The 230,686-nt window shown below is 42.8% G+C and carries 226 protein-coding genes, 6 pseudogenes and 4 riboswitches (2 of these 236 cut by a window edge); of the genes and pseudogenes, 158 read left to right on the top strand and 74 right to left on the bottom strand.

Annotated elements, in window-relative coordinates; genetic code table 11:
- Positions 1-722: the final stretch of a metal ABC transporter solute-binding protein, Zn/Mn family gene (locus ACTWPX_RS02550; RefSeq protein WP_443118381.1), read on the top strand. It extends 970 nt beyond the left edge of the window; only the last 722 of its 1,692 coding nucleotides appear in the window; its start codon lies beyond the left edge, outside the window; its stop codon occupies positions 720-722.
- A 159-nt stretch (positions 723-881) separates the two neighbouring features.
- On the top strand, positions 882-1,178 hold the full coding sequence (locus tag ACTWPX_RS02545) for an AbrB/MazE/SpoVT family DNA-binding domain-containing protein (RefSeq protein WP_443118380.1): 297 nt from the start codon (positions 882-884) through the stop codon (positions 1,176-1,178).
- Positions 1,179-1,322: 144 nt separating this feature from the next.
- Here the strand turns inward: ACTWPX_RS02545 and ACTWPX_RS02540 are convergent, their stop codons facing one another.
- Entirely contained in the window at positions 1,323-1,853 is a 531-nt protein-coding gene (locus ACTWPX_RS02540) for a hypothetical protein (protein WP_443118379.1), read from the bottom strand.
- A 267-nt stretch (positions 1,854-2,120) separates the two neighbouring features.
- Between ACTWPX_RS02540 and ACTWPX_RS02535 the strand changes: the two genes are divergently transcribed.
- A complete protein-coding gene (locus tag ACTWPX_RS02535) occupies positions 2,121-2,573 on the top strand; it encodes a helix-turn-helix domain-containing protein (RefSeq protein WP_128525220.1) in 453 nt (150 codons plus the stop codon).
- 140 nt (positions 2,574-2,713) lie between these two features.
- Here the strand turns inward: ACTWPX_RS02535 and ACTWPX_RS02530 are convergent, their stop codons facing one another.
- From ACTWPX_RS02530 to ACTWPX_RS02495, 8 genes are all read right to left on the bottom strand, one after another.
- Complete coding sequence (locus ACTWPX_RS02530) at positions 2,714-3,526, bottom strand: ZIP family metal transporter (protein ID WP_128525221.1); 813 nt, start codon at positions 3,524-3,526, stop codon at positions 2,714-2,716.
- A gap of 110 nt (positions 3,527-3,636) precedes the next feature.
- Complete coding sequence (locus ACTWPX_RS02525; RefSeq protein ID WP_443118378.1) at positions 3,637-3,837, bottom strand: hypothetical protein; 201 nt, start codon at positions 3,835-3,837, stop codon at positions 3,637-3,639.
- Between the two features lie 388 nt (positions 3,838-4,225).
- Positions 4,226-4,390 carry a hypothetical protein gene (locus tag ACTWPX_RS02520; protein ID WP_443118377.1) on the bottom strand — a complete coding sequence of 55 codons (165 nt, stop codon included), beginning with the start codon at positions 4,388-4,390 and terminating at the stop codon, positions 4,226-4,228.
- A 78-nt stretch (positions 4,391-4,468) separates the two neighbouring features.
- A complete protein-coding gene (locus ACTWPX_RS02515; RefSeq protein ID WP_443118376.1) occupies positions 4,469-4,837 on the bottom strand; it encodes a hypothetical protein in 369 nt (122 codons plus the stop codon).
- A gap of 147 nt (positions 4,838-4,984) precedes the next feature.
- On the bottom strand, positions 4,985-5,191 hold the full coding sequence (locus tag ACTWPX_RS02510; protein ID WP_443118375.1) for a hypothetical protein: 207 nt from the start codon (positions 5,189-5,191) through the stop codon (positions 4,985-4,987).
- A 132-nt stretch (positions 5,192-5,323) separates the two neighbouring features.
- The gene (locus ACTWPX_RS02505; protein ID WP_443118374.1) at positions 5,324-5,635 is read right to left on the bottom strand and encodes a hypothetical protein; all 312 of its coding nucleotides are present in this window, start codon (positions 5,633-5,635) and stop codon (positions 5,324-5,326) included.
- Between the two features lie 301 nt (positions 5,636-5,936).
- Entirely contained in the window at positions 5,937-6,125 is a 189-nt protein-coding gene (locus tag ACTWPX_RS02500; protein WP_443118373.1) for a hypothetical protein, read from the bottom strand.
- 170 nt (positions 6,126-6,295) lie between these two features.
- Positions 6,296-6,733 carry a pyridoxamine 5'-phosphate oxidase family protein gene (locus ACTWPX_RS02495; RefSeq protein ID WP_443118372.1) on the bottom strand — a complete coding sequence of 146 codons (438 nt, stop codon included), beginning with the start codon at positions 6,731-6,733 and terminating at the stop codon, positions 6,296-6,298.
- 584 nt (positions 6,734-7,317) lie between these two features.
- Between ACTWPX_RS02495 and ACTWPX_RS02490 the strand changes: the two genes are divergently transcribed.
- Positions 7,318-8,838, top strand: coding sequence for a malate:quinone oxidoreductase (locus ACTWPX_RS02490; RefSeq protein WP_443118371.1), 1,521 nt, complete (start codon positions 7,318-7,320; stop codon positions 8,836-8,838).
- Positions 8,839-8,925: 87 nt separating this feature from the next.
- Positions 8,926-9,261: a hypothetical protein gene (locus ACTWPX_RS02485; RefSeq protein WP_443118370.1), complete on the top strand. Its 336-nt coding sequence runs from the start codon at positions 8,926-8,928 to the stop codon at positions 9,259-9,261.
- A gap of 4 nt (positions 9,262-9,265) precedes the next feature.
- Here the strand turns inward: ACTWPX_RS02485 and ACTWPX_RS02480 are convergent, their stop codons facing one another.
- Positions 9,266-9,475 carry a hypothetical protein gene (locus ACTWPX_RS02480; RefSeq protein ID WP_443118369.1) on the bottom strand — a complete coding sequence of 70 codons (210 nt, stop codon included), beginning with the start codon at positions 9,473-9,475 and terminating at the stop codon, positions 9,266-9,268.
- Between the two features lie 351 nt (positions 9,476-9,826).
- Between ACTWPX_RS02480 and ACTWPX_RS02475 the strand changes: the two genes are divergently transcribed.
- Entirely contained in the window at positions 9,827-10,450 is a 624-nt protein-coding gene (locus ACTWPX_RS02475) for a hypothetical protein (RefSeq protein WP_443118368.1), read from the top strand.
- Positions 10,451-10,501: 51 nt separating this feature from the next.
- The gene (locus ACTWPX_RS02470; protein WP_443118367.1) at positions 10,502-10,957 is read left to right on the top strand and encodes an NUDIX hydrolase; all 456 of its coding nucleotides are present in this window, start codon (positions 10,502-10,504) and stop codon (positions 10,955-10,957) included.
- A 120-nt stretch (positions 10,958-11,077) separates the two neighbouring features.
- On the opposite strand, the gene ACTWPX_RS02465 is transcribed toward ACTWPX_RS02470, so the two are convergent.
- A complete protein-coding gene (locus ACTWPX_RS02465) occupies positions 11,078-11,275 on the bottom strand; it encodes a hypothetical protein (RefSeq protein WP_443118366.1) in 198 nt (65 codons plus the stop codon).
- A gap of 352 nt (positions 11,276-11,627) precedes the next feature.
- Here ACTWPX_RS02465 and ACTWPX_RS02460 point away from each other — a divergent pair, with 352 nt between their 5' ends.
- The gene (locus ACTWPX_RS02460; protein ID WP_443118365.1) at positions 11,628-12,311 is read left to right on the top strand and encodes a VOC family protein; all 684 of its coding nucleotides are present in this window, start codon (positions 11,628-11,630) and stop codon (positions 12,309-12,311) included.
- 81 nt (positions 12,312-12,392) lie between these two features.
- Here ACTWPX_RS02460 and ACTWPX_RS02455 read toward each other — a convergent pair whose 3' ends face one another.
- Positions 12,393-12,647 carry a hypothetical protein gene (locus tag ACTWPX_RS02455; RefSeq protein WP_443118364.1) on the bottom strand — a complete coding sequence of 85 codons (255 nt, stop codon included), beginning with the start codon at positions 12,645-12,647 and terminating at the stop codon, positions 12,393-12,395.
- A 173-nt stretch (positions 12,648-12,820) separates the two neighbouring features.
- Here ACTWPX_RS02455 and ACTWPX_RS02450 point away from each other — a divergent pair, with 173 nt between their 5' ends.
- Together ACTWPX_RS02450 and ACTWPX_RS02445 are read left to right on the top strand one after the other, a co-directional pair.
- On the top strand, positions 12,821-12,967 hold the full coding sequence (locus ACTWPX_RS02450) for a hypothetical protein (protein ID WP_443118363.1): 147 nt from the start codon (positions 12,821-12,823) through the stop codon (positions 12,965-12,967).
- A 134-nt stretch (positions 12,968-13,101) separates the two neighbouring features.
- Positions 13,102-14,358 (top strand): aminopeptidase, encoded by a 1,257-nt coding sequence (locus tag ACTWPX_RS02445; protein ID WP_443118362.1) that lies wholly within the window; start codon positions 13,102-13,104, stop codon positions 14,356-14,358.
- Positions 14,359-14,500: 142 nt separating this feature from the next.
- Here the strand turns inward: ACTWPX_RS02445 and ACTWPX_RS02440 are convergent, their stop codons facing one another.
- From ACTWPX_RS02440 to ACTWPX_RS02430, 3 genes are read right to left on the bottom strand one after another with little or no spacing between them, the layout of a single operon-like run.
- The gene (locus ACTWPX_RS02440) at positions 14,501-15,211 is read right to left on the bottom strand and encodes an FAD-dependent oxidoreductase (RefSeq protein WP_443118361.1); all 711 of its coding nucleotides are present in this window, start codon (positions 15,209-15,211) and stop codon (positions 14,501-14,503) included.
- A 40-nt stretch (positions 15,212-15,251) separates the two neighbouring features.
- The gene (locus ACTWPX_RS02435) at positions 15,252-15,641 is read right to left on the bottom strand and encodes an SRPBCC family protein (protein WP_443118360.1); all 390 of its coding nucleotides are present in this window, start codon (positions 15,639-15,641) and stop codon (positions 15,252-15,254) included.
- A 3-nt stretch (positions 15,642-15,644) separates the two neighbouring features.
- Positions 15,645-15,968 (bottom strand): ArsR/SmtB family transcription factor, encoded by a 324-nt coding sequence (locus tag ACTWPX_RS02430; protein ID WP_443118359.1) that lies wholly within the window; start codon positions 15,966-15,968, stop codon positions 15,645-15,647.
- 260 nt (positions 15,969-16,228) lie between these two features.
- On the opposite strand from ACTWPX_RS02430, the gene ACTWPX_RS02425 reads away from it, so the two are divergent.
- The 8 genes and pseudogenes from ACTWPX_RS02425 (at position 16,229) to ACTWPX_RS02390 (ending at position 21,934) form a co-directional block, all read left to right on the top strand.
- On the top strand, positions 16,229-16,648 hold the full coding sequence (locus tag ACTWPX_RS02425) for an NUDIX hydrolase (RefSeq protein ID WP_443118358.1): 420 nt from the start codon (positions 16,229-16,231) through the stop codon (positions 16,646-16,648).
- A gap of 143 nt (positions 16,649-16,791) precedes the next feature.
- A pseudogene (locus ACTWPX_RS02420) lies at positions 16,792-17,004 on the top strand (hypothetical protein).
- Positions 17,005-17,278: 274 nt separating this feature from the next.
- Positions 17,279-17,464, top strand: a complete 186-nt coding sequence (locus tag ACTWPX_RS02415) for a hypothetical protein (protein ID WP_443118357.1) — start codon at positions 17,279-17,281, stop codon at positions 17,462-17,464.
- Positions 17,465-17,559: 95 nt separating this feature from the next.
- The gene (locus ACTWPX_RS02410) at positions 17,560-18,099 is read left to right on the top strand and encodes a hypothetical protein (protein ID WP_443118356.1); all 540 of its coding nucleotides are present in this window, start codon (positions 17,560-17,562) and stop codon (positions 18,097-18,099) included.
- A gap of 87 nt (positions 18,100-18,186) precedes the next feature.
- Positions 18,187-18,741 (top strand): TetR/AcrR family transcriptional regulator, encoded by a 555-nt coding sequence (locus ACTWPX_RS02405; RefSeq protein ID WP_443118355.1) that lies wholly within the window; start codon positions 18,187-18,189, stop codon positions 18,739-18,741.
- A gap of 60 nt (positions 18,742-18,801) precedes the next feature.
- On the top strand, positions 18,802-19,944 hold the full coding sequence (locus ACTWPX_RS02400) for an MFS transporter (protein WP_443118354.1): 1,143 nt from the start codon (positions 18,802-18,804) through the stop codon (positions 19,942-19,944).
- A 153-nt stretch (positions 19,945-20,097) separates the two neighbouring features.
- Positions 20,098-21,360 carry an MFS transporter gene (locus ACTWPX_RS02395; protein ID WP_443118353.1) on the top strand — a complete coding sequence of 421 codons (1,263 nt, stop codon included), beginning with the start codon at positions 20,098-20,100 and terminating at the stop codon, positions 21,358-21,360.
- Positions 21,314-21,934, top strand: a complete 621-nt coding sequence (locus tag ACTWPX_RS02390; RefSeq protein WP_443118352.1) for a TetR/AcrR family transcriptional regulator — start codon at positions 21,314-21,316, stop codon at positions 21,932-21,934. Before ACTWPX_RS02395 ends, ACTWPX_RS02390 begins: the two co-directional genes overlap by 47 nt.
- Before the next feature lie 70 nt (positions 21,935-22,004).
- On the opposite strand, the pseudogene ACTWPX_RS02385 reads toward ACTWPX_RS02390, so the two are convergent.
- A pseudogene (locus ACTWPX_RS02385) lies at positions 22,005-22,211 on the bottom strand (hypothetical protein); the annotation flags it as partial.
- 432 nt (positions 22,212-22,643) lie between these two features.
- On the opposite strand from ACTWPX_RS02385, the gene ACTWPX_RS02380 reads away from it, so the two are divergent.
- From ACTWPX_RS02380 to ACTWPX_RS02330, 11 genes are all read left to right on the top strand, one after another.
- On the top strand, positions 22,644-22,883 hold the full coding sequence (locus ACTWPX_RS02380; protein WP_443118351.1) for a PfkB family carbohydrate kinase: 240 nt from the start codon (positions 22,644-22,646) through the stop codon (positions 22,881-22,883).
- Between the two features lie 326 nt (positions 22,884-23,209).
- Positions 23,210-23,563, top strand: a complete 354-nt coding sequence (locus tag ACTWPX_RS02375) for a carbohydrate kinase family protein (RefSeq protein ID WP_443118350.1) — start codon at positions 23,210-23,212, stop codon at positions 23,561-23,563.
- A 57-nt stretch (positions 23,564-23,620) separates the two neighbouring features.
- The gene (allD, locus tag ACTWPX_RS02370) at positions 23,621-24,631 is read left to right on the top strand and encodes an ureidoglycolate dehydrogenase (protein WP_443118496.1); all 1,011 of its coding nucleotides are present in this window, start codon (positions 23,621-23,623) and stop codon (positions 24,629-24,631) included.
- A 51-nt stretch (positions 24,632-24,682) separates the two neighbouring features.
- The gene (locus tag ACTWPX_RS02365; RefSeq protein WP_443118349.1) at positions 24,683-25,678 is read left to right on the top strand and encodes a TRAP transporter substrate-binding protein; all 996 of its coding nucleotides are present in this window, start codon (positions 24,683-24,685) and stop codon (positions 25,676-25,678) included.
- 72 nt (positions 25,679-25,750) lie between these two features.
- Positions 25,751-26,209 carry a TRAP transporter small permease gene (locus tag ACTWPX_RS02360; RefSeq protein WP_443118348.1) on the top strand — a complete coding sequence of 153 codons (459 nt, stop codon included), beginning with the start codon at positions 25,751-25,753 and terminating at the stop codon, positions 26,207-26,209.
- 17 nt (positions 26,210-26,226) lie between these two features.
- A complete protein-coding gene (locus ACTWPX_RS02355; protein ID WP_443118347.1) occupies positions 26,227-27,501 on the top strand; it encodes a TRAP transporter large permease in 1,275 nt (424 codons plus the stop codon).
- A gap of 18 nt (positions 27,502-27,519) precedes the next feature.
- Positions 27,520-28,536: a zinc-binding alcohol dehydrogenase family protein gene (locus ACTWPX_RS02350; protein ID WP_443118346.1), complete on the top strand. Its 1,017-nt coding sequence runs from the start codon at positions 27,520-27,522 to the stop codon at positions 28,534-28,536.
- 45 nt (positions 28,537-28,581) lie between these two features.
- Entirely contained in the window at positions 28,582-29,658 is a 1,077-nt protein-coding gene (gene uxuA / locus ACTWPX_RS02345; RefSeq protein ID WP_443118345.1) for a mannonate dehydratase, read from the top strand.
- Entirely contained in the window at positions 29,658-30,503 is an 846-nt protein-coding gene (locus tag ACTWPX_RS02340; RefSeq protein WP_281974329.1) for an SDR family oxidoreductase, read from the top strand. Before uxuA ends, ACTWPX_RS02340 begins: the two co-directional genes overlap by 1 nt.
- Before the next feature lie 30 nt (positions 30,504-30,533).
- Positions 30,534-31,175: a bifunctional 4-hydroxy-2-oxoglutarate aldolase/2-dehydro-3-deoxy-phosphogluconate aldolase gene (locus ACTWPX_RS02335; RefSeq protein ID WP_443118344.1), complete on the top strand. Its 642-nt coding sequence runs from the start codon at positions 30,534-30,536 to the stop codon at positions 31,173-31,175.
- A gap of 190 nt (positions 31,176-31,365) precedes the next feature.
- Positions 31,366-32,370: a LacI family DNA-binding transcriptional regulator gene (locus ACTWPX_RS02330; RefSeq protein ID WP_128525252.1), complete on the top strand. Its 1,005-nt coding sequence runs from the start codon at positions 31,366-31,368 to the stop codon at positions 32,368-32,370.
- A gap of 97 nt (positions 32,371-32,467) precedes the next feature.
- Here the strand turns inward: ACTWPX_RS02330 and ACTWPX_RS02325 are convergent, their stop codons facing one another.
- Positions 32,468-32,602, bottom strand: a complete 135-nt coding sequence (locus tag ACTWPX_RS02325) for a hypothetical protein (RefSeq protein WP_443118343.1) — start codon at positions 32,600-32,602, stop codon at positions 32,468-32,470.
- A 21-nt stretch (positions 32,603-32,623) separates the two neighbouring features.
- Here ACTWPX_RS02325 and ACTWPX_RS02320 point away from each other — a divergent pair.
- The 13 genes and pseudogenes from ACTWPX_RS02320 to ACTWPX_RS02260 form a co-directional block, all read left to right on the top strand.
- Positions 32,624-32,812, top strand: a pseudogene (locus tag ACTWPX_RS02320) (SIS domain-containing protein); the annotation flags it as partial.
- Positions 32,813-33,006: 194 nt separating this feature from the next.
- Positions 33,007-33,108: riboswitch (SAM riboswitch) on the top strand.
- 103 nt (positions 33,109-33,211) lie between these two features.
- Positions 33,212-34,333, top strand: coding sequence for a 5-methyltetrahydropteroyltriglutamate--homocysteine S-methyltransferase (locus tag ACTWPX_RS02315; protein ID WP_443118342.1), 1,122 nt, complete (start codon positions 33,212-33,214; stop codon positions 34,331-34,333).
- 119 nt (positions 34,334-34,452) lie between these two features.
- The gene (locus tag ACTWPX_RS02310) at positions 34,453-35,439 is read left to right on the top strand and encodes an aldo/keto reductase (protein WP_443118341.1); all 987 of its coding nucleotides are present in this window, start codon (positions 34,453-34,455) and stop codon (positions 35,437-35,439) included.
- 123 nt (positions 35,440-35,562) lie between these two features.
- Positions 35,563-35,946 (top strand): ArsR/SmtB family transcription factor, encoded by a 384-nt coding sequence (locus tag ACTWPX_RS02305; RefSeq protein WP_443118340.1) that lies wholly within the window; start codon positions 35,563-35,565, stop codon positions 35,944-35,946.
- Between the two features lie 58 nt (positions 35,947-36,004).
- Entirely contained in the window at positions 36,005-36,646 is a 642-nt protein-coding gene (locus tag ACTWPX_RS02300; protein WP_443118339.1) for a LysE family translocator, read from the top strand.
- Positions 36,647-36,987: 341 nt separating this feature from the next.
- Positions 36,988-37,989, top strand: coding sequence for a substrate-binding domain-containing protein (locus ACTWPX_RS02295; protein WP_443118338.1), 1,002 nt, complete (start codon positions 36,988-36,990; stop codon positions 37,987-37,989).
- A gap of 62 nt (positions 37,990-38,051) precedes the next feature.
- On the top strand, positions 38,052-39,005 hold the full coding sequence (locus ACTWPX_RS02290) for a sugar kinase (protein ID WP_443118337.1): 954 nt from the start codon (positions 38,052-38,054) through the stop codon (positions 39,003-39,005).
- An 8-nt stretch (positions 39,006-39,013) separates the two neighbouring features.
- Positions 39,014-39,667 (top strand): 3-hexulose-6-phosphate synthase, encoded by a 654-nt coding sequence (hxlA, locus tag ACTWPX_RS02285; RefSeq protein WP_128525260.1) that lies wholly within the window; start codon positions 39,014-39,016, stop codon positions 39,665-39,667.
- The gene (gene hxlB / locus ACTWPX_RS02280; protein ID WP_443118336.1) at positions 39,639-40,193 is read left to right on the top strand and encodes a 6-phospho-3-hexuloisomerase; all 555 of its coding nucleotides are present in this window, start codon (positions 39,639-39,641) and stop codon (positions 40,191-40,193) included. The genes hxlA and hxlB overlap by 29 nt, the downstream gene beginning before the upstream one ends.
- 148 nt (positions 40,194-40,341) lie before the next feature.
- Complete coding sequence (locus ACTWPX_RS02275; protein WP_443118335.1) at positions 40,342-41,367, top strand: TRAP transporter substrate-binding protein; 1,026 nt, start codon at positions 40,342-40,344, stop codon at positions 41,365-41,367.
- Positions 41,368-41,438: 71 nt separating this feature from the next.
- Positions 41,439-41,915 carry a TRAP transporter small permease gene (locus tag ACTWPX_RS02270; RefSeq protein ID WP_443118334.1) on the top strand — a complete coding sequence of 159 codons (477 nt, stop codon included), beginning with the start codon at positions 41,439-41,441 and terminating at the stop codon, positions 41,913-41,915.
- The gene (locus ACTWPX_RS02265) at positions 41,912-43,201 is read left to right on the top strand and encodes a TRAP transporter large permease (RefSeq protein ID WP_443118333.1); all 1,290 of its coding nucleotides are present in this window, start codon (positions 41,912-41,914) and stop codon (positions 43,199-43,201) included. Before ACTWPX_RS02270 ends, ACTWPX_RS02265 begins: the two co-directional genes overlap by 4 nt.
- 207 nt (positions 43,202-43,408) lie before the next feature.
- Positions 43,409-43,921, top strand: a complete 513-nt coding sequence (locus ACTWPX_RS02260; RefSeq protein ID WP_443118332.1) for a hypothetical protein — start codon at positions 43,409-43,411, stop codon at positions 43,919-43,921.
- A 420-nt stretch (positions 43,922-44,341) separates the two neighbouring features.
- On the opposite strand, the gene ACTWPX_RS02255 is transcribed toward ACTWPX_RS02260, so the two are convergent.
- Positions 44,342-44,821 carry a GyrI-like domain-containing protein gene (locus ACTWPX_RS02255; RefSeq protein ID WP_443118331.1) on the bottom strand — a complete coding sequence of 160 codons (480 nt, stop codon included), beginning with the start codon at positions 44,819-44,821 and terminating at the stop codon, positions 44,342-44,344.
- Between the two features lie 265 nt (positions 44,822-45,086).
- On the opposite strand from ACTWPX_RS02255, the gene ACTWPX_RS02250 reads away from it, so the two are divergent.
- Complete coding sequence (locus ACTWPX_RS02250) at positions 45,087-45,458, top strand: iron chaperone (RefSeq protein ID WP_443118330.1); 372 nt, start codon at positions 45,087-45,089, stop codon at positions 45,456-45,458.
- Positions 45,459-45,526: 68 nt separating this feature from the next.
- The gene (locus ACTWPX_RS02245) at positions 45,527-46,279 is read left to right on the top strand and encodes an AAA family ATPase (RefSeq protein WP_443118329.1); all 753 of its coding nucleotides are present in this window, start codon (positions 45,527-45,529) and stop codon (positions 46,277-46,279) included.
- A 293-nt stretch (positions 46,280-46,572) separates the two neighbouring features.
- On the opposite strand, the gene ACTWPX_RS02240 is transcribed toward ACTWPX_RS02245, so the two are convergent.
- On the bottom strand, positions 46,573-47,553 hold the full coding sequence (locus tag ACTWPX_RS02240) for a sortase domain-containing protein (protein WP_443118328.1): 981 nt from the start codon (positions 47,551-47,553) through the stop codon (positions 46,573-46,575).
- Between the two features lie 64 nt (positions 47,554-47,617).
- Positions 47,618-48,946: a copper amine oxidase gene (locus tag ACTWPX_RS02235; protein ID WP_443118327.1), complete on the bottom strand. Its 1,329-nt coding sequence runs from the start codon at positions 48,944-48,946 to the stop codon at positions 47,618-47,620.
- A 279-nt stretch (positions 48,947-49,225) separates the two neighbouring features.
- Between ACTWPX_RS02235 and ACTWPX_RS02230 the strand changes: the two genes are divergently transcribed.
- Positions 49,226-50,095 carry an SDR family oxidoreductase gene (locus ACTWPX_RS02230; RefSeq protein ID WP_443118326.1) on the top strand — a complete coding sequence of 290 codons (870 nt, stop codon included), beginning with the start codon at positions 49,226-49,228 and terminating at the stop codon, positions 50,093-50,095.
- A gap of 24 nt (positions 50,096-50,119) precedes the next feature.
- Positions 50,120-50,641, top strand: coding sequence for a D-lyxose/D-mannose family sugar isomerase (locus tag ACTWPX_RS02225; RefSeq protein ID WP_443118495.1), 522 nt, complete (start codon positions 50,120-50,122; stop codon positions 50,639-50,641).
- 107 nt (positions 50,642-50,748) lie between these two features.
- Here ACTWPX_RS02225 and ahpF read toward each other — a convergent pair whose 3' ends face one another.
- Both ahpF and ahpC read right to left on the bottom strand, forming a co-directional pair.
- Positions 50,749-52,281 (bottom strand): alkyl hydroperoxide reductase subunit F, encoded by a 1,533-nt coding sequence (ahpF, locus tag ACTWPX_RS02220; RefSeq protein WP_443118325.1) that lies wholly within the window; start codon positions 52,279-52,281, stop codon positions 50,749-50,751.
- A 14-nt stretch (positions 52,282-52,295) separates the two neighbouring features.
- Complete coding sequence (gene ahpC, locus ACTWPX_RS02215) at positions 52,296-52,862, bottom strand: alkyl hydroperoxide reductase subunit C (protein ID WP_128525274.1); 567 nt, start codon at positions 52,860-52,862, stop codon at positions 52,296-52,298.
- 417 nt (positions 52,863-53,279) lie between these two features.
- Here ahpC and ACTWPX_RS02210 point away from each other — a divergent pair, with 417 nt between their 5' ends.
- Complete coding sequence (locus ACTWPX_RS02210) at positions 53,280-53,648, top strand: hypothetical protein (protein ID WP_128525275.1); 369 nt, start codon at positions 53,280-53,282, stop codon at positions 53,646-53,648.
- Between the two features lie 86 nt (positions 53,649-53,734).
- Here ACTWPX_RS02210 and ACTWPX_RS02205 read toward each other — a convergent pair whose 3' ends face one another.
- The gene (locus ACTWPX_RS02205; RefSeq protein WP_443118324.1) at positions 53,735-54,088 is read right to left on the bottom strand and encodes a hypothetical protein; all 354 of its coding nucleotides are present in this window, start codon (positions 54,086-54,088) and stop codon (positions 53,735-53,737) included.
- A 128-nt stretch (positions 54,089-54,216) separates the two neighbouring features.
- On the opposite strand from ACTWPX_RS02205, the gene ACTWPX_RS02200 reads away from it, so the two are divergent.
- Together ACTWPX_RS02200 and ACTWPX_RS02195 are read left to right on the top strand one after the other, a co-directional pair.
- Positions 54,217-54,909: an LppM family (lipo)protein gene (locus ACTWPX_RS02200; protein ID WP_443118323.1), complete on the top strand. Its 693-nt coding sequence runs from the start codon at positions 54,217-54,219 to the stop codon at positions 54,907-54,909.
- A 243-nt stretch (positions 54,910-55,152) separates the two neighbouring features.
- Positions 55,153-56,061, top strand: coding sequence for a hypothetical protein (locus ACTWPX_RS02195; protein WP_443118322.1), 909 nt, complete (start codon positions 55,153-55,155; stop codon positions 56,059-56,061).
- A 72-nt stretch (positions 56,062-56,133) separates the two neighbouring features.
- On the opposite strand, the gene ACTWPX_RS02190 is transcribed toward ACTWPX_RS02195, so the two are convergent.
- Together ACTWPX_RS02190 and ACTWPX_RS02185 are read right to left on the bottom strand one after the other, a co-directional pair.
- Positions 56,134-56,601 (bottom strand): SRPBCC family protein, encoded by a 468-nt coding sequence (locus tag ACTWPX_RS02190; RefSeq protein WP_443118321.1) that lies wholly within the window; start codon positions 56,599-56,601, stop codon positions 56,134-56,136.
- Between the two features lie 93 nt (positions 56,602-56,694).
- Complete coding sequence (locus ACTWPX_RS02185) at positions 56,695-57,657, bottom strand: helix-turn-helix transcriptional regulator (protein WP_443118320.1); 963 nt, start codon at positions 57,655-57,657, stop codon at positions 56,695-56,697.
- A gap of 88 nt (positions 57,658-57,745) precedes the next feature.
- On the opposite strand from ACTWPX_RS02185, the gene ACTWPX_RS02180 reads away from it, so the two are divergent.
- A complete protein-coding gene (locus tag ACTWPX_RS02180) occupies positions 57,746-58,627 on the top strand; it encodes an SDR family oxidoreductase (protein WP_443118319.1) in 882 nt (293 codons plus the stop codon).
- Positions 58,628-58,806: 179 nt separating this feature from the next.
- Here the strand turns inward: ACTWPX_RS02180 and ACTWPX_RS02175 are convergent, their stop codons facing one another.
- The 6 genes from ACTWPX_RS02175 to ACTWPX_RS02150 all read right to left on the bottom strand — a co-directional run bounded on the left by ACTWPX_RS02175 (position 58,807) and on the right by ACTWPX_RS02150 (position 64,973).
- The gene (locus tag ACTWPX_RS02175) at positions 58,807-59,427 is read right to left on the bottom strand and encodes an NUDIX hydrolase (protein WP_128525281.1); all 621 of its coding nucleotides are present in this window, start codon (positions 59,425-59,427) and stop codon (positions 58,807-58,809) included.
- 84 nt (positions 59,428-59,511) lie between these two features.
- Positions 59,512-60,354: a lysostaphin resistance A-like protein gene (locus tag ACTWPX_RS02170; RefSeq protein WP_443118318.1), complete on the bottom strand. Its 843-nt coding sequence runs from the start codon at positions 60,352-60,354 to the stop codon at positions 59,512-59,514.
- Positions 60,355-60,488: 134 nt separating this feature from the next.
- Complete coding sequence (locus tag ACTWPX_RS02165) at positions 60,489-62,432, bottom strand: ABC transporter permease (protein ID WP_443118317.1); 1,944 nt, start codon at positions 62,430-62,432, stop codon at positions 60,489-60,491.
- Positions 62,422-63,183 carry an ABC transporter ATP-binding protein gene (locus ACTWPX_RS02160; protein WP_443118316.1) on the bottom strand — a complete coding sequence of 254 codons (762 nt, stop codon included), beginning with the start codon at positions 63,181-63,183 and terminating at the stop codon, positions 62,422-62,424. Before ACTWPX_RS02160 ends, ACTWPX_RS02165 begins: the two co-directional genes overlap by 11 nt.
- 99 nt (positions 63,184-63,282) lie before the next feature.
- On the bottom strand, positions 63,283-64,287 hold the full coding sequence (locus tag ACTWPX_RS02155) for a sensor histidine kinase (RefSeq protein ID WP_443118315.1): 1,005 nt from the start codon (positions 64,285-64,287) through the stop codon (positions 63,283-63,285).
- Positions 64,284-64,973, bottom strand: coding sequence for a response regulator transcription factor (locus ACTWPX_RS02150; protein ID WP_443118494.1), 690 nt, complete (start codon positions 64,971-64,973; stop codon positions 64,284-64,286). Before ACTWPX_RS02150 ends, ACTWPX_RS02155 begins: the two co-directional genes overlap by 4 nt.
- Before the next feature lie 213 nt (positions 64,974-65,186).
- Between ACTWPX_RS02150 and ACTWPX_RS02145 the strand changes: the two genes are divergently transcribed.
- The 3 genes from ACTWPX_RS02145 to clpP all read left to right on the top strand — a co-directional run bounded on the left by ACTWPX_RS02145 (position 65,187) and on the right by clpP (position 67,700).
- The gene (locus ACTWPX_RS02145; RefSeq protein WP_443118314.1) at positions 65,187-66,248 is read left to right on the top strand and encodes a branched-chain amino acid aminotransferase; all 1,062 of its coding nucleotides are present in this window, start codon (positions 65,187-65,189) and stop codon (positions 66,246-66,248) included.
- 183 nt (positions 66,249-66,431) lie between these two features.
- Entirely contained in the window at positions 66,432-67,094 is a 663-nt protein-coding gene (locus tag ACTWPX_RS02140) for a sigma factor-like helix-turn-helix DNA-binding protein (protein WP_443118313.1), read from the top strand.
- A gap of 15 nt (positions 67,095-67,109) precedes the next feature.
- A complete protein-coding gene (clpP, locus tag ACTWPX_RS02135) occupies positions 67,110-67,700 on the top strand; it encodes an ATP-dependent Clp endopeptidase proteolytic subunit ClpP (protein ID WP_443118312.1) in 591 nt (196 codons plus the stop codon).
- Between the two features lie 181 nt (positions 67,701-67,881).
- Here clpP and dapA read toward each other — a convergent pair whose 3' ends face one another.
- Positions 67,882-68,778, bottom strand: coding sequence for a 4-hydroxy-tetrahydrodipicolinate synthase (gene dapA, locus ACTWPX_RS02130; RefSeq protein ID WP_443118311.1), 897 nt, complete (start codon positions 68,776-68,778; stop codon positions 67,882-67,884).
- Positions 68,779-68,897: 119 nt separating this feature from the next.
- Positions 68,898-69,075: riboswitch (Lysine riboswitch) on the bottom strand.
- A gap of 277 nt (positions 69,076-69,352) precedes the next feature.
- Here dapA and ACTWPX_RS02125 point away from each other — a divergent pair.
- Positions 69,353-70,612, top strand: coding sequence for an MFS transporter (locus ACTWPX_RS02125; protein ID WP_443118310.1), 1,260 nt, complete (start codon positions 69,353-69,355; stop codon positions 70,610-70,612).
- Positions 70,613-70,724: 112 nt separating this feature from the next.
- On the opposite strand, the gene ACTWPX_RS02120 is transcribed toward ACTWPX_RS02125, so the two are convergent.
- The 3 genes from ACTWPX_RS02120 to ACTWPX_RS02110 form a co-directional block, all read right to left on the bottom strand.
- The gene (locus ACTWPX_RS02120) at positions 70,725-71,333 is read right to left on the bottom strand and encodes a response regulator (protein ID WP_443118309.1); all 609 of its coding nucleotides are present in this window, start codon (positions 71,331-71,333) and stop codon (positions 70,725-70,727) included.
- The gene (locus ACTWPX_RS02115; protein WP_443118308.1) at positions 71,330-72,466 is read right to left on the bottom strand and encodes a sensor histidine kinase; all 1,137 of its coding nucleotides are present in this window, start codon (positions 72,464-72,466) and stop codon (positions 71,330-71,332) included. The genes ACTWPX_RS02120 and ACTWPX_RS02115 overlap by 4 nt, the downstream gene beginning before the upstream one ends.
- 140 nt (positions 72,467-72,606) lie before the next feature.
- A complete protein-coding gene (locus tag ACTWPX_RS02110) occupies positions 72,607-73,656 on the bottom strand; it encodes a fatty acid desaturase (RefSeq protein WP_281974350.1) in 1,050 nt (349 codons plus the stop codon).
- Positions 73,657-73,922: 266 nt separating this feature from the next.
- Here ACTWPX_RS02110 and ACTWPX_RS02105 point away from each other — a divergent pair, with 266 nt between their 5' ends.
- The 5 genes from ACTWPX_RS02105 to ACTWPX_RS02085 all read left to right on the top strand — a co-directional run bounded on the left by ACTWPX_RS02105 (position 73,923) and on the right by ACTWPX_RS02085 (position 79,358).
- Entirely contained in the window at positions 73,923-74,357 is a 435-nt protein-coding gene (locus ACTWPX_RS02105) for a universal stress protein (RefSeq protein WP_443118307.1), read from the top strand.
- Between the two features lie 341 nt (positions 74,358-74,698).
- Positions 74,699-75,613: a proline dehydrogenase family protein gene (locus ACTWPX_RS02100; RefSeq protein ID WP_443118493.1), complete on the top strand. Its 915-nt coding sequence runs from the start codon at positions 74,699-74,701 to the stop codon at positions 75,611-75,613.
- A gap of 34 nt (positions 75,614-75,647) precedes the next feature.
- Positions 75,648-77,195, top strand: coding sequence for an L-glutamate gamma-semialdehyde dehydrogenase (gene pruA, locus ACTWPX_RS02095; protein ID WP_443118306.1), 1,548 nt, complete (start codon positions 75,648-75,650; stop codon positions 77,193-77,195).
- 389 nt (positions 77,196-77,584) lie between these two features.
- Positions 77,585-78,889 (top strand): PucR family transcriptional regulator, encoded by a 1,305-nt coding sequence (locus ACTWPX_RS02090; protein WP_443118305.1) that lies wholly within the window; start codon positions 77,585-77,587, stop codon positions 78,887-78,889.
- Positions 78,890-79,010: 121 nt separating this feature from the next.
- Entirely contained in the window at positions 79,011-79,358 is a 348-nt protein-coding gene (locus tag ACTWPX_RS02085; RefSeq protein WP_443118304.1) for a YidH family protein, read from the top strand.
- A gap of 58 nt (positions 79,359-79,416) precedes the next feature.
- On the opposite strand, the gene ACTWPX_RS02080 is transcribed toward ACTWPX_RS02085, so the two are convergent.
- The 3 genes from ACTWPX_RS02080 to ACTWPX_RS02070 form a co-directional block, all read right to left on the bottom strand.
- Positions 79,417-80,814, bottom strand: a complete 1,398-nt coding sequence (locus ACTWPX_RS02080; RefSeq protein WP_443118303.1) for an MDR family MFS transporter — start codon at positions 80,812-80,814, stop codon at positions 79,417-79,419.
- A 179-nt stretch (positions 80,815-80,993) separates the two neighbouring features.
- Positions 80,994-82,211 carry a dicarboxylate/amino acid:cation symporter gene (locus tag ACTWPX_RS02075; protein ID WP_443118302.1) on the bottom strand — a complete coding sequence of 406 codons (1,218 nt, stop codon included), beginning with the start codon at positions 82,209-82,211 and terminating at the stop codon, positions 80,994-80,996.
- A 278-nt stretch (positions 82,212-82,489) separates the two neighbouring features.
- Positions 82,490-83,890 (bottom strand): sodium/glutamate symporter, encoded by a 1,401-nt coding sequence (locus ACTWPX_RS02070; RefSeq protein ID WP_443118301.1) that lies wholly within the window; start codon positions 83,888-83,890, stop codon positions 82,490-82,492.
- Between the two features lie 296 nt (positions 83,891-84,186).
- Between ACTWPX_RS02070 and ACTWPX_RS02065 the strand changes: the two genes are divergently transcribed.
- The 3 genes and pseudogenes from ACTWPX_RS02065 to ACTWPX_RS02055 all read left to right on the top strand — a co-directional run bounded on the left by ACTWPX_RS02065 (position 84,187) and on the right by ACTWPX_RS02055 (position 87,158).
- Entirely contained in the window at positions 84,187-84,336 is a 150-nt protein-coding gene (locus tag ACTWPX_RS02065) for a hypothetical protein (RefSeq protein WP_164908549.1), read from the top strand.
- A gap of 144 nt (positions 84,337-84,480) precedes the next feature.
- The gene (locus tag ACTWPX_RS02060) at positions 84,481-85,767 is read left to right on the top strand and encodes a globin-coupled sensor protein (protein WP_443118300.1); all 1,287 of its coding nucleotides are present in this window, start codon (positions 84,481-84,483) and stop codon (positions 85,765-85,767) included.
- A 321-nt stretch (positions 85,768-86,088) separates the two neighbouring features.
- Positions 86,089-87,158, top strand: a pseudogene (locus ACTWPX_RS02055) (helix-turn-helix domain-containing protein).
- Positions 87,159-87,291: 133 nt separating this feature from the next.
- Here ACTWPX_RS02055 and ACTWPX_RS02050 read toward each other — a convergent pair.
- The 6 genes from ACTWPX_RS02050 to ACTWPX_RS02025 form a co-directional block, all read right to left on the bottom strand.
- A complete protein-coding gene (locus ACTWPX_RS02050; protein ID WP_443118299.1) occupies positions 87,292-87,444 on the bottom strand; it encodes a hypothetical protein in 153 nt (50 codons plus the stop codon).
- 371 nt (positions 87,445-87,815) lie between these two features.
- Complete coding sequence (locus ACTWPX_RS02045) at positions 87,816-88,172, bottom strand: DUF488 domain-containing protein (protein ID WP_443118298.1); 357 nt, start codon at positions 88,170-88,172, stop codon at positions 87,816-87,818.
- A 67-nt stretch (positions 88,173-88,239) separates the two neighbouring features.
- Positions 88,240-88,749, bottom strand: coding sequence for a hypothetical protein (locus ACTWPX_RS02040; protein ID WP_443118297.1), 510 nt, complete (start codon positions 88,747-88,749; stop codon positions 88,240-88,242).
- 15 nt (positions 88,750-88,764) lie between these two features.
- Positions 88,765-88,971: a hypothetical protein gene (locus tag ACTWPX_RS02035; RefSeq protein WP_443118296.1), complete on the bottom strand. Its 207-nt coding sequence runs from the start codon at positions 88,969-88,971 to the stop codon at positions 88,765-88,767.
- Positions 88,968-89,417 (bottom strand): DUF948 domain-containing protein, encoded by a 450-nt coding sequence (locus ACTWPX_RS02030; protein ID WP_443118295.1) that lies wholly within the window; start codon positions 89,415-89,417, stop codon positions 88,968-88,970. Before ACTWPX_RS02030 ends, ACTWPX_RS02035 begins: the two co-directional genes overlap by 4 nt.
- A 23-nt stretch (positions 89,418-89,440) precedes the next feature.
- Positions 89,441-89,848, bottom strand: a complete 408-nt coding sequence (locus ACTWPX_RS02025) for a DUF948 domain-containing protein (protein ID WP_443118294.1) — start codon at positions 89,846-89,848, stop codon at positions 89,441-89,443.
- A gap of 525 nt (positions 89,849-90,373) precedes the next feature.
- Between ACTWPX_RS02025 and glgB the strand changes: the two genes are divergently transcribed.
- From glgB to ACTWPX_RS01980, 9 genes are all read left to right on the top strand, one after another.
- The gene (gene glgB, locus ACTWPX_RS02020) at positions 90,374-92,293 is read left to right on the top strand and encodes a 1,4-alpha-glucan branching protein GlgB (protein ID WP_443118293.1); all 1,920 of its coding nucleotides are present in this window, start codon (positions 90,374-90,376) and stop codon (positions 92,291-92,293) included.
- Positions 92,283-93,440, top strand: coding sequence for a glucose-1-phosphate adenylyltransferase (locus tag ACTWPX_RS02015; protein WP_443118292.1), 1,158 nt, complete (start codon positions 92,283-92,285; stop codon positions 93,438-93,440). Before glgB ends, ACTWPX_RS02015 begins: the two co-directional genes overlap by 11 nt.
- A 15-nt stretch (positions 93,441-93,455) precedes the next feature.
- Positions 93,456-94,562: a glucose-1-phosphate adenylyltransferase subunit GlgD gene (gene glgD, locus ACTWPX_RS02010; RefSeq protein ID WP_128525306.1), complete on the top strand. Its 1,107-nt coding sequence runs from the start codon at positions 93,456-93,458 to the stop codon at positions 94,560-94,562.
- 105 nt (positions 94,563-94,667) lie between these two features.
- Entirely contained in the window at positions 94,668-96,098 is a 1,431-nt protein-coding gene (gene glgA, locus ACTWPX_RS02005; RefSeq protein ID WP_443118291.1) for a glycogen synthase GlgA, read from the top strand.
- Between the two features lie 29 nt (positions 96,099-96,127).
- Positions 96,128-98,566 carry a glycogen/starch/alpha-glucan phosphorylase gene (locus ACTWPX_RS02000; RefSeq protein WP_443118492.1) on the top strand — a complete coding sequence of 813 codons (2,439 nt, stop codon included), beginning with the start codon at positions 96,128-96,130 and terminating at the stop codon, positions 98,564-98,566.
- Positions 98,567-98,598: 32 nt separating this feature from the next.
- A complete protein-coding gene (locus ACTWPX_RS01995; RefSeq protein WP_443118491.1) occupies positions 98,599-100,509 on the top strand; it encodes a glycoside hydrolase family 13 protein in 1,911 nt (636 codons plus the stop codon).
- 12 nt (positions 100,510-100,521) lie between these two features.
- On the top strand, positions 100,522-100,896 hold the full coding sequence (locus tag ACTWPX_RS01990; RefSeq protein WP_128525309.1) for a PH domain-containing protein: 375 nt from the start codon (positions 100,522-100,524) through the stop codon (positions 100,894-100,896).
- Positions 100,897-101,395: 499 nt separating this feature from the next.
- The gene (gene rpoN / locus ACTWPX_RS01985; protein WP_443118290.1) at positions 101,396-102,700 is read left to right on the top strand and encodes an RNA polymerase factor sigma-54; all 1,305 of its coding nucleotides are present in this window, start codon (positions 101,396-101,398) and stop codon (positions 102,698-102,700) included.
- Between the two features lie 91 nt (positions 102,701-102,791).
- Positions 102,792-103,616, top strand: a complete 825-nt coding sequence (locus ACTWPX_RS01980) for a YihY/virulence factor BrkB family protein (protein WP_443118490.1) — start codon at positions 102,792-102,794, stop codon at positions 103,614-103,616.
- 360 nt (positions 103,617-103,976) lie between these two features.
- Here ACTWPX_RS01980 and ACTWPX_RS01975 read toward each other — a convergent pair whose 3' ends face one another.
- A complete protein-coding gene (locus tag ACTWPX_RS01975; RefSeq protein ID WP_443118289.1) occupies positions 103,977-105,035 on the bottom strand; it encodes a DmpA family aminopeptidase in 1,059 nt (352 codons plus the stop codon).
- A 380-nt stretch (positions 105,036-105,415) separates the two neighbouring features.
- Here ACTWPX_RS01975 and gltB point away from each other — a divergent pair, with 380 nt between their 5' ends.
- The 4 genes from gltB (at position 105,416) to ACTWPX_RS01955 (ending at position 115,842) form a co-directional block, all read left to right on the top strand.
- Entirely contained in the window at positions 105,416-109,996 is a 4,581-nt protein-coding gene (gltB, locus tag ACTWPX_RS01970) for a glutamate synthase large subunit (protein ID WP_443118288.1), read from the top strand.
- Positions 109,997-110,015: 19 nt separating this feature from the next.
- The gene (locus tag ACTWPX_RS01965) at positions 110,016-111,503 is read left to right on the top strand and encodes a glutamate synthase subunit beta (RefSeq protein ID WP_443118287.1); all 1,488 of its coding nucleotides are present in this window, start codon (positions 110,016-110,018) and stop codon (positions 111,501-111,503) included.
- Between the two features lie 325 nt (positions 111,504-111,828).
- Entirely contained in the window at positions 111,829-113,865 is a 2,037-nt protein-coding gene (locus ACTWPX_RS01960; RefSeq protein ID WP_443118286.1) for a catalase, read from the top strand.
- A gap of 627 nt (positions 113,866-114,492) precedes the next feature.
- Entirely contained in the window at positions 114,493-115,842 is a 1,350-nt protein-coding gene (locus tag ACTWPX_RS01955; RefSeq protein ID WP_443118285.1) for a dipeptidase, read from the top strand.
- A gap of 30 nt (positions 115,843-115,872) precedes the next feature.
- Here the strand turns inward: ACTWPX_RS01955 and ACTWPX_RS01950 are convergent, their stop codons facing one another.
- Positions 115,873-116,391, bottom strand: coding sequence for a GrpB family protein (locus ACTWPX_RS01950; protein ID WP_443118284.1), 519 nt, complete (start codon positions 116,389-116,391; stop codon positions 115,873-115,875).
- A gap of 265 nt (positions 116,392-116,656) precedes the next feature.
- Here ACTWPX_RS01950 and ACTWPX_RS01945 point away from each other — a divergent pair, with 265 nt between their 5' ends.
- The 5 genes from ACTWPX_RS01945 to ACTWPX_RS01925 all read left to right on the top strand — a co-directional run bounded on the left by ACTWPX_RS01945 (position 116,657) and on the right by ACTWPX_RS01925 (position 120,572).
- Positions 116,657-117,586 (top strand): hypothetical protein, encoded by a 930-nt coding sequence (locus ACTWPX_RS01945; protein ID WP_443118283.1) that lies wholly within the window; start codon positions 116,657-116,659, stop codon positions 117,584-117,586.
- Positions 117,587-117,623: 37 nt separating this feature from the next.
- Positions 117,624-117,797, top strand: coding sequence for a hypothetical protein (locus ACTWPX_RS01940; RefSeq protein ID WP_443118282.1), 174 nt, complete (start codon positions 117,624-117,626; stop codon positions 117,795-117,797).
- Positions 117,794-118,513, top strand: a complete 720-nt coding sequence (locus ACTWPX_RS01935; RefSeq protein ID WP_443118281.1) for an alpha/beta hydrolase — start codon at positions 117,794-117,796, stop codon at positions 118,511-118,513. The genes ACTWPX_RS01940 and ACTWPX_RS01935 overlap by 4 nt, the downstream gene beginning before the upstream one ends.
- 243 nt (positions 118,514-118,756) lie before the next feature.
- Positions 118,757-120,082, top strand: coding sequence for a DUF2252 domain-containing protein (locus ACTWPX_RS01930; RefSeq protein WP_443118280.1), 1,326 nt, complete (start codon positions 118,757-118,759; stop codon positions 120,080-120,082).
- A gap of 139 nt (positions 120,083-120,221) precedes the next feature.
- Complete coding sequence (locus ACTWPX_RS01925) at positions 120,222-120,572, top strand: DUF2200 domain-containing protein (protein ID WP_443118279.1); 351 nt, start codon at positions 120,222-120,224, stop codon at positions 120,570-120,572.
- Between the two features lie 165 nt (positions 120,573-120,737).
- Here the strand turns inward: ACTWPX_RS01925 and ACTWPX_RS01920 are convergent, their stop codons facing one another.
- Together ACTWPX_RS01920 and ACTWPX_RS01915 are read right to left on the bottom strand one after the other, a co-directional pair.
- A complete protein-coding gene (locus ACTWPX_RS01920) occupies positions 120,738-121,853 on the bottom strand; it encodes a glycerol dehydrogenase (protein WP_443118278.1) in 1,116 nt (371 codons plus the stop codon).
- Positions 121,854-121,968: 115 nt separating this feature from the next.
- Positions 121,969-122,490: a DUF2179 domain-containing protein gene (locus ACTWPX_RS01915; protein WP_443118277.1), complete on the bottom strand. Its 522-nt coding sequence runs from the start codon at positions 122,488-122,490 to the stop codon at positions 121,969-121,971.
- 261 nt (positions 122,491-122,751) lie between these two features.
- Here ACTWPX_RS01915 and ACTWPX_RS01910 point away from each other — a divergent pair, with 261 nt between their 5' ends.
- From ACTWPX_RS01910 to ACTWPX_RS01885, 6 genes are all read left to right on the top strand, one after another.
- The gene (locus ACTWPX_RS01910) at positions 122,752-123,255 is read left to right on the top strand and encodes a phosphoribosylanthranilate isomerase (protein ID WP_443118276.1); all 504 of its coding nucleotides are present in this window, start codon (positions 122,752-122,754) and stop codon (positions 123,253-123,255) included.
- 283 nt (positions 123,256-123,538) lie between these two features.
- Entirely contained in the window at positions 123,539-125,881 is a 2,343-nt protein-coding gene (gene helD / locus ACTWPX_RS01905; protein WP_443118489.1) for an RNA polymerase recycling motor HelD, read from the top strand.
- Positions 125,882-126,169: 288 nt separating this feature from the next.
- Positions 126,170-126,574 (top strand): hypothetical protein, encoded by a 405-nt coding sequence (locus ACTWPX_RS01900; RefSeq protein ID WP_443118275.1) that lies wholly within the window; start codon positions 126,170-126,172, stop codon positions 126,572-126,574.
- 52 nt (positions 126,575-126,626) lie between these two features.
- Positions 126,627-127,703 (top strand): sensor histidine kinase, encoded by a 1,077-nt coding sequence (locus tag ACTWPX_RS01895; RefSeq protein ID WP_443118274.1) that lies wholly within the window; start codon positions 126,627-126,629, stop codon positions 127,701-127,703.
- A gap of 13 nt (positions 127,704-127,716) precedes the next feature.
- Positions 127,717-128,316: a response regulator transcription factor gene (locus ACTWPX_RS01890; RefSeq protein WP_443118273.1), complete on the top strand. Its 600-nt coding sequence runs from the start codon at positions 127,717-127,719 to the stop codon at positions 128,314-128,316.
- Positions 128,317-128,349: 33 nt separating this feature from the next.
- Entirely contained in the window at positions 128,350-128,910 is a 561-nt protein-coding gene (locus ACTWPX_RS01885) for a DJ-1/PfpI family protein (protein WP_443118272.1), read from the top strand.
- Between the two features lie 123 nt (positions 128,911-129,033).
- On the opposite strand, the gene ACTWPX_RS01880 is transcribed toward ACTWPX_RS01885, so the two are convergent.
- From ACTWPX_RS01880 to ACTWPX_RS01865, 4 genes are all read right to left on the bottom strand, one after another.
- Positions 129,034-129,186, bottom strand: coding sequence for a hypothetical protein (locus ACTWPX_RS01880; protein WP_164908481.1), 153 nt, complete (start codon positions 129,184-129,186; stop codon positions 129,034-129,036).
- A gap of 300 nt (positions 129,187-129,486) precedes the next feature.
- On the bottom strand, positions 129,487-129,726 hold the full coding sequence (locus ACTWPX_RS01875; RefSeq protein ID WP_443118271.1) for a hypothetical protein: 240 nt from the start codon (positions 129,724-129,726) through the stop codon (positions 129,487-129,489).
- Positions 129,727-129,919: 193 nt separating this feature from the next.
- Positions 129,920-130,474 (bottom strand): DJ-1/PfpI family protein, encoded by a 555-nt coding sequence (locus tag ACTWPX_RS01870; protein WP_443118270.1) that lies wholly within the window; start codon positions 130,472-130,474, stop codon positions 129,920-129,922.
- A gap of 216 nt (positions 130,475-130,690) precedes the next feature.
- Positions 130,691-131,437, bottom strand: coding sequence for a LysE family translocator (locus ACTWPX_RS01865; protein ID WP_443118269.1), 747 nt, complete (start codon positions 131,435-131,437; stop codon positions 130,691-130,693).
- Between the two features lie 280 nt (positions 131,438-131,717).
- Here ACTWPX_RS01865 and ACTWPX_RS01860 point away from each other — a divergent pair, with 280 nt between their 5' ends.
- The 12 genes from ACTWPX_RS01860 (at position 131,718) to ACTWPX_RS01805 (ending at position 144,786) form a co-directional block, all read left to right on the top strand.
- Positions 131,718-131,882 carry a hypothetical protein gene (locus ACTWPX_RS01860; RefSeq protein WP_164908554.1) on the top strand — a complete coding sequence of 55 codons (165 nt, stop codon included), beginning with the start codon at positions 131,718-131,720 and terminating at the stop codon, positions 131,880-131,882.
- A gap of 419 nt (positions 131,883-132,301) precedes the next feature.
- Positions 132,302-133,489: a carboxylate--amine ligase gene (locus ACTWPX_RS01855; RefSeq protein WP_443118268.1), complete on the top strand. Its 1,188-nt coding sequence runs from the start codon at positions 132,302-132,304 to the stop codon at positions 133,487-133,489.
- A 131-nt stretch (positions 133,490-133,620) separates the two neighbouring features.
- Complete coding sequence (locus ACTWPX_RS01850) at positions 133,621-135,168, top strand: Mur ligase family protein (protein WP_443118267.1); 1,548 nt, start codon at positions 133,621-133,623, stop codon at positions 135,166-135,168.
- Positions 135,169-135,213: 45 nt separating this feature from the next.
- Positions 135,214-135,924 (top strand): aspartate/glutamate racemase family protein, encoded by a 711-nt coding sequence (locus ACTWPX_RS01845; protein ID WP_443118266.1) that lies wholly within the window; start codon positions 135,214-135,216, stop codon positions 135,922-135,924.
- Positions 135,925-135,985: 61 nt separating this feature from the next.
- Positions 135,986-136,267: a hypothetical protein gene (locus ACTWPX_RS01840; protein WP_443118265.1), complete on the top strand. Its 282-nt coding sequence runs from the start codon at positions 135,986-135,988 to the stop codon at positions 136,265-136,267.
- A gap of 410 nt (positions 136,268-136,677) precedes the next feature.
- A complete protein-coding gene (gene ftsX, locus ACTWPX_RS01835) occupies positions 136,678-137,571 on the top strand; it encodes a permease-like cell division protein FtsX (protein WP_443118264.1) in 894 nt (297 codons plus the stop codon).
- A gap of 53 nt (positions 137,572-137,624) precedes the next feature.
- On the top strand, positions 137,625-138,971 hold the full coding sequence (locus ACTWPX_RS01830; RefSeq protein WP_443118263.1) for a murein hydrolase activator EnvC family protein: 1,347 nt from the start codon (positions 137,625-137,627) through the stop codon (positions 138,969-138,971).
- A gap of 236 nt (positions 138,972-139,207) precedes the next feature.
- The gene (locus tag ACTWPX_RS01825) at positions 139,208-140,173 is read left to right on the top strand and encodes a S8 family peptidase (RefSeq protein WP_443118262.1); all 966 of its coding nucleotides are present in this window, start codon (positions 139,208-139,210) and stop codon (positions 140,171-140,173) included.
- A 624-nt stretch (positions 140,174-140,797) separates the two neighbouring features.
- Positions 140,798-141,985: a ParM/StbA family protein gene (locus ACTWPX_RS01820; protein WP_281974391.1), complete on the top strand. Its 1,188-nt coding sequence runs from the start codon at positions 140,798-140,800 to the stop codon at positions 141,983-141,985.
- 9 nt (positions 141,986-141,994) lie between these two features.
- Complete coding sequence (locus ACTWPX_RS01815; RefSeq protein ID WP_443118261.1) at positions 141,995-142,582, top strand: hypothetical protein; 588 nt, start codon at positions 141,995-141,997, stop codon at positions 142,580-142,582.
- Between the two features lie 129 nt (positions 142,583-142,711).
- Positions 142,712-143,401 (top strand): ABC transporter ATP-binding protein, encoded by a 690-nt coding sequence (locus ACTWPX_RS01810; RefSeq protein ID WP_443118488.1) that lies wholly within the window; start codon positions 142,712-142,714, stop codon positions 143,399-143,401.
- Positions 143,398-144,786, top strand: coding sequence for a hypothetical protein (locus ACTWPX_RS01805; RefSeq protein ID WP_443118260.1), 1,389 nt, complete (start codon positions 143,398-143,400; stop codon positions 144,784-144,786). The genes ACTWPX_RS01810 and ACTWPX_RS01805 overlap by 4 nt, the downstream gene beginning before the upstream one ends.
- Positions 144,787-144,891: 105 nt before the next feature.
- On the opposite strand, the gene ACTWPX_RS01800 is transcribed toward ACTWPX_RS01805, so the two are convergent.
- Positions 144,892-145,140, bottom strand: a complete 249-nt coding sequence (locus tag ACTWPX_RS01800; protein ID WP_443118259.1) for a DNA alkylation repair protein — start codon at positions 145,138-145,140, stop codon at positions 144,892-144,894.
- Between the two features lie 109 nt (positions 145,141-145,249).
- On the opposite strand from ACTWPX_RS01800, the pseudogene ACTWPX_RS01795 reads away from it, so the two are divergent.
- A pseudogene (locus ACTWPX_RS01795) lies at positions 145,250-145,828 on the top strand (cbb3-type cytochrome c oxidase subunit I); the annotation flags it as partial.
- A gap of 515 nt (positions 145,829-146,343) precedes the next feature.
- Entirely contained in the window at positions 146,344-148,269 is a 1,926-nt protein-coding gene (locus tag ACTWPX_RS01790; RefSeq protein ID WP_443118258.1) for an LTA synthase family protein, read from the top strand.
- 246 nt (positions 148,270-148,515) lie between these two features.
- Here ACTWPX_RS01790 and ACTWPX_RS01785 read toward each other — a convergent pair whose 3' ends face one another.
- From ACTWPX_RS01785 to ACTWPX_RS01755, 7 genes are all read right to left on the bottom strand, one after another.
- Entirely contained in the window at positions 148,516-149,292 is a 777-nt protein-coding gene (locus tag ACTWPX_RS01785) for a sulfite exporter TauE/SafE family protein (protein WP_443118257.1), read from the bottom strand.
- Between the two features lie 84 nt (positions 149,293-149,376).
- Positions 149,377-149,607, bottom strand: a complete 231-nt coding sequence (locus ACTWPX_RS01780; protein ID WP_281974395.1) for a sulfurtransferase TusA family protein — start codon at positions 149,605-149,607, stop codon at positions 149,377-149,379.
- Between the two features lie 66 nt (positions 149,608-149,673).
- The gene (locus ACTWPX_RS01775) at positions 149,674-150,801 is read right to left on the bottom strand and encodes an MBL fold metallo-hydrolase (protein ID WP_443118256.1); all 1,128 of its coding nucleotides are present in this window, start codon (positions 150,799-150,801) and stop codon (positions 149,674-149,676) included.
- A 38-nt stretch (positions 150,802-150,839) separates the two neighbouring features.
- On the bottom strand, positions 150,840-151,409 hold the full coding sequence (locus ACTWPX_RS01770) for a sulfurtransferase TusA family protein (RefSeq protein WP_443118255.1): 570 nt from the start codon (positions 151,407-151,409) through the stop codon (positions 150,840-150,842).
- 46 nt (positions 151,410-151,455) lie between these two features.
- Positions 151,456-151,752 (bottom strand): rhodanese-like domain-containing protein, encoded by a 297-nt coding sequence (locus tag ACTWPX_RS01765; protein ID WP_443118254.1) that lies wholly within the window; start codon positions 151,750-151,752, stop codon positions 151,456-151,458.
- A gap of 15 nt (positions 151,753-151,767) precedes the next feature.
- Positions 151,768-152,247 (bottom strand): DsrE/DsrF/DrsH-like family protein, encoded by a 480-nt coding sequence (locus tag ACTWPX_RS01760; RefSeq protein ID WP_443118253.1) that lies wholly within the window; start codon positions 152,245-152,247, stop codon positions 151,768-151,770.
- A 57-nt stretch (positions 152,248-152,304) separates the two neighbouring features.
- Positions 152,305-152,562: a metal-sensitive transcriptional regulator gene (locus ACTWPX_RS01755; RefSeq protein WP_128525356.1), complete on the bottom strand. Its 258-nt coding sequence runs from the start codon at positions 152,560-152,562 to the stop codon at positions 152,305-152,307.
- 155 nt (positions 152,563-152,717) lie between these two features.
- Between ACTWPX_RS01755 and ACTWPX_RS01750 the strand changes: the two genes are divergently transcribed.
- The gene (locus ACTWPX_RS01750) at positions 152,718-153,431 is read left to right on the top strand and encodes a DUF421 domain-containing protein (RefSeq protein ID WP_443118252.1); all 714 of its coding nucleotides are present in this window, start codon (positions 152,718-152,720) and stop codon (positions 153,429-153,431) included.
- Positions 153,432-153,737: 306 nt separating this feature from the next.
- Positions 153,738-153,890, top strand: coding sequence for a hypothetical protein (locus tag ACTWPX_RS01745; protein WP_443118251.1), 153 nt, complete (start codon positions 153,738-153,740; stop codon positions 153,888-153,890).
- A gap of 46 nt (positions 153,891-153,936) precedes the next feature.
- Here the strand turns inward: ACTWPX_RS01745 and ACTWPX_RS01740 are convergent, their stop codons facing one another.
- Entirely contained in the window at positions 153,937-154,320 is a 384-nt protein-coding gene (locus tag ACTWPX_RS01740; protein ID WP_281974401.1) for a DUF302 domain-containing protein, read from the bottom strand.
- A gap of 383 nt (positions 154,321-154,703) precedes the next feature.
- Here ACTWPX_RS01740 and ACTWPX_RS01735 point away from each other — a divergent pair, with 383 nt between their 5' ends.
- The 5 genes from ACTWPX_RS01735 to ACTWPX_RS01715 all read left to right on the top strand — a co-directional run bounded on the left by ACTWPX_RS01735 (position 154,704) and on the right by ACTWPX_RS01715 (position 160,431).
- A complete protein-coding gene (locus tag ACTWPX_RS01735) occupies positions 154,704-155,444 on the top strand; it encodes a Cof-type HAD-IIB family hydrolase (protein ID WP_443118250.1) in 741 nt (246 codons plus the stop codon).
- A 236-nt stretch (positions 155,445-155,680) separates the two neighbouring features.
- Positions 155,681-156,829 carry an acyl-CoA dehydrogenase family protein gene (locus ACTWPX_RS01730; RefSeq protein ID WP_443118249.1) on the top strand — a complete coding sequence of 383 codons (1,149 nt, stop codon included), beginning with the start codon at positions 155,681-155,683 and terminating at the stop codon, positions 156,827-156,829.
- Between the two features lie 12 nt (positions 156,830-156,841).
- Complete coding sequence (locus ACTWPX_RS01725) at positions 156,842-157,987, top strand: thiolase family protein (protein ID WP_443118248.1); 1,146 nt, start codon at positions 156,842-156,844, stop codon at positions 157,985-157,987.
- Between the two features lie 2 nt (positions 157,988-157,989).
- Positions 157,990-158,757 carry a 3-hydroxyacyl-CoA dehydrogenase gene (locus ACTWPX_RS01720; protein WP_443118247.1) on the top strand — a complete coding sequence of 256 codons (768 nt, stop codon included), beginning with the start codon at positions 157,990-157,992 and terminating at the stop codon, positions 158,755-158,757.
- A gap of 117 nt (positions 158,758-158,874) precedes the next feature.
- Complete coding sequence (locus tag ACTWPX_RS01715) at positions 158,875-160,431, top strand: fatty acid--CoA ligase (protein WP_443118246.1); 1,557 nt, start codon at positions 158,875-158,877, stop codon at positions 160,429-160,431.
- Positions 160,432-160,528: 97 nt separating this feature from the next.
- On the opposite strand, the gene ligD is transcribed toward ACTWPX_RS01715, so the two are convergent.
- Complete coding sequence (ligD, locus tag ACTWPX_RS01710) at positions 160,529-162,286, bottom strand: DNA ligase D (protein WP_443118245.1); 1,758 nt, start codon at positions 162,284-162,286, stop codon at positions 160,529-160,531.
- A gap of 102 nt (positions 162,287-162,388) precedes the next feature.
- Here ligD and ku point away from each other — a divergent pair, with 102 nt between their 5' ends.
- The 6 genes from ku (at position 162,389) to ACTWPX_RS01680 (ending at position 168,614) form a co-directional block, all read left to right on the top strand.
- Entirely contained in the window at positions 162,389-163,225 is an 837-nt protein-coding gene (gene ku / locus ACTWPX_RS01705) for a non-homologous end joining protein Ku (protein ID WP_443118244.1), read from the top strand.
- Positions 163,226-163,323: 98 nt separating this feature from the next.
- Positions 163,324-163,503, top strand: a complete 180-nt coding sequence (locus tag ACTWPX_RS01700; protein ID WP_443118243.1) for a hypothetical protein — start codon at positions 163,324-163,326, stop codon at positions 163,501-163,503.
- Positions 163,496-164,104, top strand: a complete 609-nt coding sequence (locus tag ACTWPX_RS01695) for a Fic/DOC family protein (protein WP_443118242.1) — start codon at positions 163,496-163,498, stop codon at positions 164,102-164,104. Before ACTWPX_RS01700 ends, ACTWPX_RS01695 begins: the two co-directional genes overlap by 8 nt.
- Positions 164,105-164,299: 195 nt before the next feature.
- Positions 164,300-165,805 (top strand): asparagine synthase B, encoded by a 1,506-nt coding sequence (gene asnB / locus ACTWPX_RS01690; RefSeq protein ID WP_443118241.1) that lies wholly within the window; start codon positions 164,300-164,302, stop codon positions 165,803-165,805.
- A gap of 148 nt (positions 165,806-165,953) precedes the next feature.
- Positions 165,954-166,925: a hydroxyectoine utilization dehydratase EutB gene (eutB, locus tag ACTWPX_RS01685; RefSeq protein ID WP_443118240.1), complete on the top strand. Its 972-nt coding sequence runs from the start codon at positions 165,954-165,956 to the stop codon at positions 166,923-166,925.
- 18 nt (positions 166,926-166,943) lie between these two features.
- The gene (locus ACTWPX_RS01680; protein WP_443118239.1) at positions 166,944-168,614 is read left to right on the top strand and encodes a PucR family transcriptional regulator; all 1,671 of its coding nucleotides are present in this window, start codon (positions 166,944-166,946) and stop codon (positions 168,612-168,614) included.
- Between the two features lie 24 nt (positions 168,615-168,638).
- Here ACTWPX_RS01680 and ACTWPX_RS01675 read toward each other — a convergent pair whose 3' ends face one another.
- Positions 168,639-169,172 carry a DUF3221 domain-containing protein gene (locus ACTWPX_RS01675; protein ID WP_443118238.1) on the bottom strand — a complete coding sequence of 178 codons (534 nt, stop codon included), beginning with the start codon at positions 169,170-169,172 and terminating at the stop codon, positions 168,639-168,641.
- Positions 169,173-169,285: 113 nt separating this feature from the next.
- Positions 169,286-169,395, top strand: a riboswitch (TPP riboswitch).
- 81 nt (positions 169,396-169,476) lie between these two features.
- Between ACTWPX_RS01675 and thiW the strand changes: the two genes are divergently transcribed.
- The 5 genes from thiW to thiE all read left to right on the top strand — a co-directional run bounded on the left by thiW (position 169,477) and on the right by thiE (position 172,992).
- A complete protein-coding gene (gene thiW, locus ACTWPX_RS01670; RefSeq protein WP_281974408.1) occupies positions 169,477-169,965 on the top strand; it encodes an energy coupling factor transporter S component ThiW in 489 nt (162 codons plus the stop codon).
- Between the two features lie 5 nt (positions 169,966-169,970).
- Positions 169,971-170,076: riboswitch (TPP riboswitch) on the top strand.
- Positions 170,077-170,124: 48 nt separating this feature from the next.
- Positions 170,125-170,811, top strand: a complete 687-nt coding sequence (tenA, locus tag ACTWPX_RS01665) for a thiaminase II (RefSeq protein ID WP_443118237.1) — start codon at positions 170,125-170,127, stop codon at positions 170,809-170,811.
- Entirely contained in the window at positions 170,808-171,620 is an 813-nt protein-coding gene (gene thiD, locus ACTWPX_RS01660; protein ID WP_443118236.1) for a bifunctional hydroxymethylpyrimidine kinase/phosphomethylpyrimidine kinase, read from the top strand. Before tenA ends, thiD begins: the two co-directional genes overlap by 4 nt.
- Positions 171,611-172,375: a hydroxyethylthiazole kinase gene (thiM, locus tag ACTWPX_RS01655; RefSeq protein WP_443118235.1), complete on the top strand. Its 765-nt coding sequence runs from the start codon at positions 171,611-171,613 to the stop codon at positions 172,373-172,375. Before thiD ends, thiM begins: the two co-directional genes overlap by 10 nt.
- Positions 172,375-172,992, top strand: coding sequence for a thiamine phosphate synthase (gene thiE / locus ACTWPX_RS01650; protein WP_443118234.1), 618 nt, complete (start codon positions 172,375-172,377; stop codon positions 172,990-172,992). Before thiM ends, thiE begins: the two co-directional genes overlap by 1 nt.
- A 164-nt stretch (positions 172,993-173,156) precedes the next feature.
- Here the strand turns inward: thiE and ACTWPX_RS01645 are convergent, their stop codons facing one another.
- Positions 173,157-174,377 carry a threonine synthase gene (locus ACTWPX_RS01645; protein WP_443118233.1) on the bottom strand — a complete coding sequence of 407 codons (1,221 nt, stop codon included), beginning with the start codon at positions 174,375-174,377 and terminating at the stop codon, positions 173,157-173,159.
- Between the two features lie 206 nt (positions 174,378-174,583).
- On the opposite strand from ACTWPX_RS01645, the gene ACTWPX_RS01640 reads away from it, so the two are divergent.
- From ACTWPX_RS01640 to ACTWPX_RS01600, 9 genes are all read left to right on the top strand, one after another.
- Positions 174,584-175,786: a M24 family metallopeptidase gene (locus ACTWPX_RS01640; RefSeq protein WP_443118232.1), complete on the top strand. Its 1,203-nt coding sequence runs from the start codon at positions 174,584-174,586 to the stop codon at positions 175,784-175,786.
- Positions 175,783-176,775, top strand: coding sequence for a cyclodeaminase (locus ACTWPX_RS01635; protein WP_443118487.1), 993 nt, complete (start codon positions 175,783-175,785; stop codon positions 176,773-176,775). Before ACTWPX_RS01640 ends, ACTWPX_RS01635 begins: the two co-directional genes overlap by 4 nt.
- Positions 176,762-177,955 carry a cystathionine gamma-synthase family protein gene (locus tag ACTWPX_RS01630; protein ID WP_443118231.1) on the top strand — a complete coding sequence of 398 codons (1,194 nt, stop codon included), beginning with the start codon at positions 176,762-176,764 and terminating at the stop codon, positions 177,953-177,955. Before ACTWPX_RS01635 ends, ACTWPX_RS01630 begins: the two co-directional genes overlap by 14 nt.
- Positions 177,955-179,160, top strand: coding sequence for a M20 metallopeptidase family protein (locus ACTWPX_RS01625; protein WP_443118230.1), 1,206 nt, complete (start codon positions 177,955-177,957; stop codon positions 179,158-179,160). Before ACTWPX_RS01630 ends, ACTWPX_RS01625 begins: the two co-directional genes overlap by 1 nt.
- Positions 179,157-180,209 (top strand): homoserine dehydrogenase, encoded by a 1,053-nt coding sequence (locus tag ACTWPX_RS01620; RefSeq protein ID WP_443118229.1) that lies wholly within the window; start codon positions 179,157-179,159, stop codon positions 180,207-180,209. Before ACTWPX_RS01625 ends, ACTWPX_RS01620 begins: the two co-directional genes overlap by 4 nt.
- A gap of 14 nt (positions 180,210-180,223) precedes the next feature.
- On the top strand, positions 180,224-181,660 hold the full coding sequence (locus tag ACTWPX_RS01615; RefSeq protein ID WP_443118228.1) for an aldehyde dehydrogenase family protein: 1,437 nt from the start codon (positions 180,224-180,226) through the stop codon (positions 181,658-181,660).
- Positions 181,661-181,845: 185 nt separating this feature from the next.
- Positions 181,846-182,610 (top strand): CAP domain-containing protein, encoded by a 765-nt coding sequence (locus ACTWPX_RS01610; RefSeq protein ID WP_443118227.1) that lies wholly within the window; start codon positions 181,846-181,848, stop codon positions 182,608-182,610.
- A gap of 71 nt (positions 182,611-182,681) precedes the next feature.
- Entirely contained in the window at positions 182,682-183,377 is a 696-nt protein-coding gene (locus tag ACTWPX_RS01605) for an SGNH/GDSL hydrolase family protein (protein ID WP_443118226.1), read from the top strand.
- Between the two features lie 76 nt (positions 183,378-183,453).
- The gene (locus tag ACTWPX_RS01600) at positions 183,454-184,446 is read left to right on the top strand and encodes a Gfo/Idh/MocA family protein (protein WP_443118225.1); all 993 of its coding nucleotides are present in this window, start codon (positions 183,454-183,456) and stop codon (positions 184,444-184,446) included.
- A 102-nt stretch (positions 184,447-184,548) separates the two neighbouring features.
- On the opposite strand, the gene ACTWPX_RS01595 is transcribed toward ACTWPX_RS01600, so the two are convergent.
- The gene (locus tag ACTWPX_RS01595) at positions 184,549-184,908 is read right to left on the bottom strand and encodes a winged helix-turn-helix transcriptional regulator (RefSeq protein ID WP_443118224.1); all 360 of its coding nucleotides are present in this window, start codon (positions 184,906-184,908) and stop codon (positions 184,549-184,551) included.
- Between the two features lie 5 nt (positions 184,909-184,913).
- On the bottom strand, positions 184,914-185,114 hold the full coding sequence (locus tag ACTWPX_RS01590; protein WP_443118223.1) for a hypothetical protein: 201 nt from the start codon (positions 185,112-185,114) through the stop codon (positions 184,914-184,916).
- A 257-nt stretch (positions 185,115-185,371) separates the two neighbouring features.
- On the opposite strand from ACTWPX_RS01590, the gene ACTWPX_RS01585 reads away from it, so the two are divergent.
- The 6 genes from ACTWPX_RS01585 to ACTWPX_RS01560 all read left to right on the top strand — a co-directional run bounded on the left by ACTWPX_RS01585 (position 185,372) and on the right by ACTWPX_RS01560 (position 192,951).
- Positions 185,372-187,081, top strand: coding sequence for an ABC transporter ATP-binding protein (locus tag ACTWPX_RS01585; RefSeq protein WP_443118222.1), 1,710 nt, complete (start codon positions 185,372-185,374; stop codon positions 187,079-187,081).
- On the top strand, positions 187,078-188,895 hold the full coding sequence (locus ACTWPX_RS01580; protein ID WP_443118221.1) for an ABC transporter ATP-binding protein: 1,818 nt from the start codon (positions 187,078-187,080) through the stop codon (positions 188,893-188,895). The genes ACTWPX_RS01585 and ACTWPX_RS01580 overlap by 4 nt, the downstream gene beginning before the upstream one ends.
- Positions 188,896-188,958: 63 nt before the next feature.
- Positions 188,959-189,852 carry a vanadium-dependent haloperoxidase gene (locus ACTWPX_RS01575; RefSeq protein WP_443118220.1) on the top strand — a complete coding sequence of 298 codons (894 nt, stop codon included), beginning with the start codon at positions 188,959-188,961 and terminating at the stop codon, positions 189,850-189,852.
- A 452-nt stretch (positions 189,853-190,304) separates the two neighbouring features.
- Positions 190,305-190,766: a hypothetical protein gene (locus ACTWPX_RS01570; protein WP_443118219.1), complete on the top strand. Its 462-nt coding sequence runs from the start codon at positions 190,305-190,307 to the stop codon at positions 190,764-190,766.
- A gap of 179 nt (positions 190,767-190,945) precedes the next feature.
- Positions 190,946-191,656 (top strand): GntR family transcriptional regulator, encoded by a 711-nt coding sequence (locus ACTWPX_RS01565; protein ID WP_443118218.1) that lies wholly within the window; start codon positions 190,946-190,948, stop codon positions 191,654-191,656.
- Between the two features lie 80 nt (positions 191,657-191,736).
- Positions 191,737-192,951, top strand: coding sequence for a M24 family metallopeptidase (locus ACTWPX_RS01560; RefSeq protein WP_443118217.1), 1,215 nt, complete (start codon positions 191,737-191,739; stop codon positions 192,949-192,951).
- 12 nt (positions 192,952-192,963) lie between these two features.
- On the opposite strand, the pseudogene ACTWPX_RS01555 reads toward ACTWPX_RS01560, so the two are convergent.
- Positions 192,964-193,077: pseudogene (locus tag ACTWPX_RS01555) on the bottom strand (IS3 family transposase); the annotation flags it as partial.
- Between the two features lie 238 nt (positions 193,078-193,315).
- On the opposite strand from ACTWPX_RS01555, the gene ACTWPX_RS01550 reads away from it, so the two are divergent.
- Entirely contained in the window at positions 193,316-193,765 is a 450-nt protein-coding gene (locus tag ACTWPX_RS01550) for a hypothetical protein (RefSeq protein ID WP_443118216.1), read from the top strand.
- 15 nt (positions 193,766-193,780) lie between these two features.
- Here ACTWPX_RS01550 and ACTWPX_RS01545 read toward each other — a convergent pair whose 3' ends face one another.
- The 5 genes from ACTWPX_RS01545 to ACTWPX_RS01525 all read right to left on the bottom strand — a co-directional run bounded on the left by ACTWPX_RS01545 (position 193,781) and on the right by ACTWPX_RS01525 (position 198,570).
- Positions 193,781-194,911: a GerAB/ArcD/ProY family transporter gene (locus ACTWPX_RS01545; RefSeq protein WP_443118215.1), complete on the bottom strand. Its 1,131-nt coding sequence runs from the start codon at positions 194,909-194,911 to the stop codon at positions 193,781-193,783.
- A gap of 33 nt (positions 194,912-194,944) precedes the next feature.
- Entirely contained in the window at positions 194,945-195,151 is a 207-nt protein-coding gene (locus ACTWPX_RS01540; RefSeq protein ID WP_443118214.1) for a hypothetical protein, read from the bottom strand.
- Between the two features lie 10 nt (positions 195,152-195,161).
- Positions 195,162-196,364, bottom strand: a complete 1,203-nt coding sequence (locus ACTWPX_RS01535) for a Ger(x)C family spore germination protein (protein ID WP_443118213.1) — start codon at positions 196,362-196,364, stop codon at positions 195,162-195,164.
- Between the two features lie 2 nt (positions 196,365-196,366).
- A complete protein-coding gene (locus ACTWPX_RS01530; protein WP_443118212.1) occupies positions 196,367-197,923 on the bottom strand; it encodes a spore germination protein in 1,557 nt (518 codons plus the stop codon).
- Between the two features lie 185 nt (positions 197,924-198,108).
- Entirely contained in the window at positions 198,109-198,570 is a 462-nt protein-coding gene (locus ACTWPX_RS01525) for a GNAT family N-acetyltransferase (RefSeq protein ID WP_443118211.1), read from the bottom strand.
- A 117-nt stretch (positions 198,571-198,687) separates the two neighbouring features.
- Between ACTWPX_RS01525 and ACTWPX_RS01520 the strand changes: the two genes are divergently transcribed.
- From ACTWPX_RS01520 to ACTWPX_RS01480, 9 genes are all read left to right on the top strand, one after another.
- Positions 198,688-199,995 (top strand): lysine N(6)-hydroxylase/L-ornithine N(5)-oxygenase family protein, encoded by a 1,308-nt coding sequence (locus ACTWPX_RS01520; protein WP_443118210.1) that lies wholly within the window; start codon positions 198,688-198,690, stop codon positions 199,993-199,995.
- 377 nt (positions 199,996-200,372) lie between these two features.
- Complete coding sequence (gene argC, locus ACTWPX_RS01515; protein WP_443118209.1) at positions 200,373-201,410, top strand: N-acetyl-gamma-glutamyl-phosphate reductase; 1,038 nt, start codon at positions 200,373-200,375, stop codon at positions 201,408-201,410.
- 20 nt (positions 201,411-201,430) lie between these two features.
- Positions 201,431-202,657 carry a bifunctional ornithine acetyltransferase/N-acetylglutamate synthase gene (argJ, locus tag ACTWPX_RS01510; protein WP_443118208.1) on the top strand — a complete coding sequence of 409 codons (1,227 nt, stop codon included), beginning with the start codon at positions 201,431-201,433 and terminating at the stop codon, positions 202,655-202,657.
- A complete protein-coding gene (gene argB, locus ACTWPX_RS01505) occupies positions 202,620-203,429 on the top strand; it encodes an acetylglutamate kinase (RefSeq protein WP_128525401.1) in 810 nt (269 codons plus the stop codon). The genes argJ and argB overlap by 38 nt, the downstream gene beginning before the upstream one ends.
- Positions 203,426-204,586: an acetylornithine transaminase gene (locus ACTWPX_RS01500; RefSeq protein WP_443118207.1), complete on the top strand. Its 1,161-nt coding sequence runs from the start codon at positions 203,426-203,428 to the stop codon at positions 204,584-204,586. The genes argB and ACTWPX_RS01500 overlap by 4 nt, the downstream gene beginning before the upstream one ends.
- A gap of 112 nt (positions 204,587-204,698) precedes the next feature.
- Positions 204,699-205,760 carry a carbamoyl phosphate synthase small subunit gene (locus ACTWPX_RS01495; protein WP_443118206.1) on the top strand — a complete coding sequence of 354 codons (1,062 nt, stop codon included), beginning with the start codon at positions 204,699-204,701 and terminating at the stop codon, positions 205,758-205,760.
- Positions 205,753-208,779, top strand: coding sequence for a carbamoyl phosphate synthase large subunit (locus ACTWPX_RS01490; RefSeq protein ID WP_443118205.1), 3,027 nt, complete (start codon positions 205,753-205,755; stop codon positions 208,777-208,779). Before ACTWPX_RS01495 ends, ACTWPX_RS01490 begins: the two co-directional genes overlap by 8 nt.
- Positions 208,779-209,732 carry an ornithine carbamoyltransferase gene (argF, locus tag ACTWPX_RS01485; RefSeq protein WP_443118204.1) on the top strand — a complete coding sequence of 318 codons (954 nt, stop codon included), beginning with the start codon at positions 208,779-208,781 and terminating at the stop codon, positions 209,730-209,732. The genes ACTWPX_RS01490 and argF overlap by 1 nt, the downstream gene beginning before the upstream one ends.
- A 192-nt stretch (positions 209,733-209,924) precedes the next feature.
- Positions 209,925-210,410, top strand: a complete 486-nt coding sequence (locus ACTWPX_RS01480) for a GyrI-like domain-containing protein (protein WP_443118203.1) — start codon at positions 209,925-209,927, stop codon at positions 210,408-210,410.
- Between the two features lie 219 nt (positions 210,411-210,629).
- On the opposite strand, the gene ACTWPX_RS01475 is transcribed toward ACTWPX_RS01480, so the two are convergent.
- Positions 210,630-212,039: a Na+/H+ antiporter NhaC family protein gene (locus ACTWPX_RS01475; RefSeq protein WP_443118202.1), complete on the bottom strand. Its 1,410-nt coding sequence runs from the start codon at positions 212,037-212,039 to the stop codon at positions 210,630-210,632.
- Positions 212,040-212,387: 348 nt separating this feature from the next.
- Between ACTWPX_RS01475 and ACTWPX_RS01470 the strand changes: the two genes are divergently transcribed.
- Positions 212,388-212,516, top strand: a complete 129-nt coding sequence (locus tag ACTWPX_RS01470) for a DAK2 domain-containing protein (protein ID WP_443118201.1) — start codon at positions 212,388-212,390, stop codon at positions 212,514-212,516.
- A gap of 18 nt (positions 212,517-212,534) precedes the next feature.
- The gene (locus ACTWPX_RS01465) at positions 212,535-212,828 is read left to right on the top strand and encodes a dihydroxyacetone kinase phosphoryl donor subunit DhaM (protein WP_443118486.1); all 294 of its coding nucleotides are present in this window, start codon (positions 212,535-212,537) and stop codon (positions 212,826-212,828) included.
- Between the two features lie 125 nt (positions 212,829-212,953).
- On the opposite strand, the gene ACTWPX_RS01460 is transcribed toward ACTWPX_RS01465, so the two are convergent.
- Entirely contained in the window at positions 212,954-214,423 is a 1,470-nt protein-coding gene (locus tag ACTWPX_RS01460) for a NarK family nitrate/nitrite MFS transporter (protein ID WP_443118200.1), read from the bottom strand.
- A 332-nt stretch (positions 214,424-214,755) separates the two neighbouring features.
- On the opposite strand from ACTWPX_RS01460, the gene nirB (ACTWPX_RS01455) reads away from it, so the two are divergent.
- The 13 genes from nirB (ACTWPX_RS01455) to ACTWPX_RS01395 form a co-directional block, all read left to right on the top strand.
- Positions 214,756-217,110 (top strand): nitrite reductase large subunit NirB, encoded by a 2,355-nt coding sequence (gene nirB, locus ACTWPX_RS01455; RefSeq protein ID WP_443118199.1) that lies wholly within the window; start codon positions 214,756-214,758, stop codon positions 217,108-217,110.
- Between the two features lie 49 nt (positions 217,111-217,159).
- Entirely contained in the window at positions 217,160-219,298 is a 2,139-nt protein-coding gene (nasC, locus tag ACTWPX_RS01450) for an assimilatory nitrate reductase catalytic subunit NasC (RefSeq protein ID WP_443118198.1), read from the top strand.
- A 718-nt stretch (positions 219,299-220,016) separates the two neighbouring features.
- The gene (nirB, locus tag ACTWPX_RS01445) at positions 220,017-222,407 is read left to right on the top strand and encodes a nitrite reductase large subunit NirB (protein ID WP_443118197.1); all 2,391 of its coding nucleotides are present in this window, start codon (positions 220,017-220,019) and stop codon (positions 222,405-222,407) included.
- Between the two features lie 29 nt (positions 222,408-222,436).
- Positions 222,437-222,760 (top strand): nitrite reductase small subunit NirD, encoded by a 324-nt coding sequence (nirD, locus tag ACTWPX_RS01440; RefSeq protein ID WP_443118196.1) that lies wholly within the window; start codon positions 222,437-222,439, stop codon positions 222,758-222,760.
- A 46-nt stretch (positions 222,761-222,806) separates the two neighbouring features.
- A complete protein-coding gene (gene cobA, locus ACTWPX_RS01435) occupies positions 222,807-223,586 on the top strand; it encodes a uroporphyrinogen-III C-methyltransferase (protein WP_443118195.1) in 780 nt (259 codons plus the stop codon).
- Between the two features lie 77 nt (positions 223,587-223,663).
- Positions 223,664-223,843 carry a hypothetical protein gene (locus ACTWPX_RS01430; RefSeq protein ID WP_443118194.1) on the top strand — a complete coding sequence of 60 codons (180 nt, stop codon included), beginning with the start codon at positions 223,664-223,666 and terminating at the stop codon, positions 223,841-223,843.
- Between the two features lie 129 nt (positions 223,844-223,972).
- The gene (locus ACTWPX_RS01425) at positions 223,973-225,118 is read left to right on the top strand and encodes a DEAD/DEAH box helicase (protein ID WP_443118193.1); all 1,146 of its coding nucleotides are present in this window, start codon (positions 223,973-223,975) and stop codon (positions 225,116-225,118) included.
- A gap of 84 nt (positions 225,119-225,202) precedes the next feature.
- A complete protein-coding gene (locus ACTWPX_RS01420) occupies positions 225,203-225,937 on the top strand; it encodes a CAP domain-containing protein (protein ID WP_443118192.1) in 735 nt (244 codons plus the stop codon).
- 386 nt (positions 225,938-226,323) lie between these two features.
- Positions 226,324-226,950 (top strand): PAS domain-containing protein, encoded by a 627-nt coding sequence (locus ACTWPX_RS01415; RefSeq protein ID WP_443118191.1) that lies wholly within the window; start codon positions 226,324-226,326, stop codon positions 226,948-226,950.
- A gap of 8 nt (positions 226,951-226,958) precedes the next feature.
- Positions 226,959-227,594 (top strand): diguanylate cyclase domain-containing protein, encoded by a 636-nt coding sequence (locus ACTWPX_RS01410; RefSeq protein WP_443118190.1) that lies wholly within the window; start codon positions 226,959-226,961, stop codon positions 227,592-227,594.
- A gap of 25 nt (positions 227,595-227,619) precedes the next feature.
- The gene (locus ACTWPX_RS01405) at positions 227,620-229,020 is read left to right on the top strand and encodes an amidase (protein ID WP_443118189.1); all 1,401 of its coding nucleotides are present in this window, start codon (positions 227,620-227,622) and stop codon (positions 229,018-229,020) included.
- A 399-nt stretch (positions 229,021-229,419) separates the two neighbouring features.
- Positions 229,420-230,463: an ATP synthase beta subunit C-terminal domain-containing protein gene (locus ACTWPX_RS01400; RefSeq protein ID WP_443118188.1), complete on the top strand. Its 1,044-nt coding sequence runs from the start codon at positions 229,420-229,422 to the stop codon at positions 230,461-230,463.
- A 168-nt stretch (positions 230,464-230,631) separates the two neighbouring features.
- Positions 230,632-230,686, top strand: partial view of an MFS transporter gene (locus tag ACTWPX_RS01395; RefSeq protein ID WP_443118187.1) — the beginning only. 1,118 nt of this gene lie beyond the right edge of the window; 55 of the gene's 1,173 nt are visible here — the first part of the coding sequence; it begins with the start codon at positions 230,632-230,634; its stop codon lies off the right edge, out of view.

Genomic DNA, 230,686 nt, shown 5'->3' with positions numbered 1-230,686 from the left:
ACTTGTCTGTGTTGACAGAGGAAGATATTAAAAATGAAGAGGACTACTTCACGCTTATGGAGCAAAATTTAGATCGATTAGCAACTGCCTTAGCTGGGGCTTCCTCCGATTCAGAGGAAGCCTCTGAATCGGAAGAGCAAAGTGAACACAATCATGACCATGGTCATGCAGATGATGAAGAAGCGCAACAAATTTATGATGGATATTTCGAAGATGATCAAGTGGAGAATCGTCAACTTTCCGACTGGGAAGGAGATTGGCAATCTGTATATCCATACCTTCAGGATGGGACGCTTGATGAAGTGTTCTCTCATAAAGCAGAGGAAGACAGTGAAATGACAGCTGAAGAGTATAAAGAGTATTATAAGATAGGTTATCAAACAGATGTGGAACGTATTGTAATCGAAGGAAATAACGTAACCTTCTTCAAAAATGGTGAAAAATCTACGGGAAAATACAACTACGATGGTTATGAAATTCTTACCTATGAGGCGGGAAATAGAGGGGTACGGTACATTTATAAACTAAATGAAGAGGCTGAGGGTCTTCCTCAATATATTCAATTTAGTGATCATAGCATCAATCCGATTGATGCGGGGCACTATCACCTCTACTGGGGAGGTGACCGTGCAGCTCTATTGGATGAAGTCATCAACTGGCCAACATACTATCCTTCAGAAATGGAAGGCCATGATATAGCTCATGAAATGATGGCGCATTAAAACAGTTAGATTGTTATAAAAATTCACAGGGATAGATATTGAAGCTGAGGACCAATTGGGCCTCAGCTCCTCAATTATCCTGCCATGGAATTCAATCAGCCCTGACTAAAATCATTTGAAACATATGGACATTATTTCAGAGGATTGAGAGGGAAAAACATGATACCAACTCAAAAAAACATCGATCTTAGTAATAAAAGTGATTTCACCATCCCAGTTAAATGGAAAAGAAAACTACATATAGAAGAAGGGGTCACAGTAACGCTAAGGGTGAAAAATAATAATATTGTTATTAAGCCATCTGATAATAAAACCCATGATGTGATGAGTACAGTAGGTAGAAAAGGACGTATTTATGTCCCGAAGGAAACCCGTGACTATTTTAAGCACAAAAGGCTAAGAAACTTTCATATCCATATCGAAGAAGGAGAGAAAGCAATTATATTAAAACCTTAATATAATTGTTTGAAGAACCTCTCCGCATGAAAAAGTGTCTGACTCTCTTGCGGGAGTACAGACACTTTTTTACCGTCTAGGCAATAATAAAACGTTAAATTGTGAGTGACTTATCATCGTACGTGGGCTTTTGCGCACTTGGTTTCACTTCTTCGGCCAGATGAAGTGGCTGATGGCGATTAAAAAATCAATTCCCAGGACGAGCGTCCAAAGTTTGAGCACGCTTGATAACGCTTCTGTCCGTATAGGGTCATCAATAAGAAAAATCATGCTGGCAAGAAAGGCGGCCCCGATCACATAGGCAGCAACATGACGCACCCAGCCTTTAAAGTAGTGCTTGGCATGGGAAATGCCAGAAAGTTTTTCAGGACGCGGGCCCTGTTTTGTTATGTAATACTGAAACCTTACATCTGCCCACTCAATCATGCTCTTTCCGAATGCTACGGAGACTCCGATATATATAGCTGCAATTGCGTGGGCCATGGTGGCTGTCGACCCGTTCCACAAATCTACACTCGTCGTCACTAATAAAATCAGATCAATCACGGGAGTCAATGCTAACAGGAATAGCCCCAGCTTTTTCCGTTTGAAAATATAACGTGTGACGAGCCCTGCAGCAATCACTACCCAAAACCCGATCTCACTTGCGACAATCATCCAGGCAACAAAATCCATCTTTCCACCCCATTCTAAATCAACTATATTCAAGTTTAGATATATGCTTGATTACTTTCAAGATGAATACGTATCAGCTTAGTTAACAGTTTCAAAGGTAATAAGAATCAGACTAAGTTTCCTTATAATTTTTTCCTCATGCCGCGCCAAATGAAGGAACTCAGCATGTAAACCTCTAAGTGCGAGGACTTGCAACCAGCGCGTTCTTTACTATTTCACTAAAATCCAGCCATAATGGAGTATAAACCGAGAAAGGTGATCGTTGATATGAATTTTGCAGACAAATTAAAACAGAACAGAAAAAACAAAGGCTGGTCTCAGGAAGAATTAGCGGAAAAATTATTCGTGAGCCGGCAGTCTGTTTCCAAATGGGAAAACGGGCAAAATTATCCGAGTATTGAAATCATCATTCATTTAAGTGATCTGCTCGGTGTAACCATTGATGAATTATTGAGGAGTGATGAAGAATTGAAGGAGAAGGTGATTAACGACAGCAAGCAGTTGGCCCACCCAAGGCTTAAGGCGTTCTTTGATGTCACTTTTTTAATCGGGGTAGCACTTTTGATTGCAAAAATATCGGTTCTCATTGTGAATAGGACCACCTCGTTAGATATCCCTTTGTTCGGCGGGTCTTTTGTTTGGAACTTTGGACCTTTGGTTCTTATGGTGGCTGCAGGTCTCGGCGCAGAGTTTGTTAAAGATAAGTATATAGAAGACTGACTTCATCCTATACAAATTTGAAGGCAGTACTCGGGGCCAGCCACAATTAAAGAGTCTTGCCGATATTGCATATTGAGTGAAGCTTTTAGGTTCCCGAACTTCTTATGAATCATGGCCTTCCTTTCACGGGAAGGCTCTTCCTATCCTAATGCGACATCCAGTGTCATCATCAAAGCAAATCCGACCATTAAGCTTATTGAGGCTATCTGCACATGGCCTTTTTCCTGGGAGCCAGGGATGATTTCTTTGGCTACAACAAAAATCATAGCTCCTGCTGCAAAGCTTAAAGCGTAAGGAAGGAGGGGCTGGATGAAAATCACAGCCAGTGCTCCTGCGACAGCCGCGATGGGCTCTACCGCTCCAGAGGCCTGTCCGTAGAAGAAGCTCTTCTTCTTAGACATTCCATCTCTGCGTAATGGCAGCGAAACTGCGGTACCTTCAGGGAAGTTTTGGATCCCGATCCCGAGGGCCAAAGCGATGGCACCAGAAAGGGATCCTGTGGAAAAATCGACAGCTAAGGCACCGAAAGCGACACCAACTGCAAGACCTTCAGGTACATTGTGGAGGGTGATGGAAAAAATCAGTAGAGATGTTCTCCGTTTGGCTTTTTTATCTTTTATTTCATGTAAGAAGTTGTCATTCTTCTCTAGTACAGGCAATATTTGATCGACCATCATCAGAAACAAGCCACCTAAAAGAAACCCTATTAAAGCAGGGAGCCATGACGGCGTCCCGTTTGATTCAGCCATTTCAATTGCAGGGGCAAGCAGGGACCAGAAGCTGGCAGCAATCATAACCCCTCCGGAAAAAGCCAGCATCCCATCCATCGCTTTCTGGTTTTGTTTCTTTCCTATAAAGACGAGAGCTGCTCCGAGAGCTGTCATTCCCCAGGTGAAAAGGGTAGCTGCTAAGGCTTGCAGGACAGGGTTTAAATCAGTGAAAAAATCCATCATAGTGAAGGAACTCCTTTTGCATAAGCGAAATGTTTTTCCTTGGTGCAAAATTATATGCCTATATCAAATGGATTGTCAATTGTTCTGTTTAAGCAGAATAGGGGGAATATCTATTCCAAGTCTCTGTTCTTGTTGAATGAATAAAGGATGAACAAAAGGATGAGATAGGCACCTAAGGCAATGGCCAGTGCTCCAATGATGTTGAATTCATTGCTCAAGTATGGGCTCACTACAATCACAGCTAATAGGTACAGGAAGCGAGCGATATCTTTACTTTTAGCCCTGCGTGAAATTCTTTTATCATTACTCATCTGATTGCAGCCTCTCCTTTTATTCTATACTTCACTATAGTAGTACCTCTGGTCATGAAGGGGGGCTCAATTATGTATATCAAATAACTGAAGATTACTTATAATCTATTAATCCTGCCAATCTCTCCGATGTTATAGGCTGACCACGCACCGATAAATGGGAGGGCATCCATAGGAAAATCCAATCTTACAGAGTCATATTCCATGACCACCAGCACCACTGTCAAACCAATGGTTACAACACTAATAAGGATAGCCTCCAAGATTTTCTTTCGCTTCCAGCGCTTTTTCCCATGTGGTCTATGTCAAAGGCATGGACACGTTGCATGGATCTGGTTCCAATGGCTTTTTTTGTTATAAGGGTATACCACGTATTAGCGGTGATGATTCAGCAAATCACGCAGCACAAATTTAAAGTGAGGGGCGCAGTTCCGCCGTTCTCTGCATATAAACCAAACGAAACAACTAACAGCAGCATCACTAAATTGTACAGAATTAAGTGCTTCTTTTTCAGACGCTTCATTTCCTGTAGACCCCATTCTGTTTCATCCATTTTACCCCCCCTTATCTTTTGCTATAAAATCCCGCATGGTTATAATTTTCAGAACTTGGTAAGGGAGAGTCCCTTACCTTAATTAGTTAGACTTAGATAGTGATTTTTTACATCTTGCAGGACGATATATAAGTCAAAGGATGCATCAACGGCAAAATATAAGGCAATAATACTCGCTGATACCCCTACTACTGTGCCCCCACCTTTAAGTGAATCTCTGTTCTTCTTGTATATGAAAAACGAAATTCCTGCCACAATTAATATGTATGATAACGATATAATTAGTTTTGAAAGGATCACTTTACTATCACTTACAGCCCTCATGAAATTTTGTAATTGTTCTTCATTGTGGATACTTTCTTCGATAATGGTTAGGTCTTCTTTGTAACCAACCTTCCATAAAAATGTATTTTTCTCTTTTGTTATGGTGTACTCATAGCCCATCACTTTACCATCACCAATAATGCCTGAATATTCTTCGGTATCTTCTTCCCCCTTCGTACAAGCTGATAATAGTAAAATGAAACATAACCATACAACCGGGATATATTTTTTTATAATTTCACCTCCTTTTAATAAGGACTACATACTGATTTACGGATAAAAACCAATGACATTTAAAATAGCAGTTCCGACACACGTTACAATGATACCGGTTATAGTCGTCACAACCACGGTTTTGAGGTCTCTTGCCTCCACCCACACCGTAATCCCGATAATTATCGTAAAAAGTATACCGAAAAATAATGAAGCGACTGGATTAGTCGGGGTTATCCAATCAAACCAACTGATCGAATTCATTATTAACGCCTCCATTCAAGTTTGAATTGCTGTCACCTTGAAACAATGTTATGGCGCTTTTCATGATGCTTGATGGGATTATGATCTATCAGCTTTTTTAATGGAAATTCGATAAGGATCGCTCCTGCCATATCACTTTCCTTTTCCTCTTTCTATCGATAGGATCCGTTCACTCTTTTGGAGTAACTCTTCATTTAATTCCTGGATGCTGTCCCAAACTCTGGATTTGTATGGGTCGACCTCAGGAAGAGAAACGGGGTGCCAGCTTCTGTACGGCTCCAAATAGACTTTGTGATGGGTCGGATGTTGGTTTTCATCACCTTCATATGTTGTTACTTTGTATGCCTTCCCTCCATAAAGCTGTATGATATTTCCTATGCGTATTTCGCTGACAGGTTCTTCGTGGAGTTTTGCATTCAATAGTCTTTGTAATAATTTTTTCACTACAATAAAAACCCCTTTCTCATAACGGAAACAAATGGAAGTTCAGAGCAGTTTATTGTTTTCCCTTTCTCTACCGAAGAAATGGTAAAAACTTATTTCAAACAGAATAAAAGCTGCTACCAACGCTCCTATATAGGAAAAGGGGAATCAATTGCTAAGAAGATAGTTAAACACAAAGCAAATGTTAATAACCCGGTGAGTATTGAGTATTTCATATGTTTCTTACTCATCCGAAAACCCCCTTTGTATTCATTACGTATTGATGTTTATGAAGTTTCAAAAGGATTCGGGGTTTACCGTATCAACTGTTCTCCTTTTTACGGTTAAGGAAGGGAAGGAGCCTTACGATTGAATATCCGACGACCCCACCTGTGATTATGGACACCCATTGATCCCAATCGAATCCATCGTTGCTTATCACCTCAGCGATTGTAAGACCGACTATGATTCCAAGTAATAACATGAGAGACGACCTTAGATTTGCGTTCATGACATCCACCTTCTTACAGTTTACTGTATCGTTTGATCTCCTAGGATTTTCACGCTTTTAAACCTTTCTTGAATTACTTTTAGATACTCATCCCCGATGCTCATTTTTTGTCCCTCCTCCGTAAAAATACAGCGATCAAAATCAACTTCAGTTCTGGTTAAGAATCATCCTCAAAAGACATCATACGACTGGTCCCGAACGACAACTGTTTCAGGAACGAAGCGGATGAATACATTCTGAGGATCCTGGTTGCTGAATCTGGCATCCCATGTTGTTTCATTGGCGCCTAAATACTTGGTGAATAACCGTCTGGCTAAATCAAAATGAAATGGCTCCACGGTTGCCTTTCCTCTGAAACCCGCATGCCATACCTTTCCTGTGGCAGGGTTGAAATCAACAATCCCGATCGCACACTTCGGTTCTTTCTTAATTCTTAATGGGAACGAATCCCCGGGGGTCCCTATCATCCATAAACACTGATCTTCCCAGAGAAACCATACCGGCGATTCCCTTGGACCTTCAGGAGAAGCTGTTGATAGATGAGCAAACAATGGTTCTTTTAAGAATTCATCAAGGTCAAAGCTTCGTTCACCTCTGATGATCTGCATGATTTCCACCTCTTTCTATAAAACTGGATGTTCAGTTAGCAGCTTATTAAAATTTTCATGAGAATCTTATGGAATCGTAACCTTCCTCTTGGGCATTAGAATAGGCAAGCTGTTCAGTAACTTGTATGTATCTAAACACCCTTCACAGCACACCCTGGAAATTCCCTTGATATGTTCGGCTGATGCTCTTGTAATAGCGATCATCTTTTCATCCCTCTCGTCAATGTCTATTCCAATTATTTCAAACTAACAATGGTCCGGCAATTCTTTTGTTGAGTAAGATTCCGAATGACGTTCTGAGTTTATTGTATTTGCTACCCCTATGATAATAGGGCAGACGTAATAAACTTTCCGATAATTGGAGGGTATTCAAAATCATCCGGAAATTATAACTTTTCCATGAAGTCGGGAGAGAAAGAGGGGCCCCTGCCGGTAGCTTCAGCGGACATTTTAATTTTTGGATAATAGTGATAAAATGGGTGTTGGATTAAAACGAATTGGAAAGATGTGTAACCAGGTCGAATCCTGTTTTGTGAGTGTACCTCTGCGGGAGCGACTCCATCTTTCCTGCAAAAATAGGGAGTATGAAAAGGGAAATGAGTAAACAACATACGAAAACAGACGTCATTTTAATTGGTGCAGGAATTATGAGTGCAACCTTGGGGTCACTCCTTAAAGAATTAGTGCCGGATTGGAAGATTCGAACTTTTGAAAAGCTTGAATGTGCCGGCGAAGAGAGTTCGAACGTATGGAATAATGCTGGAACAGGGCATGCGGCTCTATGCGAGTTGAACTATACGAACGAACAAGCGGATGGCTCCATCGATATCAGTAAAGCGATCAAAGTGAATGAACAATTTCAGGTTTCCCAGCAATTCTGGTCTTATCTTGTGAACAGCCATATGATTCGTAATCCACAGGAATTCATCAGGCCATTGCCCCACATGAGTTTGGTGCATGGCAAACAAAACGTCGAGTTTCTAAGAAAGCGTTTCAATACGATGGCCGAGAATCCACTGTTTCAGGATATGGAATTTTCCGAAGACCCGGAACAGCTGAAGGAATGGATCCCGCTGATTATGAACAACCGTACATTAAATGAGCCGATAGCAGCCACAAAAATCGATTCTGGTACGGATGTCAATTTCGGTGCCTTAACTCGTAAAGTGTTTGACTATCTGGAAGACAATGAGCTTGAGGTCAACTACAAGCACAGCGTCGAGGATATTAAACGGACCAGCGACGGGGCTTGGGAAGTGAAGGTGTACGATAACGAACACGGAAGAATCGAATATCATACAACAGATTTCGTCTTTATTGGCGGTGGAGGCGGAAGTTTGCATTTGCTGCAAAAAACCGGTATCCCTGAATCGAAGAATTACGGCGGCTTCCCGGTAAGCGGACAATTCATGGTATGTAAAAATCCGGACGTCGTAGCCAAGCATTATGCGAAAGTTTACGGCAAAGCCAAAGTTGGTGCACCGCCGATGTCCGTGCCGCATTTGGACACACGGTTTATCGATGGTAAAAGATCACTATTGTTCGGACCATTTGCCGGGTTCTCACCGAAGTTCTTGAAAACCGGTTCTATGCTCGATTTGGTAACATCTGTGAAACCGGATAACCTCGTTACGATGCTCGGGGCAGGCGTTAAAAATGTTTCCCTGACCAAATACCTGATTGAGCAGGTGATCGCTTCTAAAGATAAGCGCATGGAGGATATCCGTGAGTTCATCCCTGATGCCAAGAGCGAAGATTGGGATCTGGTCGTAGCGGGGCAGCGGGTGCAAGTCATCAAAGATACAGAGGATGGCGGCAAAGGGACCCTGCAATTCGGTACTGAAGTTGTCACCGCGGCTGATGGCTCGGTCGCTGCCTTGTTAGGGGCTTCACCAGGCGCGTCCACCGCTGTGCACGTCATGCTTGAAGTCATTGAGAAGTGTTTCCCGCAGCATGTGAAGGATTGGGAACCGAAAATAAAGGAAATCATTCCTTCTTACGGTCTGTCTCTCTCTGAAAACCCGGAGCTGCTTCGGGAAATCAAGAAATCAACAGCTCAAACACTGGGTCTTGTTGACCAAGAAAATGAACTGCACTCCCCATAATTGAACAAGGGAGTATGTTCGGCTGTTGAAGCCGTTTCATACTCCCTTTATTTTTATTATTTCCGTAGCCATTCAAAGGAGCAAGCTATGTTATCAAGGAAACTATTAACCGCTCTAGTCACATTTATCATCTCAGTTGTGTTTTATAGTGTTTATTTAAAAGGACCCGCACCTATTTTATTTGTTGCAATTTTTTGCGGGACACTTTTATCGATTTTCATTGGATACATAGAAAAAAAGATGAAATTTCATAGTTTTTGGGCAGGGTTTATTTTTCATATTATTATAGCCTTTCTATTAGCGGCTATCTTCCTTCAGGATCATTATTTCCAAGTAACCTTTTATTTTGCTTTGCCCGTTGCTGTCGGATATTTTTTAATTGATGAAGTGTTAAGGGCTAAACTTTCAAGTAAAGCACTTTAGTAGTTCATTCTTTTTTGTCCACTTCTTCATAAGGGGCTTTTCTATGTGATTCTACAGGTGCAGGATTGCTATATTCCCTATTCTTTCCACTATATATATCACTTGTGGGAGTGTACTCCTGGCCTTTGGCACCCGAAGTTTTCCCTTTAATTGCGAATTTAATCACACTGATTGAAATAGCACCAATGATGACTCCGAAGATTATCAAGTCCATTAAATACAGCCTTTCTATGCTTATAGTTAATTATTTTCATATTTTAACATACACATCGTGAAACGTATTTAAGAGGAAAAGTTAACAAGGGATTGTTGTCCTGGGTGTATCAAACGGTTATTCCGTTTTTATCATTAAGTAGTATTAACTGAATTATCATTATCGAAGTCAGCATTTTATGTTGGCTTTTTATTATGCTGCAAGGAGTTAAGAATGAAGTGAGTAATTATGGATCAGGGATATGATGCACATGAGAAGTTACGAATGAGTCTGTTTATGATACTCTTTATTTGTTAGTATTTTCCTTCACAGGGTGAGTTAGAAAACGCTGTAAAACTAAGGAGGCATCAAATGCATAAAATATATTTATCGATAATCGTGTTTCTTACTTTAGTTTTATTTATCGTATTAACCACCTCCAGTGACAATTTAAATAATGAAGAACCAGTAGACAACGCAGAGGAAATAAAGGGAGAAAGGTCAGAACAAACTGGAGTTCCCGTTGAATCAATCAAAGAATATTTCTTAGAAGTTGAACCTAAAAAAGATATTTACAAAGAATGGGATAGTGCGGCAATACCACTGGATAAAGTTCCAGAGGATGAAAGGAAAGAGTATGCCGCAGGATTACTTTTAGAAGCAAAAAAATCAGTAAATGTAGCTGGACATATTGCGGTACCTACTCTGGAAAACTTGAATAACTTCTTTGCTCCTAGTGATCAACAGCTGAAAAAATTAATTAAAGAAAATGATGGTGTACTGCCTATTAGAATTAATAAAACCCATATTCAGTTGAAGCAAGCTGGTGAACTGATAGAAGACGATAGAATAAGTGATCAATTAAACCAAATAAATGAGGAGCTAGTAGATATAGAAATTTATAATAAAGACACTCTTTATGATTTCTGCGTAGCTTTTGATAGATATAAACATTGCATCAAGGAAGTTTTGCAAATAACCAGCTCTATTCAATAATACGGGAAAGCTGAAAGTTGACAGAAAAACAAAATGGGGGGGATAGTGGATATGACACCAAAACATATCATTGCAGTTTCTGCTAATATTACTAACCAGAACGGAGAAACTCTTTTAGTCAAGACACACTGGCGATCAGATACTTGGGAAACCCCAGGCGGACAGGCGGAAGAAGGGGAGCCTCTTGATAAAGCTATATCCAGAGAAGTATTGGAGGAAACGGGAATAGTCATCTCACTTGTTGGAATAACAGGAGTGTATTACAATGCTTCAAAGCATCTATTATCTGTCGTGTTTAAGGCAAAATATATAAGAGGAGACATAAAAATTCAACCAGAAGAAATTAAAGAGGCTGAATTCATTAAAATTACTGAGGAAAATATAGATTATTACATAACTCGTCCGCATATGAAGTCGCGCACCATTGATTGTATGAAAGCCACAAACACCATCCCTTATGAAACGTGGGAGATGAATCCATATAATCTGGTAGGTAGATTATATTAATTAAGCAATCGGGACATCTTCAAAATAAAACACTTGCACCACCTCCAATGAGTTTTAGTACAGCGGACGTAACACATTGATATTAGAAGCAATTGTTCATCCCGAAGAGTTACTGATATATTATTTACTAAATTCTTTATATTCATCAATGTAAAAAGCTACGTAACCACAATTTGAACAAACAGCTGCTTTTGGTTTTGCAGATACTTTGTTGAAAAGTCCCTTCCTTTTTTTACTTATTGTAATTCCGGGCGTATCAAATTCAACATTAACATTACAATCTTTTACCATTTCATTTTGACATTGATTGCATTTCATTTTTATACCACCTTTGTTTTGTTCTTTCTGGTTCTTAATACGAACAAACAAAATATAAAGTTCCTTAAAAATATGCAATTATACTTATTCAAGTAACCACACCTCTAAATTTGAAGAAAAGATAATTAACACCACTATTGTAAAAACAAACTTCTTTAGTTTAATAATGTATAATTTTATATTAGCACAATCATGAAAAATCCATCCTGTTAGCGACTATTATTGACATTCATCATATAAGGATACTGTTTACCTTATTTAAATATTCTAATGAACAAATGGCATGATTATATTTTAGTTAATCAGCAATATGAACAGATGTTATTTAGGTTTTGATTAAGGAGGGAAGTTTGTGGAAATAAGAAAAGTCATTTTAAAAACCAAAGATATTAAAAGCATGAAACACTTTTATACTGATACCCTTGAAATGCCATTAACAAAGGACACTGAAGAAAGTTTTCAGGTTGCAGCTGGCTCCAGTCTATTGGAATTCACCTCAAGTAATGTAGAAGGCGACCCATTTTATCACTTTGCTTTTGATATTCCATCAAATAAGTTCAGGGAAGCAAAAGCCTGGGTGGAAGCTAAAGTGGAGTTAAATGATGAAGATGGAGAGGATGAGGCGGATTTCCCTCATATTCCTGCTCATTCTCTATATTTTTACGATCCTGCTGGAAATATTGTGGAATTTATCTCTCGCCATTCCAGCGCAGATAAGAGTGAGGAAGCTTTTTCACATAGGAGTATTCTACGTATTAGTGAAATGAGTTTAACAGTAGAGGATGCCATAAATACTGGCCAAAAGCTTATTAATCTGGGGCTCAAAGAGCGTGATAATGCCCCGATCAGTGATTCATCCCTCAATTTCATGGGCAAAAGTGCAACCAGTTCTTTCCTATTATTAATACAGCCTGGGAGAAGGTGGATTTTCTCTGATAAAATATCAGCCATTTTCCCTGTTGAGATCACGTTAGATACTAACGACCGAATCGTAGTAAAAGATAATAATGAAACCGTCGCTAACCCCACTTGCTGATTTTATTAATACTTCATCCTTTATCCAGTATGTTTAAGCATCTAAAAGACACGAAATAAAAGAAATCCTTTGAAGGTTACATTAGGTATCGCACACTAATATATCTATAATGAAGATTAAAAAAAATAGACTCACGCTAAATATAATTTTACTACCTATTTTCTTGCCGTTCCATTGCGCTTCGATCCCTCTGATTAAGGACATTAAGAAAAATGTGGTGAGGAGAAAAAACGAAGAAAGCGTTACCTCAGTGAATGCTGCTAATGATAGGTGAATAGCTCCTGCTACAATAATTAATACATCAATATTCCGTGTCATTTTCAACCTTTTTTCCATAATAACCCTCCATTTGCAACCTGATTCTGAATAATTTTAAAAGCAAAATCAGTAGAATGCAAACTTCTCAATAATTCTTGAGAAGGCGGATTTGAAACAAATAGTAGCTATCATACGTATTTATAAACAGGGCGTACCTTGGTTAGAAATAGTGCGAAGGTGAGGGCGGTTGTATGTTGAGATTTGTTGATGATTTAGCTGGTGCGATCTATGATGCATTTAAATTTATTATAAAGTCCATTAGTTATTTACTTGCAGGAGCGATGATTGTAGGAGTTCCAATGTATCTGATCACATGGTTGTTTGAAATGTTTGCATAACATTGTTCAAGTATTTAATTAACTGTACTTAAAACCACATATTAAGATTACCTAAATGAAATTGGATATACTTTGAAGACTTCATCCCAAAAATATGAAATAATGAAAGCGGATACAAGAAGGAGAGAATGAATATGAAATTTCCTAGTCAAGAAAAGCTTGAGAAATATGCAGACTTAGCCTTGAAAACAGGAGTCAATTTGCAAAAAGGTCAGAAGTTGATGATCAACTCTCCTATCGAAGGTGCTGAATTCACACGGGTGATTGCTCAAAAGGCCTATGAAATGGAGGCGGAAGATGTACATATTAACTGGACAGATGATGCATTGACCCGGATGAAATATGAATATGGTGGGCAGGAAACTCTTTCTGAAGTTCCTGGGTGGCAGCAACAGCAGTACACGTATTTTGCTAAAGAAGGTGCTGCGATTCTTTCTGTCATGGCCAACGATCCTGATCTTCTTAAAGGGGTGGATGCCGGAAAAGTAGCAGCGGCTAATAAAGCAAGAGCAGAAGCGATGTCGGAGTTCCGTCAACATATAATGAGCGACCGTATTCAATGGTCGATCGTCAGTATTCCGCTCCCTGCGTGGGCTCAGAAAATTTTTCCGAACGAGAACAGGGAAGAGGCAGTGGACAAGCTTTGGGAACAAATTTTCAAGATTGTTCGAGTTGATCAGGAAGATCCTGTTGCTGCCTGGGAAGAGCACAACAAAACGTTGCTTAAGGCAAGAGGGTATTTGAATAAGAAACAGTACAGCAAGCTGGTTTATAAAGCACCAGGGACAGATTTGGAAGTGGAGCTTCCAAAAGGGCACATTTGGAAAGGCGGACGCAGGCCCCTTGCTACGGGAGACGAGGATATTCAGTTCAACCCTAATATTCCAACCGAAGAGGTCTTTACCGCTCCTCATAAATACGGAGTAAACGGAAAAGTTTCCAGCACCAAACCGTTAAATTACGGTGGGAATCTTATTGAAAACTTCTCCCTTACATTTGAAGGAGGGAAAGTTGTTGACTTCAATGCTGAAGAAGGGGCAGAGACGATGAAACACTTGCTGGAAACCGATGAAGGTTCGCAACGCCTTGGTGAGCTTGCCCTTGTGCCGCACGAATCACCAATTTCTCAATCGGGATTGATTTTTTACAATACACTTTTTGATGAGAACGCTTCTTGTCACTTAGCTTTAGGGAAGGCGTATCCGAATAACGTAAGTGGCGGTTCTGATATGAATGGGGACGAACTTGATCAAAATGGAATCAACGACAGCTTATCCCACGTAGATTTTATGATGGGTTCAGCCGAACTTGATATTGATGGTATTTTGGAAGATGGAACAGAGGAGCCGGTAATGAGAAATGGGAGCTGGGCCATTTCCTTTGAGGAATAAATGAAAAAATGCTGCTAATCAATGAATTAGCAGCATTTTTTATGATTTCAAACATGAATATGTTTGCTTTTCTTTGTAAGGAAGATGGAGCGCAACTTTCAATTTTAGAAGTTGAGGCGGGTTATAGCTGCGATTTTCTTCTTTACTCGATCCCTCTAAAAGTATCCTTTATAATATTTCGTTTTGAAATATGCTTATCCTTTAAATAATTGGTCATGGATGCCACCATGGATTTGGGACCAGAAACAAAGTATTGAGCATTATTGTTATGTGAGGCAATAAATTCATTGGTATAGGAGTACATATCATTTCTAGTACTGAGATAGTGTACATCTATTGAAGTATTACGAGCCAATTCATCAAGTTCATCTTTGTAGAGGTGTGCTTCCTGACTATCTACATAGAGAAGTTCACTTGGTTTTCCTCCCCTGTTCCCGTCAGCCTCTAATTGCTTTAGGATAGCCCGGAATGGGGTGATGCCAATACCGCCTGCCATGAAGAGTCTCGGGGTCTCGTCCTTCAAATAAAACGATCCAACAGGACCAATCATTTTGATTTTCATACCCTCTTCAAGTTCTAAGAGGGCTTTTTTAAATTCGCTCGGCTCTTCATCTATCCTTGTTGTAATTCTAACGACACCTTCCGAAGGGGATGATGCCACACTGAAAGGGCGAATAGAGTCTTTCATTTTCTTATGCGTGATGGTGAATAACCCATGCTGCCCTTCATTCCAAGATAAATCCTTATCCTTTTCAAATAGAAAGGTGTAAACACGATCAGACTCTTGATACCTCTTTATAAAGGGGAGTTCTGTTTTAGTGAAGATGGATAATTTATCTTTTAAAAAGCTCATTCCCATATCCCTCCTTTTATGTTGTGAATCCATAAAGTGCTTATGATTCTTCTAATACGGTTTTCAGCTGATCCACCATACTTGCCCAGCCATATTTCGCACCCATGAAGGCTTGATTTTCTTCCTCGAATCCTGTGTGATCAAGATGTAAATAAGTTGTTTCGCCTTCTTGCGTTAATGTCCATGTGACAATAGTGTCGATTGGACCGCCTACCCATGTGTAAGATAGTTTGTGAGGCTTGTCCACCACCAATACTTCACTATCTACAACTAGGTCGATTTCCTCATTTCGGAATTGACATTTATAACCCTCGATCGGTTTGAAGTTATTTTCCATAACCCACTGGGACAGCGTCTCCGATTGTGTTAAAGCATCCCATACTTTATCAATGGAACTCTTAAACTGAAAATCTAATGATAAATCTGCCATGTTTTATTCCTCCAATATATTTTTGAGTATGCTTGCTCTTTCATTCCAGAACTTCTCATAAAAAGCCAACCAGTCTTTTACTTCCTGTAAGGGTGCTGGGTTCAACTTAAATCTTGTTTCTCTACCTTTTTTACGGTTAACTACTAAATTGGCTTCTTTAAGGACAGTTAAATGCTTAGAAACAGCAGTCCGACCCATCTCAAAATGAGGCGTCAGTTCGTAAAGAGGCAGATCCTCATCTGAATCGGCTAACAGACGTATCAACTTTCGTCTTGTTGGATCTGCAATAGCTACAAAAACGTCGCGTTCCTGGTGTGTGCGGTTCAAAACCCTACCTCCTCATCGTTTTATATGACACCAATCAGTGACTTAATTATATGACACTATAAAGTGTCAAGTCAAGTTTATAGGAAGCCGATACTAATCGTTAAAACAAACCATCCCATATATCGATTAAATTAAATCCTGGTGCATGGTCTATCGCTATCCTGATTGAGTATGGCTGGGGTCAGGCAATTGATAATAATAGTTCCTTTTGCAATAATATGGTAATGAGATGCTCGGTTTTGATGAAGGGTGGAAAGTCTGTGAATTCTGTTAAGAAAGCGTATGGATATGTAGTACGGTATAGGAATGGAAAACCGGAAGTGTTAGTCTTCCAACATCCGTTCAAGGAAGCGGGAATTCAAATTCCTAAAGGTACAGTAAAGGGAGGAGAAGATACATATGATGCGGTTATTCGAGAAATTAAAGAGGAGACTGGTTTAGAAGACTTCATGGTTGAAGAAATGATAGCGGAAGATTTATGGAGAAATGATGACGGGAAGATACATCATCGGTTTTTCTATAAGATAAAAGCGAAAGAAGAGAGACATGAGTGGTATTACAAGCCGACTGGCGGTGGAGAAGAAGAAGGTCTCGAGTTCCGGTTCTTTTGGATATCTTCTGAAGATGAAATTACTCTGATAAAGGGTCATGGGGATTATTTGGGCTCAATATTCAGTTAGGGGTGACGCAGTTAATCAGATATTCATAGTATGCAAAACTGAATTTCAGCTTCTTATCATGATTTGAAAGCAGCCAGCAGGTATGAGCTTTTAAAGATTTTTCATTACTGTTCATCCAATAACCTGGTTATGGATTATGCAAAATGAGGGGGTATTATTTGATCAGTATTCTGGAAAACTTGTACGAAGCTTCGATTGCAGTACTACTGTTATGTTCTCTTTTTTAGGTGGGACACCTTAAGAAAACGAAGCGAGAGAGAAAACTGACGTCGTTTGAAGTGACCATGAAATTTATTACTCAAACTGCAATTATTTTTTGGATAGGAACTTTTCTGCTCCTTAGATATGGGATATAAAATTTTCATGGATGATGGAGAGGTGGTTATATGAACACAGTGTCAGCGATTTACATATCCGTTTCAATTTCACTATTTACATTAATAGGCATAGCGCAAAGTTTACCTGCTGTTCATTTCAGTTATTCCAATAGTGTCGTTCCATGGTTACCGTGGCTTACACTTGGTTTGGGTATCTATTCAATTGTTGATAATAAAAAAAGATAAGGTTGCTACATAAGGGGTGAAATACTTGTGTAGATCTCGATTAGAGTTGTTTGAGGGAGGATTCCGGATGTTTTTATTAGCAGCTACAGGTGGTTTGAATGTTGGAGATATGATAGCCCAGCTATTTTTCTTCGTTATTTTGATTTCTATAGTAGTAGGAATTGTTACATTTGTTGTGATGGTTAAACAGAGAAAGAAACAATTAAATAGGATTGAGGAAAAGTTGGATCAACTCATGCGAAGAGAAAAATAGTTTTTTTGAAAAGGCTGTACATAATGGATTGTTCGTTTGTAAAACACCTTTCTAAGAATACAGCAAACATGGCCGGAGAAAGGGAGGGGAAAACTATGAAGAAGTTTGGGTTATTTGTCCTGATCCTTATTGTTACCTCATGTCAATCGGGAGAAAACTCTCAAGATACGCTTTCACCTGAGGATGCTCGTTCAAAGGAAGCAGCACCGCTTGAAGAAAAGTACCTAAATGCAGGGTTAAAAGAAGCGACGTTTACATTTCAAGGGGAGTCTTATCCGGCAAACTATCATGTGACCTGTTTAAACGAAACGGCATGTGAAGCACCTCCCACCAATAATATTGAGTCATATACAGAGTGGAAAGAAGAAGTGGATCCGGTCAAGATTCCTGCGAATATAGGAGATGAAGTAACCATCGACTTTCCTGAAGATGTCCCTGACCCTGAGCGTCTTAACATTCAAAAACAGCAAGGTGCAACAGGAAGAGATGAATCAATGGAAAATAAAACGATTGAAATCATGGGGAAGGAAGGGACAGATATCATTTACATTGTACGCGCTGAATGGTTTGAAGGGGAAGAGAAGACAGCTGGAGTACAGTTTGCCTTCATTGTTCCGGCTCCGGAAATTTCCTGATTAACCTTAGGAGTTGCTACAGAATAAGTAAATTGTTAAGATGAACTATAAAGGTTGTTCTATCTAAAAAAAGGAGACATAGCTGATATGGGTCGATCAAAAAAGAAAGACGCAATACTTCAAGTGGCTGAACGATTATTTTATGAGCATGGGTTCCGCGGGGTAGGATTAAAGCAGATTATCAAGGAAGCCAATGTAGCCACCATGACGATCTACAATCATTTTTCATCAAAGGATAATTTGGTGGAAGAAGTACTGAAACAGAGAGAAGAACGTTATTGGTCTTACTTGGATACACATGTGGAAATGGATTCTGATTCTCCGTTTATCCTTGCAGTGGAAGCCCATGGTCGCTGGCTGAAAGAGCAATCTTACAGAGGGTGTATGTTCTTAAGGGCCATTGAAGACTATGCAGGGACTGATAATGAGATAGAAAACATAGCAAGAGGTCATAAATCCAAATTGCTTCAATATTTTCAACTGCTAGCTCAAAGGAAAGGAAAAGACAACGAACGAGATTTAGCACACCAGTTTACATTGCTGTTGGAAGGTACGACATCAATGACTACCTTGGTAGGAGCAGAGAAGGCAACAAATCATTCAATTGCGATGGCGAGGACACTTGTCCAACATACATCGTAATTTTTTTACCTGTATATTAGAAAGGTCGTTCTATATAAAAAGTAAGGAGAGGTGGAGATTATGAAGTTTTCTAAGTTAGTGTTACCTGGAGTTACCATGATTGCGGTCACCTATGGTTTGGCAAGGTTCAGTTTTGGACTGCTTCTCCCTGAGATCAATCGAACACTTGAAATGTCTGAGCTGGTATCAGGGCTGATCTCTTCGCTGTTTTATTTAGCGTATTGTTTCACCATCATCCTATCCACGGTGGTCACTACAAAAGAAGGGCCAAGGAGGATGATCCTTTCAGCTGGACTTTCTGCTTTTATCGGACTGCTGTTCATGTGCATAGCTACAAATGTATGGGTACTTGGGTTAGGAGTGTTATTAGCTGGAGGAAGCACGGGTCTGGTATCTCCCCCCTATGGCGCGGCGATAGCGCTTTGGATTAAAGAGGGTGAGCAAGGCAGAGCAAATACCTGGGTCAATTCAGGCACTAGTTTTGGTATAGCCCTATCTGGATTAGGAGCGATTTTATTAACGCCACATTGGAGACTGACGTATTTGATTTATGCTATCGTAGCATGCTTGATGTTGGTGTGGAATTTTCAAGTGATTCCTAAAGAGGAAACGGGTTCCTCGAAGTTGATGTTGAAGAAAGGGGACCTCGCTATACGTGGGGTGAAAGGGTCTGTCCCTTTAAGTTTAGCTTCTCTTTTGCTGGGAGCTTCCACAGCAGCCTTCTGGACATTTTCCAGATCATTCATTGAAGTGGCTGGGGATTATAGTGATTTACAGCTTTCTGGATTTTGGGTCACTATAGGGCTGTTTGGTGTATTAGGTGGGTTTTCCGGTTCTTTAATTGAAAGAAAAGGTTTGCCATTTTCTTATAAGTTAGGAAGTTTGGCAATCGGATCAGCATCGATTATCCTAGCTGTTACGTCCGAGAATTGGTTATTGTCATACTTATCGGCGGGAATTTTTGGTTGCTCCTATATATTTTTAACCGGTGTTCTAATTGTCTGGGGAATCCGTGTGTTTATAAAGAATGCCTCCTTAGGGATCGGTGTGCCGTTTCTGCTTTTAGCGGTGGGACAAGTCCTCGGTTCTATACTTGCTGGCTGGTTTATCGGGACATGGGGATATGTCACTTCTTTTACGCTTTACGGAATGGTCGGCATTGCAGCTGCCCTTATGGGTCCAAATGAAGAGTCAGAAAGATAGATTTTTTACAGAAGAGGGGATGTCCGGAAGATTAGCGAAAAAATATAGATTATGCCTTTTTTTCAAAAAAGCATTGCAAAACGACATTGATGTCGATATAATGAAATCAATAAAAAAGACATTGGTGTCGTTTTTATGAGAGGGGTCCATCAAATGCAACGTTTAATGAAAAACAAAGGGTATATGACGCTGATGTCCGCCCAAGCGATTTCAAGCATCGGCGATTGGCTCAGCATTGTCGCGATCATCACACTGGTCGGCTTGAAATGGGATGCATCTCCACTGGAGGTTTCCTTCGTCTTTCTCTGTCTGGCTGTGCCGATGGCCTTGTTCGGGCCGGTGGCTGGTATCATCGCCGATCGTTTCAGCCGGAAGACATTAATGATTGTTTCCGATGTTGTAAGAGCAGTGTTGATTCTGATTTTGACCATCGCTACATCGCTTTGGATGGTGTACGCAACATTGCTTACAATCGGTATTTATTCTGCTTTATTTATCCCTGCAAAAAATGGCAAGCTGAAGGAAGTAGTTCCTGAGAAAGACATGAAAGGAGCGATGTCGATCACCTCGATGATCGATTCTTCTACAAAAATCCTCGGCCCGCTCATCAGTGGATTGCTTGTCACTATAGTCGGTGCGCAGCAGGTGTTCATTATCGATTCGGCCACCTTCCTTATCTCAGCTGTCATCTTGTTGTTCGTGCCGAATGCGGTTAACCTTGAAACGGAAGAAATCGAAACTGAACAGGGCGCATTTAAAAAAGAGTTCGCCCTCGGCTTTTTTTTCCTCAAGTCCAACCGTTTTATGATGACGGGTCTGATCCTGGTAGGGCTCAGCCTCTTGATACTTCAGTCAGCTGATTCGCAGTTGATCGTATTGATTAGAGAATTGACGTATGCCTCTCCTGATTTGTTCGGTTATCTTGTGACAGGATCCGGCCTGGGCATGTTCGCTGCTGGTTTTCTACTGGCGAAAAAGACGGACTACAAACCCTATCCCCTCATGCTTCTCGGAGTCTGTGGGATTGGATTAAGCTTTGGGGTTATGGGAGCACTGACCCATTACGATCTCAGCTATTCGAGCATATGGGGACCAGCTTTAGGTTTTACGGCTGGATTCTCTGCCAGCTTGATTTTCGTACCCTTCCAGGCAACAGTGCAAGTCAACACTCCTGTCCATATGACAGGCCGCGTTTTCGGCGTCATCAACAGTGTCATGACGACAGCCACCATCATTGGACCGCTGCTAGGGGGCTGGATCGCAACAATCATCGGGGTCATCCCGACCTTCACGATTACGGCGAGCCTCCTTGTAGTCGTTTCACTGATAGGATTTTTTACAAAACGAAAAGTAGAGCGAGGGATTACAGATGTCTCCACGAGTAAGCAAGGAACACCTGAAGCAACGACGAGCTGACATTATGGAAGCCGCTACCAGAGTTTTTATTGAACACGGCTATGAGCATACGACGATGAAGCACGTCATGGAAGCAGCAAATGTAAGCCGTGGCGGTCTCTATCAATATTTTTCAAACAAAGAGGACCTGTTTGAAGCACTCCTTGAAGAGGGGCTCACCGACGAAGCCGAAGAAACGGAACTTTCTCTTGAAAAGGCGGATTCCTACTGGACATTGCTGATGGAGTTTCTGTTTGGAGAAGATGGGAAACCGAATGCCGGTATGGACCCGCTCGCTCCAAGCAAGCTCGAATTCTTCATCACCGGCCGCAACGATGAACGCCGTCGTGCTTATGGTGAAAAAAGGTATGAACTCGGACTCGGCATTTACAAAGAAATCATCCAGGCGGGGCAGAAGTCCGGGGAATTCAGTGATAAATTTGACAGTGAGCTTATCGCCAGGTCGATTATCACCTTTGTCGACGGGCTCGCTCTTGATCATGCGATTTTGCCGGAGGAGAAGATGAAGCTTGAAGAGCAGTCTATATTGTTCGTAGATTATTTGAAAATGGCGTTAGAAGTATCCTCCTCTTGATGAGGGGGATTTTTTGAAGGAATACTTATGAATTCGAGGTTGTTTTTATTAGTACCTGACTCCCGCTATGCTAACGACTTAGCCCAAGGGGGGTCAGGCATGAACAAGGGTAGAAATTAAAAAATTTGTCAGGGTCTGGTCCACTTCGAAGGTTTTCATTCAGACCGTTCTCTTCCGAGAATGAGAAATCATACAGGCTGATATCCTCACTGATTTTTGAAGGGGTCATAGACTTAGGTATAGTAATGACACCATGTTGAAGATCCCAGCGAAGGATGTTGGTGCTGTCTTCTTAACAGTCTGGTTGCGCGGTCTTGAACGAAAAGCGGTATAAGTGGGACAAACTATAAAGTAAATAATTTCAAAACAAATGTCCCCCACAGGAGAGCAATGACCTTTCTCTCCAGGGGGATATTTGTTTACATATATTCACAAATAAAATTGTGAGAAAAATTAAAACTTTCTATTTTAAAAACGCTTTCACTATGATAAACTTTCACTAAATCGATTTAGTGGAACGGTTTAGTAAACCGATTTAGTTTAAATTTGAAAATAGGTAGAGGGATCGTTTGGTATCCGATATTTTTTTAATTATTTATGTAAGCGGTTCCTGCGATGGTTGATTTACTTATAAAGAACAGACAAAAAGAAATTTCTATTAAGGAAAGCAGGGGTAGTCATAAATGATGTAATAACCATAGGTGATGCAATGATCACTTTTGACCCTTCCACTACTGGTCCGATGAGAAATGCCAGTTCCTTTACAAGGAAAGTTGGAGGCGCTGAATTGAATGTCGCCATTGGCTGTGCACGATTAGGGCTCAAAACTGGATGGATCAGTCTACTTGGGAAGGATGAATTCGGGCGTTACATCTATAACTTCGCCAGGGGGGAAGGAATAGATGTTTCTGAAGTAGAGTTGATGGAAGGGTTTCCCTACCTCGCTTAACTTCAAAGAAATAGGTGCAGATGGTTCTGATAAGACATTTTATTACCGTCACAAGTCGCCTACCTCAACACTGACTGCTGCATCATTGAATGAGGATTATTTTCGAAATGCCCGCTTATTACACATTACGGGCGTATTCCGGCGGTTAGTGACAAAAACATCGAAGTCACGATGCAGCTATTTCGTTAGCTGAAAAACATGGTGTCAAAATTGCTTTAGACCCGAACATCCGTTTGAAATTATGGAGTAAGGACAAGGCGCGGACAACATTATTGAATTGGATGCCGTACGTGGATTACTTACTAACAGGGTTGGATGAAGCTTAGTTGTTATTTGGGACAAGAGAAATTGGAGAAATTACTGAACATGCCAAAAAGTATGGCCTTTCCCATCTATTCTTGAAGCTGGGTGCAGAAGGTTCTATGGTATGGACCCAGGGAGAACTGATTGAAAAGCCTGCTGAAGAAGTTGAAATGATAGCGGATACAGTAGGGGCGGGAGATGGATTCGATGCAGGAGCCATTTATGGTCTCTTGAATGATTGGAATTCAGAACGGATTCTCACTTTCGCAAATAAGATCGGTTCAATGGTAGTCGGAGTGTACGGAGATAACGAAGGCTTACCTTATATGGATGAAGTATTGGAGAAGCTAGGTGAGAAAACATTGATAGAAAGGTAGATGACTGGCTTCTCACTAGGAGGGGCGATGATTCAACTTAGAAAGGAAGTAGTGGTTATGGCGGATGTAGTCCTCCAGCAAGAAAATCTTAAGTCTTTAGTTGTTGAGAAGTTGATGAGTGCAAAAGTGAGTGAAGCACATGCGGAAGTCGTTGCAGATGTCCTTATCCACGCTGATTTGAGGGGAGTAAGCTCTCATGGAGTCTTGAGAACAGAACATTATGTAAAAAGAATGGCAGAAGGGGGAATGAATCCAGACCCTCAGTTCAATGTGAAACGTAAAGGTTCAGCAGGAGCCATTTTCGATGGCGACAATGGCATGGGCCATGTAATTGCTAAAGAGGCGATGGACGAAGCTGTCGAACTATCGAATGAAAGCGGGATTGGTATTGTCGGAGTAGTCAACAGCAGTCATTGCGGGGCATTATCCTACTATGCAGAGCAGGCAGCTAAAGAAAACACGATCAGCATGATTATGACTCATACGGATAGCGCGGTCGTACCTTTTGGAGGGGCAGAGCCTTACTTTGGTACAAACCCAATTGCATATGGCTTCCCCGCTAACAAACATAAACCGATCATCCTTGATATGGCAACAAGCAATGTTGCACTTGGCAAGGTATTGCACGCGAGAGAAACAGGCAAGGAGATCCCCGATGATTGGGGGGTTGATGGTAAAGGTGCACCAGTCACCGAGCCGAATCTAGTCAAACACTTATTGCCGGCAAGTGGGCCTAAGGGGTATGGCTTAGGACTCGCGGTTGACGTCATGACAGGAGTTTTGACTGGCTCAGCTTTCGGTCCGAACATTTCAGCCATGTATGGTGATTACAATAAATACCGCCATTTGAGTCATGTCATCGTAACGATTGATGCAGGGTTGTTTATTGATAAAGAGGTGTTTCTCGAAAATATTGACAAGATGATTGATGAATTACATGCGGTTAAACCTGCGGAAGGCTTTCCTTCAGTGATGGTACCTGGGGAGCCTGAGCAATTGAAAGAAGAGGCTCGCAGGCAAGAGGGGATTCCGATTCCACAAAGCATCTATAACTATTTGAAGTCTTAGTGGTGGAAGGTTCACCTTTAAGTATAGATAAAACCCAAGGAGGTATTTTAAATGAAAAAAATGTTGAGCATTATGGCAGTTAGTATGTTGGCAATGGTATTAGCAGCTTGCGGCGGAGATGAAAGCGCTTCAGGTTCAGGGGATACGGTCACTTGGAAACTGGGACACTTGTCAAATGAAGATCATCAATGGAATAAAACAGCTGAAAAGTTTGCTGAGCTAGTGGACGAGAAGACAGATGGCAAGCTCCAAATAGAAATCTACCCGAATGAACAGCTGGGGTCTGAAACAGAAGTGTTGAATGGTATTGAAGCTGGGACAGTCGACATGACAATCTCTGGTGAAACGATGCAGAACTGGGCTCCAGAAGCCGCATTAATGGCAGCACCTTACGCGTTTAAAGGAGAAGACCACCTGAAAAGTGTTGTCGAGGGTGATATTGGGGCAGATATTGAAAGTAGTATTAAAGAAAATGTTGGTGTTACACCACTTTATTACCACATGCGAGCACCACGTAACTTGACATCAAACGAGCCAATTGAAACACCGGCTGACTTGGAAGGTTTCAAAATGCGTGTACCAAACGTACCACTATTCATGGATACATGGGAAGCTGCAGGTGCAAGACCTCAAGTCATGGACTTCAGTGAAGTGTTTACTGGTTTGCAGCAAGGAGTTATCGACGGTCAGGAGAACCCGGTTGACTTGATCCAAAGTGCAGGGTTTTCTGAAGTACAAGACTATGTCAATAAGACCGAACATGTATATTCTTGGATTTATGTAGTTGTAGGTAACGAGCAATTTAACTCACTGGATGAAGAGACACAAAAGGCAGTTCAAGAAGCAGCAGCTGAAGCACAATCCTTCGGTATGGATCTATATAAATCTGAAACTGAAAAGATTACTCAAGAGCTGAAAGATGCAGGCATGGAGTTCGTGGAAGTTGATCAAGATGCATTTAGTGAAGCTATGAAACCAGCCGTAGAGAAAAGTTTGTCAGAAGAACAGCTTAAGTTGTATGAAAGAATCGTTGAAGCTGGGAAGTAATCATGACCTGGTAGCCATTCTTCCATTTAATGGAGGGATGGCTGCCCATTCTAATTAAGAAGGGTGAACAACATGAAAGCTGTTAACGTCCTTAGTCGTTTATTGAAATTATTAACCATTGTAACTTTCATCGCCCTGGTGATTGTGGTGCTTATTCAAATTACAGGGCGTTATTCTCCATTTTCATTTGTTTGGACGGAAGAACTTTCGCGTTTTCTATTTATTTATGCAATAGCTTTTTCGGCCCCGGTCGCGATGGAGAAGCGGGAATACGTCAGAGTGGATCTACTCTTGAATTTCCTTCCGACACAACTCAAAAAATATTATGACGCTGCCATCTATTTAGTAATAGGTGCATTTTCTGCATTTTTAATTACTCATTCGTATGACTTCGCTTTACTAGGACGAAACCAATCATCTGCTACCTTAATGATTGAGATGTATTATGTCAATCTGAGTATGATGATTACATTTATCCTGTTAGCGTTATATAGCTTCTTGAACATTTATGTAGTATTAAAGGCTGATTAGAAAGAAGGTGTACAGGAATGATGGCGCTCATCTTATTTATCTCATTCTTAATTCTTATCTCTTTAAGTGTCCCGATTGCCTTCAGCCTTGGTATTTCCTCGTTGATTTATATTTTGATTGCAGAAATACCATTGAATATCATCCCTCAAAAAATGTTCGGGGGGATCAACTCATTCACGTTGCTTTGTATTCCTGGATTCATTCTAGCTGGTAACTTAATGAATGCAGGTGGAATCACCGAACGTATCATCCAATTTACGAACAATCTTGTAGGCCATATAAGAGGTGGTTTGGGTTTGGCGAACGTCGGATCCTCTATGGGGTTTGCCGGGATATCCGGGACCGCACTTGCTGACACAGCAAGTATCGGGTCTGTCATGATCCCTGCGATGAAGAAAGAAGGCTATGATTCTTCGTTTTCTGTTGCTGTCACATCATCTTCCTCAACGATCGGACCAATTATCCCGCCATCGCTTCCTATGATCATTTTAGGGACCTTGGCAACTGTGTCTATCGGTGATTTGTTCTTAGCGGGAACAATCCCTGGAATACTACTTGGCATCAGCCTTATGATATTGACTTACATCATATCCAAGAGGAAAAATTATCCTAAAGGAGAGCGTCAACCTTTCTCTGTCATAGCCAAGTCTTTTTCAGGAGCTTTCTGGGCACTGATGATGACCTTCGTTATTTTGTTCGGTATTCTCAGTGGTTACTTCACACCTACAGAAGCTTCGATTGTTGCTGTGGTATATGCATTAATTGTCGGTCTGTTCGTATATCGTGATCTGAAAATAAAAATGATCCCAAAAATTTTCTTGGATTCTATGGTTACTACAGCCGGCATTATGATATTGGTTGGTTTTGCCAATCTCTTCGGGTGGATCCTTGTAAGTGAACAAATTCCTCAGTTAGTGGCAGATGCGATTCTAGCTATATCTGAAAATCCTATTGTCGTGATTCTCTTGCTGAATCTATTACTGCTATTTGTCGGTACTTTCATGGAAACAATCGCAGCCTTAGTTATCTTGTTCCCCGTGCTCCTGCCAGTAGCAACCCAGATTGGTATGGACCCTGTTCATTTCGGGGTGTTGATGGTGTTGAATCTTATGATCGGTTTATCTACTCCGCCTGTAGGTGTTTGTCTATTTGTCGCTTCAAGTATTGGCAAAGTATCAATCGGCAAGGCATCCAAAGCGTTATTGCCATTCCTGGGAGTCAGTTTATTAGTGTTATTACTTGTTAGTTTTGTTCCGCAATTGACACTGTTTTTGCCTGGATTGTTTGATTAATGAAAAGGAGGGGCTGAATTGAAAGCTATTCAAGTGAAAGAACCTGGTACTTTGAAAATAGTAGAAATGGAAGAACCTCAAATAACTAATCCTTCCGAAGTGAAAATTCGTATGAAGGCTATGGGGATCTGCGGTTCAGATATGCATATTCTTCATGGGGAAAATCCGTTTGCCAGCTATCCAAGGGTGATTGGACATGAAGTAGCTGGAGAGATTGCAGAAGTCGGTGAAGCGGTCACTGAATTGAATGTTGGTGACAAGGTAGTGATAGAGCCGATGACATCATGTGGTGAATGTTACGCTTGCCAGCAAGGACGGCCTAATGTGTGTGAAAAGGTTGAAGTTTACGGTGTCCACCGTGAAGGCGGAGGACGCGAAGTGATGATCATGCCTGAACATTTAGTCCATAAAGTGGATGATTCTCTGGATTGGCCGGAAATCGCCTTGATTGAGCCATTTACCATTGGGGCTCAATCGATCTACCGTGGCCATGTCCAGGAGGGAGACCACGTCTTCATCATAGGCGCAGGGCCGATCGGCTTATGCTGTTTGAAAATGGCCAAGCAGGTGGGTGCAAAAGTAGCTATTTCTGATTTCAATGAAAAACGCCTTGCCTTCGCAGAAAAATGGGGGGCAGACTTCCTCATCAATCCCCATAAGGAAAGCGTAGAAAATCAAATTTCCAAGTGGACTGACGAAATGGGCGCCAATGTAGTGATCGATGCGGTCGGTTTTCCGCAAACAGTAGAGCAAGCCATCGCTGTCACCTCTGTTGCGGCAAGGGTGGTTGTACTTGGATTTGATCAAAAAATTTCAGAAATTGCCCAGGTGGAGATTACGAAAAAAGAATTGACTATATGCGGGTCACGCTTACAAACTCATCGTTTTGCTCCAGTCGTGGACTTGTTCAATTCCCAAGAATTTAATGTGGGAGACCTGGTCAGTCACCAATATGATTTGAATGAAGCGGAAGAAGCTTTCCAGCTGATGGAACAAGCTCATCCAGAAGTGCGAAAAGTCGTTATCAAGCTATAATCACTCAAAAGTAGCTATGAATGATGGAGAAGGAGTGAAGAATGTATGAAAATGACTATGCGTTGGTTCGGGGAAGGAAACGACCGTGTTTCATTAGAAGATATTAAGCAAATCCCAGGTGTCGAGGGTGTCGTCTGGTCCTTGCATGATGTCCCTGCCGGCGAAGAATGGCCGATGGATAAAATCAAAGAAGTTGAAGCGCAGGCGGATAAACATGGTTTTAATATCGACGTTGTAGAAAGTGTCAACGTTCATGAAGATATTAAGCTCGGTCTTCCTACAAGAGACCAATATATAGATAACTATATTAAGACAATAGAAAAGCTTGCAAAGGTTGGTGTGAAGGTTATCTGTTATAACTTCATGCCTGTGTTCGATTGGACGCGGACGAATTTGTTCGAAGAAATGGATGATGGATCGACCGCACTTTTCTTTGAGAAGGAAAAGATTGAAAACATCGATCCTATTGAGCTTGTAAATAGTATATCGGAAAATTCCGCCTATACGATGCCAGGCTGGGAACCTGAACGACTCGAGCATCTGGCTGACTTGTTTGAACAGTATAAGGATGTGACAGAAGAAGATTTATGGGCGAATTTACAATACTTCTTAGAAAGAATCATACCTGTCGCGAAAGAAAACGACATTAAAATGGGGATTCATCCGGATGATCCACCTTTCTCTGTTTTTGGATTGCCAAGAATCATTACGAACAAAGAAAATTTGCAGCGATTCTTGAACCTTGTAGATGATCCATACAATGGCTTGACTCTATGCAGCGGTTCCCTCGGAGCCAATCCGAATAACAATGTACCTGACATGGTGCGTGAATTCGCGGATAGAGTTCACTTTGCCCATATAAGAAATGTGAAAATCTATGAAAACGGGGACTTTATCGAAACCTCCCACAGGACAAAAGATGGATCAGTCGATATTTACGATGTAGTGAGGGCCTATCATGAAAAAGGGTTCAATGGTTATGCACGACCTGATCATGGCCGTCATATTTGGGGAGAGGAGTGTCGTCCAGGGTATGGACTCTATGACAGAGGTTTAGGAGTTATGTATTTGTGGGGCATATGGGACTCCTTGGAAAGATATGAAGGAAAGGACAATGTCTAATGATACTCAATGAGAATTTGAAAGGTAAAGTAGCTGTCGTAACGGGCGGTAGCGGTGTCCTTTGTGGAGAAATGGCAAGAGAACTGGGCAGACAAGGAGTAAAGGTGGCTGTCTTGAATCGCAGTATCGAATCAGGAAAACAAGTAGAGCAGGACATTAGGTCAGAAGGCGGCACAGCATTGGCATTGTCTTGTGATGTCCTTGATATCAAAAGTGTCCGGCAGGCAGAAGAGAGAATTACGGAGGAGCTTGGAGTTTGCGATATTCTCATTAACGGTGCTGGTGGCAACCATCCTGATGGTACGACAGCGAACGAAACCTTGAAGGAAGAGGATCTCGATAAAGCGGATTTATCCACTTTTTTTGATATGACGACAGAAGGGTTTCAGTTTGTCTTCAACCTCAACCTAGTCGGAACGTTTATACCAACGCAAGTATTTTCGAAAAGAATGATCAACCGCGAAGGGGCGACGATTATCAATATGTCCTCAATGAGTGCTCCCTCTCCAATGACAAAGGTCCCTGCTTACAGTGCAGCGAAAGCAGGTATTGATAATTTCACCCAGTGGCTGGCCGTACATATGGCGGACGTTGGCATCAGAGTGAACGCAATTGCTCCCGGTTTCTTTCTTACTGATCAAAACCGGGCGTTACTAACCAATGAAGATGGTTCATTGACAGAGCGTGCTCATAAAATCATCAGCCAAACCCCTAAGCAACGCTTTGGAAAACCTGAAGACTTGCTTGGAACTTTAATCTGGCTGGCTGATGACGAGATGTCTGGTTTTGTCACAGGTATCACGGTCCCTGTGGATGGTGGATTCCTCGCGTATTCCGGTGTGTAAAAAATAGATTAAAGGAAGGAGGAAGATATCATGAATAGAAATCTTTTCGACCACATGTTATCTTCAGGTATTGTTGCTGTCATCAGAAAAGTGGATCCAGCTAAGGTGAAGCCTCTTGTTCAGGCATTTATCGACGGGGGAGTGACAGGAATAGAGATTACGATGGATTCGGAGGATGCCCTGCGGGTCATTACGGAAGTGAAAGAGGAGTTTGAAGAGAAAGCAGTCATCGGTGCTGGGACGGTAATGAATAAGGAACAGGCAGAAAAGGCGATTTCAGCAGGTGCTGACTTTATATTTGCTCCGATTTTATGTAAAGAGACAGTCGAATACACAAAAGAACAGGGGGTTATTATGATCCCTGGCGTATTTACTCCCACTGAAATGCACCTTGCAGATCAATGGGGAGCGGATATGGTGAAGGTTTTCCCTGCCAATGTGCTTGGGCCGAAGTTCCTGAAGGATGTCAGCGGACCTTTAAGCCACATCCAAATGATGCCAACTGGAGGCGTCAATCTTAATAATCTTCAATCCTTCATGGAGGCTGGTGCGGTAGCTGCGGGAATAGGAGGTTCTCTCGTTAATAAATCGTTGATCGAACGTGAGAATTGGACAGAACTTCAAGAACTGGCAGAGCAATATGTGGAGAAAGCGGGCTTAGTCAAGGTGTAAGGGAAAATGCCTTATCATCTCTCCAAGTTATAGGGGGCTCATGGCAAGACAGCCGCATCCTCGTTTCTAACCTTGATAACTGAATAGGGGGAATAAGTGGATGGAGTCGCCCTTCACTTGTATACTCTAATAATAGGTGGGCTAACCGAATTTATTATACGGAATATATTTAAAGATATGGAGAGTTCAAATGAAAACGGTGACTATTTCCGATGTTGCTACACACGCAAAGGTATCAAAGAGCACAGTTTCTCAATATTTAAATAAACGATATGACTATATGGGTGAAAAGACGAAACAGAGAATTGAACTAGCAATTGAAGAATTGGGTTATCAACCTAATATTGTTGCACGAAGCCTTAAGCAGAAATCTACAAAGACGATCGGAGTGATTGTAGCAAATATTCTACACAACTTCACAACAGAAGTAACAAGGGCGATTGAGGATGTATGTATCAGTTCTGACTATCACACCATCATATGTAACGCAGATGATGACCCTGAAAAAGAAAAGCATTATATCGAAATGCTACGAGCGAAACAAGTAGATGGGCTGATCATCTTTCCTACAGGTGATAACAGAGGATTATATGAAAAAATGCTCAAGGATCGCTACCCTGTCATCTTTTTAGACCGTAAAGTGGAAGATATTCCTATTTCATCAATCTTATTAGATAATGAGATGGCTTCAGGCCTGGCTGTAGAACACTTCGTTCAAAAAGGTTACAGTCGTATCGGCATGATAACCACTTCTATCATCAATCACATCACGCCGAGGTTAGAACGTATTCAGGGTTATGAAAAAGCCATTCATAAAGAAGGGCTTCCTTTTGTTGAAGAGTATGTGAAAAGTGCGGAGCCTACGAATATCCAGCGGGTGCTTGAAGAGTTATTGGACTTAGAAGAACCTCCTGAAGCAATCCTCGCCGGAAATGACCTTGTATTGATCGAAATATTGAAATACGCAAAACAAAACGGTATGAAAATTCCTGAAGACCTGGCTGTCATTGGTATTGATGATGTTTCTTTTGCCAGCTTCTACACACCAGCGATTACAACGGTGGCCCAACCAACATTTGAAATAGGAAAGATGGGGGCCGAAGCTTTACTGGATAAGATCAGGAATAACAAAGTAGAAGATGAACTTCTAAATTACAGATTCGATCCCCATTTAATGGTCAGGGACTCAGTTTAGAGAAAACATATGAGGTGTTAGGTTGAATTTGCAATAACAGAGATAACGAATTATTTTTGTTTGAAGAAAAATTCCGAGATGACAGTAGCTGGAGGAATTAATCCACATTACCGCAGGTTTCAGCGTAACCCCCGACAACGTCATGGTAGGAATGGTGATCATAAAGCACGGAATCCTGTCTGTCATTGCTTCCAAATGAAAGGAGAGATAGAGGACCTATGAAGCACATCATCCAAACCGTCTCCTGTCCACGGCCACTCGTATTTTCGTTTCAGGCGAAGGACGATCTGGTTTGATGGGGAAAGCTTTCGCTATGCGGTTGATGCATAGTGGGTATGAAATTTACGTAACAGGAGAAACGATTACACCAAGTATTGAAAAAGATGATTTATTAATTATTATTTCGGGATCAGGAGCCACCTCATCACTTCTTCAATATGCTGGATCTGACCGATTTCCATGTCAATAAACCGACGACGCATCTGAGGGCTCCCTTTGACAAGATTGAGAAAATAATAGAGCGCTAAGTGAATATACTCTTGTGTGAATTTTTCCGGGGATAAAGATCATAGTTCAGAATAATTTGTCAATTTCTGGTTCTTCCTGTATAGTAGACTTTAAAATCAAATACATTGTTTCTTATCCAGAAAGGTGGAGGGACTGGCCCGGTGAAACCTTAGCAGCAGACTTTCGATAGTACTGTGCTAATTCCAGAAGCGATTTGCTTGGAGATAAGAAGAGAAAATGATTCGTATTCCATTCAGCCCCTCTTCTTATATAGAAGAGGGGTTATTTTGTTTCATGTGAAATCACAAATCATAAGGAAGGCGGGGATAAGCCCATGTCAGTATCAACAGAAAGAAATGTGAAGAGACAACCATTCAAAGGAGATCATGTCGGCAGCTTTTTACGTCCTGAACGTCTGAAACAAGCACGCGCAAAGCAGGAGAGAGGAGAGATTACAGAACAGGAATTAAGAAAGATTGAAGATGAAGAGATTATTAAATTAGTAGAAAAGCAAAAGGAAGCGGGCTTGAAAGCTGTAACGGACGGAGATTTCCGGCGCAGCTGGTGGCACTTCGACTTTCTTGAAGGACTGGATGGGGTCGAAGGGTTTGAGGCTGAGCGCGGATTGAAATTTGATGGGGTGGAAACGAAAGCGCGCGGAATCAAAGTGACAGGGAAAGTGGGTTTCACCGATCATGATATGATAGAACACTTTCGTTTTCTGAAAAAGAACGCAGGGGACGCGGTCGCCAAATTAACGATCCCAAGCCCTAATATGCTTTTATTCCGAGCGGAAAGGGAAGAGGGTATTTATGAAAGTGATGAAGCCCTTGTCGATGACCTGATAGCTGCCTACCAAGGGTTCATACAGAAAATTTATGAGGAAGGATGCCGCTATCTTCAGCTTGATGATACATCATGGACGACTTTCTTTTCTGAAGAAGGACGCACATCCATCGAAGAGAAGGGAAAAAATCCAGAGGAAGTGGCAGAACTGTGTGCACGTGCCATCAATGAGGCGATAGCAAACAGACCAGCGGACATGCTCATCACAATGCATATCTGCCGGGGGAATTTCCGTTCCACCTTTATGACAAGCGGCAGTTATGAGGCGCTTTCTGAAACGATTTTCGGAGGATTGGATGTCGATGGACTGTTCCTTGAATTTGACGATGAGCGCTCCGGAGGTTTCGAACCCCTTCGTCATGTCCGGCGTCCAGACCTTTCGATCGTTCTCGGCTTGATCACCTCCAAATTCGGTGATTTGGAAGATCCGGAACGAGTGAAAGCGCGTATTTTGGAAGCGTCCGATTATGTAGCAATGGACCAATTGTGTTTGAGCCCTCAATGTGGATTCGCATCAACGGAAGAAGGAAATGAAATTACTGAACAACAGCAATGGGGTAAAGTACGTCATGTGGTGAACATTGCCGACGAAGTGTGGAATGAAGGGTAAATAATGTTTTAATAACCTTCCAGCCGGCTACACATAGAATGTACCGTTAATTGGTAGATGATTTATTTTTCTATAGTTGGTTATGCAACTATAGGTTTTCTCAAAGGAGGAATAGATTCATGAAATCACTAGAGAATGCACTGAAACATAAAGTAGGACTAGGTACCGCACCTTTAGGTAATATGTTCCGGGACGTGCCGGAAGAAGAAGCGCAGAAAACAATCCAAACCGCTTGGGACCAGGGAGTGCGCTATTTTGATACCGCCCCTTTTTATGGCGCTGGTTTAGCAGAGATCCGGGTAGGTGAAGTGTTATCAAAATATAATCGTGATGACTATGTGATAAGCACAAAAGTAGGTCGTTATATGACTGAAGAAACAGAAGAGAATGAAGGTCTGTTCGAACATGGCCGTAACAATCAAGTCATCACAGATTACACGGAAGTAGCAACGAAAAGGTCGATCGAACAGAGTCTGGAACGTCTACAAACCGACCGTTTGGACATGGTCTTCGTTCATGATGTTTCTCCAGATTTCCATGGTGATGCATGGACCGAAAAGTTTGAACAAGCTAGAAAAGGAGCTTTCCGCGTGCTGTCCCGTCTTCGGGAAGAAGGTGTCATCCGTGCCTGGGGACTAGGTGTCAATACGACAGAACCGATTGAACGTGCGATGGATCTGGAGGACACAAAACCGGATATCTGTTTATCTGCTACGCAATATACCCTTTTACAACACGAACAAGCATTACAGGGTATGATGGCAAAGGCTGAAGAAAACGATGTGGACATTGTGGTCGGAAGCCCTTATAACTCCGGGGTACTGCTTGGCGGTGATCATTATAACTATGAAAAAGCGGGCGATGACATTATTAATCATGTCAATCAACTGAAGGAAATCGGTGAAAAATACAATGTTCCGTTGAAAGCAGCTGCTCTTCAATTCTCAACAGCTCACCCGGCGGTCAAGTCAGTGATTCCTGGTTCCACACGTCCGGACAGAATTAAAGAAGACCTAGAAATGATCCAAATGGACATTCCGAAAGATTTCTGGAATGAACTTGTGGACAAGGGCTTTGTTTCAGCTGAGGCTCCTCTGCCGCAATAAGAATTGAATAGTAAAAGCAATCGAGTATGAAATCGCTGGGATTTCATACTCGATTTTTTGTGTGGAGAAGATGGATTTTATTGCTTTCCCTCATAATATTACGGCTCCCTTTCAGCTGTATGTATGGGAATTGTTAAAGATTTGACAGTCGTAATGTATTTCTTTATAATTCGAAATATGTCGAATTATAATAATGAAAACTTAAACAAATTCAGCGAGATTTTCAAAGCCCTATCCAATGTTCACCGGCTGAATGTTTTTCTATATTTAGCTGAACACTGTACTCCAGGGAAATCCAGTACCGATAAAGAGATGAGGATGACGGTGGGTGAATTAGGAGAGGGATTAAATATCGCCCCGTCCACTGTTTCCCATCACCTTCGGGAACTAAGGCGTGCTGGATTGATACGGATGGAACGTAACGGGAAAAATATTGAGTGCTGGGCAGAACAAAAAACAGTAGATCAGATGGTTATGTTTTTTCAAAACTCTAAAGGGAGGGAATAATTTTTTAAACAACAATTCGATATTTTTCGAATAATAGAATTGAGGAGGTTTTAGTTAGATGTTTCAATTATTGTTAAGCGGCCTTATCATTGGTGTCGTTTCATCGCCCACGTGCCCAAGTAATGGGGAAGAAATAAAATATGGGACCAAATATGGTTTTTATTCTGCCTTGATAGTAGGAGCTGGGGCCGTCGTAGGAGATGCTGTCATCCTTGCGGCGATTCTTCTGTGGCTCATGCCCTTTGTTGACTCGACCTCTATGATTATTACTTTTCTTTGGCTCTTTGGCAGTGCTGTACTTTTCTATATAGCCTGGGGAATCTTTAAAGAAATCAAAACCGTAGAAGGGGTAGGGGAAAGGGCAAAAAGCTTAGGGGTTAAATACCCTTTCAAGCATTATTTGAAGGCCTTTTGGACAGGTGCAGCCATTACCACATTTAATCCATTTACTGTGTTGTGGTGGATGGGCTTGCTTACTCCTATCATGAATGATGGGAATAGCACTTCTACTATTTACCCTCTTGCAGTTCTGCTGGGTGCGTTATTTTGGTTTGTTTTATTAGCGGTTCTTTTATATCTTGGTGAGAAATGGTTGAACAGAAGAAGGAGACAGGCGATTTTGCTGATAAGTGGATTAGCTGTACTCGGCTACAGCATTTATTTCTTATATCAATTCATTATCCAGGTCTTTCATGTGTAATGAAAAGGGAAATTATATATTTTACGTTAGTAATCCTCCTGCTAATTAGGGGGATTTCTTGTTGGGTGAGTAGGAAAATTCCATAGCCGAGCCTATCGAAGCCTTAAGATATCCATTTCGCGCCACATTTATCGAGCTTATCAAGGTGCTTGCACTTTTTCTGAATTTAAAAAACTTATCAAAAAATTTGACACTTGAACCCTTGCTATTAAGGCTTTCTTTTAAACCAAATAAAAATAGAGATTCCTTACCCTCTTGTAAAACGCTTTCATGTAGTCTACAATACTAATAAATCGATTTACTAAACCGATTTAGTACCAATAGGAATGTGGAGATTAGTTATGAAAACCGTAACGATTGGTGATGTAGCGGCACAGGCAGAAGTGTCGAAAAGTACCGTATCCCAATACTTAAATGAACGATATGACTATATGGGGGAGAAGACGAAACAGCGCATTCAGGATGCGGTTGAAAAGTTGGGATACCAGCCGAATATCGTGGCGCGAAGTCTTAAACAGAAGTCCACAAAGACGATTGGTGTCATAGTGGCCAACATTTTGCACAATTTCACCACAGAGGTGACACGGGCTATCGAGGATGTATGTCACGAATCTGATTTTCACACGATTATCTGTAATGCTGATGACGATCCCTTCAAAGAGAAGCATTATATTAAAATGCTTCGTGCAAAACAGGTGGACGGACTGATTATTTTCCCGACAGGTGATAACCGCGACCTCTACCAAAAAATGTTGGACAGCTCCTACCCAGTTGTTTTTATGGATAGGGAGTTGGAAGGGGTGGAAATTCCTTCTGTTCTGCTTCATAACAGTAAAGCGGTTGCCCTTGCTGTAGAGCATTTTGTTGAACAGGGCTACCGACGAATCGGTATGATGACAACCTCCCTAAAGCATCACACCACCCCAAGGATAGAGAGGGTGGAAGGATATAAGAATACTTTGAAAAAGAATGAAATCCCCATCCATGACGAGTACATCATCAGCGTAGATTCTCAAAGTCTCCAAACAGAATTAGAAGAACTGCTTCATTTGGAAAAACCACCAGAAGCGATTCTTGCCGGGAATGATTTAGTACTTATTGAAACGCTTAAATATGTGAAACATAAAGGTTTGCGAATACCGGACGACCTTGCTGTCATTGGGATTGACGATGTATCCTTTGCCAGTTTCTACACCCCATCAATTACAACGGTCGCACAGCCGACTTTCAAGATGGGGAAGGCAGGGGCGGAACTGCTTCTGAATAAAATCCAAATGAAAAAAGAGATAAGGAATTCATCACTAAGGTTTGAACCAACGTTAATGGTCAGGGATTCTGTATAAAGGAAATCGCCGGTCTCACTAGAAGACTGTGCCGGGCAGATAAAAGTAAAGGGGGAAGAAGAATGAAGGATATCATAACTATTGGTGATGCGATGATCACCTTTGATCCAACAACAAATGGTCCACTAAGGAATGTTCACTCATTTGAAAGAAAAGCAGGAGGGGCCGAGTTTAATTTTGCCATAGGCTGTGCCCGCCTTGGTCTAGATACTGGTTGGATCAGTCGATTAGGCAAGGATGAATTCGGCAAATTCATTCGGAATTTTGCCAGAGGAGAAGGAATCGATGTTTCCGCTGTCAAGCTAGTGGACGGTTATCCAACCTCTCTTAACTTCAAGGAAATACGCGAAGATGGAAGCGGAAGCACCTTTTATTACCGAGCTGACTCACCAACGAAAACTTTAACTGAACAAACATTGGATGTCGACGCGATAAGGCAAACGAAAATCCTCCACATTACTGGTGTCTTCGCAGCCATAGATCCAGAGAAGAACCTAAGGCTGCTGAAACGGGCCGTAACGATTGCCAAAGACCATGGCGCACTCGTATCGTTTGATCCCAATATTCGTTTAAAGCTTTGGGGTAGGGAAAAAGCGAGGCAGTCGTTGTCACAGCTCCTCCCATATGTAGACATTATCTTGACCGGAGTAGAGGAAGCAGAACTTCTTTTCGGTGTCAGTCAACCAGATCAGATTGTAACCGCCTGTGAACGTTATGGTATTTCGACCGTTGCGATCAAGCAGGGAGAGAAGGGAGCCTTTGGCTATATGGGGGGAATATCCATGACGATGCCCCCGCGCCTGCCGAAAAAGGTAGTCGATACAGTTGGTGCGGGAGATGGTTTTGATGCCGGATTTATTTATGGGGTGCTTCAGGGCTGGTCATTAGATAGAACGCTGAACTTTGCAAATACGATTGGATCGATGGTCGTTAGTGTGTATGGAGATAATGAAGGACTTCCTGAACTGGATGAGGTACATATTCAGCTTGGAGAAAAAGAGTACGTCGAAAGGTAGGGAAGAAGATGAATTTACAGCTTGCTTTAGATCGAATGTCTGAAAAGGATTGCTTCCAAGCTATCGAGGACACGAAGGAATTCATCGACTGGATTGAAGTGGGGACAGGAGTTATTAAGGAGTATGGCATGCAGATTATCAGGGATATAAAGAAAGCGTTCCCACATATGACCCTGGTTGCCGATATGAAAACATGCGATGCAGGAAAACATGAAGCTGCACAAGCATTCGAAGCGGGAGCGGATATCACAACCGTGATGGCATTCTCCGCGGATCAGACGATTAAAGATACGTTAAAAGTAGCTGAAAATTATCAAGGGAGAATCATGGTCGACTTGCTCGGAGTTAAAGAGGAGACTAGGATTCAGGAACTATCCGGCTTAGGAGTTGGTCTTGTCAGCCTTCACTTTGGAAAAGACATGCAGGCATCGGGAGAGATGGCCGAGGAGGATTTGTTTTCACTTGTAAAGAATCATCCCCACTTCGATATTGCCGTTGCCGGAGGGATTAATTTAGACTCTCTTCCTTCCATACTGGATAACCGACCGGACACTTTAATAGTGGGCAGTGGCATTACGAAGAATACAGACCGCCATGGGGCCGCCTCAGAAATGAAAGGAATGATGATGAACCATGAAGCAAACCATTCAAACCGTCAGTGAAGAAATTCAGCACGTGCTTTCCAATGTAAAAGAACACGAAGCAGCAGAACTTGCTAATCAGCTCCTTTCTGCTCAAAGAATATTCGTTTCAGGAGAAGGACGTTCGGGGTTTATGGGGAAGGCATTCGCCATGAGACTCATGCATGCCGGGTTTACAGTTTATGTGACAGGCGAAACCATCACCCCAAGTATTGAAAGAGGAGATTTGCTGGTTGTGGTTTCTGGCTCAGGTTCTACCAAGTCCTTGCACCAATTCGCTTTAAAAGCCAAAGAAGCTGGTGCGGTGGTAGCAGCTGTTACTACCAACCCGCGATCAGCAATCGCTGAAGTCAGTGACTGTATACTGGTTATTCCCGCAGCAACAAAAAAGCGGCTGGCAGAGGAACCTCAAACAATTCAGCCGCTTGGCAATCAATTTGATCAATCCGTACACCTGGTACTGGATGCAGTGATTATCCACGTGGTTCATCAACAAGAAGGGGAGTCTCATGAACAAATGACGAATCGTCATGCAAATTTGGAATAGGGGAACAGGGCACGAACCGGCTGGAGAGGCAAATTTAAATGATTTGCCACATTTGGCTAAGGCGTACATGGAGAATTCAGAAGCTATTAAAGGGAAGGTTTTCAATTAATTGTAAGCGGATTCAATCACTTTAAAGGAGGAATACATGATGAAAAATTCTTTATCACTTTTGTTAGTTATGATGTTTGCGGGTGTATTCGCATTGGCAGGATGCAGTGGAGATGAAGAAGCAAGTGGAGCGTCTGGAGATGGTAAACTGAAAATCATCGCCGCCCACAACCAGACGTCCCCCGACAACCCTTATCAAATTGGCATGGAAGCATTCAAAGAATCTGCAGAGAAATCTGATGCCAATATTGAAGTTGAAGTGCACGCAGGCACTTTAGGAACAAGTGAGTCTGAACTTGTCGAGAAGTTGAAACTCGGTGCGGCTGACGTTGTGTTGGTATCGCCTGGGTTCATGACCAAAACAGGGATAGATGAAATCGACCTTTTTGCACTTCCTTATGTATTCGATAGCTATGAGCACTGGGAAAGCGTTGTAGATGGAGAAGTGGGAGAAGAGATGGAAAGCATCATTAACGAAAAATCAAATAATGACTTCAAGCTCCTTGGATACTGGTCGGCAGGCGTTCGTCACTATTATGGCAAGAAACCTTTGAATTCTATGGAAGATCTTGAAGGTTTGAAATTCCGTACCCAAACTTCCGGGGCAATCGCTAACTATTGGGAACAGACGGGAGCCGTACCGACTTCTGTTGCCTGGGGAGAATTATACCAGGGACTTCAGCAGGGTGTTGTTGATGCCTCGGAAAACTCTTACCCGTACTTCGTTCAGGAAAACCACCATAAGACAGATAACGGAAAGTATGTGACAGAAACAGCACACGACTACACCACTCGTTTCTTACTGATCAACGGTAAGAAATTCGAAAACTATTCAGATGAACAGAAGGATGCGATTATGAAAGCGGCAGAAGCCTCTGTTCAAAAAGAACGCGAAGCAGTGAATAAGCAGGAGGAAAAATACAAGCAACAGGCTATCGATGATGGGGCAGTAGTGAACGAAATCGACCGCCAGCCATTTATTGACCTTGCCAAACCACTCTTAGAGGAACGTGCAAAAGAAATCGGAGCTCAAGATCTATTGAATAAAATTAATGAAATGAAGTAAGAGAAGCGAAGGCTTGGGGCATCTCCATGGTGCCCTTCCCTTTTCACTTCTTGAATAAGGAGGTTTCATCAGTGATTAAATGGCTTGAACGAATTCAGTTAACAATAGGGGTCCTGTTTCTCGTCACTTTTTTCGTCACGATTATTATACAGGTCATGACACGTTTCACAGGTGTTTCAGCTATTTGGACAGAGGAAGTAGCAACTTATTCGTTTATATGGTCTGTTTTCATGGGGGCAGCTGTCATGCTGAACAGAAGGGAGCACTTCCAGTTTGACTTCCTATTGAAGAAGTTAAAAGGAAAGGGCAAGAACAGTCTATATCTTATCAATGATGTGATATTACTAGCCTTCAGTTTCGCCATCTTTTATTACGGAATTCAGGCTGTCCAAAACTTTTGGGCATACGAGTGGGTCTCACTGGAGTATATGAAGATGGGATATGTATGGATTTCCGTACCGATTATGGGAGCGACCATGTTCATTTACACACTTGCACATATTCTGCGAAACGTTAAAAACTTCAACACAAGGGAGGTTGCAGAATGATCGGTCCACTATTAGTTTTTCTATTCATCTTATTGATGATCATCGGTATTCCAATTGCTTTTGTCATTGGGATTGTTGCAATGATCGGTATTCTCAATGTTCCATATATCCCAGAAGTTACAGTGCCGGTCAAAATGCTGAACGGCCTTGATTCATTTGTTCTGTTAGCTGTGCCTTTATTCATTCTGGCAGCGAATTTGATGAACAGGGGACAAATCTCCCAGAAATTGATCGACTTTTCGTTATCACTCGTCGGTCATATTCGCGGCGGCCTTGCGCATGCTAATATTCTTGTATCGATGCTGTTTGCCGGAGTTTCCGGGGCTTCCCAGGCTGATACAGCAGGTGTCGGGAAAATTTTGATTCCCAATATGAAGAAGCAGGGATATGATACCGGTACAGCTGTCGGAGTTACGGCTGCCTCCTCCACCATCGGGGTAATCATTCCGCCGAGTATCCCGATGATCATCTATGCTGGGCTGACAAATGTTTCCGTAGGAGCACTTTTCCTTGTTGGAATCATTCCAGGCATTCTTATCGGTTTAAGTATGATGGTAATTGTTTATTTCTTAGCGTTGAAACGCGACTATCCAACCTATCAAAGGGCTTCTATGTCCAACTTCCTGAAACAGTTTTTGGATACGATACCGGCGTTAATGACTCCTGTGATTCTGATTGGCGGGATTATTACAGGAATCTTTACAGCTACAGAAGCGGCTGCGTTTGCTTCTATTTATACAGTCATTGTCGGTATGTTTTACTATAAAACGTTGAAGCTGAAGGATTTCCCCAAGGTTTTTGTAGATACATTGACACTAAGTTCTCTATCCTTGTTCGCCTTGGCTGCGGCTAATGCCCTTGGTGAATTGATGAGTTACTACCAATTGTCCCTTTGGGCGGAACAATTCTTCGCTAATAACATTAGCAGCAAATGGGTCTTCTTGTTGATTATCATCGCCTTTTTCCTTTTTGTAGGGACATTCATGGATGCCATCCCTGCTATGATTCTGTTCATTCCGGTCGTCCTGCCTGTTGCGATAACGTTTGACATCAGTCCGATCTTACTTGGAATCATTACCATTATGACTTTGGCAGTGGGACTGGTAACCCCGCCGTATGGACTCTGTTTATTGCTGGCTGCGAAAATTGGGAAGCTTCCCATTGAGAAGTCTTTCAAATCCGTGATGCCGTATATCACGGTGGTTGTAGTCGTCCTTCTTATCGTTGCTTTCATCCCTAGTATCGCGTTCTATATACCAGAATTGATTAATCCTAGTCTGTTTTAGGAGAGAGCTCTTCCTTTAGAGGGAGAGCTCTTTTTTGGATATCTATGGAGTTTTGAACATTAAGAATGGAATGGTCGTAAGAGCAGATTAGGAGGGATTCAGTTGAACTGTGCAGAATGGATATAAAAGCCCAGTGATACTTTGAAATAGGTTTGTGTTGTGAGAGGGTTCAATATACAAGTGTTTAGTATATGAAAGGGTGAAGTTATGTGTATTAGATTCTTTTTAATAATGATTCTTGCCATTCTGGTGACAGGATGTGAAAACAAGGAAGATAAACATTATTCACTAATGACTTTCATTGAAAAACAGAAGCCTATAGGAATGATAGATATCAGAGATGATTCTCAGGTTTTCAATGCAAATGAAGAAGCAAAAACCAGTCGTGAAACGAAAGTAAAAGAGTTTATATCAATCGTTGAAAATATTAAATTAAAGAAGATTAAAAAAGATCGGATAAGTAAATGGAAGAAGGAAATGAATAGATATTCCAGTGAAGGAGAATTGCTTGATATTGTTATTCAAAATAAAAACAATAAGTATTCTACTTTATTTCTGCAATTAACTAGTGATGGTAAGGGAATGGCAGTGAATTTTGAAGATGGGGGGTCTACAGATGTAGCATTCAAAGTTGAAAATGGTAAACCAGAGACATATGAAGAAGTTTATGATTTTTATAAATCCATTTACGAAAAAAAGACGATAGAAGCAGGAAGCTGATGTTGACTAAATCTAAGGTATAGCAGTATCCCTCCCTGTATAAAAAGCTCCCCGCATTATTCAATCATTCTTGGGTTTAAGTACTGTGCGTTGAGACGGAACGCGAGCGGTCGTGACAACTTGAGGATGTATTTATCAAAAGCAGAACCATCTAGTCTGCCAGGTCAATTTTATTTTTATCGACTTTTTTCTGAGCTCGCCATGTATTCATTATACTTGGAACACCAGCTGCCATACTCACCATAAAACTCCTTATCACATAGAGACATTCTCCAGTATAGAGCGACACACCTATAAAAAAGACCAATTGTCCAACAAGTGCAAACCACGAGGGCTGCCCAAGCATATGTTAAGTTTTCTTTCATTACACACCACTCCTCGTTCTAATAGCTCTCAATAATCACATTTTATGGAAATTTACTATATAATCGGATCGCATAGGTCCACTTTATCTTCACTTTCTGTCCATTTTGAATAAATTTCTAATGACCACTTCTCTGGAACTCTCTTATATCCATTCTCACCAATCCATTTGTGTAAATGAGTATATACTTTAAAAATTTCTGAAGCGTGACCATTAAAGTTTAGAACTGCATATTTCTGTGATGGGACGACTAATTTAACCATCCCATCAGGAATATCCTCAAATTCATGAACTTCGAAGCAAACCCAGTATCCATCGTCTTCTTCTGTAGTCTCTGCAGCTTTGAATGCCCCTATAAGATTAACTGGCTTTACAAGCTGTTTAATTTCACTTTTACGTCGTACTAATGACAAAGAAGCTTCAGGAATCTCTTGACCATAGTCCGTCATATCGTCGCAAACTACGCGAAATCCAACTAAACTCTTTTTGGCAATTTCTCTTATACCATCTAATTTTATAGAATTGAATTTTTCCATTTCTTTAGCCTCCTTTGATTCTTATACCTTGCTTCTAAATATTCATTTCTGCAAAAGGTTATTTTTTCCTCTTTGTTTTGTGACGTGAATAATAAAAGTAGAACGGAATTCCCTTTGCAAATAGAAACCTTATCTGACCTGTAACTCAAATATATTGAGCCAGAAGGAGTTGGGGACTTTTTCTTGAATCTATTTTTTAGTGGGATAATGATATAATTAAACAGGATAGTTTTAATAGAAGGAATAAATTTGAGGAGGAGAATACATGGAAGTTTTTTCGGAATATTTAGCAGGAATCGATAACCCTGACCATCGCGAGCGTACAGAGGAAATCTTTGCGTGGATTATGGATGAATTCCCGAATTTAGAAACACAAATCAAGTGGAATACGCCAATGTTTACCGATCACGGCACGTTCATTATCGGGATTGACCATGCCAAGCATCATATGAGCTTTGCACCTGAACCGGCAGCTATGACACATTTTGCTGAGGACATTAAGCAAGCTGGCTACAGTTCTACCAAAGGGTTGTTTCGGATTAAGTGGAACGAGCCGGTGAATTACGAGTTGCTTGAGAAAATCATCGCCTTTAATATTCAGGATAAAGCAGAGCATACGAGTTTTTGGCGGAAGTAGCAATAAACCTTATGCACTTTCATATAGAGTTCTTAAAGATAGGAATGGAAGGGGGAGGTTGAAAATACATGTTGAATAAAGACAATCAATACATTAAAAGCCTTGATTTAAAATCAGAAAATATAAATTCATATAGGTCTTTCCCTTTCCACTTGCCTGTAATTCGAAATTTCACGGAATTGTTCTTTCATCCTAATGTCACCTATATTGTTGGAGAGAACGGTATGGGAAAATCCACTCTCATGGAGGGGATTGCTATAAAATACGGATTCAATCCTGAGGGAGGCACACTCAATTTCAATTTTTCCAATTATGATTCCCATTCGATCTTAGATCAATATTTACGGTTGGCTAAGGGCGTGTATAAACCTGAAGATCACTTTTTCTTCAGGGCTGAGACGTATTATAATCTAGCGACGAACATTGAGGAATTAGATGAAGATGGTTCATCAGGGCCGAAGATCATCGATTCATACGGTGGCCAATCATTACATAAGCAGTCTCATGGCGAATCTTTTTTCGCTGCATTTACGAACCGTTTTCAAGGGAATGGTTTATATATTCTGGATGAGCCGGAAGCAGCCTTATCCCCTTTAAGGCAGATGTCTATGCTTTCCCGGATTCATGAACTGGTAGAGGAAGGTTCCCAGTTCATAATCTCCACTCACTCTCCGATTATCATGGCCTATCCAAGCTCGAAAATCATCCAACTGAGTGAAGAGGGAATGAAGGAGACGAACTTAGAAAATACGGACCATTACAGGACAATGAAGCAGTTCTATGAGGATAAGGATCGATTGCTCCATCATCTATTCCAATAGGTTATACAACTCAACAACTCTCCTTGTCTATAAAAAAAGAAAAGGCTGGGACAAAAGAATTTTTTCTTTATGAATCAATTAATGCATACGCCGCTCCGGCAACATACTACGGTTTCCGCGGGCACGGCCTCAACCTCCTCAGAAAGCAAAGACCGCTTTCTTCCGGGGTCTTCGCCTCGTGCTGTTCCCGCAGGAGTCTGCGTATGTTGCCTACGCTCCATTTGATTCATTCTACGCTATTGTTCGTCTTTTCCAGTGGCAGTTATCATTTTGTCCCAGTCTATTTTGCCGAGCTATTCTTCAGCAATAGGAGAGGGCTCCGATTCTTGGCCGCTTTCCCCTACGGTCGTTACATAATATTGAAATTCAGAAGCTTCTGGGTCGGCATAGGATTTTCGTTCATGGCGTGAAATACTTGCTACTTTTTCAAATGATTCTCCGTCCTTGCTGCGGTAAACACGATAACCAGCCACATAATCTTCGCGTACGGCGTGCCAGGTTATAAACGTGCCTTGGACGTTTACGTTTGCGGGCGCATCTATTTCTTCTTTTGCTGGGACGGGTTCTTTCAGCGTGGAGTACACCACAAGACGGTCCTGATGGCCGCCGCGGTCACGTACGAACTCTCCGGTACAGGTAATCAAATTCAAGCGTTTTTCATCGGTTTTCCCAAAAATCCGTGTGATTGGAGATTCCTCCATCGGATAACTTTCCAACTTTTCTACGACGTAAGTTTTCGTTTCCCCTTCATCGTTCTTCACCGTTATCTCATCGCCCTTTTTCAGCTTCTTCAAATCATAAAAAACAGCAGGTCCTGTACGGCTGTCCACATGGCCGGCGATGACTGCGTTGCCTACATTCCCAGGCTGGGTGCCAGGTTCGAACCACCCTGCTTTTTGAGGGGATTCTGGCACTCCCATCTCACCGTTATCTAAAACGCCGACTGCTCCAAGAGGTGCATCCACTTCAATCGATGGGATTTTGATATGGGTAGGGACGATCCCTGTATCTGCTTGTTCCTCATTTTTGATGACATCTTCAGATTTTAAAGACTGGCTGTTGTTCAGCACAGTGAATTCGCCATCTAATATCTCTTTTTTATCATCTGAAGAAGCTGATAGTTCAGACGCATTTTGTTCTGCATTTTCCACCCGAACAATGTCAGGGTTGGATTCAGAGTCGGACCACAGAGCGAAAGCATTCATTTCATAAGCCACCATGAGTAAGGCAGCTATGCCCAGCACTGTAAAGTATAACTTCCAATCCAGCTTCATCGCTCATCACCTCTTTTGATAGAAAAGAAGAAGAGAGAGTATTCTCTCCTCTTCCGTCTTTAATTTACTGGTTCACTTTTTTACGATAAACCAAACCTGCTGAGGCAGCAGCAAGGATACCAAAGGCGATCCACATCCAAGCTGTCACACCTTGATCACTTGTACCACCCATACCTGTATCAGGCATAGCTTCCGGCATCATTTCTCCACCGAATTGATCCGGCTTTTGTTTGACGATCGCATCGCCTAATGTTTCTCCAATGCCGAACATGAATCCATATCCTTCACGGAAAGAATCATAAGTTGCTGCATAATCTCCCTCTACATAATGATTGAATGTCTGCAGAACATCTTCTTCATGAGCCCAAATGGCTGCGGTCGCGTCTTCCTCGGAAAGGTTGCCTTCCGTTTCAGTTCCTAGGAAAGCACCGAAATCTTCAGCAAACATTTGCAGGCTTTGTTCAGCCATTTTTCTCGCTTCTTCATCTTCTTCAAGGGTTGCTGTTACAAGATTCGATTGTGCATTAATGTGATCCTGCTGCCAGACTTTCTCAAACTGTTCAGCACCTTTGTCGCCATAAATGGAAGCGATAGCCGCTTTGAAATCACCTGTATGCTGGTTTTCTGCCCATGTCACAAAGTCATAGTCATCTGCCTGGTTGAAGCCTTTCTGCATCTCCAGTGTAGCAAGGGCAAAGTGCTCAGAGGCTAGTGCATTCAGATTGGAGCGCAGATCCGCTGCTTTTGAATCGGCTTTGGTTTGGGCGAATTCTTCTGGCATTTGTGTCACAATCGCAGTGGATAGAGCTTTACTAATACCGAACATGCGGTTGAATCCTTCACGGAATGCCGTATAAGCTTTTTCGTATTCTTCATTTACATAGTGATCAAAAACGCTTAAGACATCCTGTTCATGGGCAGCTAGAACTTCTTTAGCTGCTTCTTCAGAAAGGTTGCCTTCTGTTGCCGTAGCCAAAAAGCTTCCGAACTCATTTACAAATTCGTCTACTTCCGCTTCAGCCTTCTTACGGGCTTCCGGATCATCACTTTTCGCTGCTTCCACAAAGCCGTCAGCGTAGTCGTTATGACCACGGAAAATATCCTCGAATTGCGCAGCCGCTTCTTCGCCGTATACAGAAGCGATGGCCGGGGTCATATCGGCAGCATTCTGATCAAGCTTATCCCAGACTTCATCTGCATCTGGTGCGTCTTCATACGATTTCATCATATAGGTAGTCGCCAGTACAAAGTGTTCCGATAAGAGCTGATCCAACGATGATCTCAAGTCTGCTGCCGGCGTCTTCACGGTTGCGCTGTCGTTTGCCATGGCTAATGATGGGACGAGAAGTACGAGGGCCATGAAGGTTACTAGAATTCTTTTCATTTGTTTCATGTGACACTCTCCTTTGAAAAAATTTTGTTTGTTTACTTTTCCTGTACAGCTATCGAAAAAAAGTGATCATTGGATCACTTTTTTTAGGGAATTTATTAAAGTTTCTGTAAAACCTTCAATTGAATCTTTATGTGTTGGTGTTAAACGTAGATGGTTTATTTCAAAACGGTACTTTTCACCGAAATTTCCCATGCATCCGTTTACAAGTGTTTATAAATAGTAAAGGAAAGGTATTTTCCTTACATGGACTAAAAGATCAAAAATAAAGGAGAATGTGCGATGGATATTCATAAAAGACAGGTCGGCGGTCAGCCGAAACAGACGCAAGCACGCCAGCCGGGGATAGAATCTGAAATGGATCCTCTTCCCGTACAACCGCTCGATTACAAAGGGAGCGAGAAGCTGCTTGATCAAGTTGCTTTGATTACAGGAGGAGACAGCGGAATTGGCCGAGCCGTTGCCATCGCTTATGCGAAGGAAGGCGCGCATGTGGCGATCAACTATGTAGAGGGAGAAGAAAATGATGCAGAACAGACCAGGGAGTGGGTCGAGCAGGAAGGCGTGAAATGTTACTTGATCCCAGGAGATATAACAGAGGAAGAGACATGTAAGGAGCTGATTGAAAAGACTGTGGATCACTTCGGTCAACTCGATATTTTGGTGAACAATTCAGCGGTTCAATATCCGACCGAGGATCTTCAGGATATTTCCTTTGAACAGTGGGATAAGACGTTTAAAACGAATATCTACTCGATTTTTCATTTAACTAAATTCGCGCTTCCGCATTTAAAGGAAGGGAATTCAATCATCAATACCACTTCCGTCAACCCTTATAAAGGAAATCCCGCACTCATTGACTATACGGCAACAAAAGGGGCGATTGTCGGCTTTACCCGGAGCATGGCAGCCAATCTCGTGGAAAAAGGAATACGTGTTAATATGGTGGCTCCAGGTCCAATTTGGACACCACTTATCCCTTCTACTTTTGATGAAGAGAAGGTGGGCGAATTTGGAACCGACACGCCTATGAACCGTCCGGGACAACCATCAGAGTTAGTAGGTCCCTATGTACTGTTAGCCTCCAAGGAAGGTTCTTATATGACTGGCCAGTGTATTCATGTCAATGGCGGTCAGATTATGACATCGTAGACAGAGAGGAGGATTAGCGTGAATATTAATGGATTGAGCGACCGGAATGTCCAGCGTAAAGTCAATGAATACTTTCAAAAGGCAGATGTCATCCTGAGTGATGATGAAATCCAGTCGATCGAGGTGAATGATTTTGGGCTCAACCGGTTGGATGAGCTGGGGCTTCAGCTGTTTGTCTATATCAATACAGATCGCTACTGTGCGAAAGAATGGGTGTTATTCCCGCGTCAGACTTGTCCGGAGCATTATCATCCTCCGGTGACCGACGGAGATCCCGGCAAGGAAGAAACATTTCGAGTGAAATTCGGGACGGTCTACCTGTATGTAGAAGGAGAGACAACGAAACATCCTAAAACGCAGCCGCCGGACCAAGATCGCGATTATTTTACCGCTGCCCATGAAGTTGTCCTTAAAGCAGGTGACCAGTACACAATCCCGCCGAATACACGGCACTGGTTCCAGGCCGGAGAAGCGGGGGCTGTCACGGCGGAATATTCGTCCCCAAGCACCGATGATCATGACATTTTTACACATGCGGATATATAAGAAAAAGCGGGGCCGTAGAGGTCCTGCTTACTAATTGCCGATGGTAGGCAAAAAAATCCCGGAATTGGTTCAACCAACTCCGGGATTTATCTTAATCTTTCAACCTATCAGTTGCGAATCAAGTAATCAAACGCACCAAGTGAAGCATTCGCACCATCACCCATAGAAATAATGATCTGATTGTGCGGGCTGTCTGTCACATCTCCGGCAGCAAACAAGCCAGGGACATTCGTTGAGCCTTTCTTATCGGTTACAATTTCACCGATTTTGTTGGTTTCAACGTCTTCGTCTAACCATTCGGTATTCGGTACAAGCCCGATTTGGACGAAGACACCTTCAAGTCCGATATGCTGCTCCTGCCCTGATGCACGATCGATGTACGTGATGCCATTGACGTTGTCTTCACCAGTGATTTCAGTCGTCTGGGCATTCGTTTTGACTGTCACGTTCGGAAGACTGTTCAGGCGTTCTTGCAGCACATCGTCTGCTTTCAATGTGTCAGCAAATTCGAGCACAGTGACATTTTGCACGATTCCAGCAAGGTCGATGGCTGCTTCGACGCCGGAGTTCCCGCCACCGATGACAGCGACATCTTTACCTTCGAACAATGGACCGTCACAGTGTGGGCAGTAGGCGACACCTTTGTTCTTGAACTCTTCCTCGCCTGGGACGCCGATTTGGCGCCATCGTGCGCCTGTCGAGATGATTGCACTCTTACTTTTCAGGACGCCGCCATTGTCGAGTTCTATTTCGAACATGCCATCATTCTTTTCTAATCCTTTGACACGCTGGAGGTTCATGATATCGATCTCATAGTCCTTCACGTGCTCTTCAAGGCTTGTTGCGAATTTCGGACCTTCGGTGTTTTTGACACTGATGAAGTTCTCAATCGTCATCGTATCAAGAACCTGGCCGCCGAAACGTTCCGCTACGATTCCGGTACGGATTCCTTTACGTGCGGCATAAATCGCGGCACTCGCACCAGCAGGTCCCCCGCCGACAACGAGGATGTCATAAGGGTCACGGTTTGTGAATTCCTCTGGGTCCGGACCGTCACTGATTTTCGCGACGATTTCTTCAAGGGTTGTGCGACCGCCATTGAAAAATTCCCCGTTAAGGTAGACAGATGGAACCGCCATGACATTGTTGTTTTCCGCTTCCTCTTTAAAAGCAGCACCGTCAATCATCGTGTGACTGATGCCAGGGTTCAACACACTCATGATATTCAGAGCCTGGACGACATCCGGGCAGTTATGGCAGCTTAGACTGACATAGGTCTCGAAATGATACTCCCCACTGATGTTTTGGATCTGCTCGATCATCGTTTGATCGACTTTCGGAGCGCGTCCGCTTACCTGCAATAAGGCAAGGACTAGGGAAGTGAATTCATGACCAAGCGGAACACCAGCAAAGGTAATGCCTGTGGTCTCTTGAGGACGGTTCACGCTGAAGCTTGGTGTGCGGTTCAGTTCTTTATTTTGTACAGTGATTTTCGGTGACATGGAGGCAAGCTCATCGGTGAGAGCCAGCATGTCGCGGGAGACGTCATCGTCTCCCGCGCTGACTTTCAACTCGATGTCACCTTCTAAAAGCTTAAGATATTCTTCTAGTTGCGCTTTTATTTGTGCATCGAGAACCATATTTGTTTCACTCCTTAAATTTTACCTACTAGATCAAGGCTTGGCGTAAGTGTTTCTTCGCCTTCTTCCCATTTCGCAGGGCAAACTTCGCCTGGATTGTTGCGTACATATTGTGCGGCTTTGATTTTACCGACAAGGTTATCTGCATCGCGGCCAATTCCGCCTGCGTTGATTTCTACTGTTTGGATGACGCCATCTGGATCGATGACGAAAGTACCACGGTCAGCAAGGCCGTCTTCTTCGTTCAATACGTCGAATTGACGGGATAGCTGCTGAGATGGGTCACCAATCATCGGATATTTGATTTTGTTGATTTTTTCAGAGCTGTCGTGCCAGCCTTTGTGGACGAAGTGCGTATCTGTAGAAACAGAGTAAACTTCAGCACCGAGGTCTTTTAAAGTTTCATAGTTATTTTGAAGGTCTTCAAGCTCAGTCGGGCATACGAAAGAAAAGTCTGCCGGGTAGAAGCAAACAATGCTCCACTGGCCTTTGAAATTTTCTTCTGTTACATCGATGAAATCTTCACCATCTTTGAATGCTTTTGCCTGGAATGGTTGTACTTCTTTTCCGATTAGAGACATAATAAAATTCCTCCTGTAGTGTTTGTTGATCAGCTACGCTCTTTTGCGCAACTGTTTATAATAATTCTAATCCAGTAGCTATTATTATATAAAATCTGGTGTTTGTCAACATATACGCAACTTTGTCGAAAATTCACCTGTTGGTCCCTTTTGCTAGTTTTTAAAATTCATGTGTGAGAATTTTATAAAGCTGGGTCATTATCATTACGCTCGTGGGAGTGAGAGAAGCTTTTCTTTATTTGAGTCCTAAATCCCTCCCAAGTCTCGTTCACGAATAGAAAGGCAGCTAAACCCTTTTTCCGTGTGAAAGAGCTTTATGAGAGGGTGAAGTGATATTTAAACGCTTATGAAATTTTTCTTCCTATTCCGACCTTCCCCTCATAAGATATAACCATGAGCAGGAGAGGAGGAACTTCCATGTCTCGTACAATATCCCGTGGTAATAACCTGATCTTCCACACAGACCCTGGCGGACAAACCATTCGCGCTGGAAAGTGGGTGGATGTGACAAAATCATACCCGGACGGCATAAATGTGAGTCCTTTTTATACAATCAGGGTATTTGGGGGAAATCGCGTGGTGTCAGAAGGCCCCGTCACCTTCAAACTGATTATGAAAATCGATCAGGTCAGTTTTTTAATGTTGGACACCATCACCGTTTCTCCTGGTGAACAGTTTACCAAAACATATGACGTTCCCGGAACAGGTCTTGCGATTAAAGCTGAAGCTGATGTTGGAGGCGGCATTGATGCAGTAGATGTAGCGGTATTTGGATATAAGTTTTAACATTTTTGAGACAGGGAGGAGATGGCCCTGTTTTTTGTTGTTATTAAAGTGGTCATCTACAAAAAGTTTTGTAAATGACCTGTTTTTTAGTCCATCAATTCGATCGTATAGGAACCGCGATCTGTGAGCAGGGAAAATTTTTCATTTTGATATTGGTACTGTGTCGAGTCTTCGAGAGGTATTTCATAATAAGGTGAAGGGAGTGGCTGTGCGTTCTGCGGTTCGGTCGCAAGTCGTCCTCTTCCATGCAGGTACAAAGAATGCATCGGTTCATACTTATCGATTCTTCTTGTGTCAGTGGAGTATGATATTTCTTCTATATTCATGATGATGGTGTCCTCGTCACGAAGTTCATTTTTCGTTACTTTGACGGTTTTACCACTCCATAACTGCAGCAATTGGTTGAATTCTTCGATTGTCAAGATTTGTTGTTCACTCATCTGAATCCCTCCTGTATTTATAATTTCCCGGCCATCATGAATCATACTGTTCCGTGATATAATTTATCCAATGGTAATATATTGGAAAAGACACCATTCCATTTTTTACTCAATAAGGAGAGTTACATATGAAAATCAGCAGGCTCTTGTTCTGTATTGCTTTCATTTTTATACTGACTGGCTGTGTGCAAGGCGATTACGCGTTGAAAATCAACAAGGACGGCAGTGGGGAGAGTACAATTACTGTCGGAATAGAAGAAGATGCTTATGAACAAATCGGAGGCCGCGGCGAAGGAATGATCGACTCTGTCAATAATGAACTCGAGTCCCGGGGGTATACCATCGAACCATATGAAGAGGATGGTCATGTCGGTTTTGTCGCGGAAAAAACTTTTGACGACGTACGAGACATGGAGGTGCTCCCTGTCACAGCCGGCCTTAGTGAAATGGGGGCAGCAGCCTCAAGCGGAGGATCGCCTATAGAGATGGAGACTTCCAGTGGTCTTTTTTTTACAACTTATAAAGTAAAGGGAGAAATCGACCTTGAACGGACGGGGTTATTAGGAGGTATGCAGCAGCTGGTGGCCAATCAGATGGACCTCACATTCACGCTCGATTTGCCGATCTCACCAAAGGATCATAATGCCGATCGGACAGATGGCAATAGGCTGCAGTGGGATATCGATACAGCTGGTGAAACTGAGGCGATGGTGGAAGTAGCCGTCCCGAAGGTCCGAAATATCATTGTGGCTGTAGTTTCCGGTCTCCTGGTTTTGACGCTGCTCGGTTTCTTAATTGTCCGAAAGCGTAAGGCTGTTTAATCGCTCGATAACCTTTTGGTGGTTGTTATATTTGAAAAGGGAATAGCTTGTGTGGGCCGTGGGCGGGAAAGTCCTTATGGGCTTAAGAGGATAAGAAGGGAATTGTCGGATGGTTCATCTTTCCATTATTCGACAGAATCATTTATATTATAGAAAGAAGAAACAGCGTTGAACGTGGTTCCATTAACTATCAGTGCTTGCGTTCAGAGTCCTGCATCGACCAATCAATATGGAGGGTGAATCATGGAATCACTTATGAAAAAGTTGAAAAAACCGCTTGTCCTAGTTACTGCCTTTTCCATTGTCGGCGCAGGTTCTTCTTTTACGGTTGCACCTGAACAAGCAGAGGCGAAGAGTTGGAAGCATGAACTTGGTCAAACGGAAAACCTGAAGTATCCAGATGAGATAGTGGCGGGTGTGTTCAAGAATTTACGAAAAGAGACGCGCGGTCCGCTCCCTTTCTCAGAAGCTTTGCGTATGATTAACGAAATGAATAAGGTGGAAGTGATGGACAATTACTTGAATCGTACCGGTAAAAAAGTGAAACCTGAGGAGATCCGTGACATTGTAAGTCAAGTGTACGGTATTGATTTGAATACCATTTCGGAACTTGGAGCAGGTAAACAAACGAGCACCTTTTCAGATCATGTTTTTGAAAAAGTGGAAAAGGGTTTAAAAGCAGATGTGACAGAGGCCACTCTTATGAGCTTGAGCAAAAAAGAAGTCATGGATTTGTATTGGGCTGGTTTCGAAGGGCGAATGGATGGGGCGGATATGCGCCGGATGATCAATGAAGTCTTCGGTATCAACTTGGAGGGCATCGCCAACCTTGAAGGTTCCGGTGTATCGCTTTTTTCTAAAGAACAGTGGATTTCCCAATATGAACGTGATTTGTTTGTCGTCCATACAGGGTTCACCGATGTGGATGTATGGGTGTATCCGACAGAATATTTCAAGGAACAGACAGGGCTTACCGAGCTTCCGCAACAATTGAAAAACAAACTGAGGGACCTCGGATTTACCTACAATGATGAGGTAGGTGCTTATTATTACAGAAATCTGACGGGTGAGTCTGTGCTGGATGATTTCAAAGGGAAAACGCTTGGGGCCATCATCAGAGTTGCGAACGAGGAGTATAGTGAATTGAAATGAAGAAAAAATGCTAGTAATGGCAAACGAGACGCCTGGATTTTAAAACCAGGCGTCTCTTCTCTATCTATGGGATTAAAAGGCTTCTTTATAATATTCTCTTAACTCAACGGCGTTGTCTTTCCATTCAACCGGTTGCCCGTTGACAAGCAAGTCAAGGGCATCCAGACATCTGTGCCATCCTGCAGCCACATACATTGCCAATTCATTCTCGTCAAAAATATGGGTGAAGATCATTTGGCATCCTTCACCTTCTTCTAGTAGGGAAATTTGTAGCAAATCGTCCATTTCACGGAATTCGAAGGTATGGGGTTTCTTTAATTCCGTTATGACCGCTTCATATGTCGATCCTTCCCCGTCATCCATGGCAATTTTCCCACCTGGTCTGAGGTCCATCTCTCCTGTCGCGAAAGGGTACCATTGAGAGAAGACACTGGGAGTCGTGATGACACGGAAAACTTCTTCTCGTTGATAAGGAAAATAACGTTCAAACCTTAAAGCATAGCGGCCGTTTGACTCATGCAGTGTTCCATATTCATTCATGTTTCACCCTCCATGTCTTATATGTTAATTAATATAAAAGATGACCCTTTTTATTGTCTCATACCCTTGTGATTTATTACACCTCGATCCTGCTCACCTATATAGGTCAATGATTTCCTTTGCTCGGTTTGTTACTTTTTCAATTAAATCCAATGGAGAAAGAATTTTTACTTGGTTTCCAAACCCGACTATGTAGTTAACAGCTTCTTCTTCGGTGTTGAAGGTCAAACCCAGTTCTGTCCATCCATTTACTGTAGTCTTCCCCTCATATTCTGTCTGCACGAAGCGTCCAGTAAACTTAATTCTTTGATGGGCAAAAGGAGAAACGTTCACCTTTACTTGAAACTCTGGCAGACTTTGCATGAATAGTTTTTTGGATTCCTCCCAATGGTCTGATAGTTTGAAATCAGATGGCCTGTTAAAATCTTCATCCATTATTTCACCCTCTATGATTCGGGTGATTTTATAGCTCCGAAATTCATCTTGCTGGTTCAACGCTATCACATACCAATTACTTGATTTGGCCACTAATCCAAGTGGTTTGACTATGGAATCTCTTATTTCTCCATTGGCTTTTTTGTAAGAAATGGTTACTTTTTTATTGTTCATAACCGCTTCTTTCATTACTTTCATAGCAGGATTCATTTCATTAGTGCTGTTCTTCCACGTACCCATATCGACATATATTCTTTCCCAAAGGTTCACTGCACTTTGCTTGGATCCTTCTGGCAAGGACAACATGAGCTTATCCCTGATATCCTTTGAGGAAATATCCATGTTTAAGTCATTCATGATTTTTTCAGCATGAGGCAAGAATAGCGAAAGCATTTCTTTTTCCTTCAACCAGCTCAGTCTTTGCTTCCAGTTATCGACAAGCTTCCATCCTCCTGCTTTTCCTCTTTCCGCATAAACGGGGATTCCGGCTGCACTTAATGATTCCATGTCTCTATGGACCGTTCTTTCGGAAACCACAAGTTCCTCAGCCATCTCCCGGGTGGATACAATTTCTCCATGTTGCAAAAGAAGCAGAATCTTAATTAATCTTTCAGCTTTCATCTGTTATTCTCCTTATTTTTTAATCATGACAGTATATGTCATATATATAACTTATTATAAGGTTACATAAATAGAAAGGGTGATGAAGATGAAGCTTGAAATGAATCTGGAAAATAAAATAGCAATTGTAGCTGGAGCAACAAGGGGAGCGGGCCGCGCTATGGCAATCAAACTTGGGGAAGCCGGAGCAACTGTCTATGTGACTGGACGTACAACAAGAGGAGGAACCTCCCCCATGCAACGGAAAGAAACCATTGAAGAGACAGCTGAACTGGTCAATGATGCGGGGGGAGATGGCATTCCTGTAAAAGTGGACCATACAGACGAAGCACAAGTAGAAAAGTTCATTAACAAAGTGAATAGGGAACAAAATGGACGTTTGGATATTCTTGTGAATGATGTGTGGGGAGGAGACCCTCTCACAGAATGGGGAAAAGATGTCGGGGATCATAATCTTCAAAAGGGATTGCAAATGCAAAAACAAGCTGTACAAGCTCATTTCATTACTTCTCATTTCGCATTACCTTTAATGAAAAAGAAGAACGCGGGATTGATTGTAGAAATTACTGACGGGGTAGATTCTGAATATAGAGGGAATTTTTATTATAGTTTAGCGAAGATCTCCAACATTCATATGGCAAAAGCGATAGCAGAAGACTTAAAGGATTACAATATTACTTCAATAGCATTAACTCCAGGATTCCTCCGTTCAGAAGCAATGTTGGAGCTTTTCGGAGTAACAGAAGAAAATTGGAAGGATGGAGTGAAAGTGGAAAAGCATTTTATTGCATCTGAAACCCCTTTTTATATCGGGGAAGCTCTAAAATATCTGGCTTTGGATCCGGACGTACGTAGATTTAACGGAAGAACATTAAGTACTTGGGAGCTTTCAGATATTTATGGATTTAAAGATGTGGATGGAACACAACCGCATTGGGGCAACTATTATAAAGAACATGTTGAGAAATAAATTAATACATCTCTAAGGATGTAGAATACCATACAATAATTCCTGCATGATATCTCACTGTTGAAATCCAATCATCCGCGGTGTATAAGAATGAACAAGAGACCAAGTCGCCTATGATTTGGTCTCTTGTTTTGTTCTCCACCTTCACGTTATGACTTACACCTTAACCACAAGAGCTTTTATCTTTTCATGACCTCAACGAAATGGGCTAAAATTCTCGCCGTCATCCCCCAGATCACTTTATCTTCGTAAATATAGAAGTATTCCTCTAATTGACGTGTCCGCCAATTGTAGTTTTCTCCCCCGGGAATAAGTTCAAAAGGAAAATCTTCTTCCGGGTGTGCTTCAAAGTGTACATAATGAATGCGTGGTTTATTTTCCATGAAAAAGGAGAGGGGAACGGTGAAGACCTCCCTTACTTCATCCGGATTTTTGATGATTTCTTCTTCAGAAACCTCAAGGTAACCAACGAAAGAGTAAACGATCATACCGAAAGGCGAGATGAGATAATCGAGCGGGTGTACTTCACAAAGGTCGTTTCGCTCGATTCCAAGCTCCTCTTCTGTCTCTCGAATAGCTGCTTGCTGGGCAGTGGGGTCGAGAGGATCGATTTTTCCACCTGGGAAGCAAACCTCTCCCGGCTGCCTTCGCATCTGGTGGGAGCGGACTTCGAAAAGGACATGAGGTTCTCCGTCTTTCTGGATCAAGGGTAGCAGGACGGCGAATTTTCTGAACTGCTCATGTCCGAGAACAGATGGTTCATGCTTCTTTACTTTATTGAAAATGGTTTTAGCGTCCATAATTTCACCTCGTTCTTTTACTATATCAGAACGGACCAAAGAATAGAAAAGAGGACTTATTAAGATAGATTAACTTATCCCCATTCAATAAAACCTATAAGGTAAATGACTTCTCCTTGGGTACATTTTATAAAAAATGACGAGTAAGAAGAGGAGAATCACAAGCAGTGCTACCCCAGAATACATTCCTAAGGATTTCATGAGTTGTAGGCTTTTTGTGTGATCATCCACACTTGCGGTTCCGTTTTGAAAGGGAACATATTGGATGAGGAAACTTAAAAGGTTACTAAAAGAGTGGGCAGCCATCGGGATCCATATACTCTTTGTCTTTAAATAAAGAATAGAAAAGAAAATCGAGGCCAATAGCGCACTGAGAAAACCGGAGGGTCCATGAAAAATGGCGAAGGTCAAAGATACTAGTATTACACCAGCGAACGTCCCCAATCGCTTGCACCAGTTATTTAATAAGACACCTCTAAATAGAAGCTCTTCAATAGAAGGGGCGATCATAACAACTAGAACAAAATAAATGAAAATACTTCCTAAACTCTCCTGGTTATTAGAAGTTTGCATAATTTCTCCTGTTATACCACTCAGAAAAGAAGGACTTATCAAGCCTATGATATTCCATAATACTAAGACAGAAGCAAAAGAAGCGGCTTTGATGATAGTGACTACTCCAAAGGTTTTAACGAGTGCAGGAATGCTGACGGCATCTTTGGAGGTGAGGTGGGAGAAGGAGATGTTGTATTTCTTGAATTGAGTGTATAACCATAATCCTGCTCCTGCGTACACATATATATGAAACAGGTAACTAAGGGGAGCCTGCATTAATGTGAAAATAACCCCACCGCCAATAATCCACAGTAACAACCAGAGCAGTAACTTCCATATTTTAATCTTATGTAAACCGCTGTTCGTATTCAAATTCTATGTCCCCCTACATATCCATGACCGCACCCCACGATGTGAATGTTTTAACATAAAATTCCAAAAAACCGACACCTTCCAGATAAAAGAAAGCCACCATCATAAAATTATGATCGCGGCTTTCCATTTTCTTAAAGGGCCTCTCTAATGATTTTCTTATAATAGAGAACAGACAACAGGCCGAAAATCGAATAAAGGGCGGTGTAGAGACCCATGACGATGAACATCGGCGTCCATAACTCTGTTCCAAAGAAGAACCAGCCGGAATTAACGGCAAAGTAGCTGTGCAGCAATCCGACCATTAACGGAATTCCAAAGTTGAATAGCTGCTTCCCTTGAATTCCTCGCAAAAGGTCGCCACGGGTGAAGCCGAGTTTTCTTAAAATCGTATAGCTTCCTTTTTCGTCTTCTCCTTCGTCCATTTGTTTAAAGTAAAGCACACATCCGGACGTAATTAGGAAGGTGAGGCCGAGAAAGCCGACGATGAACATGACAATTCCCATGCTAAGTTTTTGCTGCTTAGCCACATCCCATTGCGAGCCATGAGCACGCGTTTCATTCAATCCCATTTCATCAAAAATTTCAAAGGCTTCTGCTTGTTCTCCTTGTTGTTCAAGGTTGATGCCGGTGTAAAGGTTCGGTTTTTCCTGGAGCTCAGGGTTGAAATTATTTTTTACTTTAGCAAACATCTTCTCATCGACGACAGCGATTGGAAGCCCGCCAGCTACGTAATAGGAGGAAAGGACATAGTCTTTCTCAAGTCCAAGATAGTCAAGCTCAATCCAGTTTTCATTAAGGTGGATACCGACAGTGCCTGCGCCTTCTAAAGAGATGAATGATTGCATCAGGTCTGTATAACCAGTGAGCTTCATTTCGCCTTCATCTAAATGGATATCCTCCACTGCGGCTTCACTGATGACGGGGAGGGGCGTCTGTTCTGTATCGAAGTTCAAGTCATCAATCTTGGCATCGAGGATGTCTCTGACGTTGAACTCAACCTCGAACACTTCGATGGTCTTTTCGGAATACCCGATGCCCGCGTCTTCCAAGCGATTCATAAACGTTTGGGCGCTCTCTTCATCTGTAATCGAGAAATCATCCGGGACACTATTTTGGGCTGACTTTTCAGTTGAATAGTAAGAAATGTAGCTGAGCGACAGCAAACTAATCGCCAGAGCGGATACCGTCGTAATTACCGTCAAAAGAAAAGCGTTCGATTTCATTCGGAACATGATCGAGGATAAGGACAGCACTTCATTGATGTTCATATAGCCGTTTTTATTTTTACGGATCAAGTTCGTAACGAATCGTACGGATCCCTTATAGAAAAAGTAGGTACCGATGATGACAACAGCCAGGATGAATCCCATCGCCAAAAACAACCCATTGATGGTGACAATGTCTCCTTCGAACAGCTGGGAGGAGACGAAATAGCCAGTGGCGATCATTAAAATTCCGAAAATCCCCATGATGTGTTCCCATATGGAAAGCTTCTTCACCTTCCCCTGGGAGCTTGATGTCACACGGAAAAGGGCGAGAATCGACTGCCGTTTGATGAACAAGTAATTCGTCAGCATGATCAGGACGTAAATAGCAGCGAAGACAAGCAGGGTTTGCCCTAAAGCTTCAGTGGAGAAGTGAAGGTTTGCCATTTCATCGACTCCGATGATTTGGAAAAAGCTCATCAAAATCAATTTAGAGATGGCGAAACCGACAAAAATCCCAATAACGAGCGATCCGAAATAGATGATGAGATTTTCTGTGCTCAATATATTGAAAATGCGGTTCTTCGTCATGCCGATCAACTGGAATAAGCCGATCTCCTGGCTCCGTCGTTTAATGAACAATGTGTTGGCATATAACAGAAAGATCGCGACGATAGCGATGAGTAGGACGGATGCCACTCTGACAGCGGCTTCACCTTTAATAGAACCCTCCTGGCTCATCGATGGGTCATACTGGAGGGTAACAAATGAAAAATATAAAGCCACACTGAAAATGAGTGCGAATACATATAAATAGTAGTTTTTCAGGTTCTTTTTCAAGTTGCGGAAAATGAGCTGATTAATGTTCATACTGGACACCGCCCAAGACTCCCTGTGTCTTCATGATATCTTTCAGAAAAGCTTGTCTTGTTTGATCGCCTTTGTTCAACTGTGTATAGATTTGGCCGTCCTTAATGAAGATGACTCGGCTGCTGTAGCTTGCAGCGACTGGATCGTGGGACACCATACCGATCGTCGCTTCCCGCTTCTGGTTCATATCACTCAGTTTGTCGAGTAAATCGGAAGCAGATTTTGAATCGAGCGCTCCCGTCGGTTCGTCAGCAAAAATGATACTGGGCTCATGGATGAATGCTCTCGCCGCTGAGGTACGCTGTTTCTGACCGCCGGATATTTCATTAGGATATTTATCCTTCACATCCTCGATGCCCAGTTCCTCAGCGACCGCATCAAAGCGTTGGATGGCTTCTTTTTTCGATACTTTGGAAATGGATAAAGGCAGCAGAATATTCTCTTTCACAGTCAAGGTATCGAGCAGATTGTACTCCTGAAAAATGAAGCCGAGGTGATGCTTGCGAAATTCTGCTAACTGTTTATCCTTTTTTCCGGTAATCTCCTGACCTTCGATTTTAATGGTGCCGTGACTGACCCGATCAATGGAGGAAAGCACATTCAGCAGTGTCGTTTTCCCTGAACCTGATGCCCCCATGATCGTAACGAACTCACCCTTCTGGATTGACAAATCAATACCTATCAATACGTGTTGTTTCGTAAATTTATTGCCATAGCTTTTATGAATTTTATTCGCTTCTAATAAACTCATGTAATGACCTCCTTTGTTCTATAACTTAATTGTAGTAGCATCCATCAAGCTTTTCCTTCCATTCACCTAACAAAATGACGGAAGCATGTGACATTTTCGTCACATGCTTCTGATTTTCGTGAATTCGTTCTGTTCTGGAAAAATGAGTGTAAAAGTCGTTCCTGCTCCAAGTTCAGAATCGACTTTAATGTGTATCTTCAAGGCTTTGCGAATACGATCGGTCAAATAGAGTCCCATCCCGGTGGCAGCACTATTCTGATGCTGCGTTGTAGAAGTGAACCCTTTTTCAAAAATACGGGATATGTCACGCGGTTCGATCCCTCGGCCCTGGTCCCTCACTTGCAGGCAGCTTCGTCCGTCCTTTGTAAAACTTGTGATAGCAATATCTGTAGCATCACTATATTTAACCGCATTCGTCAGCAGTTGGCGCACGATGAAGGCAAGCCACTTGCTATCACTGAGGACGCTTTCGACTTCCAAATCTATATCAAAGCCGATTCCCTTTTGCATGCACCATGACTTCAGGGATTTTATTTCATTGAAAAGCAGCGACTCGAGTTCAACTTTCTCTATATAGAGGTCGTTTTCAATGAAGGGAATCCTTTTCTGGTGGAGCTGTTGATCGAGAAGCAGGTGGATCCGCAGCCACTCATAGGTCAGTTGGGACTTCAGCTTGTAATCATCGAGCCGGTCGATGATCAGCCGCATCGCTGTCAAAGGCGTCTTCACTTCGTGGATCCAGGAGAGAAGCTCATCTTTTTCCTGCTCCAAATAACCTTGATTGTGAGCAAGTTCCTGCTTCAAAAGCTCCATTTGATCACTGACATTCGTCTCGATGATTCTCTCAAATGGACTGTCCGCTTCCGGTATTGTCGTCAAATCAAGGTCGTGTTCACGCTGCTCGATCGCCACGTAAAACCGTGTTTCTTTCCGGTAGCGGACGAATAAGAAAATGGCGAAAATGATGATTGATAAAAAGACATAATATAGCATTGAGGTGACAGGGATGGTCGTATCGACGAGGGCAACTAACAAGGCGAGCCCCTGCAGCCCTGAGAAAAGTAATATCCAGCTGCTTCTTTCTAATAGATAGGGGCGGATCATCTCTTCATCTGCTCCTTCGCCACATACCCCTGGCCGACCTTCGTTTCAATTGCCTGTTCCAACCCGATGTCTGTAAGTTTTTTGCGGAGACGATTGACATTGACTGTAAGCGTATTATCACTGACAAAGCGTTCATCCTCCCACAGACGGTTGATCAACTCTTCTCGGCTGACAATCTTGCTTTTCTTTTCGATCAGCTGTTTTAAAATCAAGACTTCATTTTTTGTTAAATCGATAGCTCCTTGGTCATTCGTCACCCGGTTCCGATCATAATCTATGGTCGCACCGAGCCATGTCTTCAGTTCGTTCGTTTCTGTGTTGTAATTATAAACACGTCGGAGGATGGCTTGGATTTTGGCTACGAGCACATCGAAATGGAACGGTTTCTGGACAAAATCATCAGCCCCTAAATTCATAGACATCACCATATCTGTCGGGTGGTCACGTGAGGAGAGGAAAATGATCGGCACATTGGAGTGCTCGCGAATCATCCGACACCAGTGGAAACCATCGAACTTCGGGAGCTGGATATCGATAATGACGAGAGCTGGATCGGTTTTCGTGAAGGTTTCCATCACCCGGTTGAAATCCTCAACTCCATACACCTCATAGGACCATTGGGATAACCGTTCTTCGATTTCCTGGAATAATGTCCGGTCGTCTTCAATTAGTAAGAGCTTGAACAACTTTGACACCACGCTTTCCGTTTTTTACCTGTCCTCAGTATATCAAATCTTTATCTGGTAAGTGTTTTATCCAATTGGTGCGTTATTGCGGAAAAAACTTTTTTGATAATTCGATTAAATCCTCTTTAAAATTGGCGCTGACGGGCGTACAATGAATACTAATATCCAAAACGGCCAAGCCGATCATCTTATAGAAAAAAAGGAGTCCTGAATATGCCATTGAATATTGTTGAAAGTACACACAAGAAAGCCAAGCCGGAAAGCGAACAGATTCCTTTTGGACGAACATTCACAGACCATATGTTTGTCATGGACTATGAAGCAGACAAAGGCTGGCATGAACCGAGAATTGTCCCGTATGAACCATTGACGCTCGATCCAGCTTCTATGATTTTTCATTACGGCCAAACGGTGTTTGAAGGATTGAAAGCTTATCGCGCCGATGACGGACGCGTCCTTTTATTCCGCCCGGAGAAGAACTTTGAACGTTTGAACCTCTCCAGCGACAGGTTGAGCATACCGCCGATCGATGAACAGGAAGTGATGGGATACCTGGAAGAGCTCGTCCGCTTAGAAAAAGACTGGGTCCCGGCATTTGAAGGTACGTCGTTATACATACGTCCGTTCATTATCGGCACAGAACCGAGCCTCGCCGTAGCTCCATCCAAATCCTATAAATTCATGATCATCCTGTCGCCTGTAGGTCCCTATTTTTCTGGGGGGATCAAACCGGTGACGATCAACGTCGAGGACCAGTTCACACGTGCAGTCAAGGGCGGTACAGGAATGGCGAAAACAGCAGGGAACTATTCCTCTGGTTACCAGGCTCAAGCAAAGGCTGCTCAAGAAGGGAATGCAGATGTGCTTTGGCTTGATGGTGTAGAGAAACGGTACATCGAAGAAGTGGGAAGCATGAACATCTTTTTCAAAATTGATGGAGAAGTCGTAACACCAGCCCTTAGCGGAAGCATTCTGAAGGGCATTACACGTACGTCAATCCTCGAGTTGTTGAAGAAGTGGGAAGTACCCGTGACCGAGCGGAGAATCTCCATTGCTGAACTCTATGAGGCATATGAAGAAGGAAAGGTGGAAGAAGCTTTCGGTACTGGGACAGCAGCTGTCATTTCACCTGTCGGGGAGCTGAATTGGCTTGGGAATAAGATGGTCATCAACGACCATGAGATCGGCGAACTATCCCAAAAGCTCTACGATACGATTACGGGGATTCAACGGGGCAGAAAAGAAGATATCCATGATTGGACGGTAGAAGTATAAAGAAGAATTGAGCCTCAGGTTTTCATGCCTGGGGCTTTTTTGTGGGTGGTTCAACAGGGAATTCCCTCCCGTATTTAAAATAAGCAGGGATACACAAAGGAAAACAGAATAAATTAAAAGAACCCATATCTATTTTTCCATGTTATCCGTTATAGCTGTGAGAGGTTGAAAGGAGTGAGGAAGGTGGATGTAACATCGAGCACGGTCAATCATACGCTTTCTGTTGAAGAGAAGGTGAGGGAGGATTATCTTAAACTTTTGCGCTACTGTCTTTTTCTTACCAAAGATGCTTGGGAAGGGAAAGATCTAGCCCAGGAGTCTTTTTCTAAAGCCTTAGAGAAGTATGAATGGAGTGAAATCCAACCAGCTCTTCTTAAAAAAATTTCTTACCACTGCTGGGTCGATCAAAAGCGGAAGCAGGAGAAAGAAACACTTGTTTCAAGTCCACATCTTAGTGGACATACAAAAAATAGGGTGCACGACAACTCTGAGATTATCGAGAGGATAGTTGGAAGGTTGTCAGACAAACAACTTGTCTCATTTGTTTTGAAAGAAGCCTTTCAGTATAAGATTTCAGAAATTGCAGAACTCCTGGAGATGACGGATACGGGTGTTAAAGCTTTGTTGAAGCGGGCCCGCACAAATGTAAAAGACATTACCGAAATAGAGAGACTCCAAGTGTTGCGGACACGGCCAGAGGAAGATTTGTTATACGAAACTGTGATTCAAACCCTGACCGTGCAGGACCCGGCTCTTTTAATTGAAAAGCTACCGATCCTGCTTCAACCTTTTCGGAGCACACATCGGCCTTCCTCCCCTTCGAACATCCTCTCTTTAGCAGCTTAAAGGAGGCAGGTTGAAATGAATACCATCCCTTATGTAATTGAACAGACAAGTCGAGGGGAACAGTCGTACGATATCTATTCACGTCTTTTGAAAGACCGCATAGTCATGGTGAGCGAAGAAATAAATGATCATATGGCGAACAGCATTGTAGCTCAGCTGCTGTTTTTGGCCGCTGATGATCCGGACAAAGATATTTCACTGTATATTAATAGCCCGGGAGGATCTACTTCCGCTGGGTTCTCCATTCTAGATACGATGCAGTATATCCAGCCTGACGTAAGGACGATTTGTACAGGAATGGCTGCATCATTTGGTGCGATGCTTTTATTGTCCGGGACGAAGGGGAAGCGGTTCGCCTTGCCGAACAGTGAGATTATGATCCACCAGCCTCTTGGAGGTGCACGGGGGCAGGCGGCAGATATAGAGATATCAGCGAAGAGAATCATCAAGCTCCGGCAGCAGATCAATGAAATGATAGCAGAACGGACCGGCCAGCCGTTGAAAAAAGTGGCGGAAGATACCGATCGTGATTATTTTATGAGTGCATCAGAAGCGAAGGAATATGGGATTGTCGATGAGATCATTCAAAAGAAGAAAGAAGCTTAATTTTCCAACAAGAAAAGAGGTTGGGACAAAAGAAATTTTCCGCTAGAAAACCCGAACGAAATCGTTCGGGTTTTCTTTATGAAGCAATAAATGCCTACGCCGCTCTGGCACCATTTGTTCCATTCCACCCTATTGTTCGTCTTTTCCTGTGGCAGTTAGTGTTTTGTCCCAGCCCCTTGTGTTATAGAGCGCTTGCGACTTCTTGCGGTTGCACTTTTCCGATCTCATTCAATACACAAGCTTCTTCTTCCTCTGTCAAAGGTAATAGAGGAAGACGGACACCTCCAACTTTCACACCTTTTGCGTTCAGCGCCGCTTTGACAGGCGAAGGACTTGGGGCAGAGAAGATGGCATGCATGACTGGTACGAGCTTCTGGTGCATTCGTGAAGCAAACGCGAAGTCACCTTCACGGAAGCTTTGGATCATCTGCTGCATTTCATTTCCGATGACGTGGGCCGAAACAGATACGATTCCTGTTCCTCCAATCGATACGAAGGGCAATGTGTTGGAATCTTCTCCACTATAGACAGAAAAGTCATCAGGAGTGTCTCGGATGATTTCTGTTGCGTCATCAAGATCGCCACTCGCTTCTTTGACGGAAACGATGTTATTGATACCAGAAAGGCGAACGATCGTAGCAGGTTCCATGTTTACGACACTTCTGCCGGGGATGTTATAAAGCATGACGGGGAGGGATGTCGCTTTTGCGATTGTTGAGAAGTGTTGGTAAAGCCCCTCTTGGGTTGGTTTATTATAATAAGGAGTGACGAGCATGATCGCATCGACGCCGGCTTCTTCAGCTTTCTGAGTCAGACTGATCGAAGCCCGTGTGTTGTTGGAGCCTGTGCCGGCAATGACCGGGACTCTTCCATCGACGACTTCGACAACAAATTTGAAGAGGCTCACTTTTTCTTCTGTAGTCAATGTCGGTGACTCACCTGTAGTTCCTGCTATGACTAAGGCGTCCGAACCATTTCCGATCAAGTGGTTGACTAACGATCTGGTCGCCTCAAAGTCAATATTCTCCTGGCTGTCGAACGGGGTTACCATTGCTGTTAATACTTGGCCGAAATTCATAACCTCACACCCTTTTGTGAATTTTAATATTTTCGAGGCAGTGAGGGCCATACAGCAGTAAAAAAACAAAAAAGCAGCAACGAGGGATCGCTGCTGCCGTAGAAACTTAGTCCGTTCCTGCGTAAGATAGCCCTCCATATAGTCTCCTATATGACAGTCCTGCACTTATTAAGCATCAGAACCAGCTTCAGGATGATGAGTTTCGAGAAGCTTCGGCAATTTCCCCTTTCCCTATGTGTCACAGGAGCTCATTCTCCTCAACATACGTACTCATGTCATTGCACCTCTATCCTTACTTCAAAATCAATTGAAATAAGAAAATATTTAGTTATAGAGAATAGTATCAAACAATTGTTTTTTACACAAGTGGTTTGACAGGACTCGTGGAATTTTGACAATAGTATATATTACCAAATTTTGAGCTAGCAAGAAGTGGCGAATTCACTCAAACTTCTTAAGGTTTATGCGGGAAAATCCGTCTGGAGACGGAAGTTGAATCATTCTCAGGGATATCGTCATTGCTTTGGAATTTTTATACACTTTTATTAATCATTTAAAAAAAGGTGTGAGAATTATGGCTGTCAATGATATCGCTATGGAAGAGGCAACAGTTGAACCAAAAGAAATCCCCTCTATATTCAAGAATAGAAATTTTCTATTGTTGTGGGGAGCTGCCCTTTTGTCGAGTTTCGGAATCTCCTTTTTCCTCTTTTCCCAAAGCTGGTATGTCGTCAATGTATTAGGTTTAGAAGCTTCCCTTGGAATCCTTTATATCGCTGTAAGTATCCCGCGTGTCTTATTCATGATCATCAGCGGAACCGTCGCGGATCGGTATAGTAAAACGAAAATCATGTTTCTATCAGACTTCATTCGCGGATTACTTTTAATCGGGCTTGTCGCATGGTTTTTGTTCGGTGGAATCACATTATGGACCTTCGTTACTTTCGCTTTTTTCTTCGGTATTTTAGATGCGTTTTTCTGGGCGGCGGAGAGTGCGGTCATACCGTCTATTGTTCATAAGGAAAACTTGACGCGTGGAAATTCGGTCATTCAAATGACGAACCAGACATCGTTCATACTAGCTCCTATGCTTGCAGGAATAATCATCGCTTTCGGTAATTATGAAGTTGTATTTGCAACAACAGCTGTTATGTTGATCATTGCAAGTTCCCTCATTTTCCTTATGCGTGTTCCTGAAGGAAAGGATGAAGATGGGGAGGAGAAGGAATTTTGGGAAACGTTCAAGGAAGGCCTGCTTTACGTCAAACAATCGCGGGTGCTGCTCATCATTGTTCTGACCACTGTTTTCTTGAATTTATTTTTGGTCGGCCCGATGACGATGGGGCTTCCTTTGTTCGTAAAAAATATTTTGGATGGAACGTCGGTTGACTTCAGTTTGTTAGAAGCGGGATTAGCTGGTGGAATGCTGGTAGGGTCCGTCGTTATCGGAGTATTGAACTTGAAGAAAAATCGCTGCAAAGTGGCTCTCCTTTCTTTAATATTTACAGGTATCGCTTTTGCCGGCTTAAGCTTCACCACTGAGATATGGATGAGCATACTGGCACTTGGAATTTTCGGTATTTCTTTATCTGTAACCAATATCCCTTTCATTGCCTTTGTTCAAAGTTTAATAGAAGAAAAAATGCTCGGGCGTGTGATGGGACTTATTTCGTTAGCATCGATGGGGCTGATTCCAGTCAGTTATTTATTGACTTCGGGGGTTTTGGCCCTCGGTATTTCGATCGATCATATTATGGCCGTCGTTGGTACTCTTGTCTCACTCTACGCTGCCTTTATCTATTTGAAATTCAAAGAACTCAGGGAAATCGATTGATCTATTTGATATGACCATAAAAAAAGCCCCCGGGCACGATAGAGAGTTTCAGGCATACCACTAATTACCGGAGGGGACTTCCATTATTGATTTTATATCATGGTTGGGATAATCATTTTGACTTCTTGTACCAACCCTTTTCCTTGAATCGGGAGATGGCTTCGATGCGGTTCGTTACTTCTAATTTTTCCAAAATAACAGATATATAATTTCGTACCGTGCCAGGAGTGATGTATAAGGTCTGGGAAATGTCTTTGGTATTCTTGCCATCCGCCATCAGTTGGATAACTTCCTGTTCGCGTTCTGTGAGCGGGTTTTGCTCTGTAAAAGCGAGGTCGACAAGTTCTGGGTCAAAAATCCTTTGGCCATCAATGATCTTTTTAATGGCTGTCGCCAGATCTTCACTCGGGCTGTCTTTCAGCAAATAGCCGCTTACACCAGCTTTCCGGGCACGATCGAAATAGCCGGAACGGGCAAAAGTGGTTAAAATGATGACTTTACAAGGTTGGTCATACAACTCTTCAGCAGCGTCCAGTCCATCTTTGACGGGCATTTCGATATCCATGATGCAGATGTCAGGTTCCAGCTTCCTTACGAGGTCGCAAGCTTCCTGGCCGTTGTTCGCTTTGCCTACAACTTCCATGCCTTCCTCTAAATCGAGCAGGGCTCCAAGTGCTCCTAATAACATCCGCTGGTCTTCAGCAATGACAATCCGAATCATGCCGGACCCTCCTTTTCTTTATTTTTAATTACATTCGGAACATGCAGTCGCAATATTGTTCCATTTTTTGATTCAATTTCAAGAGTGCCGTTGACAAACTCCAGGCGTTCACGCATTCCTTGCAGCCCATGACCTTGAAACGGCTCGACCGAGGCTGGGATTCCTTTTCCATCATCTTCAACAATAATAAGGATTTCAGTAGGAAGCGGGTTGATGACGACCCTGCACTTTGTAGCTCCACTGTGTTTGACGATATTCGTAGCGGCTTCTTTCAGACACATGCTCAGGACATTCTCAACGAGCAGCGGTGTGTTTTTCAAATGAGGATCCCCTTCGTATTCAAACGTCATTTCTGCTGCCTCAATGATCTGCTGTACACGGACAAGCTCGTCTTCTAGCTTCGTCCCCCTCATATTCGATACCATCTCCCGGACTTCCTTCAAAGCCGTGCGGGCTGTTGTACGAATATCATCGACCTCTTGCATGGCTTTCTCCGGTTTAACCGTAATCAGCTTGTTTGCTAAATCACTTTTCAATCCAATCATCGAAAGTTTCTGCCCGAGGGTGTCATGCAGATCACGGGCGATTCGTTCGCGTTCTTCGATGACCATCAGTTGAGAGATTCGTTCATTGGCATCCTCTAATTCGCCTTCAAGCTTATGCTGCTGATTACGATAACGGATGGTGAACGGCAGCAGAATTACTCCGATGACCGCAATGATAATAAAAGGTAAGTTCGGAAAAAGGGATTCGATTTGATAGATGAACGTTGTCGTGATTGCGATCAAAGTCGTTGCTAGGTGTACAATGTATAACGATAAAAATCCGCCCAGATGTTTGATATTTCCGATGAAAAACGCCAGGAACAAGGCGAAATAAATATATCCGAATAAAACGGTCATGACGAGGCTGATCGCCATTTCAATACTTACCCATAAGTATGTGAGACGGCTGTTCGACATGAAGGATAAACGGTAAGCAAGGAAAAAGATAAGTGTCATTAGAACTCCGAACAACATTTCATACATCGAAGAAGATCGGAAAATGAAGAAAAATGGCAACACACAAAAAATAATCCACACATAAGTGCTGAGACCTGTATTCTTCGGGATGATATGGTACCAGTTCTGCATCGGGAACCTCCTTGTCACATTAATTCAAGCATATACGAAAAATGCCAGTGTTGTCATCTTCTCTTTGAGCAGAGGGAAAAACAGCTCTGGAAGGCCTGAATGAAAGAAAGAAGTCCATTCATCTGAATGGACTTCTCACATTACTGATCGTCTTGTAAGCTTGGCTGTTTATTCAGCATGGAAGAGCGTTGTTTTTTCAACAATGGCTTCACTTCTTTAAAGGATATGAACGTTTTATTTGCCTTGTCATAAAGGCGGAATCGGATCGACTGAAGGCTCGTGCCAAGAGTGATCGTTGTTGCATGTTGAAGCGGCGGTGTTTCTTCGTGTGCTTTCTCTAACATATAATTCGGGACGCGCGGACTCAAGTGATGGACGTGGTGGAAACCGATATTACCGGAAACCCACTGTAACACTTTAGGTAGTTTATAATACGAGCTACCATCTACAGCTGCTTTGACAAAGTCCCATTCGGATTCATCTTCAAAATAAGAATCCTCAAATTGGTGCTGGACGTAGAATAACCAGATGCCGAGCATGCCAGAGACATAGAGAACAGGGAGCTGGATGATCAAGAAAGCCTGCCAGCCAATCGCCCATATAAGCAAACCGTAGATGACGGCGATGGATGTGTTCGTCAAATATGTGTTCATACGTTCTTTGCGTTTCGCGCCTTTACGGTTGAAACGGTTGGATACTAGGAACAAGTAGATAGGTCCAAGGCCGAACATGACAATCGGATTTCTGTAAAAACGATAGGCGAAGCGTTCTTTAAGAGAAGCATTCAAATACTCGTCCACAGTCATGACCCATATATCTCCTGTGCCGCGTTTATCCAGGTTCCCACTTGTTGCGTGGTGGATATTGTGGCTTCTCTTCCATTTGTCAAAAGGGAAGAGGGTCAGAATTCCGGCGATTGTTCCTATAATCCTGTTTGCTTTACTGCTTTTCAAAAAGGATTGGTGTGTACAATCGTGGAATATGATGAAAACCCGAATGACGAATCCACCTGCGATTATAGCAATCGGAAGCGCCAGCCAGACAGATATGGATAAGCTTGCGTAAGCTAAGGTCCATAATAGAACAAAGGGTACGAGTGTATTGATAAGCTGGCGAACGCCTGCGGATGTATCTGGTTTCGCAAAGCTGGATACGCTTTTTTTCAGCTCTTTTTGTTTCTCTTTATTCATAAAAACGACTCCTTCACGTTTGGTCATAACCTTATGATAGGTTAAAAACAATGTTTTTATAAGACACAAACGTCAGTATCTTCATATGACACTTGTCATGGGTGTCTGTCTATTCTTGGGAGGTGAACAGGGAAAGGAAGCTTTAAAATTAAAAGGACGGAGTGGCCACCCTTTTAATGCAGAGATAAGACCACTGTTAAGAAATCGCTTACATTATGCTATAATAGAAGTAAGAAATCAATTCTCTATTAATGGAGGGTTTCCCTATGACCAAACGAATTCTCGTTGCGTACGATGGGAGTGACTTGAGTAAAGAAGCGGTATGGGAAGCTAGGAATCAGGCGTGTGAAACTCCAAAAAGGGAGATACACATCGTATCCGTTGTCAAACCGACTGGCCCCATGACAAATGCTGTAGTTTCACGAAGTATCGGGGATGAAATGGCAGAGAAGTTCCGTTCAGAAATGGATGCTTTGAAAGAACAGATGGTTTCACCTGAGGTGGATGTCGTCAGTGAAGTACTCGTTAGTAAAGTAGAAGGAAATCCTGGTGTCAGTATCTGTGAATATGCGGATGAGCAAGCAGTGGACTTGATCATCGTCGGGAGCCGCGGCCTTGGTAATGTGAAGAAACTGTTCTTAGGGAGTGTGAGCAATAACGTCGTCCAGAATGCCACCTGCCCTGTTTTAGTCATGAAATAAAGAAAAACGAAAGCCTGAAGGCAAATCCCTTCAGGCTTTCGTTTTTTTATTGGGCGGAGACTTTATTGGTTCTTCTTTTGGTTCTTCCTCAGGTCATCCAAATTCTGGATGACCTGAGGAAGAACCATGTTTTCCCATTAATTCCTTACGCTAAACGGGGGCTTTAGTCTTTTGTGTTTAAACCCTAAAACTAGGGGGTTATCTTTGTGTTTGGCGCACGTTGTCGAATGGAAGCGCTATCCGTTATAATTTTCTTAACAGTTAAAAAACAAATTTTCCATTCCACCTAAAGCAGACCCACATGGTTATCGATAGGAGAATGATGAAAGGGTGTGGTGATCTTGGAAGCCATCAGTAAGAACTTTTTCTTATACCTTTCTAACAACAAGATGTTAGATCGCTTTGCTAAGCGTTTCGGCAGTAGATTTGGGGCTGACAAGATAGTAGGGGGAGAGACGTTCTCCCAGGCAATTCCGTTAATACAGCAATTGAACCATGAGGGACTTGAAGTAACTGTTGACCATTTAGGTGAATTTGTAGACTCTGAAGCAGAGGCCAGGGATCGTGCGGGAGAATGTATCCGCAGCATCCAGCAGATAGCGAGCAATCAGTTGAAGTCAGAAGTATCACTGAAATTGACTTCTCTTGGATTGGATATCAGTCATGAGCTCGTAATGGAAAATATGGCGCTCATCTTAAGAGAAGCCCAGAAGCACAACATTACAATCACCATTGATATGGAAGACTCCTCAAGGTGCGGGGCCACTCTAGACATTTATAAAGCATTGAAGAAAGATCATCCGAATCTGGGGACGGTCATTCAATCATACCTTTACCGTTCAGATGAAGACCTGGATGAACTGGATCCTTATGATCCATATTTACGCCTCGTCAAAGGGGCCTATAAGGAATCTGGAAAAGTTGCTTTTCCGGAGAAAAACCTTGTCGACGATAACTTGAAACATCTGATTAAGAAAAACTTGTTGAATGGAAATTATACAGCCATCGCAAGTCACGATGATGCCATCGTCGATTATACGAAGCAATTGGTAAAAGAACATGATATTCCGACTGACCGCTTTGAGTTCCAAATGCTCTACGGCATGAGGACTCAAATGCAGCAGGATCTCCTCAATGAAGGATATACCGTTCGCGTTTACTTGCCATATGGCGAAGACTGGTACGGCTATTTCATGAGACGTCTAGCCGAAAGACCAGCGAATATCGCATTTGCAGTCAGAGGAATTTTCAACTAATCATTATTTCCAAAATCAGAAAGGGGAATTTATTATGGTACAGCCTTATAAACATGAACCATTCACAGATTTCACAGTAGAAGAAAATAAGAAAGCTTTCGAAGAAGCATTGAAGCAAGTGAAAGAAGAATTGGGTCAACATCATGACCTTCTGATTAATGGAGAACGCATCCGTACAGATAATCAAATTACGTCCACGAACCCTGCCAATACAAAACAAGTGGTAGGTACGGTTTCCAAAGCGAATCAAGAATTAGCTGAAAAAGCAGTCCAATCCGCTTCTGAAGCGTTCAAAGACTGGAGAAAATGGGATCCACGCGCTCGAGCTGAATTGCTTTTCCGTGCGGCTCATATCATCCGTCGCCGTAAACACGAGTTCTCTGCTTACCTTGTATATGAAGTAGGGAAGCCTTGGAAAGAGGCGGATGCGGATACAGCAGAAGCGATCGATTTCCTTGAATATTATGGTCGTCAAATGATTGAGTTGAAAGATGGCAAACCAGTGGAAAGCCGTCCAGGCGAACAAAACCGTTACATCTATACGTCTACAGGGGTCGCTGTTGTCATCCCGCCTTGGAACTTGGCATTTGCAATCATGGCTGGAACAGCGATTGCTCCATTGGTTACAGGAAGCACTGTAGTTATGAAGCCAGCTAGTAACAGTCCTGTCATCGCTGCTAAATTCGTAGAAGTATTAGAAGAAGCAGGCCTTCCGAAAGGTGTCTTGAACTTTGTACCAGGAAGCGGGGGAGAAGTTGGAGACTATCTCGTCGACCATCCGAAAACAGCGCTTATTTCCTTTACAGGATCCCGCGATGTAGGTACACGCATCATCAAACGTGCTGCAGAAATTCAAGAAGGTCAAAACCACTTGAAGCAAGTCATTGCTGAAATGGGTGGTAAAGATACCGTAGTCGTCGATAAAGAAGCGAACATCGAAACAGCGGTAGATGCCATCATCGTATCTGCTTTCGGATTCTCAGGACAGAAGTGTTCTTCCGGATCCCGTGCAGTTGTCCACGAGGATGTTTACGATGAAGTGTTGGAAAAAGTGAAAGAGCGTACTGAAAAGCTTACCGTTGGAAACGCTTCTGAAGAGAATGTCTATATGGGACCTGTCGTCGATCAAGGCGCTTATGATAAAATCATGAGCTATATGGAAGTTGGTAAAGAAGAAGGTCGTCTTGTCACAGGCGGAAAAGGTGACGATTCCAAAGGTTATTTCATTGAGCCTACAGTATTTGCGGATCTTGATCCAAATTCCCGTATGCAGCAAGAGGAAATCTTCGGACCAGTTGTCTGCTTCACAAAAGCGAAGAACTTCGATGAAGCTCTCGAAATTGCCAACAACACAGAATATGGTCTAACAGGTGCGGTCATCTCTGATAATCGCGATCATCTGGAACAGGCGAAATATGACTTCCATGTCGGTAACTTGTACTTCAACCGTAACTGTACAGGTGCTATCGTAGGCTACCAGCCGTTCGGCGGATTCAAGATGTCTGGTACTGACTCCAAAGCGGGTGGCCCAGATTACTTGGCCTTGCACATGCAAGCGAAAACAATCTCCGAAATGTTTTAAATCAATGCCTGAGGCTCCCCCAAACTCTTGGGGGAGCTTTTTTAATAGAATCAAAAAATGGAATCCATATAGGGGGGTAAAGTGTGTGCTACCCCTTTTAAATAGGTAGCCCTTCGCGATATAAGCAGTCCATTTACGTGGGGGAAGCCCGCCCAACTGCAATGTTCTGCTTATGCGTGTCAGGTCTGTCAACCTCTCGACACACTTTCAATATATCCAGCTCCAGTGGACAGACACTCGAGGTCTTAAGTCCAATGTCTGCGTGAAGAAAACCGCTTCACTCCGAAATTGTTCTTAAGCTTGTCGTATCTCCCCGTCCACTTACGCATTTAAATTATATATTTCTTTTTCTTTCTATGACAAACCGATATAATGGAGGGTAACGAATTATGACATTCAGCCTACTCGGAAAGGTTAGGGTTCCTATGGAAGTAAAAGAATTGATCCTTCAGGCGGAGGACATCCATAAAGCGACAGAGCTGATCAGTTCTAAGTTGAAGAAGCCTGTCATCATAGAGAATAAAAACTTTGAATTGGTATCCTATAGTTCTTCTTTTGATGATTTCGACCAAACCCAGCAAAAGACAATCCTTTCGAAGAAGTGTCCGATTTTCATCATCGATCGGTTGAAGAAAGAAGGGATTGTGCAACGTTTGGAACAGCATCCTGAGCCGATTCGTGTCCATCCCATCGAGGACCTCGGGTTCCACCAGCGCGTGGTGATTGCAGCGAAGCATCTCGGTCATACAATGGGTTACGTCTGGGTGCAGGAAGCTGATCATTTGTTGGATGCAGAGGAAATGGAGTTCTTAGAAGAGATTACGCCGCATCTCGGAAAGTTGATTTATGATCAATTCATGAAGGTGAATGCCAAGGAAGGTCGTAAAGAGGAACTGCTCTGGCAATTGCTTCATCACGAGTATGGCAGTGAGAGTCAATTCCGTCACGATGCGTCACTGGCTAAACTCCAAATTCCTAAGCGTTTTTCAGTCATGGTCTTTTCAGTGACGGCACCCCAGTATAAATACATGCTCGACTACTTGGAAAACACGGTGAATCGTTTTCGGACCGATAAAAAACTCTACTACTTGAAAACAGAATTCCAGCTCATCATGGTCATTGAAGGCAGGGAAAATGAGAGCTTCTCTTCAAGAAATATTGCTAGAGATCTGATTGATGAAGTGAAGTGCGAAACGGGAGAAGAAGCGTTTTATCACTTTTTAATTGGTTTAGGGAAAGAGTATAAAAAGCTGTACAACATGAGAAAAAGTTTCCTCGAAGCTTTGGAAGTGATCGAAACCGCCAACTTCATCAGCCCTCGCCCAGAGTCAATGCCCAGGGAATTCGCCAATCTCGGAATATACAGATACTTGGCTGCCCTGTATGAAAAGAACAGTTCTGAAGACTACTATAGTGAAGATCTTCTGACACTGATCAAGAATGACTCTGATAAACAGACAGAACTTTTGCTTACACTGGAAGCCTATTTGGCAAATAATGGGAAGGGGAAGCAGACAGCGAACGAGTTGTTTATCCACCCCAACACGTTGAATTACCGGATTAAACAAATCCAGGAGCTGACGAACATCAATTTCTCTGACTTTAATATGAAAGCTTATTTGTACACAGAGTTGTTGCTGTTGAATAATGTAGAGAACTACTATCAACGATATAAATCAGCCTTACAAAAATAATCTGAAGGAGAGGTGTCTTTTTTAAAGGCGACTCTCCTCTTTTTTAACTGAGGAATTTGACATTCTCCTCTGAAAAGCTTTATTTATTGGGAAAGGAAGTTTATAAAAGGAGGGAAGACCAATGGATGAACAAAAGTTGATTCAACAGCACCTGGCTAATGAAAGGACGTACCTGGCATGGATCCGGACTAGCATCGCTCTTGTAGGGGTAGGTTTCCTTGCAACCACTGTCCACATGACAGCATTACCGGATGCAGGGGATATGGGCAATAAACTGGCCATTCTCGTCAGTATTGTGTCTTTATTCCTCGGCATCATGACGATTGTCGGGGCAACGATTAATTATTACCAAACACGAAAAAATATCAACGAAAGCCGTTTTGCTTCATCCCATCGCATCATTGCTTATATGACTACAGTCGCTTTATTGTTAGTCGTTTTAGTCTCTGCTTATCTCCTGTTTGTTTAATCCTGCTTATACATAATAAAGACCCTCGTTGAAACGAAACAACGAGGGTCTTACTTTCCTAGGCAGCAGATTCTTCATCAGGACGTGATTGACCGATGAAGAAGGCCATGATGAAACCTGCGACGGCAATGAATCCTGCAACAAGGAAGGAAATATTGACGCCGTGAATGAGCCCGGGCACCCCTTCAGAAGGAATGGTCTGACTCGTCATGACTGAGACAAGCAATGCAGTGCCTACTGCTCCTGATACTTGGCGCATCGTATTGTTCATCGCTGTTCCATGGGGCATAAGGTGTGCTGGCAGCTGATTCAGTCCAGCTGTCGTTACGGGCATCATCACCATGGAAATTCCGAACATCCGGACACAGTTTACCAAGGCAAGGTAAGTGAAAGTAGTCGAAGGATTCAAATTCGTAAACATGAATGTAGAAATGACAAGTAATGAAAGGCCGGTGATAGCGAGCCATTTTGCTCCGAATTTATCAAAGAGTCGACCGGTGATCGGGTTCATGATCCCCATTAAAAGGGCTCCGGGGAGGAGCATGAGTCCCGATTCAAATGCAGTGAAACCGAGCATGTCCTGCATGAGAATAGGCAGGATGACGGCCCCGCCGATCATGGCGATGAATACAATCATGCCAAGGGCAGTAGTTAAAGTGAATGTCTTATATTTGAAGATCCTGAATTCGAGTATCGGTTTTTCCAATTTCATTTGTCTTGTTATGAACAGGGTCAATGTAACCGCTCCGACAAGGAGTGAAATAAGCACTTCAGGACTCGTAAAGCTTCCATTCCCCGCCACACTGAATCCGTAAAGAATTCCACCAAATCCGAAGGTGGATAAAATGATTGAAATCGGATCCACTTTAGGAAAAGTCTGTTTGGTTACATTTTTTAAAATGAAATAAGCAACGATGATATCTATTATGGCAATTGGTAAAATGACGAAAAATAAACTTCTCCAAGGAAATTGCTCGACAAGCCAGCCGGAAAGTGTCGGCCCGATCGCTGGTGCGAAGGCAATGACCAACCCGAACATCCCCATAGCAGCCCCTCTTTTCTCTATTGGAAAGACGAGGAAAAGGATCGTTTGCATTAAAGGCAGGATAATGCCGGCGCCGGAAGCTTGTAAAACTCTTCCCGCAAGCAGTACCGAAAAGTTCGGAGCTAACCCGCAGACGAGTGTTCCTGCTGCGAATAAGCCGAGAGCTGTCATGAATAATTTTCTGGTGGTAAACCTTTCAATTAAAAATGCTGTAATCGGAATCATGATGCCGTTGACTAACATGAAAATGGACTGCAGCCACTGGGCTGTGTTGGCATCTAGATTCAAATCGGCCATTATATGTGGCAGCGCTGTTGCTAATAGTGTTTGGTTCAAAATCGCAACAAAGGCCCCTGAGATCAGTACGATCATCAAAGGGACCCGATTTATGGATGGTTCTTGCTCTGACATGAATACCCCTTCTTTCTAATACTTAGGTCGCTAATCATTAATATTAACATAAGACTTGAGATCGCATCACCCGTTTTGCTTTCTATATTTTATAAACACTCCACAAAGATTAGTTGGCTAATGAAAAGAGACTAAGGAAGCTTCATTCCGTAGTCTCTCTAATTAAATATTTTTTTACATTAAGCTTTTCTTTTTTCTGTTTTGTTGATGACGGATGTACCGACAAGGTCACCGGTGACGTTAAGTGCTGTCGCTCCCATTCCGACGAATACATCTACTGCGGCCAGTAATGCAACAGCTTCCATCGGCAAACCTACTTGGGAGAATACAGTGGCAATCATAATGATCCCTGCTCCTGGAACGCCTGCTGTACCGACTGAGGCAAGTGTGCCGACAATGACTACCTGCAGAATGGCAGCAAAACTCAGCGGATCACCAACGACGTTTGCAGCAAATACAGCAGAAACCGCAATACGGATCGCTGCACCATCCATGTTAATGGTCGCCCCGAGTGGCAAACTGAAACCGTAGAGATTTTTTTTCAAACCGAGGGCTTGTGCTGCGTTTAAAGTTACCGGCAGAGTACCTGAACTGCTCTGTGTAACAAAAGCAGTAATCATAGGTGTGCGGGCTTCTTTGAAAAAGGACAAAGGACGCTGTTTGGTAACTAACAGGACAAGAATGTAAAGAGCGAGCTGTATGAGCAGACCGACATAAAGGACTAAAATGAATGTTCCTAAAGATCCGAGGGTTTCCGCCCCTTGTGTGCCGACAATCTCAGCTACGATGGCTAAGATTCCGATGGGGACATATTGCAAAATCCCTTTCATGACGGTTAGGGTCGCTTCGTTCAACCCTTCAATCCCTTTGTAAAGACTATTACCTATTTCATTGTAAGCCGATGAAGAACGTAAATGGGAAATGGCTATCCCGAATACGAGTGCTGTGAAAATAATGCCTAGCAAGTTCATTTCAGTAAAAGCTGTTAGAATATTATCAGGTACAATATTCAACAGGACACTTGTGACTCCAGGGTTTTCAGGTACTTCGACACTTTCATTACCATCTAATGTCATTCCAGTCCCTGGGTTCAATAGTGAAGCGACTGTTACGCCTACAATAATGGCAAGAGCCGAGGTACCCAGATAATAAAGGAACACTTTCCCTCCCATACGACCTAAACCACCAACACTCGTCTGGTTGACGCCTACAATTAACGTGAGAAGGATTAACGGAACAATGATGAATTTCAATAGCCGCATCAATAAATCGCCGAACGGTGCAAGTACGGTAGCTCCCTCCCCAAAAATCAAACCGATGAGGACACCTATGATTAAGGCGACGGTAATTTTTTTGATTAAAGAAGTTTCGAGATACCCCTTCCAAATCTTATTCATATACAGCCTCCTTACTTTTTGTTTCTTGCAATTATAACTAACCCATTAATCCTGATCTATTTACTTATGATTACTGATATAAGATAAAGGAAGGAGACGTTTGATGTCAATGTGAATGCTTGGGATGTGATCTTCTCCTCTTCCATAGACTTTACTTATCCTTCTCCATTACCCGCTGAATTGAGAAAGTATGATCGGCCATAATAGTGAAAGTTTTTTTAAAAAGACGATTCATACATGAAAAACGCCTGCCTTTTAATAAAGACAGACGTTTGGTGTCAGCTTGAGGAGCCTTTTCCTTTTCCAAAGTAAAAGAGTCCTGAGAGGATTCCTACAGCTGTCATAGCTGCTGCAAGAATCAAGCTCGGCCATGGACCGAATTGGGCGATAAATGGAACGGACAATGCTGTCACAAAACCTCCGCCCAGGAATGGTTCATAGAACAATTGCTTGTATCCGAATGCTTCAAAAGCAGGGGATTCATTATCAGGATCCACTACCCGCATCAATAGAAGACCAGTGGCTGTGACACCCATGGATTGGCCGAAGTCTCCAATGCCTCGTTCAAACCAGTAGTTCGGGATGAAGCGTGGGGCCAGGACGAGGAAGCCGAATAGGTTCCATGCGATGCCGACTGCAGCCAGGAGTAAGAATGGAACGAGATATTCACCGATCACGTCCAGGGAGACCGTAGCAATAGCGGTTAGAATCAACACATCAAGTGCCAATCCTTGAATCCGATTGATCATGCGTCGGTCAACCAGATTGTATTTGTCCTTTTTGTCAAAAACGATTTGAAGCAGAATACCGCCAAGCATTGCAACAGGGAATAGCGGAATGTATTCCATGAAATCAGAATTGATGGTGATCGCTTCAAGAGCAATCAACCCTTGGAGAATCCCCCAGCCTATTAAAATAGCCAACATGACAATCGCGAGGTGGAAGGATAAAGGTTCGATCGATTCTGGGCGCAGCGTCATTTTTCCAGCCGGTTCACGGTTTTGATATTCCATGACCCCGCGTTTTCTTAAATTAGAAAAGTCATCCACATCTTCAATGACCTTCGTCTTTTTATTTCGTACTCCCCAGTTAATCAGGATGATACCGAAGATCACCCCGGAAAGCACACCTACCGTCGCTAGCCCGATCGCTAAATCGAAGGCTTCTGAGAAACCGAGTTCTTCGAAAGTGCTGGCCATTCCAGCAGCTGTTCCGTGTCCACCTTCGAATGCAACTTCAATCAAGGCACCGGCCATGGGAGGTAAATCGAAAAAAGGTGTCAGGATTAATAAGACAAGTAAAAGACCGACAACATACTGTCCCCAGCCGATAGCCCAGCCAAAGGCGAGCTGTGGACCTGCATAATTCCATATGTCCTTCAACTTAGGAATGGTCGCTCCCAGGAACAAGCAGGCAAACACAATGTTGATCATTAATCCGGGCAAGGAAGACCAGACTTCCGTAATGTTTTCCGTCATTACTCCGTTGGCTAAGGAGTTATCGTCAGAGAAAAACTTCCCTAACACCTGTGGTCCTAACAATAATGCGATAAAGCCTCCGATGATGGAGGATGGTAAAAATAAATTTTGCAGCAGTGTCGATTTGACACGGATGATTTTCCCGACCAATAAGAATACACCAATATATAATAAGGCAAAGCCGATTTGGTTTGGAGTCATCTTTCCACCTCTTTCATTTATATAAATAGTAAAATTGCAGTATTTAATATCTAAGAACATTTCCTCTAATTGCTGGATTTAAAACCACTTTTTAAATGGAAATTATGGTGGGTAATCAAAGAATGGATAAGGGATAGTAAGGCTGAGATGAGTGGTTATTTGGAGGGGTTTGTGAAACGATGACCTTTTTCCCGACTGGTTGCTAAAGAGAATCGGCCATATATTTTCATGTATAATGTTCTGTTGTTTTTTGCAAACTAACCATGTAAGACATTGTCCTACACGAGGTGAAAATGATGAGTAAAAAAGACAAAAAGCCAAATCGTCAATTCAAAGAAACAAAGAACAAAGGCGAGCATAGAAACGGCCGTCTGGCTCAATTTAAAAATCATAGTACAGAATTCGGCGCAGAACCGAATGAGTATATTGATCGCGAGCGTTTATAAAAATCGCTCCGCCTCATAACAAAGTGTCTGTCCTTTATGAAGGGCAGGCACTTTTATTCATTCCTTACCCTTAAGAGTATTTCCCAAAAGTCGATATAAAGGCTAGAGCTAATTATAACTGGAAGATACTTAGGGGGATGAAATATGGGTTTATTTGCGACAAAGAAAAGAGAAAAAGAAGAAGCGGCACTGGGGGAAGGTTTAGTTGGTAAAATCCAAGTAGAGTCAGGATCAGATCTTGAAAAACAGTTTGAAATGATTCATTTGACGGCAGATGATTTGGCCATCTTAAAGTCCTTACAGCCCCTCGTCAGTAGTCATATCGATGAAGTAGTGCGTCAGTTTTATGCAAACTTGGAAAGTGAACCATCTTTGGAGCACATCATCAACCACCATAGTTCAGTAGAACGTTTGCAGAAGACGCTGTCCGTACATATTCAGGAAATGTTCAATGGGGTGATTGATGCGTCTTTCATCGAAAAACGAAAGCGGATTGCAAAAGTACACTTGAACATCGGCTTGAAACCGAAGTGGTACATGTGTGCATTCCAGGATCTATTGCTTTCTTTCATGAATATTTATCAACAGGAGCTGAGTGAAGCCCACTTCAGTCAAGCGATTCGCGCAACAACGAAGATCCTCAGCATTGAACAACAACTGGTGTTGGATATGTTCGAGGAAGAAGCGGAACAATTAAGGGAAGAGGAAATTGAAAAACGACGGGAAGCCTACCGCAGGGTCGATCAAATGTCTGAAGAAGTAGCTGCAGTATCTCAACAGGCCAGTGCTTCCACTGAACAATTGACCGAGCAGACAGAGAAGATTGTAGAGGATTCTAAAAATGGGTCCCAGGTGGCTCAACAAGTTGAACAACAATCATTAGAAGGAAAAGAAAGATTGGAAATTCAGCAAAAACAGATGAATGAAATTCAAAAAAATATTAAAGAGATCTCGGATGATATGGAAAAATTGAAACACGTCGCCGAGGAAATCAGTAAAATTGTTACAATCGTTTCGTCCATTGCCGAACAGACAAATCTGCTTTCCTTGAATGCTTCCATCGAGGCAGCAAGAGCCGGGGAACACGGAGCAGGGTTCACAGTGGTGGCAAATGAAGTCCGAAAACTGTCCGAGCAGACGCAGAATTCTGTAGCAGAAGTATCTGATTTAATCACTTCGACAAGTGGGCAAATCCATAGTGTTTCCAGCAATGTCGGAAGCATTAATGAAATGATTTCAGAAGGAACCGAGAGTATGAATCAAATCAATCACTTCTTTACAGAAATCGTAACCGCTATGGGCCAGAACAAGTCATATAACGCCGGGATTGAAGGAGAACTTGAACAATTCGCCCATGTAATCCAGGAAATCAACGGAGCTGTATCCAAAGTGGCTTCTTCTTCTCAACGTTTGACAGAACTGACGGAGTGACCCATAGAAATAGGTCGTTCACCTAAGTAAATTCCCACGCAGTTGCTGAAAAATGTAAAGAACAAGCAAATAACATACTAAAATACAGGATTTTCAGGACTATAAAGAACAAACAAAACGCTTGGAATAATAGATCCAAGCGTTTTGTTGTTTATTCCTTTGTTATACTAAAGACGCCGTTTGTATTAAGTAATCTTCTTCACAAACGCCCCCTTTTATCCTTTATTTATGTACAGTAATGTTACACATATATAGAAATCACAATAAATATCAAAAGTATGAAACACAATTCACTCATAATGCATGTTGGGGGGGAGATTAATGAATATTGCATCTATGATAGATTGGATAGAGACAGGCTGAAAAGTAAATTCTCGTTAGATGAACTTGCCAATGATATGGGATATTCCCCTTATTATTGTTCATTTAAATTTCACCAATTAACAGGTTTGAATATTAGGCGGTATATTCGTCTTAGAAGGTTGTACTTGTCTACAGAAGATTTAGGAAGCGGGAGGAGGATCATTGATATTGCTTTTGATTATCATTATTCTTCACAAGAAGCATTCAGCAGGGCGTTTAAGAACGTTTTCGGCATAAGGCCTGGAGAATATCAACTCACTAAAACGCCTGTTCAATCATTTAACAAACTCTCTATACATAATAAAGGGGAATGGTGCGGAATGGGTTTTTCACGAGAAATGAGGGTTAATCAAATACAAAGCGAAACCAGTGATTTTTCTGATGAACATGTACTGAATATTGTGAATGGTCAGGTTTTGTATGATGAGTTTAAAAATAACAAAATCATGGGGGATTCAGATTACGCTCCTTTTAATGAAGCTATGTGTGTAAATGCCACTACCAGGAAGATATTCAATGAGGAATTCATCAAAACAAGAGCTGCGGGGCACCATGTACTAGTTGAAGATTATATCAATAAGGTGATCGCCCCTTTAAATGAACTCTTTAATAACACATATAAATATATCATTTTGTGGTTCGGCGAAGATATGTTTTGTCAAATGAACCTTCTTACTCTTCTTGGTTACCTTGAACAATCCGAATACAGGGGGAAAGTTTTCTTGAATAGCTTTAGAGAAGATGAATTTAAGGTAACACAAACAGAACTTGAGTTAGGTAATTATTTTACAGTATATGATGACGTCCTATTAAACCAGCAAAAAACGTCCGTAAAAGTAATTCCCGTTATGTACCAGGCCATAGATCTATACTTAATGATGCTTGAAGATGATAATCCAGTAATGAGGTATATCAAGAAAAATAACAACTTAGTGACATCTGAATTAATTAAAAGGTTAATTGATGTTTTTCCAACATTAGGATATGGAGATGTGCAATATAAAAAACTTATTAGTAAAGTTGAATAAGCCCCCTCTTTCCTCATATGGGATCGGTTTTGTTGCTTTGCTTGGAGAAATGGGGTCTTGGAAATAGCTCGCTTTCCGCCGAGAAGACGGCAAGCCTCCTCGAGCTAAAAGCGAGGCTATTGAAAAACCCTTTTTAATCTTGAGAAGCTGTTGAAGTTTGTTGTTGCTTCTCACGAATCGCTTGTCGGTGGATGCTTGCCGCGGGCACGGCCTCAGCTAACTTGGTCAAGAAGATCACTTGACCAAGTGGATCTTCGGCTCGCGCTGTTCCCGCAGGCGTCACCACCGAACGCTCATCGTGGAATCAACAGAGGCCAATCTAAAAAGAGTGATTTCCTTTGATTATAAAAGAAGATCACTTTCCGTGTACAAGGGGCGGTGGCGATATTCACCGTTAATATCAATACGAATACTAAAGCTCATGGAGAAGGAAGATTCCTATAAAGAAGCCGAGTTAAATGATAAAATTGTCCAACTCGACTACTTTATTTGATGCATAACTCAAAAAGTTGAAGTTCTTCAGAGGCCACCTAAAAGCTCTCCTGGATCTCGCCAGTTCCCCGCAGGAAAACAAATTGTTTCAAAGCCACCCCTATCTCTTATTCGATAACGAACCTCCACTATCCCGGAATCAAGTCTTCTATAATACTTCGGTTTTCATTCTTTCTCGAGCCAATCTTTCAATACCACCGCATGGTTGTGCTGCTCATCTTTTGCACCGTACAGAAGAATGACCCTCTGGTTTTCCGCTTTTTCCTTTAGTGCATTTAACAATTCTTGGGCTTCAGGGGACTGGTTTATTTCCTCCAGATATTTCTCCTTAAAACCTTCAAATTTGTCAGCATCGTGGTCGAACCATTTTCTTAAATCTGAACTCGGGGCGATGATTTTCGTCCATTTATCCAGCTGGGCTTTCTCTTTTGAAATACCTCTAGGCCATACGCGGTCGACAAGGACACGATAACCACCTAATATTTTTTCTTCATCATAAATACGTCTTAATAAGACTGACATTTGTATTATCCTCCTGCACGAAGAAGCGCTGCATATTTTTATATGCAGCGCTTCTTTAACAGACTATTTAGCGCTGGTGGTTTATTTCAGCGACTTTCTCACGAGTTTGATCGGTATTTTCTTCATTTGAAGGTTCAGCTAGCTCATCCTTCGCTTCTTTCGCTTTATCTCCCGCTTCCTGCAAGTCTTCTCCCGCATCTTTGGCTGTCGATACGATTTCTTCGGACTCTTCTTTGATATCTTTTGCTTTTTCGGTAATTTCTTTGCCCTGGTTATTGAAGACTTCCTGAACGGTAGCGACAGCTTCGTTTGCCACAGATACGAAATTGCGGACACGTGTAACCAGGTCATCTTTTTTCGCTGATGGATCTTCCTTCACCTCTGAAGCATATCCAGATACAGCGTCCTTGGTAGAACGGGTACCTTCTTTGAGACGCTTTCTTTCACTGGGATCTTTGATGAGAATGAATGCGCCACCGATCAGTGCTCCTGTTAAAATGGCGATCGGTAACTTTTTGTTTCCTCGTTTTTGGTTTTGTGGTGTCGTTTGATTTACATTCTGATTTTGATTTTCCATGGTTAAAATCCCCTTTCAGCTTTTGTTTTTCACAGCTTCCGTTTCGAGTTTGTGTTTGGTGGATTGGATATCCTGGTACTGGGTCATCCCGCATTCATAAAATTCTGCTTTCTTACGGTTGAATTTCATTTTAGTCACAGATGGTTCATAAATCAATGTTCTTGCTATCAGGCCACCTACAATGCCAGCAGACATTCCGATGATCCATTCTGTGTTTTTCATGTTGTCGACCTTTCCAGTTGAACTGATTTCAATGCCTTACGTCTTTGAGAAAGGTAATAAGTCAGGGCGAGAGCACCATAGATACCACGCCAACCTTCTTCGTTGATTTTTTGTTCACCTTCGTGCGTGCTTTGCTTAATGGATGCGGTCATGTCGACAAGCGAGGAGGTCAGTTTCCTGGAGGACTCTCCGATATCACCGACGATGTAAAACAACGGGCTGAGTGCGCGAATCTTCTCGTTGACATCAGCCAGTGTATCATTACTATTGTGCAGTACGCCTGTTGTCTCTTTCATCACAGAGTCCAGCTGATCCGGCAGTTGATCCACTGTTTTACGGACACCGCCAAGAACTTTCGCTAGATTATTCAAGGCTTTGATTAAGAAAATAGACACGATAGCAAAAGCGATTCCGATGATAAGCACACCGATTCCTAGATAATCCATGAGTAAAACCCCACTTTCCTAATTTACTTCTTTCTTTTCCATTTCAAATATAATTCAATCGCAGCATCGCCCCAGCGCATGGCTTTCGCGACATTTTCATCCTTCTCGTGGGAAGCGTGGGCGACACTTTCAGACACACCCTGTAACGAATGGTTGACGTTACCGACGGTGGAGCCGACATTATTCAGTGTTTCAATCAATCCATCGAGTGTTTGCGTTTTGGTTTCGATATCTGCTGCTATGTTGTTTGATTTCTTGAGTAAACTTTCTGATTCTGTGGTGATGCCCTGCATCTGGCCTTCTACTTTTTCTAATGTGTTCGATACGCTCGTCATCGTACTTGAGGCAGCTTTCAAGGTTTTGACGACATAGATGCTGATGAAGGCAAAGGCAATTGCGATAATAAGTAAACTTATTCCTGCTAATGACATGAGTGTTCACCTCTTTATTAAGTCGTTCCTAGGCTATACCACTAAATATTTTTCTCGAAACTATTTTCAAGGATTTTAACAGATGAATAGTTTTCCAATTGTAGGAGGAACTGAAGTGAAGAAGGATGTCTTCTATTAAAGAAGGATCAACACTCTTTAAGAATGAAGGGGTCTGGGATCAGAAAAAAGAAAAGGATCGTGTGAAATTTTTCATCTTTTCAGTGAAAATCCTCGCTTTTTCAGATAGGAATTAGAAATGAGTGGTTTTTCTATATAAATAACGGGGAACACATATTTATGCAAGCGCTTACTTATAAACATTTATATAACAATAAGTCTAAATAATCAATATGTATAAAAATTCGATAAAATACGACAAAACTTTCAGAAAATTTCTAACAATTTTAATTGTAAAAGCTCTGCTGTGATTTTATGATGAATATAGGCGAAAGAAAACGTTCTTACACTTTATATGCGCGTGAGTCTTTCAAATTGAACAAATTTAAAGGGAAGAGGAGTGTTGGTGTGGTTCAAAATACAACATTAGAGCATGATATCTACTTGTTTCATGAAGGGAACCTCCGATATAGTTATCGACTTCTTGGTGCTCATTCTGAAACAAGGGATGGCGTACAAGGCATCCGGTTCGCCGTATGGGCTCCAAACGCTGAGCAGGTAAGCGTAGTGGGCATGTTCAATGAATGGGACGGCAGAGAGAACCCGATGGAGAGAATTAATGAGAACGGGATTTGGATGGCTTTCATTCCAGGGTTGGAGAAAGGGACGATGTACAAGTATGAAATTTTAACTTCCCACGGCCACCTTCGTCTGAAGTCAGATCCTTACGCTTTTTCAAGTGAGCTTCGGCCGGACACCGCATCTGTGGTCTATCCATTAGATGACTATGAGTGGAAAGATGAAGAGTGGATGAAGGATAGAAAAGCCAGAAATCCTTATGAATCACCGATGTCCATCTATGAACTTCATTTAGGCTCTTGGAAATACATAGAGCCCGAAGTTTATTATAACTATCGCGAATATGCAGAGATGGTCATTCCTTATGTCAAAGACCTGGGCTATACCCATATTGAACTTCTGCCTTTGACGGAGCACCCGTTCGACCGTTCGTGGGGGTATCAGGCCACAGGTTACTATTCCGTTACCTCCCGTTATGGCACTCCTGACGATTTTAAATACTTTGTCGACCAGTGTCACAAACATGGGATCGGTGTCATATTGGATTGGGTGCCCGGCCATTTTTGTAAAGATGAGCACGGTTTGAGACGTTTTGACGGAGAAGCCCTCTATGAATATGAGAATCCCAGTAAAGCGGAAAAGACACAATGGGGCACCCTCACATTCGATTTTGCAAGGGAGGAAGTCCAAAGTTTTCTTATCTCCAACGCCATCTATTGGTTAAATGAATACCATCTGGATGGATTGCGGGTGGACGCAGTCGCCAGCATGCTGTATTTGGACTTCGGCAAAAACGATGGGGAATGGGAACTGAATGAATACGGCGGACGGGAGAATCTTGAAGCTGTTTCATTTATTAAGAAAATGAATGAAGCGGTTTTCGACGAATCCCCAGATGTCCTGATGATGGCAGAAGAGTCGACTTCCTGGCCGCTTGTCAGTTCGCCGACATACATCGGTGGTCTCGGATTCAATTATAAATGGAATATGGGATGGATGAATGACATGCTGAAATACATGGAAATGGATCCCATCCACCGCAAACACCATCACAATTTAATTACCTTTTCACTTTTTTATGCTTTTTCAGAGAACTTTGTATTACCGATTTCCCATGATGAAGTCGTTCATGGTAAGAAATCGTTATTGAATAAAATGCCGGGAGATTATTGGCAGAAGTTTGCTAACTTACGAGCATTTCTGGCATATATGTATGCCCATCCCGGGAAGAAACTCATGTTCATGGGAGGTGAATTCGGCCAATTCGATGAGTGGAAAGATTTAGAGGATTTGGATTGGGAGCTGATGGATTATGATTCCCACGCCTCCATATTGGATTACACGAAACAATTGCATCAATTGTATAGAGATATGCCGGCTTTATGGGAGCTCGATCATAAGGAAGAAGGATTCATGTGGATCGACCCTCATAACTACGATCAAAGCATTATTTCCTTTGCTCGCAACAGCCGCACTTCAAATGATCAGCTTATAGTCGTTTGTAACTTCACGCCGGAAGTTTACCACGATTACAAAGTTGGAGTCCCGAAACACGGCTCATACAAGGAAATTTTCTCGAGTGATGCGGAACATTTCGGAGGTTCAGGGCAGATGAACGGTTTGCCTTTGGAAGCAGCAGCCTCTCCATGGCAAGGACAAGATCACCACATAACCATGACGATTCCCCCGCTCGGTGTGAGCTTCTTGAAAAGAACTTCAGTATCCAAGGAGGAAAATCATGAAAAATAAAGAATGCGTAGCGATGCTTCTGGCTGGTGGTCAAGGAACCAGACTGAAGTCACTGACCAAACAAATTGCAAAACCAGCTGTTTATTTTGGCGGGAAATACCGGATCATCGATTTTCCGTTAAGTAATTGTACGAATTCAGGCATCGACACGGTCGGTGTACTGACTCAATATGAGCCTCTCATTCTGAATGATTATATCGGAATCGGGGATACATGGGACCTGGATCGCAAGCACGGAGGAGTTTCAGTGTTGCCGCCATTCATGCAGGCAGAAGGGGGAGGCTGGTACACAGGTACAGCCAATGCCATCCACCGGAATTTGAAATTCCTGAATCAATATGAGCCAGAACACGTGCTTATCTTATCAGGGGACCATATTTACAAAATGGATTACAATGCCATGCTCAATCACCATAAGGAAACAGGGGCAGATGCCACAATCTCTGTCATTGAAGTTCCGTGGGAAGATGCGAACCGGTTTGGCATCATGAACACAGATGAAGAAGGTAGAATTACAGAGTTTGACGAGAAACCTGAATATCCGAAGAGTAATCTCGCGTCAATGGGTGTTTACATTTTCCGTTGGGACGTCCTCAAGCAATATTTGATCGAGGATGCGGAAAAAGAAAATTCTTCTCATGATTTCGGGAAAGATATCATCCCTGCTCTTCTTTACGATTATAAAAAGATGATGGCCTATACATTCGAAGGATATTGGAAAGATGTTGGCACGGTCGAGAGTTTGTGGGGAGCGAATATGGATTTGTTGAAGAAAAATCCAGAGCTGAACTTGAATGATCAAAGGTGGCGCATTTATTCGAAAAACCCTAACCAGCCTCCGCAATATATTGCACCTGCGGCGACGGTGAAGAACGCACTGATCAATGAAGGCTGCCGCATATATGGCACGGTGGACACCTCAATCATCTTTTACGACGTTCACGTTGGTGAATCGTCAGTGGTGAAGGATTCTGTCATTATGCCTGGCGTGAAAATCGGCAAGAACGTGAAGATTCACCGGGCGATCGTCGCTAAAGGAAGTGTGATCGAGGATGGAGCAGTCATTGGTGACCCATCTCCAGACAGTGAAATCACACTTGTAGCGGACGAAGGAAGTGTGCTTGCTACTAGTTTTGCTACCAACTGATAAAGGGAGGATTTTATGGATCGTATAGCTGGAATCATTAATTTGGATCACGAACAAGATATGATGGATGAATTGACCTACTTCCGTTGCGGGGCTGCTGTTCCTTTTGCAGGCCGGTATCGGATGATCGATTTCACCATTTCGAATATGACTAATTCACGAATTGAATCCGTTGCCGTTTTTGCCCGGAGGAAATATCGTTCACTTATGGATCATCTTGAACAGGGCAAGGCATGGGATCTTGATCGCAAACGCGGCGGGTTGTTCATTTTACCACCCGATTGGAATGATCCTACAGACATCTCTAAAGGGGATTTACAACATTTCCACAACAACATAGACTTTATCAACCGCACCCTCGCGGATTACCTGGTGGTGTCGGGGTCTCAAAATATTTGCAATATCAATTTCCAGGATGTACTTCAGGAACATAAAAAAGCTGATGCAGATGTGACGGTCATATATAGTAAAGTGGATGAACTGTATCCAGAGCACCAGCGGGCACATAAGCTGGACATCGACGAAAATAACCGCGTGACTGCCATCCATAATGACCACAGCAGCACGAATGTCTATATGGATATGTATATCATTGAAAAAGATTATATGTACGAGTTGATCGAAAAGTGCATTGCACATGGATGCTCCCACTTCTTTTTGGATGGAATCAAAGCAAAATTGCCGGAGATCAATATTCATGCTTATGAATATACCGGTACACACGCATTGATTAATTCGATTGAGAGCTATTACCGGAACAGCTCCAAATTATTGGATGCGACTGAGCATGACAATCTGTTCAAAGATGAAGCACCAGTATTCACCAAAATTAAGAATGAAGCGCCTTCAAACTATACCGAAACATCGAGTGTGAGGAACACGATGGTAGCGAATGGCTGCGTAATAGAAGGACATGTAGAAGATAGTATCCTCTTCAGGGGCGTCAAAGTAGCTGAAGGAGCAGTCATCAAGAATTCAATCATCATGCAGCGCTGTGAAATAGAAGGGGACGCAGTCCTGGAAAATGTGATCTTGGATAAAGATTGTAACATTTCAAATGGTAAAACGTTGATCGGTGCTCCTGAGAAGCCTTATGTCGTAGCAAAAAGAAGAACAATGTAACACACCAATAAAAGGGACTGTCTAGATTTCAACCCTCTGGCAGTCCCTTTCATGTAATCATCCGTCACAGGATGATGATGGACAATAACTAAGGAGTGGATGGACATGAATGTATTGATGATTGGTTCTGAATGTGCACCTTTTATAAAAACCGGCGGGCTTGCTGATGTATTAGGTTCTCTGCCCCAAGCATTGAAGAAACAGGGAAATGATGTACGTGTCATCCTTCCGAAATATGAAAATATGAGTGATGTCTGGAAAGAACAGCTGACCCATGTAGATGAGCTCAACATCACGCTTGGATGGCGTAACCAATATGCGGGTATTGAATATATAGAATACGAAGGTATCCCTGTGTATTTCATAGATAATGAGTATTACTTCAAACGTTCCAACTTATATGGGTATGACGATGAAGCAGAACGTTTCGTTTTTTTCAACCGGGCCGTGATGGAATGGATCACTTCGATGGAATGGACACCAGACATTCTTCATTGTCACGACTGGCAAACAGGCTTGATTCCGGTGTTTCTACATACCCATTATAAAGAGGTTGAAAAACTTCAAGGTATGAAAACCGTTTTCACCATCCATAATTTGAAGTATCAAGGTGTATTTGCTCAGTCTGTTTTACACGATTTGATGGATTATGATGAAAGCATGATGAGAGACGATGCCTTTGAATTTTTTGGTGACATTAACTTCATGAAAGCCGCCTTGAATTATGCGGATTTTGTCACAACGGTTAGTGAAACCTACGCAAAAGAGATTCAAACTCCTTATTATGGGGAAAACCTAGACGGAGTATTAAGAAAAAGAACAGATGAATTAATCGGAATTGTAAACGGCATTGATGATCAAAACTACAACCCTATGAAAGACGATGCTCTCGCATTCCCATTTCGCAGTTCTTTGATCAAAAAAGCCCAAAATAAAATGTGGCTGCAGGCAGAGGTAGGTTTGCCGGTTAGGAAAGATGTGCCGGTGATTGGCATCGTTTCCAGACTGGTGGAGCAAAAAGGGTTCGATTTGATTGGACGAATAATTGATGAGCTGCTGTACCATGAAGATGTCCAAATCGTCTTGCTTGGTACAGGGGAATATCAATATGAACAGATGCTTCAATGGGCCCAGGACAGACATCCAGAGAAAATGTCTACGAATATCCGCTTCTCAGAACCTTTTTCCCGACAGATTTATGCGGCTAGCGATTTCTTTCTCATGCCCTCCCGTTTTGAACCATGTGGTATCGGTCAGTTGATTGCATTGCGGTATTTGGCTGCACCGATCGTCAGGGAAACAGGGGGACTTGTGGATACGATACAGCCATATAATACAGAGACGGAAGAAGGGAACGGATTTTCGTTCACCCATTACAACGCCCATGACATGCTGTACACCATTCGTCGAGCTATTGAAACCTATCAGGGACCTGCTACATGGCAAAAACTGGTGAAAAATATTTGCAAGAGTAAGTTCACATGGGAGAACTCGGCTGATCAGTACATGGATTTATATCAATCTATGTTCCGTTAGCAGAGGTGACAGGAGGAACCTTAATGGTGATGTTCAGTGACAAAGAGGAATTCAAGTCAGAGTTTAAATCGCAGTTAGAAGAAAAGTTGGGGAAAACCGTAACGACAGCGTCTGATTTCGATACGTATCGAGCTTTAGGCGGGTTAATACGGGAGAAAATCAACAAAAATTGGTTGAAAACCGATCAAGGATACCGGGAGAACAAAAATAAGCAAGTGTACTATTTCTCGATGGAATTTTTGATGGGTCGCCTGCTCGGCAATAATTTATTGAACATGAATGTTTTGTCTCTTGTTGAAGATGGCCTCGATGATCTTGGCTTGTCCCTTTCAGAATTAGAAGAGAAAGAGAGCGACCCTGGACTTGGTAATGGTGGGTTAGGCCGATTAGCTGCATGTTTTCTCGATTCATTGGCTTCCTTGAATTTAGCTGGACATGGGTATGGACTCCGGTATAAATATGGGATGTTCGATCAACATTTCATTGATGGAAAACAGGTGGAGCTTCCTGACTACTGGCTCTCTAAAGAGTTTATCTGGGAAGTCCGCCGTCCGGAAGAGGCGATTGAAGTCCGCTTTGGCGGTCACGTCTCATCTACGAAAGATGAAAATGGAAAACTCCACTTCAAATACGAGGATTATGAGCCCATCAACGCTATTCCTTATGATGTCCCTGTGGTAGGTTACCATAATGAGACAGTCAATACGCTTCGGTTATGGTCAGCTGAACCGACGATTGAAAACACGGTAGCTAAAGCGGAAAAGGAAGGGGAATTTGGACACTTCCTTCAACACAAACGTTCTTTAGAAGCGATCTCAGAGTTTTTATATCCTGATGATTCCACAGCCGAAGGGAAGGAGCTCCGCTTGAAGCAGGAGTATTTCTTAGTATCAGCTGGTGTGCAATCGATTGTGCAATCCTTTGAGACGCTGGGTCTGCCCTGGTCATCATTCCCTGAGAAAGCAGCACTTCATATCAATGATACACATCCGGCCCTTGTCATACCTGAATTGATGAGAATTTTAATGGATGAGAAAGGGGTAGGATGGGAAGAAGCGTGGGAAATCACGCAGAATTCAGTCTCCTACACGAATCATACGACATTGAGTGAAGCATTGGAGTCCTGGCCTGTAGGGCTTGTGCGCTCATTGCTGCCAAGAATTTTCATGATTATCGATGAGATCAATGAACGCTTTTGTCAGGCATTATGGCGCACATATCCAGGAGACTTCGACCGTATCGCAGATCTTGCCATCGTAGCAGATGGGCAGGTGAAGATGGCCCACCTCTCAATTGTAGGCAGCCATAGCATCAACGGTGTAGCAAAGCTTCATACTGAAATACTTAAGAAAAGAGAAATGAAACGTTTTTATGATACATTTCCTGACCGGTTCAACAATAAGACGAATGGCATCACTCATCGCCGCTGGTTGATGCATGCGAACCGCCCGTTGACTTCTGCTATTACAGAAGCGATTGGTGAAGATTGGATCAGGCAGCCGGGTCAGTTAACGAAATTGCTTAACCGAAAAGATGACCTGCCTTTTCTTGATCGACTCCATGATATTAAACAAAAGAATAAAGTAGATTTATCTAATTGGGTGCAAGAGACCCAGGGAATTGCAGTCGATCCTGAATCTATTTTTGACGTCCATATCAAGCGACTCCATGGGTATAAACGCCAGTTGCTTAATGCTCTTCATATTATGCATTTATACAATGAATTGAAATCGGATCCAACACTGGATATCGTGCCGCGGACATTTTTCTTTGGAGCGAAAGCGGCTCCGAGTTATCATTTCGCGAAAAAAGTGATTCAACTGATCAACCGAATCGCAGATGTGATCAATCATGACCCTGATGTGAATGAATATATAAAAGTAGTGTTCTTACCTAATTACTCTGTATCGATAGCGGAACGCATCATTCCTGCGAGTAATGTAAGTGAACAAATATCAATGGCCACGAAAGAAGCGTCAGGCACCGGAAACATGAAGTTCATGATGAATGGAGCTTTAACTCTCGGCACGATGGATGGAGCCAATGTAGAAATTCACGAGCTGGTAGGGGATGACAACCTCTACATTTTCGGTTTAAGGTCCGACGAGGTGTGGGATTATTACCGAAATGGCTCTTATTCATCTAAAGCAGTCTATGAAAATGATCAACGTGTACGTCATACTCTTGATCAGCTGATTCATTATAGTCCATTCTCCAAAGGGGAGACGGAGTTCCAAGAAATCTATGATGCTTTATTGACGTATAATGATGAGTATTTCGTGTTGAAGGACTTTGCAAGCTACCTGCTTGCTCAACAAAAAGTAAGCCAGGACTATCAGAGGAAGCGTCAATGGAATCTGAAAAGTTTAGTGAACATTGCCCAATCCGGGGTCTTCTCAAGTGATCGTACCATCCAGGAATATGCCCGCGATATTTGGGACATTCAACGGGTTACTACGTTGAAGTGAGTTTTTTTAGGAGGGACGGTTCAGTGAGACAAATGGAAATGTATCACAATAGTTTTGAATCTTCATATCGAGAGCCTTTCGGTGCTGCGCCGAGAGGTTCTGCTGTTACGCTTACAATTGATGTACACAATCGTTATCATGTATCACATGTCATCCTTCACTATATATTGGATCGTACGGATGATGAAAAGACGAAAGAGATGGACGTTTGCAGTGAAGAGCATCAACGCACATCTTATGAAACGACGGTCGTAATGCCGGAGACCCCGCAGTTGATTTGGTATTTTTTCGAGGTCATTCTCGAAGACCGCACACTGTTTTACGGACGGGAAAAGAGCTTTGAAAGCGGAGAAGGAAAGGTTTATGATCACATCCCTCCTTCATGGCAGATCACGGTATATGATCCCGCCTACCAAACACCTGATTGGTGGAAAAATGCAACCATGTATCAAATTTTCCCTGATCGATTTTATGCGGCAGGCGATATTGAACCGGAGAAAGCCCCAGAGACCAGCCTCATCCATGCCCATTGGGAAAACGAACCTGTGTATATAAGGAATGAGCGTGGAGAAGTCATACGATGGGACTTTTTCGGAGGCAACTTGAAAGGGATCGAAGAAAAACTGGACCACATTGAGTCATTAGGTGTCACCGTCATCTATTTGAATCCGATCTTTGAGGCGGAGAGTAATCACAGATATGATACTGGTGATTATCACAAAATCGATCCCCTTCTCGGAACGAAAGCGGACTTGGAGAGCCTGATTGAGGCGGCACGTAAAAGAGGGATGGAAATCATGCTTGATGGAGTGTTCAGTCACACTGGAAGCAACAGCATTTATTTCAATAGAGAAGGAAAATACGATTCGCTCGGTGCCTATCAATCTAAGAATTCTTCCTATTACAGTTGGTACACATTCCACCAATATCCCGATGATTATGACGCATGGTGGGGCGTTGGTACATTACCGACATTGAAAAAGGAAAACGAAGACTATCGAAACTTTCTGGTCCATGCAGAAGACAGTGTCATCAAAACCTGGCAAAACTCCGGCATGAAACACTGGAGGTTAGATGTAGCCGATGAATTGACAGATGACTTGATCAGCCAGCTATACCGCCAGCTGAAGAGTAAGGACGAGTCCAGCGTCCTGTTAGGCGAAGTTTGGGAGGATGCCTCTAATAAAACAGCCTACGGCAAGCGGCGGGATTACTTTTTAGGCGGTGTGTTGGACTCTGTCATGAACTACCCGATGCGTAGGATTTTGCTGGAGTTCATAAAAGGGGAAATGGATGCTCCAACCGTCCATCGTCGTCTGATGACCCTAGGTGAACATTACCCGAAGCAGTACTTTTATGCAGTGATGAACATGCTATCCAGCCATGATGTGGAAAGGATCAAAACCATGCTGGATGATTTCCTTCCAGATGATTTGGCAGAAGATGAAAAAGAAGATCTTATAATCAGACAAATCAAAGCCTTGAGTTTGTGGATTTATACCTTCCCGGGAATCCCCTCCCTCTACTATGGCGATGAAGCAGGATTATCAGGAGGGGCAGACCCTGATAACCGCAAGCCATACCCGTGGGACAAGGAAGATCAAGAACTTTTGAAGTGGTATCGCCAAATCGGCCAATGGCGTAAAGAACACCAGGCCCTTCGAACAGGGAATTGGAAGTCTTTCGCCTACGATGACGACGTGTTCGGATTTGAACGTTGGATAAGAGATGAAGTCGATCATTTCGGGAGTGAAGCCTCTGATGAACAGTTAATCTATTTATTCAATAGAAATCTCCGTAAAAAGAAAGAAGTCAACCTGCCGATCCAAAAAGGGAAATGGCAGCATTTAGAGAATAAGAGAAGAATATTCAATGCCAAGAACAATGTACTGGCAATAGAATTGGCCCCTTGCGAAGGTATGCTATTACGTTTAATGCAATAGGAGGAATCGAGCATGGGATTTTTAGATGGATTAATGGGAAACGCAAGTGAAGTAGATATTGAAAAGCTAGAAAGAGAATTGGAAGAAGTGTTGATTGAAAATGAACAGATTCAAAGCGGGTATAAAGTATTGAGAGACTCTTTCGTTTTCACAGACAAGCGATTAGTGCTGGTGGATAAACAAGGGATGACAGGTAAAAAGGTCGAATATCATTCCATCCCTTATAAAAGCATCACTCATTTCAGTGTAGAAACAGCAGGCAGTTTTGATATGGATTCAGAATTGAAAATCTGGTTATCAGGATCCAATGAACCAATTGGTAAACTATTCAAAAAAGATAGTCCAATTGAAGAAGTTCAACAGACTCTTGCCACATATGTATTATAAATGTTTCACGTGGAACAAAAAGGTGCCAGCAATATATTGCTGGCACCTTTTTTGAGTTAGGAAACTAGTAAATAATCGGTCAAAAGGACACCATAGCTTCAGATATCTAAAAAAAACTTATTCAAGATTCAACACCATGTGGTCTACATCAATATATTTTTTCTTCAGTTTTAATGCTTTCTCCACTAAGAAATGATATCCCATCTCCGTGACCTCTATAATGTTTTTAAGTCGCCCACCATCCTGGTCCCTGCTTGTGTGAGTATTGTCATAAACGTGAGGATGGCTTAAGGAAACGGCTAGACTCTCTGGGGCGTTGGAGCTGGACGAGTTGTTTCCTTAGAACCCTATTATGCTTTCCAATCTTAATAGCCCAACTCCATTCTTTCCAATGAATTCCTCCGATCGATATTTGAATTTATTCGTTGAATACGGCATCATAGGAATTAGTAAATTCATTTAAATTTATATGAAAGCGTTACCAAATAGAGGTGTGAACATGAAGCTGGAACTGGCAAATAAACAAACAACAGGGTTGGTCATGACGACAGAAATGCGTCAAGCGATTACAATGCTTCAATTTAACGCCACTGAATTGTGGGAGCATGTGCGAAAGGAAATAGAGGAGAATCCAATTTTGAGAATCGAGGCTCCTCCCTCTTATGGCTCTACCTTTCATCAAAAAGAGTTTGCCTATCATGATCCTATTGATCAAATCGCCCAACAGAGATGCGATTGGAGAGAAGACCTGATTGAGCAAGCGGGTTGGCTTCAAGAAAATGAATCTATGAAACACATTGTTATTTACTTGATTGGAAACTTAGGCGAGAACGGTTTTTTAACCATGTCTGCAGAGGAGATCACGGAGGAACTGGGAATAGGAGTTGAAATCGTTGAAGAAGCACGTCATCTTCTTATCAACTTTGATCCTTACGGCGTCGGTTGTTACAACTTTCAAGAGTATCTTCTGCTGCAAATAGAAAAAAAGTACCCAGACTCAGCCTTCTTGTATGCGTTGGTCAAGGATCATCTGAACCTTTTAGGAGAGCAGGAGTTGCGTCCCATAGCTGAAAAAACAGGAGTAAGTGAAAGGCAAGTAGGAGAAGCCCTCCAATTGATCAAGACTCTTCAGCCCCGGCCGGTTATTGAACGGGCGACGTCCGCATCTACACCTTCTCTTCCAGACTTAATACTTGAAAAAGGAGCAAGTGGATTCCTACTGAGAGATCCATACTCCATCACAAAGCAGATCCGGTGGGACGAGCAGTTGATGGGCATGTACCAAAAATCACAGGATGCTTATGATTATCTCGATGATTGTTATAAACGGGCCCGTTGGCTGATGCAGAGCATTGACCAAAGAAGAGAGACCATCATGCGGGTCGCTGAAGTGATCATAAAGCATCAAAAAGCTTTTTTGAAAGGAGGGTCCTTAAAACCCCTCACTTTAAAGAAGGTTGCTGACACATTGGGCCTGCATGAATCGACAGTCAGCCGAGCGGTATCGTGCAAAGTGATCCGGACTCCGGATGGAAACCACGAACTGAAAAGCTTCTTTCTTACAGGCTACCAATCAAAGCATGGAGAAGAAGTTTCTTCGCAGCAAGTAAAACAACTCCTTCAACAACTGATCAACAGGGAAAATCCATCCCTCCCCCTCTCTGATCAAAAGCTTGCAAATGAATTAAGCCTCCAGCATGCCCTCAGAGTCTCAAGAAGAACTGTGGCAAAATACAGAGAAGCATTGCAGATACCATCTTCCTCAAAGAGAAAAGTGAGCGTCGGTGAACCTCTTCTTTCCTAGTGTCTATGTGCTGATTCCTTATATCCATAGATTAAAACTCATAAAAAAAGGGGATAGACATGTAGACGAAGGTTGAGGAGGTAATCCAGTGATGAAGAAAATTGTGAGTAGTATCAAAGAGCTGGTCGCAGAATTCCAAAAAGACAATGTACCATTACTTGGCGCTGCGCAGGCTTATTATTATTTGCTTTCAATCGTGCCGATGTTGATTTTGCTATTATCCATTCTCCCATATTTGAACATTGATGCTGAGACAGCTATTCAAGCGATGGGCAATGTGATCCCTAGTGATACCGCAGAAGTATTCCGAGAGAATATCGTCGGTGTAGTTGAACAACCGAATGGCGGATTATTGACCCTGGGTATTTTGGGGACATTATGGTCTGCTTCCAATGGGATCAACGCCTTCATTCAGTCAGCTAATGAAGCTTACAATGTGGAAGAAACACGATCATTCATCAAAGTGCGTCTGCTTTCCATCGTGTTAACCCTTGGGATGATCATCGCCATCGTTGTAGCACTCGTCTTGCCAGTGTTTGGTCAAGTGCTGATCGATATGATCAATTTACCGGAACAGACAGCGATTTTATTTCAAATCCTGCGGTGGGGTATCAGTGTGGCAGTGATCGGGCTCGTCTTAATGGCTCTATATCACTTTGCTCCTAATAAAAATATCCCCTTCAAGCATATCCTGCCCGGAGCAATCATTACAGCTGTGCTTTGGCAGTTGATTTCTTTAGCCTTTTCTTTCTATGTAAGTAACTTCGGTAGTTACTCCGCTACTTACGGAAGTCTTGGTGGTGTCATCATCCTGATGCTATGGTTCTTTTTAACTGGCATTATTCTTATGGTAGGTGCTGAAATCAATGTCATCTATCACCGCCGTCACGCCAACGAAAAAACAAAGGCAGCCTAACCCCTTCTCTCGCGGGGCTCGCTCTATCCTGACGACCTTTGTGATATGTGATTCTCTTGTAATCACTTGAGGGAGAACCTGCCCTTTATGAGGTGGATAAACCATACTTTAGCGCTCGGGTAATAGCATTCTCCGCATAAAACCCATATGAACAAAGGTAGTTTTGAGCATCACCGCTTACCAAAGCCTCGAAACTGAGTGTTATGGAAAAGGGAGCGGCAAATGCATGAATGGATTCATAAGGAAAACCCGAACGAATTTCGTTCGGGTTTTCTAGCGAAAAAATTGTATTTGTCCCACCCTCTTTTAAATTCTAATAGTAAAGTAAGGTTTATTAATACTTCGAGAATCCGATCAGGCTTATAAGGAAAGATTATGAGTTTCCAGTAAATCTGTCAGTGTCGGACGTTCATGACCATCTCTTCCTATAATAGGCGTGGCTTTGACCAGGGACTCCAGAACGGCCTCTTCAGCAGCTTCTCCGACAGCCCGAAACGCTTCATCCATGTCTTCTTCGTGGATCATTCTTAGTGTTAATGGTGTATCAGACTTTTCATGAGGAATTTCATTGGCGGTCGAAAAGCCGATGACAACTTCCCCACTTCCGTTTCCTATGATGGACCCGGTTCGGGAAAGTCCAGTGACCGAGCGCTTGAGGATACGGTTCAGCTGACGTTCTGAAACGGGGAGGTCAGTGGCTATGATCACCATTACAGATCCACGGTCCTTTTCATCTTCTTTTGATAAGATCTTTTCTTTCAATTGTTGACCAATCGGATTGCCATCAATCAACAAGTCACTTAACTTCCCGAAGTTCGTAAGGGTAAGGACACCGATCGTAAAATCTCCGGCAGCTAATTCGACGATACGTGAAGCAGATCCAATTCCGCCTTTCATAGAATAGCAGAGCATACCTGTCCCCGCTCCTACACAGCCCTCCTCAAAATCTACAGCAGCATTGTCCAGAGCTTCGGTAATATGCTCTTTTTGTACGGAGCGTTCCCTAATATCATTGAGCCACATATCATTGCATTCACCGATGACAGGGTTGACTGTTCCTGTTTCCCTGCCAATTTCAGGGTTATTTTTCAAAGTATAATCAATAATGGCATCAAAGGCTGCTCCTACTCCGAAAGTATTTGTCAAAACAATCGGCGTTTCTAATGTGCCAAGCTCATTCAGTTGAATGGTTCCTGTCGTTTTTCCGAACCCATTGATGATATGGGAGGAGGCGATTAATTTTTCTCTGAAATGATTCCCCCCATGAGGAAGGATGGCGGTCACACCTGTTTGTTGGCTTCCTTCACTTAATGTGTGATGTCCGACTTTCACTCCTTGTACGTCTGTTAGGTTATTGTTTTTTCCTGTGGGCATGAATCCGATAGTCACCCCATGGTCTCTGATCGATTTGTTCATCATATGTTTTTCCTCCTCCTGGTGGATGTATTCTCAACTTGATTGTCAAAATCCTCCTTCCATTAAGAAATGCATGTTCATACAACCGGGTCATTTTATATGCAGAAATTTCAAATTAATGGAACAAAGGTGGGGGGGGGTAATGAAAGAATTGAAAAAAATTTGCTGAATTTTAGAATTTTCATGGTTGCGCTTACATCGTTTGGATGAATGGATTTGTGAGTTCTGCTAATTGTTTCACTTCTGTGAAAATTCAATTGTCAGCTGGTATGAAGGCGTGAATCCTGCCATTTTTCATGCTATACTAGTAAGAAACTAAAAAGACAGAATTTTTTAATTTTTGCCTGTAACCTACAAGAATAAGTCCGCTAGGGGGAATGAATATGCAAAAACACGGATATCCTGTTCCACAAGGTTTATATCATCCGGAGAATGAGCATGAGGCTTGTGGAATCGGAGTGATTGCCAATATTGATGGAACAAAGAGCCATAGTATTGTTGAAAATGCCATCACCATACTCTGTAATTTAGAGCATCGGGGTGGACAATCTGCTGACGTAAATACAGGGGATGGGGCTGGAATATTAACTCAGATCCCTCATAACTTTTTTGAAAACCAATGTGAAAAAGAAGATATATACCTTCCTGAGGCTGGTGGTTATGGTATCGGGATGATTTTCTTACCGGAAGATCATGACACCAGGATGGAATGTAAGAGAATCTTCGAACGTCTTGTTGAAGAGGAAGGGCAGAAATTCCTTGGATGGCGGACGGTACCTGTCAATGATTCGTTCGTCGGTAAAGATGCGAAAAAGACGAAACCATTTATCCGCCAGGCGTTCGTAGCACCTTCTGAAAATATAAAGAACCAAATGGATTTGGAACGTCGTTTATATATCATACGTAAACGTGCAGAAATCGAGATTGCCGCAATGGATGGATATGATGACTTCTATATCAGTAGTCTTTCAACGAACACGATTGTTTACAAAGGAATGTTGATTCCGGAACAATTGGATTCGTTCTACATTGACCTGAACCATCCGGATTTCAAAACGGCCCTCGCTTTAGTGCATTCCCGTTTTAGTACAAACACCTTCCCGAGCTGGAAACGTTCACACCCGAATCGAATGACAATCCATAATGGGGAATTCAATACGTTGAGAGGTAATGTCAACTGGATGAGAGCCAGACAACAGCTCTGTAACTCCGAGTACTTCAGTGAAGAAGATTTGGAGAAGATTTTGCCGGTCATTGATTCTCAAGGCAGTGACTCCTCCATGTTTGACAACGCGTTTGAGTTCTTGTATTTGTCAGGTCGTTCATTAGCACATACAGCGATGATGATGGTCCCTGAACCATGGTCGAACGATGATACGATTCAGGAAGACAAGAAGAGTTTTTACGAATATCACAGCTGCTTAATGGAACCTTGGGATGGTCCGGCTGCGCTTGCTTATACAAATGGAAAACAGATTGGTGCCTGCCTTGACCGTAATGGTCTGCGTCCAGCTCGCTATTATGTGACAAAAGGCGGGATGATTGTCCTCGGTTCAGAAGTGGGAGCCCTGGATATATTCGCTGATGATATTTTGTACAAGGATCGTTTGCACCCAGGCAAAATGCTGCTGGTGGATCTTGAAGAAGGTAAAATCATTCCTGATGAAGAGATCAAACTGCAGACGGCTCGCGAACACCCATATAAGGAATGGATTGAAAATAATAAATTCGACTTGGAAGACCTTCCGGAGCCGATTTCTGAGCATCCTCCGGTAGAAGGACTCATCCAGCAGCAATTGGCTTTCGGCTATACCACAGAAGAATTGAACAAAATTCTTATGCCTATGGTGACTGATAAAAAGGACCCTGTAGGCTCCATGGGTTACGACTCCCCGTTAGCGGTCTTGTCGAAGAAGCCACAATTGCTTTACAGCTACTTCAAGCAATTGTTCGCCCAAGTGACCAATCCGCCGATCGATGCCATTCGGGAGAAGTTGATTACGATGGTGGAAACGACGATCGGTGCAGAAGGGAATCTAGTCGATCCGCAGCCGGAGAGCTGTCGTCAAATCCGTATAAAATCTCCTGTACTGACGAATCGTCAGCTTGAACAATTGCGCCAGCAGAATGTGGAAGGTTTCAAAGCGCAGACCTTGTCCATATTGTTTGAAGCGAAAGCAAACAAGCTGAAACCTGCTATCGATCGTTTGTTCGAACAAGCCGATCAAGCGATTGAGGATGGGACGACCTTGCTCGTGCTCTCTGACCGTGGAGTCGGTAGAGATTATACGGCTATCCCTTCATTACTTGCCGTATCAGGGCTCCACCATCATTTGATTCGAAAAGGAACACGCACGAAAGTCAGTATTCTTATTGAATCAGGAGAGGCGCGTGAAGTTCATCATTTTGCAACCCTTCTGGGCTATGGAGCAGAGGGAATCAACCCTTATCTCGCTTATGAGTCGTTAAAAGACTTGGATGAGCGTGGACTGATAGAAGTCGATTCTCATGAACAAGCCGTAGAGACTTATGTGAAATCTGCTACAGATGGAATAATCAAAGTGCTGTCAAAAATGGGAATCTCGACGATTCAGAGTTACCGGGGAGCTCAGATTTTCGAAGCCGTCGGTATCCATAAAGATGTCATCGACCTTTATTTCACTCGAACAGCTTCACGTCTCGGTGGTATCGGTTTAGATATTATAGAAAAAGAGGCATTGATGCGTCATGAAACAGCATTCGATGAGCAGCGCGGTTCACAAAATACACTCGAAGCAGGGGACGATTTCCAATATCGTGAAAATGGGGAGGATCATCAATACAACCCGCAGACGATTGCAACATTGCAACACGCCTGCCGTGCGAATGACTATGATTTATTCAAGCAGTATTCACAGATGCTGACAGATGAAAATAACAACCTGCAATCCCTTCGAGGCCTTTTATCATTCAAGAAGCGACCTTCGATTCCAGTGGAAGAAGTGGAATCGGTGGAAGATATTTGTAAGAGGTTCAAAACAGGGGCCATGTCTTATGGATCTATCAGTGAAGAAGCCCATGAGGCCCTAGCCGTCGCCATGAACAGACTTGGTGGTCGAAGCAACTCCGGGGAAGGCGGGGAGAACCCGAGCCGCTTTACTCCTGAGGAAAACGGTGATATGAAGCGCAGTGCAATTAAACAGGTCGCGTCAGGGCGTTTCGGCGTAAATAGTCATTATTTAGTGAATGCAGACGAAATTCAAATTAAAGTCGCTCAAGGTGCGAAGCCTGGAGAAGGCGGACACTTGCCCGGCAAGAAAGTATATCCGTGGATTGCTGAAGTGCGTGGTTCTACTCCTGGTGTTGAATTGATTTCGCCGCCACCACATCACGATATTTATTCAATCGAAGACTTGGCAGAACTGATTTATAACTTGAAAAATGCTAATCCAAAAGCCCGGGTCAGTGTGAAACTCGTTTCAGCTGTCGGTGTTGGAACAATTGCAGCCGGCGTTGCGAAAGGACGTGCAGATCTCGTCCTTATCAGTGGATATGATGGAGGAACTGGAGCTGCACCAAGAACGAGTATCAAACATACCGGTCTGCCATGGGAAATCGGATTAGCAGAAACCCACCAGACGCTCGTCCTCGACCGTTTGCGTGACCGTATCGTTGTAGAAACAGACGGAAAAATGATGACAGGACGCGATGTTGTAGTTGCATCGTTGCTAGGAGCCGAAGAGTATGGCTTTTCCACGGCACCGCTTGTCGTCCTTGGGTGTGTCATGATGCGTGTCTGTCACTTGAACACATGCCCGGTCGGAGTGGCGACCCAGGATCCCGAATTGCGTAAGAAGTTCACTGGTGAAGCAGATCACCTGGAAAATTTCATGCGTTTTATCGCTCAAGAAGCACGTGAATTGATGGCAGAGCTTGGCTTCCGCTCTATCAATGAAATGATTGGACGGACGGATGTATTAGAAACAAACCAAGCCGTCGATCACTGGAAAGCCAAAGGCGTCGACCTATCCGCACTTCTTTACCAGCCGGATGTACCGGATAACTACGGGCGTTTTGCCACAATTAAGCAGGACCATGGTCTGGATAAGACGTTGGATGTCGAAGAATTGATCCCATTGTGCAAGAAAGCTATTGAAAATGGAGAACCGATTGAAAGCACAGGTTCAATCCGTAACATCCACCGGGTGACCGGAACGATTCTAGGCAGTGAAATCACTCGCCGATACGGGGCTGAAGGGCTTCCAGAAGATACAGTGAAACTGACATTTAAAGGTTCAGCTGGTCAAAGTTTCGGTGCTTTCATACCCAAAGGGGTGTCCTTGAGACTTGTAGGAGATGCAAATGATTACGTCGGTAAAGGATTATCAGGTGGTAAAGTCATCGTCCATCCTTCACCTAAGTCAACCTTTGCGCCCGAAGAGAATACCATTATCGGTAACGTTGCTTTCTACGGAGCATCTGACGGAGAAGCTTATATCAATGGCTTGGCTGGTGAACGTTTCTGTGTAAGGAATAGTGGAGCAGAAGTGGTCGTCGAAGGTGTCGGTGATCATGGATGTGAATATATGACAGGTGGTAGAGTAGTCGTTCTTGGTGGAACTGGCCGTAACTTTGCAGCGGGAATGTCCGGAGGCATCGCTTATGTCCTTGACGAGACGGAAAGGCCATTTGAAACGAAATGTAACAAAGAGCTTGTTCATCTCCATCAATTAGAAGATCATCAGGAAATCGAAAAGCTATATAACATGATCAAAAAGCATGTCGCTTATACGAATAGCGTGCTGGGCGAGCGGATTTTAGCGGACTGGGAGACCTATGTTTCTAAGTTTGTCAAAGTGATCCCTAGAGATTACTTGGCGATGGAGAAACGCATCCAAAGGTTGAAAGATGATGGTTTAGAGAAGTTCGATGCGGAAATGACCGCATTTGATGAACGTAACAAACCGGTAGCAACAGTTAAATAATGAAGAAGGGGGAGATCTGATGGGAAAGTCTACTGGATTCATGGAGTATGAGCGTCAATCTATACCTGAACGCGATCCTTCAACACGAACAAAAGATTGGGAAGATTACACGCTTCCCCTCTCAGAAGAAGAGGTCCAAAAGCAAGGAGCCCGCTGCATGGACTGCGGCGTTCCTACTTGCCATTCAGGAATGGAGGTCAATGGGATGACAACGGGGTGCCCCGTTTATCACCTTATTCCTGAATGGAACGATCTCGTTTACAGAGGTCAATGGAAGGAAGCTTTAGAAAAAGAACATGAAATGAATAACTTTCCGGAATTCACAGGTTTCGCCTGCCCTGCCCCATGTGAAGGTGCATGTGTATTAGGCATCAATGAACCTCCTGTAGCGATCAGAAGCGTGGAGCGTTCGATTATTGAGAAAGGGTTCGACGAAGGCTGGGTCAAACCGGAACCACCTGCCTACCGGACAGGAAGAAGCGTGGCTGTCGTAGGTTCAGGACCAGCTGGTCTGGCTGCAGCCGCCCAATTGAACAAAGCCGGACACTGGGTTACCGTGTATGAGCGCAACGACCGTGTTGGGGGTCTGTTGACTTATGGCATACCGGAAATGAAACTTCCTTACAATATCGTGGAGCGACGGGTGAACATTTTGAAAGAAGAAGGCATCCGTTTCCTTACAAATACAGAAGTGGGGAGAGACTACCCTGTTTCTCGATTGAATGAAGAATATGATACGGTAATCCTTTGTGGCGGAGCAACCACGCCTCGTAATCTGGAAGTCCAGGGCCGCAATTTGAAGGGCATCCACTATGCAATGGATTTCCTCCATGCGAATACAAAGAGTCTTCTTGATTCAGGTCATGAAGATGACAACTATATCAGTGCTAAAGATAAGAACGTGATCGTTATCGGTGGTGGAGACACAGGTACAGACTGTATGTCCACATCCATGCGTCACGAATGTAAGAGCCTTGTTCAATTTGATATTTACGATAAAAAAGGGTCAACACGCGACAATGAAACAAATCCATGGCCGCAATACCCGATTATCCATCGGATGGAGTACGGCCAGAAAGAAGCGGAAGCAAGGTTCGGTAAAGACCCTCGTGCCTACGCAGTCATGACGAAAAAGTTCGTCGGTGACGAAAAAAACCGTATCAAAGAAGTACACACGATTGATGTCGCGCTTTCTTATGATGAAAAAGGCAACAAAGTCCGTACAGAAATCCCGGGTACGGAAAAGGTCTGGGAAGCAGATCTTGTTCTACTTGCAATTGGTTTCAGTGGGCCTGAGCAAGACTTAATTGAAAAATTGGGTGTTGAAACGACTGTCCGTTCGAATATAGCTGCACAATATGGAAAGTACACGACTAATGTCGAGGGCGTATTTGCAGCAGGAGATATGCGCCGCGGCCAAAGCTTGATCGTGTGGGCGATCAACGAAGGCCGTGAAGTTGCACGAGAATGTGATCGTTATATGATGGGCAGTACTCAGCTCCCGTAAACTCAAATTGCTAAAATAGGGTGGAGTTTCAGCGCCAGCCTGATTAATCGAGTGGAAAATCTTTGCGATTTTCCACTCGGTTTTTTGTTTGGAATAATAGAATATATAATTTTGCTTCTGAAGTTCCTCTGCGTCTCTTGTGGAAAGAAATGTTCTGCCATTTTCCACTAAATATCGGGGGACATGGCACTTCCCCCTTTTGTCCTTAAATTTTCTTCCAAGTCCATCCTCTGAAGAGTTTATTTTGTCGAATGCCTGGGTACATAAATTGTAATGTTTATTTTTTACTTAATATTCTAAAGTTCAGATTCAGAGGAGGAGCTCAATGAGTAAGGACAAGTCAAAGAAAGATGAGCAACTGGAGCAGTACCGAGTGGATGACACTGACAAACATACGACAACGAACCAGGGATTGAAAGTGTCCGAAGATGAATTTTCCCTGAAAGCAGGGGAAAGAGGTCCGACGTTGATGGAGGACTTTCATTTTCGTGAAAAAATGACCCACTTTGACCATGAACGTATTCCTGAACGAATCGTCCATGCGCGAGGATTCGCAGCCCACGGTGAATTTGAATTGTACAAATCCTTAGAGAAATATACGAAAGCTGACTTTTTAACAGATACATCAAAGAAGACTTCTACTTTTGTAAGGTTTTCGACCGTGGCGGGTTCCAAAGGTTCATCAGAAACGGTGCGTGATGTCCGCGGTTTCTCTACGAAGTTTTATACAGAAGAAGGGAACTATGATCTTGTTGGAAATAACATCCCGGTCTTTTTCATCCAGGATGCCATCAAATTCCCTGATTTAGTGCATGCGCTGAAACCTGAGCCACATAACGGCATGCCGCAAGCAGCTTCTGCCCACGATACTTTCTGGGATTTCATCGCCAATAACCAGGAATCTGCTCATATGGTGATGTGGGCGATGTCCGATCGTGCGATACCTAGAAGCTTCCGTATGATGGAAGGGTTCGGTGTGCATACGTTCCGTCTCGTTAACGCAGAAGGCAAGTCCCATTTCGTAAAATTCCATTGGAAACCTGTGCTTGGCACCCATTCTCTTGTTTGGGATGAAGCTCAGAAGGTCTCTGGTAAAGATGCGGATTTCCACCGTGGAGATTTGTATAACTCGATAGAAGATGGCGACTATCCAGAATATGAACTGGGAATCCAAGTCATTCCGGAAGAAGAAGAGTTCAAATTTGATTTTGACGTGCTCGATCCAACTAAAGTGTGGCCGGAAGAGGACGTCCCGGTAGAAATCGTCGGTAAAATGACCCTGAATAGAAATGTTGATAATGTATTTGCCGAAACAGAACAAGTGGCCTTCCATCCTGGTCATGTAGTTCCTGGTATCGACTTTACAAATGATCCATTATTGCAGGGGCGTTTATTCTCTTATACTGATACACAGCTGATTCGTCTTGGTGGACCGAACTTCCATGAGCTTCCTATTAACCGCCCTGTCTGCCCATTTTTCAATAACCAGCGAGACGGTTATGGCCGTCAGACCATCAACCCTAGTCAAGTGAGTTATCATAAAAACTCACTGGCAGGCAACACACCACAACCTGCCAGAGAAGAAGAAGGCGGATATAAACACTATCAAGAGAAAGTAGAAGGGCACAAAGTCCGTGCCCGCAGTGAAAGCTTCAAAGATCACTTTTCTCAGGCGGCATTGTTCTGGAACAGTATGAGTGATCACGAGAAGGATCACTTGATTCAAGCGTTCAGTTTTGAATTAGGTAAAGTTGAAAGTGTAGCCGTTCGTGAGCAAATCGTCGAGATGTTCTCTAATGTAAGCTTGGAGCTCACTCAAGCCTTTGCCGAAAACATCGGTGTGACACCGCCTAAAAATGGTGGTTCAGATGTAACGAAGTCTTCTCCTGCTCTAAGTCAGGCGAATACCAAACATTCACCGAATACAAGGAAAGTCGGTCTGATTCTGGCTGATGGTTACAATGGAAAAGATGTCCAGGAAAACCTTGATCACTTCGCTTCTCAAGGAATCGCGGTAGAAGTAATCAGTGATAAACAAGGCACAGTGCAAGGGGATGACAACTCCGAAATGACCGTGGATCATACATTCTTGACGACAGACTCTGTATTGTATGATGCTCTATATGCTGTCGGAGGAAAAGAACAGGACAAAGCTTTCAAGAAGAAGGCTTCTTACTTCCTTAATGAAGCTTTCACCCACTTTAAGCCGATTGGTGCTACGCACGAAGGTGTACATTGGCTTAAGGAAAATGAATTGAATGGCAATAGTGGTGTCGTTTCTGGTGAAAATGCAGATGACTTTGCTGGAGAGTTTGTGGAAGCAGTTGCTGCACACCGCCACTGGGATCGTAAAGTCATGTAAATAACTTCAATAAAAACCGGCCTTGCTCTTGCAAGGCCGGTTTTTTGAAGACTTAATTCCAATCTGAAGTGTGAGGAAGGGCTCCGGGAAACAATTCGCTTTCCGTGGGCGTGCGCTGAGGCCGTGCCCGCGGCAAGCATCCACCCACAAGCGATTCGTGAGAAGCAACAACAAACTTTAACAGCTCCTCTCCATTAAAGAGGGTTTTTCATCTGCCTCTGCTTTAGCTCGATGAGGCTTGCTGTCCTCTCCGCGGATAGTGATCCATTTAAGACCCCATTTCTCAACGCATAAGTAACTTTAAACCTATCTTAAAAAATGGAGCAAAGTATAAGGAATAAGAACGATTTATCGAATAGATTGTTTAAATACACGAAACATAAGGGAAAGGAAGAATAAATCAACTAAACAGAGAGGTGATCCCATGATACGTACAATCTTAATGATCATTGGTTTAATCGTCGTGATCGGATTCATTATTTCATTACTATAACTTAAAACGATTTAAACAGCTCACCTCGTCCAAGGGTGAGTTTTTTATTATTGCACTATATGAAACCTCTTCTTTCAAGACGGTTCTGCTTTTATTTTGTATAATGAATGTAAATCAAGTCGAGGAGGCATAACATGAAAGATGCGATTGCATTACATAAAGATGAGTTCCTTGAAGAGCTGAAACAATATTTAAGCATCCCCAGTATCTCCTCTCTATCCAAGTATAAAGAGGATGTACAGCATGCCGCTGAGTGGACGGCAAAGGCATTAACAAGCGCCGGGATGGAGAATGTGGATGTTATCCCAACAGAAGGACATCCAATCGTTTACGGTGATTGGCTGCACGCTGAAGGCAAGCCTACCGTCCTTATTTATGGTCATTATGACGTCCAGCCTGAAGATCCCCTTGATTTATGGGAAACACCACCGTTTGAACCTGTAATTCGTGATGGGAAAATTTTCGCCAGAGGGGCGACAGATGATAAAGGGCAATTATATATACACATCAAGGCTGTCGATTTATTAATGAAGCAAGAGGGAGAATTACCTGTCAACGTGAAGTTTGTCATTGAAGGGGAAGAGGAAATTGCCAGCCCTAACCTCGGCCCTTTTATTAAAGAGAATGAAGAGAAACTTGCTTGTGACGCTGTCGTTATCAGTGATACCTCTTTCATTGAAAAGGGACAACCTGCTATTTGCACGTCGCTGCGTGGTGCACTTGCTATGGAACTTACGGTAAAAACAGCGAATACAGATCTGCACTCAGGAACATATGGAGGAGGCGTGCCGAACTCGATCCACGGACTTGTCCAACTGCTTGATTCGCTGCACATGGAAAACGGTCGTATTGCAGTAGAAGGATTTTACGAGGGTGTACCGGAGCCGACTGAAGAATTGAGGTCAGAAATGGCAGAAATCCCTTTCAATCAAACGAGAACAAAAAAAGATTTGGAACTGGAAGATTTATTCGGTGAGGAAGGTTTTTCATTCCAGGAACGTGTCGGCATCCGGCCAACTCTTGAAATCAATGGCATCACAGGCGGTTTTCAAGGGGAAGGATTGAAAACCATTGTTCCGAAAGAAGCGAGTGCGAAAATCAGCTGCCGTTTAGTCGGCAGCCAGAAACCAGAGGCAGTTTTTGAAGCAATCGAACGTCATATCGAGGCATACAAACCTGTCGGATGCAGGGTCAGCCTGCATCAGTTTATCAAAGCAGATCCGGTAGCAATCGACTCTAAGCACCCACTTATTCAAGCTGCTGCATCCGCTTATGAAGAAGTGTATGATGTGCGGCCATTATTCCCGAAAGAAGGCGGCTCGATTCCAATCGTTGAAGTGTTCGGGCGTGTGCTGAAAGCCCCTGTCGTTCTGATGGGTTTTGGATTACCTACAGAGAACTTACATGCCCCAAATGAACATTTCCACATTGAAAACTTCACGCAAGGCATTGAAACGGTGTGTCAGTATTTCAAGAAAATATAAGAAAAAGCTGAGATCTTCTTAAAGTGGGTCTCAGCTTTTTTGTGAATACATATCTTCAATCACAGACCTTATGAATGGAGCTTTCTTTTCTGTGTACAGAGAGCGGTCTTCTTGATGGGAATGGGCCAGCTGGCGTTTAAGGGCTTCATACTCTTTTGCTTTCTCTGGTTGTGTGCGTAAATAATCACGAAAAGCCAGTTTCTCTGTCCATTCTGTTCCATGGATTTCACAAATATGGAGGTGAAAAGTGCCGTATCCTTTAGGGCCTTTACGAAAAAATTTACGCTCTTTCCATTCTGGCTTGGGTACATATTCATAACCGATGCTGGATAAAGGCTCCAAGTATTCAGAGAATTTATATAGTTCCGGGATGCCCACAAGGATATCAATGATAGGTTTAGCAGTGAGGTTTGGGATGGAAGTGCTGCCGATATGTTCAATCCTTTTCTTATCATCCATCAAAACCTGCCGGATTCTTTTATACTCTTCTTTATAAACCAACGGCCATGCGGGGTCGTAATGATGTAATTGGACACGAGATTTACTCATCATCAACCTCCTCCTTCCAATTCTTTAGGTGCTCCTCACAAGAGAAGCAGATCAGTGTGCGGTCCTCATTTATGACACCTTCCAAAAAACCGTTCTTGCAATAAATATCATCTGCGCAATTCACACATACACCTACCCATTCTTTCATATACGCATCTTCCTTTCACTGAAAAGAGTGTCCTTTGATTTTGTCTTTTTTTGTCAAAAATTGAGAAGGAAGTGTTAGAATAATAGGAAGTGAAACAATTTTCTAGGAGGTCAATAAATGGAACGATTACAATCAAGACCAAAATCATTCGGAGAAGTATTGGATACTACGTTCAGTATATCAAAAAAACACTTTGCACCATTATTTCTCATTTTATTAATACTTCTGGGACCGCTCTACATCTTGAATTATTTATTTATGGCATTAAGTGGCGTAAGTATTTTCGGAAGGCAGACAGATGGCGGTTTCGGTGAAGGGATCATGGATAATTTGGATACAGCAGCAGCGACACAGGAGATTGTCGGTTCAAACATGGGTCCAGGCGGAGAAATCCTTTATATGCTGCTATCTTCGGTCCTTGCTCTCGTTGTCTACCCGATGGCTCAGGCTTCAATCATTGTAGCGACAAGTAAGGTGCTGAAAGGCGAGGAGTGGGGAAAAAAACAAGCTGTAAAAGGGGCCTTCTCAAGGTTCTGGCCGCTTGTCGGCAGCTCTGCACTTCTTGGACTGATTTTAGGCGGTAGCTTCTTCATTGGTTTTTTGATTCTCGGCATTAGTGGCGGCATGAGTTTCGCTACTGCAGGGGCAGGTCATGGACTCTTTATGTCCATCATTCTTGCGGTCCTGCTTTTAGCTGCTCTGGCTTTCCTGGCGACAAAGTGGAGTATGTTCTTCGCATCTGTCGTCTTTCAAAAAGTAGCCCCAGGGCTCTCAAAAAGCTGGCAGCTGACAAAAGGGCGTTTCTGGTCGACACTTGGTCTGTTCGTCGTGTTCTTTATCATCATCATGCTTCTTACATCGATTATTGAAGGTCTATCCGTGTTTTTACTCGGAGGAAGCATTCTTGGAAGAATTGTGACCGATGTGTCTACAGTAATTACGACACTTTTCCTCATGGTAGGATATACGGTCATGTACTTTGACTTGAAAACAAGAAATGAAGCGGATGACTTGGAAGAGATGGTTGCTTCTTATAAAGAGTCGTAATCGACCGAAGACTTAGTCCAGATGGTAGGTGAATTCAGTGTATTCTTCCAATGAGGATAAAGAGCAGTTGAGAGAAATTCTTGAACAACAAGAATACCAGGCTTATGAACAAGACTCATCCCGTTTCACTGATCGTTTGCTTGATGTCATCGCTGACTGGCTGATGGAAGCATTCAATACCTTTTTTCCGAATTGGGAAGTAACAGAGTGATTGATTTGCCTGGTTTAGGAAATAGCAAAGGTATTGATGGGAAAATCACTTCAGTGCATCTAGCAAACTGGGTAAAAGAGTATATGGAACAAAATCATATAGAAAAGGCTGATTTAATAGGTCATTCCTTAGGTGAGGCCATATTATTATCCTTTGCGGTTCATTACCCTGACAAAGTGAATAAACTGGTTTTGCTAGACCAGGGACACAAACCATTTCCTAGAATCCCGAAGTCAGAATTCGGGCCATTCGCTTATATATTTCCGCTAATAAATGTATGTGTAAAGATATTCAGAAAACCTTTTTTGATTAAATTGGCGCCTTTATTTATTCAGGGTAATGAACAGGAGGTAGACTTTGAAGATGATGTGAAGCGCTTTTGTGAACGTATGGGTATTGAAGAAAATGAATATGTCAGGATGGCAATAAAACAACAAGCTGAATTCTCTGTGGAAGGTTTAAATCTAATGTTTGGGTACTATAATCTTAATCTTCCCAAACTGTTAAAGTCGATAAAGGTTCCAACTTATTTAATCTATGGAACATTTGAAAATATCAATGAAAAAGAGCACAGACATACTGAGCACTACATACAAAAATTAAAGAGACATAGTCTTCCAATCACATATCATCAAGTAAATGGCGGTCATTATGTCCATTGGAATAAAGAATTTTCATTGTACGATTTGTTAGAGTTCTTAACAAATACTTCTTAAGATAACAGGTATTGAAAATGTCTCGATTTTGAGCCAAGTCTTGGAAGTCTTCAATGGAAATGATATTAAATGCAATGAGCCCTTCCTTAACAGTTACTGGTTGTTACTTTCAACCGGCTTTGACTATTACATATCGTTCCTTACCCAAGATCTTCAGTCATAGACTGAACCTTAGTTGAATCGTTTACTTGGGCAGCTAAAAGGGAAAACTTTTATAGTTATTATAGACCAAGGAGGCCAATCATGGAGACAATGGAAGAACTGAAAAAACGATTACGGAAAATGACTATAAAAGAGATCTTCGACCATTACGAAGGAGAAATACTCGGACTTGACCATCACAAACGTTCCCTTAAATACAATAAAATGTTGAAGAACCCATTCCAATTTTTCAGGGGAAGCGCCTATCTGTTCTATTACGATGTTTCCAGGATGCCGATTACCTATCATACACCTGAAGATAAACCGACGTGGATTCAGGGGGACTTGCATTTCGATAATTTCGGAGGTTTACAAAACGAACAAGGCGAGATGGTGTTCGACTCGAACGACTTTGATGAAGGCTATCTAGGTTCTTACCTGTACGATGTGTGCCGTATGACAACGTCGATCGGGCTGTACGCGGAGCAGCTCGAATACGGAGAAGAGGATCAGGAGGCTTTTATTGACACTTATTTACGTGCCTATCATCATCAGCTTGGGGAATTCGTAGAGCGCGGCGGGGATCCCTCCACCCTTTTGTTTAAGAAAGACAATACGGGCGGACCGGTGGCAAACACACTGGGAAACCTCGAAAACCGGGAAGTGACAGAAAAGTTGAATCAGATGACTAAGGTAGAGGATGGAGAGCGGCACTTTAAAATAGAAGGGCAGCTCGAGCGGTTATCCGAGGAGGAAAGGCAAGGACTTGAAGAAGCCTGGCCGAAGTATATCCAGTCATTAAACGAAAATAAAGACTCATCAGGAGATTACTTTGCTATTAAGGATGCTGTGAAGCTGGAGGGCGCCGGGACTGGATCCATTGGACTGATGCGTTTCTTCATTCTGGTGGAAGGATCTGGCGAGGGGCATACGGATGATGTGATCCTTGAGGCAAAGGAAGCCCGTTATCCAGCGACAGGGCATTACTTTTCTTATGATGACCTGTTTCAATCCGAAGAGGGTCTGCACCATGGCCGCCGGGTGATTCAGACTCAGAAGGCTATGCACTATCTGCAGGATCCTTATCTTGGCTTCTTTTCGATTGGCGATCATCACTTTTATGTGAGGGAGTCGACTGCTTTTGAAGAAGAGGTGGACCCGGAACAGCTGCTTGATAGAGACAGCATGCTTGCGACCGTGGAAACGATGGGGAAAGTAACAGCGAAAATTCACGCGCGGGCAGATTCCGATGTGGATGCTTCTCTTCCACATGAAAGTGAAGTCGAAATTCTGAAAGCGATCGGCAATCTGGACCGATTCGTGGACGATCTTACCCGGCTGGGAATGTTCTATAAGCACCGGGTAGAGGAGGATTTTCAGTTGTTCACTGAGTGGCTGGAAGAAGAGTTCCAAAAAAGGGAAGAGTAACAGAAGGAGGACGGTCCACTTCGGGCGGTCCTTTTTTATAAGGTCATCGTACGTCAGACTGGAGACAGAAATCAAAATTACTGTTGATGATATAATAGAAAAACAATTAATTAAAACACCTAACAAAGGAGGGTGTAACATGACCAAACATAGGATCTATACAATGAGTGTCGCAAGTGTCTATCCCCATTATGTTACGAAGGCGGAAAAAAAGGGGCGGACGAAAACAGAAGTCGATGAAATCATCCGTTGGTTGACAGGATATACCCAGGAAGAGATGGAAACTCAATTGGAAAAACAGACAGACTTTGAGACCTTCTTTGCGGAATCTCCCCGAATGAATCCTTCGCGGAACATGATTAAAGGGGTGATCTGCGGTGTACGGGTGGAAGATATTGAAGAACCAACAATGCAGGAAATTCGCTATTTGGATAAGATGATCGATGAGTTAGCAAAAGGAAAAGCGATGGAGAAGATTTTACGTAAATAATATAATTTGGACCTGACCCTCACTAATCTGATGCTTATAGTGCAACAGGGGTCAGGCCTGATAAAGAATTCATTAAGCTTCATTGTATGATTAAGGTAAACTAAAAAGGTTTAATTAATCTATCTTACCTTAAAGGTAGACGGGAATCCTTTCATTCTCTTGGGATTATTCACCCAACCGCAGCATTCCTTTGAAAGTTTTGGCATATTGATCGGTAGCAATAATCGCATCAGCCACTTCTTCAGCAGTTACTGAAAAAGCCTGGTGGATAGTTTCTCCGTCGGCTGTTGCTGTGTCGGCTACTTTGAGAATATCTTCTTTGGAGACATCTTTCAGTTTTATATCTTCCAGGGTGATTGGTAGATCAAGGCTTGTATATAATGCCATATATTGTTCCATTACTTCTTGAGAATGTTCTTCCATTGTTAATTGAACAAGGGTGCCGAAAGCTACTTTCTCTCCATGTGTGAGGTGGTGGATGTCACCTTCCAGCGCGGTGAAGCCATTATGAATAGCGTGGGCAGCACCTAGTCCGCCACTTTCAAAGCCAAGACCGCTGAGAAGAGTGTTTGCTTCAATCACATTTTCAAGAGCAGGTGTTACTACTCCTCGTTCGTTCGATTGATAAGCAAGTAATGCATAATCAAATAGTACTTCTTCACATTTTTCTGCTATCGCCTGGGCAGCGAGTGTTGTTTGTCCTCCTGCCATCGTATTACCGCTATTGTTCACAACACTTTTCACCTCTACGAATGTAGCGAGTGCATCGGCAATACCGGAAGCTAAGAACCGCGGAGGAGCTTCTGCAATGATTTTGGAATCCAGCAATACAAAATCTGGATTCTTGTCATAGAAACGATAGGATTCAAACACGCCTTCATCTGAATAAACAACGGAAAGCGCGCTGGTAGGTGCGTCTGTAGAAGCCGTTGTTGGAATGATTACCGTGTAACCTTGAACTTCATCAGAAACTGCTTTTGCAGTATCCAGCGTTTTTCCTCCCCCAACACCAATGACAATGGAAGCTTCTGTCTCTTTTGCTATATCAGCAATTCGAGCCATTTCTGATGGAGAAGCTTCGCCATTGAATACCACATTCTTCGTATTGATGTTTGCTTCGTTCAGATAAGATACGACATCATCGCCTGCAATTTTCCATACGGTTTCGTCTGCAATGACAACAGCAGTCTCACCAATACCTTCTAAATGTTGTCCAATCTTATGGACAGCGTTTCTTCCTTGGACATATTTTGCCGGGCTTATATATACACGTTCTTTCATTTTTAATTCATTCCTTTCATGTTCTATTATGGTTGTACTTTTCCCTCGTGTTTAGGAATGTTAAACAAATAGGAACAAAAAAGAGAGATTCCCTGTTTTAAAGCTCTTTCAGATTTTATGATTTTCTTTTTTTCATCGCTTTTAATAGATAGCCGCCTTTAAACTTGCGTGGCTCATAAGAAATGATAAAGGCATTAGGGTCGTATTCTTCAATTATTCTAGTCACCTTCTCTTCCAAGATTCTTTTTGTCAGAATCTGAAGTTGATAACGGGCACCATCTTTCCCCATTCCTTCGAATACAGTTACGCCGTACCCATTGTTACGAAGAGTCCAGACAAGTTCAGTATTATTATTCATTAAGTTGACAGTAAGAGTTGTATATCCAATAGCCAATTTATTTTCAATATAATTCCCTAGAAATATCCCTGCTGCAAACCCTAAGGCATAGACAAGCATCTCTGGAATACTTTGTTCGCCGCTTAGGACGATGGATAAACCGAACACATAAATCAATGCTTCTATAAATCCGAAAATAGCAGCAAATACACTCATGTTTTTAACGACAAAAATGATACGAAGCGATAAGGTCGGCACTAAAATGATTTGTAATAAGAAAATTAATAGGATATTCGCCATTTGAAAACCTTCTTTCTGAAGTGAGTAGTTCTTTCTATGAATCCCTTATATATTTAAAAAAATATTAAACTAATCTACGGCTTTTTTCTTATAAAGCAGTAAGGTTCCAATCCGGCTGTAAATCTGTTTAGAGGTAAAATATTCCCGTACTTTTCCAACAATAAACTGGATGATGGATAGGCTCTCAGGATTAACTTCTTAACATACGCAATAGCTCAGTGAACATAGTTTGTGATAAATCAAGGGAAGGGAGGTGCGCAAATGAATAGCTGTAAGTTTGATGAATTTATTAAGATTGCACAAAAACTAAATGATATTGATGTCATTCCGTTGTTAATGGGATCGGTTGGGCTGGAAGTCATTACAGGTGAAAGTTGGAATGCAGAAGACATAGACATCCATGTACCTGGGGATAAGAGAGGCTGGGAAGTACCGCCTGAATTGTCTATACATAACTGGATGGATATAGTGAAACTCATGAACTTAATGGGATATAAGTTAATTGATTTACATGAACATGAGTTTTCAAAAGGAGGGTTATCTGTTGAGTTTGGTATTATTGACACATTACCGACTTTTGCGGGAGTGCAATTGAAAGATTTAGAAATGCAGCAACAGGGCAGCGTCAAGTATTATTTACTGAACCATGAACAATATTTATGTGTATATGAAGGTTCTTCAAAAGATAGTTATCGAGCAGATCAAAACAATCATAAAGATTTAAGAAAAATAGATTTTTTGAAAAAAACAGGAAGTAAGGACTGAATTGCTCCTGTTTTATTTGTGCTAACAAATACTTGCTTCCGAATTCAATGGGAGTTAAAAAGGAAAAACCAGCTGAGCTAAGTGCTCAGCTGGTTTCTTGGTTTAATTTATGTAGTTGTATTCAAAGAATCATAGATGTATTGCTTTAATCAATAAACTGTGTTAAATTTAGTTATTGACTTCTTTTTATTTAAAATAAAATATAAATCATCTCTTTTATAATTATAATACAAATTTACCCTGGAGTCAAACCCAAATTCTTGTCTTTTAAGGAGTGGTTGATCTGAACAAAGAAATGCGGAAAGAGCAAGCATATTTGGATAATGTGATGGAAACCATTGCAAAGCAAATAAACGAGGTTGAAGCAGATACTGAAAAGCGCAAAGAAGATGTTATCAATATCCGCAGGCATTTTTGGGATGATTTGAAAATTAATATGGATACGTTCGATGATTACCTTGAGACGATTATCGGGATGAGACAACAGGCACAGGATTTGTCAGTAAGCCAGGGCACGCATAGGCATGCTTTTAATAGGCTTTCAAGGCTTAAACGGATTGAGAAGGTCCCATATTTCGGACGGATAGATTTCGCTGAAGAGGGGACCGATGATACGGAGCAGATCCATATCGGCGTTTCTATGCTTACTGATGAAACAAACGAAAACATTCTTATCTATGATTGGAGAGCTCCCATTTCAAGTGTTTATTATGACTATCCTCCTGGCCCGGCGGAATATTCTACACCTGGTGGGATCATCCGGGGAGACCTTGAAAAGAAATTGCAGTATAACATCAGCAATGGTGTGATTGAATCAATGTTCGATACTAGTCTTACTATCGGAGACGAGATTCTGCAGGGAGTGCTTGGCAAAGGGTCTAATAAATATATGCATAGTATCGTAGCAACTATTCAAAGGGAACAAAATAAAATAATCCGCAACGTTCGTGGAAGTCTTTTAATTGTCCAGGGGGCTGCGGGGAGTGGCAAAACCTCAGCTGCTCTCCAGAGAATTGCTTATATTCTTTATAAGTACCGGGAAACTTTGAAGGCAAATCAAATCATTTTATTTTCACCTAACAACATGTTCAGCAGCTATGTATCACATGTATTACCAGAACTTGGCGAAGAGAATATGCAGCAGGAAACCTTTCAAGATTATCTGGAATACAGGCTGGGCAAGTCATTCAATGTGGAGGACCCTTATGACCAGCTGGAATATTTACTTAATGCTGCTGATGATCCTTTTTATAAAACTAGAAAAGCCAGTATTCAACTTAAAGCTTCATCCAGCTTCTTTGAAGCGATCAACAGGTATAGAGAATCATTAGAGACTTCTGGCATGATATTTAAAGGTATAAAGTTCCGTGGGCATACGCTCATCTCATCGAAACAAATCACCGAAATTTTTTATAGTAAAGATACATCACTTCGATTTCTTAATAGAATTGAGAAGTTGAAAGAGTGGTTAATCAGGGAGATTGATAAGATTGAAAAAACGGAGCTGAGTAAGCCCTGGGTCCAAGGAGAAATCGAGTTACTCAGTAAAGAAGAGCTTCAGAAGGTTTATACTCAATTAGAGAAAACAGAAGAATTTAATGAAGATTCCTTTAATTTCTATGAAAAACAGCACAAGGTTCTTGCCCGGATGATCGTACGCAGGAAGTTGAAGCCTTTACGCAAAAGGGTAGAAGCTCTTCAGTTTATTAATATTAAAAGATTATACAAGCAGCTATTTGAAAATTCTATGAGCACCAAGTTATGGAATGAGGGAGAGGTTCCTGACGGATGGGGAGAGGTATGCGTTCTGACAAGGAAAATGCTTGAGGAAGGCAGTCTTTTTCAAGAGGATGCTACCCCGTATTTGCTGCTGAAGGAACTTATTCAAGGTTTCCAGTCAAATACTGCTATTAAACATGTACTTGTAGATGAAGCACAGGACTATTCTGTCTTTCAATTCGAGTTTTTAAAAAGGTTATTTCCTGCTGCCAGGATGACCGTCCTGGGTGACTTTAACCAGGCGATATTCGCTCACGCGGATAATTTTGAGGATTTCCATGCTCTTACCAGCTTATATGGGCAAAGTGAAACGGAAAGTATCGTATTAGACCGCAGTTACAGATCTACCAGGCAAATTATTGATTTTACACGTCAACTTATTCCTGAAGGGGAGCAAATCAAAGCTTTTGACCGGGAGGGAGAGAAACCGGCACTCACCAAGCTGGCGGACCATGCTGAATTACACGAAGAAATCATAGCTGAAATCGAGTACTTGCAAAACAGTGGAGACCATACGATCGCTGTGATTTGTAAAACAGCTGCAGAAAGTTCATCTGCCTATCAAGCTCTTCGTGCCGTAAGAGATCTTAAGCTTGTTAAGAAGAACACGGGGGAGTACCAACAAGGGGTTATAGTCATTCCTGCTTATCTGGCAAAAGGGATCGAATTTGATGCTGTCATCATTTATGATGCCTCAAATCAGGTTTATGGAGAGGAAAATTTGCGCCGATTGTTTTATACGGCGTGTACCAGAGCGATGCATCACTTGCAAATATATAGTGTAGGCGAGCCGAGTTACTTTTTAGATAACGTTGGAGCTGAAGAATTATTGGAAACTGAGGGTTAAGAATGTCGTGCAGGGACGGCTATTTCTACAGGGCGCTTATTCAGAAGAGGCGACAAAGAGAGTGGCACGCAAAACTTAATGAGTAACATCCATTGGAAATCGTGGAACGCGAGAATTAAAACTCGTCCTTAGGCTTTGGTCTGTGGGCGGGTTTTTTTAATGTTTTGTGATTTTCCCTGGGAGAACAAATTATGATATTCATCATGTGAAATACCTGATGTTCATGACTAAAATACTTGCTCCGACCTCAGTAAACTTAAGGTATAAATTTAAATGAGGTGACTTTAAATGAAAAAAAGTTTAATTGTCGGGATGACTATCGGAATTTTGTGCGGTGCAGCAGCCCTGATCACAGAGTATATGATCGGTTGGGTAACTGGCCTCTGGTTCGAGGAATTAAATTTTGTCTCAATTATGCTATCCAGCCTTCTTGTGAATTTAGCCGGTGCCTTTATTTTTAAAAGGCTGGACCGGAAAACATCGAGAGCCTTTTTGTATTATGGATTGGTTGTTGCCGGCGTCACTGGCCTTCTCACAATAAATGTTATCGTAAACCCACCACAGGAGCAATTCGGCGTCGCAGATCATCCAGTCCATATCGTTGTAGCTCTCCTTTCATTCTGGCTGATTCCGAAATGGATGAGAAAAGAAAAGCCGGTCTTGCAGGAAAATCCACAGGCAAAGGTAAATTAATGGTTAAGGAGTATTTGCAGAATTTTGGGAGGATAAAAGGAGGATATCAAAAATGAAACGCTCAACAACTATGCTGATGGCAGCTCTTATCCTTCCAGGAATCTATTCATTATTCGGTCCCTATAATTGGGCGTGGGCTGGAAGTTTAGGGTTGTTTATCCTATTGGCCGCCTGTTATTGGCTAAGCATCAAGTATCACTCGTCAAGAAAGCTTTTCATTTCCATTCAAGTGGGAATCGCAGCTGTCATCGGTGCCTTATATTCACCCTGGAATCTTGTGCTTGGATTTTACCCTGCGATGGTGGCTGGGATTTTTCTGTCGCAGAAATCTATCCGGGTTTTCACAGGACTGGCAAGTGTCAGCTTTGCTGCTTCGGTATTTTTTTATTATGAAATGCAGCAACAGGAATGGCAGTTTTATTGGGTACCACTTGTCATCACCGTTCTGTTTCTCCCTTTTGTAGTGAAAATATATCACAGATCAATGATCATGAACCAAGAACTGAAGGTCGCCAACGAAGAGATTACCTACTTGATAAAAAATGAAGAGCGCCAAAGGATTTCAAGGGATCTGCATGATTCTGTCGGTCATACGCTCTCATTGATAACGTTGAAAAGTGAACTTATGGAAAGGCTCATACGGGAACATCCCGAAGAAGCGATCGAAGAAGCAAATGCAATTCAGGAGATTTCACGCTCCGTCTTACTTCAAGTCCGGCAGCTCATCAGCGATATGCAGTCAGTAGATATCGAGGAAGAGCTAGAGCATGCAGTAGATGTTTTTAGTTGGGCGGACATCGCTTTTCATCGGAAGATCGATTGTGCGTTTGAAAAGATCCCCCCCATCACGAGAAATATCCTCGGCATGTGCCTACGGGAATGTATCACAAACGTTTTAAAACACAGTGGAGCAAAAACGTGTACAGTAACTCTTCATGGCAACGGCCGGGAGTATATTCTGATAATAGAAGATGATGGAAAAGGGATGTCGCTTCACAACGAACATCAAAAGAATTTCGGAAGTGGAATTGTGGGTATGAAAGAGCGTCTCCTGTTAATTGGCGGGACGTTGCACATTGATTCCGCAGAAGGGACAGATGTAACGATTACTGTGCCGAAAATGGGATAAGGAGGGGTGTTGGATGAGAATCGTCATTGCAGAAGACCAGGGGATGCTGCGTGGAGCGATCAGTCGATTGCTGGGTATGGAGAAGGATATTCAAGTGGTCGGTGAAGCTGCTAACGGCGAAGAGGCTGTCGAAATCATTCAGAGATTACAACCTGATATTGCTATACTGGATATTGAAATGCCTCATTTAAGCGGCCTGGAGGTAGCGGAGCACCTTCAAAAAAGCAACTCTACCTGCCTGGTCGCGATAGTCACTACATTTGCAAGGAGCGGCTATCTTCAAAAAGCAGTCAAAGCAGGGGCTCGAGGCTATTTATTAAAAGACACCCCTGTATCACATCTGGCTGAATCATTAAGAAAAATATATAGCGGTCAAAGGGTGTTCAGTCCTCAACTGACTTTTTCATTTATAGAGGAAACGAATCCGCTGACCAAGCGTGAAATAGAAATATTACAATGCCTCAAAAGAGGAGACTCGGTCAAAGACATGAACCAGTCCCTCTACTTATCTGAAGGAACGATACGTAATTATATATCAGAGATTATTCAAAAGCTTGAGGCAAAAAACCGGATTGAGGCTGTCACAATCGCCGAGGAAAAAGGTTGGTTGTGAACAAACTCTAAATACTTGGTAGGAGATGAGTAGATGAAAGCATTATTCTTTTTGTACGAAGGGTATGTGGATTGGGAAATCAGCCCTTTATCGTATATGTTAAATATCTCAGGTGTTGAAGTTGAAACGGTGGCATTATGTGAGGAAGTCACTCACAAGGGAAATTTCAGAGTGAAGGCAGATATGGGAATTGAAGCATGTGACCCTGCTGACTACGAAATTTTGATTATACCAGGTGGTGAACCGGCACCCTTTGATAAAGAGGAACGATTATTGAATCTTATAAAAAGTTTTGATGAACAAGGTAAAATAATCGCAGCCATTTGCGGAGGGCCAACCTTCCTGGCAGCGGCAGATGTTCTTCGTGAAAGAAAATATTCAACATCCATTGACGACGATCCTGAGTATTTCAGCTATTTCAATGAAGATAACATGAGTGAAAGTGATGTAACGGTAAGCGAAAATATAATTACCGCTGAAGGAAATGCTTATATTGAATTTGCTATTGCTGTTGGAAAAGTGTTGAACATATTTGAAGACAGGGAAGACGAATTAGAAACGGTCCTGTTCTTTAAGAATCAGTTAAGAGGATAATGGCAGGGAGCAGGGAAAAAGAATTCTCCACTAGAAAACTCGAACTCGTTCGGGTTTTCTTAATGAAGCCATAAATGCATACGCCGCTCCGGCAACATACTTGAGGCCACTGAAAAACACTTTTCAATCTAGAGGAACTGTTAAAGTTTGTTGTTGCTTCTCACGAATCGCTTGTCGGTGGATGCTTGCCGCGGGCACGGCCTCAGCTAACTTGGTCAAGAAGATCACTTGACCAAGTGGATCTTCGACTCGTGCTTTTCCCGCAGGCGTCACCACCGAACGCTCATCGTGGAATCAACGAGGCCTATCTAAAAAGAGTGATTTTCTTTGGTTTATATATGTCTCATCGAAGTAAAGAAGCCGAGTTGAACGATAAAATCGTCCTGCCCGGCCTTTTTTGATGTATAACTCAGAAAGTTGCAGTTCTTCAGTAGCCTCAATATACTTCACTTTCAGCGGAGATGGCCATCTTCCGGGGGCTTTCGCTCGTGCTGTTCCCCTCAGGAGGAGTCTACGTATGTTGCCTACGCTCCAATTGATCCATTCTACTTTATTGTTCGTCTTTTCCAGTCCCAGTTATCGTTTTGTCCCAATCTCCTGATTTAATTCCTTTTTTTTATAATAATGAAAGCCACACAGAACCATTACCAATTGGCTCTGTTTTTTTAATTCGAGCTCATATACATCATCAAGATCCATTAACTCACCACCATCAAAAATAGATGGAGTTGATTTCCCACCGATAGCTATTAGAGCTAAGACAAGACTGTTTTCATCAATCAGCTGTTGTCTTAATAAAGGCGCCGTTGATACCACCTCCGCCGCTCAGACCCAATCTTTTGAATCCCATCTATAGACGAAAATACATTTAAGACTACTTCTGATCGATTCATTTTCACCCCTTCTCATTTCGGTTATTTATAATTATGGAGGATGCGGAAAATTTTCGTCAGTTTTTTTCTGAAAAAGGTCCTTAAACATAAAATGTTGGGAACGTCGATCATGGCTATTAGTCGTTAAGGTAGTACCAACTTTTTTCATATTTGAGATTTAATGAATCGGCAAATGTAAATGAAAATTCTATAAATGCTGAACCTCTTGCTGTTATCACGTATTCATCAACAACGATCGGGGAATTCATATAACTTTCTTCCTTAAATGTACCTAAGAATGTTCTTTGTTCTGCTGTTAATCCTGTGGTGTATTTCTTACCATCCAGTACGCCACTGATGGACAATAAATAAGGAGCGCTGGAAATTGCAGCAATGATTTTGTTTTGATCATTCATTTTATTTATGAAGGAAGCAAGGGCATCGTGGTTGATCAGGTGTGCAAAATCATCGACCCCAGGAAGGACAATACTATCTAATCTATTTATATCTATCTCACTAATATTTGCTTCAGGTATGCAAGGTAAACCTGAATCGCCCCTAACCACTTGATCGTCTAAACCAATATAAATAGCTTGTTCTCTTCCTTGCTTTAATACGGATAATAGAACCGATAATTCATACTCACTAAATCTAGGGTAAAGTAATATTCCTGTATAAGTGATTTTATCCATTCCTTTCCACCTTCATTTCTAATTGCTTTTTTCACGGTCTAGGTAATTATAAAATTCCAGCCTGTAAGTTTCATGTGTTTCGTGAGTCCCATCCGGCTCCTCGCTTACTCCGCGTAACCTTGGCCCCACACGAGACGGGGCGTCCGGTGTTGCAAGTAGCCGAACTTCACCTTGCCCTTTGCTGTGGCAAAGAGCTTCACGACTGGGTTTGGGCGATCAAGGCGCTTCCGATTTTGATGTAGATAACCACAATGCCAGGGCTATCATTATTCCCCCGGTAATACGATCTAAATTTTGTTTTACTCTCCCGCTTAACCCGATGGTTTTAAGTTTGCCTCCTATTGTTGCATATATAGTCGCACAAATGAATTCAATCAATATATAAACTGCACCTACCACGAGGATTTGTCCCCCGGCAGCCACTGTGTCTGAGGATATGAATTGGGGAAGGAAGACAGTGAACAATATCAAAGCCTTAGGGTTTGCGGCAGCCACCATGAACTCTTGCTTCGCATAATGCCAAGCACTTCTTGAGCCCCCCTGTTTCTCACTGCCACTCATTTGTTCATCTTCGTACTCTTTTTTACTGGATAAGGTCGTTTTTATACCGAGCCAGCCCAAATAGAGGACACCTGCCCATTTAATAATAGTAAAGATCAGGGTGGAAGTCTGAAGAATTGCATGAAGTCCTAAAGAGACGGCAATCACCATTAATGCAAAAGCGGTAAATCTCCCTGTGACCGCTATGATAGCTGTTGTTGCTCCTTTTCTTAAACCATTCCTAAGAGAAAGGATCTGATTTGCTCCAGGTACGGAAGCCATGAGAAATGCTGCAGGTATAAGAGAAGCCCACTGAATACCGGAGAGTAGATGGTTAAATTCAAAGGCTGTATTGTTCATACTAACCACAAATAATGTGAACAAAAGTATGAAAACCGGTATATAAATGTATTTTCTTTTCATAAAATCCCTCCTGCTTTTTCTTTAAAGATAACACAGAGGACAGGTTATTGATGGTGCTCCTCCCTTATTGAAAATCTTTCACTCTCCTTTGCCGTTGAAATCCACCTTGTATTCATCCCATATCCATTTTTTTGAAGAGGAGGAATCAGGGGTATTTGTAAGGAATTATCGATATTTAAGAGAATTTGCAAAAATATATTTACAACAGTCGAAAATTTGGTATTATATATAAGGATTTACTGATTTATAAAGAATATAAATGGGAAAGGAGATCAAGCTTATGCTTACATCTCTGTATTTGATGTCTCTGACTGTTTTGCTTACGTTTCTAGTATTATATGCGATTGACAACATCGTCAGCCGTTTCAAAAAGATCAATAACCATACCATTCAGCCAGAGCAAGTCCCTGCCGAAGTTGAATTCAGCCACCATACTTTTAAATAAACCGTAATTGCATCAGAGTGGTCCTGGTCTTCCAGGGCTGCTTTTTTTATTTGCCCCATCCTATGCTGCAAGAGAGAATGGGCCATCACCACTTGCTTTGTCGGAGGATGGTCTGGGAGTTTTGCACGTTTATTCGTTATAGAGGAATACAAAATTCCAGTGCTGTGACTAAGCCAGTATCTTGGATGCCGGTTGCTTCAAACATCCTGAAAACTGCATACCAGAATCATGCTTAAGTTGGTCGGCATGATTCTGGTATGCAGTTTTGTTAAGATTCGATAAGAGTGTTGAGCGTTTTGTTAGGGTAGGGAATGTGGTAAAATAGATATGTTTACATACAAGAAGATTATCGCAGTAAAGCGATCCAAATAAAATTTTCAGTGAAAGTATTACATTTTTGAGGGAAAAGGGGATTTTTCATGGAAAACAAAGCGGTTGTTCTAGGGGCGAACTATTATATAGGACTCAGTACGATCAGGTGTTTAGGGATTCATGACGTCCATGTGGCAGCTGTCGATTATGCGTGGGAAGACTCTTATGGGTTAGAGTCCAAGTATTGTTCGGAAGCCTTGATCGGGTCTCATTATAAAGAAGATCCAGAAGGTTTAGTCACCTTTCTGATCGATTATGCAAAGAAACAAGACAGCCCACCCGTGCTTATTCCGACGGCAGACCCATATGTGGAATTCGTTGATGATCATTTGCCTGAATTACGGGAACATTTCCTTATTCCTCAACAAGAGCAAGGACTATATACTAAAATAATGGACAAAGGTACTCTGCATACGCTCGCTTCAGAGCATGGAGTGGCTGTGCCGGAAACCGTAAATGTGGATGATGAAAATTTCATTCAAAAGGTTGAAAGTGAAATTCAATACCCTTGTTTAGTCAAACCGGTCGATTCCCCGGCATTTGTGGCTAAATTCAGAAGCAAGCTCTTCAAAGTTCATACTCAAGAAGAGTTATTGGAAAAAGTGAATCAAGCGAAAGAAGCGGATATAGAGGTCATCGTCCAAAGGATCATTCCTGGTTTTGATGATCATATGTACACCTTTGATGCTTATTTAGATCAAGATTCAAAGGTTACACACTGGGTCACATGCCAGAAACTCCGCCAATTCCCAGTCAATTATGGAGCTTCTGTGTACACTCAACAAAAATATGTGCCAGAGTTATTTGAACTTGGCGCTAAGTTCCTTGAAGGTATTCAATATAAAGGCTTTGCTGAAATCGAATTTAAAAAAGACGCCGAAACAGGACGCTACTATTTAATCGAAATCAATGTAAGAATTACAAACTTGAATCACTTGCTGCAAAAAACAGGGATCAACATTCCTTATATCACTTACCGTGAACTTACAGGGAATCCGTTAGATCCTAAAGCAGTGAAAGAGGATATGAATCTTGTTTTTTGGTATGCATACGAAGATTTGTTAGCTGTTAGAGAGTATATCAAAACGGGACAACTCTCACCTCAAAAGGTCATCAAATCTTATTTCCGCCCGAAAGCCCATGCGATTTGGGATCCGAAAGACCCGAAACCAGCTGTTGCATTCGGCAAGAAATTGGCAGGCTTAGTAGTAGGGAAAGTCACTGGACGAAGCTGACAGTTTGCAGAGATGAGGACTGGAATATCTCCGTTAGACCGCAGAAAATGCTAACCAATAGACGAAATAGTATGATTGAAGAAGCTAAGGACGGAATAGGGTTAAATCAATTGCAGGGAAGGTAGATGAGAATGGTCAAATTAACAGAATTACTAGCATCCATACATGTATTAGAAGCATGGAACGATAAGGATCTAGATATCCACGGGCTTGCTTACAACTCAAGAAATGTAAGGCAAGGGGATGTGTTCGTCTGCATAAAAGGGTTTAAAACAGACGGACATGCTTATATTGCTGAAGCAGTGGAAAATGGAGCTGCAGCGATTGTAGTGGAGGACTACCAGGAAGGTTGGGATAATCTTCCACAGTACCGCGTTTCAGACAGCCGTCAATCATTGGCAGCTATGAGTGATGCTTACTATAACCATCCTTCCCAATCCCTGAAAACAATTGGGATTACGGCTACTAATGGTAAAACAACTACATCTTTCATGACAGATGCCATTCTAGAAGAACATAACCTGAAAACAGGCTTGATCGGGACGGTTTTGGTCAAGTATGGCAATTATTCAGAGCCTACAAAGTTGACGACACCTGAATCGCTGGACCTGCATCATTATTTCGCCCGGATGAGGGATCAGGACGTCTCTCATGTCACAATGGAAGTTTCCTCTTCAGCTTTAGACTTAAGTCGTGTCGGCAGTGTGGACTTTGATATTGTGACCTTGAACAATATCAGTCGCGAACACATCGACCTTCACGGTTCATTTGAAGAATATTTCAATAGCAAAGCAAGCCTGATCAGAAATGCCGGGGCTGATAAATGGGCGATTTTGAATTTGGATGATGCCTACTCCGCTTCATTGATTGAAGAAACGAAAGCCAAGTTACTCACCTTTAGTGTGGAGACTGGAGACGGTGATCTCATTTGTAAAGACTTGGATCTTTCTACAGGACGGGCGAAATTCAAAGTGGAAATTCGCAAACCATTTGAGGCGGGGAACACCGCATATGAGCCTCAGGAATTTACCATTGAACTCTCAACGCCTGGCTACCATTCCGTTTATAATTCAATGGTCGCCATTGCTGCGGGCCTTTTGAATGAGGTGCCGATCCAGACTATTCAAAAAGGGTTGAAGGGTTTCGGGGGAGTCGAACGCCGGTTCGAAATGGTCTTTGAAGATGACTTCAAAATCCTTGATGACCACTTTGCCAACTATGGAAATATCAATGTGACATTGAGTACCCTTGAACAAATGGATTATGCTAACCTGAAGCTGGTTTATGCTATCCGCGGCAGTCGTGGAGTCACAGTGAACAGGGAGAACGCCAAGGCAATTGTCGAGTGGGCACCGAAGCTTGGTCTTACAGAAGTGATTGCAACTGTCAGTCATTCCCATGTATCTGAAAAAGATGCCGTAAAAGAAGAAGAACTGCGGGTTTTCCAGGAAATGATGGGAGAGGCTGGCATTCGTGTCGATCTGTATAAGGAATTAGATGATGCGATCCATCATGCCTTATCTGAAGTTGAAAAAGAGGACGTCGTCTTGTTAGCCGGATGCCAGGGGATGGACCCCGGTGCCCAAATCGCGCTTGAACAGTTGAACAAAACGAGACCGGAAATGGATGAAGAAAAGCTTTTCAAGCCATTGAAAAACAGAGTGGCGGGAATACTATAATACATCTATAGAATAGGGTTCGGGTCTTTTGTAAGGAGGCAGAACATGAATGACAAAATAATCGGCATACTTGGAGGTATGGGACCTGAAGCTACAGCCGAGTGTTACTTGAAAATTATCCGGGCGACAAAAGCGAATAAAGACCAGGAGCATTACCGCGTCATTATTGACAGTAATGCTAAAATCCCTGACCGCACAGAAGCTATTTCAGGTAGAGGGGAAAATCCAGTGCCCCAAATGGTGGATGCAGCTAAAAATCTCGAGAAATTGGACGTGGATGTAGCGTGCATCCCATGTATGACAGCTCATTTCTTTATAGAGGAAGTCCAAAAAGCAATTTCTTTCCCGCTGTTGAATGCTTTTCTGGAACTGAAAAAATTCATATCGGATTATTATCCAGGCGCCACTAAAATTGGAGTTCTAGCGACGACAGGAACGCTTGAAACCGGTTTGTTCCAAAAGTATTTTGACCACTTAGAAGTCATCCATCCCACACCAATCACTCAAAATGAAAAAGTGATGAGAGCGATTTACGGGGAAGATGGGATTAAAAGTGGGAACACGGAAGGTGCACCACTCGAATTGTTGAAAGGAGCCTCTCAGGAGCTGCTAGACAATGGGGCTGAAGTGATTATTTCAGGGTGTACAGAAATCGGCTTAGTATTGAAGCCATCCCACCTTCCTGTACCGTTGATCGATCCTATGGAAGTTGTGGCAAACGTCGTTGTGAAAGAATCTGTTTATCAGCAGTCATGAAAAGTGATGGAGCATCCTATATTTTAGAGAAGGATATTCTCTTTGAAGGGGTGCTCACCGAATGGCAGAAAATGAATTTGAGCAATTTTTGTCAGAATCATTCCGAGAAGGCGTATATTTCAGGGAGCTCAGGTTATCTGAAAAAGAAGTGCTTAGTTTGAAGGAGCATTACCCGCAGGCTTCTATACAAAAAACAAGTGAAGTAAATGATGCATTCAGTAAGTCCTGGTATGAAATCAATCTGATGCCGATCGAGAAAAAATCTGAAACGCTTGAATCCATCCGTCATGAAAATACACGTTTAAAACGCGAACTGGAATCATTAAGAAAATTAAAGAAGTGAAATAGTACAGGAAAAACACGAGACAATTCTATGAGAGTTGTCTTATTTTTTATGTTAAATATAGGTCATAAATCATGGGTTCAAAGTCATCGTTGCATTAGTGGCTATTATGCATTGTCGAATGGTGTTGTGGCAATGTCACTGATGTGTAAAGGTTTGAAACACAAATGTAATAATAATTTGTCTTTATTTAGCGAATATCTTTGATATAATGAATAGGGTAAATGAAGCATACGACTTAGACTACATATAGTGACAACATAGATTAACAAAATGAGTGTTTAGTAGGAAGTGATATAAATTGTTTGATAGGCATCACCGCAACTTATCATCTTTTGGTATTATGGCTGCCGTCCGAAGAAATATGAAGAAAAAAGATTTGGTACGAGATGTATGGGGTGACCAGTCATATGAAGCTTAAAACATTTGGTCGCCACGGAAAAGAAGGCCTTAAAAACATGACCAGAAACCGTTGGATGACATTTGCGTCTATATCCGCTGTAACGGTTACGTTGTTACTGGTCGGTGTTTTTGCAACTTTGCTTCTGAATTTAAATGACATCGGTACTCAAATAGAAGAAGATGTCGAAGTGCGTGTCTTCATTGATATCACAGCAGAAGATACATCACGGGAACAATTGAAAGAAGAAATAGAGAATCTATCAGAAGTCGGTAGTGTAGAGTTTCAATCAAAAGAAGAAGGATTGGATCAGCTCATCAACAGCTTAGGCGAAGAGGGCAAAGCATTTGAATCCTTAAAAGATGAAAACCCACTGAATGATGTTTTCATTGTTAAAACAGAACAGCCGGAAGATACCATCCCTGTCGCTAAGAAGATTGAAGACTTTGAAAGTGTAGAAAAAGTCGAATATGCAGAACAAACGGTTGAACGTTTATTCAATGTCATGGATGTAGCCAGAAATGTCGGATTAGCCATTATTGCCGGCCTTTTATTCACAGCTATGTTCCTTATAGCCAACACAATCAGAATTACAATCGTAGCTCGTAAGAAAGAAATTGAAGTGATGAAGATGGTAGGGGCGACCAACTGGTTTATCCGTTGGCCATTCCTCGTGGAAGGAGTTTTAATTGGAATTTTGGGTTCACTTGTTCCGATTGCTTTGGTCATCTTTGGATATGACTACGTCCACACGGAAATTACAACACGGTACCCAACATTATTCATTGATATTTTGCCAGTTTATCCATTCGTATTCAAAGTTTCGGCACTCTTGATTCTGATGGGGATTACAATCGGACTTTGGGGAAGCTTCACATCAATTCGCAAGTATTTGAAAGTATAAATCTATGAAACTATTACTATTACACAGGTAAGGATTCGGGGGAGGAAAAGAGTTTGAACTTGAAAGTATTAATTGCCGTTCTGACCATTAGCCTAGTTTTAACTGGGTTGCCAACCAGTTTCAATCCGGTATCAGCTGAATCAAATGAAGAGAAATTACAGGAAAATAAACAGAAACAATCTGAAATAGAGCAGGAAAAGCAGAAAAAACAAAAAGAAATTGAAGAACTTAGAGATAGTCAAGAGAAGGTAAATGCTGAAATCGAACGCTTGGACAAGCAAGTAATGGAAGCGATGAACAAAATTGAAACAAAAGAAAATGAAATCGCTAAAACAAAAGAAAATATAGAGGAGCTGAAAAGTGAAATCGCAGAGCTTGAAAAAAGGATTGCTGAGCGGGATGAGCTTTTAAAGGATCGTGTGAAATCGATGTACCAAAATGGAGGAGCCGTTGATTATCTCGACGTCCTTATGGGCGCGGAGAGTTTTGGTAACTTCTTAGAAAGGGTCATGAGCCTCAATACAATTGCTGAGAAAGATAAAGAGATCCTTGAACAGCATAAAGCTGATAAAGAGGCTGTTGAAAGCAAGAAAGCAGAAGTTGAGGAAGAACTCGCTTCTCTGGAGGAAAAATTGAACGAACTAGAGTCATTGAAGCAGAAATTAGACAGTAAAAAACAAGAGAAAAGTAATTTGATGAGCAGTCTGGCAAAGAAAGAGGAGAATGCTCATAATCATGTGATGGAAATTGAAGAGGAGCAGGAAACTTTAGCTGCTCAAGAAGCTGCAATCCAGAAAGAAATTGAACGTCAGCGTAAAGCTGAAGAAGAAGCAAGGAAGAAAGCTGCAGCTGAAAAAGCAGCTAGAGAAAAGGCTGCTGCAGAGAAAGCTGCTGCCAGCAAGTCCTCCAGCTCTTCCAGTTCTAATTCAAGCAGCAGCGCTAGTGCAAGTACTTCTTCTAGTCAGTCATCATCAAACAGTGGCGCATTGTTCAGCTGGCCTGCTAACGCTTCGACGTCCTCTGAGTATAATCCTAACCGGATTCACCCGATCACTGGGAAACGCAGTTTACATTCCGGTATCGACTTATCAGGAGGCGGAACAATTCCAATTCGGGCCGCAGCAGATGGCACAGTCATCCGTGCTAACTATTCTTCCAGTTATGGTAACGTAGTTTTCATTACTCACCAGATTAATGGACAGACATTCACGACGGTGTATGCTCACATGAGAAGTACCCCAGCGGTTTCCGCAGGACAATCCGTTTCTGAAGGAGACTTCCTTGGAAACATGGGTAGTACCGGCGCTTCAACTGGTCAGCACTTACATTTTGAAATTCATGAAGGTTCTTGGAATGGCAGTCGTTCAAACTCTGTGAACCCACGTAAATATTTGCCTTGATTTTAAAAGGATTGCACATTTTGAATGTGCAATCCTTTTTTACTTTTAGGATGATACCTTATATGAATAGTCACCGCCTCAATTCAGACCTGGTAAAATAAGGACTTTATCCCTCTTTTTTTATTTGATTTATAATTTTAAAAAGACAGATGTTATAATAAGGTAATACATTCCTTTTTAATACAGACTCCAAGAAACAGTTTTCTTAGAACGAATTCTTATTGAGGAGGCAGAAAATGAGTGAAATGAAGCTAATTCCGTACCGGACAGACGCAATAATTGATTCAACAGCAGAAATCCCTAAAGGCGTACAGATGGTAGAAGCTCAAGAGTTATGGCAGGAAACGAATCAAGGGGAGGGGAGTGTCGTTGCAATTATCGATACAGGGTGCCAGTTAGACCACCCCGATTTGGAAGACCGTATCATTGACGGAAAAAATTTCACTAATGATTATCAGGGAGATCGTGAGAATTATAATGATAATAACGGCCATGGAACCCATGTAGCAGGTACGATAGCTGCTATTGAAAATGGGGAAGGCGTTGTGGGCGTTGCTCCTAAATCCAAAATTTTAGTACTGAAAGTCTTATCTGAAAACGGTTCTGGAGAGTATCGATGGATTATCGACGCTGTTGATTTCGCTTTACAATGGCGTGGTCCGAACGGGGAAAAGGTAAGGGTCATTTCGATGTCTCTCGGAGGACCTGATGAATCACAGGAGCTCCATACTTCCATCAAAGCGGCGATTGACCAGAGAGTATCCGTAGTATGTGCGGCCGGAAATGAAGGGGATGGGCGGGAAAATACTTCGGAATACGCCTATCCAGGAGCTTATAATGAGGTTATCCAGGTTGGTGCAGTGGACGATAAGCGAAGTCTTGCTGATTTTACAAATACAAATGATCAAATTGATTTAGTTGCCCCGGGGGTAAGTGTCCTTTCTACTTATCTGGAAGGAAAGTATGCGAGGTTAACAGGAACTTCAATGGCTACCCCTCACGTATCTGGAGGTTTAGCCCTCCTTATCCCTCTTGTGGAAAAACAGTTTCAGAGGTCCATGTCAGAGGCGGAAATATACTCGCAGTTAATCAAACGCACAACCCCATTGGGGTATTCAAAGGCAGCTGAAGGCAATGGTTTGATGACTTTAGCGCTAATGAATAAATTAGAGGAGTTATTCAGCACCTATACCAGCCATTAGTGTTGGTATGTTTAACCCTGGATGTTCATACATTCAGGGTTTTTTGCTGTTTGTAATTTCTAAAGGGCTTCATATACATGAATAGCACGGTTTCCCTTCATACATATGGCGCATGAATGCATTCTTCACAGTTTTTTTGTTTCTCTTAGTTCCTCTATCATCTCCTATCCCGTCAAAACCTCACCTGCCCAAGTTACTTTGTTATCCTCTTCGAAGGTTTTATTCAGTTTAATCCGTACTTACAGGGAACTTGTTCTTTTTCTTAATAGTCATCAATCACCTAACAAATTTAACTCAGTCCGCAACTTTGAATCCTGACACAATACTCAGTCCGTGTTTTTGTGTCGAATATAAGGGATTCATATTCCTACATAGCATGTATACAATAATGAAAACATGTAAACAAAATGTAACTTAAATGTTTTCATTATTGTATGCATGTACACAAAATTGAGTGCATGTTGCTAAATAGGTATGTGTGCAGATTTGAAAGCATGTATTCAAAATTGTAAACTTGCAAGCGTTTTTGAACACGTAAAAAGGCGCATTGACTATTTACTGAATGTTTAATAGATTTAAGTTAAGGTGAGGTCAAATCTAGTAACTAAAAAGGAGAGCTGTTCAATGACGAAATCTAGAATTGCAGCTGTTGATGTTGGTAATGACGCGGTGAAAGCGAACTTTGGAAAATTAGAGTCATCTTTATACATCCCAAACGTTGTGGCGAGAGATTTAGAAGATCGCCCAGTAATTGGAATAGAAGATTTAGACGATAAAGATCCACTCGATAATCTACATATTCGAGTGCACTCCCCTGCTTTAAGAGAAAACAATGCCATCTATCGTGTGGGTAATTTAGCAACGAAAACAACAAACTCCACAGAGTTGGATCCCGGAAGCTATAAATCCGAAGAGGATCAAACATTGATCATGTTGTTTGCTGCACTGGCTATGGATGCGGTAGAAGGCAGAGATGCACAATCATTCAAAAACAATGTAGTAGAATCGAATTATACATTAGGTACAGGTTTACCTTTACGTGAAGTGAAGGAAGGCAAAGACGTTGGCTATCGCTCTCAATTATTAGGGTCAGTACACCAGGTGGAATTTTTGGTGACACCTAAGTATCAGGGAATGAAAGTTAATCTGAAATTTGATGAAGTGAAGGTCTATCCAGAAGGGTTTGCTGCGTATGTGAACTTGGTTATGGATAATGATTTGAATATCATCAATAAAGAATTGGTCGATAAACAAATACTGATTCAAGACATTGGCGGCCTCTCTACGGATATCGCTGTCATTCGTAATCGCAATGTAGATGACGATAAAGCGCAAGGCTTCAACCTAGGTGTAGCTGAATCCCTTGAGATGATTCGTGAGGAAATTTTGACGAAGCATGGTGTAGAGTTGGACAGCCGTCGCGATGTGGTGGATATCATCACCCGTAAAAATGATCGTCACCATATTATGGTTAAAGGTAGTCGTACAAACGTCCATGACATTACTGACCGGATTTTGCTGGAACTTGCTAAAAAACAATACCGTTATTTGAGAAATGTATGGCAGAAGAACTCTCAGTCTGAAATTTGCTACTTTGTCGGTGGCGGGTCCGCAGTACTGAAAGAGTATATTAAAACACTGAACAACAAATTGGATGGTTTTAATATTGAATTCTTTGAAGATGAAGAAGAAAGCATTTGGATGATGGCGAATGCCTATTACAAACTTATTTCTGACTTTATCCGTAAAAACTCCAAAGAACCTGCCAAGGACAATAAAAAAGAAGAACAAAAAGCCGGATCCTCTAAATAAGGTGAGATAATGAGTCAATCCAGGAAAAGTGTGGAGAGGGGACAATCGATTACGTTCCGGGTCCCCTCGGACACACCTGATCATTTATTAAGACAATTATCCGATCTCAAAGAAGCGGAACGAAGGAATTTTTCTAGCAAGATCGCTCAATTTGTCCTTGAGGGTGTGAATGAATCTTTTTCAAAAGATAAGGAAACAGTGACGATCCCTTTACCTAAGCCTTTGACAAAAGAACAAAGAAATTGGATTAAGCATGAACATTCAGAAGCCTTGATAGGGAGTATTCTTTATCAACTTATGATGGATCCGATGCGTGCCACAACGCTTCTCGCTTCATTGAACAGCAATGCCTATGACATTGAGGATGCTCTTTATTTGCAAGAAGAGTCAGCAGCAAGTGAAGAGGAAGAAAAAAGGGAATCGGTGGAACAAAAACAGTTGTTACCAGAAACTCCTGTCGAAATCCAGGACGATGACCTTGCTGACATGGATTTGGACAGTCTCCAGGAAGATCTTAAAGAGAATAAGAATGCTAATGTTGAAGAAGAAGATGACGAAGATTTACTTGGTGATTTTCTATCCAGCATGAATAAGTGAAGATAAGCCCCTCAAGTATACGGAGAGGGCTTATTTTTTGTATGACTTGCAAATGCACTTACAGTTTTTTGAAACTTGTCAGGGAGTGGAACGTATAGTTTTAGGAAAAGGGGGTTGGACGGATTGGGTGTGGTGTTAGAGGCAATAGATTGCAGTGTTGATATTAGTGGCGAGCGTATATTGGCGGATCTTTCATTTAAAGTGCATAAGGGTGAAATGCTGGCCCTTGTCGGCCACAATGGAGCAGGGAAATCGACATTAATCAAGGCTATGATTGGCACTCGCGAAAAATCTTCGGGAAAATTCACCATTTGTTCGATCGACCAGGATGCCCAGTTCAAGGAATATAAAGAAAAATTTGCTTACATACCTGAAGAACCTCTTTTATTAAGTGAACTGACCGTTGCTCACCATTTTAAACTTTATCAGAAAAGCTATCATATCCCTGATGAGCTATTTGAGAAGAGAGTAAAAGTATATACCGAAGCTTTTGAACTTGAGGACAAAATGAATGATTACCCGGAGGCTTTATCGAAAGGGATGAGGCAGAAGGTTCAAACGATCTGTGCCCTTTTGCCTGAGGTTCCTCTATTATTCATCGACGAGCCCTTCATGGGGCTGGACATATATGCTGGGAACTTCCTTGAAAAAGAATTGAGGCAAAGGGGTGAAGAGGGGGTAAGTATTGTTCTGACCACCCATCAATTGGACAAAGTCAGAAGCCTGGCAGACAGTTTCATCATGCTTGCAAATGGCAGAATATCTGCATCAGGCTCCGTGGAATCCTTCGACACCTTAGAGCGCAGGGATACACAATGAATGATTCGAAGACAATTTCCATTTACTATTGGATAAGAAAAAAACGTTGGAAAAAGAAAAAACAACTCTACCAAGCATCGTTCCACTTAGTTTTTGACTATGTAGTGTTTTTTTATATGGCTGTATTCTCGATTATCTTTTTAATTATGATCTATGATTGGATTCAACGCTTCCTTCCAACATTAATAGGATGGGAAGCGCCGATCCTCGAATGGGGAATGCTAATTCCTTTTCTTTTACTTGTGAAGGCCTGTATGAACTCTTTTGCAGATCCAGGACTGCGCTTCACCTCTTCCGAATTGCAATTAAGTATCCTTCCACACTCAAGGAAATCTTTACTTAAATATTTGGTTTTAGAAAAACAACTTGTCCATAGTTTCGTGCTTTTATTAACAGCGCTTACTTTAGGGTTATTGACGCCGCTGTCTTTGGCGGTCGTACTCTTTATCGCATTCCATTATATTCTATTGCTGCCGCTAGCTATGACTGTGCAATGGAAGTTGTTCTCCCAAAGCATATGGTTCAACTTTTCTGCCCTTTTATTATCAGGCGGGTTGCTTGCTTTTTTAAGATTGAGCGGCCAGGATTACCTTTGGCTGGGAGCTATCTTCATCCTCCTCTTAATCATGTTCTTATTTAAATCAAGGAAGAAAATCATGGATGTCTCATGGATGAAGATAGTTGAAATCAATGATGCCAGAGTTTGGAATATGATGCTGATCAGTAAAATGACGAATGTTACAATTAAGCCTCCCAAACGGTATGGTTTCTTCCAAAATTATGTAAGAAACAGGAGGAAATCAGAGCCATCCATAAAAACGGTCAGGATATATGAACGAATCTGGATAGGGCAGTTGCAGAGCTCATTCAGCTATATATGGAAAACGGTAGTAGTTGGAATGGCTCTTTTACTTGTCCTTCCATGGCAAGTAGAGTGGGTGATTTTAGTGACATTACCCATCTCTGTTTTTGTTTATGTGGAAATGGCTGCAAGTATTTTTGAGGATTTTTTCCATGGGGAGAACATATTCCGAACCATTCCGACCGAGGAGGATCTGTGTGTTAAAGGCTATTTAAAATGGGCGCGTATCGGGCTGATTCCATATTCGATTGCTTTTATCGTATCCGGAGTGCTATTGACCATGACCTGGTGGGTTCTTGTCATTCAACTCATTTGTATCACGATATGGGTGTTGTTTGATTTGCGCACTAAGGTGAATGAAAGAATGAAGTCAGTAAATAAAGAGCCCTTTTTCTTTAGTGAATGGAGGCGGATGACTGGATATATACTGGTTTCTTTAGGGTTGTATCATCCAATTTTCATGCTTGGGATAATTGTGCTTATAAGGTGGGAATGGCTTTATGGATTTTCCAAAAGAAATTAAAGCTTTGAGTACAGCATGGGGGAGGAACTGTTCATTTTCTGATAGGTGTGTATAGCCGGCACCACCAATAAATCGTACAAAAAAGCCCTCTGCGCTATCAGAGGGTTAATTCATACGGTTATGTTCGGCAAAGGCTACGAAGGATCTTTCATCCTCAATCAACCCGCACGCTCCACATTGAACTTTCTTTTCAGGCCCTTTGTAAGCCATATGGAAAGGGTCCATGTTTTCCATCGAATAGCCAGCATCAACTTCTCCGGTCGTCGGATTCATCTTTACTGCTTTAGGTTGCTGTTCAATTACATTGAAACGCGATCGATTCGTTTTACAATTCGGACAAAGATATGGTTGCACATCATTCACCTCCGGTTTTACGTTTCCCGACTTTCCCAAATTTATGAATGGGATATGATCTTAAGACACATATCCGGTGAAAATCAGGAAATGCCCTAATATCCGTAGGGGGACGGGTGGGATCATTAATGCTAGCTTTCAAATGAATGAGGTTATTCATAACACTTTATGGGTGGGCGGACATTTCCATATTACTGTAGGCACACGAGTGGCCATGACCTTTTTCGGACTCACCTTTTGGCTGGTCCCATATTTGACTGGCCGTAAGTTTACAAAGTCACTTCGGAAATTAGCCTTTATTCAAATCATTACCTGGTCAATTGGGATGCTGCTCATGAGTACAGCCCAACATGTTCTCGGTTTATTAGGAGCCCCGAGGAGGACTGCCTATACAGGGTACGCCCATGATCATGCACTTGCCTGGTTTGATGGGGTGTTATCCAATCATGTGACGATGGCTGTCGGCGGTTCCATCCTTTTCTTGTCTGCATCTTTGTTGGTTTTCATCGTCATTCAATTATGGTGGCTTGCCCCTGAAGCGGACGAACAGACAAAGGAGAGTTTCCCGGTCGCTTATAGTGATGCATCAGCGACTCCGAGGTTCCTCGAAAACTGGAAGTTGTGGATCGGTGTCGCTTTTGTACTCATTGCCATTGCGTACACCATTCCGCTGGCCGACATGATTTAACATGCACCCCCAGGATCTGGCCGTTTTCAAACATGGTAAAGGTGGAGATCATCTATGACTTTTTCATTTGCTTTTACGCTATCATTCATCCTAGTATTCATTGTACTTACTACGATTCTTGTAGAACTCCAAACAGAAGAAGAATAAGAAAACGGCCGGATAAAATATTCCGGCCGTTTTCTTATTCTATTTCCGGGGAAATAAAAGAAGGAGAATCCTTCATTTTTGGTGCTTACTTTGATTTTTGTCGAAAAAGTGAGAATCGAGTAATTTTATCTATGATTACAAAAAATGTAATGCCGGCAGTCTATAAATCTCATTCCATTGCGTCTGAATGGCGACGCCACTATGGGAGACATGGCTTTCAAATAGGTCTGTAGTTTCATTTTTTTATTGCAACTCATTGATACAAGCGTTAAAAATGTGTCAGAGTTTTTAAAGTATTACTTGAGTGGTACAAAAAGATGTTCAAATAGGGTAGAATAGGGTAATGTAAATTTAACGGAGGTTTTACAATGTTTACAAAGAATAAATATTTTAATAAAAAAACTGGATTAAAACTATTAGTCTATGCCGTTGTCATAGGTATGTTCTGGCTGAAAATGTCTTATATACAAAGTAACATCTTTTCTTTGAATGTAGAAAATGCTAATGAAGCTAGCATTCTGGCATTCAACCCATTGAGCAGTATCTTCCTGATCTTTGGTCTCGGGATTTTGCTCGGTGGGCGCAGAGGAATGTTCGTATCCTATATACTGGGCTCTCTTCTTCTGTATGTAAACATTCTTTTTTACCGCGAGTATAGCGATTTCATTACAATACCTATGTTGAATCAAGTTGCGAACTTAGCAGACTTGGGTGGAAGTATCGGCACAATTCTTAATTATTCCGATATTCTTCTATTCGTCGATGTCCTTATTGCTGCTTTCCTACTGTTTTATTTGAAACCTTCGCGCTTTCAATCATTCAAACCTAAGCGAAGAGAAGGTATCATTTTAGCGATTGTGGCGATTCCTCTATTCATCGTCAACTTACAGTGGGCGGAAACAGAACGGACGGATTTATTGGAGCGTACTTTTGATCGTAACATGCTTGTTAAATACATTGGTGTAATCAACTATCATGTATATGATGCAGTACTCCAAGGTAAAACTGAAATGAAAAAGACTCTTGCTGATAGTAACGAACTTGTTCCTGCCATTAACTATTTGAATGAAAATAAAAAGAAAGACAGTAACCATCTAGAAGGGGTGGCAGAAGGGAAGAACGTAATTGCCATTTCTCTGGAGAGTACCCAGACCTTCGTGGTAGATAATACCCTTCATGGCGAAGAATTGACTCCTTATTTCAATGATTTGAAAGAAGAAGGTGCCTATTTCGATAATTTCTATCACCAAGTCAAACAAGGACGTACCTCTGACTCTGAATTTCTACTAGCGAATTCCTTGTATCCATTGAACAGAGGTGCTGTTTTCTTTACACACTCTGGTAATGAATACGAAGCACTGCCAAGTTTGTTAAGTGAAAATGGGTACTTCACAAATGTGATGCATGCCAATGACAAAACATTTTGGAACAGGAATGTTATGTATGATTCCCTTGGATATGATGATTTCATCTCGAAGGAAGATTACGAAGTGACTCAGGAAAAATCTCATGGCTGGGGTTATTTGGATGAGTACTTCTTTGAAGATTCCCTGAACAAGATGAAAGATATGGATAAACCATTTTTCTCAAAAATGATTACATTGACGAATCATTATCCATTTACACTTCCTGAAGAAAAGAAATATATTGAAGAGGGCGAAACCAGCAGTGGTACATTAAACCGCTATTTCCAAACGATTCGCTATCAGGATGAAGCTTTAAAACAATTCGTAGAAAACTTCAAGGACTCTAAACTCTATGATAATACTATTCTTGTGATTTATGGTGACCACTTCGGTATTTCAGAGAATCACAAAGAAGCTATGGGTGAATATTTAGGTAAAGATATTAATGACTTTGAGCAATTCCAATTACAGCGTGTACCTTTACTGATTTATGGTAAAGGAATTGAACCACAAGAGAATCACACAGTGGGTGGCCAAATCGACCTCCGCCCGACATTGACGAATTTGTTGGGAATAGAAGATGAAAATCCTATCCAATTCGGTAATGACTTGATGGACAAAGACCGACGAGAGTTAATGATCACCCGTGATGGTGACTTTGCAAATGAGGAATACGTCGGGATTCAGGGTGCATGTTACGATAGAGAAACAGGGAATCCTGTTGAAGATGGTGCTTGTGAGGAAGGTTTCGATGCCGCACAAGAGGAGTTGGAAATCTCAGACTCCATCATCTATGGTGACTTACTACGTTATTTAGATGAAACAGAAATGGTGAATTCAGAAGAACAACAAGCGTCTTCCGAAGAAAAAGGCAGCGTTCAGCCTTAATATAAGCGAAAGAAGCACTTCAATTAGCAAATGAATTGGAGTGCTTCTTTTTTAATTAAAATAAGGGTGGAGCACAAGGGGCATGTAAAGGAAACCTTGTATTTCATTCATGATGTACTCACTCTTTTGATATTAGTGTGTCAAGGGAGCCTTGGGATAGCACGCCTATTCCCACCCGTACAATCTTCCAGAACGGGTAATAATGAAAAAGCAGGAAACCGATAATAGATTCCTTGCTCGTATGGTTTAAAATATATCTGACCACACTTTGATGGTGGTTCCTAAAATGAGAAGAGCCAAAATCATTTGAAGCACTTTCGTATTCACCTTTTTACCAGCGATCGCTCCAAGAGGGGCAGCAATCAGGCTGGCCACAACCATAATGGCTGCTGGGAAGTATTCCACTTGCCCTGTTGTTACCTTTCCTACTGTTGCACCAATCGAAGAAATCAATGTGATTGCTAATGATGATGCAATTGTCATTCTTGTCGGGATTTTTAAAACAACAAGCATGATAGGGACAAGCAGGAACGCGCCGGCAGCGCCTACGATTCCGGCCCCAATCCCAACGATTAATGCTAAGGAAGCCGCTAACCAGCGATTGAATTCCACCTTGTCCAATGCTTGATCGTCAATTCCTTTTTTCGGGATGAACATCATAACCGTAGCAATCAAGGCAAGAATACCATAAACAATATTAATGCCATCTTCACTCATGAGTCCAGAACCAAAGCCCCCAACAAAGCTGCCGATTAAAATACTAACTCCCATGTAGAGGATAAGGGATTTATTTAAATATCCACCTTTGCGGTATGCCCACACCCCTCCGATGGTAGCGAAGAAAACCTGCACGGCACTTATTCCGGATACCTCATGGGCCGTGAAAGCTGTGAAACCTACCATTGATGGGATATAAAGAAGCAAAGGGTACTTAACTATCGAACCCCCGATTCCGAGCATTCCTGAAATGTAAGAACCGATAAAACCAATAAGAAAAATGGTGATAATTAATCCGATTTCCATAACAATGTCGACCTCCTTAAAAAAGGGAACCTCGAGCGGTTCCCTTTTTTTATAATAATGTTAACTACCTGCCTGCACCTGAAATTATTCGCCTTTTTGAATCCAGAACTTGAATACGCCGTTATCTTCTTCGTGTTGCAAAAGTTCGTGGCCGCCTGATTTCGCCCATGCCGTCAAGTCACTCTTAGCTCCTTGGTCTGTCGCTTGAATCTCAAGAACCTCGCCGGTTTCGATCTCTTTCATTGCTTTCTTAGTTTTTACAATGGGCATTGGGCAAGCTAACCCTTTTGCATCTAATACTTTAGTTACGTTCATAATTAAATACCTCCAAAGAAAGTTTGTTTAGAAGCACCCGTATGAACGGGTGCATTCCGTATTGATTCATTTAACTGCGCAACGGTTCGGGCCGACTTCCATTTCACGTTGTTCCTCGCTATCTGGCGTGAGTTTACCCATGTTCGTTTCGCGGATTTCTTTGTATGCATTTGGTTGTGGTGGCAAGTTTTCTGTCACCATTTTTCTGAATTCATCCTGATCTTCAATGTTCAAGCCATGGTTTTTTGCATACACAGAAGCTAACTTCGCTGCAACCGTACCATCTTCATTCAACTCATCCATGATCATGAAGTGAGCTGGAAGGACAATCAAATCATCTGAGAGTTTTTTATAGCGTGTATAAAGAGTTTCTCTCAAATCCATCACCCAGTCGTCCGCTTTTCCAGCCAGGTCTGGGCGGCCGATAGAATCGATGAACAGGATATCCCCTGTCATCAAGTATTGATTATCCACGACGAATGAAGTGGAGCCTTTCGTGTGTCCTGGGGAATACAATGCTTGAATATCAATGTTGGTATTGCCTACAGTTACTTGATCACCATCACGCAATGGTTGATAGTCAAAAATGACTTCACCTGCATCTTCAGGTGGCAGCCAGTAAGTAGCACCTGTCTGCTCGGCAATTTTGATCCCACCTGAAATATGGTCGGCGTGCAAGTGTGTGTCAAAGACATTGGTAATCTCTACATCCAATTCTTTTGCAAAATCCATATAGATGTCTGTCATCCGGGTGGAATCGATGATAGCAGCTTCCCCGTTTGATACGACCATATAGGATAGACAGCCCTTACCGATACGGACGAATTGATAGAGTGCTCCGCCATCATTCAAGTCGTTGATTTTGATTGGCTCAAGATGTTCACTCCAGGCTTTCATACCGCCTTCTAGTGAGTAGACTGTCAGTCCTTCTTCAATCAACATTTCAGCAACCATTTGAGATGAGCCACCTTTGGCACACACGACGACAACATCTTTGTCTTTTGGCAGTTGGTCCAATATTTCTTCTACACCGTCAAGAAGATCGAAGTAAGGAACGTTCAAGTAAGAAAAGCTCTCGCTTTCAATCTTCCAGTCTTGATAAGCATCTTCTGTTCGCACATCTAAAACAAACAACTCTTCCTTGTTCAAAACTTTATCCGTTATTTCTTTAACCGTCATGTTTTTCACAGTCATGCATTTTACCCCCTAAGGTATTATTTTTCTTAAAAAAATTATTGATTAAGAGATTTTGTTTCTCCAGACCATCCACTCATGCCTGGAACTACATTATAAACATTTTCAAACCCTTTATCCGTGAGTTTCTGGGCAGCAAGGTCACTACGGCTGCCTGTACGGCATACAACGTAGACGTTCTTTGTTCGATCGAGTTCTTCTATTCGTTCATCCAACTCACCAAGAGGGATGGAATGGGCTTCAGGAATGTGTTCAAACGCATATTCGGCAGTTTCACGCACATCTAACAAAAGCGAGTCTTCTCCTAAGCGTACTGTCTCCAAATCTTCATTGCTGACCACGTTCGGATGCTCCTTATCTTGTTCTTCTTCGTCACTTGCTTTACGCACATAGTGTTTAAGAACATCGTCTTCCTCTATCGTGCCCAAGTACTGGTGCCCAGAGCTTTTTGCCCATGCCTGCAGGTCTGCTTTCGATCCTTTATCTGTCGCCTGGATTTCCAGTACTTGACCAGCTTCAAGGTCTTTGATCGTTTTCTTCGTTTTCACGATTGGCATGGGGCAAGCTAACCCTTTTGCATCTAAGGTAAAATCTGTTTTCAGTTCCATTATTAGATTCCTCCTATAACCCATCAGGGTATGATTTTATTTAAAATTATTCGGTTGGACCTTCCCAACTCATCATGCCGCCTTCCATATTTGTCACATCGAATCCTTTTTCTTCAAGGATTTGGGTGGCACGTCCGCTGCGGCCACCGGATCGGCATATCATGATATAAGGGGTGGCTTGATCTAGTTCACCAGAACGTTCTTCAACAGACCCTAATGGAATATGTTTGGCCCCTGGAATTTTCCCTTCTGCTACTTCATCACCTTCCCGTACATCGATCATATTCAAAGTTATTCCTTGTGATAGTTGATTTTCTACGTCTTTAGCTGTTAATGTTTTCATCATTTTTCTCTCCTTTTAAATAAACAGGTTCACATTGCCGTCTTCAGCATCTGCTAAATAAGCGGCCACACCTGCATATTCGATTTCATCAAGCAGCTCTTCTTTTTGTAAACCTAACAGGTCCATCGTCATTGTACACGCTACAAGGTTTATTTCTTGTTCCTGCGCCATATCAATGAGGTCTGGAAGAGGCACTGCATTGTGTTTTTTCATGACATCCTTAATCATTGTAGGACCGAAGCCAGCGAAATTCATTTTTGAGATGCCCATTTTATTTGCACCTCGTGGCATCATTTTCCCGAACATTTTTTCCACAAAATTTTTCTTCACCGTAATGTTTTCATCCTTGCGTAGAGCATTCAGGCCCCAAAAGGTGTGAAAAATAGTTACCTCATGGTCGTAGGCGGCGGCTCCGTTAGCGATGATGTAAGCGGCCATCGCTTTGTCATAATCACCGCTGAATAAAATGATATTTGTCTTTTTTGTTTCTGACATGTTCATCCTCCTTGCTAAATAGTTATACAGGTATGGGTATATTAAATGGTCAAAAAATTATCTGCTCTTGACTAGTAATTGAACAGCTTCGTTTATTGAATTCTCCTTATTTTCTTGATCGGCGGATTCGTGGATACACTCCACAAGGTTGGAGCTCACTACATGCCCGATTGTGCGATCAATTGCTGTTCTGGAAGCAGAAAGCTGTGTGATGACATCTTTGCAGTCTTTATTTTCTTCCATCATTTTTAATACGCCCCGCAACTGACCTTCCAGGCGCTTTACTCTGTTTTTCGTGGCGTCATTATATTCCATTGGAAATGAGCCTCCCATGTGAAATTTTTCTGTCGCTTGTGAACAGTACACCACACATATTATACCCCTATAGGTATATTGTCAACACCCGTGCACGTATTTTTTCGGATAATGAACGAATCGGCGTGAAAAGCTAAGAGTGAGGTGATTGTACTGTGGATGTGTGGATGGATACATTAAAAGTCATTGGGAGGATTGTAACAATCTTGCCATTACTGTTAGGCGTGGGAATTTTTATGGGGAAACGTTCAATAGGAGAATTACCGGTCTTCGATTTTCTTGTAGTCCTTGTTCTGGGCTCTGTAGTAGGTGCGGACATTGCCGACCCTAAAATCAACCATATTCATACCGTTACCGCTATTATCATGATTGCGCTATTGCAGAAGTTCATCATCAGGATCAAATTGAAAAATCCTCATATCGGTAATATGCTGACTTTTGAGCCCACTGTTGTGGTTTATGAAGGTGAGATGATTGATAAGAATTTAAAACGCATCCACTATTCTATTGATAATATCACCCAAATGTTAAGGGAGAATGAGGTCTTTCATATATCAGATGTTGAACTTGCCATCGTAGAACCTAATGGCCAATTATCCGTTAAGTTAAATCGGGAGAACGAGGGAGTCACCCGTGGGGACATGGGTATTTTAATTGGGGGCGGGGGTTATGATATACCGATCATTTTAGATGGAATACTTCAAGAGGACCTGCTTAAACGTCTGGACCGGAATGAAGAATGGGTGAGCGCTGAGCTTGGCGACCATCAAGTTTCAGATGTTTTTTATGGGGCTGTCACTAATGAAGGTGAATTGTATTTTTCATTGAAAGGAAAAGATGCAGATTCACTGCCGCCTATCGAGCATTAAATAGAACGCAAACTGTTTGATGACCCACCATATGCTTAAGAACATGAGTATAAAAATTGATTTTCTTCATGGAATGGATGAACTTTTGGGGGATGGCCCAATCCCGCACTAACAGCCGAACCCATATAAAAGCCGCGAAATCGGAGTCCACTGAAGAACTGCAACTTTCTGAGTTATGCATCAAAGAAAGGCCGGCCAGTACGATTTTATGGTTCAACTCGGCTTCTTTATTTCGATAAGACATATATAAATCAAAGAAAATCACTTTTTTCAGATAGGCCTCGTTGCTTCCACGAGGAGCGTTCGGTGGTGACGCCTGCGGGAACAGCGCGAGCCGAAGATCCACTTGGTCAAGTGATCTTCTTGACCAAGTTAGCTGAGGCCGTGCCCGCGGCAAGCATCCACCGACAAGCGATGCGTGAGAAGCAACGACAAACATTAACAGCTCCTCTGGAGTGAGAAGGCTTTTTCAGTGGCCACCGAAATCACGGCTTTTATAAATGGTTCATACACTTTGATCCATGCATTGAATCAGTCGTTGCTCAATATCATCCGCCATAGCCTGAATATTGTCATCTTCCACCATTTGCGTCAAAGCTGTAGGTTTCGGCATCCCGATTTTTGTTTTCCCCTCATCTTCGTATACAACCATCTTACAAGGAAGGAAATACCCGGCCAGTACATTTTCGTTCAATACTCGCTGTGCTTCTTTCGGATTACATACTTCAAGTACTTTGAATTCTTTTTCAAACTCCAAACCTTTTTCATTCAGTTTATCTTTGATGTCGAATGTCCATAAAACACCGAATTGTTTATCTTTCAAACGATTCTCGAGACTTTCTACAGCCTCCTCAAGACTTTTGTTTGTTTCAACTGTGTAATGGAACATGGAATACCTCCTTGAAGTTTGTTTCACAATTATACATACCCTCGCAGGTATAAAATTAATCATCTGAATTAGAATTGTTTACGAATTTGGAAAAAACTTTTTTTACTGAATGGGAAGAGTAGGACCCTTGAATCTGATCGCAAAGAATCATTAAAAGAGGTTGAGTTTTCCAAGGACATCAAGAACAAACGTTGAAGTACTGTAATTGTTGATTATTCGAACGTGAAATAAAGATGTGATTATCAACTTGAACCAGCTGCATCGTATCTTTTTATCTTCGTCGGAAATAATAGCAGTCTTTTGCAGATAGATATATCGGTTTCGTTGTGTAGGGGCTTCCCTTGTATTAGAATGTATAGAGTAGAAGAGAGGGCGTGAAATCAATGACAGAAAATATTAAATTAATTGCTTTGGATCTTGATGGCACTTTAGTTAATCCAGAAGGAAGTGTTTCCGAAGCCAATAAAGCAGCAGTAAAGAAAGCGAAAGATCTGGGAATTCATGTAGTATTGAGTACAGGACGCTCCTTATCCCGTTGTCAGAATATCGCAGAGTCACTAGGCAAATCTTCTTATATTGTGACCATCAACGGTGGGGAAATCTATGATCATGAATTTAACCTTGTAGAACAAAACAAATTAGAGCAACAACATATAGAGCGTCTTTGGGAATTAAAACAGGAACATGCCCTTTACTTCTGGACATCAACCGTGCAAGGCATCTATAACAGCCAGGAGCCTTTCGATCAAGAGTTAGCAGAATATGACTGGTTGAAATTCGGTTTTGACATCGAAGACGATGAAATACGTCAGGTTATCCTTGATGAATTGAATGCAAATGATGCTCTTGAAATCACTAATTCCAGCCCGACAAATATTGAAGTGAATCCTGTCGGGGTAAACAAGGCAGCCGCTCTTTTGAAAGTATGTGGTTGGTTAGAATTAAATATGGATGAAGTGATGGCTGTCGGTGATAGTATGAACGATATGGCGATGATCAAGGAAGCAGGTTTAGGTGTCGCCATGGGCAATGCCCAGGATGCTTTGAAAAAGGAAGCTGCTTTTGTGACAGCTTCGAACGCTGAAGACGGTGTCGCATTTGCCATTGAAAAAGTAATTGGATGATTCCATGCCAGTCCTGACACAGGGCTGGTTTTTTATTTTATGATCATTCAGGGGATATATGGATATTGTGAATGTTCCATGCCAGCGAAAACCTCATCCCCTTTGCCGTTGGATATGTTTGTCGAAACACATCAAAAAACAATCTTTTGTAAGCGTTTTCCTAGATGGGGAGGAAATACCCATCTGTAAAGAGAAATATGATGAAGTAGCCGATTAGTCTATTGGGGAGGGCGAACATGAAAGCTGCCTACATAACAAATGAACATGAAATGCTGAGGAAATCATTAAAGAAATTTTTAGATAAGGAAGCTTATCCCTTTTATGAAGATTGGGAAAAACAAGGTGAGATTCCACGTGCTTTTTGGAAAAAGCTTGGTGATCAGGGTTTTTTGTGTCCCTGGTTAGAGGAATCCTACGGAGGGTTTGAAGCGGACTTCGGTTATTCCGTTATCATCAATGAAGAACTTGAGAAGGTAGGGACAGGTCTGATTGGAATCGGATTGCACAACGACATTGTAGTCCCTTACCTGCATGCTTATGGAACAGAAAGTCAGAAGGAGAAATGGCTTCCTCAATGCGCATCAGGGGAGATCGTCACGGCAATTGCTATGACTGAACCTGGGGCAGGATCAGATTTGGCGGGGATAAGGACAACCGCTCACAAAAAAGATGGTCGATATATATTGAATGGGGAGAAGACCTTCATTACTAATGGCATTCATGCAGATTTGATCGTGGTCGTTTGCAAAACGAACCAGAATGCTTCACCTCCTCACAAAGGAATCAGTTTAATCATCGTAGAGGGAGGGAGCCCTGGTTTTTCAAGAGGGAGGAAACTAGATAAAATAGGCCTCCACAGCCAGGATACATCTGAATTAATCTTTGAGGACGCGGAAGTTCCTGCTGAGAATTTGTTAGGTGATGAAGGAGATGGATTCTACTATTTGATGAATCAATTACAACAGGAACGTTTGATTGTCGGCATTGGAGCCATTACAGCATGTGAACGTATGCTTGAGCTTACCATCGCTTATGTCAAACAAAGGACAGCTTTTGGAAAAACGGTTGCTTCTTTTCAAAATACCCAATTCAAATTAGCAGAACTTCATACAGAAGTGGAAATTGGAAGGACATTTTTAAATCGAACCATTGAAGCCCATATGAAGGGGGAAGATGTGGTGAAAGAAGTGTCGATGTCCAAATGGTGGACGACTGATTTAGTTAAGAAAGTAGCCATGGAATGTTTGCACCTTCATGGAGGCTATGGCTATATAGAAGAATATGAAATCGCCAGGCGTTTCCGTGACGCCCCGGTGACGGCGATATATGCTGGTTCCAACGAAATCATGAAAACGATCATAGCCAAAAAGATGGACTTAGTGTAGGAGGAATATCAAATGTATGAAGTGGTCATAGTAGAAGCTGTTCGTACGCCGGTCGGTAAGAGGAATGGAGCATTGAGTCATATCCGACCTGATGTTTTATTTGCGGATGTTCTTAAAGAGTTAGTAGAACGCACCTCTCTTGACCCAAGTGAAGTGGAGGATGTAATTGCTGGATGTGTGAGCCAGGTCGGTGAACAAGCAGGTGATATTGCCCGGCTTGCTGCATTGACAGGAGGATTCCCGATAGAAGTTCCTGGTGTCACCCTCGACCGCCAATGTGGATCAAGTCAGCAAGCGATTCATTTTGGATCACAAGCGATTGCTTGTGGGGATATGGATGTTGTTATCGCAGGCGGTGTTGAAAGTATGTCCCGGGTGCCTATGTTCTCCAATATGAAAGGGACATCTTTTAACGAGAAGCTGACAGACAGATTTGAAATGATTAATCAAGGTCATTCCGCTGAGAGAATTGCGGATAAGTGGGGACTGACTAGGGAAGCAATGGACAATTATGCCGCTGAGAGCCACGGACGTGCTTTAAAAGCAGTAAAAGAGGGTCGGTTTGAAAAGGAAATGATGGCGGTCGATGCTGGTGGAGAGATAGGTATTGTGCATAAAGATGAAGGGCCGAGGCCGGGTACCTCATCCGAAACGCTTGCTTCACTCAATCCTGTTTTCCAGGAGGATGGAAAAGTAACGGCAGGGAACGCAAGCCAAATCAGTGATGGGGCTGCGGCTGTTTTGTTAATGTCCCGTCAGAAGACAGAGGCTTTAGGCTTGAAGCCAAGGTTCAGAATCGTCGCCCGTGCTGTCATAGGGTCTGATCCTACTTTAATGCTGACCGGGCCTGTACCTGCTACATATAAGGTCCTTCAAAAAGCCGGTATAAGTATAGAAGATGTCGATTTATTCGAGGTGAACGAGGCATTCGCTTCTGTTCCGTTGTTTTGGATGAAGGAAACAGGTGTCGATCCTTCTAAATTAAATGTTAATGGAGGGGCCATTGCTTTAGGTCACCCTCTCGGAGCGACAGGCGCTAAACTGATGACCACATTAGTTCACGAATTGGAAAGGACTGGTAAACGCTTCGGATTACAGGCCATTTGTGAAGGACACGGAATGGCAAATGCTACAATCATTGAACGACTGGAGGGGTGAAGATGGATATAAAACATGTTGTAGCTGTGGTAACCGGGGGAGCATCAGGACTCGGGGAAGCAACTGTACGTCAAATAGTCGGCAGGGGAGGCCGCGCCGTCATTGTCGATCGTGATGACACGAAAGGTGTGCAGCTTTCTGCAGAGTTAGGCGCAGGGGTACTTTTCGTGCAGGCGGATGTAACATCCGCAAATGATATTAATCGCATGCTCGATCAAGCGATAGAGTCCTTTGGGCATATCAATGCTGTAGTTAATTGTGCTGGGATTGTGATAGGAGAGAAAGTCGCTGGGAGAGATGGTCCGCATGAGCTGGATACTTTTTCAAAAGTGTTGGAGGTCAATGTGATGGGTACTTTCAACGTTATCCGCCTTGCTGCTGAGAGGATGAAGGCTAACGAACCGATGGATACTGGAGAGCAAGGAGTAATCATCAATACAGCTTCAATCGCTGCGTTCGACGGTCAAATCGGCCAGGCCGCTTACAGCGCGTCGAAAGGAGGAGTGGTTGCCATGACTTTACCTATTTCACGCGAACTTGCCCGTCATGGGATACGGGTGATGACTATCGCCCCGGGGGTATTCGAAACACCGATGTTCCAACAGTTGCCGGAAGAAGCAAGAGAGGCGTTAGGTAGTCAGACCCCTTTTCCCAAGCGGTTAGGGCAGCCGCAGGAATATGCGAAGTTAGCTTTAAGCATTTTAGATAATCCTATGCTTAATGGGGAGGTGATCCGCCTGGACGGAGCCATACGAATGCAAGCGAAGTAAGGGCGTCAGGGAGGAGTCAGCTGTTTTCGTTTTGCAACAAGGGGAAGTTTGAAGCTTATCGGGTGTCGATGTGGTCGCGGTTTTCAAAATCAAACATTAAAAAGGAGTCGATGAAAGATGGGACCAACATTACGGGGTATGTTTGAACAGACGGTAGCCAAACATTCGAATAAAGAAGGTTTAGTCGATTTGCGATTAGGGACGAGGTGGACATTCAGCGAGTGGGATGATGAAGTCAATCGCGTGGCTAATGCACTAAGAGCTTCCGGCGTAGAAAAAGGAGATAAAGTTTCCACAATATTGTTCAACACCTCTGAGTTTGCTACCACTCTTTTTGCCTGCATGAAAATCGGTGCCATTTTCAACCCGATCAACTTCCGGCTTATGGAAAAAGAAATTCAATTCATACTCCAGGACGCCGATCCAAAAGTTGTCCTGTTCGAGAAAGCGACTTCGCTCCAGGTGGTTTCAGTAGCGAAAGAGATGACAGGGGTGGAATTCTGGTCCATCGATGAGGAGGACCTTCCATATGCGTTGAATTATAATGAACGTATCAGTGGGGTGACAAGTGAGCGGCCGGTGTGTGAGCTGGATGAAAATGATCCTTATGCAATCATGTACACTTCGGGCACAACCGGTTTGCCGAAGGGGGTCATTCATACTCATAGAGATATGATCGATCAAGCCTTGATCATGACGGCATGCTTGAGGCTGGAAGAGAATGATCGTGGGCTTACCGTCGCACCGATTTTCCACTGTGCTGAATTGCATTGTGCCTTTTTTCCTCGTGTCATGATCGGGGCTGCAAATGTATTGCTGCACCACTTCGATGCGCCTAAAGTGATAGAAACAGTAAAACAGGAACAGATCACCTCTTTCTTTGCTGCTCCGACCATGTGGAATATGATGCTACAGGAAGATTTTTCGAAAGAAGATTTCCAAACGTTAAGACAAGGGCTTTACGGAGGAGCTCCAATGGCCCCAGCGTTAACGATGCAGCTGCATGATGCCTTGGGGGTACAGCTGCTGCAAGCATATGGAATGACCGAAATGGGTCCTGCAATTACAGCATTGACCGAAGAGGAGCAAATCACGAAAGCTGGATCAGCTGGAAGAGCTCTATTGAACCATGAGGTCCGTGTTGTCAGGACAAATGAACATGGACCAGCGGAGCCTGAAGAGATATGTAAGCCTGATGAACTTGGGGAAATCATAGTCAGAGGACCTAGTATGATGAAATCCTATTACAACAGGCCGGAAGCGACAGAAGAAGCCCTTTATAAAGGGTGGTACCACACTGGTGATATAGGCTCCTTCGATAAAGATGGTTACCTCTGGGTAAGTGATCGCGTAAAAGATATGATTATATCAGGTGGAGAGAACATATATTCAAGAGAAGTGGAAGATGTACTGTTTGACCATCCAAAAGTTATAGATGCTGCTGTCGTGGGAGAACCAGATGAAATGTGGGGAGAGCGGGTAGTCGCCTTTATCGTCAAAAAAGCAGCCGATTTAACAGAGCAGGAATTAGACGAGTTTTGTACTTCGGGGAGTCGATTAGCCCGATACAAGCGACCAAGGCGTTATGAATTTGTAGATGAACTGCCTAGAAACGCGAGTGGGAAATTACAGAAATTCAAATTGAGAGAGCGGAGTACGACGCTCTCTGAATAATAGCAAAAGGGTGCCTTCACTCAGAAGGCACCCTTTTTTTATCGGGAATATTCATTCTCAAGTATGGTATTTATTTCCCGGGCAATTTTCGACATGGTTATTGAATTAATTTTTTAAGTTTTGATACGGGTTGTTTGTCCCTCGCGTTTTCATACTCACGGAAGGGGCACCCTTTTTGATGAACTCTTTCAATAATCGAATGGATGTTGAACGTTTCAGGTGTCAAACACTCTTTTACTTCTGACCAGTACAACGGGGCTGCCACAGAAGCACGATCCGTTGCACGTGTAGAGTAGGGAGCAATAATCGTTTTCCCTTCGGCATGTTGGACGTAATCAATATAAAGACGCCCCCCTCTATTCTTCTTCAGTCTCTCGGTAGTAAAAAGTTCTGGTTCCTGGTTAACAAGTAAAGCGGCGAGTGCCTCTGTGATTTGCCGTGTTTCTTCGTAACTGAAATCTCCTTCCTTTATCGGTATATGAATCTGCATTCCTTTATTACCAGAGGTTTTGATAAAGCTGACCACTTCAAGTTCATCAAGGACGTGTTTGAGTAACCGGGAAGCTGTGACAGCTAGATGGAAGTGGTCCCGATCGGGCGGGTCCAGATCCAGAACGATTTCATCCGGAGAGGCCGCTCCTGCTTTTTCAAATGGGATATGAAACTCAAGGGCTCCTTGATTCGCCAGCCATACGAGCGAGGAAAGGTTATTACACATCATGAATTTCTCCGCGTTTTCTGTCCATTCCTTCAAAAAACCCGGCGCATGATCGGGGTAGTGTTTTTGAAAAAAAGATTCTTGATCAATCCCATCAGGATAGCGGATAAGCGTAAGTTTCTTATTGCTGATGAATGGGAGGATGTAAGGAGCAACCTTTCTTATATATAGTAAATAATCTTCTTTTGTCACCTCAGGCCAAAGTTTTTTAGATGTGTGGGTAGGTTCAAAATCGTCTGGAAAAATGGCCAGGTCCCATTCCAGCTTTTCAGATGTGCATTCTGCGGGGGAAAGATCAAAACGGAACTGGTGGAAGTAAGGCTCACGTAAGTCCCCACCTTGAGCATTCAAACAGTGAATGTCTACACAGATGCTTGGTTCCAAATGCCATTTCCCCTTTTTCTTATACCCCTTGTCTTTGAAAAAGTTGCGCAGGGTTTTTGATTCCTCTCCAGATAATCCGTGCTTGAAACGTCCCAGTAATTCCTTTGTCTGATTATTTTCGGTGGCTGCATCATAATAACCGTTCTCAGGATCGTAGCTGATCAAGAAGCCGGAAACGGACCGCCATTGCTTCCACTTCAACCAATGTTGGACTCTTTCACCGGGTCGATAAGAGCTGGAGATTGATTTAGCTGCAATTCCTTCTGCGAGGTGAAGAAGTGCTTTCTCCTGGATTTCCTCGTGGTTTGTGAAAGTTTCAATTTCCCTGATGTGTGGATGGCTGATTTCCTCAAGTACCGTCCTGAGTCGCTGTTTTCTGTTTGAAAGGGGGGACTTCAAATCTTCAAGGATGTCGAAAGCAAGCAGCGTAGCTGGGCGTTCTGCCGCGTGTCTTTGAATTTTCTCTTTGTTCCTTATCCGGCCTCTTATCTGTAAGAGGGGGAAGTTCGCCTGATAGAGTGTATTCAGTATGACGATTTCCCCATCAATTTTAAGCGGGAGACATGACTCGGGGAATTTCCAATTGGTGATTTCGGGAAAATGAGCACTTAAATCCTTCCCGTTACGACTCCAGAGCTTAATGTCAGATGGAGTAACTTCCAGTATTGCCCGGAATCCATCGTATTTCATTTCATAGATCCATTCTTTTCCCTTGGGAAGTTCGGCAGTAGAGGAGAGTAACATGGGTTTCATAACGTTTTTCCTCCTTAGAACGCGTTTTTTTTAGTTTGTCCAAGTGAAATGGAACATATTTTATGAGATCCGTGAAAAACTAGAGAAAAAGGAGTGTCCGCTATGCACACCATGTGGAAGGGTACGATCAGTTTTGGCCTTGTCAACATACCAGTGAAGCTACACGCTGCTACCGAAAATAAAGACATTAAGCTCCGTCAGCTTCATCAAGAATGCAACTCCCCTGTGGAGTATAAAAAGCGCTGTCCGGTATGTGATCGGGAAATCGAAAGTGAAGAAATCGTCAAAGCTTATGAATATGCAAAAAATAAGTTTGTTGTGTTAGACGACGAAGACCTGGAAGAATTGAAGAAAGAACAGGCAGATAAAGCAGTGGAGATCCTCGACTTTGTTAAATTAGAAGAAATCGATCCCATTTACTTTGAACGCAGTTACTATATTTCACCGAGTGAAGGCGGATCCAAAGCGTATGGGCTGTTACGTCAAGCGTTAGGAGATACAGGGAAAATCGGGGTCGCCAAAATCATCATACGATCAAAGGAACAATTGGCGATTGTCCGTGTCTATGAAAACACTCTTCTTATGGAGACTATCCATTTTCCTGATGAAGTACGCCACGTTCAGGATGTACCTAACGTCCCGGAAGAAGCAGAATTGAGTAAAAAAGAATTGAGCACAGCTGTCACTTTGATCGATCAATTGACAGCAGAGTTCGACCCTGAGAAATATAAAGATGAATACAGAACAGCTTTACTGGATTTGATTGAAGCTAAGAAAAATAATGAGGAAGTTACGACAGCGAAAGATAAGCCAAAGCCAGACAACGTGACAGATCTCATGGATGCGCTTGAGAAATCGTTAGAAAAAACTAAAGGAAACAAAAAGAAGAAAACAACCAAACGGAAAACGACAACTTCCGGCAAAAAGAAATCCTCATAAACCCTTCAATGGTGCGGTTTGTCGAATGAATCAACTGTATTTTCTTTAGTGAATGTAGTATAATAGAAGGTAGAAGCAGATGGTTCGGAGGTATGTGGATGAGTGACCGTACAGAAGAACAAGCCGAACATTTGATGCGTTCAGCAAAAGCATCAATGGCGATTGAAGGGTTTAGTTTAAACCGAAAACAAGAGTCATTAGTGAAGAAATGTCTCACAGGAGCTATTTCACATAAAGAATTCATCAAGCGGGCTCTGGAATTGTCTCGCCATGCCTGAGTCCAGGTATGGGAGTGAATCCTCCCGCTATTGTTATGCCGGAACGAACGTATTGATTAACCACTATGATATTTTGGATGACAAACAACTGGCGTCGATGGAGGCTCTCGTTACGACTCGACGTCTCTCAGAACTTCAAGAAAGGCCGATTGAAGGAGACTTCGATTTACGTCATCTCCAGAGAATCCACGCCTATCTTTTTAAGGATTTATATCCATTTGCTGGAGAGATAAGATCTGAAAACATAGTCAAGGATGGTTTTTCGTTTGCTCAAGCCCGATTTATTCCCTTAGCGTCTAAACCACTTTTCCAGCAGCTGATGATAGAAGACTGGGAACATATGGATCAAAAGATGCTGGCAGGTAAATTGACCTATTATATGGCAGAAATCAATGTCCTGCATCCTTTTCGTGAAGGGAATGGGAGGAGTTTGCGTGAATTCATCCGATGCATAGCTATAGAAGCTGGGTACATTTTAGACTGGGCGGTTGTACCGAAAGAAAGGGTCTTCGAAGTGAGTATAGAATCAGTTAGGCACTCAGGCGAATTATACAAAGTCATCTACCAATCTTTATCACCGAAAAAGGATTCCTCCAGCTAAATTGAAGCTGGAGTTTTTATTTTGCTCCATAGGAGGTGCATTCAAAGAACGGAGGATGTATTTTATGTATGTATCGGATAGTCAGGGTTTTTACTTTGATTTGCTTTCACATCCTAGGTGATAATTAACAGGAAGAAGAGTAGTCTGTGCCTTATGCAATAAATTGCAGTCAATCAAGGGGGATCTATAAATACGATGTGTGGAATCTTCGTTTCAGAAGGAGAAATAAGTTCAGAACAAATGGATGAGGTATTACAATTGCTTCACCACCGTGGGCCTGACGAGGGGAAAGCTGTCGTATCAGGGCGGGTACATCTCGGACACCGCCGGCTTTCAATTATTGGGTTGGATGATGGTATCCAGCCCATTCATAATCAAAGGAAGGACCGCTGGATCGTCTGTAACGGCGAAATTTACAACTATGCTGCTATTAAAGAAAAACTGGCAGAAGATGTCTCATTCTTAACGAAATCAGATAGTGAAGTCGCATTGAAATTGGTAGAGCACCAGGGGCCGGAAGCCATCGGTCAATTAGATGGGATGTTCGCCTTTTTCATCGCGGATGAGCAAAATGACAGTTTCGTTGTGGCACGTGACACATTAGGCATCAAGCCACTATACTATGGAACTGATAAAGAAGGAAACTATGTTTTCTCATCGGAGTTGAAAGCGATCGAAGCGTTTGTAGAAGAAGCGTCCGAATTTCCTCACGGGCACTATTTCACGCCAGAGGAAGGGTTTGTCTGCTACCGGAAAATAGAAGCTCCTGCTAATGAATTTTCGCAAACGCATCTGGAAGAAGTATTTGATTCTATTCAAAGTACGATGATTCATGCTGTCGAAAAGAGGTTGCTCGCAGACGTGGAAGTGGGCGTTTTGCTCAGTGGAGGACTGGACAGTAGTTTGATTGCTGCCATTGCTGCACAGAAACAGCAAGGAGACAAGCCGTTAAAATCTTTCTGTGTCGGTGCAGAAGGCAGTGCGGACGTTATGAACGCCAGAATAGTGGCGGAAGCGATCGGGACGGACCATTATGAATACATTTATACCGAAGAAGAATTGATCGAAGCGGTCTCTGATGTCATTTATCATTTGGAATCCTATGAGCCTTCACTTGTGAGAAGTGCAATTCCGAATTATTTTGTCTCTAAATTGGCAGCAGAACATGTGAAGGTCATTTTATCTGGAGAAGGAGCAGATGAATTGTTCGCTGGTTATGCTTACATGGAAAAATTCCAAGAGACAGCAGCCTTGAACAAAGAAATCATTCGTATTCTGAATACCCTTCACAATGTCAATTTGCAACGTGCAGATCGAATGAGTATGGCCCACTCGATAGAGCTCCGTGTACCATTCCTGGATTTGGAAGTCGTGGAAAACGCATTGCAGATTCCGGCTGCTTTGAAGGTTCATCAAAAAGATCGTATGGAAAAATGGTTACTGAGAAAAGCCTTTGATGGCACGTTGCCAGAAGAAGTACTTTGGCGTAAGAAAGCAGAATTCTCCGAAGGTAGCGGAGCGTTGGATTTACTCGACATGCACGCTGAAAACACGATTTCAGATCAAAAGTTCAATCAAGTGAAAGAAGAAGCCCCGGTAGAGATTCGCTCTAAACAAGAGATGTTTTATTACCAGATCTTCCGTAAGCATTTCCCTAAAGAAAAGATGCTGAACAATGTGGGGAAATGGGCAACAGCATAAAGGTAGCAAAACCGATGTCTTCAGACATCGGTTTTTCTTTTTTCTTTAATTAAAGGTACTTTTTCAACTATAATGGAATGTAACATTATTGAATTCTGAAGAATCTGAATTATATCTTATGACTTAGGAATAAAGGGGGAATGGTAAAGTGGAGGACCGACTCGTTCCTTTCAGAGATGTATGGAAAGCGAAAAAACGGATAAAGTCGATCATTGAAACAACGCCACTCGTCTATTCTGAACATCTATCTGCATGTACGGGAGTGGAGGTGTTTCTTAAACTTGAGCAGAACCACCCGACAGGAGCCTTCAAATTACGGGGGGCTGCAAACAAAATTTTATCCTTGCCTGAAGAAGAGAAAAATACAGGAGTGACGACATTCTCAACGGGTAACCACGGCATAGCAGTGGCTTATGTTGCCAAAGAACTTGGAATCCCTTGTACGGTTTGTATTTCCAATCGAGTGCCTAGTGCTAAGGTGGACCGTCTGAAGAGATTAGGAGCGACTGTAGAAATCGTCGGAAAGAGTCAAGACGATGCAGAGACCCGATGCATCCAGTTAGAGAAAGAGGAGGGAATGACAGTTATCAAACCGTTTGATGACAAAGACATTATTGCAGGTCAGGGGACCATCGGGCTTGAGATCATGGAACAATGCCCGGAAGTAGAAGAGGTCATCATCCCTTTATCAGGAGGTGGTTTGTTGTCCGGTGTCGGTTTATCAATGAAATCGGTGGATCCCTCCATTCGAATTACTGGGGTAACGATGGAAAAGGGGGCTGTCATGCAAGAAAGTTTAAGAAAAGGTCATCCAGTCATCCTCGAAGAAGAAGATACACTGGCTGATAGTCTGCTGGGAGGAATCGGCACAGGGAATCTATTCACTTTTCCTATGACTAGAAAATATATGAATAAAGGCGTACTTGTCTCGGAAGCACAAATAAGAGAAGGATTATTATTTTTACTAGAACATCATAAAATGGTTGTAGAAGGAGCAGCGGCTACAGGGGTTGGTCTTTTACTCAGTGAAGACTATCAACCTGAGAGTCATGTAGTACTTGTTGTCAGTGGTAATAACATCGATCATGAAACAATGACTGGACTTATTACAAGGGTTTAAACAGGGGGAGGGGCTTCTATGGAAGTGACGGTCGATGATGTTTTAGGTCTTCCCGTCTTTAAACAGGCGAAGGTGCAGACGCCATGTCTTAACAGGCAGGTCGAATGGATTTCTGTGATCGAAACACCTGTAGAAAATTTTGTGCGGAACAATGAATTTGTTTTGAGTACGGGTGTAGGGTGTGCGGGCGATATTCTGGCATTAGAAGAGTATGTCATGGATGTTATAAAGGCTGATGCTTCGGCATTGGCTTTTGCTACAGGGCGATATATTTATAAGATTCCAGACAGGATTATCCAACTGGCTGAAGAGCATTCCCTTGCCCTGATCGAGATCCCCTGGGAAGTCAGGTTCGGAGATATAGTGCAGGAAGTCCTCCACCTCATCAGCAGGGAGAGACAGACAGAACAACAAAAGGCGGAAGAAATACGGCAGGAATTGATTAACTGCGTTTTGAATGGCAAGGGACTTCAGGAGATCACCACCATTTTGTACACGAACACGAATATTCCTACAGCGATAAGTGATCATAATAAGCAAATAAGGGCGAACCAGCACTTTGATCGCTATTTCATCGATGTATTGAACGGCCGCGAAGAAGAGCAAAGTGTATTGGTGACAACGGACGTCGCCAGTGACCACCCCCTTGTCCATTATATTGAGACCTATCGGATCGGTGAACACGATTGTCACCAGTTGACGATTTTATCGAATTATAAGAAACAAGGCTACCTTTTATTCAAACCTGAGGAGGGCCAAAAATTATCGTGGGTCGTTCTGAATATTCTTGAACACGCTTTGACCGCATGTGCTCTTTACTTCGTGAAAGAAAATGCGATTGAAATGACTGAAATCCGCCTGAAAGATAATTTTCTTCTTGAACTGGCCAAGAAAGATGTCCAGATGGATAAAGCACTCTTATCAAAGGCTCAATTGTTAGGATATGATTTAGAAAAACCTTATATATGCCTGGTCGGTCACATCCGTTTCGTGCAGCCTGTAGACGACCATATCGGCTCTCCCACTCACTCGGTTCAATCCTCTTCGATGCATAGCCGGAATTACTATATCCAAAAAGAAGTGACCCACGCGGGTGATGTTTTAGAAAGGCTGACGATGACAACATTTGAGGAAGGCGAGGTCATTGTTTATTTAGAAGCGGACCAGCCAAATTTTGAAGAAACCACCAATCAGTTTCTCGACCTTATTGAACGAAGGCTTCACGAGTTGTTAGCAGGAATTACCATCAATTGGGGGATTAGTTGTCACAAAGGGGGATACCGCACGTTTCATCAGAGCTATGAAGAAGCGGTGACGGCTTTGAAGATTGGAAGACAGCAGCATGAAGAAGGGGAGCGGACATTTTTCAGTGACACCAGGATGAATAGACTTCTCATGGCTCTCTCCCATGAAAAGGAAATCGGGAATATTGTGCATGACACATTAAAACAACTGATTGATTATGATCAAAAAAGGCAAACCGAATTGATCCACACCTTTATGATCTACAATAAATACAACAGCAATGTGAGCCAGACGGCGAGGGCGCTGAATTTGCATAGACAGTCGCTGCTTCATCGTCTCCGTAACATTGAGCATTTGACGGGTTTATCCCTGTTGGATGCAGATGACCTCTTTTTGCTGGAATTAAGTGTAAGGTTATGGCTATTGAAAAAGGTGGAGACATAGAGCGCTTCTAAAAAAGGAGGCGCTCTATTTTTTGTCCTCGACGATTTCCTTCAGTTTATCATCATTTTCCCCGCGTCTATGGAGTTTGACCGTCCATTTATCAGAATCTACATCGAATGCCAGCATTTCAACTACAAGGATATCCTCGGTGGATCGGATTTCAGACAAGGCTGTTGATAGGGCTTCTGATGCTTTGAGATCGGCTCCTTCCACCTCACTCATTTCGAGCTCTTGAACTTTCTCGGCTTTCGCCTGTTCAGGAAAAGACTCTAAAATTTCTCCGTCTATCCAAACTTCCACTTGTTTTCCTACCCATGGGTCACTGGAAACTCCAGAGACCCACATCGCCCGTCCTTCCTGAGTGGTCTCTTCATTCATTGAGGTGACAACTAAAATTCTGTCCTCCTCTTGTTCCATGACAAATCCACTCATGTCCGGGGCAGGTGCTTCTTTTTCATCTGCTGGGTCATATTCTTGAGAACTGGATTCTTGAGTTCCACAGCTGGCAACGAGAAAGGAGAAACTGACCAGCAAACCAATCATCCACCAATTTTTCATGAAGATCGCTCCTTTACTTTGTTATTACATGGACGTTTCTTTCATAAAAAAGTTTCACATGACAGATAAATCCGAATTTGTTATGATGAATACCAACCAAGCGAATAATTCTATTAAACTACTAGGGGAGCCTGAATTGGCTGAGAGGAAAGCGAAAAAGCTTTCTGACTCTTACGAACCTGATCTGGTTAATACCAGCGGAGGGAAGTAGTCAGACGATTTATATATCGACTGTCTTCATTCCAAGTCAGGTCCTTCTAGGGATCTGGCTTTTTTGTTTCTCCTCATAAGAAAGGAGGTATACATGCAGCATACACGCCTACTTACTACAATGGCCGTGTTCATAGCCATAGGCACGCTTGGTGCTCAATTCCTATGGTTTCCTGCCGGTGTGGCTAAAGCATATCCTGTCCAGCACGCTGTTAACGTGATGGCTGCGGTGACACTGGGACCTCTCCCTGCTGTCGGCATCGCTTTTTGCATTGGTATTTTAAGGTTTTTGTTAGGTTTAGGTACGATACTGGCTTTTCCGGGCGGTATGGTAGGGGCCCTTTTTGCGGGTCTATTTTACAAAATGTACAGGAAAAAAGCTTCCGCTATTGTCGGAGAAGTGATAGGAACCGGTGTGATCGGTGCTTTTGTAGCTGTACCAATTGCTCAATTGGTGATGGGCAGCTCGGCGGGTGCCTTTGCTTTTTTACCGTCGTTTCTTGTCAGCAGTATCTCTGGGGCAATGATCGGTTGGTTTGTATTGTCTCGGATAGAAGTTGAAAAATATCTCTTACAACCATAATACACGGAAACTACTAGGGGCGCGAGTACTCGCTGAGAAAAGGATAGATTCCTTTGTCCCTCAACACCTGATCTGGGTCATGCCAGCGGAGGGAAGTAGTCCTCAGGATCCTCAAAACCTCCCTCCTGGTAGCTTCCGAATATATCAAGGAGGCTCACTATGTCATTTACTCAACAATTAAAAAATGAAAATCAAGATGTCCTGGAACAAATTTTTGCTCATTCTTTCGTGCAGGGAATAGGGAAAGGCGATGTTCCTCATGAGTCTATAGCTCATTATATCAAAGCAGACTATGAATATTTGAATGCTTTCATGCATGTATATGGCCTTGCGGTAGCCAAGTCTGCACAGAGAGAAGATATAGAACTTTTCAACGAGCAAATCGGTTTCATTCTTCATAGCGAAGTTCACCCCCATCACAATTTCTGTAATGTGATCGGCGTCGATTATGAGGCATTGCAGGGGTATGAACTTCCACCTACCGCAGATCATTACATCAAGCACATGCTCTATCATGCCCACACAGGGAGCCTTGGAGAAATATTAGCTGCTTTGCTTCCTTGTCCCTGGACGTACCTGGAAATTGGGAACGAATTGATCAGGCAGTATCAGCCAAATGATTCTCACCCCTTTTATACATGGATTAACTTCTATGCAGAAGAGGAAGTAGCAGGATTGACAGGTCAGTTATGTGCACGACTGGATAAGTATGCTGAGCAAGCTTCTGAAATGGAGAAACAGCAGATGAAAACAGCCTTCCGGAAAAGCTGTCAATTGGAATTGGCTTTTTGGGAGATGTCTTACACATGTGAACAATGGCCACTAGAGGAGGCGGTGTCACGATGAAACAGATCCCTTGTGCTTTAACCATTGCTGGAACAGACCCGAGCGGAGGTGCAGGTGTCCAAGCTGATTTGAAAACTTTTCAGGAGCTGAAGGTGTATGGGATGAGTGCGATCACCTCCATTGTTGCCCAAAATACCACGGGGGTGAGGGATGTGCACCATATTCCTGTAGAAATGCTTCGGCAGCAATTGCAATCCGTTTCCGAAGATATGCCGATTCATGCTCTGAAAACAGGAATGATTGCCCAAAAAAATATGATGGAAGCCTTCAAAGAGTGGCTAGAGAAGGTGGATGCATTCTATGTGATGGATCCTGTCATGGTCGCCCAAAGCGGGGATCCTTTAATTGAGTCGGAATCACGTGAGTATCTGAAAAAACAGCTCCTTCCTCTGACAACATTAGTGACCCCGAATATCCCGGAAGCAGAACATTTAACTGGAGAAACGATTGAAACGGAAGAAGATATGAAAATGGCTGCAAAACATATCGTGACGGATTTAGGCGCCGGGGCAGCACTTGTGAAAGGTGGTCATTTGAACGGAAAGGCGATTGATTATTTATTCGATGGGAGCCGCATCCAGTCATTTGAGACAGAACGGATCGATTCTGCAAATACACATGGGACGGGTTGTACGTACTCGGCTGCAATTACGGCTAATTTAAGTCGGGGTCATTCACTAGGGAGAGCAGTGGAAGAAGCTAAATATTATGTAACAGAAGCAATCCGCTATTCCTTCGATTTAGGGAAGGGAAATGGGCCGACCAATCATTTTGCTGTACGCGAGGAGGTATTCAACAAATGGTTGTAAACGTGATCGATCAGGTAAGAGAAGCGCGACCACTGATTCACAATATGACGAACACGGTCGTTATGAATTTCACAGCTAATGGTTTGTTAGCGTTCGGAGGAACACCGATCATGTCACATGCAATGGAAGATGCTCCAGATGTTGCTCGGCAATCCAGTGGATTATTACTCAATATCGGTACATTGACAGAAGATCAGGTCCAGGCGATGATCTCAGCTGGGAAAATAGCCAATGACCAGGGGATACCCGTCGTATTTGATCCAGTAGGTGCAGGTGCGACCCCTTACAGGTCAGAGGTGTGTAAACGCATTTTAAAGCACGTGCGTCCGACAGTCATTAAAGGAAATAGCGGAGAACTTGCTCACCTCGTAGGAATCGATGTAGAAACAAAAGGAGTCGATTCTGTCGGGGAAGCAGATGAAGAAACAATTGTCCGAAAGCTGGAAGAAAAATATCGAACCACAATCCTTTGCACTGGAGCAGTAGATGTTCTTTGTATAGAAGGTGAAATTTATAAAAATCATACGGGCCACCCTATATTGACCCAGGTGACAGGAGCTGGGTGTCTGTTAGGCTCTCTTCTGACGGCTGCTCTTACTGTCGAAGCTTCCAGTATGGAAAAGGGGCTGGCTGTTTTAGAGCATTACGGAAGAGCGGCAGAAAGAGCCGCTAATCAGCCTGGTGTCCACGGCCCAGGCACATTCATCCCTCACTTTATTGATGCTCTCTCCTTCGACCCGGAGGAATTAAGATAATGAAGTACCCAGAACGTTTGAGAAAATATTTAGTGATGGGCAGTCAAGATTGCCTGCGAGACCCTTCCTTTATATTGGAAGAAGCGATCCGGGGCGGGGTTACAGCTTTCCAATTTCGAGAAAAAGGAAAGGGCTCTTTAACAGGGACCGATAAATATCATCTTGGCAGAAAGCTGAGAGATATCTGCTGGAAGCATGAAGTTTTGTTTTTTGTAAATGATGATTTCGATTTGTTCAGGGATTTAGACGCAGATGGAATCCATTTGGGTCAAGAGGACATGCACGTGGAGGAAGTACGCCGTGCCTTTCCTTCTACACTGATCGGTTTGTCCATATCTGACGAACGAGAATTAGAAAAAGGCCCTGTAACACTTGTCGATTATTTAGGAGTGGGTCCTGTTTTCTCAACCTCTACGAAAGAAGATGCCAACCCAGTTGTGGGAACTGATTTGATAGAACATGTGAAAGCTGTTCATCCTCATCTCCCGCTTGTCGGAATCGGCGGGATTAATGAAGAGAATGCACATGAAGTGCTCAGTGCTGGAGCGGATGGTGTAGCTGTCGTGTCCGCAATCACCCAAGCGGAAAACATCAGGAATGCAGTGAAAAGTTTATAACAGATAAAAATCCCCCTAGGCGGCTGCCCCGCTTAGGGGGATTTTCTGTATCAGTCCTGCTGGCAAGTAGCAGATGGGGCGGTCAACCAGGTCTTTATTTTAGGTGGAAACCATGGAGAGGTGCCCCGTTGTAAAAAAACTTCCCTTTGGAAAAAATGATTTTATCATCCCTTCGACTGCAATTCCTCTCCAGGATTTAATATCGGAATTTCGATATTCACAGTATCAGGGTATTTGATCCCTGCCCCGGTATTTAACACGACAACATGGTCGTCAGCATTGATCCAATTTGTTTCGCGTAATTTCCTGGCTGCCAGAAAGGCTGCTGCTCCTTCAGGACACACAAAAGCTCCTTCTTTTTGAGCGATTCGTTTTTGTTCGTCGAGGAGGGAGGCATCGTCAACTGCAATCGCACAACCTTCTGTTTCATAAAGGGCGTCGAGCACAAGAAAATCTCCAAGAGCTTTTGGAACATTGATACCGAAAGCGATTGTTTCTGAATTTTCCCAGAAGGAAGAGCTTCTGAGACCCTGGTTCCATGCTTCAACAATCGGTGCGCATCCTTCCGATTGGACAGCGACAAGTCTAGGCATCTTGTCCGACTTGATCCATCCAAGGCGCTGCAGCTCTTTCAAGGCTTTATAAATGCCGATAAGCCCTACACCGCCACCAGTCGGATATAAAATCACGTCGGGTACTTCCCAACCTAATTGTTCAGCGATTTCTAATCCCATCGTTTTCTTGCCCTCAATCCGGTAAGGTTCTTTAAGTGTAGAGACATCATAAAGACCGTGTTCTTCAACAGCCTTCCCGACAATCCTCCCCGCATCACTGATCAGCCCGTCTACAAGATAAAGGTTTGCTCCTGAAAGGGCACATTCATTTCGTGTGATTTTGGGAGCATCGACCGGCATAACAATCGTTGATTCCAAAGATGCTCGTGCCGCATAGAGTGACCAGGCAGCCCCGGCATTTCCATTTGTCGGCATCGCAAGTTCTTTTACACCGAGCTCTTTAGCTTTTGAAACACCGACGGCAGCCCCGCGAGCTTTAAAGGAACCAGTAGGAATGATTCCTTCATCTTTCATATGTAATTGCCGGATATCCATATCTTCTTGAAGAGTAGGAAGAGGAACGAGCGGGCTCATTCCCTCTCCTAAAGAAGTTTTATAAGCAGGATCTTGGAGGGGCAGAAGTTCGTGGTAGCGCCACAGGTCTGCAGGTCGGTCCCTTAAGTCAGCAGGTGACCATTCCTCAGCCAGGGTTTCAAGGTCATATTCAACTAATAACGGGGAGCCGCATGTACATAAATGTTGAGGTTCAGTGACATTGCAGGTCGTTGAACATTTCGGACAAATTAAGTGAGAAACATAACTGTAATTCATTGATTGCATCCTCCTAGTTAAAGTTATTTGTATCATAACATAGAAGTTTTTAGTTGAAGGTGCTGATACCTACAGGTGTTTTTCTACTTTGTATAGAGGACATCTTCAAAACTTCATACACTTTTTACATTACATTAAAAAAAAAGGTTGAATACAATAAAGGTAATAGTTATTAAAATATTCAGACAAAAGATGGAGGGGATGAGATGGTTCTTCCTTTTGACATTTTAGAGTATCATCAACGCCTGCAGGAGACGAAGAAACGAATGGCTGATAAGGGCATAGAAGTACTGTTGATCACAGATCCCGCTAATATGAATTACCTTTCTGGATATGATGCCTGGTCATTTTATGTACACCAAATGCTGGTGATTATCATAGATGAACCTCAACCGCTTTGGATCGGCCGGTACCAGGACGCTAATGGCGCAAGGGTGACCACGTGGATTTATGAGGAGAACGTAATTGCTTACCCTGATTACTATGTCCATTCGAGTGTGTATCACCCGATGGATTTCGTGGCGGAAATTCTAAATCAGATTGGTCATGGAGGCAGGAGGATAGGTGTTGAAATGGACCAATACTACTTTACAGCTATGGCACTTGAACGGTTGAAGAGAGGATTGCCGAATGCCTCATTTGAAGATGCTACCTTACTCGTCAATGGAGTCAGAATGGTTAAGTCTGATCAAGAAATCGAATACATGAGGCGTGCTGCTAAAATCGCTGACCTGGCAATGACTAAAGGAGTAGAGAGTGTACTTCCAGGTGTTCGTGAATGTGATACAGCTGCAGAGATTTATTATCACATGGTCAAAGGGACATCAGAATATGGGGGAGAGTATCCAGCCATCGTTCCTTTGCTGCCGACAGGGGACCAAACATCCATTCCACACTTAACATGGACAGATCGCCCATTTGTAGACGGGAATGCCGTCATTATTGAACTAGCCGGGTGTTATAAGCGCTATCATGTCCCTCTCGCTAGAACCGTCTCGATCGGTCAGCCGAATGAAAAAATGAAACAGGTGGCACCAGTCGTGCTGGAAGGGATTCAAAATGTCCTCGCCTTTGCTAAGCCTGGTGTGACATGTGGGGAATTGGAGGAAGTTTGGAGAAAGAGCATCAAAAAATATGGATTTGAAAAAGAAGCCCGTCTTGGATATTCGGTCGGTCTGAACTATCCTCCGGATTGGGGCGAGCACACGGCAAGCATTCGTAAAGGTGATTCCACAATTCTGCAGCCTAACATGACCTTCCATCTCATCCCGGCCTTGTGGTTTGATACGGACGGTATTGAAATCAGCGAAACTTTCAAGGTGACAGAAACCGGGTGTGAACGGTTCACCACTTACCCGCAAGAGTTGGTAATCCGGGATCATCTGGACCTTAGTGGACAAATCAGCTGAAGGAGGTTTTTCAAATCCGATTATTTGATCGAAAAGATATAGATAAAGTCATACGTCTTGATACATCTTTAGTCAGCATAATCGAAGACGCTTTTACCGACCTGGTAACGAAACAAACACAAATGCCTCCGATTATGCGTGTGGATGTGCCTGAACACAATGGAGAACTGGATATTAAATCTGCCTATATTGAGGGAGATGACAGTTTTGCTGTCAAACTTTCCTCGGGTTTTTTCAATAATTCTGAATTAGGGCTGCCGAGTGCAAACGGAATGATGATTTTAATCGACAGCCGGACAGGGCGGCCGCTTGCTGTGTTGGCAGATGAGGGTTTACTGACTGAGCTTCGTACGGCTGCTGCTGGAGCAGTTGCTGCTAAGTATTGCAGCTCAGAAAACACTCGGAAAGCTGGGATTATCGGAACTGGAGCTCAAGCGAGGTTACAGCTGAAAGCTCTTGCCTTAGTCCGCCCCATAGAGAGTGCCTTTGTGTATGGACGGAAGACGGATCACGCCCGCAGTTTTAAAGTGGAAATGGAAGAGGAGTTAGGAATTGGTGTGAAGATCTGTAATTCAGTTAAAGAAGTGGTCGAACAAAGTGATGTCGTCGTCACGACCACTCCTTCAAAAACTCCGTTGATCTATTCAGATTGGCTGCACCCTGGTCTGCACATTACCGCAATGGGTTCAGATGCGGAGTACAAACAGGAACTGGACGCCTCTGTGTTAGAAAAAGCAGACCTGGTCGTATGTGATGTGAAAGCCCAATCCATGAGGTTAGGCGAGTTACGATCATGTGGTCAGTCTCCTGTCCTGGAGCAGGCGAGGGAACTTGGATCATTGACGAGCGGCCGTGATGATGGTCGAAAAAGCGAGGATCAAATTACTATATGTGATTTAACGGGGACAGGAGTGCAAGATACCGCCATTGCCCGTCATGTGTATTCATTACTTGTAACTGAGGAGGACGTTATCCATGAAAGAAGCTAAATTTAGCACAAAGTCCATTTGGGCTGGAGAGAAAGAGCAATTGGCTTTTGGAGCTACACAGGTGCCTGTCGTACACAGTGTTTCGTTCGGATATGACGATATGGATGAATGGTACGAAGTGGCGATCGGAAATAAGCCGGGTCACATTTATGGCCGGAATACTAACCCCACCGTTCAAGCATTTGAGGAGAAAATCCGTATTTTAGAAGACGCTGAAGCAGCCACTAGTTTTTCTACGGGGATGGCCGCCATCAGCAATACGCTCAGTACTCTGTTGTTCCCTGGAGATCGCATCGTATCGATCAAGGACACTTACGGGGGGACGAACAAAATTTTCACCGAGTTCCTTCCCAAGCAGCAAGTGGAAGTTGTTTTATGTAATACGGGCGATCATGACGCGATTGAAAGGGAAGTTGCAAAAGGATGTAAAGTGCTTTATTTAGAAACTCCGACCAACCCTACTGTTAAAATTACAGATATCGAACGGATGGCCTGCGCTGGTAAAACTGTAGGAGCTAAAGTGGTCGTCGACAATACATTCGCGACCCCCGTGAACCAAAACCCGTTGAAACTCGGAGCAGACCTTGTCATTCATAGTGCGACTAAATTCCTCGGAGGACACGCGGATGCTTTAGGAGGGTCTGTCTGCGGGGACAAAGAATTGGTGGAGGCGATTTATCACTACAGGGAGATCAATGGAGCGACCTTAGATCCAATGGCAGCTTATTTGTTATTGCGAGGGATGAAGACCTTAAAACTACGTGTCGAACAACAAAACAAAAACGCAGCTGAAATCGCTGAATATTTAAAGACATTTGATATGGTCGAAAGTGTGTATTACCCGGGGTTACCAGAGCACCCACACCACGATATTGCGAAAAAGCAAATGAGCGGGTTCGGGGGAATGCTGAGTTTTGCTGTGAAAGGCGGGGTAGCCACTGTCCGTGATTTGCTGCCGAGGCTTCAATATGCGAACAGAGCAGCTAACTTAGGCTCTGTAGAGACGGTCGTCGGACCATCTAGGACGACAAGTCATGTCGAATGTACACCTGCAGAACGAGCAGCAATGGGGATACCTGAAGGGCTGATCCGATATTCTGCTGGTATAGAGGATATCGATGATTTGAAACAGGATCTTGCTCAAGCGTTTCAATCCATACAAACATATGCGAAGCGGTAATGAAAAAACGGGCTGTGAAAATCAAAAAGGCGGGCTTAGTCACTAGAGCTGAAGCTTTACAGAAACAATTGGTGACCTGGAGAAGGGATTTTCACCAATATCCTGAACTTAGTTTTCAAGAAAAAAGAACGAGTGAAAAGGTTCTCTCAGTACTACAGAATCAAAAAGCATACTCCATTGACTCAGGTGTAGGCGGTTATGGAATCATTGCGACATTGAAGAATGGGGAGGGACCGACGATAGGTTTGCGTGCTGACATGGATGCTTTGCCGATAGGGGAACAGTCTTATCGGCCATGGTCTTCTAAAGCCCCTGGTGTTATGCATGCTTGTGGTCACGATGCCCATACAGCCATCTTAATGGGGGTCAGTCTTCTTCTGGCTGAAGATGCAGCAAAGGATCAATTCAAAGGTACAGTGAAGTTGATTTTTCAACCAGCTGAAGAGAGTTGCGATGAAAACGGAGAGACAGGTGCGCTGAAAATGCTTCATTCAGGCAAACTGGATGATTTAGATGCCGTCCTTGCCCTCCATATGTGTCCATGGCGTCAAACTGGCGAAATTCAGTATCATGATGGTCCGAGTATGGCGAATAATGATGAATTTCACCTGACGATCAAAGGAAGTGGCGGCCATGCCGGTTACCCCCATCATGTTCAGGACCCCATCTGGATGGCTACGTATATCTTACAGGCATTGTATAGCTGCAATGGCCGGAAAGTGGATCCCTTGGAGGTAGGAACAATCAGCGTCGGGCAAATTCATGCGGGTGAAGCGAACAATGTCATTCCACATGAATTGGAAATCAAAGGGACAATGAGGTCTTATACAGATGAGGTCAGAGAAAAACTTATCACTGAAATCCACCGGATAGCCAATATTGTGACCGCTTTAGGGGGAGGTCATGACCTTCGTATTTTTAAAGGAGAGCCCGCCCTTCTCAATGATTCTTCTATTAATGAAATTATCAGAAAATCTGCAGGTTCCATGAAGATTTTTAATGAACCATTCGGTATGGGGAGTGAGGATTTCAGTCATTTCACAAGACAGACACCAGGTGCGATGTTTTTCCTTGGCTGTGCATTAGAAAATGAAAGGAAATTGCATCGTCCGGACTTTGACATTGATGAAGCAGCAATGGTTGATGGAGTCCGGATTTTGATGGAGAGTACTTACCGTTTATTGGAGCGAGGAGGAGAAGAATGACAATAAAAGTAGCATTCATCGGATTCGGTGGTGTCGGGCAGGCGTTGGCAGAAATCTTTATCGAAAAGAAAAAAAAACTTATAAATGCTCATGATATGGACGTTTCAGTTGTAGCTGTTGCTGATTTGATGAAAGGCTCCATTTATCGCCCGGGTGGTCTTGAGGTGAAAACCGTTTTAGAATGTGTCAGGAATGGCGGTTCTGTTGAAACATATCCAGATGACCACCAGACAATAAAAGGATGGAGCAGTATCGAAACAATTGAACGCTGTAATGCAGATGTCATCGTCGAGGTGACATACACGGATGTCCGGACAGGAGAGCCGGCCATCACCCATTGCCATCGAGCATTTGAAAAAGGAAAGAGTGTCATTACGACAAATAAAGGTCCAGTGGCTCTGGCATATAAAGAGCTTACAGAAAAAGCCGAAGCTAACAACGTCTTTTTTGGGTTCGAAGGTACTGTAATGAGCGGGACACCGGCATTACGTCTCCCGGTAGAAACCTTGGCAGGGAACCATATCAAAGAAATCAAAGGCATATTGAATGGGACCACCAACTTTATTCTTACCGAAATGGAAAAAGGTATGGAATACGACAAGGCATTGGAAAAAGCTCAACAGTTAGGTTATGCCGAAGCGGATCCGACCAGTGACGTAGAAGGCTATGATATCCGCTATAAGACAGCGATTCTTTCCAGCCATGTGCTGGGTATGCCGATTTTGCACACAGATGTTTCTTGTGAAGGCATTACTAACTTGACGATGGCCGATGTGAAAGAGGCTCTTAAATATGGAGAAAGATGGAAATTGATCGCCCGGATCATAAACAAAGGGGATACTGTCAAAGCAACGGTTAAGCCTGAGCGAATTCCTATTCAGGACTCTCTGGCAGGTATCTCAGGGGCAACGAATGCGATCGTCTATGAATGCGATCTTTCAGGTCCCATTATGCTTACTGGAGCCGGTGCAGGGCTCAAGGAAACGGGCTTTTCATTACTCATTGATCTGATCCATTATAAAAAGCAACAAACACTTGCCAAAATCTGAGGAGGGCGCATTCTATGCCGACAAAAGTTGAAACGGTAAAGATGTTATTAGGAGGAAACTGGGTGCACAGTGAAGAGACTTTTGAAGTGCGTAATCCTCAAAACGATGAACTGATCGCCTATGTCCCTTCGGCTTCCAGACAAGAAATGCTGATGGCTATTGAAAAAGCTGATCGAACCTTCCGTGCTAATGAACTATGGCCCACCCACGAAAGAATCAGAGTGTTACAGGAAGTTGTCGAATATATGGAGGAAAACAGGGAAGAGTTCGCACGAATCATCGCTTTAGAGAGTAGCAAAACCATCAGGGAAGCTCGTGGAGAAGTGAAGCGTGCAACACAGACGATTCAAATCAGTGCAGAGGAAGCGAGAAGGCTGAAAGGCGAAACGATCAACTTTGATCAGAACGAGGGAAGTGAAAACAGAGTTGGATACTTTCAGCGTTTTCCTGTAGGAGTGATAGGTGCGATTACGCCATTTAACGACCCCTTGAATCTTGTCGCACATAAAATAGGTCCGGCAATCGCAGCTGGCAATGCGATGGTACTCAAACCAGCTTCTGTGACGCCTCTCAGTGCATTAAAATTGGCAGAAGCATTCGTAGAAGCGGGTCTTCCGGAAGGTTACTTGTCTGTCGTAACTGGATCCGGAAGGGAGATAGGGGACACGCTTGTGACCCACCCTGCAGTAAAAATGGTATCGTTTACGGGTGGACCAAAGGCAGGAGAATCCATCACACAAAAAGCAGGAACGAAAAAATTAAGTATGGAACTCGGCTCGAATTCGCCGGTGATTGTCATGGAAGATGCGGATATCAAAAATTCTGTCCAATCCAGTGTTTCTGGTGCATTCTCAGCCGTTGGCCAAAACTGCATCGGTGTTCAGCGGATTTATGTGCATAAGTCCATCTATTCACATTTTCTCGATGCTTTTGTTCAGGAAACTGGTTCGTTAAATGTTGGAGATAAAATGGATGAGTGCACAGATGTCGGCCCGCTGATCAATGAAAACGAAGCTATCCGTGTCGAAAACTGGGTGGAAGAAGCAATCTCCCAAGGGGCTCAAGTGGAAATAGGAGGAAAGCGGGACGGGACGTTTTATTATCCCACTGTATTGACACAGGTTCCGATCACCTCACGCCTTGCGACAGAAGAGATCTTTGGACCTGTCGTCCTAATCGAAACAATCGAAAGTTTGGATGAGGCCATTGATAAAGCCAATGATGTCAATTACGGATTACAGGCCGGCATTTTCACCAATGACTTGAATCAAGCTTTCAAAGCCATCCGGAGAATGGATGTAGGAGGGCTTATGATCAACGATAGCAGTGATTATCGCATTGATGAAATGCCTTTTGGCGGGACGAAGGGTTCAGGCATCGGACGAGAAGGAGTCCGGTATAGTATGGAGGCAATGACTGAACAAAAAGTGGTTTGTTTTAAACTGAATTAACATAAAGTCGAAAAGGGGCGCATTCACGTGCCCTTTTTTGTATTGTAAATGGCTTAAGCTTTTGACAGTGAACAGGCGCGCTTGCGCTCATGAAATACATCACTGAAATGGAACTTCTTCTCAGGGATATTGTCTTCATTCATGCAAATAGTATAAGTGAGGAAAAATTCCGAGGAGGATGGAAGATGAGAAAGAGCTTATTGATCATATTGGCAGCGATCATGATGATTTTTGTGTTAGCTGCTTGTAATACATCTGAAGAAGAGGCTCGTAAAAGCCAACGTAATAATTTGAATGAAGTGAGTTTTGGTCCTGAAGATCAAGGTATACAAAGAAAAGGCCAAAATGCCCAAGACCCGGGAGCCAAAGGGCAGAATCGTTTTGATGCCAATATTCCTTATGAAGGCATGAATCCGAATGGAGCCAACGGTTCTATGCAAGGCCCTTACTTTTTTGATCAAGACGGCCGATACAAAGAGGGGCAACGCGGTCAAGGCCAAGATCAGGGACAAGGTCAAGATCAGGCACAAGCTCCCCAGACGACAGGAGATAAAAAGGGGGACCAGGTCAGTGGTGATTTCCAAAAGAAAGTCATTGAACTGACAAACAACGCCCGTGAGAAGAATGGACTTAACCCCTTGAAAAGCAGTGGAGAAGTAACAGAAGTGGCACAAGAGAAATCGGAAGATATGGCTGAAAACAACTACTTTTCCCATACCTCTCCGACTTATGGAAGTCCTTTTGACATGTTGAAGGAATTCGGTGTGGACTATCGCACAGCTGCTGAAAATATTGCTGCAGGGCAACAGTCACCACAAGAGGTCGTTGATGGCTGGTTGAACAGTCCAGGGCACCGAAAAAATATTATGAACAAGAATTTGACACATATTGGCGTAGGATTTGCTGAAGATGGTAACCAGTGGGTACAAATGTTCATTGGAAAAAAATAAAAAATAACATGGCGCGCGGTTGTTCCGGCGTCCTGTTATTACATAACTTTTTAAAGTAGGGGACGAGTAAGGTGAAAAAGATACTCTTAATGGCCATCATCCTGGCACTCATAATATATCCGGTACAAGCTTTTGCATACAAAGAAAAACGCTTAGTGGCCATAGGAGATTCCATACCTTATGGCTATAACCTTACGAAGGAAAATATAAGTCCGCCTAAGGGATCCTTCCCCTACTTGATCGGTAATAAGAGAAAAATCGAAGTCACTAATATGAGCATCCCCGGCTTAACATCAGGAGAGCTTTTGAAGGCAGTCAAAACGAACGATTTGTTTCGAGAAGCCTTAAACGATGCAGACTATGTGGTCGTTTATATCGGTGGGAATGACTTATTGAACATTGTGAAGAAAAATGGCGGGCTTGACGGTATGAAAATGGAGGAAGCAGCACCTGTCATCAGAGACCTGGTTTACAATGTGTATTCAACTATTTTGGAAATCGATCAAATGACGGATGGAAAGATCCTTGTGTACAATATTTATAACCCATATCCTGCAGCTGGTGATAAATTGAGCACCCCGTTATCTTATATTAACCAACAGTACTCATCACTTATAAAGTTGTTGAAACATTTCACTTCTGTTCACTTGCTCAATGCTTACAAAGCTTACAATGGCCATCCTGAATATATCATTGAAGGAGATGTGCACCCAACTAAAGAAGGTCAAGAAGTACTCGCGAAAATCGCTTTGAAGCACATCAAATAAGTGGTGTATATTTAGTGGGTTTTTTAAAAGACTCATGTATAATAGGAACAAATTAGTAAGACAAGGTGGTAAAAATATGCGTTTCGGAATCATTGGTACGAATACGATTACAGAAAAATTGATCGATGCAGGCAAACAGCATAGCCGTTTTGAATTAAAGGGTGTGTATTCCCGAACAAAAGAAAGAGCCGAAGAGTTCGCCAGCCTCCATGGTATCCCATATACTTTCACAACAATCGAGGCATTAGCAGACAGTGAACATATTGATGCCGTGTACATTGCAAGTCCGAATGCCTTTCATGCAGAACAAGCTTCGGCATTGATGAGAAAAGGAAAGCATGTACTATGCGAGAAACCCATGGCTTCAAACCAGCGGGAGATTGCAACAATGATTGATGTCGCTAAGAACGAGGGTGTCGTTTTGATGGAGGGAATTAAATCCACTATGATGCCTGGATTCTTCAACGTTCAGGAACATTTACATAAGCTTGGCCGCATCAGACGTTATGTAGGAAACTTCTGCAAATATTCCTCCCGTTATGATGCCTATAAGGAGGGGGAGGTACTGAATGCTTTTAAACCATCCCTCTCTAATGGTTCTTTAATGGATCTTGGTATTTATGGGATTTATCCAATGGTTGTGCTGTTCGGCGCACCTAATTCCATCAAAGCAAACGGTGTGTTTTTGGAATCTGGGGTAGATGGGGAAGGCAGTGTGCTGGCAGAGTATGACGATATGGAAGCGGTAATCATGCATTCTAAAATTATTGATTCTCACTCTCCCACAGAAATTCAAGGAGAAAATGGAACGATGATTATTCCGAACATATCAGAACCGAAGGAAATCAAGATCGTTTATCGAGATGGGAAAGAAGAGGATCTGCACGTTAAAGATAACTATCCTGCAATGTTCTATGAGGTCGAAGAATTCATCAAATTGGTGGAGGAAAATAAGGGACAGTCAAAAATCAATTCTTTTTCACATACGCTTATGACAGCAAGAATCATGGAAGAAGCCCGCCAGCAAATCGGGTTGGAGTATGCAGCAGACCGAAAAAGTAGAGAGTAATCGGCGTATAAAGAGGCTTTTTCAATGAGCCTCTTTATATCGGAATTTATTTTTTCTGCTGCTTGTTGTGTCTCCTGGGAAGGTTGAGCATTTCACCGATTGTCATTTTTCACGGTTGATAAGGTCTGCCATTTCACGTTTCGTAGCAGATTGACGCTTATGTTCCATCCCCCAATTGTTCATATTGGTAAGAAATGAGGCCGTTGTTTTGCCATATGGCGTCACCTGATACTCTACCCGAGGGGGGACAGTTTCGTAATCAATTCTTGCGACCAGCCCATCATCCACCAGTTTTTTTAACTCTCTTGCCAAAATACGAGAAGAGATATTACCGTCAATAGCACGGCGGAGTTCATTGAATCTCATATGATCTTCATGGAGAAGTTTCCATAATATGAGACCTTTCCACTTCCCGCATACGACTTCAAGGGTGATATCGATTCCTGTTTTCTGTCCGTCCACCCGTTTCACCTCATCTCTGGTTTGTTTTTTTGTTTTTCCATTGCTTTTTCATACCCTTCCATGATGCCTTGTGCATAAACTTTGTTGAGCACCGTCATAGTTTGGGGAATTACTTGTTCTTCTGTAGTATTCGATACTCGATTCAGCAAGTCCACCAATTCGAGCAATTCCTCTGATATGGGGAAAATCGGTTTAATATTATTCAAAAGTAACACCTTCCTGTTTCGTTCGGGAAATACTATCGTTATTATTCTATTTCGTTTTTCAGCTTACCACAAGTACTTACATATTTGTTATTGTCATCCATCCTATGAGGATCTGGGTAATAGTGAAATACCAATAACTAAGTCCATACATTTGCCGCAGGAGTCCTGGTTGCGATTTTTCAACTATTGGAGAAATCTCTTCCCAGGAATTTTTCTTGTATAATAATAAGGAAGCACAACCGATAGGAGGGGTGTTTATGCTCCGGATACTTACATATACAAAACCCTATAAACGTTCTGCTTTCATCGCATTATTCTTGATGATCATCGAACTTGCTGTAGAACTGACCCAACCGCTGCTTATGGCAAAAATCATCGATGAAGGTGTGTTAGAAGAAGACTTTTCAGTGATTACAATCTGGGGTGGTGTACTCTTAGGACTCTCTTTATTAGCGTTTGCCGCAGGTGTGACGAATTCCTTCTTTGCTGCCGACCTTGGCCAGGGAGTCGGTTTTGACCTGCGCCGGGATTTGTTCAAAAAGGTACAGGACTTTTCAGATAAGCACTTTCAAACCCTATCCACCCCTAGTCTGGTGACACGCATCACAAATGATGTCATTCAAATTCAGAATCTGCTGTTCATGTTTGTACGTATTGGTCTGAGGGCACCTTTGTTCATTGTATTTGCTCTCGTCATGGCTTTTACCATTAATGTGCAGTTAGCTGTGATCCTGGTAGCAGGTGTACCGTTATTCCTGGTCTTTTTATTCTTCATTTTGACCAAAGGTGTAAAGTGGTTCAATCGGGTTCAAAGTAAACTGGACCAACTGAATACGATCATCCGTGAAAACCTGACAGGGATACGTCTGATCAAAGGATTTAACCGGAAAGATCATGAGGAAGCACGATTCCAACAGGTGAATGAATCACTGGTGGAAAAGAATAAAAAGGCTTTGTGGTTCATGGAGGTCGCCATGCCTGTAGTGATGTTGGGAATGAATGTAGTCATTCTCATCCTTCTCTTTTTTGGTGCACAGTTTTTAAGTTTCGGCAATGTGCAGGCGGGAGAAGTTGTTGCCATCATCAACTATGCGACACGTATCTTGTTCACATTCTCTGTGTTCACCTTTTTGATCATGGTCATTTCTCGTGGACATGCTTCTTCAAATAGAATTAAAGAGGTCTTAGACCAGGATACGCCGTCCCAAAATCGTTTACAGGGAAGAAGCAAAACCCTGAAGGGGGCTGTTCATTTTCATAATGTCTCTTTTGAAAGAAATGGGGAACGAATCCTCAGCGACCTTTCCTTTGAAGTTCTGCCAGGGCAAACCTTAGGCATCTTAGGAGAAACAGGTTCTGGTAAAAGTTCTCTCCTTCATCTCATACCCCGTTTATACCAAAAAGATGCAGGCAGACTCTTATTGGACGGGGAAGAAGTGGAAGAATTGGACCTGAAGCAGATTAGAAATCAAATCAGTCTGGTCCCACAGGAAGCCCATCTTTTTTCGGGGAGCGTTGAAGAAAATATCGGCTTGGGAAAAGAGGGGGCCTCGAAAGAAGAGATTATGGAGGCAGCAAAACAATCGCAAATTCATGATTTTATCAATACCTTACCGAAAGGCTACGATACTCAAATCGGTCAAAAGGGCATTGTTTTTTCAGGAGGACAGAAGCAACGGTTATCTATTGCTCGAGCGCTTGTGAGGAAACCGAAAATTCTTATCTTGGATGACAGCACAAGTGCCCTGGATGCGCATACCGAAAAGCGGTTGTTACAAACACTCGAAGATCAGCCCTGCACAGTATTTATAGTAGCTCAGAAAATCAGTTCGCTGCAAGGTGCTGACCAAATTCTGCTTCTTCACCAAGGGAGAATCATCGCGCAGGGGACACATCAAGAATTATTGAAAACGAATACGTATTACCATGATATTTATGAGTCACAGCAAGAAGGGGTGATGTCATGAATGGCCACGGCCGATCGAAAATAAGACATCATCATGGAATAGGGATGAAGACTCCTGATGTTCACAATATCGGTTCAACATTAAAGAGAATCTGGGTGTATATGGCAGACGAAAAGATGAAATTTTCTTTTGTGCTGATCGCTATCGTCAGTAGTTCCGCTTTATCCTTACTCGGACCGTATTTGTTAGGTTTGACTGTGGATCTTGTTATCGCAGAACCTGAGGGAAGTAATCTTCTTACGATGTTGACCTATCTGTTGCTGATTTATGTATTCCATTCTGCTTTTATCTGGCTGCAAAATTACTGGATGATCGACATCGCCCAAAATGCGGTCAAGAAAATGAGATCCCACCTGTTCTCTCATCTTCAGCTGCTTCCAGTGCTCTTTTTTCAAAAGATGCAGCAGGGCGAACTGATGAGCCGACTGACTAATGATATCGAAAATGTCAGTCGAACGTTGAATACTGCTGTAGTCCAGTTTGTCACCAGCTTGTTGACGATTACAGGAACAGTCATTATTATGCTCTGGCTGAGTCCGTTATTGACGATACTCACATTGACCATTGTGCCTGTCATGTATTTTGGAATGAAGTGGATTACAAAACGCACAGGACCATATTTTAAGAAGCAGCAACGTGATTTAGGTGAAGTCAATGGATACGTGGAAGAAATGTTTTCCGGCCAGTCCATTATTAAGATGTTTTCTAGAGAAGAGCACGTGATTAATGACTTCGAGGAAAAGAACGAAGCATTAAGGCATTCTGGTTATTATGCGCAAGTCTATACTGGCTTCATCCCTAAACTGATGAATATGCTGAACAATGTCAGCTTTGCCATCATTGTCGGAGCGGGAGGTCTCCTAGCTTTGAATGGATTTGTCTCCATCGGTATTATTGTGACGTTTACCACTTATTCACGGCAGTTCACACGGCCATTGAATGATTTGGCTAACCAATTCAATATGATTCTATCAGCTGTAGCAGGAGCAGATCGAGTGTTCCAGATCATTGATGAAAAAGAAGAAAAACGGGACGAAGGAGAAGCTGTGGCTGTGAACAGGATGAGGGGCGAGATTGCTTTTAAAAGCGTCGATTTTTCTTATAAAGATGGTCAGAAGACGCTATCCGACATCAATTTTCGTGCAGAACCCGGCCAGACAGTGGCGCTTGTCGGTGCGACCGGGGCGGGAAAAACCACCATCATTTCGTTATTGTCACGCTTCTATGATCCAGAGCGGGGGAATATTTTTATCGATGGACGTGACTCTGAAAAAATTACACGAGACAGCCTTAGAAATCAGATGGGCGTTGTGCTCCAGGATGCAACGATGTTTCATACAACGATTCGAGAAAATATTCGGTATGGACGGTTGGAAGCAGAAGATGAAGAGGTCATCGAAGCGGCTAAATCTGCTCATGCCCATGACTTTATCATAAATCTACCCGAAGGTTACGATACAGTGCTCGATTCAGATGGGAAAGGAGTCAGTCATGGGCAGCGTCAGCTCCTTTCGATTGCCAGGGCTATGATTGCTGCTCCATCCCTTCTTATTCTGGATGAAGCAACCAGTAGTATAGATACAGTGACAGAAATGAAAATAAATGCAGCATTATCAAAATTGATGGAAGGTCGGACCAGCTTTGTAATTGCCCACCGCCTTCATACGATTCGTTCGGCGGATCTCATCTTAGTTTTAGAAGAAGGACGTATCATCGAACGAGGGAATCATCATTCACTCATGGAAAAAGGTGGCTATTACGCAGACTTGATTCAAACCCAGGGCTCGGTTAATCAAGTTTCAGATATAACTTAGCCGCAAAAATGTCTACACCCCCTAGCTGTATTCTTCATACTCTAGGAATAAAGGGGTGAGACGATGTCTCATAATAAAAACTATCCACTGTGGACAGATTTGCCTTACGCAGGGGAGAACCGACCGCCAAGGATTGATTTGGGTGTTGAACCAGATGCCGGTGAGTGGAAAACTTATTTTATTGCACATAGTCGGAGGCACGGTTTTAAGAAGTTAGACGGTCGGCCGATTCGGTTAGCAATCAAAGACCCGAACGCTGTTGATTGGCATGAAGAATTGAAGAAAGTCCAGCATACACTTGCTCATTTAACCGAAGACCAAGTGAAGCTAGCCAGATACTGGGGAGATGGGCCACCTTCTAAGCAGTGGATACCGATTGTCGATCGTCTTATTGACACATACAGTGTGGAAGCACCTCGTGCAGCGCGTATATTAGGTGCTGTATTCAGCGGGATGAATGATGCTTTTGTTGTTTGTTGGTCCTTGAAGTACAAATGGCTCGTTCCAAGGCCTAATCAATTGGATTCAAAATTAGCCACGGTCATTTGCACACCTAAACATCCTTCCTATCCGTCAGGCCATGCGACTATATCTGGAGCGGCAGAGATGATTCTCAGTTACTTTTTCCCGGCTGAAAAAAGAAAGTTGCGTGAGCTGGCAGAGGAAAATGCTAAATCAAGGCTTTATGCAGGTGTCCATTATCCGGTTGATAATGAGGAAGGCCTACGACTCGGAAGGCAGATCGGCCGAATTGTCGTTGAACAGTTGAAGAAAGATCAAATCCAGGGGTCCTCCCTTGACCGACCGTTCACAGAGTATAAGAATGCTGATATTTATCCATCTGATTATTTACAAGCGATCCCTTTCCGCTTCAATCAAAAGTGTGATTCATTACTCTTAGGGGATGAGGAATCTTCCTCCTATACCGAATGGTTGGACCCGAAGTTATTTTTTTAATGTGAGAGCAACTGAAAGCAGTTGCTCTTTTTGTATTGTCTTTAGTAAACGTTGTGGAGCGTTTAATGTGGTGAATTCTTCAACACAAGGGTAGTTATCTAGAAGACATGATTCCGATACTTTAGTGTGAAAAAGGGGCTTCGGGAAACGGTTCGCTTTCCGTGGGGAGTGCGCTAAGCCTCCTCAGGCTACGCCTTCCGGGGTCTTACCTGTCACGCTAATCCCACAGGAGATTCCTGTGGGATGAGAGTGCTTGGTGAGATCCCGGAAGGCGAAAGCCTGAGGAAGCTCACTGCGCCCCAAGGAAAGCGAGTCATTCCCCGTCGACCCCATCCACTTATCAAACATCTCGAAATCAAGTCTTCCTGAGAGAGCTCTTATTAAATGGGAAAAAAGTAGACAAGTTCTATGGGGCGGGTTGCATATACATAATCAAACAAGCTTTAGGGGGGATGGATATGAACGCATGGATTCTTTCAGCAAGAAAAGTCGGACTGATCGTGGGAGCAATCGTAATCGCATTCGCAGCCTACTTTATTGGCAGTTATTTTTGGAAAGGGGCGATGGCAACTTCAACAGCTCCTACGAATGGTGAGGCACGAGTCATCAACTTAGTGACAGGAGAATTTACAGCTGAAACAGCGGACGGTGATAAAATCGAGGCATACCGTTGGGATCCCGGAACGATTTTTGTGGAAAAGGACGAGCCGTTCAAACTGAGTATTTACGGAGTGAATGGCAAAGAACATCCATTTTATATTGAAGGTACAGATGTGAAAGGTGTCGTCCAACAGGGGAAAGAAACGGTTGTAGATTTGCAGTTCAAGGAGGAAGGGATTTACAGGTTGATTTGTACGACTCATGCTGATATTGCTGCTAACGGACCGATGATTGCTTATATTGTCGTAGATTAGTGCCGAAAGGGGGACGAGCGATCGTCTCTTTTTTTTTTGAATTTAAATGGATGGTTAATCGAAATGGTTCAGTCTGTGAAAGTTGATGTGAAAACAGGTTTGCTGCCCGATGGAATGGAAAGATGCCGGCGACTCCTTTAAAATAAACGATAAGTAGAGTAAAAAAAGGAGTTTTAGTCATGGCGAAAAAACAAAGGAAACTTCCTTTATACATCCAAGTGAAAAATAAAATATTTCATCACGTGAGAGAAGGGGAGTGGAAGCCTGGCCAACACGTCCCATCAGAAAATCAGTTGATGAAAGAATATAATGTAAGTCGCACGACAATACGTCAGGCGATCAGAGACCTTGCCCAACAAGGGATCTTGGAAACAAGACGGGGGGCGCCGACAAAAGTCAGGGCCGTTCCTGAAACAGCGGCGGGAAGCCCTGGTGTGTTTCATCACGAACAAGGGTCCGATTTGACAGTCCATTTTTTGCGGGAGGATGTCCTTCAAGACCATCCCTTTGCTAATAAACATTTGCAGCTCAATGAAGGTGACTCCGTCCTGGTCATTGAAAGGTTACGTTTGGCTGACGGCTTGCCTATCGCCTATCAGAGAATGTATTTTCCAATGAAAATCGGAAACTTGTTACAACATGTTTCTAAAGAGGTTTTTGATCTTTTTCCGATCTTGGGGAAACATAATATCCACTACTCCAATATCAAGGAAACAGTCTCTGCCTCAAATGCTAACCGTTATGAAGCCGATATGCTAGGAGTCGTCCCAGGTGAGGCACTGATTCATATTGAACGGACAACTCTGGGTCCTGACTCTCTTCCCATTGAATATAGTCAGATTAAATATCTGCCTCAAGGCTTTCAGTATCGGGTGGAAATCGGAAAATGACACTTCTTGTTGTGATATGATTAATCTTATTGTAACATGTATGGAAGGCAAGCATGACAATAAGAGGAGTGATGAACGTTATGGCTAAAATGAGCAGTATTCGACATGCTAAAACTCAAATTGATCTTGTTCGTATGAGGCAGTACCGTCTCAGCAGGGTTCGTGAGCAGTTGAAGCGATTAGAATACGGAGGAATCGTTATTTTTGACCCTGTCAATCTCCGTTATGCGACAGGAAGTAGGAATATGCAAGTGTTCATGCTAAGAAATCCCGGACGTTATACGTTCATTCCTACAGAAGGTCCTGTCACATTGTTTGACTTTCCAAACTGTGAACATTTATCTGAGGGACTCGAAACGATTGATGAGGTGCGCCCGGCAATCACCTTATCTTACGTAGCATCAGGTGAGAACTTATACGATAATGCGGAGCAGTGGGCTAAGGAAATAGCGGATTTGATGAAGCAGTACTGCGGGGGGAACAAACGACTGGCTATCGATTATGCTCCATCAGTCGGTGCGATTGAACTTGCTAAATTAGGGGTCGAAGTCGTCGATGGTCAAGAACCGGTTGAACATGCACGCAGTATTAAGAATAAGCAGGAAATTGAAGCGATGAAAATTTCCGTCCGTACGGCTGAAGAAGGAATGATCCGTATGCAGGAAGCTCTAAAACCTGGCATAACGGAAAATGAACTTTGGTCTCATTTGCATCAGACGAATATTGCCCAGGGCGGAGACTACGTAGAAACAAGGCTGCTCAGCTCTGGAAGTCGTACAAACCCATGGTTCCAGGAGTGTAGTGACAAAATCATCAATGAAGGTGAACTTGTTTCCTTTGATACGGATATGAATGGTCCTTTCGGTTACTTCACTGATATCAGCAGGACATTTTACTGTGGAGCAGGCGAACCCACCAACGAGCAAAAAAGGCTGTATCAAACAGCTTATGAACAAATACAGTACAATATCGATTTGTTGAAACCAGGGGTGACCTTCCGTGAATACGCAGAAAAAAGCTGGAGGATCCCAGAAGAATTCTTCCCTAACCGTTACTTTACGGTCGCACACGGAACAGGGCTTAGCGGTGAATATCCATACATTGTTTATCCTCAGGACTTTGAAGAAAAGGGGTATGACGGTGTTATCCAGGAAAACATGGTATTATCCGTTGAAAGCTACATCGGCTCTCCCGGTGGGAAAGAAGGCGTAAAACTGGAGGAACAGCTGCTCGTTACATCAGATGGAGTAGAGAACTTCTCCGACTTTCCATTTGAACAAAAATTGTTGAAATAAAGAGACTGGGATAAAAGTGTTTCCCCGCCGGGACATGTTTGTGATAATGCCCCTTTTTTTGGTCTCTTCCTGGAATTCATAAGACGTGTACTGGGATCCTTGATCACTATGAAGGATGACTTCATAACGCTCCATTTGATCCATTCCACTCTATTGTTCGTCTTTTTCATTGGCAGTTATCGTTTTGTACCAATCTCTTTATTATTTAGGGGGAAGGATTTGTGGAAGTTCAAATAGCAGATTTTTTAATAACTGATGCGAATAAGTCTAAGAAAATATGACAGGAGAATATGCCTCCAGGTTTAAACTAAGTCTGTATGGGAAGACCTTTTAATAGGCTGACTGCAAAAAGGAGAGGGTCCCTTTGGAACACAGAATTTCACATGATCAGATGGATAAGACACTGAAGCAGTTAGAGGACGATTATATAAAAGCAGTAAAAGATAATAAGAACATCACAATTGAAGGTTTTGTAGAACAGTTTTTGTACGATTCCTGGAATTATAACTATGAGAATCTCGAGTTGATCCAAGCCGTTCTAAGAAAATACGCGCAAGGTGATATTAACAAAACGATTTTCCAGGGAGCCTTCAACGAAATGACCGATCATCTTCAGGAAAAGTTGAGAGAACTGGATCCTGACCAGCATTATCCGGTGGTACATCAACCTATAGGGGCGTCTATCCTCGTCTCCTGTGTAGATGGAATGATCATTCAATATTTCACGAACGTGTATAGTATCGATGATTTGAATGAAATGACCCCACAAATCAAACAAATGTTATTGAATGCACTTGCAACAAATGAAAGATAACAAACAACCCTTCCTTTATGAATTAGAAGGGGAGGGTGTTTGGGGTTTGTTTTTTTTCTTCTCTCTCGAAGACTTGATAAGAAGTGCGACTCCAACGATGCTCGGGATGAGGAGTCCGTGGGTAAGAGCATAAGAGAACCAGGTTTCACCTACAAATGATTCAAAGTAAGCGACATCAGGATAAGCGATGATAGATAAGACGATTACCCCCATACCGAGTGGTAAGAGTAAAGGACGATGGTCATCCATGGTAAGGAACTGGGCTATGCCGACTGTGCTTGAATAAAAGAGAATGGTCAATTTAAAGAAGATGGTAAGCATCCAAATGATTGCGACAAAAATTTCCACTCCTTCCAAAAAACCAGCAATATTTATTTTTTGCGCCACTTTATAGCTTGGAAAGGTGTTAAGCGCTGTTAAATCACTTCCTAAGATCAAAATACAGAGCAGAGTGATGAGCATTAGAATCGCCCCACCGATGAAAGTTCCGAGAAGCCACGCTTTTCGAGTGGTTTTTTCTTCTTTCACATATGGAATGATCATAAGGAAGGTAACCAACTCGAGAAGTGGTGTTCCAATGACTACCATAGAGGTGCTTAACACCGGTGTGATTCCATTCCCGAAGATAGGCTGTAAGTTTTCCATTTTAATTTGAGGAGAGAGAGAAATAGTGAAGAAAATCAGGAGCAAGACAACCCATGGCATGAACATTTCAGCAGATCTTCCTATCGCTTCAATTCCTAAATAAGCCCCCCAAATTACCACGAGCAAAAAAAGGATGTGGGTGAATTGCAGAGGCGTCTCGGGAATAATCAGAGTCGTCATGAAATCCCCGATATTTCTCAATACGAGAGAGGCGAGAACGTAAAGGAATGAAAGGTAAAAAAACAAAATCACTCGCCCGATCCAATTACCGAAGACGGATATGGTCGCTTGGACAAAGGTTTGTCCTTTCATCAACTTGGCAATTTGATTATAAAAAAAGACAAGTATTACCCCCACAGCAACTGAGAGCGATATCGCTATCCAGGCATCATTCTTCGCCCCGGCAGCCAGAGGGGTAGGGACGATGAGAATGGAACTGCCTACTATGAACAAAATGACTAGGAACATGAATTGACGGGGGCTGATCGTTTGGTTATCCACTTCCTACACCTCTATCCATCATTTGAATTTCACTCAAAACATCTTATAGAAACTTTTGATATAATCAAGCGGGTTCGGTAATGAGAACTCACGGCTTTCTAGAACACTGATTATTGTGAAGAATAACAGGATGATGGTAAAAAACCATAAGTCTTTCTTTTTGTTCTGCTTTTTCAATTTGGGGTATTCCAGAAAAAAGATCAATATGGCAACTGCGATGATGGCTAGCATTGACCACACGTTTTTTCACCTAGCTTTCTTTAGATACAGGTTGCGTTGAGTTTCCTTTTCTGCGGATTTTCACTTTGACTTGAAAGTCGACCTTAAGATCTTTGAATTGATTGTCCCAGTCCTTCTCTACTGTCTTCCAATAGCGGGGGTCAGTACGATTGATGACATTACCAAATCCGAAAATATCGCTTCCGAATTCATCTTGCGCTGTTTTAACAGAAGTCTCCATCAATCTTTTAATTTCTTTTTCTGCTTGTTCATTGATTTTTTGGATGGATTCAGCTTTGCTCAAGTCCAGTGGACAATCTAGTTCCCCAACATCCCCTTCTACATCCAATTCAACGGAAATGGATGGTTGCCCCCCTTTGAACTTAGCTTTTTTGCTGGCTTGAGTCCGGATGACCTCAATATTAGCTACTCCTTCATCTTCACAAGGGTGGGTAATGACAGTGCTTTTCACATTGCCGGTGATATAGTTGTACCCTTGACTAGCATCTTTAGCCAGCCATCCGACTAGTTGGTCTTTTTTGAAAACAGCAAGGTGGTTGATGATTAATTGGGTCGGTGCGTCGATACTTTCAACATTATGCCTAGTAGCCCCTATTTCCGCATCGCCACTAATAAGCAGTCCTGGTAAAACTGGATGGTGGCCTTTACTCCGGATCTGAGAAATCAATACATCGATGGTTACGGCTTTTGAGCTTCCCAAATTGGATTCTACAGATTCGAGAGAACGCATTAATTTATTGGCCGGGATTTTCTCATAGGGAGTGAGGACACTTAATAGTTCTTCCGGACTTGTATTTTTAGCAATAGCTACATAAAAAGCGGTGCGAAATTCGTGGTTTCTATAAAAAATATCAAGGGATGGCATCATGCCTTCTTCTGCCATCGTTTTGCCGATCACAAGCAGCCTCAGCTGTGATAAATACATTTTTCGCGGGGACTTTTCTGTCATGTGGCGAAACGCCTCAAATAAAGAGTCGCCCCTGGATTTATAAATGGATACTGGAGGACGTGTAGTCGGTGCATCCGTCGCAATTTCTGAGGGGTTAATTACTTGGGTCACCAGTTCATATTTTCCGTCCTCCGTTTTGTCGACCCCTAATGCAACCACTATACCAAGCTCGTCCAATTCTTTACTATTCCAACACCCAGTCAGGAGAAGCAGGGAAGTAACGATGATGATGATTCTGGCAGGACTTGTCATTTTCAAAACCATATTTACCTCTCCTTGGAAGTAGAATCAGTTCTTTTTTGATCTTTTTGGGTCATGGAGCTAGGTCGTGACAATAATCCCCAATGCGGGAATCGAACCAAAACATCTTTTTGATCTTTAGGGATGAATGGAGCGAACGGTGACATGTAAGATTTTCCGAACGACTTTAAACTGCACAAATGAAACACAAGGGCAATCATTCCTAAAATGATTCCATATAGACCGAATGTAGCGGCAAGAATCATTAAAGGAAAACGCAAGATCCTTACAGAAATCGCCATGTTATATGAAGGAAACACGAAGCTGCTGATAGCTGTGATTGATACAATAATGACCATCGCAGGAGAGACAAGACCTGCCTGCACAGCTGACTGTCCTAACACAAGGGCCCCAACTATGGAAACAGCAGAACCAACTGGCTTCGGGAGTCGAACCCCTGCTTCTCGGAGAATCTCAAAAGTCAATTCCATCATCATCGCCTCCACAAAGGCAGGGAAAGGAACACCTTCCCTCTGGGCAGCTAAACTGATTAGAAGGGGAGCTGGGATCATTTCATGATGGAAAGTCGTAAAGGCGATGTATAGGGAGGGCATGAACAATGCGATGGAAAAGCAGAATAGTCTCAACAGCCTCACGAGTGTACCGATGTCTGCACGTTGGTAATAGTCTTCGCTGGACTGCATGAAGTTCACAAATAGTGCAGGTACCAGCAAAACGTTTGGTGTTCCATCGATGAGAATGGCCACCCGTCCTTCAAGAATTCCTCCGGCAATAGCGTCCGGCTTTTCCGAATTATAGACCGTGGGAAAAGGGGAGTATTGAGCATCCTGAATGAATTCTTCGATGTAACCACTTTCCAAAACTGCATCTATGTCTATTTGATCCAACCGACGGTTTACATCGTCGATTACTTCCGATTCTGCCAAACCCTCCAAATAAATAACCGCTATATCTGTGTGGGTCTTCTTTCCGATGACCTTGCCCTCGACTCTGAGGCTGGTATCTCTGATTTTCCTTCTTAACAGTGCTGTATTTGTCCGTAATGTTTCTGTGAATGCCTCTTTAGGCCCCCGTATGACGCTTTCGGATGTTGTCTCCTGGACTCCCCTGTCACGCCATCCTTTTGTACTTGCTGATAATGCTTTGGCCTGCTTATCGATCAGTAAGATGGTCTCGCCTGCTAGAAGCTTTTCAAATAGTTTTTTATAATCTTCCACTTCAGCCATCTCGCCAATTGGAAGGGAAGCTTCTTTAATGGATGAATAAAGGTGGTGGCTGTTTTGTCGTTTGGTAGGAATTTCCAGCATCAGAGCTTCCAGAATGAAATTTTGCACTGTGCTTTTGTCTACCAGACCATCCATAAACAGGACGGCAGCTGAAATTTTGTTGATCGTCAATGTACGGATGACCAGGTCAGAACTGTTGCCTAATGAAGTGCGAATATGATCCAGACTTTCATCCAATGATAAATAAAGTGGTTGTGAAGCATTCTTCGATGATTTGCTATTTGATTTTTGCTTCAACGAGATCCCACCTTCAATGGATGCATTTTTGATTAGCATGCTCAAAGGCTGAGAATTTATGAATACATTGAAACAAATTCATCAGCCTCTTATTTTCATGCAAATCTATTTTTACTGGAGATGGTTCCATTTGGATTTCACGTACTTATCGCAGCGAACAAAAAAGCTGCCCGAATAAGGGACAGCTTTTCACTTATCAAAATTTAATACTTTTAATTCAGGAATTAGTCCTTTATGGACTTTCGAAAGATGATCATGTCTATTCCCTTGATTCCATTCTCATAGAAAGTTTCTGGATAAGAAGTGAAAAAATCTTTCTTAATGTCATAAAAACGATACCCAGCCTTTTGGTAAAAAGCTAAATTTTCAATGCTGGAATTTGAAGTCCCTGCAATCATATCTCTAAATCCACGTTCTTTGAACACTTGGGCAGCTTTGTTCAGGACTTGCCTGCCAATTCCTTTTCCTCTGAACGCAGGAGAAAGAGCTAGGTTTTTGATCTCGACTGTTTCTTTGCTGGGGAAAGTGAAAAGAGAGACACCGATTTCAGTACCTTCATAGGAAATCGCATACATCTCTCCTTCATGTATGTATTGATTGATGATCGTTTCATCCTCGTCGGCGAGCAGTAAAAAACTTATATACTGATGCCGGTTGTCGATAGGGATCAGATGCAGTGCTTTCATATTTTCACACCTTCCTTTGCAAAGGCTATTATCGTATAGATGTGGTTATGATAACATAGGACTAGTGTATTGATTTCTGAAATTGTAGTTTTTTCAGAAAAAAAGGAGTAGTGGATGATGAAACAACATGAAAAGATATATGACTTGATCGGAGTAGGGGTCGGGCCTTTCAACTTGAGTTTAGCGGCTCTGCTTGATGAGGTAGAAGAAGTGGAATCATTGTTTTTTGAGCAGAATGAAACCTTTGATTGGCACCCGGGGATGCTGATTGAAGGAACAAAAATGCAAGTGCCCTTCATTGCGGATTTGGTTACGATGGCAGATCCGACGAATAAATATAGTTTTTTGAATTATATCAACAAAAATGAACGCATGTACCAATTTTATTTCCTTCAGCGGCTTGACATCCCAAGACGTGAGTATAATGATTATTGCCAATGGGCCGCTGCTCAATTGAATAGTTGCCAATTCGGTAAACGTGTGACGAACATCCGTCATTATAAAGACAATGAAGAAATGTTTGAAGTGGAAGTGACAGATTTCAAACAGGACGAAGTACATCTCTACCGTTCAAAGAACCTTATCATGGGGACTGGTAGTGTCCCTGTCATGCCTGCATCATTTAGAGATTTACCTTCAGAAGATGTCTTTCACACGGCTGACTTCTTACCTAACCAGGATCGATGTCGCAAGGCTGAATCGATTACAGTTGTGGGATCTGGACAAAGTGCCGCTGAAACCTTCCGGGAATTACTGAAAGAGCAAAGGGACTGCCAATATCGCTTAGATTGGATCACTCGTTCCCCTGGGTTTGAATCTATGGAAGAATCGAAACTGAGCTTGGAGCATTTCTCACCAGACTACGTGGACTATTTTTATCAGTTGCCACAAAAGCGGAAAGATGAAATTTTCGCTACACAAGGTTTATATTATAAAGGCATCAGCAATCATACAATTAACGATATTTACAATCTACTATATGAATATTCAGTAGGCCGGGAAGAGTTGGACGTCGGTTTACAAGTATTGAGCGAAGTTAAAGATGTCCGGCCAAAACAAGAAGGTGGTTATGAACTGGAATGTTACCACAATCAGAAAAAGGAAACCTTCACACATGACACTGATGTCGTCATTGCGGCTACAGGTTACAAACCCTTGGTACCTGATTTTGTCCATCATCTAGCCGATTTCCTAGAATGGGATGATGAAGGCCGTTATAAGGTGACTGCGGATTATCGCCTGGTCAAAAATGAAAAAACGGATAATGAAATATATGTCCATAGCGGAATTTCTCATACTCATGGCGTCGGCTCTACAAACCTCGGTTTATCTATCCACCGGAATAAAGTAATTATCAATCACTTAGTCGGTCGGGAAGTTTATCCGATAAGTGAGAAAAATATTTTCCAATCCTTTACGGTCTGACCTTCTTAATCCGTACATGTTGAGTGAAAACTCATATGTACGGATTTTTTTTGAAAAAAGGAACTTTGAAAGTCACCGTTTACCCTGATGCCTTTTTATCACACCTGTTGAAACTGTGTATAAAACTGTGTATATGTGAATAAAACATACACAATTATGCATGTAATGAGTTATCCACATGTGTATAAGTTCATATTTATCCTGTTTTTTTCCTTCTAGGATATATCCTATCAAACCAACTTATATCAATCTATGATTTTATAAACAAGTAAAATATCAAAGAAGTTGATACTGACTATTGACATCTGAACCATTAGGGTTAATAATATTGTAAATATACAGTTATTATTATAAATATACATAGAGGTGGTTTTAGTTTGAAAGCAGGTATCGTTGGCGCTACAGGATATGGTGGGATAGAGCTTTTTCGAATACTGAACGTTCATCCACAAATAGATGACATCACCTTATATTCCTCTTCACAAGCAGGGGAGTATTTTGAAGATATTTATCCACAGATGCAAAGGGGTCAATCCCATATACTAGCTGATGTGGAACCAGATAAAATGAAAGAAGATCTTGATGTAGTATTTCTGGCAACGCCTGCTGGAGTATCAATTGACCTCACCCCGCAATTGCAAGGTGGTAAAGCAAAAGTGATCGACCTTTCTGGTGATTTGAGATTGAAGGATCAAGCCCTATATAAGCAGTGGTACAAAAAGGAACCTGCAGGAGAAGCGGTATTAGGAGAAGCAGTATATGGACTGCCTGAATGGAATAAGGAAAACATTCAGCAGGCAGATGTGATTGCGAATCCTGGCTGTTTTCCAACAGCCGCATTGCTGGGGGTCGGTCCGATAATCAAAGAAAGACTTGCGAACCCTTCTTCGCTCATCATAGATGCGAAATCCGGGGTTTCAGGTGCAGGGAAAAATCCGAACCGGATTACACACTTTGCTCATGCACAAGAAAACTTTCAAATTTACAAAGTGAATCAACACCAACATATTCCTGAAATTGAACAGCAATTGCAGCAATGGGACGAAGATTCCCAACCAGTGACGTTTTCCACCCATTTGGTTCCGATGACGAAAGGAATCATGGCGACGATCTATCTCCAATTGAATGAAGAAATGACCGTCGAAAAGCTTCAATCTCTTTACGAGTCCTACTATGAGAAAGAGCCTTTTGTCAGGGTAAGGGAGATGGGAAGCTTTCCATGCACGAAAGATGTCTACGGCTCTAACTTCTGTGACATCGGCATAACGCTTGATCCTAGGACAAATAGAGTGACCATTGTAAGCGTGATCGATAACTTGATGAAAGGTGCAGCTAGCCAGGCTGTACAAAATATGAATCTATTATTTCAGGCAGATGAGAGAGCAGGGCTCTCAACATTACCTGTTTATCCTTAAAGGAGAGAGGGAGAGGTGCTTTGATACAAGCGAGCAAATCAAGTGAAATCGAGAAAATAGAAAACGGATCGATTTTGACACCAAAGGGCTATCAGGCTGGTGGCATCCATAGTGGTTTAAGATATCGAAAAAAAGACTTCGGATTACTTATGAGTGAGACTCCCGCTTCTGTCGCAGCGGTCTATACTCAAAGTCATTTTCAAGCCCCGCCCCTCAAAGTCACTCAAGATAGTATTGCCGGAAGGGGGAAAATCCAAAGTGTTGTTATAAATAGTGCTGTGGCAAATGCCTGTACCGGTGAAGAAGGTCTCGCCAATGCTTACAAAATGCGTGAAATGATCGCAGAACGATTCAACCTTCCCGCCGATTACGTGGCTGTAGCTTCTACTGGAGTCATCGGCGAGCAACTCCCGATGGAAAAGATTTCCTATGGATGCAACTCTGTTGAGTTGAGTAAGAATGGGGATAAAGACTTTCAGCAATCTATCCTTACGACGGATACTTGCCAAAAGCACGCCTGTTATCAAGTGCAAATTGATGGCGAAACCGTGACCATTGCCGGAGCAGCTAAAGGCTCTGGTATGATTCACCCAAACATGGCCACTATGCTTGGTTTCATTACTACAGATGCGAACATCGACTCAGAAGACCTGCAGCATGCCCTGGGTCAGTCGATTGATAAGTCATTCAATCAAATCACAGTAGATGGAGAAACCTCTACCAATGATATGGTATTGACACTTGCGAATGGCCAAGCTGGGCATTCACCTTTAAACGAAAAACACTCAGATTGGGAAGCATTCCAGTCAGCACTCCAACTTGTCTGTGAAGACTTGGCAAAACAAATTGCTAAAGATGGAGAAGGAGCTACTAAACTCATCGAAGTCAATGTCACAGGTGCCCGTACCAGTGAAGAAGCCCGGATCATTGCAAAAAAAGTCGTTGGTTCCAATCTCGTTAAGACAGCAGTTTATGGTCTTGATGCTAACTGGGGAAGGATTGTCGGTGCAATCGGACACAGTGAAGCGAAAGTGGATGCAAATGCCTGTGATATTTACTTGGAAGACCAACTCGTTTTCAGCAAAGGGACGGCATGTCCTTTTTCAGAAGAACAGGCAAGTGAAGATTTAGATAATGAAGAAGTCAGAATAGCCATCCATCTCGGAGAAGGAGAAGGTTCAGGTATGGCATGGGGGTGTGACTTGACGTATGACTATGTCAAAATCAATGCCAGCTACCGGTCATAAACCTACCATCGTCATCAAACTTGGCGGGAGTATGATCGATCAGCTTACAGATTCGTTCTACGCCAGTTTCCAGAACATACTTCACCACTACAATTGTATTATTGTCCATGGCGGCGGTCCTGCTATTACTAACCTTTTATCTCGCTTGAACATTGAAGGGGAATTCCATGAAGGGTTACGCAAGACTACACCGGAAACCCTGGAAGTCGTTGAGATGATTCTTGGTGGAAAAGTGGGAGCGCAGATTACAAGTGAATTGACAAAACAAGGAATTGATGCGATAAGTCTGAAAGGGTCGGAAGCTTCCCTGTTAATGTGCACATACATGGATAAAGAGAATTTAGGGCTGGTCGGAAAAGTAGACAAAGTCACTCCGGATATCCTCTTGCACTCTCTTAGATCCGGATATGTACCGGTGGTAGCACCATTTGGAAAAACAGGCGATCTTCAAACCGTAAATATCAATGCAGATGTAGCGGCATCAGCGATTGCAAAAGCTGTTGGGGCAGAGAAGCTGCTGTATGTCACGGATGTACCAGGCATCCTGGTGAATGATGAGATGGTAAGTATGATTACACCGGAGGAAATCGATGTGATGATTGATGCGGGAACCATTTATGGAGGAATGATTCCTAAAGTAAGATCAGCCATGGAAACTTTATCTGATCATCTCGAGGAAGTCTGGATTGTCAGTGGTGAGCAAGCTTTGATGGAAGGGGATAAAATCAAAGGGACTTCAATCAGAGCAAAACGAAAGGAGAGGGTCGAATGAGTTTATTTCCCACATACAATCGTTTTCCACTTACAATCGTTTCGGGTGAAGGAACGAATGTTATAGACGATGAAGGAAAACAATACCTGGATTTTGTTTCAGGGATCGCTGTTTGTAACCTCGGGCACCGACCGCCTGAAGTGCAGCAGGCCCTGCAAAAACAAATGGATCAAGTTTGGCATGTCTCCAACCTTTATCAAATACCTATTCAGGAACAAGCGGCTGAATTGCTGACTGGAGCCACAGATCTCGATTATGCGTTTTTTTGTAATAGTGGAGCTGAAGCGAATGAAGCCGCTATAAAATTAGCACGCAAGCATACAGGAAGAGAGAAGATCATTACATTCAAACAATCGTTCCACGGTCGGACTTTTGCTACGATGAGCGCCACAGGGCAAGAGAAAATCCAGGAAGGATTCGGAACGTTGCTGCCGACTTTTGAGTATTTTCCCTATAATGATGTGAAAGCCATAGAGGAAGTCCATGATGGTCATGTGGCTGCTATTATGGTTGAAGTGATCCAGGGAGAAGGGGGAGTCATCCCTGCTTCAGCAGAGTTTTTGAGAACAGTTGAGGAAAAATGCCGTGAACTAGGAGCACTGCTCATTATCGATGAGGTACAAACAGGAATTGGGCGTACCGGTCAAGTTTTCGCCTATCAGCATCATGGCTTAGACCCTGATATCGTCACTTCTGCAAAAGGATTGGGGAGTGGTTTTCCGGTGGGGGCTATGATTGGTAGGTCTGAGCTGGTGGAAGCATTCAGTGCAGGGTCTCACGGGTCGACCTTTGGAGGGAACCCTCTCGCATCCGCAGCTGTAAAAGCAACCCTGGAGAAAGTCTTTACTGTCTCTTTTTTGGAAAAGGTAGAACAAAAGGGGACATATTTCAAGGAGGAATTAGAAGCGAATCTTGCTTCTTTGGAGTACGTCAAGGATATCCGCGGGCAAGGATTGATGCTCGGAATTGAAGTTCAATCTGAAGCCATACAACTTGTCCATTCTTTAAGAGAAAAAGGTTTATTGGCCGTTATTGCCGGTCCGAATGTTTTGCGGCTGTTACCGCCATTAACGGTAACAGAAGCAGAAATCGACCAAGCTGTTCTGTTGATTACTGAAGTGATCCATCAACAACAGAAGGATCTCCAGAACGTCTGAAAAATAGATAGGCGGTGAAATTCACAATACGTGATGAACACCGCCTTTTATAGGAATTAAATGTATAAAAATACAACAAGTATAATAAATATTCATTTTGTGGGGTGATGTTATGAAAGCACGTCTTTGTTTGCAAGATGGAAAATCATACGAGGGTTTCACATCAAAAGGTTATAAAAATGCCATACAAGGTGAAATCGTGTTTTTTACTGGGATGACAGGTTATCAAGAAGTGTTGACAGATCCGTCCTACCGGGGCCAGATTGTCGTCTTCACTTATCCTTTAATAGGGAATTACGGCATAAATCTTGAGGATGCGGAAAGTAAGGAGGTCCAAGTGAATGGGGTGGTCATGTTCCATTGCGCGGGTGTAGCCTCCCACTATCAATCAGTGCAATCACTCGGAGATTATTTAGATGAGCGTGGAGTGCCTTTTTTAACAGGTGTAGATACAAGGGAAGTCACCAAAGAAATCCGGACAGGTGGTACACGGCAAGCGATCCTCACCCAGAATGATGATTATGAATTTTTGCCGCCTGAATCCCGTCAAATCGACCAGGTGAAGGGAGCAAAGATAGAAACCCACGGGGAGGGTCTTATCCATATCGGACTTATTGATTTTGGTTGGAAAAAGTCGATTTTACAGAAGCTTTTGGAGTACGACGTCCGTGTCTCGGTGATTCCATATTCTGAAATAACCCAGGTGGATGATCTTAAACTTGATGCTGTCGTTCTCTCGAATGGTCCAGGGGATCCAAAAGATGTAAGTAATAAATTACCGGCCATCAAAAAAATGCTGGATGTTTATCCTACCTTCGGGATTTGTATGGGCCATCAGGTCATAGCTCTCGCTTACGGGGCAGATACGATTAAACTCGCTTTTGGGCACAGGGGAGCCAACCATCCAGTTAAAGATGTAGTGACAGGGAAAGTCTTTTTATCATCTCAAAATCACAATTACGTGGTGGATGAAGCAAGTTTAATTGAAACCCCGTTAGCAAAGAGATTTTATAACGTCAATGATGATTCAATCGAGGGGTTGATGCACGAAACCAAACGGATCATGAGTGTCCAATTTCATCCTGAGGCGAATCCTGGACCAGAGGATGCGGAATGGCTGTTCGACGACTTTCTGCAACTAGTGAAAAAGAAAGAGGTGAAGGCATATGTCTAATAAAATACTTGTGGTTGGCTCGGGTCCCATCATGATCGGGCAGGCGGCAGAGTTTGATTACTCCGGCACGCAGGGATGCCTCGCTTTGAAGGAAGAAGGGTATGAAGTCGTCCTGGTCAATAACAATCCGGCCACCATTATGACTGATTACGATGTGGCGGATGTGGTTTATTGTGAACCACTGACAGTGAAAAGCTTAGCCGCGATCATTGAGAAAGAAAAGCCGGAATCATTACTTGCTGGATTAGGCGGCCAGACGGCCTTGAATTTAGCTGTTGAGTTAGAGAAGGAGGGGGTACTGGATCAGTTTGGTGTGAAGTTGTTAGGTACAAGTGTCCGCTCTATTCAACAGGGAGAAGACAGAGAGTTATTCCGGGAGCTGATGAATGAACTTGAACAACCAGTTCCAGAAAGTGAAGTCATAACCACTTTTCAACAAGCAAAAGATTTCGTCGAGCGCGTAGGTTACCCGATCATCAGCCGTCCTGCTTATACATTAGGGGGACGTGGAGGCGGTATCGTCCATGAAGAGGAAGAGCTGGAAGAACTGATATCGACAGGGTTGAAATCCAGCCCGATCCACCAGGTCATCGTTGAGAAGAGCATCGCAGGGTTCAAAGAAATTGAGTATGAAATCATGCGTGATCATAACGGTACGTGTATTTCTGTATGTAACATGGAGAATTTTGATCCTGTGGGTGTCCACACGGGAGACTCCATCGTCGTCGCACCTTCCCAAACGTTGTCAGATAAAGACTATCAAATGTTACGCACGGCCGCTTTTAAAATTGTTTCAGCATTGGAAGTGATCGGTGGATGTAATGTCCAGTTCGCGCTGGATCCTGCCAGTCGTCAATATTATGTAATTGAGGTCAACCCGCGAGTCAGTCGTTCGTCAGCACTCGCATCCAAGGCAACAGGTTATCCAATCGCAAAGATGGCAACTAAAGTCGCCTTGGGTCATCCACTTGATCAATTAGAAAATCCGCTGACAGGTCACACATATGCAAGTTTTGAACCGGCACTCGATTATGTTGTCGTCAAATTTCCACGCTGGCCGTTTGATAAATTTTCAGAAGCTGACCGTAAATTGGGAACAAAAATGAGGGCGACGGGAGAGGTTATGGCAATCGACCGGACGTTAGAGGGGGCTTTTCAAAAAGCTGTTCATTCATTGGATACCACGATTCCAATTATCACTGATGAATGGTTCCATTTGAAAACACCGACCGATTTACGTTACTTCGCTATTCTCAACCTTTTGCGTAATGGCATAGATCCAACAGCCATCCATGCAGAGACGTCTATCGATTTGCTTTTCTTACATGTGTTGAAGAATCTTGTAGACATGGAAAAAGTGTTGCATGGAAATTCAGTGGAAAGCTTGACTGAAGAGTTGATGCAGAAAGCAAAATTGTATGGTTTCTCAGATGGGCAAATGGCCGACTTGATGGAGACAGCAGAGAAGGAAATTAAAGAGAAGAGAAAAGAGTTAGAGGTTACTTGTAAATTCAAACTGGTCGATACGTGTGCAGCGGAATTTGAGGCGGCTACGAATTATGTATACAGCACGTATGCAGGCACGAATGAAATCGAACCTTTAGCTGGAGAGAAGAAAGCTTTGATCATAGGTTCAGGTCCTATCCGTATCGGACAGGGAGTGGAATTTGACTATAGCGCAGTCAAAGCCATTGAAAGCTTGCGTAAGTTGGGATGGACGACAATCATGATCAACAATAACCCGGAAACCGTAAGCACAGATTACGAAACTGCTGATCGTTTGTATTTTGAACCGATTCAGACGGAAATTATCTCTGCCATCGTGGACCATGAAAACATAGACTTGGTTTTCACTCAATTTGGTGGGCAAACAGCGATTAATTTAGCTGAAGACTTAGAACGGGAAGGAGTCCCGCTAGCTGGTATTTCTACAAAAGTACTGGATGAACTTGAAGATCGAGACAAGTTTTATGAAGCATTGAAAGATCTTGGAATACCTCATGTCGAAGGTACGACTTGTCATACGAAAATGGAAGCATGGTCTGCAGCGGAACAATACAATTTCCCTCTCCTTTTACGTCCTTCGTATGTCATTGGCGGGCAAGGAATGGTAAAAGTTAATGATCAGGAAGAATTGAAACATGCGTTGGATAAAGCGGAGAAACGTCATTATCCAATTGTGCTCGACTCTTTTATGCAAGGAATTGAAATGGAAGTCGACATCGTTGCAGATGGAAAAGGGATTTATCTCCCGGAAGTGATCGAACATATCGAACCGGCAGGTGTGCATTCAGGCGATAGTATGGCCATCTTTCCATCCACGCTGTCCCTGGAGATTAAAGAAACGATTCGAGGATACAGTGAAATGATTATCCAACACTTCCATTACAAAGGTATCATGAACATTCAGTTCTTATGGGTCGATAACCGAGTGTATGTACTCGAAGTTAACCCGCGGGCTAGTCGTACTGTACCGATTGTGAGCAAAGTTTCGAATGTAGCGATGATCGATTTAGCGATACGCTGCCTCGTTAATGATTCAACATTGCATCTTTCCCAACTGCTTCCACCCTCGATAACGGAAGTAGCAGTTAAATATCCATTGTTTTCTTCATATGCGCTGGCTGAACTGGATCATAAGCTAGGGCCGAATATGAAATCGACGGGGGAAGGGATGTGTTTAGGCCATACGGTAGAGGAAGCTTTGCGAAAAGTTTTCTTAGAAATGCCGGATGTGCATCAAGAAAAAAATGTCTGCTTTATAGACCAGCCTGGTTATGAAACACTCTCTTCTACAAGTCTTCCTTTTAATGAATGGTTGAAGACGGAAGAGGCTGCATTGTATGTCAATAATCAGGAATCAGAAAAAGACCAGACGCGTAGAATTCAGGCCTTGAAACATGGCATTACAGTCATGAGTGAAAATAAGACGTTTGATGCTTACTTACAATCTCTTACTTGTTTAAACACCCAACCAATCCCGCTTCCAGGGAGTATTCGTGAAGGAGTGCGTCCGTAATGAATCTAATAGAGCAAATACATTCAACAGGGAATTCTATGCAAGGGAAACATGTCCTCACATGGCTTGATTATACCCAATCTGAAATCTCCCGATTATTAGCGCAAGCACAATATGTGAAAGAGAACCCCTATACGCAATCATTGAAAGGTAAGAACCTGGGGATGATCTTCGAGAAGTCTTCCACACGAACTCGGGTTTCTTTTGAAGTAGGGATGGTGCAGATGGGAGGGCATGCTCTTTATTTGAATTCCAGAGACATTCAGATCGGCCGTGGGGAGACGATTGCTGATACCGCTCAAGTCCTTTCAGGGTATGTGGATGCCCTTATGTTTCGGACCACTTCTCATGAAAAGCTGAAAGAACTTGCCGAACACGCCTCGGTTCCTGTTATCAATGGACTATGCGACATTTATCACCCTTGCCAGGCGCTAGCAGATATTTTTACAATATTGGAATTGAAAGGGCGCCTGGAGGGGCTGAAAATTGTATATATTGGTGATGGAAACAATGTAGCCCACTCCTTGATGATCCTTTCAGCAATGATGGGGATGGAAGTGGTCATCTCCACACCGGAAGGGTACGAACCCGATGGAGAAATTACGGGTAAAGCACAAGCAATAGCGAAGACTTATGGCGGTGCGGTTCTGCTGGAGGCTGATCCGAAAAAAGCCGTTGAGGGGGCCGATGTCATTTATACGGATGTATGGACGAGTATGGGACAAGAATCGGAAACTTCTGTGCGCCTCAAGGCTTTCAATGGATATCAAGTGAATCAATCTCTCCTGGAAGCAGCTGAAGCTGATGCAGTTTTCTTACATTGTCTGCCAGCTCACCGAGGGGAAGAGGTCACAGCAGAAGTGATTGATGGCAAACAATCCGCAGTTTTCCAACAGGCAGAAAATCGTATGCACGTCCAAAAGGCGATTTTGCAGGCAACCATTGGATGGTGATAAATTGAGAGCATATTTTAGGTGAATAAGACATTATGATATAGGAATGGATATCTCCATAGCCAGGGTTATCCTAAAAAGATAGTCGAAAAGCTACGAATAACATCGAACGCTAAATTCTTGAAAGGGAAATATGATTGAATGTGGAAGTAGTTAGGGAGAGTGATCAAAATTTAAAGGAGTGGCCATGTAATGAGTGAGCAAATGACAACGGCTGTGGAGCCGAAAGTCGTGAAGAAGTCCAACTTCAAGGTAGTCGGTGTCTATTGTACAACGATGATGGACGAACGAGATGTAAAAATCCCACGCTTGATGGAACAGTTTCATACGATGAAGTTGCCAAAAGTGAGGAATCGTATACACGCACCTCACTCGATCGGAATGTTTGTCGATCCTCCGAATTGGAATGAAATGACTGATGCTTTTCATTGGATTGCTGGTGTAGAAGTGGATAGTTTTGAAAAAATCCCGCAAGATATGATTACGAAGACCGTTCCTGCTCACACTTATGCTGTACTCGAATATGATCCCTCCCAACATGATTTCAATCCTTATCCCTACCTGCACAAGTGGATTACGGAAAAGGGTTATGAACAGATTGAAGGTTTCGGCTTTGAGGAATACCATCCTTACACAGGGGCTGAAACCCGTTATAAACTTTACCTTCCCATTAAGTAAAAAGTATTACTTCAGAATATGGTTTTATTGCAGGCGCTATCTTTGAAAGCAATATAGATACGGGAAAAGAGCAAGGAGGAATAGAGTTATCCTCCTTGCTCTTTCGGTGTTTAGATCTTATAAGTTACCATTTTTTGATCCTCTGCGCCGCGCGCCTCATCGTTTGTCCAGCCATTCGATGTCTCGGCCACACACGATGCGGGTTATGAATGCAAAACTTTATAAAAAGAAGGAAAGCCCAAAATAGATGATAGCTGCCACCCCAGCAGCAATCAAAGCGGGTTTCAGCTTGAATTTTGCATACTTGATCGGGTTTAAATTTAAGATTCCCGCTGTCGTATTCGTATCATCACTCAGTGGGGAGGCGAAAGCTCCAAAGGTTCCGCTGGCGAAAACGGCTCCAATCACCATCGGGAGCGAACTTCCTGCTACGGTAGCGATAGAAATACCCACAGGCATAAGGATCCCCCAAGTCCCCCATGAAGATCCGATAAAGTAAGACAATCCGCAACCGATGACAAAAATAATGACAGCCACGAACCCAGCTGGAATCCAGCCGAATGAGGAAGAAATTGTATCCGCGAACTCCAAGGCTTCCGATCCACTACTCAGCCCCCAAACCATCGCTAACAGCAAGATGACACCCATCATTTCATTTCCACCGTCAATCAAGGTGTTCATCATTTTTCTCAATGGCTCTGATCGAAACTTCAAATAAATGACGAACAGAACAAGAGTCAATACGACGGCCAACACCATAGCATCTAATACATTCGCATTAATCAAGGCACTAAACCCTGTTTGGCCATCTCTTACGCCGACCATATACATGAGCAGGAAAGTGAGTACGATGACACTGATCAATGGAATAATCAGGTGCAACGGTTGAGCGGGAAGGTTTTTCGTCACAGCTGGATGACAGTCTTCCCATTGATCGTCATCCTCCCGCTTTTCTTGGTCCATGTTTTCGGCATCTGTGGCCGGCTTTTTATTTTTATGGAAAAAGCTTAAATAAAATCCAACTGCGAGCATGGAAAAAGCAAAGAAATTGAAAGGGATGCTGCTGATATATAAGGAATAAGCATCCCCGTCCGCATTCGCCTGCTGAAGAGAAAGTTCAATGACAGAAGTCATGTAACCTACAAATGCTGTAGCTACAGGAATCAATACCACAAGAGGAGAGGCTGTCGTCTCAATGACAAAACCCAGCTCTTGTTTCGTCATGGGGATGTTTTTTCGCATCGCTTTCATGACTGGTCCGATAGTTACAATCCGAAAGCTGGGGGCACTGAAAGTTCCTAAAGAGGACAACCACGTCAAAATGAATGCACCACGCTTGTGATCGATGCGTTCCGTCGCCTCTTTCACAAACCCCTTAATCCCACCTGACATTTTTACGATACCGATCAAAGCGGAGAAGGCATACAGGAACAGGATGATTTTTAAATTATTCTCATCAGTCATGCCTTCTATTATGAATCCTAAAGCAGTCATCATTCCCCCGAGCCAATGAGGATCGATGATATATCCTGCTACCACTACCGCAAAAAGCAGGCTTGGAATCACTTGTTTGGTCCAAATGGCAGAAATGATGACGACAATGAAAGGAACAACAGAAATCCATCCCATAAATATGTACCTCGCTTTATTTTTGCTGCTTTTAGCATGTGTGGATTTGGACAAGATATTCTTAGGCTGAGAAAAAGGGAGTTGCGTCTTTGGTAACGGATATACATTTTAGAGTAGTGTATAGAGGAGAGGATCGCATGTCTTTTTTGAATAGAAAATTCAAGTAATCCAAACAAGCGGGCCCTTTTTGCTAAGAAATGTTAAACATTTGTTGATGTAGGAATAAGGCAATAATTTCATTATTTATAAAGTTTCGTTAGTGGCTGACGTACTGAAAAAAAAGTCCATGACGGTGATGTCCAAAGTGGGCGGGGCTTCAGACCTTTATTTGGCACGGTTTTTCTGAAAATGTCGACCGCTTGCAAAGGAAAACAAGTCGATCGTGCTGCATTTGCGGATATGGTGGAAGCAGCCTTGGATGGCATCAAACAAAGAGGCAAAGCAGAAGCCGGCGAGAAGACGATGATCGACGTCTGATCCCCCGTATTGGCTGCTATGAAGGAAAACCCGGAGTGGAAAGTGGACGAGATCAAAGAGCTGCTGCAACAAGTGGTTGGTGGGGTGCCGATTGAATCGGCTGGAGGAAGCGAAGGTGCAGGTATTGGCACAAGCTTTGAAAAGATTCAGAGTGCGATCGAGCAAGTGGATGCTAATGGAGCGCTGGTGTTTTATGATCTGGGCAGTGCCAAGATGAATGCTGAAATGGCAATCGAAATGCTGGAGTCAGAAAATGTTCGCCTTGTCTCCTATCCGATTGTGGAAGGTGCGTATTTGGCAGCGGGAATCTAGTATGGATCAATCGCTGGATGAAATCTTAGCGTCACTAGAAAAAGAGTCTGGCAGTAAATAAAGAAAAGCCGTGCTTTCTTATAGAAGGAAAGCACGGCTTTTTTGTATGGATCATGACGTGAAAGTCAAATGGCAACATCTTCTTTAGATTTCTCCCGACTTTCTGTTTTGACATCCTTTCTGCTGGCTTCAAGGTAAGCACTTGGTTCTACCAAGAACCAACAGGCGAGAAAGCAAAGAAAAGAAGAAGCGGCAATGAAAATAAAAAATAAAGCTGGATTCAAGAAACCGAGAATGGCAAGAAACAAGACGGCCCCTACATTTCCATAAGCCCCTACCATCCCTGCTACTTGGCCAGTCACCCTTTTCTTCACGAGCGGGACCATTGAAAATACCGCGCCTTCGCCTGCTTGTACAAAGAAAGAACAAGTCATGGTCAAGGCGATGGCTGCGAAGATCGGCCAGCTGGATGCGATCTGAGACATTCCGATATAGGCAACAGATAAACAAACCATAAGAATCAGTAACGTTTTTTTACGACCGAATTTATCACTGAGCCATCCTCCTCCCGGTCGGGCGACGAGGTTCATGAACGCAAAGGAGCTCGCTACCATCCCTGCCTGGGCAACACTGATGCTGAAGGTTTCTTCAAAAAACATAGGAAGCATGGAAATCACGGCTAATTCCGAACCGAACGTCGTGGCGTAAGCGAAATCTAAAATGGCAACCTGTTTAAATGAATATTGGTCTTTCTTTGGGACACCTGCTTTTAATGATTCCCTGTTGACACTCCAAATTTTATAGACATTATACATATAAGTGAGTGCGAGGATGATATAAATGACGCTTGCCACGAATGTTGAGATGAGAGAGGTATGACTCAGCTGCCATGTGATCAGAGCAAGTGCAGCATACAACGGAACCGACATAAGGATGAGACCGAACATGCTTTTGTAACTGGTAATTTCCATAGCCCCGTTTCGCTTGGGTTTTTTATATTCTTTTCCTTCTGGTGTATTTTCCACAGATCGATAGTAAAATAATGCATAAATGATACATAACACACCGGTAAGAGCGATGGCATAACGCCACCCGTTTTCTCCGCCGATAAGAAGTGCAATGGTTGGAAGTGTGAATGCAGCTGCTGCAGAGCCGAAATTTCCCCAGCCTCCATAAACGCCTTCAGCAAGTCCCAGCTGCCGAGGAGGAAACCACTCGGATACCATCCGGATCCCGATGACGAACCCTGCACCTACGACCGAAAGCAAAGCCCTTGCAATGAAAAGCTGCCAGAACGAATTCGCTAAAGCGAACCAAAAACAAGGAATACTCATCACCAAAAGTAAGACGGTATACACATTTTTTGGACCGAACCGGTCAACGAGCATACCGATAATAATCCTTGCAGGGATGGTGAGTGCTACGTTGATCGAAAGCAGGACACCGATTTCTTCTTTAGAAAGCTGCAGAGCCTCCCGTATAGTTGAAACAAATGGTGCCATGTTGAACCAGACGAAGAAACTTAAAAAGAACGCGAACGTTGTCATAAATAAAATCCGCTTATTACCCTTGTACATGGTGTTTTCTTCTCCCATAACCAAGCCTCCATATCTTATTGATTAATCCGATTATTTCAAATATTTAAATTTTGTCACGTTACATGTCAGATTTTATGACATTGATTTGAAGGGAATCGTACACATGTTCAAGGAGATAAACCTTTTTGTTTAAACAATGAAAGGGCTTTAATAAATGGAGAGAATTTTTTCAAAAAATTCCCTTCAAACCAGTTTGTAGATGAAGAGTGAATATCTTTAAATAAGACTGTTTTGTCAGTTTTTCTTACACACTGAATGACAAGTTAAACCCCTCATGCTAGTCTGTTGTATATTGCACAGTGATTTATATAAATTCTGGGGGTTTTATTATGGTTAAACGGAAGCTGGTGGTCGTCGGAAATGGAATGGCAGGTGTTCGCTGCGTTGAAAACATCCTCCGTGAAGGTCCAGACGCTTTTGATATCACTATTTTTGGCCGGGAGCCTCATGGGAACTATAGCCGGATCATGCTTTCGTCTGTATTACAGGGATCGACTTCCTTTAAAGAGATCATGCTCAACCCCTACATCTGGTATGAAGAGAATGGGATTACTCTTTATACAGGTGAAATGGTTACTCAGATCGATAAGGAAAATAAGTGCGTGGAAACAGATTTGGGGAGGGAGGTTGAGTTTGACAAGTTAATCATGGCCACGGGTTCTTCTCCGTTCGTTTTGCCATTGGCGGGGGTGGAGAAAGAGGGCGTGATCTCCTTCCGTACGATTGAAGATTGTCAACGTATGATCGAAACAGCTGATCACTACAAAAAAGCTGTCGTCATAGGCGGAGGGCTTTTAGGGCTCGAAGCCGCAAGAGGACTGCTGAATTTAGGGATGGAAGTGGACGTTGTACACCGGTCTGAATACATCATGCAGAGACAATTGGACGAACAGGCTTCTCTGATGCTTCAAAAAGAACTGGAAAGCCAAGGGATGCGTTTTCTTCTTAACATAGTTTCTCATGAAGTGCTAGGAGAAGAACGGGTAGAAGGGCTTCGGTTCGATGATGGAACGGAAGTAGAGACGGATCTTGTTGTCATGGCAGTAGGGATCAAGCCGAATAGTCAATTGGCCAAAGATAGTGGGGTGGAGACGAACCGAGGAATTCTTGTGAATGATTTTCTGGAAACGAATACTCCTGATCTATACGCGATCGGGGAGTGTGCCGAACACGAAGGCATCGTTTATGGATTGGTGCAGCCGCTTTATGAACAAGGAGAGGTGCTTGCCCGTCATTTGTGCGGCAAGAAGGTTTCAGGTTACCGCGGTTCTGTTCTTTCTACTCAATTGAAGATTTCTGGAGTCGATGTTTTTTCCGTCGGTCAGTTCACACCTGATCGAACCACGGAAGGGATTCATTATCAAAATGACATTGAAGGAGTTTATAAAAAAGTCGTGTTCCGAGGGAATAAAGCCGTCGGGGCCGTCCTTTTCGGGGATACTCGCCTAGGGCCGAAATTATTGGATACGATCGTGAAAGAAAAGGTGGTCTCTGATCAGGATAAGGCTTCCTTGCTGGACTCGTTGGATCCGGGAAATTCTCCTATGGCTAAATTACCTTTGACCGACAATGTCTGTACCTGTAATGGGGTTTCCAAAGAATCGATCATCGCAGCTGTCCAACAAGAAAACTTGAAAACGGTGGATGAGGTGAAAACGTGTACGAAAGCCTCTAGTTCTTGTGGAGGTTGTAAGCCTTCTGTAGCCGAACTCTTAGATTACATCTCCAGTGACCATTTTAATGAAGAAGTAAAAGATGAATCCTTATGTGCCTGCACCTCCCTATCCGAAGATGAAGTCGTAGAACAAATCCAGCTGAAAGAGTTAGCCACACGGGAGGGAATCATGGACGAGTTAGAATGGAATACGGAAAAGGGGTGCTCCGATTGCCGCCCTGCATTGAACTATTACCTACAAATGATCCACCCATGGTTTGAAAACAATGAGGAGGCTCTCTATCTCAATGAGAAGATGAATGCAGCGCTTCAAAGTGATGGTACATACGTGGTCACTCCACAAATTCATGGTGGGATCCCAAATATCGAGCAGCTGAATAAAATGACGTATGTAGCTAACAAATACTCTTCTATTGAACTTGCGATTTCGCGTAGTCAGCGTATTCATTTTTTGGGTGTGAAAAAGAAGGACCTTTCTAGGGTTTGGGCGGATTTGGACATGCCTCTGGTCGTGCCGGGGGTAAATAAAGTCTCCCCTATCCAAACGAGTATCGGAGAGGACCAGTGCCCATGCACGAAACAGTATCCGTTTGATTTGATCCGAAGCCTGGAGCAAAGAACAGAGCTTTTACAAACCCCATATCGACTAAACATAGAAATTTCTCTTTGCTTTCACAATGGAGCAGAGGCTACCACCAAAGATATAGGGAGCATCAAAGTTTCCGGTGGATGGGAAATTTATGTCGGCGGGAGCAGTGCCAAAAATGTCCGGGAAGGGCAATTGTTATGTGTCGTTCATTCGGACGAAGAAGCGCTGCAGTTCATGGCAGGTTTTATTCAATATTACCGGGAGTCTGCCAGGTACAGAGAGCGAACGTGGCAATGGCTGGATCGAGTCGGCCTTGTTCATGTAAGGGAAGTGTTATTCAATGAAGAAATCCGCGGTGATTTTCTCGAGAGGATGAATGTGGACAGCACTCAGCGAAATGACACATTGGTGAACATGTAATTGTGCACAATAGTTGCCAGGAGATGACTAAGGTGAAGGAGGAGACCACGTGACCGAGTTGATGCTGAAGTACTTCCGCGATAAGCAGAGACAAGTGCAATCCGAAAAAGTCTACGATACGCAATGTCCATTCTGTAGTATGCAATGTAAGATGCAGTTGATTGAGCAGAAAGACGTATCGAGGACGACTTACAAAACAGTCGGCAAAGATAACCCCACATCTCAGGGACGGCTGTGTGTGAAAGGGATGAATGCTCACCAGCACGCCCTCCACAGGGAGAGGATCAAGCAGCCATTGTTGAAGGTGGACGGTGAGTTCAAGGCGATTGCATGGAAGGAAGCTTTGGACCATATCCGTCATAACTTTGAGGAAATACAAGAAACAGATGGTTCTGATGGACTCTCAGTGTATGGCAGTGCCTCGCTCACCAATGAAGAAGCTTATCTTTTAGGTAAGTTCGCCCGCGTGGTGCTAAGGACAAAATACATCGATTATAACGGCCGCTTATGTATGGCTTCTGCGGCAACGGCGGCTAATCAGTCTTTTGGCGTGGACAGAGGCTTTGCGAACAGTTTGCAGGAAGTTCCTCATACAAAATGCATCATGCTTGCGGGGACAAACATCGCCGAGTGCCAGCCTACCATCATGCCCTATTTCGAAAAGGCGAAGGAAAACGGGGCCTACATCATCGCGATCGACCCACGTGAGACCGCCACGACAAAAATAGCAGACTTGCATTTGAAAAATAAACCAGGGTCGGATGCCTCTCTCGCCAACGGACTGCTTAAAATCATGATCGAGGAAAATTACATAGACGAAGCGTTCATACAGAAGCGTGTGAACGGCTTTGAAGAAGTGGCACATCATCTGTCTTCCGTCGATTTGGATGAAGTTGCAGAACTTACAGGACTATTAAAAGAACATCTCTATCAAGCAGCCAGCATATTCGGTCAAGAGGATTCAGGGATGATTTTTACAGCAAGGGGTGTCGAGCAGCAAACAGACGGAACGGCAGCCGTTCGCGGATTCTTAAATATTCTCCTTGCTACAGGAAAGATCGGAAAACCTTATTCGGGATATGGTGCTGTTACTGGACAAGGGAATGGTCAAGGAGCGAGGGAACATGGTCAAAAAGCGGATCAGCTGCCAGGTTATCGTTCCATCGAAAATAAAGAAGATCGAAAGTACGTGTCGGAGGTGTGGGGCATCCAAGAAGAAGACTTGCCGGGGGAAGGGGTTTCCGCATATGAAATGTTCGAAAAAATAGAGGAGGGAACAATCACCGGCATGTTTCTGATGTGTTCTAATCCAGTCGTTTCTAACCCGAATGCGAACTTTGTGAAAAATGCCTTGAAGAAGTTGAAGTTTTTCGTAGCTGTGGATTTGTTTATTTCTGAAACTGCAGAAATGGCCGATTTAATCCTTCCCGCCTCCTCTTATTTAGAGGACGAAGGCACAATGACCAACATTGAGGGGAGGGTTGTGCTGAGAGAGGCCAGCCGTCCGATTCCCGGAGAAGGGAAGCATGACTGGCAGATCATTTGCGAAATGGCGGAAGTGCTCGGAAAAGGTGAATACTTTCCCTATTCTGAAGCGGAAGACATTTTTAATGAATTAAGGCTCGCCACTAAAGGCGGAAAGGCCGATTACTATGGCATCACCTATGAAAAGATTCGACGGCAAAATGGAGTCTTATGGCCGTGCCCGGATAAGGATCATGAAGGGACAGAGAGGTTATTTGAACATGATTTCGCCCATTCAGATGGAAAAGGGAAAATGGCTGTAGTTGAAAATGTGCCTAAAGTGAAAAAGGATCAAACAAGTGACGACTATCCACTAACCTTGACCACTGGCCGGGTGATGTCCCATTATCTTTCGGGCGAACAGACGAGGAGAAGTTCTTCGTTAGCCGCACGGAATATTGAATCCTTCATTGAAATCCATCCAAAAACAGGAAGGGAATATGGTTTGGAAGATCGTATGCTGGTTAAGGTCGAGTCCGCCCAGGGGCACATTGTGGTGCGTAGCAAGTGGAACGAGGAAATAAGGAAAGATACGGTATTCGTTCCTTTTCATTGGGCTGGCAAGCAAAATGTCAATCGCTTAGTTTCAAATAAATTAGACCCTGATTGCCGTATGCCGGGGTTTAAAGTGGTCGCTGTCAACGTAAGTCCTTACTTGAATTAAGAGGATGTCAAAAAGAGGAGTCTATCTCAATGGTAGCCTTCTCTTTTTTTAGGCTATGTTAAACGTCTTTGTTGATTTTCCATTAAAGAGTTATTCAATTATCTAGCAGATTTCGAGATGTGTGTAGTTATGTTTCCGTTGCCTTGGATGGAAAAAGAGGTCCGGGAAATTACTCGCTTTCGGTGGACATGCGCTGAGCTCCCTCGGACTTCGTCCTCCGGGCTCTCACCTATCATCTCCAGTTCCCCCTTATTCAAAGCGATCGAAGAACTCATATGAGAAATTAAAAGTCCTCTATGAGGCGGTGAAATGCTCCATCAATATGGGTAAAACTCTCTGTACATTGGAGACTCATTCAGATAGCCCCCACGGAATGAAAAAGAAACGGCGCTCCAATTGTAATGATCACTAACAGTAAATGTGACTTTTCGTTTATCATGATGAAACGTTTATTTTTAAAAAACGTACCCTAAAGGGAGATTCCTTTAGGGTTATCTGGATATCCTTCATTATCCATGGTGGTTTATTTTTATTGAGTCTAACGCGGAACCTTGATGTATAACATTGCCTCTTTTTATATGGAAAATAAAAGAAAGTGCTTACATGAAAAAGCATGTGAGGTTTTCTGACATTAAAGTTGAACAAGCTTGTACCTCCACATACAATGAACATACACTTAATTTTCTAAAAATTACAACTACTTGGAGGGTTCTGCTGCATGGCAAAACAAAAGCTAGTTCTTATAGGAAATGGTATGGCAGGTGTGAGAGCCGTTGAAGAAGTATTGAAATTATCTCCGGATCAATTTGAGATTACCGTATTCGGGAGTGAACCATATCCAAATTACAATCGAATCGAATTGTCTAAAGTTTTACAGGGAGATACAAAAATTGACGATATCACTCTAAATAGCTGGGAATGGTACGAAGATAACGGTATCCTTCTCTATCCAGGAGAAACCGTAACAGCCATCGATAAGGATAATCAACGAGTCTATACAGACAAGGATCGTCAAGTGGATTACGATAAATTGATCATGGCTACAGGGTCTGTTCCCTTCATGCTTCCTCTGCCAGGAGCTGACAAAGAAGGAGTGACCGCGTTTCGTGACATCAAAGATTGTGAAAAAATGATGGAATGCGCAAACGATTATAAGAAAGCCGTGGTCATCGGCGGCGGCCTTCTCGGTTTAGAAGCGGCCAGAGGATTGCTGAATCTGGGGATGGACGTGGCTGTGGTACATATAGCTGATTACTTGATGGAAAGGCAGCTGGATAAGACGGCAGGGAAGATGCTGCAAAGAGAATTAGAAGAGCAAGGAATGAATTTTCTTTTAGAGAAGCATTCCGCTGAGATTATTGGAGATGACCGAGTCGAAGGCCTCAAGTTTAAAGATGGAGAAGTAATTGAAGCGGACTTAGTCGTTATGGCAGTGGGAATCAAACCTAACGTCAGCCTGGCTAAAGAAACCGAAATCCCTGTCAACCGGGGGATTCTTGTGAACGATCATTTGGAGACAGAAATTCCGAATATTTTTGCTGTCGGGGAGTGTGCCGAGCACAGGGAAATGGTGTACGGCTTAGTCGCTCCGTTGTATCAGCAAGGGCAAGAAATGGCACGAAGAATGTGTGAGTTGGACGGTAAAGGGTATCAGGGATCCGTGCTATCCACGCAATTGAAAGTGTCAGGGGTTGACGTTTTTTCTACCGGAAAAATCAATGAAGATGAAGAAACGAAATCTATTAAAGTGTTTGATGATTGGAACGGGGTTTATCAAAAAGTCCTTATTGACGACGGGAAAATAACTGGAGCCGTTCTATTCGGAGATACGAAAGATGGAAACCGGCTGTTATCGCTGATCAATAAAGGGGCTGCGATCGAAGAATACATGGAAACTGATGGAGGTGGTTCTGATTTGGTCGCCGACATGCCAGATGAAGAAATCATCTGTGGATGTAATGGAGTGACGAAGGGGACGATTGTAGAAGCCATAAACAGTCAGGGACTTGCCACCGTAGAACAGGTGAAGGGCTGTACGAATGCTTCAAGGTCATGTGGGGGATGTAAATCACTCGTATCTGAGCTTTTAGAACATACCTTAGGAGATCAATTCGATCAGTTCCAGAAAGAATCGATTTGTGCCTGCACGACATTATCCAAGGATGAAGTGGTCGAAGAAATCAAAGAGAAAGGTCTTACTCATACAAGAGAAGTGATGAATGTGCTGGGATGGAAGTCGGAGGAAGGCTGCTCCAAGTGTAAACCTGCCTTGAACTATTACTTAGGAATGCTCAATCCTAAAGAGTATGAAGATGAAAAAGAATCCCGTTTCGTGAATGAGCGCCTTCATGCCAATATACAGAACGACGGTACCTATTCTGTTGTTCCTCGTATGTACGGTGGCGTAACGAACGCCACGGATTTAAGAAAAATCGCTGATGTGGCGGATAAATACGAAGTGAAATTGATTAAAGTCACCGGCGGCCAGCGCCTCGATCTGCTGGGTGTGCAGAAAGAAGACTTGCCACGTATTTGGTCCGAACTTGACATGCCGTCAGGGTCTGCCTATGCCAAAGGCCTAAGGACGGTAAAAACTTGTGTAGGCGCTGACTTCTGCCGATTCGGGACCCAGGATTCTATTGGCTTAGGCGTACAACTGGAGAAGAAATTCGAGGGGCTCAACACTCCGCATAAAGTGAAAATGAGTGTGTCTGCTTGTCCGAGAAACTGTGCCGAGGGATCAGTGAAAGACTTAGGCGTTGTAGGACTTGATGGCGAGTTTGAGATCTATGTGGGAGGTAACGGTGGTACGCACATGAGGAAAGCCGAGCTGTTATGCAAGGTGAAGACAGAAGAAGAAGTCTTAGATACCTCGGCCGCCTTTTTACAATATTACAGAGAAGATGCTACCTATCTTGAACGTACATCAGCCTGGGTTGAAAGAGTAGGCCTGGATAAGATTAAAGCCGTTCTCGGTGATAAGAAAACGTTCATCGACTTGAATCATCGTATGGAAGAAGCGTTGTCCGTTCTGCAGGAACCTTGGAAGGAAGCGTTGGAAGATCAGACGATATTGAAAGATCTTTACCAAACGGTAAAAGTTCCATAAGATATTACGAATCCTAAGGAGGCTTTTCGATGGAAACTGTATTAAATGAAGTTTTTGTAGCCCGCATAGAGGATCTGCCTGACAAGATCGGAAAAACGACCGTCATTGGAGATTTGGAATTAGCCATTTTCAAACTCGACGATGGCAGGATCCACGCGATAGAAAACAGGTGCCCGCATAAAGGAGGCGTGCTTGCGGAAGGAATGGTGAGTGGTGAACATGTCTTTTGTCCGATGCACGACTGGAAAATCAGTGTGAGGGATGGGAAGGTGCAGGAGCCTGATGAGGGATGTGTGCAAACGTTCGAGGTTTCAGTCAAAGATGGCGGCGTTTATGTCCTGCTGCCACAATGATTTGCCCAGTTGCTGATAAGAAGGAACAAACCTAAGGAGGAGCCATATGTCAAAGGTGTACCTAGTTGGAGCAGGACCAGGAGACCCGGATTTAATCACAGTAAAGGCTTTGAAATGCATTCAAAAAGCCGACGTCATCCTATATGACCGGTTAGTGAATGAACAATTACTGAAAGAAGCAAAACCTGGCGTAGACTTTGTGTTTTGCGGGAAACACCCGAAGTTTCATATCTTGAAACAGGAAACGATCAACCATTTATTAGTCAAATACGCTAAGGAAGGAAAAACCGTCACCCGTTTAAAGGGAGGAGATCCTTTTGTATTCGGCCGAGGTGCTGAGGAAGCAGAGGAATTGGCCAAGCATGGAATTTCTTTTGACATCGTACCGGGGATCACCTCTGGGATTGCGGCTCCTGCTTATGCCGGGATCCCCATCACCCATCGGGATATGGGCAGCTCTTTTGCTGTCATTGCGGGCCATCGTTGTAAAGGAAAGTACAAGGAAGTGGATTGGGAGAGTTTAGCTAAAGGGGTTGATACATTGGCCATCTATATGGGAATCACTAACCTGCCCTATATCTGCGATCAACTCCTAAGTAACGAAAAGAAAAAGGATACGCCAGTAGCGATCATCCAGCAAGGGACGACTGAAGATCAAAGGGTAGTGACGGGTACGCTTGGGAATATTGTAGATGTCGTCGAAAAGTCGAAGATTTCGAATCCTGCGATGATTGTAGTGGGAGAAGTCGTGCGTTTCCGCAGCCGTCTCCACCAGTTGAATCTATTAAACGAGGATCCAGTCGAGTTGGAAGCTTTGGAAGCTTAAAAAAGGATTTATTTTATATAATATATAAAAAGAAGCCAGGCCAGTATGCTGTACGAAGTGCCCAGCATGGAACTGATATGCGTTATCATTATTCGTTCATTGAAACGAGCGAAGGGACTAGGGTGGACTTCAAAGGAGAACTTTACACAGAAGGGCTTCGAAACAAACTGATGAAACCCCTGGTTAAGAAAATCATCAAAAAAGAAGACCAGGACCACTTAGAGCACATGAAGAAGTTTATCGAAACTTCTGCTTAATGATGGTATAATGAAAGATAAGCTATGGATCATGTATGAAAGGTCTCTCGTCCATCCAATATGGGAAGAGGCCTATTTTTTTTAGATAAAACAAGAGCAATTTTCAATTAAGAAAGGACCGATACAAACATGAATGACTTTGACCAACCATGGTTCTCTGACCTCATCCCTACCTCTAAACAAGCATGGGAGACCGCTGGTTTCGATACATTGACGAAAGTACAAGAGAAAGCCATCCCCTTTATATTAAATGGCGGGGACGTTCTGGCGGAAGCACCGACGGGGAGCGGAAAGACGCTTGCATATTTACTTCCTCTTCTTCAAAGGGTGGACCCGAACCAAAAGCATACACAAATTTTGATCATGGCCTCCTCTCATGAACTAGTCATGCAGATTCATCAAGAGGTACTCACCTGGACAAAAGGAAGTGGAATAACAAGCACCACATTGATAGGTGGAGCTAATGTTAAACGTCAGATCGACAAACTGAAGAAAAAACCGAATATCATCATAGGCACACCCGGGCGCATCTATGAGTTGATAGAGAAAAAGAAATTGAAGTCACATGAAATTAAAAGTGTCGTCATGGATGAAGCGGATCAGCTGCTTGTCCCGGAACATATCAATACCGTGGAAAGTGTGCTGAAAACGACGATGAAGGATACCCAGATCCTTCTATTTTCTGCAACATTGCCAGACGAAGTCATTGACCTTGCTCAGGATTTCATGGATGAAGAAGCGGAAGTCATCCGTGTAACCGAAGAGTTGAAAAAGCCTGATGTCACGCACACGTATATTGTATGTGAAGATCGGGACAAAATAGAGACGCTGCGTAAACTGGCCCGGATGGACGGTTTCATAGGACTTGGGTTCATGCAGGATATCGCGAAGTTGAATATTATGGCTGAGAAGTTAACCTATCAAAACCTGGATATCGGCTTGCTGCACAGTGATGCAAATAAAGAGCAGCGTGCAAAAGCAATAAAAGAATTCAGAAAAGGTGAATACCCTCTGTTATTAGCGACAGATGTAGCTGCCAGGGGGTTGGATATTAAGGAAATCAACTGTATCGTCAATTTAGACGTACCTAAGGATATGACATCATATATCCATCGCGCCGGAAGAACAGGACGCATCGGTTCTGCGGAAGGTACGGTCGTTTCCCTGGTAAATCCAGTGGAAGAAAAAAGGTTGAAAAAGTTTGCGCGGGATTTAGAATTGACTTTACACCAGAAGAAGATGTCTAAAGGACGCTTGCAGGACACACATCGCTGAGATGTCATGGCTTGCGTTTGGAAAGGGACCGTGGAATACTGGAGATAAGAAATAACATCCAGCCAGAATGAGGAGAGTACGAGTATGATCAAAAAATTTATTCTCTTTCTAGTGGCGTTGAGTGGCATCATCATCTTAGCGACACCAGTATCTGCCCAGGATTTATGGAAAGAAGGTCCAAAGGCTTCATACGAAAAAGTGACCCAGCACATCCAGGGGTGGGTGGATAATACAGATATACAAAAGGAATTCCAGAATTGGACAACAGATCTAGAATCCTTTTTCGAGTTTTTTGAACAGATTGAATGGAAGTATCCCGATGAACAAATAGAAGAAGAAAAAGAAGCACCAGAGCAAGAGTCAGAGGCTTCAAGCGAGACTCCAAGCGAGGCGCCGGCCACTGAGGGTTCGCTGGGAGATTATCAACCTGGTGACTTCGAACGGGAAGTTGTTACCTTAGTCAACAAGGAAAGGGCAAAGCATGATTTGGAGCCGCTTCAAATTCATAATCGTCTCAGCGGACTGGCGAATGTGAAGTCTCAAGATATGGCAGACAACAGCTATTTCAGTCATACCTCCCCGACCTATGGTTCTCCGTTTGATATGATGGATGAATTCAATTTCCGCTACCGGACAGCAGGAGAAAATATCGCTGCAGGTCAACGCACTCCAGAACAAGTGGTTGAAGGTTGGATGAATAGTGAGGGGCACCGTGCAAATATCCTTCATGAAGATTTCACTCATATCGGAGTGGGCTATATCGAAGGTGCTGGTCCTTACCATACCTATTGGACACAACTGTTCATGAAACCGAGATAAAAGCAGCCCCTGAATAGATTACAGAAGAGCAGGGCACCCATCATAGGGTTGCCCTGCTCTTTGTCTTGCCTGGAGAATGGGGGGGGAGTTTTTTAAGATTAAGAAGCAATAGACGGGCGAGGTTTAGGTCGAAACAATATCGTCCTTCCAGCTAATGGAGGTTTAATTACTTCGATTTAGTAATATGCTAGCAAGACTATGCACTTAAGTCTACTAATGAAGATCTTAAAGGTGATATTTCCTATAAAATGAAAAAGTTAAGAAAAATAAGAAAATTCATTGCTGCAAATGGAATTTATTGCTAGGATAATGTTATAATTTTGAGGTTACATTCAATATTTTCTAGTACTTTTATCTCACATAAATAAAAGAAAGAAGTGGCATTCATGGACGGCATTCAAACCTTAATTAAGAGTCAATCTTTATTAGAAAACGTGTTTGTGCACATGAGTGATGGTATTGCACTCATTAAACAAAAGAATGAATCATTCACATTCACCTATATGAATCCTAGTATGAGACAGAAATACGGGGAGCTCTTCGGGATGAATATTTCTGACCTCCATGAAAATACAAATCAGTTCCACTTGGTGAAAGCTTTGAAAAGGGCAGGCAGATTTCCTGGGCAGGTGTTGTGGAACTCTGAACGAGCACAATCCCCCTTTCAAGAAAACCACTACATACAATATGTTGAAGATCGTACATACTTACTTTTCATTAAAGATGAACCAATATCTGCTCTAGGCTTGCTGCATCGAAAAGAGCAAGAGTTGAAGGAAAGCGAAAGTCGTTACCAATCATTAGTGGAGACATCCCCCGACTCTGTCTTTGTCCATGACGAGGAGGATAGAATCATTTATGTGAATAAAGCAGGAATCAAGCTGTTAGGGGCCACACAGAAGTCCGAGCTTCATGGTCAGGATATAAAGGCTTTTGTTAATGATGAGAGAGCGGATAAGGTGAGGGAAAGGCTAGCGACATTATTTTCAGGAGAAATGGTTAAAGGACGATAACACGGAAGTTGATCAAATTAGACGGCTCTGTCATCGATGTTGAGATGCATGGGGGACTGGTCAAGTATCACCAGGTCCAGGCTGTGCAGACGATCTGTCGCAACATATCTGAGCGTATAGCACAGCACAACGCGTTAGAGAAGCTGGCCTATTATGATCAATTGACGAAAGTTCCCAATAGGCGCTACTTTTTTGATAAGTTGAAAGATGAATTGGAGAGAGTAGAAAAGACGAATTCTTTCCTCGCTCTTCTTTTCATTGATATGGATAATTTCAAACAAATCAATGATCGATATGGTCACCAAGTTGGGGATGAGGTCCTTGTCATTTTTACAAAACGTGTGGAACAAGGGTTGAGAAACTCGGATTTTCTCTCAAGATTGGGGGGCGATGAGTTTGTTATTTTATTATCGGACCTTACTTCGGTGGCCCAACCACAGCAGGTCGCTGACAGGATGATGGAGCGGATTTCAGAACCTATTCTTTTGCGGGGATATACAATCTCGATCAGTGTTTCGATGGGCATATCCATTTATCCTGAACACGGGACATCCCAGGGGGACTTAATGAGCAAAGCAGACCATGCCCTTTACGAAGCTAAAGAAAAAGGACGTAATTGTGTCTCTATTTATAAACAAGAGTGACTGCTGGGGAAGGAGATGTAGCGTTATGGAAATGAATGAACTGCATCACTTAGATGCTGTCGATCTACTAGAACTGCTGCAAGGAAAAGAATTGAAAGTAGAAGAAATTGTCCAACATTACAGAGCCGTTATGAAACGTAAGAATCCTGATTTGAACGCTGTCGTTCATTTTATCGATGATGAACCAGTCCATAAGCAAGGATTATTTCAGGGTCTGCCTTTTTTAATTAAAGATTTGAATGCAGTAAAAGGGTACCCACTTTCTTACGGGTCGAAGGTTATGGAAGGTTTTGAAGCGACTTGGGATGATGAAATTGTAAAACGTTTCAAACGTGGTGGATTGACTTTTATAGGGAAATCGAACACACCAGAATTCGGTTTTACTCCTGCGACAGAGTCCGTACATTTGGGGTATACGAAAAACCCATGGAACACGGAATATTCACCAGGAGGTTCGAGTGGGGGAGCCGCAGCTGCAGTAGCATCGGGTATGGTTCCATTTGCGCATGCAAGTGATGGAGGCGGGTCCATCAGAATTCCAGCTTCCAATTGCGGCTTGTTCGGATTAAAACCAACCAGAGGTAGAACACCGTTTTCCATGAGGTTGAATAGTTTAGCTGTCAGCCACGGAGTCACGAAATCAGTGAGAGATAGTGCGGCATTGCTGGATGTTCTTGAAGGCCCCCAAATAGGTGACCTCTACGCTACACCTCCCAGTGGAGCCCCCTATTCCTCAATAAATCATGAGGCTCTCTCACCATTGAGAATCGCATACTTAGCTGAGTTTGGTGAAATTATGGAGATTGACCGGGACGTTCAGCAGGCTATTCGTGAAACGGCCCAATTATGCGAGTCTCTCGGTCACAATGTTGAAATCGCATACCCTGATTTTGATCTTCATCGGTTCATGGAGGCTTTTGTTGTTGTTTGGGTCGTTGGAGGGGCTTTAGCAGTCAAAGAAGCTGCTGGAATGAATGGTAAGGATCCGAACGTAGAAAACTTGGAAAAGATGTTATTCACCCTGATTGAGAAAGCATCAAGGTATTCCGCCATGGAATATGAACAAGCGCGTCTGATCCTGGCAACCGAAAGTGTGAAGTTCCATCAATTTTTCGAGAAATACGACGTCCTGCTGCATCCCGTCAACTCTAAGTCAGCTTTACCTCTTGGCTTTTATGATGGAGAAGATAAAACAATCGATGAGATTTTAGCAGTTTCCGCCCAATATGCTCACCTGACCCCTGTAGCAAATGTTACAGGTCAGCCTGCGATGAGTGTTCCTCTTTTCTGGAATGATAACAATCTGCCCATCGGTTCTCATTTTACGGGCAGGTTCGGAGATGAGCGCACATTGCTTAAATTAGCGGCACAGTTGGAAGAAGCGAAACCATGGCACCAACGATATGATGATTTATTGAAGGAGTAAGGAAACTAGCGATAGTTTCCTTACTCTTTTCTATTGTGCAAAATTCTTGAAGAAAGACAAATGCGAAAGAGCCATTGCACCGCCTTTTCTTCACCCCTCCATATGATTTAAAGTAAGGGGTCTGCGCCTCAAATCACTCCCACTATAGATCTTTTTGGCAGCTACTTCATTCCGTTTTTAGGTAAAGGTATCTACATTTGTTCTTCCCCTTGTTGAAAGATCCCTCTTCGCGTCAATTCCATCTCTGTTTGCAAACCGAATTTTCTCCATATAAAGGATTCCATATAATGATGAATTCCAATTGAGAATTTAAATAGTAACTAATATTACGTTATAGCGTAATATTTATTGATTTTAAACGTAATTAATATTACTATTAAAAGTAATGGGAGGGATTAAATGGAATCTATACATTTGAATGTAGCATTGTTACGAAGACGTGTTCCTAATCTGACCAAGTCTGCACGCACAGTTGGACTGAGACCTGCAACTGTCTCAAATCTGTGCAATGGAAAAATATCATTGGGACGAACCGAAGTGCGGACCCTTGTGGCGTTAGCTTCTTTAGCGGAATGTAGTTTGGATGAACTGATTATAAGAGGGGAGAGGTTTGAAATGATTGAAACAGGGATAAAGGTGATTGACTTATTTGCTCCGTTAGCTAAAGGAGGAACTGCCGGCCTGGTGGCACGACCAGGAATGGGCCAGCTTGTTGTTCTTGCAGAGATCTTTCATCGCCTCAATAAGAGGAAATTTAAAATCGCTTTTCTTCAACCGGAAGGCGACCACCCCGAAATCAGTGATATCACAGAACTTGTAGATTTTAATTGCCTCTCAATCTCTGAGGTTGAGGAAAAAGTTATTCATATTGGAAAAAACACAGATGTGATTTTTGTTGCTGATCGCTCTCATGTGATAGATGGAACGATTTACAGGCTCCAAGAAAAATGGGCTGATCTCCCATCTGTCACCACGTTTTTAGTTGACCTGAAAGGGGAAGCAATCGATAAAGATTTACCATACGGTCCTTTAGAAACATTGTGGCAGTTCGATATGGAATTATCCGCACATCATTTGTATCCAGCCATCCACCCTTTGCACTCGACCTCCACTGTGCTGGAAGGTGCGAATCTTGAGCAAAATCACTTTTACACACAACAAAAAGCCCAAAAATTATTACGCCGGTATCGAGAATTGAAATCAATAGTAAGAGTGAGCGGGGTGGAAACTTTATCTGAAATAGACACTCAAATCTATCAGCGAGGAGAGAAGCTGGAAAACTATCTCACTCAACCTCTCTTTGTAGCTGAAGCTTTTACAGGAGTGGAAGGGGTACATGTACAACTAGAACAAGTGCTTGTTGATGTACGTAAATTGATCGAAGGAGTTTACGACCATAAAGACAAAGAAGACTTTGCTATGGTGGGGAGAATTTCTGGATGATGTGGTTTTCTTTTTGAAGAGAATCACTTTGGAAAATATAATAAAAATAACTATATAAAAATATTAATAAAAAAACGTTTACACTGGAAAATGAAGTTTTATCCTTGAAAGTGTGGGGAATCTCTTGAAAATGTTTGGGAACTATTTAAGATTCAGGAGGTTTTCCACATGTCTAAGGGAAAAAGTATACATGCATTAATTATTCTTATGTTTACCCAATTCA

This window comes from Halobacillus sp. H74, from assembly GCF_052246715.1.
GTDB lineage: Bacteria > Bacillota > Bacilli > Bacillales > Halobacillaceae > Halobacillus > Halobacillus litoralis_A.
This window is presented reverse-complemented; position numbering and strand designations above follow the sequence as displayed.

Bases quoted from the DNA above. Each gene is read 5' to 3' on its own strand.
- ACTWPX_RS01740 (WP_281974401.1), bottom strand. From the start codon at position 154,320: ATGTTCCATTACACAGTTGAAACAAACAAAAGTCTTGAGGAGGCTGTA.
- ACTWPX_RS02075 (WP_443118302.1), bottom strand. From the start codon at position 82,211: ATGAATAAGATTTGGAAGGGGTATCTCGAAACTTCTTTAATCAAAAAA.
- ACTWPX_RS02290 (WP_443118337.1), top strand. From the start codon at position 38,052: ATGAAGGATATCATAACTATTGGTGATGCGATGATCACCTTTGATCCA.
- ACTWPX_RS01925 (WP_443118279.1), top strand. From the start codon at position 120,222: ATGACCAAACATAGGATCTATACAATGAGTGTCGCAAGTGTCTATCCC.
- ACTWPX_RS02090 (WP_443118305.1), top strand. From the start codon at position 77,585: ATGACATTCAGCCTACTCGGAAAGGTTAGGGTTCCTATGGAAGTAAAA.
- ACTWPX_RS02530 (WP_128525221.1), bottom strand. From the start codon at position 3,526: ATGATGGATTTTTTCACTGATTTAAACCCTGTCCTGCAAGCCTTAGCA.
- ACTWPX_RS01765 (WP_443118254.1), bottom strand. From the start codon at position 151,752: ATGAAAACATTAACAGCTAAAGACGTAGAAAATCAACTATCACAAGGA.
- ACTWPX_RS01600 (WP_443118225.1), top strand. From the start codon at position 183,454: ATGCGTTTCGGAATCATTGGTACGAATACGATTACAGAAAAATTGATC.
- ACTWPX_RS01525 (WP_443118211.1), bottom strand. From the start codon at position 198,570: ATGAAAGCACTGCATCTGATCCCTATCGACAACCGGCATCAGTATATA.
- ACTWPX_RS01890 (WP_443118273.1), top strand. From the start codon at position 127,717: ATGAGAATCGTCATTGCAGAAGACCAGGGGATGCTGCGTGGAGCGATC.
- ACTWPX_RS02535 (WP_128525220.1), top strand. From the start codon at position 2,121: ATGAATTTTGCAGACAAATTAAAACAGAACAGAAAAAACAAAGGCTGG.
- ACTWPX_RS02335 (WP_443118344.1), top strand. From the start codon at position 30,534: ATGAATAGAAATCTTTTCGACCACATGTTATCTTCAGGTATTGTTGCT.
- nirD (WP_443118196.1), top strand. From the start codon at position 222,437: ATGGAAACTGTATTAAATGAAGTTTTTGTAGCCCGCATAGAGGATCTG.
- ACTWPX_RS02330 (WP_128525252.1), top strand. From the start codon at position 31,366: ATGAAAACGGTGACTATTTCCGATGTTGCTACACACGCAAAGGTATCA.
- ACTWPX_RS02275 (WP_443118335.1), top strand. From the start codon at position 40,342: ATGAAAAATTCTTTATCACTTTTGTTAGTTATGATGTTTGCGGGTGTA.
- ACTWPX_RS01900 (WP_443118275.1), top strand. From the start codon at position 126,170: ATGAAAAAAAGTTTAATTGTCGGGATGACTATCGGAATTTTGTGCGGT.
- ACTWPX_RS01960 (WP_443118286.1), top strand. From the start codon at position 111,829: ATGAGTAAGGACAAGTCAAAGAAAGATGAGCAACTGGAGCAGTACCGA.
- argF (WP_443118204.1), top strand. From the start codon at position 208,779: ATGAATCTAATAGAGCAAATACATTCAACAGGGAATTCTATGCAAGGG.
- ACTWPX_RS01730 (WP_443118249.1), top strand. From the start codon at position 155,681: ATGAAAGCTGCCTACATAACAAATGAACATGAAATGCTGAGGAAATCA.
- ACTWPX_RS02145 (WP_443118314.1), top strand. From the start codon at position 65,187: ATGCCATTGAATATTGTTGAAAGTACACACAAGAAAGCCAAGCCGGAA.
- ACTWPX_RS01930 (WP_443118280.1), top strand. From the start codon at position 118,757: ATGGAGACAATGGAAGAACTGAAAAAACGATTACGGAAAATGACTATA.
- ACTWPX_RS02105 (WP_443118307.1), top strand. From the start codon at position 73,923: ATGACCAAACGAATTCTCGTTGCGTACGATGGGAGTGACTTGAGTAAA.
- ACTWPX_RS02510 (WP_443118375.1), bottom strand. From the start codon at position 5,191: ATGAATTCGATCAGTTGGTTTGATTGGATAACCCCGACTAATCCAGTC.
- ACTWPX_RS02365 (WP_443118349.1), top strand. From the start codon at position 24,683: ATGAAAAAAATGTTGAGCATTATGGCAGTTAGTATGTTGGCAATGGTA.
- ACTWPX_RS02340 (WP_281974329.1), top strand. From the start codon at position 29,658: ATGATACTCAATGAGAATTTGAAAGGTAAAGTAGCTGTCGTAACGGGC.
- ACTWPX_RS02060 (WP_443118300.1), top strand. From the start codon at position 84,481: ATGGGTTTATTTGCGACAAAGAAAAGAGAAAAAGAAGAAGCGGCACTG.
- ACTWPX_RS02455 (WP_443118364.1), bottom strand. From the start codon at position 12,647: ATGGAAAAAAGGTTGAAAATGACACGGAATATTGATGTATTAATTATT.
- ACTWPX_RS01570 (WP_443118219.1), top strand. From the start codon at position 190,305: ATGGATATGAACGCATGGATTCTTTCAGCAAGAAAAGTCGGACTGATC.
- ACTWPX_RS01495 (WP_443118206.1), top strand. From the start codon at position 204,699: ATGAAAGCACGTCTTTGTTTGCAAGATGGAAAATCATACGAGGGTTTC.
- ACTWPX_RS01490 (WP_443118205.1), top strand. From the start codon at position 205,753: ATGTCTAATAAAATACTTGTGGTTGGCTCGGGTCCCATCATGATCGGG.
- ACTWPX_RS02260 (WP_443118332.1), top strand. From the start codon at position 43,409: ATGTGTATTAGATTCTTTTTAATAATGATTCTTGCCATTCTGGTGACA.
- ACTWPX_RS02485 (WP_443118370.1), top strand. From the start codon at position 8,926: ATGTTATCAAGGAAACTATTAACCGCTCTAGTCACATTTATCATCTCA.
- ACTWPX_RS02305 (WP_443118340.1), top strand. From the start codon at position 35,563: ATGGGAATTGTTAAAGATTTGACAGTCGTAATGTATTTCTTTATAATT.
- ACTWPX_RS01610 (WP_443118227.1), top strand. From the start codon at position 181,846: ATGAGAAAGAGCTTATTGATCATATTGGCAGCGATCATGATGATTTTT.
- ACTWPX_RS01535 (WP_443118213.1), bottom strand. From the start codon at position 196,364: ATGGTTTTGAAAATGACAAGTCCTGCCAGAATCATCATCATCGTTACT.
- ACTWPX_RS02195 (WP_443118322.1), top strand. From the start codon at position 55,153: ATGGAATCACTTATGAAAAAGTTGAAAAAACCGCTTGTCCTAGTTACT.
- ACTWPX_RS01480 (WP_443118203.1), top strand. From the start codon at position 209,925: ATGAGTGAGCAAATGACAACGGCTGTGGAGCCGAAAGTCGTGAAGAAG.
- ACTWPX_RS02235 (WP_443118327.1), bottom strand. From the start codon at position 48,946: ATGAAACAAATGAAAAGAATTCTAGTAACCTTCATGGCCCTCGTACTT.
- ACTWPX_RS02000 (WP_443118492.1), top strand. From the start codon at position 96,128: ATGTTCAGTGACAAAGAGGAATTCAAGTCAGAGTTTAAATCGCAGTTA.
- ACTWPX_RS01805 (WP_443118260.1), top strand. From the start codon at position 143,398: ATGAATGATTCGAAGACAATTTCCATTTACTATTGGATAAGAAAAAAA.
- hxlB (WP_443118336.1), top strand. From the start codon at position 39,639: ATGAAGCAAACCATTCAAACCGTCAGTGAAGAAATTCAGCACGTGCTT.
- ACTWPX_RS02015 (WP_443118292.1), top strand. From the start codon at position 92,283: ATGAAAAATAAAGAATGCGTAGCGATGCTTCTGGCTGGTGGTCAAGGA.
- ACTWPX_RS02045 (WP_443118298.1), bottom strand. From the start codon at position 88,172: ATGTCAGTCTTATTAAGACGTATTTATGATGAAGAAAAAATATTAGGT.
- ACTWPX_RS01640 (WP_443118232.1), top strand. From the start codon at position 174,584: ATGGTTCTTCCTTTTGACATTTTAGAGTATCATCAACGCCTGCAGGAG.
- ACTWPX_RS02450 (WP_443118363.1), top strand. From the start codon at position 12,821: ATGTTGAGATTTGTTGATGATTTAGCTGGTGCGATCTATGATGCATTT.
- ACTWPX_RS01715 (WP_443118246.1), top strand. From the start codon at position 158,875: ATGGGACCAACATTACGGGGTATGTTTGAACAGACGGTAGCCAAACAT.
- ACTWPX_RS01860 (WP_164908554.1), top strand. From the start codon at position 131,718: ATGCTTACATCTCTGTATTTGATGTCTCTGACTGTTTTGCTTACGTTT.
- ACTWPX_RS01630 (WP_443118231.1), top strand. From the start codon at position 176,762: ATGAAAGAAGCTAAATTTAGCACAAAGTCCATTTGGGCTGGAGAGAAA.
- ACTWPX_RS01680 (WP_443118239.1), top strand. From the start codon at position 166,944: ATGGAAGTGACGGTCGATGATGTTTTAGGTCTTCCCGTCTTTAAACAG.
- ACTWPX_RS01465 (WP_443118486.1), top strand. From the start codon at position 212,535: ATGAAGGAAAACCCGGAGTGGAAAGTGGACGAGATCAAAGAGCTGCTG.
- ACTWPX_RS01585 (WP_443118222.1), top strand. From the start codon at position 185,372: ATGCTCCGGATACTTACATATACAAAACCCTATAAACGTTCTGCTTTC.
- ACTWPX_RS02250 (WP_443118330.1), top strand. From the start codon at position 45,087: ATGGAAGTTTTTTCGGAATATTTAGCAGGAATCGATAACCCTGACCAT.
- ACTWPX_RS02245 (WP_443118329.1), top strand. From the start codon at position 45,527: ATGTTGAATAAAGACAATCAATACATTAAAAGCCTTGATTTAAAATCA.
- dapA (WP_443118311.1), bottom strand. From the start codon at position 68,778: ATGAATTTCGGCCAAGTATTAACAGCAATGGTAACCCCGTTCGACAGC.
- pruA (WP_443118306.1), top strand. From the start codon at position 75,648: ATGGTACAGCCTTATAAACATGAACCATTCACAGATTTCACAGTAGAA.
- ACTWPX_RS02465 (WP_443118366.1), bottom strand. From the start codon at position 11,275: ATGAAATGCAATCAATGTCAAAATGAAATGGTAAAAGATTGTAATGTT.
- ACTWPX_RS02085 (WP_443118304.1), top strand. From the start codon at position 79,011: ATGGATGAACAAAAGTTGATTCAACAGCACCTGGCTAATGAAAGGACG.
- gltB (WP_443118288.1), top strand. From the start codon at position 105,416: ATGCAAAAACACGGATATCCTGTTCCACAAGGTTTATATCATCCGGAG.
- ACTWPX_RS01735 (WP_443118250.1), top strand. From the start codon at position 154,704: ATGACAGAAAATATTAAATTAATTGCTTTGGATCTTGATGGCACTTTA.
- ACTWPX_RS02325 (WP_443118343.1), bottom strand. From the start codon at position 32,602: ATGATGTGCTTCATAGGTCCTCTATCTCTCCTTTCATTTGGAAGCAAT.
- ACTWPX_RS01870 (WP_443118270.1), bottom strand. From the start codon at position 130,474: ATGGATAAAATCACTTATACAGGAATATTACTTTACCCTAGATTTAGT.
- ahpC (WP_128525274.1), bottom strand. From the start codon at position 52,862: ATGTCTCTAATCGGAAAAGAAGTACAACCATTCCAGGCAAAAGCATTC.
- ACTWPX_RS01580 (WP_443118221.1), top strand. From the start codon at position 187,078: ATGAATGGCCACGGCCGATCGAAAATAAGACATCATCATGGAATAGGG.
- ACTWPX_RS02030 (WP_443118295.1), bottom strand. From the start codon at position 89,417: ATGGATTATCTAGGAATCGGTGTGCTTATCATCGGAATCGCTTTTGCT.
- ACTWPX_RS01405 (WP_443118189.1), top strand. From the start codon at position 227,620: ATGGAAATGAATGAACTGCATCACTTAGATGCTGTCGATCTACTAGAA.
- asnB (WP_443118241.1), top strand. From the start codon at position 164,300: ATGTGTGGAATCTTCGTTTCAGAAGGAGAAATAAGTTCAGAACAAATG.
- ACTWPX_RS02520 (WP_443118377.1), bottom strand. From the start codon at position 4,390: ATGGATGAAACAGAATGGGGTCTACAGGAAATGAAGCGTCTGAAAAAG.
- ahpF (WP_443118325.1), bottom strand. From the start codon at position 52,281: ATGGTTCTCGATGCACAAATAAAAGCGCAACTAGAAGAATATCTTAAG.
- allD (WP_443118496.1), top strand. From the start codon at position 23,621: ATGGCGGATGTAGTCCTCCAGCAAGAAAATCTTAAGTCTTTAGTTGTT.
- ACTWPX_RS01470 (WP_443118201.1), top strand. From the start codon at position 212,388: ATGTCGACCGCTTGCAAAGGAAAACAAGTCGATCGTGCTGCATTTGCG.
- ACTWPX_RS01975 (WP_443118289.1), bottom strand. From the start codon at position 105,035: ATGATGAACAAATCGATCAGAGACCATGGGGTGACTATCGGATTCATG.
- glgA (WP_443118291.1), top strand. From the start codon at position 94,668: ATGAATGTATTGATGATTGGTTCTGAATGTGCACCTTTTATAAAAACC.
- ACTWPX_RS01850 (WP_443118267.1), top strand. From the start codon at position 133,621: ATGGTCAAATTAACAGAATTACTAGCATCCATACATGTATTAGAAGCA.
- ACTWPX_RS02410 (WP_443118356.1), top strand. From the start codon at position 17,560: ATGAAGAAGTTTGGGTTATTTGTCCTGATCCTTATTGTTACCTCATGT.
- ACTWPX_RS01675 (WP_443118238.1), bottom strand. From the start codon at position 169,172: ATGAAAAATTGGTGGATGATTGGTTTGCTGGTCAGTTTCTCCTTTCTC.
- ACTWPX_RS01520 (WP_443118210.1), top strand. From the start codon at position 198,688: ATGAAACAACATGAAAAGATATATGACTTGATCGGAGTAGGGGTCGGG.
- ACTWPX_RS01965 (WP_443118287.1), top strand. From the start codon at position 110,016: ATGGGAAAGTCTACTGGATTCATGGAGTATGAGCGTCAATCTATACCT.
- ligD (WP_443118245.1), bottom strand. From the start codon at position 162,286: ATGAAACCCATGTTACTCTCCTCTACTGCCGAACTTCCCAAGGGAAAA.
- ACTWPX_RS02065 (WP_164908549.1), top strand. From the start codon at position 84,187: ATGAGTAAAAAAGACAAAAAGCCAAATCGTCAATTCAAAGAAACAAAG.
- ACTWPX_RS01775 (WP_443118256.1), bottom strand. From the start codon at position 150,801: ATGACTGTGAAAAACATGACGGTTAAAGAAATAACGGATAAAGTTTTG.
- argB (WP_128525401.1), top strand. From the start codon at position 202,620: ATGACTATGTCAAAATCAATGCCAGCTACCGGTCATAAACCTACCATC.
- ACTWPX_RS02175 (WP_128525281.1), bottom strand. From the start codon at position 59,427: ATGGACGCTAAAACCATTTTCAATAAAGTAAAGAAGCATGAACCATCT.
- ACTWPX_RS01910 (WP_443118276.1), top strand. From the start codon at position 122,752: ATGAATAGCTGTAAGTTTGATGAATTTATTAAGATTGCACAAAAACTA.
- ACTWPX_RS01420 (WP_443118192.1), top strand. From the start codon at position 225,203: ATGATCAAAAAATTTATTCTCTTTCTAGTGGCGTTGAGTGGCATCATC.
- ACTWPX_RS02115 (WP_443118308.1), bottom strand. From the start codon at position 72,466: ATGCAGAACTGGTACCATATCATCCCGAAGAATACAGGTCTCAGCACT.
- ACTWPX_RS01400 (WP_443118188.1), top strand. From the start codon at position 229,420: ATGGAATCTATACATTTGAATGTAGCATTGTTACGAAGACGTGTTCCT.
- ftsX (WP_443118264.1), top strand. From the start codon at position 136,678: ATGAAGCTTAAAACATTTGGTCGCCACGGAAAAGAAGGCCTTAAAAAC.
- nirB (WP_443118197.1), top strand. From the start codon at position 220,017: ATGGCAAAACAAAAGCTAGTTCTTATAGGAAATGGTATGGCAGGTGTG.
- ACTWPX_RS01915 (WP_443118277.1), bottom strand. From the start codon at position 122,490: ATGGCGAATATCCTATTAATTTTCTTATTACAAATCATTTTAGTGCCG.
- ACTWPX_RS01575 (WP_443118220.1), top strand. From the start codon at position 188,959: ATGTCTCATAATAAAAACTATCCACTGTGGACAGATTTGCCTTACGCA.
- cobA (WP_443118195.1), top strand. From the start codon at position 222,807: ATGTCAAAGGTGTACCTAGTTGGAGCAGGACCAGGAGACCCGGATTTA.
- ACTWPX_RS02440 (WP_443118361.1), bottom strand. From the start codon at position 15,211: ATGAGCTTTTTAAAAGATAAATTATCCATCTTCACTAAAACAGAACTC.
- ACTWPX_RS02255 (WP_443118331.1), bottom strand. From the start codon at position 44,821: ATGGAAAAATTCAATTCTATAAAATTAGATGGTATAAGAGAAATTGCC.
- ACTWPX_RS01950 (WP_443118284.1), bottom strand. From the start codon at position 116,391: ATGAGTAAATCTCGTGTCCAATTACATCATTACGACCCCGCATGGCCG.
- ACTWPX_RS01995 (WP_443118491.1), top strand. From the start codon at position 98,599: ATGGAAATGTATCACAATAGTTTTGAATCTTCATATCGAGAGCCTTTC.
- ACTWPX_RS02405 (WP_443118355.1), top strand. From the start codon at position 18,187: ATGGGTCGATCAAAAAAGAAAGACGCAATACTTCAAGTGGCTGAACGA.
- ACTWPX_RS02495 (WP_443118372.1), bottom strand. From the start codon at position 6,733: ATGCAGATCATCAGAGGTGAACGAAGCTTTGACCTTGATGAATTCTTA.
- ACTWPX_RS01895 (WP_443118274.1), top strand. From the start codon at position 126,627: ATGAAACGCTCAACAACTATGCTGATGGCAGCTCTTATCCTTCCAGGA.
- ACTWPX_RS02545 (WP_443118380.1), top strand. From the start codon at position 882: ATGATACCAACTCAAAAAAACATCGATCTTAGTAATAAAAGTGATTTC.
- nirB (WP_443118199.1), top strand. From the start codon at position 214,756: ATGGTTAAACGGAAGCTGGTGGTCGTCGGAAATGGAATGGCAGGTGTT.
- ACTWPX_RS01980 (WP_443118490.1), top strand. From the start codon at position 102,792: ATGAAGAAAATTGTGAGTAGTATCAAAGAGCTGGTCGCAGAATTCCAA.
- ACTWPX_RS01700 (WP_443118243.1), top strand. From the start codon at position 163,324: ATGAGTGACCGTACAGAAGAACAAGCCGAACATTTGATGCGTTCAGCA.
- ACTWPX_RS01460 (WP_443118200.1), bottom strand. From the start codon at position 214,423: ATGGGAGAAGAAAACACCATGTACAAGGGTAATAAGCGGATTTTATTT.
- ACTWPX_RS02210 (WP_128525275.1), top strand. From the start codon at position 53,280: ATGTCTCGTACAATATCCCGTGGTAATAACCTGATCTTCCACACAGAC.
- ACTWPX_RS01565 (WP_443118218.1), top strand. From the start codon at position 190,946: ATGGCGAAAAAACAAAGGAAACTTCCTTTATACATCCAAGTGAAAAAT.
- clpP (WP_443118312.1), top strand. From the start codon at position 67,110: ATGAATACCATCCCTTATGTAATTGAACAGACAAGTCGAGGGGAACAG.
- ACTWPX_RS02445 (WP_443118362.1), top strand. From the start codon at position 13,102: ATGAAATTTCCTAGTCAAGAAAAGCTTGAGAAATATGCAGACTTAGCC.
- ACTWPX_RS02525 (WP_443118378.1), bottom strand. From the start codon at position 3,837: ATGAGTAATGATAAAAGAATTTCACGCAGGGCTAAAAGTAAAGATATC.
- ACTWPX_RS01720 (WP_443118247.1), top strand. From the start codon at position 157,990: ATGGATATAAAACATGTTGTAGCTGTGGTAACCGGGGGAGCATCAGGA.
- ACTWPX_RS01845 (WP_443118266.1), top strand. From the start codon at position 135,214: ATGAATGACAAAATAATCGGCATACTTGGAGGTATGGGACCTGAAGCT.
- ACTWPX_RS02435 (WP_443118360.1), bottom strand. From the start codon at position 15,641: ATGGCAGATTTATCATTAGATTTTCAGTTTAAGAGTTCCATTGATAAA.
- ACTWPX_RS01825 (WP_443118262.1), top strand. From the start codon at position 139,208: ATGAGTGAAATGAAGCTAATTCCGTACCGGACAGACGCAATAATTGAT.
- ACTWPX_RS01955 (WP_443118285.1), top strand. From the start codon at position 114,493: ATGAAAGATGCGATTGCATTACATAAAGATGAGTTCCTTGAAGAGCTG.
- ACTWPX_RS02475 (WP_443118368.1), top strand. From the start codon at position 9,827: ATGCATAAAATATATTTATCGATAATCGTGTTTCTTACTTTAGTTTTA.
- ACTWPX_RS02160 (WP_443118316.1), bottom strand. From the start codon at position 63,183: ATGAGTTTATTAGAAGCGAATAAAATTCATAAAAGCTATGGCAATAAA.
- ACTWPX_RS02400 (WP_443118354.1), top strand. From the start codon at position 18,802: ATGAAGTTTTCTAAGTTAGTGTTACCTGGAGTTACCATGATTGCGGTC.
- ACTWPX_RS01475 (WP_443118202.1), bottom strand. From the start codon at position 212,039: ATGGGATGGATTTCTGTTGTTCCTTTCATTGTCGTCATCATTTCTGCC.
- ACTWPX_RS02390 (WP_443118352.1), top strand. From the start codon at position 21,314: ATGTCTCCACGAGTAAGCAAGGAACACCTGAAGCAACGACGAGCTGAC.
- ACTWPX_RS01865 (WP_443118269.1), bottom strand. From the start codon at position 131,437: ATGAAAAGAAAATACATTTATATACCGGTTTTCATACTTTTGTTCACA.
- ACTWPX_RS02080 (WP_443118303.1), bottom strand. From the start codon at position 80,814: ATGTCAGAGCAAGAACCATCCATAAATCGGGTCCCTTTGATGATCGTA.
- ACTWPX_RS01945 (WP_443118283.1), top strand. From the start codon at position 116,657: ATGGAACGATTACAATCAAGACCAAAATCATTCGGAGAAGTATTGGAT.
- ACTWPX_RS01645 (WP_443118233.1), bottom strand. From the start codon at position 174,377: ATGAATTACAGTTATGTTTCTCACTTAATTTGTCCGAAATGTTCAACG.
- ACTWPX_RS01415 (WP_443118191.1), top strand. From the start codon at position 226,324: ATGGACGGCATTCAAACCTTAATTAAGAGTCAATCTTTATTAGAAAAC.
- ACTWPX_RS02265 (WP_443118333.1), top strand. From the start codon at position 41,912: ATGATCGGTCCACTATTAGTTTTTCTATTCATCTTATTGATGATCATC.
- ACTWPX_RS02035 (WP_443118296.1), bottom strand. From the start codon at position 88,971: ATGAAAAACACAGAATGGATCATCGGAATGTCTGCTGGCATTGTAGGT.
- ACTWPX_RS01425 (WP_443118193.1), top strand. From the start codon at position 223,973: ATGAATGACTTTGACCAACCATGGTTCTCTGACCTCATCCCTACCTCT.
- ACTWPX_RS01820 (WP_281974391.1), top strand. From the start codon at position 140,798: ATGACGAAATCTAGAATTGCAGCTGTTGATGTTGGTAATGACGCGGTG.
- ACTWPX_RS01625 (WP_443118230.1), top strand. From the start codon at position 177,955: ATGAAAAAACGGGCTGTGAAAATCAAAAAGGCGGGCTTAGTCACTAGA.
- hxlA (WP_128525260.1), top strand. From the start codon at position 39,014: ATGAATTTACAGCTTGCTTTAGATCGAATGTCTGAAAAGGATTGCTTC.
- ACTWPX_RS02415 (WP_443118357.1), top strand. From the start codon at position 17,279: ATGTTTTTATTAGCAGCTACAGGTGGTTTGAATGTTGGAGATATGATA.
- ACTWPX_RS02360 (WP_443118348.1), top strand. From the start codon at position 25,751: ATGAAAGCTGTTAACGTCCTTAGTCGTTTATTGAAATTATTAACCATT.
- thiW (WP_281974408.1), top strand. From the start codon at position 169,477: ATGCAGCATACACGCCTACTTACTACAATGGCCGTGTTCATAGCCATA.
- ACTWPX_RS02490 (WP_443118371.1), top strand. From the start codon at position 7,318: ATGAAAAGGGAAATGAGTAAACAACATACGAAAACAGACGTCATTTTA.
- ACTWPX_RS02240 (WP_443118328.1), bottom strand. From the start codon at position 47,553: ATGAAGCTGGATTGGAAGTTATACTTTACAGTGCTGGGCATAGCTGCC.
- thiM (WP_443118235.1), top strand. From the start codon at position 171,611: ATGGTTGTAAACGTGATCGATCAGGTAAGAGAAGCGCGACCACTGATT.
- ACTWPX_RS02125 (WP_443118310.1), top strand. From the start codon at position 69,353: ATGGCTGTCAATGATATCGCTATGGAAGAGGCAACAGTTGAACCAAAA.
- ACTWPX_RS01790 (WP_443118258.1), top strand. From the start codon at position 146,344: ATGTTTACAAAGAATAAATATTTTAATAAAAAAACTGGATTAAAACTA.
- ACTWPX_RS01990 (WP_128525309.1), top strand. From the start codon at position 100,522: ATGGGATTTTTAGATGGATTAATGGGAAACGCAAGTGAAGTAGATATT.
- ACTWPX_RS01770 (WP_443118255.1), bottom strand. From the start codon at position 151,409: ATGGAACTGAAAACAGATTTTACCTTAGATGCAAAAGGGTTAGCTTGC.
- ACTWPX_RS02480 (WP_443118369.1), bottom strand. From the start codon at position 9,475: ATGGACTTGATAATCTTCGGAGTCATCATTGGTGCTATTTCAATCAGT.
- ACTWPX_RS01615 (WP_443118228.1), top strand. From the start codon at position 180,224: ATGCCGACAAAAGTTGAAACGGTAAAGATGTTATTAGGAGGAAACTGG.
- ACTWPX_RS01815 (WP_443118261.1), top strand. From the start codon at position 141,995: ATGAGTCAATCCAGGAAAAGTGTGGAGAGGGGACAATCGATTACGTTC.
- tenA (WP_443118237.1), top strand. From the start codon at position 170,125: ATGTCATTTACTCAACAATTAAAAAATGAAAATCAAGATGTCCTGGAA.
- ACTWPX_RS01785 (WP_443118257.1), bottom strand. From the start codon at position 149,292: ATGGAAATCGGATTAATTATCACCATTTTTCTTATTGGTTTTATCGGT.
- ACTWPX_RS02120 (WP_443118309.1), bottom strand. From the start codon at position 71,333: ATGATTCGGATTGTCATTGCTGAAGACCAGCGGATGTTATTAGGAGCA.
- thiE (WP_443118234.1), top strand. From the start codon at position 172,375: ATGAAGTACCCAGAACGTTTGAGAAAATATTTAGTGATGGGCAGTCAA.
- ACTWPX_RS02315 (WP_443118342.1), top strand. From the start codon at position 33,212: ATGTCAGTATCAACAGAAAGAAATGTGAAGAGACAACCATTCAAAGGA.
- ACTWPX_RS02200 (WP_443118323.1), top strand. From the start codon at position 54,217: ATGAAAATCAGCAGGCTCTTGTTCTGTATTGCTTTCATTTTTATACTG.
- ACTWPX_RS01560 (WP_443118217.1), top strand. From the start codon at position 191,737: ATGGCTAAAATGAGCAGTATTCGACATGCTAAAACTCAAATTGATCTT.
- ACTWPX_RS01760 (WP_443118253.1), bottom strand. From the start codon at position 152,247: ATGTCAGAAACAAAAAAGACAAATATCATTTTATTCAGCGGTGATTAT.
- ACTWPX_RS02300 (WP_443118339.1), top strand. From the start codon at position 36,005: ATGTTTCAATTATTGTTAAGCGGCCTTATCATTGGTGTCGTTTCATCG.
- ACTWPX_RS02295 (WP_443118338.1), top strand. From the start codon at position 36,988: ATGAAAACCGTAACGATTGGTGATGTAGCGGCACAGGCAGAAGTGTCG.
- ACTWPX_RS01920 (WP_443118278.1), bottom strand. From the start codon at position 121,853: ATGAAAGAACGTGTATATATAAGCCCGGCAAAATATGTCCAAGGAAGA.
- ACTWPX_RS02180 (WP_443118319.1), top strand. From the start codon at position 57,746: ATGAAGCTTGAAATGAATCTGGAAAATAAAATAGCAATTGTAGCTGGA.
- ku (WP_443118244.1), top strand. From the start codon at position 162,389: ATGCACACCATGTGGAAGGGTACGATCAGTTTTGGCCTTGTCAACATA.
- thiD (WP_443118236.1), top strand. From the start codon at position 170,808: ATGAAACAGATCCCTTGTGCTTTAACCATTGCTGGAACAGACCCGAGC.
- ACTWPX_RS01755 (WP_128525356.1), bottom strand. From the start codon at position 152,562: ATGGAATATAATGACGCCACGAAAAACAGAGTAAAGCGCCTGGAAGGT.
- ACTWPX_RS02395 (WP_443118353.1), top strand. From the start codon at position 20,098: ATGCAACGTTTAATGAAAAACAAAGGGTATATGACGCTGATGTCCGCC.
- ACTWPX_RS01430 (WP_443118194.1), top strand. From the start codon at position 223,664: ATGCGTTATCATTATTCGTTCATTGAAACGAGCGAAGGGACTAGGGTG.
- ACTWPX_RS01885 (WP_443118272.1), top strand. From the start codon at position 128,350: ATGAAAGCATTATTCTTTTTGTACGAAGGGTATGTGGATTGGGAAATC.
- ACTWPX_RS02110 (WP_281974350.1), bottom strand. From the start codon at position 73,656: ATGAATAAAGAGAAACAAAAAGAGCTGAAAAAAAGCGTATCCAGCTTT.
- ACTWPX_RS01695 (WP_443118242.1), top strand. From the start codon at position 163,496: ATGCCTGAGTCCAGGTATGGGAGTGAATCCTCCCGCTATTGTTATGCC.
- ACTWPX_RS02470 (WP_443118367.1), top strand. From the start codon at position 10,502: ATGACACCAAAACATATCATTGCAGTTTCTGCTAATATTACTAACCAG.
- ACTWPX_RS02155 (WP_443118315.1), bottom strand. From the start codon at position 64,287: ATGATCCGCCCCTATCTATTAGAAAGAAGCAGCTGGATATTACTTTTC.
- ACTWPX_RS01500 (WP_443118207.1), top strand. From the start codon at position 203,426: ATGAGTTTATTTCCCACATACAATCGTTTTCCACTTACAATCGTTTCG.
- ACTWPX_RS02185 (WP_443118320.1), bottom strand. From the start codon at position 57,657: ATGAAAGCTGAAAGATTAATTAAGATTCTGCTTCTTTTGCAACATGGA.
- ACTWPX_RS02165 (WP_443118317.1), bottom strand. From the start codon at position 62,432: ATGAACATTAATCAGCTCATTTTCCGCAACTTGAAAAAGAACCTGAAA.
- ACTWPX_RS01725 (WP_443118248.1), top strand. From the start codon at position 156,842: ATGTATGAAGTGGTCATAGTAGAAGCTGTTCGTACGCCGGTCGGTAAG.
- rpoN (WP_443118290.1), top strand. From the start codon at position 101,396: ATGAAGCTGGAACTGGCAAATAAACAAACAACAGGGTTGGTCATGACG.
- ACTWPX_RS02040 (WP_443118297.1), bottom strand. From the start codon at position 88,749: ATGGAAAATCAAAATCAGAATGTAAATCAAACGACACCACAAAACCAA.
- ACTWPX_RS01530 (WP_443118212.1), bottom strand. From the start codon at position 197,923: ATGCTAATCAAAAATGCATCCATTGAAGGTGGGATCTCGTTGAAGCAA.
- ACTWPX_RS02190 (WP_443118321.1), bottom strand. From the start codon at position 56,601: ATGAATGAATATGGAACACTGCATGAGTCAAACGGCCGCTATGCTTTA.
- uxuA (WP_443118345.1), top strand. From the start codon at position 28,582: ATGAAAATGACTATGCGTTGGTTCGGGGAAGGAAACGACCGTGTTTCA.
- ACTWPX_RS02380 (WP_443118351.1), top strand. From the start codon at position 22,644: ATGATCACTTTTGACCCTTCCACTACTGGTCCGATGAGAAATGCCAGT.
- ACTWPX_RS01620 (WP_443118229.1), top strand. From the start codon at position 179,157: ATGACAATAAAAGTAGCATTCATCGGATTCGGTGGTGTCGGGCAGGCG.
- ACTWPX_RS01840 (WP_443118265.1), top strand. From the start codon at position 135,986: ATGGCAGAAAATGAATTTGAGCAATTTTTGTCAGAATCATTCCGAGAA.
- ACTWPX_RS02355 (WP_443118347.1), top strand. From the start codon at position 26,227: ATGATGGCGCTCATCTTATTTATCTCATTCTTAATTCTTATCTCTTTA.
- ACTWPX_RS02310 (WP_443118341.1), top strand. From the start codon at position 34,453: ATGAAATCACTAGAGAATGCACTGAAACATAAAGTAGGACTAGGTACC.
- ACTWPX_RS02025 (WP_443118294.1), bottom strand. From the start codon at position 89,848: ATGTCATTAGCAGGAATAAGTTTACTTATTATCGCAATTGCCTTTGCC.
- ACTWPX_RS02205 (WP_443118324.1), bottom strand. From the start codon at position 54,088: ATGAGTGAACAACAAATCTTGACAATCGAAGAATTCAACCAATTGCTG.
- ACTWPX_RS02230 (WP_443118326.1), top strand. From the start codon at position 49,226: ATGGATATTCATAAAAGACAGGTCGGCGGTCAGCCGAAACAGACGCAA.
- ACTWPX_RS01855 (WP_443118268.1), top strand. From the start codon at position 132,302: ATGGAAAACAAAGCGGTTGTTCTAGGGGCGAACTATTATATAGGACTC.
- glgD (WP_128525306.1), top strand. From the start codon at position 93,456: ATGGATCGTATAGCTGGAATCATTAATTTGGATCACGAACAAGATATG.
- ACTWPX_RS01780 (WP_281974395.1), bottom strand. From the start codon at position 149,607: ATGAACGTAACTAAAGTATTAGATGCAAAAGGGTTAGCTTGCCCAATG.
- ACTWPX_RS02070 (WP_443118301.1), bottom strand. From the start codon at position 83,890: ATGACTCCAAACCAAATCGGCTTTGCCTTATTATATATTGGTGTATTC.
- ACTWPX_RS02500 (WP_443118373.1), bottom strand. From the start codon at position 6,125: ATGAACGCAAATCTAAGGTCGTCTCTCATGTTATTACTTGGAATCATA.
- ACTWPX_RS02540 (WP_443118379.1), bottom strand. From the start codon at position 1,853: ATGGATTTTGTTGCCTGGATGATTGTCGCAAGTGAGATCGGGTTTTGG.